At 64.1% G+C, this 223,184-nt stretch carries 215 protein-coding genes, 1 tRNA gene, 8 pseudogenes and 1 riboswitch (2 of these 225 running past the window's edge); of the genes and pseudogenes, 105 read left to right on the plus strand and 119 right to left on the minus strand.

Features of this window, described 5'->3' with window-relative positions:
- Together AC56QQ_RS01055 and AC56QQ_RS01060 are read left to right on the plus strand one after the other, a co-directional pair.
- Positions 1-1,569: the 3' portion of a DUF47 family protein gene (locus AC56QQ_RS01055; protein WP_497125218.1), read on the plus strand. Its footprint begins 393 nt before the window's first position; 1,569 of the gene's 1,962 nt are visible here — the last part of the coding sequence; its start codon lies beyond the left edge, outside the window; its stop codon occupies positions 1,567-1,569.
- Entirely contained in the window at positions 1,566-3,176 is a 1,611-nt protein-coding gene (locus tag AC56QQ_RS01060) for a PEP/pyruvate-binding domain-containing protein (protein WP_497125219.1), read from the plus strand. The genes AC56QQ_RS01055 and AC56QQ_RS01060 overlap by 4 nt, the downstream gene beginning before the upstream one ends.
- Positions 3,177-3,417: 241 nt before the next feature.
- Here AC56QQ_RS01060 and truA read toward each other — a convergent pair.
- From truA to def, 4 genes and pseudogenes are all read right to left on the minus strand, one after another.
- Positions 3,418-4,178, minus strand: a pseudogene (gene truA, locus AC56QQ_RS01065) (tRNA pseudouridine(38-40) synthase TruA).
- 131 nt (positions 4,179-4,309) lie between these two features.
- Positions 4,310-4,819, minus strand: a complete 510-nt coding sequence (locus tag AC56QQ_RS01070; RefSeq protein WP_497125220.1) for a GNAT family N-acetyltransferase — start codon at positions 4,817-4,819, stop codon at positions 4,310-4,312.
- A complete protein-coding gene (gene fmt, locus AC56QQ_RS01075; protein WP_497125221.1) occupies positions 4,816-5,751 on the minus strand; it encodes a methionyl-tRNA formyltransferase in 936 nt (311 codons plus the stop codon). Before fmt ends, AC56QQ_RS01070 begins: the two co-directional genes overlap by 4 nt.
- Before the next feature lie 4 nt (positions 5,752-5,755).
- The gene (def, locus tag AC56QQ_RS01080; protein WP_497125222.1) at positions 5,756-6,286 is read right to left on the minus strand and encodes a peptide deformylase; all 531 of its coding nucleotides are present in this window, start codon (positions 6,284-6,286) and stop codon (positions 5,756-5,758) included.
- Between the two features lie 103 nt (positions 6,287-6,389).
- Between def and AC56QQ_RS01085 the strand changes: the two genes are divergently transcribed.
- Positions 6,390-7,658, plus strand: coding sequence for a DNA recombination protein RmuC (locus AC56QQ_RS01085; RefSeq protein ID WP_489858944.1), 1,269 nt, complete (start codon positions 6,390-6,392; stop codon positions 7,656-7,658).
- 6 nt (positions 7,659-7,664) lie between these two features.
- Here the strand turns inward: AC56QQ_RS01085 and AC56QQ_RS01090 are convergent, their stop codons facing one another.
- The 3 genes from AC56QQ_RS01090 to AC56QQ_RS01100 form a co-directional block, all read right to left on the minus strand.
- Positions 7,665-8,069, minus strand: a complete 405-nt coding sequence (locus AC56QQ_RS01090; RefSeq protein ID WP_497125223.1) for a GFA family protein — start codon at positions 8,067-8,069, stop codon at positions 7,665-7,667.
- A 65-nt stretch (positions 8,070-8,134) separates the two neighbouring features.
- Positions 8,135-9,100 (minus strand): cation diffusion facilitator family transporter, encoded by a 966-nt coding sequence (locus AC56QQ_RS01095; RefSeq protein ID WP_497125224.1) that lies wholly within the window; start codon positions 9,098-9,100, stop codon positions 8,135-8,137.
- A gap of 99 nt (positions 9,101-9,199) precedes the next feature.
- Positions 9,200-10,009 (minus strand): transglutaminase-like domain-containing protein, encoded by an 810-nt coding sequence (locus AC56QQ_RS01100; protein WP_489858941.1) that lies wholly within the window; start codon positions 10,007-10,009, stop codon positions 9,200-9,202.
- A gap of 208 nt (positions 10,010-10,217) precedes the next feature.
- On the opposite strand from AC56QQ_RS01100, the gene AC56QQ_RS01105 reads away from it, so the two are divergent.
- On the plus strand, positions 10,218-10,343 hold the full coding sequence (locus tag AC56QQ_RS01105) for a hypothetical protein (RefSeq protein ID WP_013528464.1): 126 nt from the start codon (positions 10,218-10,220) through the stop codon (positions 10,341-10,343).
- A gap of 189 nt (positions 10,344-10,532) precedes the next feature.
- A complete protein-coding gene (gene sugE / locus AC56QQ_RS01110) occupies positions 10,533-10,847 on the plus strand; it encodes a quaternary ammonium compound efflux SMR transporter SugE (RefSeq protein ID WP_497125225.1) in 315 nt (104 codons plus the stop codon).
- 83 nt (positions 10,848-10,930) lie between these two features.
- Here sugE and AC56QQ_RS01115 read toward each other — a convergent pair whose 3' ends face one another.
- Positions 10,931-11,359 carry a DUF6481 family protein gene (locus tag AC56QQ_RS01115; protein WP_091575699.1) on the minus strand — a complete coding sequence of 143 codons (429 nt, stop codon included), beginning with the start codon at positions 11,357-11,359 and terminating at the stop codon, positions 10,931-10,933.
- A gap of 213 nt (positions 11,360-11,572) precedes the next feature.
- Here AC56QQ_RS01115 and AC56QQ_RS01120 point away from each other — a divergent pair, with 213 nt between their 5' ends.
- From AC56QQ_RS01120 to AC56QQ_RS01140, 5 genes are all read left to right on the plus strand, one after another.
- A complete protein-coding gene (locus tag AC56QQ_RS01120; RefSeq protein WP_497125227.1) occupies positions 11,573-12,634 on the plus strand; it encodes an LLM class flavin-dependent oxidoreductase in 1,062 nt (353 codons plus the stop codon).
- 114 nt (positions 12,635-12,748) lie between these two features.
- The gene (locus AC56QQ_RS01125) at positions 12,749-13,918 is read left to right on the plus strand and encodes an AI-2E family transporter (protein ID WP_497125228.1); all 1,170 of its coding nucleotides are present in this window, start codon (positions 12,749-12,751) and stop codon (positions 13,916-13,918) included.
- Positions 13,919-13,988: 70 nt separating this feature from the next.
- Complete coding sequence (locus AC56QQ_RS01130; protein ID WP_497125229.1) at positions 13,989-14,822, plus strand: arylamine N-acetyltransferase family protein; 834 nt, start codon at positions 13,989-13,991, stop codon at positions 14,820-14,822.
- Positions 14,819-15,820 (plus strand): LLM class flavin-dependent oxidoreductase, encoded by a 1,002-nt coding sequence (locus AC56QQ_RS01135; RefSeq protein WP_497125230.1) that lies wholly within the window; start codon positions 14,819-14,821, stop codon positions 15,818-15,820. The genes AC56QQ_RS01130 and AC56QQ_RS01135 overlap by 4 nt, the downstream gene beginning before the upstream one ends.
- A gap of 81 nt (positions 15,821-15,901) precedes the next feature.
- Positions 15,902-16,696, plus strand: a complete 795-nt coding sequence (locus AC56QQ_RS01140; RefSeq protein WP_497125231.1) for an inositol monophosphatase family protein — start codon at positions 15,902-15,904, stop codon at positions 16,694-16,696.
- 45 nt (positions 16,697-16,741) lie between these two features.
- On the opposite strand, the gene AC56QQ_RS01145 is transcribed toward AC56QQ_RS01140, so the two are convergent.
- From AC56QQ_RS01145 to AC56QQ_RS01170, 6 genes and pseudogenes are all read right to left on the minus strand, one after another.
- Positions 16,742-17,203, minus strand: a complete 462-nt coding sequence (locus tag AC56QQ_RS01145) for a MarR family winged helix-turn-helix transcriptional regulator (protein ID WP_497125233.1) — start codon at positions 17,201-17,203, stop codon at positions 16,742-16,744.
- On the minus strand, positions 17,200-17,784 hold the full coding sequence (locus AC56QQ_RS01150) for an amino acid synthesis family protein (RefSeq protein WP_497125234.1): 585 nt from the start codon (positions 17,782-17,784) through the stop codon (positions 17,200-17,202). The genes AC56QQ_RS01145 and AC56QQ_RS01150 overlap by 4 nt, the downstream gene beginning before the upstream one ends.
- Positions 17,777-18,661, minus strand: a complete 885-nt coding sequence (locus AC56QQ_RS01155) for a UPF0280 family protein (protein WP_497125235.1) — start codon at positions 18,659-18,661, stop codon at positions 17,777-17,779. Before AC56QQ_RS01155 ends, AC56QQ_RS01150 begins: the two co-directional genes overlap by 8 nt.
- Positions 18,661-20,201, minus strand: a pseudogene (locus AC56QQ_RS01160) (6-hydroxynicotinate reductase). Before AC56QQ_RS01160 ends, AC56QQ_RS01155 begins: the two are co-directional and overlap by 1 nt.
- Positions 20,198-22,972, minus strand: coding sequence for a molybdopterin-dependent oxidoreductase (locus AC56QQ_RS01165; protein WP_497125236.1), 2,775 nt, complete (start codon positions 22,970-22,972; stop codon positions 20,198-20,200). Before AC56QQ_RS01165 ends, AC56QQ_RS01160 begins: the two are co-directional and overlap by 4 nt.
- Positions 22,969-23,829 (minus strand): FAD binding domain-containing protein, encoded by an 861-nt coding sequence (locus AC56QQ_RS01170; RefSeq protein WP_497125237.1) that lies wholly within the window; start codon positions 23,827-23,829, stop codon positions 22,969-22,971. Before AC56QQ_RS01170 ends, AC56QQ_RS01165 begins: the two co-directional genes overlap by 4 nt.
- A 270-nt stretch (positions 23,830-24,099) precedes the next feature.
- On the opposite strand from AC56QQ_RS01170, the gene pncA reads away from it, so the two are divergent.
- Positions 24,100-24,714, plus strand: coding sequence for a bifunctional nicotinamidase/pyrazinamidase (gene pncA, locus AC56QQ_RS01175; protein ID WP_497125239.1), 615 nt, complete (start codon positions 24,100-24,102; stop codon positions 24,712-24,714).
- Positions 24,715-24,760: 46 nt separating this feature from the next.
- Entirely contained in the window at positions 24,761-26,170 is a 1,410-nt protein-coding gene (locus AC56QQ_RS01180) for a sodium:proton antiporter (RefSeq protein ID WP_497125241.1), read from the plus strand.
- Between the two features lie 3 nt (positions 26,171-26,173).
- On the opposite strand, the gene AC56QQ_RS01185 is transcribed toward AC56QQ_RS01180, so the two are convergent.
- The 11 genes from AC56QQ_RS01185 to gcvA (AC56QQ_RS01235) all read right to left on the minus strand — a co-directional run bounded on the left by AC56QQ_RS01185 (position 26,174) and on the right by gcvA (AC56QQ_RS01235) (position 38,117).
- Positions 26,174-26,908 (minus strand): ABC transporter ATP-binding protein, encoded by a 735-nt coding sequence (locus AC56QQ_RS01185; RefSeq protein ID WP_497125242.1) that lies wholly within the window; start codon positions 26,906-26,908, stop codon positions 26,174-26,176.
- Entirely contained in the window at positions 26,905-27,630 is a 726-nt protein-coding gene (locus AC56QQ_RS01190) for an ABC transporter ATP-binding protein (protein ID WP_489858927.1), read from the minus strand. Before AC56QQ_RS01190 ends, AC56QQ_RS01185 begins: the two co-directional genes overlap by 4 nt.
- On the minus strand, positions 27,627-28,589 hold the full coding sequence (locus AC56QQ_RS01195) for a branched-chain amino acid ABC transporter permease (protein WP_497125244.1): 963 nt from the start codon (positions 28,587-28,589) through the stop codon (positions 27,627-27,629). Before AC56QQ_RS01195 ends, AC56QQ_RS01190 begins: the two co-directional genes overlap by 4 nt.
- Positions 28,586-29,467: a branched-chain amino acid ABC transporter permease gene (locus AC56QQ_RS01200; protein ID WP_497125246.1), complete on the minus strand. Its 882-nt coding sequence runs from the start codon at positions 29,465-29,467 to the stop codon at positions 28,586-28,588. The genes AC56QQ_RS01195 and AC56QQ_RS01200 overlap by 4 nt, the downstream gene beginning before the upstream one ends.
- Positions 29,468-29,680: 213 nt before the next feature.
- Entirely contained in the window at positions 29,681-30,985 is a 1,305-nt protein-coding gene (locus AC56QQ_RS01205) for an ABC transporter substrate-binding protein (RefSeq protein ID WP_489858924.1), read from the minus strand.
- A 154-nt stretch (positions 30,986-31,139) separates the two neighbouring features.
- Positions 31,140-32,579 (minus strand): hypothetical protein, encoded by a 1,440-nt coding sequence (locus AC56QQ_RS01210; RefSeq protein ID WP_497125247.1) that lies wholly within the window; start codon positions 32,577-32,579, stop codon positions 31,140-31,142.
- Positions 32,580-32,777: 198 nt separating this feature from the next.
- Positions 32,778-34,082, minus strand: a complete 1,305-nt coding sequence (pncB, locus tag AC56QQ_RS01215; RefSeq protein WP_497125248.1) for a nicotinate phosphoribosyltransferase — start codon at positions 34,080-34,082, stop codon at positions 32,778-32,780.
- A gap of 147 nt (positions 34,083-34,229) precedes the next feature.
- On the minus strand, positions 34,230-34,667 hold the full coding sequence (locus tag AC56QQ_RS01220) for a hypothetical protein (protein WP_489858922.1): 438 nt from the start codon (positions 34,665-34,667) through the stop codon (positions 34,230-34,232).
- A 162-nt stretch (positions 34,668-34,829) separates the two neighbouring features.
- A complete protein-coding gene (locus AC56QQ_RS01225; protein ID WP_497125249.1) occupies positions 34,830-35,501 on the minus strand; it encodes a hypothetical protein in 672 nt (223 codons plus the stop codon).
- 2 nt (positions 35,502-35,503) lie between these two features.
- Complete coding sequence (locus AC56QQ_RS01230; protein WP_497125251.1) at positions 35,504-36,961, minus strand: caspase family protein; 1,458 nt, start codon at positions 36,959-36,961, stop codon at positions 35,504-35,506.
- 184 nt (positions 36,962-37,145) lie between these two features.
- The gene (gene gcvA / locus AC56QQ_RS01235) at positions 37,146-38,117 is read right to left on the minus strand and encodes a transcriptional regulator GcvA (RefSeq protein ID WP_497125252.1); all 972 of its coding nucleotides are present in this window, start codon (positions 38,115-38,117) and stop codon (positions 37,146-37,148) included.
- Positions 38,118-38,328: 211 nt separating this feature from the next.
- Between gcvA (AC56QQ_RS01235) and speB the strand changes: the two genes are divergently transcribed.
- The 6 genes and pseudogenes from speB to AC56QQ_RS01265 form a co-directional block, all read left to right on the plus strand.
- Positions 38,329-39,396 (plus strand): agmatinase, encoded by a 1,068-nt coding sequence (gene speB, locus AC56QQ_RS01240; protein WP_497125254.1) that lies wholly within the window; start codon positions 38,329-38,331, stop codon positions 39,394-39,396.
- A 76-nt stretch (positions 39,397-39,472) separates the two neighbouring features.
- The gene (locus tag AC56QQ_RS01245; protein WP_091575679.1) at positions 39,473-40,282 is read left to right on the plus strand and encodes a transporter substrate-binding domain-containing protein; all 810 of its coding nucleotides are present in this window, start codon (positions 39,473-39,475) and stop codon (positions 40,280-40,282) included.
- Positions 40,283-40,288: 6 nt separating this feature from the next.
- Positions 40,289-40,945, plus strand: a complete 657-nt coding sequence (locus AC56QQ_RS01250) for an amino acid ABC transporter permease (protein ID WP_497125255.1) — start codon at positions 40,289-40,291, stop codon at positions 40,943-40,945.
- The gene (locus AC56QQ_RS01255) at positions 40,942-41,586 is read left to right on the plus strand and encodes an amino acid ABC transporter permease (protein WP_497125256.1); all 645 of its coding nucleotides are present in this window, start codon (positions 40,942-40,944) and stop codon (positions 41,584-41,586) included. The genes AC56QQ_RS01250 and AC56QQ_RS01255 overlap by 4 nt, the downstream gene beginning before the upstream one ends.
- Before the next feature lie 376 nt (positions 41,587-41,962).
- A complete protein-coding gene (locus AC56QQ_RS01260; RefSeq protein WP_497125257.1) occupies positions 41,963-42,853 on the plus strand; it encodes an adenylate/guanylate cyclase domain-containing protein in 891 nt (296 codons plus the stop codon).
- Positions 42,854-43,087: 234 nt separating this feature from the next.
- Positions 43,088-43,534, plus strand: a pseudogene (locus AC56QQ_RS01265) (site-specific integrase); the annotation flags it as partial.
- 81 nt (positions 43,535-43,615) lie between these two features.
- Here the strand turns inward: AC56QQ_RS01265 and AC56QQ_RS01270 are convergent.
- The 11 genes from AC56QQ_RS01270 to gcvA (AC56QQ_RS01320) all read right to left on the minus strand — a co-directional run bounded on the left by AC56QQ_RS01270 (position 43,616) and on the right by gcvA (AC56QQ_RS01320) (position 56,779).
- Positions 43,616-44,623 (minus strand): cyclic di-GMP phosphodiesterase, encoded by a 1,008-nt coding sequence (locus AC56QQ_RS01270; RefSeq protein WP_497125259.1) that lies wholly within the window; start codon positions 44,621-44,623, stop codon positions 43,616-43,618.
- A 554-nt stretch (positions 44,624-45,177) separates the two neighbouring features.
- Positions 45,178-46,581 carry an MATE family efflux transporter gene (locus AC56QQ_RS01275; protein ID WP_489858914.1) on the minus strand — a complete coding sequence of 468 codons (1,404 nt, stop codon included), beginning with the start codon at positions 46,579-46,581 and terminating at the stop codon, positions 45,178-45,180.
- 170 nt (positions 46,582-46,751) lie between these two features.
- On the minus strand, positions 46,752-48,338 hold the full coding sequence (locus AC56QQ_RS01280; protein WP_489858913.1) for an FGGY-family carbohydrate kinase: 1,587 nt from the start codon (positions 48,336-48,338) through the stop codon (positions 46,752-46,754).
- The gene (locus tag AC56QQ_RS01285; protein ID WP_489858912.1) at positions 48,335-49,018 is read right to left on the minus strand and encodes an HAD family hydrolase; all 684 of its coding nucleotides are present in this window, start codon (positions 49,016-49,018) and stop codon (positions 48,335-48,337) included. The genes AC56QQ_RS01280 and AC56QQ_RS01285 overlap by 4 nt, the downstream gene beginning before the upstream one ends.
- 14 nt (positions 49,019-49,032) lie before the next feature.
- Positions 49,033-50,511 carry a mannitol dehydrogenase family protein gene (locus tag AC56QQ_RS01290; protein ID WP_497125260.1) on the minus strand — a complete coding sequence of 493 codons (1,479 nt, stop codon included), beginning with the start codon at positions 50,509-50,511 and terminating at the stop codon, positions 49,033-49,035.
- A 172-nt stretch (positions 50,512-50,683) separates the two neighbouring features.
- On the minus strand, positions 50,684-51,454 hold the full coding sequence (locus AC56QQ_RS01295) for an L-iditol 2-dehydrogenase (RefSeq protein ID WP_497129265.1): 771 nt from the start codon (positions 51,452-51,454) through the stop codon (positions 50,684-50,686).
- A 2-nt stretch (positions 51,455-51,456) separates the two neighbouring features.
- Positions 51,457-52,455 carry an ABC transporter ATP-binding protein gene (locus tag AC56QQ_RS01300; protein WP_091583998.1) on the minus strand — a complete coding sequence of 333 codons (999 nt, stop codon included), beginning with the start codon at positions 52,453-52,455 and terminating at the stop codon, positions 51,457-51,459.
- A 51-nt stretch (positions 52,456-52,506) separates the two neighbouring features.
- Positions 52,507-53,331, minus strand: a complete 825-nt coding sequence (locus AC56QQ_RS01305; protein ID WP_497125262.1) for a carbohydrate ABC transporter permease — start codon at positions 53,329-53,331, stop codon at positions 52,507-52,509.
- A 10-nt stretch (positions 53,332-53,341) separates the two neighbouring features.
- Positions 53,342-54,214 (minus strand): carbohydrate ABC transporter permease, encoded by an 873-nt coding sequence (locus tag AC56QQ_RS01310; RefSeq protein ID WP_489858910.1) that lies wholly within the window; start codon positions 54,212-54,214, stop codon positions 53,342-53,344.
- Between the two features lie 122 nt (positions 54,215-54,336).
- Positions 54,337-55,647, minus strand: a complete 1,311-nt coding sequence (locus tag AC56QQ_RS01315; RefSeq protein WP_091584003.1) for an ABC transporter substrate-binding protein — start codon at positions 55,645-55,647, stop codon at positions 54,337-54,339.
- A 226-nt stretch (positions 55,648-55,873) separates the two neighbouring features.
- Positions 55,874-56,779: a transcriptional regulator GcvA gene (gene gcvA / locus AC56QQ_RS01320; protein ID WP_497125263.1), complete on the minus strand. Its 906-nt coding sequence runs from the start codon at positions 56,777-56,779 to the stop codon at positions 55,874-55,876.
- A gap of 110 nt (positions 56,780-56,889) precedes the next feature.
- Between gcvA (AC56QQ_RS01320) and AC56QQ_RS01325 the strand changes: the two genes are divergently transcribed.
- Positions 56,890-57,075 carry a hypothetical protein gene (locus AC56QQ_RS01325; protein ID WP_489858908.1) on the plus strand — a complete coding sequence of 62 codons (186 nt, stop codon included), beginning with the start codon at positions 56,890-56,892 and terminating at the stop codon, positions 57,073-57,075.
- A gap of 67 nt (positions 57,076-57,142) precedes the next feature.
- On the opposite strand, the gene AC56QQ_RS01330 is transcribed toward AC56QQ_RS01325, so the two are convergent.
- Complete coding sequence (locus tag AC56QQ_RS01330; protein ID WP_497125264.1) at positions 57,143-58,102, minus strand: sugar-binding transcriptional regulator; 960 nt, start codon at positions 58,100-58,102, stop codon at positions 57,143-57,145.
- Positions 58,103-58,360: 258 nt separating this feature from the next.
- Between AC56QQ_RS01330 and AC56QQ_RS01335 the strand changes: the two genes are divergently transcribed.
- Entirely contained in the window at positions 58,361-58,993 is a 633-nt protein-coding gene (locus AC56QQ_RS01335; protein WP_497125265.1) for an HAD family hydrolase, read from the plus strand.
- A gap of 14 nt (positions 58,994-59,007) precedes the next feature.
- Here the strand turns inward: AC56QQ_RS01335 and AC56QQ_RS01340 are convergent, their stop codons facing one another.
- From AC56QQ_RS01340 to ureC, 8 genes are all read right to left on the minus strand, one after another.
- Entirely contained in the window at positions 59,008-59,775 is a 768-nt protein-coding gene (locus AC56QQ_RS01340; protein WP_497125267.1) for a class II aldolase and adducin N-terminal domain-containing protein, read from the minus strand.
- An 87-nt stretch (positions 59,776-59,862) separates the two neighbouring features.
- Positions 59,863-60,504 carry an urease accessory protein UreG gene (ureG, locus tag AC56QQ_RS01345; RefSeq protein WP_497125268.1) on the minus strand — a complete coding sequence of 214 codons (642 nt, stop codon included), beginning with the start codon at positions 60,502-60,504 and terminating at the stop codon, positions 59,863-59,865.
- Entirely contained in the window at positions 60,501-60,941 is a 441-nt protein-coding gene (locus AC56QQ_RS01350) for a DUF3995 domain-containing protein (RefSeq protein WP_489858904.1), read from the minus strand. The genes ureG and AC56QQ_RS01350 overlap by 4 nt, the downstream gene beginning before the upstream one ends.
- Positions 60,938-61,609: an urease accessory protein UreF gene (locus tag AC56QQ_RS01355; protein ID WP_497125269.1), complete on the minus strand. Its 672-nt coding sequence runs from the start codon at positions 61,607-61,609 to the stop codon at positions 60,938-60,940. Before AC56QQ_RS01355 ends, AC56QQ_RS01350 begins: the two co-directional genes overlap by 4 nt.
- Positions 61,602-62,195 carry an urease accessory protein UreE gene (locus AC56QQ_RS01360; RefSeq protein WP_497125270.1) on the minus strand — a complete coding sequence of 198 codons (594 nt, stop codon included), beginning with the start codon at positions 62,193-62,195 and terminating at the stop codon, positions 61,602-61,604. The genes AC56QQ_RS01355 and AC56QQ_RS01360 overlap by 8 nt, the downstream gene beginning before the upstream one ends.
- Positions 62,192-62,797 carry a glutathione S-transferase family protein gene (locus AC56QQ_RS01365; protein ID WP_497125271.1) on the minus strand — a complete coding sequence of 202 codons (606 nt, stop codon included), beginning with the start codon at positions 62,795-62,797 and terminating at the stop codon, positions 62,192-62,194. Before AC56QQ_RS01365 ends, AC56QQ_RS01360 begins: the two co-directional genes overlap by 4 nt.
- 57 nt (positions 62,798-62,854) lie before the next feature.
- On the minus strand, positions 62,855-63,448 hold the full coding sequence (locus tag AC56QQ_RS01370; RefSeq protein WP_489858900.1) for a hypothetical protein: 594 nt from the start codon (positions 63,446-63,448) through the stop codon (positions 62,855-62,857).
- 95 nt (positions 63,449-63,543) lie between these two features.
- Positions 63,544-65,256: an urease subunit alpha gene (ureC, locus tag AC56QQ_RS01375; protein ID WP_497125272.1), complete on the minus strand. Its 1,713-nt coding sequence runs from the start codon at positions 65,254-65,256 to the stop codon at positions 63,544-63,546.
- A gap of 167 nt (positions 65,257-65,423) precedes the next feature.
- On the opposite strand from ureC, the gene AC56QQ_RS01380 reads away from it, so the two are divergent.
- The gene (locus tag AC56QQ_RS01380; protein ID WP_489858898.1) at positions 65,424-65,798 is read left to right on the plus strand and encodes a hypothetical protein; all 375 of its coding nucleotides are present in this window, start codon (positions 65,424-65,426) and stop codon (positions 65,796-65,798) included.
- A gap of 114 nt (positions 65,799-65,912) precedes the next feature.
- A complete protein-coding gene (locus AC56QQ_RS01385; RefSeq protein WP_497125273.1) occupies positions 65,913-66,407 on the plus strand; it encodes a hypothetical protein in 495 nt (164 codons plus the stop codon).
- A gap of 86 nt (positions 66,408-66,493) precedes the next feature.
- Here AC56QQ_RS01385 and AC56QQ_RS01390 read toward each other — a convergent pair whose 3' ends face one another.
- The 5 genes from AC56QQ_RS01390 to AC56QQ_RS01410 are packed head-to-tail and all read right to left on the minus strand — an operon-like array spanning position 66,494 to position 68,871.
- A complete protein-coding gene (locus tag AC56QQ_RS01390; RefSeq protein ID WP_497125274.1) occupies positions 66,494-66,799 on the minus strand; it encodes an urease subunit beta in 306 nt (101 codons plus the stop codon).
- A gap of 7 nt (positions 66,800-66,806) precedes the next feature.
- Positions 66,807-67,397 (minus strand): HupE/UreJ family protein, encoded by a 591-nt coding sequence (locus tag AC56QQ_RS01395; protein ID WP_489858896.1) that lies wholly within the window; start codon positions 67,395-67,397, stop codon positions 66,807-66,809.
- 32 nt (positions 67,398-67,429) lie between these two features.
- On the minus strand, positions 67,430-67,687 hold the full coding sequence (locus tag AC56QQ_RS01400; protein ID WP_497125275.1) for a DUF1272 domain-containing protein: 258 nt from the start codon (positions 67,685-67,687) through the stop codon (positions 67,430-67,432).
- A 10-nt stretch (positions 67,688-67,697) separates the two neighbouring features.
- Positions 67,698-68,000: an urease subunit gamma gene (locus AC56QQ_RS01405; protein ID WP_006325996.1), complete on the minus strand. Its 303-nt coding sequence runs from the start codon at positions 67,998-68,000 to the stop codon at positions 67,698-67,700.
- Positions 68,001-68,028: 28 nt separating this feature from the next.
- Positions 68,029-68,871 carry an urease accessory protein UreD gene (locus tag AC56QQ_RS01410; protein ID WP_497125277.1) on the minus strand — a complete coding sequence of 281 codons (843 nt, stop codon included), beginning with the start codon at positions 68,869-68,871 and terminating at the stop codon, positions 68,029-68,031.
- A 205-nt stretch (positions 68,872-69,076) separates the two neighbouring features.
- Here AC56QQ_RS01410 and AC56QQ_RS01415 point away from each other — a divergent pair, with 205 nt between their 5' ends.
- The 3 genes from AC56QQ_RS01415 to AC56QQ_RS01425 all read left to right on the plus strand — a co-directional run bounded on the left by AC56QQ_RS01415 (position 69,077) and on the right by AC56QQ_RS01425 (position 71,401).
- Positions 69,077-69,331, plus strand: coding sequence for an acyl carrier protein (locus tag AC56QQ_RS01415; RefSeq protein WP_006325998.1), 255 nt, complete (start codon positions 69,077-69,079; stop codon positions 69,329-69,331).
- A gap of 5 nt (positions 69,332-69,336) precedes the next feature.
- A complete protein-coding gene (locus AC56QQ_RS01420) occupies positions 69,337-70,545 on the plus strand; it encodes a beta-ketoacyl-[acyl-carrier-protein] synthase family protein (RefSeq protein WP_497125278.1) in 1,209 nt (402 codons plus the stop codon).
- Positions 70,546-70,696: 151 nt separating this feature from the next.
- A complete protein-coding gene (locus AC56QQ_RS01425; RefSeq protein ID WP_497125279.1) occupies positions 70,697-71,401 on the plus strand; it encodes a glutathione S-transferase family protein in 705 nt (234 codons plus the stop codon).
- A 29-nt stretch (positions 71,402-71,430) separates the two neighbouring features.
- Here AC56QQ_RS01425 and AC56QQ_RS01430 read toward each other — a convergent pair whose 3' ends face one another.
- From AC56QQ_RS01430 to AC56QQ_RS01445, 4 genes are all read right to left on the minus strand, one after another.
- A complete protein-coding gene (locus AC56QQ_RS01430) occupies positions 71,431-71,781 on the minus strand; it encodes a hypothetical protein (protein WP_489858892.1) in 351 nt (116 codons plus the stop codon).
- An 84-nt stretch (positions 71,782-71,865) separates the two neighbouring features.
- Complete coding sequence (locus AC56QQ_RS01435) at positions 71,866-72,486, minus strand: nucleoside triphosphate hydrolase (protein ID WP_497125280.1); 621 nt, start codon at positions 72,484-72,486, stop codon at positions 71,866-71,868.
- A gap of 110 nt (positions 72,487-72,596) precedes the next feature.
- Positions 72,597-73,691: a hypothetical protein gene (locus tag AC56QQ_RS01440; protein ID WP_497125281.1), complete on the minus strand. Its 1,095-nt coding sequence runs from the start codon at positions 73,689-73,691 to the stop codon at positions 72,597-72,599.
- A 362-nt stretch (positions 73,692-74,053) separates the two neighbouring features.
- Positions 74,054-75,868, minus strand: coding sequence for a methyl-accepting chemotaxis protein (locus AC56QQ_RS01445; RefSeq protein WP_497125282.1), 1,815 nt, complete (start codon positions 75,866-75,868; stop codon positions 74,054-74,056).
- Positions 75,869-76,266: 398 nt separating this feature from the next.
- On the opposite strand from AC56QQ_RS01445, the gene AC56QQ_RS01450 reads away from it, so the two are divergent.
- The 4 genes from AC56QQ_RS01450 to AC56QQ_RS01465 all read left to right on the plus strand — a co-directional run bounded on the left by AC56QQ_RS01450 (position 76,267) and on the right by AC56QQ_RS01465 (position 79,295).
- Entirely contained in the window at positions 76,267-77,160 is an 894-nt protein-coding gene (locus AC56QQ_RS01450) for a D-alanyl-D-alanine carboxypeptidase family protein (RefSeq protein ID WP_497125283.1), read from the plus strand.
- Between the two features lie 417 nt (positions 77,161-77,577).
- Positions 77,578-78,504, plus strand: a complete 927-nt coding sequence (locus AC56QQ_RS01455) for a DUF1003 domain-containing protein (RefSeq protein WP_497125284.1) — start codon at positions 77,578-77,580, stop codon at positions 78,502-78,504.
- A 228-nt stretch (positions 78,505-78,732) separates the two neighbouring features.
- A tRNA-Arg gene (locus tag AC56QQ_RS01460) sits at positions 78,733-78,809 on the plus strand.
- A gap of 174 nt (positions 78,810-78,983) precedes the next feature.
- A complete protein-coding gene (locus AC56QQ_RS01465; RefSeq protein ID WP_497125285.1) occupies positions 78,984-79,295 on the plus strand; it encodes an antibiotic biosynthesis monooxygenase family protein in 312 nt (103 codons plus the stop codon).
- Positions 79,296-79,393: 98 nt separating this feature from the next.
- Here the strand turns inward: AC56QQ_RS01465 and AC56QQ_RS01470 are convergent, their stop codons facing one another.
- Entirely contained in the window at positions 79,394-80,527 is a 1,134-nt protein-coding gene (locus AC56QQ_RS01470; RefSeq protein ID WP_497125286.1) for a LacI family DNA-binding transcriptional regulator, read from the minus strand.
- Between the two features lie 599 nt (positions 80,528-81,126).
- On the opposite strand from AC56QQ_RS01470, the gene AC56QQ_RS01475 reads away from it, so the two are divergent.
- From AC56QQ_RS01475 to AC56QQ_RS01505, 7 genes are all read left to right on the plus strand, one after another.
- Positions 81,127-82,089, plus strand: a complete 963-nt coding sequence (locus AC56QQ_RS01475; RefSeq protein ID WP_091584278.1) for a sugar-binding protein — start codon at positions 81,127-81,129, stop codon at positions 82,087-82,089.
- Positions 82,090-82,204: 115 nt separating this feature from the next.
- Positions 82,205-83,743 carry a sugar ABC transporter ATP-binding protein gene (locus AC56QQ_RS01480; RefSeq protein WP_497129267.1) on the plus strand — a complete coding sequence of 513 codons (1,539 nt, stop codon included), beginning with the start codon at positions 82,205-82,207 and terminating at the stop codon, positions 83,741-83,743.
- Between the two features lie 60 nt (positions 83,744-83,803).
- Positions 83,804-84,799, plus strand: coding sequence for an ABC transporter permease (locus AC56QQ_RS01485; protein WP_256752499.1), 996 nt, complete (start codon positions 83,804-83,806; stop codon positions 84,797-84,799).
- Positions 84,800-84,885: 86 nt separating this feature from the next.
- Complete coding sequence (locus AC56QQ_RS01490) at positions 84,886-85,665, plus strand: SDR family NAD(P)-dependent oxidoreductase (RefSeq protein ID WP_497125287.1); 780 nt, start codon at positions 84,886-84,888, stop codon at positions 85,663-85,665.
- Positions 85,662-86,258, plus strand: a complete 597-nt coding sequence (locus AC56QQ_RS01495) for an SDR family oxidoreductase (RefSeq protein ID WP_497125289.1) — start codon at positions 85,662-85,664, stop codon at positions 86,256-86,258. The genes AC56QQ_RS01490 and AC56QQ_RS01495 overlap by 4 nt, the downstream gene beginning before the upstream one ends.
- Entirely contained in the window at positions 86,242-86,376 is a 135-nt protein-coding gene (locus AC56QQ_RS01500; RefSeq protein ID WP_497125290.1) for a hypothetical protein, read from the plus strand. The genes AC56QQ_RS01495 and AC56QQ_RS01500 overlap by 17 nt, the downstream gene beginning before the upstream one ends.
- A 126-nt stretch (positions 86,377-86,502) precedes the next feature.
- The gene (locus AC56QQ_RS01505; RefSeq protein ID WP_489858881.1) at positions 86,503-87,537 is read left to right on the plus strand and encodes a LacI family DNA-binding transcriptional regulator; all 1,035 of its coding nucleotides are present in this window, start codon (positions 86,503-86,505) and stop codon (positions 87,535-87,537) included.
- A gap of 56 nt (positions 87,538-87,593) precedes the next feature.
- Here the strand turns inward: AC56QQ_RS01505 and AC56QQ_RS01510 are convergent, their stop codons facing one another.
- The 4 genes from AC56QQ_RS01510 to AC56QQ_RS01525 are packed head-to-tail and all read right to left on the minus strand — an operon-like array spanning position 87,594 to position 91,420.
- Positions 87,594-88,778, minus strand: a complete 1,185-nt coding sequence (locus AC56QQ_RS01510) for a mandelate racemase/muconate lactonizing enzyme family protein (protein ID WP_497125291.1) — start codon at positions 88,776-88,778, stop codon at positions 87,594-87,596.
- 8 nt (positions 88,779-88,786) lie between these two features.
- Positions 88,787-89,776 carry a transketolase family protein gene (locus tag AC56QQ_RS01515; protein ID WP_497125293.1) on the minus strand — a complete coding sequence of 330 codons (990 nt, stop codon included), beginning with the start codon at positions 89,774-89,776 and terminating at the stop codon, positions 88,787-88,789.
- Positions 89,773-90,621, minus strand: coding sequence for a transketolase (locus AC56QQ_RS01520; RefSeq protein WP_497125294.1), 849 nt, complete (start codon positions 90,619-90,621; stop codon positions 89,773-89,775). The genes AC56QQ_RS01515 and AC56QQ_RS01520 overlap by 4 nt, the downstream gene beginning before the upstream one ends.
- Before the next feature lie 4 nt (positions 90,622-90,625).
- Entirely contained in the window at positions 90,626-91,420 is a 795-nt protein-coding gene (locus AC56QQ_RS01525; RefSeq protein ID WP_497125295.1) for an SDR family NAD(P)-dependent oxidoreductase, read from the minus strand.
- 117 nt (positions 91,421-91,537) lie between these two features.
- Here AC56QQ_RS01525 and AC56QQ_RS01530 point away from each other — a divergent pair, with 117 nt between their 5' ends.
- From AC56QQ_RS01530 to AC56QQ_RS01580, 11 genes are all read left to right on the plus strand, one after another.
- Positions 91,538-92,758, plus strand: a complete 1,221-nt coding sequence (locus AC56QQ_RS01530; RefSeq protein WP_497125296.1) for a mandelate racemase/muconate lactonizing enzyme family protein — start codon at positions 91,538-91,540, stop codon at positions 92,756-92,758.
- 138 nt (positions 92,759-92,896) lie between these two features.
- Positions 92,897-95,287 carry a thiamine pyrophosphate-dependent enzyme gene (locus tag AC56QQ_RS01535; RefSeq protein WP_497129269.1) on the plus strand — a complete coding sequence of 797 codons (2,391 nt, stop codon included), beginning with the start codon at positions 92,897-92,899 and terminating at the stop codon, positions 95,285-95,287.
- Between the two features lie 33 nt (positions 95,288-95,320).
- The gene (locus AC56QQ_RS01540; protein ID WP_497125297.1) at positions 95,321-96,331 is read left to right on the plus strand and encodes an NAD(P)-dependent oxidoreductase; all 1,011 of its coding nucleotides are present in this window, start codon (positions 95,321-95,323) and stop codon (positions 96,329-96,331) included.
- Positions 96,328-97,059, plus strand: a complete 732-nt coding sequence (locus AC56QQ_RS01545) for an E3 binding domain-containing protein (protein ID WP_497125299.1) — start codon at positions 96,328-96,330, stop codon at positions 97,057-97,059. The genes AC56QQ_RS01540 and AC56QQ_RS01545 overlap by 4 nt, the downstream gene beginning before the upstream one ends.
- An 82-nt stretch (positions 97,060-97,141) precedes the next feature.
- Positions 97,142-97,912, plus strand: a complete 771-nt coding sequence (locus AC56QQ_RS01550; RefSeq protein WP_489858873.1) for a GntR family transcriptional regulator — start codon at positions 97,142-97,144, stop codon at positions 97,910-97,912.
- Positions 97,913-98,207: 295 nt separating this feature from the next.
- Positions 98,208-99,272 carry a sugar ABC transporter substrate-binding protein gene (locus tag AC56QQ_RS01555; RefSeq protein ID WP_256752510.1) on the plus strand — a complete coding sequence of 355 codons (1,065 nt, stop codon included), beginning with the start codon at positions 98,208-98,210 and terminating at the stop codon, positions 99,270-99,272.
- A gap of 165 nt (positions 99,273-99,437) precedes the next feature.
- Positions 99,438-100,505: a substrate-binding domain-containing protein gene (locus AC56QQ_RS01560; RefSeq protein ID WP_489858871.1), complete on the plus strand. Its 1,068-nt coding sequence runs from the start codon at positions 99,438-99,440 to the stop codon at positions 100,503-100,505.
- Positions 100,506-100,571: 66 nt separating this feature from the next.
- Positions 100,572-102,074, plus strand: coding sequence for a sugar ABC transporter ATP-binding protein (locus tag AC56QQ_RS01565; RefSeq protein WP_489858870.1), 1,503 nt, complete (start codon positions 100,572-100,574; stop codon positions 102,072-102,074).
- A gap of 36 nt (positions 102,075-102,110) precedes the next feature.
- Positions 102,111-103,109, plus strand: a complete 999-nt coding sequence (locus AC56QQ_RS01570) for an ABC transporter permease (RefSeq protein ID WP_497125300.1) — start codon at positions 102,111-102,113, stop codon at positions 103,107-103,109.
- Entirely contained in the window at positions 103,106-104,074 is a 969-nt protein-coding gene (locus AC56QQ_RS01575) for an ABC transporter permease (protein ID WP_497125302.1), read from the plus strand. The genes AC56QQ_RS01570 and AC56QQ_RS01575 overlap by 4 nt, the downstream gene beginning before the upstream one ends.
- A gap of 2 nt (positions 104,075-104,076) precedes the next feature.
- Entirely contained in the window at positions 104,077-104,958 is an 882-nt protein-coding gene (locus tag AC56QQ_RS01580; RefSeq protein WP_497125303.1) for an SMP-30/gluconolactonase/LRE family protein, read from the plus strand.
- Between the two features lie 262 nt (positions 104,959-105,220).
- Here the strand turns inward: AC56QQ_RS01580 and phnN are convergent, their stop codons facing one another.
- The 9 genes from phnN to AC56QQ_RS01625 form a co-directional block, all read right to left on the minus strand.
- The gene (gene phnN / locus AC56QQ_RS01585) at positions 105,221-105,850 is read right to left on the minus strand and encodes a phosphonate metabolism protein/1,5-bisphosphokinase (PRPP-forming) PhnN (protein ID WP_497125304.1); all 630 of its coding nucleotides are present in this window, start codon (positions 105,848-105,850) and stop codon (positions 105,221-105,223) included.
- Positions 105,847-106,986: an alpha-D-ribose 1-methylphosphonate 5-triphosphate diphosphatase gene (locus AC56QQ_RS01590; protein WP_497125305.1), complete on the minus strand. Its 1,140-nt coding sequence runs from the start codon at positions 106,984-106,986 to the stop codon at positions 105,847-105,849. Before AC56QQ_RS01590 ends, phnN begins: the two co-directional genes overlap by 4 nt.
- Before the next feature lie 33 nt (positions 106,987-107,019).
- Positions 107,020-107,727, minus strand: a complete 708-nt coding sequence (locus AC56QQ_RS01595; RefSeq protein ID WP_497125306.1) for a DUF1045 domain-containing protein — start codon at positions 107,725-107,727, stop codon at positions 107,020-107,022.
- A 153-nt stretch (positions 107,728-107,880) separates the two neighbouring features.
- Positions 107,881-108,693: a 5-deoxy-glucuronate isomerase gene (gene iolB / locus AC56QQ_RS01600; protein ID WP_497125307.1), complete on the minus strand. Its 813-nt coding sequence runs from the start codon at positions 108,691-108,693 to the stop codon at positions 107,881-107,883.
- Between the two features lie 5 nt (positions 108,694-108,698).
- Positions 108,699-108,917: a DUF3329 domain-containing protein gene (locus tag AC56QQ_RS01605; RefSeq protein ID WP_497125308.1), complete on the minus strand. Its 219-nt coding sequence runs from the start codon at positions 108,915-108,917 to the stop codon at positions 108,699-108,701.
- A gap of 42 nt (positions 108,918-108,959) precedes the next feature.
- Positions 108,960-109,877 carry a myo-inosose-2 dehydratase gene (gene iolE, locus AC56QQ_RS01610; protein WP_497125309.1) on the minus strand — a complete coding sequence of 306 codons (918 nt, stop codon included), beginning with the start codon at positions 109,875-109,877 and terminating at the stop codon, positions 108,960-108,962.
- Positions 109,878-110,028: 151 nt separating this feature from the next.
- On the minus strand, positions 110,029-111,879 hold the full coding sequence (iolD, locus tag AC56QQ_RS01615; protein ID WP_497125310.1) for a 3D-(3,5/4)-trihydroxycyclohexane-1,2-dione acylhydrolase (decyclizing): 1,851 nt from the start codon (positions 111,877-111,879) through the stop codon (positions 110,029-110,031).
- Between the two features lie 35 nt (positions 111,880-111,914).
- Positions 111,915-113,849 carry a bifunctional 5-dehydro-2-deoxygluconokinase/5-dehydro-2-deoxyphosphogluconate aldolase gene (locus AC56QQ_RS01620; protein ID WP_497125311.1) on the minus strand — a complete coding sequence of 645 codons (1,935 nt, stop codon included), beginning with the start codon at positions 113,847-113,849 and terminating at the stop codon, positions 111,915-111,917.
- Positions 113,850-114,047: 198 nt separating this feature from the next.
- Positions 114,048-114,893, minus strand: coding sequence for a MurR/RpiR family transcriptional regulator (locus AC56QQ_RS01625; RefSeq protein WP_167365256.1), 846 nt, complete (start codon positions 114,891-114,893; stop codon positions 114,048-114,050).
- A gap of 155 nt (positions 114,894-115,048) precedes the next feature.
- Here AC56QQ_RS01625 and AC56QQ_RS01630 point away from each other — a divergent pair, with 155 nt between their 5' ends.
- Positions 115,049-116,158: a Gfo/Idh/MocA family protein gene (locus AC56QQ_RS01630; RefSeq protein ID WP_497125312.1), complete on the plus strand. Its 1,110-nt coding sequence runs from the start codon at positions 115,049-115,051 to the stop codon at positions 116,156-116,158.
- A 222-nt stretch (positions 116,159-116,380) separates the two neighbouring features.
- On the opposite strand, the gene AC56QQ_RS01635 is transcribed toward AC56QQ_RS01630, so the two are convergent.
- The 7 genes and pseudogenes from AC56QQ_RS01635 to AC56QQ_RS01665 form a co-directional block, all read right to left on the minus strand.
- The gene (locus tag AC56QQ_RS01635) at positions 116,381-117,472 is read right to left on the minus strand and encodes a 3-deoxy-7-phosphoheptulonate synthase (protein WP_497125313.1); all 1,092 of its coding nucleotides are present in this window, start codon (positions 117,470-117,472) and stop codon (positions 116,381-116,383) included.
- Between the two features lie 197 nt (positions 117,473-117,669).
- Positions 117,670-118,464, minus strand: coding sequence for an SDR family oxidoreductase (locus tag AC56QQ_RS01640; RefSeq protein ID WP_489858858.1), 795 nt, complete (start codon positions 118,462-118,464; stop codon positions 117,670-117,672).
- A 37-nt stretch (positions 118,465-118,501) separates the two neighbouring features.
- Positions 118,502-119,503, minus strand: a complete 1,002-nt coding sequence (gene iolG, locus AC56QQ_RS01645) for an inositol 2-dehydrogenase (protein ID WP_497125314.1) — start codon at positions 119,501-119,503, stop codon at positions 118,502-118,504.
- Positions 119,504-119,616: 113 nt separating this feature from the next.
- Positions 119,617-120,325, minus strand: a pseudogene (locus tag AC56QQ_RS01650) (ATP-binding cassette domain-containing protein).
- A 62-nt stretch (positions 120,326-120,387) separates the two neighbouring features.
- Positions 120,388-121,464, minus strand: coding sequence for an ABC transporter permease (locus AC56QQ_RS01655; RefSeq protein WP_497125315.1), 1,077 nt, complete (start codon positions 121,462-121,464; stop codon positions 120,388-120,390).
- Positions 121,465-121,564: 100 nt separating this feature from the next.
- Positions 121,565-122,506 (minus strand): sugar ABC transporter substrate-binding protein, encoded by a 942-nt coding sequence (locus AC56QQ_RS01660; protein WP_497125316.1) that lies wholly within the window; start codon positions 122,504-122,506, stop codon positions 121,565-121,567.
- 377 nt (positions 122,507-122,883) lie between these two features.
- On the minus strand, positions 122,884-123,915 hold the full coding sequence (locus AC56QQ_RS01665; RefSeq protein ID WP_497125317.1) for a LacI family DNA-binding transcriptional regulator: 1,032 nt from the start codon (positions 123,913-123,915) through the stop codon (positions 122,884-122,886).
- 169 nt (positions 123,916-124,084) lie between these two features.
- Here AC56QQ_RS01665 and AC56QQ_RS01670 point away from each other — a divergent pair, with 169 nt between their 5' ends.
- From AC56QQ_RS01670 to AC56QQ_RS01680, 3 genes are read left to right on the plus strand one after another with little or no spacing between them, the layout of a single operon-like run.
- Positions 124,085-125,176, plus strand: a complete 1,092-nt coding sequence (locus AC56QQ_RS01670; protein WP_497125319.1) for a fatty acid desaturase family protein — start codon at positions 124,085-124,087, stop codon at positions 125,174-125,176.
- A 31-nt stretch (positions 125,177-125,207) separates the two neighbouring features.
- The gene (locus AC56QQ_RS01675) at positions 125,208-125,522 is read left to right on the plus strand and encodes a MocE family 2Fe-2S type ferredoxin (protein WP_497125320.1); all 315 of its coding nucleotides are present in this window, start codon (positions 125,208-125,210) and stop codon (positions 125,520-125,522) included.
- Positions 125,519-126,757: an NAD(P)/FAD-dependent oxidoreductase gene (locus AC56QQ_RS01680; RefSeq protein ID WP_497125321.1), complete on the plus strand. Its 1,239-nt coding sequence runs from the start codon at positions 125,519-125,521 to the stop codon at positions 126,755-126,757. Before AC56QQ_RS01675 ends, AC56QQ_RS01680 begins: the two co-directional genes overlap by 4 nt.
- A 15-nt stretch (positions 126,758-126,772) precedes the next feature.
- Here the strand turns inward: AC56QQ_RS01680 and AC56QQ_RS01685 are convergent, their stop codons facing one another.
- The 5 genes from AC56QQ_RS01685 to hslV form a co-directional block, all read right to left on the minus strand.
- Positions 126,773-127,732: a DUF1402 family protein gene (locus AC56QQ_RS01685; protein WP_489858852.1), complete on the minus strand. Its 960-nt coding sequence runs from the start codon at positions 127,730-127,732 to the stop codon at positions 126,773-126,775.
- 173 nt (positions 127,733-127,905) lie between these two features.
- Positions 127,906-129,216, minus strand: coding sequence for an ATP-dependent protease ATPase subunit HslU (hslU, locus tag AC56QQ_RS01690; RefSeq protein WP_091584160.1), 1,311 nt, complete (start codon positions 129,214-129,216; stop codon positions 127,906-127,908).
- A 4-nt stretch (positions 129,217-129,220) separates the two neighbouring features.
- A complete protein-coding gene (locus AC56QQ_RS01695) occupies positions 129,221-129,826 on the minus strand; it encodes a DUF2585 domain-containing protein (protein WP_497125322.1) in 606 nt (201 codons plus the stop codon).
- Between the two features lie 3 nt (positions 129,827-129,829).
- The gene (locus AC56QQ_RS01700) at positions 129,830-130,357 is read right to left on the minus strand and encodes a GNAT family N-acetyltransferase (protein WP_497125324.1); all 528 of its coding nucleotides are present in this window, start codon (positions 130,355-130,357) and stop codon (positions 129,830-129,832) included.
- Complete coding sequence (gene hslV, locus AC56QQ_RS01705; protein WP_489858849.1) at positions 130,347-130,898, minus strand: ATP-dependent protease subunit HslV; 552 nt, start codon at positions 130,896-130,898, stop codon at positions 130,347-130,349. The genes AC56QQ_RS01700 and hslV overlap by 11 nt, the downstream gene beginning before the upstream one ends.
- A 258-nt stretch (positions 130,899-131,156) precedes the next feature.
- Here hslV and hisB point away from each other — a divergent pair, with 258 nt between their 5' ends.
- The 10 genes and pseudogenes from hisB to AC56QQ_RS01755 all read left to right on the plus strand — a co-directional run bounded on the left by hisB (position 131,157) and on the right by AC56QQ_RS01755 (position 138,622).
- Positions 131,157-131,756, plus strand: a complete 600-nt coding sequence (hisB, locus tag AC56QQ_RS01710; protein WP_489858848.1) for an imidazoleglycerol-phosphate dehydratase HisB — start codon at positions 131,157-131,159, stop codon at positions 131,754-131,756.
- A 4-nt stretch (positions 131,757-131,760) separates the two neighbouring features.
- A pseudogene (locus AC56QQ_RS01715) lies at positions 131,761-132,236 on the plus strand (DUF2628 domain-containing protein).
- A 1-nt stretch (position 132,237) separates the two neighbouring features.
- Positions 132,238-132,888, plus strand: coding sequence for an imidazole glycerol phosphate synthase subunit HisH (hisH, locus tag AC56QQ_RS01720; RefSeq protein WP_497125325.1), 651 nt, complete (start codon positions 132,238-132,240; stop codon positions 132,886-132,888).
- Positions 132,889-132,893: 5 nt separating this feature from the next.
- On the plus strand, positions 132,894-133,184 hold the full coding sequence (locus AC56QQ_RS01725; RefSeq protein ID WP_091584180.1) for a DUF1330 domain-containing protein: 291 nt from the start codon (positions 132,894-132,896) through the stop codon (positions 133,182-133,184).
- Between the two features lie 4 nt (positions 133,185-133,188).
- On the plus strand, positions 133,189-133,938 hold the full coding sequence (hisA, locus tag AC56QQ_RS01730; RefSeq protein WP_497125326.1) for a 1-(5-phosphoribosyl)-5-[(5-phosphoribosylamino)methylideneamino]imidazole-4-carboxamide isomerase: 750 nt from the start codon (positions 133,189-133,191) through the stop codon (positions 133,936-133,938).
- Positions 133,935-134,771, plus strand: coding sequence for an arginase family protein (locus AC56QQ_RS01735; protein ID WP_497125327.1), 837 nt, complete (start codon positions 133,935-133,937; stop codon positions 134,769-134,771). Before hisA ends, AC56QQ_RS01735 begins: the two co-directional genes overlap by 4 nt.
- On the plus strand, positions 134,768-135,562 hold the full coding sequence (hisF, locus tag AC56QQ_RS01740) for an imidazole glycerol phosphate synthase subunit HisF (RefSeq protein ID WP_497125328.1): 795 nt from the start codon (positions 134,768-134,770) through the stop codon (positions 135,560-135,562). Before AC56QQ_RS01735 ends, hisF begins: the two co-directional genes overlap by 4 nt.
- A 71-nt stretch (positions 135,563-135,633) precedes the next feature.
- Positions 135,634-135,957, plus strand: a complete 324-nt coding sequence (locus tag AC56QQ_RS01745) for a phosphoribosyl-ATP diphosphatase (RefSeq protein ID WP_489858842.1) — start codon at positions 135,634-135,636, stop codon at positions 135,955-135,957.
- Positions 135,958-135,981: 24 nt separating this feature from the next.
- Positions 135,982-136,941 (plus strand): type I pantothenate kinase, encoded by a 960-nt coding sequence (gene coaA / locus AC56QQ_RS01750; RefSeq protein WP_489858841.1) that lies wholly within the window; start codon positions 135,982-135,984, stop codon positions 136,939-136,941.
- A 133-nt stretch (positions 136,942-137,074) separates the two neighbouring features.
- Positions 137,075-138,622 carry a hypothetical protein gene (locus tag AC56QQ_RS01755; RefSeq protein WP_497125329.1) on the plus strand — a complete coding sequence of 516 codons (1,548 nt, stop codon included), beginning with the start codon at positions 137,075-137,077 and terminating at the stop codon, positions 138,620-138,622.
- Between the two features lie 3 nt (positions 138,623-138,625).
- Here the strand turns inward: AC56QQ_RS01755 and AC56QQ_RS01760 are convergent, their stop codons facing one another.
- The 3 genes from AC56QQ_RS01760 to AC56QQ_RS01770 form a co-directional block, all read right to left on the minus strand.
- Complete coding sequence (locus AC56QQ_RS01760) at positions 138,626-139,237, minus strand: alpha-ketoglutarate-dependent dioxygenase AlkB family protein (RefSeq protein ID WP_497129271.1); 612 nt, start codon at positions 139,235-139,237, stop codon at positions 138,626-138,628.
- Positions 139,238-139,349: 112 nt separating this feature from the next.
- Positions 139,350-139,787 carry an alternative ribosome rescue aminoacyl-tRNA hydrolase ArfB gene (gene arfB, locus AC56QQ_RS01765; protein ID WP_497125331.1) on the minus strand — a complete coding sequence of 146 codons (438 nt, stop codon included), beginning with the start codon at positions 139,785-139,787 and terminating at the stop codon, positions 139,350-139,352.
- Between the two features lie 80 nt (positions 139,788-139,867).
- Positions 139,868-141,478, minus strand: a complete 1,611-nt coding sequence (locus AC56QQ_RS01770) for a phosphoenolpyruvate carboxykinase (RefSeq protein WP_497125332.1) — start codon at positions 141,476-141,478, stop codon at positions 139,868-139,870.
- A 342-nt stretch (positions 141,479-141,820) separates the two neighbouring features.
- Between AC56QQ_RS01770 and AC56QQ_RS01775 the strand changes: the two genes are divergently transcribed.
- The 13 genes from AC56QQ_RS01775 (at position 141,821) to AC56QQ_RS01835 (ending at position 159,863) form a co-directional block, all read left to right on the plus strand.
- Positions 141,821-142,522 carry a response regulator transcription factor gene (locus AC56QQ_RS01775; protein ID WP_013528337.1) on the plus strand — a complete coding sequence of 234 codons (702 nt, stop codon included), beginning with the start codon at positions 141,821-141,823 and terminating at the stop codon, positions 142,520-142,522.
- Between the two features lie 61 nt (positions 142,523-142,583).
- Positions 142,584-144,368 carry a sensor histidine kinase gene (locus AC56QQ_RS01780; RefSeq protein WP_306280315.1) on the plus strand — a complete coding sequence of 595 codons (1,785 nt, stop codon included), beginning with the start codon at positions 142,584-142,586 and terminating at the stop codon, positions 144,366-144,368.
- Positions 144,369-144,493: 125 nt separating this feature from the next.
- Positions 144,494-144,955, plus strand: a complete 462-nt coding sequence (locus AC56QQ_RS01785) for an HPr kinase/phosphorylase (RefSeq protein ID WP_497125333.1) — start codon at positions 144,494-144,496, stop codon at positions 144,953-144,955.
- Positions 144,956-145,119: 164 nt separating this feature from the next.
- The gene (locus AC56QQ_RS01790) at positions 145,120-145,521 is read left to right on the plus strand and encodes a PTS sugar transporter subunit IIA (protein ID WP_056589309.1); all 402 of its coding nucleotides are present in this window, start codon (positions 145,120-145,122) and stop codon (positions 145,519-145,521) included.
- Positions 145,518-145,829 (plus strand): HPr family phosphocarrier protein, encoded by a 312-nt coding sequence (locus AC56QQ_RS01795; protein ID WP_497125334.1) that lies wholly within the window; start codon positions 145,518-145,520, stop codon positions 145,827-145,829. Before AC56QQ_RS01790 ends, AC56QQ_RS01795 begins: the two co-directional genes overlap by 4 nt.
- A gap of 184 nt (positions 145,830-146,013) precedes the next feature.
- Entirely contained in the window at positions 146,014-147,414 is a 1,401-nt protein-coding gene (gene ahcY, locus AC56QQ_RS01800) for an adenosylhomocysteinase (RefSeq protein ID WP_489858835.1), read from the plus strand.
- Positions 147,415-147,613: 199 nt separating this feature from the next.
- Positions 147,614-150,169, plus strand: a complete 2,556-nt coding sequence (locus AC56QQ_RS01805) for a sensor histidine kinase (RefSeq protein ID WP_497125335.1) — start codon at positions 147,614-147,616, stop codon at positions 150,167-150,169.
- Positions 150,170-150,177: 8 nt separating this feature from the next.
- A complete protein-coding gene (gene tsaE / locus AC56QQ_RS01810) occupies positions 150,178-151,689 on the plus strand; it encodes a tRNA (adenosine(37)-N6)-threonylcarbamoyltransferase complex ATPase subunit type 1 TsaE (protein ID WP_497125337.1) in 1,512 nt (503 codons plus the stop codon).
- Positions 151,686-152,414, plus strand: a complete 729-nt coding sequence (locus AC56QQ_RS01815; RefSeq protein ID WP_497125338.1) for a nucleotidyltransferase family protein — start codon at positions 151,686-151,688, stop codon at positions 152,412-152,414. Before tsaE ends, AC56QQ_RS01815 begins: the two co-directional genes overlap by 4 nt.
- Positions 152,411-155,545 carry a double-strand break repair protein AddB gene (addB, locus tag AC56QQ_RS01820; RefSeq protein WP_497125339.1) on the plus strand — a complete coding sequence of 1,045 codons (3,135 nt, stop codon included), beginning with the start codon at positions 152,411-152,413 and terminating at the stop codon, positions 155,543-155,545. The genes AC56QQ_RS01815 and addB overlap by 4 nt, the downstream gene beginning before the upstream one ends.
- A complete protein-coding gene (gene addA, locus AC56QQ_RS01825; protein ID WP_497125341.1) occupies positions 155,542-159,054 on the plus strand; it encodes a double-strand break repair helicase AddA in 3,513 nt (1,170 codons plus the stop codon). The genes addB and addA overlap by 4 nt, the downstream gene beginning before the upstream one ends.
- 74 nt (positions 159,055-159,128) lie before the next feature.
- Entirely contained in the window at positions 159,129-159,452 is a 324-nt protein-coding gene (gene trxA / locus AC56QQ_RS01830) for a thioredoxin (RefSeq protein WP_091584223.1), read from the plus strand.
- A gap of 129 nt (positions 159,453-159,581) precedes the next feature.
- Entirely contained in the window at positions 159,582-159,863 is a 282-nt protein-coding gene (locus tag AC56QQ_RS01835; protein ID WP_095083181.1) for a cupin domain-containing protein, read from the plus strand.
- A gap of 34 nt (positions 159,864-159,897) precedes the next feature.
- On the opposite strand, the gene AC56QQ_RS01840 is transcribed toward AC56QQ_RS01835, so the two are convergent.
- The 6 genes and pseudogenes from AC56QQ_RS01840 to AC56QQ_RS01865 all read right to left on the minus strand — a co-directional run bounded on the left by AC56QQ_RS01840 (position 159,898) and on the right by AC56QQ_RS01865 (position 165,623).
- Positions 159,898-160,317, minus strand: coding sequence for a VOC family protein (locus AC56QQ_RS01840; RefSeq protein ID WP_497125343.1), 420 nt, complete (start codon positions 160,315-160,317; stop codon positions 159,898-159,900).
- A complete protein-coding gene (locus tag AC56QQ_RS01845) occupies positions 160,314-161,639 on the minus strand; it encodes a bifunctional folylpolyglutamate synthase/dihydrofolate synthase (RefSeq protein WP_497125344.1) in 1,326 nt (441 codons plus the stop codon). The genes AC56QQ_RS01840 and AC56QQ_RS01845 overlap by 4 nt, the downstream gene beginning before the upstream one ends.
- Before the next feature lie 123 nt (positions 161,640-161,762).
- Positions 161,763-162,689, minus strand: a complete 927-nt coding sequence (accD, locus tag AC56QQ_RS01850; protein ID WP_489858827.1) for an acetyl-CoA carboxylase, carboxyltransferase subunit beta — start codon at positions 162,687-162,689, stop codon at positions 161,763-161,765.
- A 92-nt stretch (positions 162,690-162,781) separates the two neighbouring features.
- A complete protein-coding gene (gene trpA, locus AC56QQ_RS01855) occupies positions 162,782-163,621 on the minus strand; it encodes a tryptophan synthase subunit alpha (RefSeq protein ID WP_497125345.1) in 840 nt (279 codons plus the stop codon).
- 2 nt (positions 163,622-163,623) lie between these two features.
- Positions 163,624-164,875, minus strand: a pseudogene (gene trpB / locus AC56QQ_RS01860) (tryptophan synthase subunit beta).
- Positions 164,876-164,963: 88 nt separating this feature from the next.
- A complete protein-coding gene (locus tag AC56QQ_RS01865) occupies positions 164,964-165,623 on the minus strand; it encodes a phosphoribosylanthranilate isomerase (protein ID WP_497129273.1) in 660 nt (219 codons plus the stop codon).
- A 111-nt stretch (positions 165,624-165,734) separates the two neighbouring features.
- Between AC56QQ_RS01865 and AC56QQ_RS01870 the strand changes: the two genes are divergently transcribed.
- Positions 165,735-165,953 carry a hypothetical protein gene (locus tag AC56QQ_RS01870; protein WP_489858825.1) on the plus strand — a complete coding sequence of 73 codons (219 nt, stop codon included), beginning with the start codon at positions 165,735-165,737 and terminating at the stop codon, positions 165,951-165,953.
- A 15-nt stretch (positions 165,954-165,968) separates the two neighbouring features.
- On the opposite strand, the gene AC56QQ_RS01875 is transcribed toward AC56QQ_RS01870, so the two are convergent.
- From AC56QQ_RS01875 to AC56QQ_RS01890, 4 genes are all read right to left on the minus strand, one after another.
- Complete coding sequence (locus AC56QQ_RS01875) at positions 165,969-166,727, minus strand: M48 family metallopeptidase (protein WP_091584242.1); 759 nt, start codon at positions 166,725-166,727, stop codon at positions 165,969-165,971.
- A 100-nt stretch (positions 166,728-166,827) separates the two neighbouring features.
- A complete protein-coding gene (locus AC56QQ_RS01880) occupies positions 166,828-167,310 on the minus strand; it encodes a DUF2852 domain-containing protein (protein WP_091584243.1) in 483 nt (160 codons plus the stop codon).
- 75 nt (positions 167,311-167,385) lie between these two features.
- On the minus strand, positions 167,386-168,570 hold the full coding sequence (locus tag AC56QQ_RS01885) for a benzoate/H(+) symporter BenE family transporter (RefSeq protein ID WP_497125346.1): 1,185 nt from the start codon (positions 168,568-168,570) through the stop codon (positions 167,386-167,388).
- Positions 168,570-169,340: an alpha/beta hydrolase gene (locus tag AC56QQ_RS01890; RefSeq protein ID WP_497125347.1), complete on the minus strand. Its 771-nt coding sequence runs from the start codon at positions 169,338-169,340 to the stop codon at positions 168,570-168,572. The genes AC56QQ_RS01885 and AC56QQ_RS01890 overlap by 1 nt, the downstream gene beginning before the upstream one ends.
- A 220-nt stretch (positions 169,341-169,560) precedes the next feature.
- On the opposite strand from AC56QQ_RS01890, the gene infC reads away from it, so the two are divergent.
- The gene (gene infC, locus AC56QQ_RS01895; RefSeq protein WP_013528312.1) at positions 169,561-170,097 is read left to right on the plus strand and encodes a translation initiation factor IF-3; all 537 of its coding nucleotides are present in this window, start codon (positions 169,561-169,563) and stop codon (positions 170,095-170,097) included.
- Here infC and AC56QQ_RS01900 read toward each other — a convergent pair.
- Entirely contained in the window at positions 170,094-170,225 is a 132-nt protein-coding gene (locus tag AC56QQ_RS01900) for a hypothetical protein (RefSeq protein WP_489858822.1), read from the minus strand. The two genes, infC and AC56QQ_RS01900, sit on opposite strands and share 4 nt — an antisense overlap.
- A 70-nt stretch (positions 170,226-170,295) precedes the next feature.
- Here AC56QQ_RS01900 and AC56QQ_RS01905 point away from each other — a divergent pair, with 70 nt between their 5' ends.
- The 7 genes and pseudogenes from AC56QQ_RS01905 to AC56QQ_RS01935 all read left to right on the plus strand — a co-directional run bounded on the left by AC56QQ_RS01905 (position 170,296) and on the right by AC56QQ_RS01935 (position 176,527).
- A complete protein-coding gene (locus AC56QQ_RS01905; RefSeq protein ID WP_489858821.1) occupies positions 170,296-170,922 on the plus strand; it encodes a methyltransferase family protein in 627 nt (208 codons plus the stop codon).
- A gap of 203 nt (positions 170,923-171,125) precedes the next feature.
- Complete coding sequence (rpmI, locus tag AC56QQ_RS01910) at positions 171,126-171,329, plus strand: 50S ribosomal protein L35 (protein ID WP_006201248.1); 204 nt, start codon at positions 171,126-171,128, stop codon at positions 171,327-171,329.
- Positions 171,330-171,422: 93 nt separating this feature from the next.
- Complete coding sequence (rplT, locus tag AC56QQ_RS01915; RefSeq protein WP_006201247.1) at positions 171,423-171,824, plus strand: 50S ribosomal protein L20; 402 nt, start codon at positions 171,423-171,425, stop codon at positions 171,822-171,824.
- A gap of 143 nt (positions 171,825-171,967) precedes the next feature.
- A pseudogene (gene pheS, locus AC56QQ_RS01920) lies at positions 171,968-173,064 on the plus strand (phenylalanine--tRNA ligase subunit alpha).
- Positions 173,061-173,483, plus strand: coding sequence for a GFA family protein (locus AC56QQ_RS01925; RefSeq protein ID WP_489858819.1), 423 nt, complete (start codon positions 173,061-173,063; stop codon positions 173,481-173,483). The pseudogene pheS and the gene AC56QQ_RS01925 overlap by 4 nt, the downstream one beginning before the upstream one ends.
- On the plus strand, positions 173,480-175,888 hold the full coding sequence (gene pheT / locus AC56QQ_RS01930; RefSeq protein WP_497125348.1) for a phenylalanine--tRNA ligase subunit beta: 2,409 nt from the start codon (positions 173,480-173,482) through the stop codon (positions 175,886-175,888). Before AC56QQ_RS01925 ends, pheT begins: the two co-directional genes overlap by 4 nt.
- 39 nt (positions 175,889-175,927) lie before the next feature.
- Positions 175,928-176,527, plus strand: coding sequence for a nucleotidyltransferase family protein (locus tag AC56QQ_RS01935; RefSeq protein WP_497125349.1), 600 nt, complete (start codon positions 175,928-175,930; stop codon positions 176,525-176,527).
- A gap of 85 nt (positions 176,528-176,612) precedes the next feature.
- Here the strand turns inward: AC56QQ_RS01935 and AC56QQ_RS01940 are convergent, their stop codons facing one another.
- Positions 176,613-177,608 carry an aldo/keto reductase gene (locus AC56QQ_RS01940; RefSeq protein WP_497125350.1) on the minus strand — a complete coding sequence of 332 codons (996 nt, stop codon included), beginning with the start codon at positions 177,606-177,608 and terminating at the stop codon, positions 176,613-176,615.
- Between the two features lie 96 nt (positions 177,609-177,704).
- On the opposite strand from AC56QQ_RS01940, the gene AC56QQ_RS01945 reads away from it, so the two are divergent.
- The 8 genes from AC56QQ_RS01945 to dapA all read left to right on the plus strand — a co-directional run bounded on the left by AC56QQ_RS01945 (position 177,705) and on the right by dapA (position 184,928).
- On the plus strand, positions 177,705-178,595 hold the full coding sequence (locus AC56QQ_RS01945) for a LysR family transcriptional regulator (protein ID WP_497125351.1): 891 nt from the start codon (positions 177,705-177,707) through the stop codon (positions 178,593-178,595).
- A 73-nt stretch (positions 178,596-178,668) separates the two neighbouring features.
- Positions 178,669-179,241, plus strand: coding sequence for a cytochrome b (locus AC56QQ_RS01950; protein ID WP_497125352.1), 573 nt, complete (start codon positions 178,669-178,671; stop codon positions 179,239-179,241).
- Between the two features lie 67 nt (positions 179,242-179,308).
- Positions 179,309-179,884: a YceI family protein gene (locus AC56QQ_RS01955; RefSeq protein ID WP_497125353.1), complete on the plus strand. Its 576-nt coding sequence runs from the start codon at positions 179,309-179,311 to the stop codon at positions 179,882-179,884.
- A 285-nt stretch (positions 179,885-180,169) separates the two neighbouring features.
- Positions 180,170-181,156 carry a Gfo/Idh/MocA family protein gene (locus tag AC56QQ_RS01960; protein ID WP_497125354.1) on the plus strand — a complete coding sequence of 329 codons (987 nt, stop codon included), beginning with the start codon at positions 180,170-180,172 and terminating at the stop codon, positions 181,154-181,156.
- A 67-nt stretch (positions 181,157-181,223) separates the two neighbouring features.
- Positions 181,224-182,882 carry an FAD-binding dehydrogenase gene (locus AC56QQ_RS01965; protein ID WP_497125355.1) on the plus strand — a complete coding sequence of 553 codons (1,659 nt, stop codon included), beginning with the start codon at positions 181,224-181,226 and terminating at the stop codon, positions 182,880-182,882.
- 202 nt (positions 182,883-183,084) lie between these two features.
- The gene (locus AC56QQ_RS01970; protein ID WP_489858810.1) at positions 183,085-183,276 is read left to right on the plus strand and encodes a hypothetical protein; all 192 of its coding nucleotides are present in this window, start codon (positions 183,085-183,087) and stop codon (positions 183,274-183,276) included.
- A 20-nt stretch (positions 183,277-183,296) separates the two neighbouring features.
- A complete protein-coding gene (locus AC56QQ_RS01975; protein ID WP_489858809.1) occupies positions 183,297-183,518 on the plus strand; it encodes a hypothetical protein in 222 nt (73 codons plus the stop codon).
- Positions 183,519-184,013: 495 nt separating this feature from the next.
- Positions 184,014-184,928 carry a 4-hydroxy-tetrahydrodipicolinate synthase gene (dapA, locus tag AC56QQ_RS01980; protein WP_497125356.1) on the plus strand — a complete coding sequence of 305 codons (915 nt, stop codon included), beginning with the start codon at positions 184,014-184,016 and terminating at the stop codon, positions 184,926-184,928.
- On the opposite strand, the gene AC56QQ_RS01985 is transcribed toward dapA, so the two are convergent.
- The 8 genes and pseudogenes from AC56QQ_RS01985 to bcoG all read right to left on the minus strand — a co-directional run bounded on the left by AC56QQ_RS01985 (position 184,887) and on the right by bcoG (position 193,609).
- Entirely contained in the window at positions 184,887-185,207 is a 321-nt protein-coding gene (locus AC56QQ_RS01985; protein ID WP_497125357.1) for a hypothetical protein, read from the minus strand. The genes dapA and AC56QQ_RS01985 overlap by 42 nt on opposite strands.
- A gap of 750 nt (positions 185,208-185,957) precedes the next feature.
- Positions 185,958-186,896: an alpha/beta hydrolase gene (locus tag AC56QQ_RS01990; protein ID WP_497125358.1), complete on the minus strand. Its 939-nt coding sequence runs from the start codon at positions 186,894-186,896 to the stop codon at positions 185,958-185,960.
- Between the two features lie 16 nt (positions 186,897-186,912).
- Positions 186,913-187,695 carry a carnitinyl-CoA dehydratase gene (locus tag AC56QQ_RS01995; RefSeq protein WP_497125359.1) on the minus strand — a complete coding sequence of 261 codons (783 nt, stop codon included), beginning with the start codon at positions 187,693-187,695 and terminating at the stop codon, positions 186,913-186,915.
- On the minus strand, positions 187,688-189,766 hold the full coding sequence (locus AC56QQ_RS02000; protein ID WP_497125360.1) for an acetate--CoA ligase family protein: 2,079 nt from the start codon (positions 189,764-189,766) through the stop codon (positions 187,688-187,690). The genes AC56QQ_RS01995 and AC56QQ_RS02000 overlap by 8 nt, the downstream gene beginning before the upstream one ends.
- A 2-nt stretch (positions 189,767-189,768) precedes the next feature.
- Positions 189,769-190,933 (minus strand): annotated as a pseudogene (locus AC56QQ_RS02005) (acyl-CoA dehydrogenase family protein).
- A 4-nt stretch (positions 190,934-190,937) separates the two neighbouring features.
- Positions 190,938-192,041, minus strand: a complete 1,104-nt coding sequence (locus AC56QQ_RS02010; RefSeq protein WP_497125361.1) for a carnitine 3-dehydrogenase — start codon at positions 192,039-192,041, stop codon at positions 190,938-190,940.
- The gene (locus tag AC56QQ_RS02015; protein ID WP_497125362.1) at positions 192,038-192,667 is read right to left on the minus strand and encodes an HD domain-containing protein; all 630 of its coding nucleotides are present in this window, start codon (positions 192,665-192,667) and stop codon (positions 192,038-192,040) included. Before AC56QQ_RS02015 ends, AC56QQ_RS02010 begins: the two co-directional genes overlap by 4 nt.
- Positions 192,668-192,691: 24 nt before the next feature.
- The gene (gene bcoG, locus AC56QQ_RS02020) at positions 192,692-193,609 is read right to left on the minus strand and encodes a 3-dehydrocarnitine:acetyl-CoA trimethylamine transferase BcoG (protein ID WP_497125363.1); all 918 of its coding nucleotides are present in this window, start codon (positions 193,607-193,609) and stop codon (positions 192,692-192,694) included.
- A gap of 134 nt (positions 193,610-193,743) precedes the next feature.
- Here bcoG and AC56QQ_RS02025 point away from each other — a divergent pair, with 134 nt between their 5' ends.
- The gene (locus tag AC56QQ_RS02025; protein ID WP_497125364.1) at positions 193,744-194,724 is read left to right on the plus strand and encodes a GlxA family transcriptional regulator; all 981 of its coding nucleotides are present in this window, start codon (positions 193,744-193,746) and stop codon (positions 194,722-194,724) included.
- Between the two features lie 63 nt (positions 194,725-194,787).
- On the opposite strand, the gene AC56QQ_RS02030 is transcribed toward AC56QQ_RS02025, so the two are convergent.
- Both AC56QQ_RS02030 and xylA read right to left on the minus strand, forming a co-directional pair.
- Positions 194,788-194,997 (minus strand): hypothetical protein, encoded by a 210-nt coding sequence (locus AC56QQ_RS02030; protein ID WP_489858799.1) that lies wholly within the window; start codon positions 194,995-194,997, stop codon positions 194,788-194,790.
- A gap of 203 nt (positions 194,998-195,200) precedes the next feature.
- On the minus strand, positions 195,201-196,526 hold the full coding sequence (xylA, locus tag AC56QQ_RS02035; protein ID WP_489858798.1) for a xylose isomerase: 1,326 nt from the start codon (positions 196,524-196,526) through the stop codon (positions 195,201-195,203).
- A 111-nt stretch (positions 196,527-196,637) separates the two neighbouring features.
- On the opposite strand from xylA, the gene AC56QQ_RS02040 reads away from it, so the two are divergent.
- Positions 196,638-197,000, plus strand: coding sequence for a nuclear transport factor 2 family protein (locus AC56QQ_RS02040; protein WP_497125365.1), 363 nt, complete (start codon positions 196,638-196,640; stop codon positions 196,998-197,000).
- A 32-nt stretch (positions 197,001-197,032) separates the two neighbouring features.
- Here AC56QQ_RS02040 and xylB read toward each other — a convergent pair whose 3' ends face one another.
- Together xylB and AC56QQ_RS02050 are read right to left on the minus strand one after the other, a co-directional pair.
- Positions 197,033-198,487 (minus strand): xylulokinase, encoded by a 1,455-nt coding sequence (gene xylB / locus AC56QQ_RS02045; protein ID WP_497125366.1) that lies wholly within the window; start codon positions 198,485-198,487, stop codon positions 197,033-197,035.
- Between the two features lie 82 nt (positions 198,488-198,569).
- On the minus strand, positions 198,570-199,892 hold the full coding sequence (locus tag AC56QQ_RS02050) for a tetratricopeptide repeat protein (RefSeq protein ID WP_497125367.1): 1,323 nt from the start codon (positions 199,890-199,892) through the stop codon (positions 198,570-198,572).
- 229 nt (positions 199,893-200,121) lie between these two features.
- Here AC56QQ_RS02050 and AC56QQ_RS02055 point away from each other — a divergent pair, with 229 nt between their 5' ends.
- Entirely contained in the window at positions 200,122-202,911 is a 2,790-nt protein-coding gene (locus AC56QQ_RS02055) for an autotransporter family protein (protein ID WP_497125368.1), read from the plus strand.
- Positions 202,912-202,982: 71 nt separating this feature from the next.
- Here AC56QQ_RS02055 and AC56QQ_RS02060 read toward each other — a convergent pair whose 3' ends face one another.
- Positions 202,983-203,606: a LysE family translocator gene (locus AC56QQ_RS02060; RefSeq protein ID WP_497125369.1), complete on the minus strand. Its 624-nt coding sequence runs from the start codon at positions 203,604-203,606 to the stop codon at positions 202,983-202,985.
- Between AC56QQ_RS02060 and AC56QQ_RS02065 the strand changes: the two genes are divergently transcribed.
- The 7 genes from AC56QQ_RS02065 to AC56QQ_RS02095 all read left to right on the plus strand — a co-directional run bounded on the left by AC56QQ_RS02065 (position 203,605) and on the right by AC56QQ_RS02095 (position 210,267).
- Positions 203,605-203,976, plus strand: a complete 372-nt coding sequence (locus tag AC56QQ_RS02065) for a hypothetical protein (RefSeq protein WP_497125370.1) — start codon at positions 203,605-203,607, stop codon at positions 203,974-203,976. The genes AC56QQ_RS02060 and AC56QQ_RS02065 overlap by 2 nt on opposite strands.
- A gap of 146 nt (positions 203,977-204,122) precedes the next feature.
- Positions 204,123-204,890, plus strand: a complete 768-nt coding sequence (locus AC56QQ_RS02070) for a L,D-transpeptidase (RefSeq protein ID WP_497125371.1) — start codon at positions 204,123-204,125, stop codon at positions 204,888-204,890.
- Between the two features lie 187 nt (positions 204,891-205,077).
- Positions 205,078-206,244 (plus strand): diphosphate--fructose-6-phosphate 1-phosphotransferase, encoded by a 1,167-nt coding sequence (locus tag AC56QQ_RS02075; RefSeq protein WP_497125372.1) that lies wholly within the window; start codon positions 205,078-205,080, stop codon positions 206,242-206,244.
- The gene (locus AC56QQ_RS02080) at positions 206,244-206,975 is read left to right on the plus strand and encodes an MBL fold metallo-hydrolase (RefSeq protein ID WP_497125373.1); all 732 of its coding nucleotides are present in this window, start codon (positions 206,244-206,246) and stop codon (positions 206,973-206,975) included. Before AC56QQ_RS02075 ends, AC56QQ_RS02080 begins: the two co-directional genes overlap by 1 nt.
- 263 nt (positions 206,976-207,238) lie before the next feature.
- Complete coding sequence (locus tag AC56QQ_RS02085) at positions 207,239-208,759, plus strand: DegQ family serine endoprotease (protein ID WP_497125374.1); 1,521 nt, start codon at positions 207,239-207,241, stop codon at positions 208,757-208,759.
- Between the two features lie 153 nt (positions 208,760-208,912).
- The gene (locus AC56QQ_RS02090) at positions 208,913-209,524 is read left to right on the plus strand and encodes a molybdopterin-dependent oxidoreductase (RefSeq protein WP_497125375.1); all 612 of its coding nucleotides are present in this window, start codon (positions 208,913-208,915) and stop codon (positions 209,522-209,524) included.
- Positions 209,521-210,267, plus strand: coding sequence for an FAD-binding oxidoreductase (locus tag AC56QQ_RS02095; protein WP_497125376.1), 747 nt, complete (start codon positions 209,521-209,523; stop codon positions 210,265-210,267). The genes AC56QQ_RS02090 and AC56QQ_RS02095 overlap by 4 nt, the downstream gene beginning before the upstream one ends.
- A gap of 63 nt (positions 210,268-210,330) precedes the next feature.
- On the opposite strand, the gene AC56QQ_RS02100 is transcribed toward AC56QQ_RS02095, so the two are convergent.
- The 8 genes from AC56QQ_RS02100 to AC56QQ_RS02135 all read right to left on the minus strand — a co-directional run bounded on the left by AC56QQ_RS02100 (position 210,331) and on the right by AC56QQ_RS02135 (position 218,130).
- Complete coding sequence (locus tag AC56QQ_RS02100; RefSeq protein ID WP_497125377.1) at positions 210,331-211,806, minus strand: nucleotidyltransferase family protein; 1,476 nt, start codon at positions 211,804-211,806, stop codon at positions 210,331-210,333.
- Positions 211,803-212,480, minus strand: coding sequence for a glycosyltransferase family 2 protein (locus tag AC56QQ_RS02105; RefSeq protein WP_497125378.1), 678 nt, complete (start codon positions 212,478-212,480; stop codon positions 211,803-211,805). Before AC56QQ_RS02105 ends, AC56QQ_RS02100 begins: the two co-directional genes overlap by 4 nt.
- Positions 212,480-213,232, minus strand: a complete 753-nt coding sequence (locus AC56QQ_RS02110) for a glycosyltransferase family 2 protein (RefSeq protein ID WP_497125379.1) — start codon at positions 213,230-213,232, stop codon at positions 212,480-212,482. Before AC56QQ_RS02110 ends, AC56QQ_RS02105 begins: the two co-directional genes overlap by 1 nt.
- A gap of 55 nt (positions 213,233-213,287) precedes the next feature.
- On the minus strand, positions 213,288-214,040 hold the full coding sequence (locus tag AC56QQ_RS02115) for a glycosyltransferase family 2 protein (RefSeq protein ID WP_497125380.1): 753 nt from the start codon (positions 214,038-214,040) through the stop codon (positions 213,288-213,290).
- Positions 214,037-215,083 (minus strand): serine kinase, encoded by a 1,047-nt coding sequence (locus AC56QQ_RS02120; protein ID WP_497125381.1) that lies wholly within the window; start codon positions 215,081-215,083, stop codon positions 214,037-214,039. The genes AC56QQ_RS02115 and AC56QQ_RS02120 overlap by 4 nt, the downstream gene beginning before the upstream one ends.
- Positions 215,084-215,124: 41 nt before the next feature.
- Positions 215,125-215,553 carry a PqqD family protein gene (locus tag AC56QQ_RS02125; RefSeq protein WP_497125382.1) on the minus strand — a complete coding sequence of 143 codons (429 nt, stop codon included), beginning with the start codon at positions 215,551-215,553 and terminating at the stop codon, positions 215,125-215,127.
- A gap of 151 nt (positions 215,554-215,704) precedes the next feature.
- The gene (locus tag AC56QQ_RS02130; protein WP_497125383.1) at positions 215,705-216,805 is read right to left on the minus strand and encodes an FAD-binding oxidoreductase; all 1,101 of its coding nucleotides are present in this window, start codon (positions 216,803-216,805) and stop codon (positions 215,705-215,707) included.
- Between the two features lie 77 nt (positions 216,806-216,882).
- Positions 216,883-218,130, minus strand: coding sequence for an aromatic ring-hydroxylating oxygenase subunit alpha (locus AC56QQ_RS02135; RefSeq protein ID WP_497125384.1), 1,248 nt, complete (start codon positions 218,128-218,130; stop codon positions 216,883-216,885).
- Positions 218,131-218,245: 115 nt separating this feature from the next.
- A riboswitch (cobalamin riboswitch) is annotated at positions 218,246-218,448 on the minus strand.
- Between the two features lie 510 nt (positions 218,449-218,958).
- On the opposite strand from AC56QQ_RS02135, the gene AC56QQ_RS02140 reads away from it, so the two are divergent.
- The 4 genes from AC56QQ_RS02140 (at position 218,959) to AC56QQ_RS02155 (ending at position 220,015) form a co-directional block, all read left to right on the plus strand.
- Entirely contained in the window at positions 218,959-219,159 is a 201-nt protein-coding gene (locus AC56QQ_RS02140; protein WP_091586243.1) for a DUF680 domain-containing protein, read from the plus strand.
- Positions 219,160-219,229: 70 nt separating this feature from the next.
- Positions 219,230-219,439 carry a DUF680 domain-containing protein gene (locus AC56QQ_RS02145; RefSeq protein ID WP_497125385.1) on the plus strand — a complete coding sequence of 70 codons (210 nt, stop codon included), beginning with the start codon at positions 219,230-219,232 and terminating at the stop codon, positions 219,437-219,439.
- Positions 219,440-219,511: 72 nt separating this feature from the next.
- Positions 219,512-219,715, plus strand: coding sequence for a DUF680 domain-containing protein (locus AC56QQ_RS02150; protein WP_497125386.1), 204 nt, complete (start codon positions 219,512-219,514; stop codon positions 219,713-219,715).
- Between the two features lie 63 nt (positions 219,716-219,778).
- Complete coding sequence (locus tag AC56QQ_RS02155; RefSeq protein ID WP_091586240.1) at positions 219,779-220,015, plus strand: DUF680 domain-containing protein; 237 nt, start codon at positions 219,779-219,781, stop codon at positions 220,013-220,015.
- A gap of 187 nt (positions 220,016-220,202) precedes the next feature.
- Here AC56QQ_RS02155 and AC56QQ_RS02160 read toward each other — a convergent pair whose 3' ends face one another.
- The 3 genes in view from AC56QQ_RS02160 to AC56QQ_RS02170 are tightly spaced (at most 25 nt apart) and all read right to left on the minus strand, a layout consistent with a single transcriptional unit that may run on beyond the window.
- On the minus strand, positions 220,203-221,315 hold the full coding sequence (locus tag AC56QQ_RS02160) for an ABC transporter ATP-binding protein (RefSeq protein ID WP_497125387.1): 1,113 nt from the start codon (positions 221,313-221,315) through the stop codon (positions 220,203-220,205).
- Between the two features lie 25 nt (positions 221,316-221,340).
- On the minus strand, positions 221,341-223,005 hold the full coding sequence (gene bglA, locus AC56QQ_RS02165) for a beta-galactosidase BglA (RefSeq protein ID WP_497125388.1): 1,665 nt from the start codon (positions 223,003-223,005) through the stop codon (positions 221,341-221,343).
- Between the two features lie 4 nt (positions 223,006-223,009).
- Positions 223,010-223,184, minus strand: the final stretch of a protein-coding gene (locus AC56QQ_RS02170) for a carbohydrate ABC transporter permease (RefSeq protein WP_489858775.1). 980 nt of this gene lie beyond the right edge of the window; only the last 175 of its 1,155 coding nucleotides appear in the window; its start codon lies off the right edge, out of view — the gene reads right to left on this strand; its stop codon occupies positions 223,010-223,012.

A 223,184-nucleotide genomic window follows, 5' to 3' on the forward strand; every position in this document is an offset into this window, starting at 1 on the left:
AATGCGGGCGTGCTCGACGACGCCCAAATGCACGCGCTGACGGGCGGAAAGCGGGGCGAGAGCGATACGTTCCACATTCTGGTGATGGATCTGCACAAGAGCCTGAACCGGCTGGCGGTCGACATGTCGGACGATACGGTCGACGGTGCCCATGTCTGGCAGCTCGATGCCGACGACCGCCCCCGCGTCGCTGCCTTCATGCGTGGGCTGAACCGCACGCGCAGGCTCAAATTCGACCATCCCGGTCTCGACACGGCGGCGACGCGCGACGGGGCGCGGTTGCTCATCCAGAACGACATCGGCACCAACGACGTGCATGTGCTGGTGATCCAGATCGAGGGTTCTTCGATCACGCTCACCTATTCGGACCTGCACGAGCGTCGCTTTGCCTTCTTCCAGGGCCTTCTGTCGGAGATTGGAGCGCAATGGTCGGACGTCGGCGCGCGGCGCAGCGCCGGTCTGAACTCGGGCGCCGATTACGTCGTCGGCACGGCGCGCTTCGATTGCGCCGATCTCGCGGCGGCCGACGCGGCCCTTGAGGGTCTGGGCGCGCGCATCGTCTTCCTGATCGACTGGAACCGGGCACGCAAGCGGCTGAACCGGCTTGTCGCCAAGCCGCTTTCCATCGCGGTGCTGACCGAGGCAGCCCATCGCGAGGCAGGCCATATGGGCTGGCTCATGGCCGGGGCCGATCAACTGGTCTTCGACGCGATGGAAGCGCTGTCGCCGGACCATTTCCGGATCGGCGACCGGTTGGACAGCGTGCTGGGCGCGGCCGAGGCGCAGGATTTCCTGACCGAGGCGCTCGTGCTTTCCTCCCATGCCATGCAGGTGAATCAGACCGCCGCCCTGATCGCCGACCAGATCCGGCTGCTGCTGTCGCGCCATGTCCGCCGTCACCGGGACGAGTTCGCGCTTCTCGGCGAGCACGCCGCCTTCTGCCACGCCTTGGCCGAAGGCATACGCGATGCGCTGGCGTATGGCCACGAAACAGACGTCAAGGCCGCTCGAAAGCTATCGGAGCGCGCCAAGATCTGGGAACGCAAGGCCGATCATCTGGTGATGCGCCTGCGCGACCAGGCCGCGGGCAACGCGCGCTGGCTGCCCGTCCTGCAGCTGATCGAATGCGCCGACGATGCGGCGGATGCGCTGGAGGAGGCCGTTTTCATCCTGTCGCTGATCGCCGAGGACAATCATCATGGCTGGAGCGACGAACTGCGCACCGCGCTGCGCCGGCTGGCCGACAAGGTGCTTGAGGCGGCACAGGACCATGTCAAGGCGCTCGCCATCGCGCGCACGCTCAACGAAGCGAGCCTCGCGCAGGACCAGGATGAATTTCTGGCCGCCTGCTGGCGGGTGGTCGATGCCGAAAAGGCGTGCGATGCGGTGACGCGCGAGGTCAGGCGCCTGTTCGTGCGCAATGTCTCGGACGCGGCCACGCTCAGCCTCGGCACTGATTTCGCGGCCGCGCTGGAAGCATCCACCGACGCGCTGCTGCGCACGGGCTACGCGATGCGCGGCCTCGTCCTCACCCGGGTCGGCGCCGGCAACCAGGGAAGGCGAGCGTGAGCGGCGCATCGACGAGCACTCCGCCAGAAGGTTCGGCTCAGCTTGGTCTGATCGTGGCCGGCAAGCCGCTGGAAAAAGCGGCTTCGCCCGAGACAATGGGCTTCAAGGCGTACAACCTTGCACGGATGGCGGCGCTCGGGCTGAACGTGCCGCCGGCCTTCGTGCTGGGCACCGGCTTGTGCGCCCATCCGGAGACGGCAAGACCCGCACTCTGGCACGATGCACTCGTCCGGCTCGAGGCCGCGACCGGCCTTGGCTTTGGCGATCCGCGCCGACCGCTTCTGTTGTCGGTCCGCTCCGGAGCGCCGGTATCGATGCCGGGAATGATGGAGACGCTGCTCAATATCGGCCTGACCGAGGCGACGCTGCCGGGACTGATCCGGTCGACCGGCAATCCGCGGCTGGCGTGGGACGCCTATCGCCGCCTGATCGCCGGCTACGGCGAGGTGGTGGCGGGTGTCAACGCGACCGACTTCGAGGCCGACCTCGACGCCGTGCGGCTGGACGAGGAAGAGCGCATGCTCGACTTCGCCGTGCTGCGCGATCTCGCGCAGCGGCACCTGGAGACCTATCGGCGGTCTGCGGGCGAAGCCTTCCCACAGGACGCGGTCGCGCAGTTGCAAGCGGCGATCGCGGCAGTGTTCCGGTCCTGGTCGAGCGCCAAGGCCATCGCCTACCGCGAGATGCGCGGACTGAGCCATGGCATGGGCACGGCGGTGACGGTCCAGCGCATGGTGTTCGGCAATGCGGGCGGGCTGTCCGGGGCCGGTGTCGGCTTCACTCGAAACCCCAGCGACGGCAATCCCGCCCCTTGGGTCGATTTCCTGTTCAATGCGCAGGGCGAGGATGTGGTCAGCGGCCGGCGCAGCGCGCAGGGCCACCACCAGTTGGCAGCGATCGCACCGCGCGTCTGGGAGGAACTGGTCGAGGCGGCGGCCGCGCTCGAGCGGCATTTTGGCGACATGCAGGATTTCGAGTTCACGATCGAGGACGGAAAGCTCTTCCTGCTTCAAACCCGCGAAGGCAAGCGTACGCCGCAGGCCGCCGCCCGCATCGCCCTCGACATGGCGGAGGAAGGGTTGATCGACCGGGAAACCGCCTGCCTCCGCACCGCCGGCCTCGACGCCGCGGCGCTGACGACGCGCATCATCGTGGCCGAGGACGGCGCGGCGCCGACGGTGCTCGGCCATGCCGCGACCGCCTCCAGCGGGGTTGTCAGCGGCGTGGTTGCCCTCAACGAGGCACAGGTCGCGGCGCTCGAGACGGAAGGAAAACCGGCGATCCTCGCGCGGCAGAACGCCGAGACCGATGACATTGCACTGCTCGAGCGCGTGCAGGGCCTGCTCACCCGGCACGGAGCGCGTACGTCCCATGCGGCCGTGGTGGCGCGGCAGCTTGGCAAGGTCTGCCTCGTCGGCTGCGAGGCAATGCGTATCGACGAATCGAGGGACCGAATCGGTTTCGGCGACACATGGCTCGATCCCGGAGCGGTGATCACCCTTGACGGCAACAGCGGCACGATTTTCGCGGGCGCATCGCGCACCGCCGAGCAGGTGCCGGCGGAATTGCTGCAGCGGCTCGACCGACTGCACGCGACGAAGGGATGAAATGCCTGGCGCTGGACCAATCGGCCTGTGTCTCGCCTGATTTGGTCGCTCGCGACATTCTCGTCCCCGGCAGGCCATCGGACGAGATTGCCGTGCCAGACGCATCAGCAGTCGCGCCGGCCGCGATTGGGGCCTCGGAGGCCCATGGTGTTGGCACAGGAAGTGGAACGCTCGCGTTGACGCCCGAAGCGGCCGACGTGGTGATCGGGTCGGACCTGGTGCTCACCGATTCCGCCGTCGCTCAGCTTTGGTCGGTCTCCGGATAGTCGACGCCGACGAGAAACAGCCCATCGGGCGGCGCCACCGGCCGCAGGCGGCGCGGTCGCGCGCCTCGAGCGCCGCTTGGAGGTTGGCAACGGTCCAGCCGCCGTCGCCGACGCGTTTCAGCGAGCCGACCATCGAGCGTACCTGGTTGTGCAGGAAGGACCGCGCCGAGGCTCTTACCTCGATCATGTCGCCCGTCCGGCTGACATCGAGCCGTTCCAGCGTCCGAACCGGACTGTTGGCCTGGCACTGCGTCGAGCGGAAGGTGGTGAAGTCATGCCGGCCGAGCAGAACTTTCGCCGCTTCGTGCATGGCGACGGCGTCGAGCCGCTTCGGCACCCACCACACCTTGCCCTTTTCCAGCGCCGAGGGCGCACGGCGGTTGAGGATGCGGTAGAGGTAGTGGCGGCCGGTGGCCGAGAAGCGCGCGTCGAAATCGTCCGGGACAGCCATCGCCTTCAGGATGGCAACATGTGCGCCGGCAGCCTGAAGATGAGCGTTCACGGCGTCGCGCACCTTGTCATCAGGCCATGCCTTGGCGAGGTCGACATGCGCCACCTGGGCCGTCGCATGCACGCCGGCATCGGTGCGGCCGGCGGCGCGCAACCTGACCTCTTCGCCGCAGAATTTCTCGATGGCCTGCTCGATCGCCTGCTGTACCGAAGGCTGATCCGCCTGGTGCTGCCAGCCGGCAAACAGGCTGCCATCATATTCGATGTCGAGGCGAAAACGCGGCATGCTAGAGCATGATGCCGAAAAGTGTGAAGCGGTCTTCGGACGACATCATGCTCTATCCCTTTGAGTTAGAGGCGGGTTCAGATTTCAAGTCGATTCGACCTGAAATCATCCGGCTCCAGGGCTGTTGTCGCTTATGCGGCGAGTGCCGAGCCGAAGGCCGAGGCGTAGACCAGCCTACCGGCTTCCGGCGCGTCGCCCCAGGCCAGCGCCTGCAGCGCCTCGCCCTGGTACTCGCTCTCGAAGTTTTCGGCGCGTGCGTGGCTGTAGCCGAAGCGGCTGTAATAGACCGGGTCACCCAGCACCACGGCCAGCGTCTCGCCAGCGTCCCTGAGGCGGATATGCGCCTCACGGATCAGCGCGCCGCCGATACCGCTGCCATGGAACGAAGGCTCCACCGCCAACGGTGCCAGCGCCACGGCCGCAAAGCTTTTGCCGCCATTGCGGACAAACAGTCGGGAAAACAGGATGTGGCCGACAACCTGTCCGTCCTCTTCCGCCACCAGTTCGGTAACGGCGTCGCCGCCGGTCACCAGCGCGTCGACCAGCCCGGCCTCCGCCTGCTGGCCGAAAGCGTGTTCCTCGACGAGGCGGATGGCCTCGCGATCCCGCGGCGTCGCCGCGCGTATCGACATCATGCTCATGAGAATTTCATTCCTTTTTCGATCTTGGCCCCGCGCAGGAATTCCGACGCGGCAGCGGGCCTTCCGCCCGCCCGTTGAACTTCGACCAGCCTGATCGCGCCTGCCCCGCAGGCGACCGTCAGCTGGTCATCGAGAATTCCTCCCGACTCGCCCGCGCCTTGCGAAAGCACCGAGCGAAGCAGTTTCAGCCGCTCCGGGCGGCCGCCAATTTCAATCTCGGACCACGCACCGGGAAAGGGCGACAGGCCACGAATGTGATTGTGGACCTCGGTCGCCGAGCGATTCCAGTCCACGCGAGTCTCCGATTTATCGATTTTTTTGGCGTAGGTCACCCCTTCCACCGCTTGGGGGGTAAATGTCAGGGTGTTCATTTCCAGCCGCGCCAGCGCTTCCACCATGAGTGCGGCACCAACGCCCATCAACCGATCATGCAGGTCGCCGGCCGTCATATCGGGTTCGATGGGGCATTTTTCAACCATTCCCACCGGGCCGGTGTCGAGCCCCTCTTCCATGCGCATCACCATCATGCCGGTTTCGCGGTCGCCCGCCATGATGGCGCGCTGGATGGGCGCGGCCCCGCGCCAGCGCGGCAACAGCGATGCATGGCCGTTGATGCAGCCGAGCCGCGGCGCCTCGAGAACCGCCTTCGGCAGCAGCAAACCGTAGGCGACGACCACGGCGACGTCGGCCCGCAGGGCGTGCAAAGCCGCCTGCTCGGCCTCACCCTTGAGCGACAACGGCGTGCGCACCTCGATGCCAAGCCGCTCTGCCTCGCGCTGCACCGGTGACGGCGTCAGCTCCAGCCCGCGCCGCCCGGCGGCGCGTGGCGGTTGCGTATAGACGGCTGATATCTCATGTCCGGCATCGCCGATCGCGCGCAGCGTCGGCACTGAAAACTCCGGCGTGCCCATGAAGATGACGCGGAGGGGCATTCCCCTATCCCACCAGCTTGCCCGGCGCCTTGTCCCCGGCGAGCTTCTTGAATTTCTTCACCACCATGTCGCGTTTCAGCTTCGAGATGTGGTCGATGAACAGCACGCCGTTGAGGTGGTCGATCTCGTGCTGCAGGCAGGTCGCCATCAGCCCCTCGGCTTCGATCTCCTGCAGTTTGCCGTCGCGGTCGAGGTACCTGACCCGCACCGCCGCCGGACGTTCGACCTCGGCGTAGTAGTCCGGGATCGACAGGCAGCCTTCCTCGTAGACGGAGCGCGCGTCGGCGCTCTCCAGGATTTCCGGGTTGATGACGACATGCGGCGCCGGTGTCTCGTCTTCCTTGGCGAGATCGATCACCAGCATGCGCAGCGGTTCACCGATCTGGATCGCCGCGAGCCCGATGCCGGGTGCGTCATACATGGTTTCCAGCATGTCGTCGGCTAATTTGCGCAGGGGCGCGTCGACGTGCTCCACCGGCTTGGAAACCTGGCGCAGGATGGGGTCGGGAAGGATGATGAGCGGCTTGATAGGCATGGCGTTCCACGTAAGACGTCCAGCGAAAAGCGTCAACCGGGGCGCCTGGTTGGTGTTCACGTTTTGATCTGTGCCGACATGCCGAATCATCTATGCTGTCCACATGAATGACCTGACATCCATCCTTTCGGAGCCCGTCGCCCGGCTTGGCGCCTCCACGATCACGCTCGGCCATGCGCTGGCTTTCACCATGTTGCTGTTTCTCGGCCTGTTCGTGGCGCTCGTCATCGCGCTGTGGCGGTCGGCCAAGGCGCGCGCCGTGGCGGCCGCGGAAGCCGCCGACCATGCGCGCGATGCAGAGGCGCGGATGGCCGGCATTCTGCAGTCTCAATCCGAGATGCAGGGCCGCATGGGTGCCATCGCCGAGGTGTTCGGGGCACGGCAGGCGGAACTGACGCAGTCGATCGGCCAGCGCCTCGACGCCATGACCGGCCGCCTCGGCCAGACCATGACCGAGCAGACCAAATCCACGCATGAGAGCCTGGCCAAATTGCAGGAGCGGCTGGCGATCATCGACGTCGCGCAAGGCAACATCCAGTCGCTCGCCGGCCAGGTCGTGCAGTTGCAGGCGATCCTCTCCAACAAGCAGACGCGCGGCGCCTTCGGCCAGTCGCGCATGGAGGCGATTGTCGCCGACGGCCTGCCGCATGGCGCCTACGAATTCCAGGCGACCCTGTCCAACGGCAGCAGGCCCGATTGCCTGGTGAAGATGCCGAACGGCGCGCCCTCGCTTGCCATCGATGCCAAATTCCCGCTGGAGGCCTGGAATGCCATCCGCGCCGCCGATGGCGTCGAGTTGCAGAAGGCCGCCTCGCAGGCTTTCCGCCGCGACATCGAGGTCCATGTCCGCGATATATCGGAAAAATACCTGATCCAGGGCGAGACGCAGGACACCGCCTTCATGTTCGTGCCGTCGGAATCGGTGTTTGCCGAGATCCACGAGAATTTCGAGGCGATCGTCCACAAGGCGCACCGCGCCCGCATCGTCATCGTCTCGCCGTCACTGCTGATGCTGTCGATCCAGGTCATCCAGGCGATCCTCAAGGACGCCCGCATGCGCGAGCAGGCGCACCTGATTCAGGGCGAAGTCATCCGGCTGATGGAGGATGTCGCGCGCGTCGACGAGCGGGTGCGCAAATTGCAGGTCCATTTCGGCCAGTCGGCCAAGGACATCGACGACATCCTCGTCTCGACATCGAAGGTGACCAAGCGCGGCCAGAAGATCGAGGCGCTGGAGTTCGGCGCGCAGCCTGCGGAAGACGGCACTGGCGGGGCCTCGTCGGCACCGGTTGCGAAAGTCGAAGGCGGCGCGCGCGTCGCCGATTCGAAGACCGGACAGCTCAGGCTGAGGGTTGTCGAAGGCGACGACTGAGCCGCGCTACTGCTCCTCGACGATGGTCATGCCGTGAAATTCCGGCAGCCAATGCAGCGCCGAGCGGTGCCATTTCTGCTGTGTAGGGATCAAATCCTCGCGTTGCCGCGCGGTTCCCACTCGAATTCCATAGACCTTTGGACCATCTCCGACCGACGTGGCGTGAAGGTGCGAACCGCAGTCGGCGCAAAAGGCTTGGGCGCGCTTGGCGCCGCTCGCCCCGGTCTTGGTATAGATCTTCGGCGTACCCTTGGTGATCCGGTAATGATCCTCGGGCGCCGGAACCGTCACGCGAAAAGCCGTGCCGGTCAGTTGCTGGCAATCCGTGCAGTGGCAGATCGAGGTCTTTTCCGGGTCGACCTCCGCCTCGTAAGCAATGGCGCCGCAATGGCATCCGCCGTCGATCTTCATCGCCGCTCCTCCAAAATCCACCCTTGGATCATAGCGGGCCAAGGCTGCGAGGCAACGGCACTGCGCTAGTCCAGAGCCGGATCGGATGCGGATACGAGCAGTTTGCGCCGCTGCTCCCAGGTGCCAGTGGTCTGCGGCTTGACGAACAGCCGCATGATCTCAGGCATCTCTGTCTTCAGCCGCTTCTCGAGGCGCTCGACACAGGCTTCGATCTCCGGCGCCGTCAGATGATCCTCGAATTCGATGCTCAGGCCAGCGACAATCTCCGCCGGTCCCATATGCAGCGTCAGTACACCGTTCGCCCGCTGCACCGCCGGGTCTTGCTGGACGATGGCCAGCACCTGTTTCTGCACTTCGGGCGAGGCCGGTTCGCCCAAAAGCAGGCTCTTGCTTTCGCGCGCCAGGAAAATCGCCGTCGCGCCAAGGATAAGCGCGATGCCTATCGAAGCGGCGCCATCGAGCTCAGGCATGTCGAGCAATTCCGCCGCCAGGATGCCAGCGAAGGCAACGATCAGGCCGAGCAGGGCTGCGCTGTCCTCGAACAGCACCGTGTAGACGCTCGGGTCCTTGCTCGCTTGCACGGCCCGCAACCAGCCCTGTTTGCCCTTCTGCTGGCGGAACGCCTTCAGCGCCACCAGCCAGGAGCTGCCTTCGAACAGGAAGGAAAGGCCGAGAACGATGTAGTTCAGCTTGGCGTTGGCGACCGGTTCGGGGGCCATGATGTGGATGACGCCTTCGTATAAAGAGACGCCGGCGCCGAGCGCAAAGACGAGAAGGGCGACGATGAAACTCCAGAAATAGAGCTCGCGGCCATGACCGAGCGGATGCGTCCGGTCGGCAGGGCGGGCGGCACGGTGCATGCCGTAGAGCAGCAGCCCGCCATTGCCGGTGTCGACCAGCGAGTGCACGCCTTCCGACAGCATCGCCGAACTGCCGGTGAAGAAGGCGGCGGCGAACTTGGTCAACGCGATGGCGAGATTGCCGGCGAGCGCCGCGTAGATGACCCTTTTCGATCCGCCATGACCGGCCATCGTGTGTTCCCTGTTGGAGTTCCGAGCCTAGCGGAGCCCCTGTCGAAGCTCCACAGCCATCCACAACGCACGAACCGGCCAGTCGTTCAGGGTCGGTGCCTACTCGACGATCTCATCGGTCCACACCTTGAAGCCGGCGAGCGTGCCCGGTCCGAAGATATGGGTCAGCGGCACGTCGGCGGCGTCACGGCCGGAGGCGATGAGAACGCGGCCGATGCGCGGCGCATTGTTGCGCGGGTCGAAGACATGCCAGCGGCCACCGAGATAGACCTCCATCCAGGCGGCGAAATCCATGCTGGACCAGGGCTTTGGCATGCCGATGTCGCTGATGTAGCCGGTGCAGTAGCGCGTCGGGATGTTGAGCGCCCGGCAGAAGGTAACGGCAAGATGGGCGAAGTCGCGGCACACACCGCTCTGCTCGCGATAGGCTTCCGCCGCGGTGCGCGTCGGTCGCGCATTGCCGTAACTGAAGACGATATGATTGTGGACGAAGTCGCAGACCGCCTGCACGCGCGGGATGCCGAGCGGCGTGTGGCCAAACAACCGCCACGCCTCGCTCGCCAGCAGGTCGCTCTCGCAAAAACGGCTGGGCAGCAAGAACAGCAGCGTCTCCGACGGCAGGTCGCGCACCTCGTGCTGCCAGGCCATCAGGTCGCCCATCTCAAAGGTGCCGGGGTCGCGGATCACCGCGTCGGTGCCGAAAGTGAAGCGTCCGGGCGGGGCGACGAACCGGTTGCACCAGTTGCCGAAGCTGTCGCGATAGCTTTCGATCGGCACTGGCGGGTTGGAGGTCAGGAAATCCGGCCGCTCGAGATCGGATGCGCGGGAATAGTGGACATTCAGCATCGCGATGAGCGGCGTTTCCTGTGGAAAGTCGAAGCTCATCTCGCAGCCGATGTGGATTCGCATTGTCGTCCTGACCTGCCTGCCCGTCAGTCGCCCGGCGAAAACCCAGGCTGATGCTGCAGTGAGATAAACAGCATGGCATGGTCCGAACCGCTTTACGAGGGGAAAACCGGTTGACAGCGGAGGGCCGGCGCGAGCGAGCAGCCGCCGCCCCTTGCGGTCGGGCGATTCTCTTGTTTCACTTCGCTTCCCACAATCGGAGGAACGAATCATGGCTAAAGGTGCGATGAAGGCAGGCAAGGAAGCCCGCAAGCCGAAGAAGGACGCCAAGAAGCCCGCCCCGGCTCCGGCCCTGAAGGCGCCGCCGGTCAAGGCGATGAAGCTCAAGGACAAGTAAGTCCGGCCAATCCGTTTTGGACGGGAAGACGGCCGGCAACATTGTCATGTCGCCGGCCGTTGTTGATCGGGCGCGCGAGGTTCCCATATTGGCGTGGCGGGGACGGCCTCGCGCTCCCCGAAATCAGGCCGGGACGACCCGCCATCCCTTGATCGAGCATCGGTCCGATGCTCGGACGGAGCGTTCCCGATGTCGTGGATCTTGCTGTTTTTTGCCGGCCTGTTCGAGATCGGCTGGGCAATCGGCCTCAAATACACCGATGGTTTCTCGAAGCTGGTCCCGACTGTCCTGACCGTGGCTTCGATGATCGTCAGCCTCACTCTGCTCGGCCTGGCGCTCAAGGTGCTGCCCGTCGGCACCGCCTACCCGGTGTGGACCGGCATCGGCACTGTCGGTACCGCACTGCTCGGCATCTGGCTGCTCGGCGAGCCGGCCACCGCGATCAGGCTGGCCTGCATCGCGCTCATCGTCTGCGGCATCATGGGGTTGAAGTTCGCGGCCTGAGCCTGCCTTCAAGACAAACGCTTTCAGGGCCGCTGCAAGGCGACCCTGATCTCAACTCAATTCGGCGCGTGGCCGTGAAGGCGCTAGCGGGCGGAGAAGCCCGGCGGCGTTCTGCCGGTGCGCTGCTTGCGCGCCGCATAGCGCGCGTCGCGCTTGGCCTTGCGTTCGGCTTCGTCGGCCAGCAAACGGGCGATGCGCTCGTTTTCTTCGGCTTCCCGAATCTTGGCCTCCGCCTGTGCCGCCTCTTCGGCTGCAATGCGTGCCGCTTCGGCCGCCGCCTCGCGCTCGGCCTTCTCGACCGCTTCGCGAGCCAGCTTTTCCTGCTTCAGCCTTGCCTTCTCGGCCTCGCGTATCTGGCGCGCCTCGAGGATTGCCTTGCGTTCGGCCTGTCGTGCCTGCACCGCAGGATCATCTGCCGCCGGCTTTGACTTGAAGCGCTCCAGAAGCGCCTTCTTTGCCTCGTTCGCGGCATTACGCCGCTCGAAAATATCTTTTTCCCTGTAGATAGCCAAGTCCACTTCCCTGAAGTCAATTCGCGAGGCTTACATACGCGCGAATGCCAAGAGTTCAAGCGCCAAATCGGTATGCCAGCCATGAAATTCTGGCTTGTTGCAGCCGGGAGACGGCTTTTTGGGACATTCACTGTTCACAGTCCGCCCCTCTGGCGACGAAGCGGGCCGATCGCTACCTCTAGCGCGAAAAGCCCAACACCAGGATGACATGACATGGAACTCGGTCTCTACACCTTCGCCGACGTCAGCCCGCAGCCGGGCCCCGGCGCCATCGGCCCGCACGAGCGGCTGCGCAATCTGATCGAGGAGGTCGAACTGGCCGATCAGGTCGGCCTCGACGTCTTTGGTCTCGGCGAGCATCACCGGCCCGACTATGCCGCCTCCGCACCGGTGGTGGCGCTGGCCGCGGCCGCCGAGCGCTCGAAGCGCATCAAGCTGACCAGCGCGGTCACCGTACTGTCCTCCGATGATCCGGTTCGCGTCTTCCAGCAGTTTGCCACGCTCGACCTTCTGTCGAGTGGCCGCGCCGAAATCATGGCCGGGCGCGGATCGTTCATCGAATCCTTCCCGCTGTTCGGCTACAATCTGGAGGACTATGACGAGCTGTTCGCCGAAAAGCTCGACCTGCTGCTTGCCATCCGCGATCAGGTAAAGGTCACCTGGTCCGGCAATCTGCGTGCGCCGATCAACGATCGCGGCGTCTATCCCCGGCCGTTCCAGGACAGGCTGCCGGTCTGGATCGCCATTGGCGGCACGCCGCAGTCGGCGGCGCGGGCCGGCGCGCTCGGGCTGCCGCTGGCGCTCGCCATCATTGGCGGCGAGCCGGCGCGCTTCGCGCCGCTGTTCGACCTTTATCGCGAGGCCGCCAAGCGCTCCGGCAGTGATCCGGCGGGCCTCGCCACCAGCATCAACGTGCACGGTTTCATTGCAGAAACCACGGAACAGGCGGCCGATGATTTCTACGGCCCCCAGGCGGAGGTGATGAACCGCATCGGCCGCGAGCGCGGCTGGGGCCCGACATCGCGGGCGCATTTCGACCAGTCGCGCGGTCCCAATGGCGCACTGTTCGTCGGCAATCCAGAGCAGGTGGCCGAGAAGATCGTCGCCCAGCACAAGATCTTCGGCAACGATCGCTTCCTGCTGCAGATGGCGATCGGCGTCATGCCGCATGCCAAGATCATGAAGGCGATCGAACTCTACGGCACCAGGGTGGCGCCGATCGTACGCAAGGAAACGGCGAAGTCCGCGCCGGCGGTGACGGCGCCTGCCGCATAAACCGACGGCAGCGCCCTCATCGCGGGGCAATGCCGGCTAACGGAACCTTGAAGCCACGCCGGCGTTTTCCGTCGACGGACTGCACCAATTGCGGTGCGCCGCCGAGGGACCACGATGAAAGCCGACCCCGCCGCTTCGGGCGCAGGCGTTGCCGATGAGCTGGATCCGCGCGTCGAGGCACGCGCGGACACGCATCTGATGCGTTCGCTGCTCGTCGGCATCTTTGTGTTCATGACCATCTATGCGCTTTACTTCGCCCGCGCCTTCTTCATGCCGGTGATTCTCGCTTTCCTGCTGGCCTTGACGCTGACGCCGATCGTCCGGCTGCTGCGCAAGCGCGGCATTCCCGAAGTGGTTTCGGCGACCCTTCTGGTGCTGCTGTCGATCTGCGTTTTCGCCAGCGCCGGCTACCTGCTCAGCGGCCCGGTCATCGACCTCCTCAACAACACCTCGTCGATCGGCCAGCAGCTCACCGAGCGACTGGCACAATTGCGGCGTCCGCTCGAGAGGATCATGCAGATCTCGCATCAGGTCGAACAGATGACCCAGACCTCGCAGGAGCCGGGCATACAGAAGGTGGCGGTGGCGCAGTCCGGCATCCTGTCGGCGGCCGCCAGCAACATCCTGTCGGCGGGGACAAGCCTCACCATCATCTTCGTGCTGTCGCTGTTCCTGCTCGCCTCCGGCACGATGTTCTACGAGAAGATCATCCAGTCCTTCGCCAGCCTCAGCGAAAAGAAGCGGGCGCTGCGCGTCGTCTATGACGTGGAGCGCGAAATCTCGCATTACCTGCTCACCGTCGCCATTATCAATGTCGGCCTCGGCACCGTCATAGGTCTCGGCCTGTGGGCGCTCGGCATGCCCAACCCGCTGGTCTGGGGCGTGGCTGCGGCGCTGCTCAACTTCCTGCCCTATGTCGGAGCACTGATGACCATCGTGCTTGTCGCGATCATGGCGCTGATCAGCTTCGACACCATCTCCTATGCCCTGCTGGCGCCGGCCTTCGTGCTGTTGTGCGATATCGTCGAAGGCCAGTTCGTCACACCCATGGTGGTCGGCCGGCGCCTCGAGATCAACGCCGTGGCGATCTTCATTGCCATTGCCTTCTGGTCATGGCTCTGGGGCTTCGTCGGTGCCTTGATGGCGGTGCCGCTGCTGGTTGTCATCAAGGTGTTCTGCGATCATTTCGACGGGCTCAGCCATGTCGGCAATTTTCTCGCCGCGCAGCAGACGGCGGTGGTGGTGGAGGAGCCGGCCGAGGAGGGCGGCAAGGCCCCCGCATAATCGGCGGACCGTGTTTGCGGCACCCGGATCGAATGCCTATATCCGGCCAGTCAATGCCGGTGCCTGTCCCATGAGCGATACCCCCTTCGATCTCGACGCCTATTTCACGCGCATCGGCTATGCCGGTTCGTGGGATGCGTCGCTGGACACGCTCAAGGCGCTGCATCTCATGCATCCGCGGGCCATCCCCTTCGAGAACATCGATCCGTTCCTCGGCAGGCCGGTTCGGCTCGACCTCGCCTCGTTGCAGGACAAGATCGTTGCCGGCGGTCGCGGCGGCTACTGCTTCGAGCACAATCTGCTTTTTATGCATGCGCTGAGGGCGCTTGGTTTTCAGGTCGGCGGCCTTGCCGCGCGGGTGCTTTGGGGCCAGCGAGAAGACGCCATCACGGCGCGCGGCCACATGCTGCTACGCGTCGAACTCGACGGCCGCACCGTCATCGCCGATGTCGGGTTCGGCGGCCTGACCTTGACCGCGCCGCTGCTGCTCGATCCGGGCCGCGAACAGACGACCCCGCACGAGACCTTCCGCATCGTCGAGACGGACGATCATTTTCGATTGCAGGCGGCCATCGGCGGCGACTGGCGCTCGCTCTACCGCTTCGACCTGCAGCCGCACTATGAAGTCGACTATTCCGTCACCAACTACTTCCTGTCGACCAACCCGACATCGCATTTCCTCTCTTCGATCCTCGCCGGGCGTGCCCTGCCCGACAAACGTTACGCACTGCGCGGCAATCGCCTGTCGATCCACCACATTGGCGGCCGCAGCGAGCAGAAGGAAATAGCCACGGAAGCCGAACTCGCCGACACGCTGCAAGGCCAACTCGGCATCGTCATTCCCGACCGCGCCGCCTTCGAAGCCAGGCTGCGCGAAAAGAACATCGTGGAGACCAACGCATGACTGACCTTTCCGTCCTCGACCTGTCGCCGATCGTCGAAGGCAGCGATGCCTCGCAGTCGCTCGCCAACTCGCTCGATCTTGCACGCCATGCCGAGCGGCTGGGCTACAAGCGCTACTGGCTGGCCGAGCATCACAACATGCCGGGCATCGCCAGTGCTGCCACCGCGGTCGTCATCGCCCATGTCGCCGGTGGCACCAGGACCATTCGCGTCGGCGCCGGTGGCATCATGCTGCCCAACCATTCGCCGCTGGTCATAGCCGAACAGTTCGGCACGCTGGCCGCCTTGCATCCGGGCCGCATCGATCTCGGCCTTGGCCGCGCTCCCGGCACCGACATGGGCACCGCGCGGGCGCTGCGCCGCAACCTCGAGGCAGGGGTCGACAATTTCCCACAGGACGTCGTCGAGCTGATGGGTTATTTCCAGCCGGCCGAGGAGGGCCAGCGTATCCGCGCCGTGCCGGGCGAGGGCCAGAACGTGCCGATCTGGATTCTCGGCTCCAGCCTCTACGGCGCCCAACTCGCCGCCATGCTTGGCCTGCCCTATGCGTTCGCCTCGCATTTCGCGCCGGCGGAACTGGACAATGCGCTGGATATCTACCGCTCGCGCTTCCAGCCGTCGGACCAGCTCGACAAGCCGCATGTCATGCTCGGCCTCAACGTCTTTGCCGCGCCCACCGATGCCGAGGCGCGATTGCTGTTCACTTCGCTGCAGCAGGCCTTCGTCAATCTGCGCACCGGCAGGCCCGGAAGACTGCCGCCGCCGGTGGAGAACTATGACCGCGATCTCGATCCGATGGCCAAGACCATGCTTGACCAGGCGCTGTCCTGCGCCGTCGTGGGGTCCCCGGAAACGGTCAGGCAAGGCATCGACGCCTTTGTCCGCCGCACCGGCGCAGATGAGCTGATGGTCACCGCGCAGATCTTCGACCACACGGCTCGGGTGCGGTCGTTCGAGATCCTGGCCGAGGCCCACAAATCGCTGTCGCAGGCGGCCTGAATTTATCGGCCGCCAAGTGCTTTTGCCGACATCGATGCTCTGCTAAGTGCGGTGCATCCATAGGCAGGAGCGAGCTTTCCCGTGACACATGATCTCGACGCACGCGTGCAGTTCGCCATCGATCTGGCGCGGCGGGCCGGTGAACTCGGCCTGAAATACTTCCGCGATCTCGACAGCCTGACCATCGAGAGCAAGGGTCATCAGGACCTGGTCTCGCAAGCGGATCGCGAGGTCGAACTGTTCATCCGCGCCGCCATTGCCAAGGACTATCCGCAAGACGGCATCGTCGGCGAGGAACATGCCTCGGTCGCCGGCTCGACGGGCTATGTCTGGGTCATCGATCCCATCGACGGCACCGCCAATTTCGTGCGCGGCATCCCGGCCTGGTGCGTGGTGATCGCTTGCGCCAGGGACGGAGAGACGGTGGTTGGCGTCATCCACGAGCCGTCGACCGGCGAGACCTTCCATGGCAGGCTCGGCGGCGGCGCCTTCGTCAATGGCAAGACGATCAAGACAAGCGCTGCCACCAGCCTGCAAGAAGGGTCTGTCGGGACCGGATTTTCAAACCGGGCGGAAACCGAACATGTCGCCGTGTTGATCCGCATGCTCCTGGCCGAAGGCGGCGTCTTCTTCCGCAACGCGTCCGGTGCCCTGATGCTTGCCTATGTCGCCGCCGGCAGGCTGCTTGGCTATGTCGAACAGCACATGAACGCCTGGGATTGCCTGGCCGGCATGCTGTTGATCGAGGAGGCCGGCGGCAAAATCATCAAGCCCGATCCGAAGACCGTGTTGCAGGACGGGACGCTGGTGATATCAGGCGGCAAGGGTGTCTTTTCGAAGCTGCAGGAGCTTTCTTCGGAGGCGTTCAGGCTCTGATCCTGATCCAGCCTGCTCCCTGGAATGAATCCGGATTGTCTCCGCTCAGGCCAGTTTGGCCAGCAGCTTCATGAAGGTGGCGATCTCCTTGGCCGAGAGCGGCGCCAGCGTTTCCTGGGTGATCTCGCGGGCCAGAGGGATCAGGCGTTCGACGGCGTCGCGGCCCTCGGCGGTCAGGTTGACCAGCAGCCGCCTCTTGTCGACCTCGTGCTTGGAGAGCTCGACCAGGCCGCGCGCCTTCAGCCGGTCGATGACGCCCTTCACCGTCGCCGCATCCATGGCGATCAGCGTGCCGAGCTGATTCTGCGAGGTCTCGCCGACGTCGCGCAGCTTGGCGAGCGCCGCGAATTGCGGCGGCGTCAGATCGGCGATGCGCGCGGCAAAGATCGAGACATGGCGCTGATGCGCCTTGCGCAGGATGAAGCCGACCTGCTCCTGCAGGCGATAGTCGTTTTCGTCGGCCTCTTCGGCCTCGACCAGCTTGAGCAGATTGTCCTCGCCGCTCACCGCAGCCCGTCCCAGGCCTTGATATCCTTGGCCGCCAGGCCGCCCATGCGGTCGTGCACGCGCGGGCCGCAGGTCATGGCGAGGCAGAACAGGATCTCGTCGGGGCGCGGCCCGTCGCTGATGCCGACTTCCATGGCGTCGAAATGGCTGCGCACATAGGCGGCGTTGATGTGGCCGAGCGGCACGTCGAGTCGCGAGCCGAAGGCGCCGACCTTCTTCGCCGACGGCACGATCGCCTTGGCGTCGCCGAGCCGCTCGCGCATGGCGTAGCCGCCCGGCACATGCCAGAGCGCGCCGTGCTCCAGCTCGCCTGATGTGCCGACAATAGCCCCCTTGCCGTAGCCGTCGATCTGTTTCACGTCGCCGCCGAGGGCCGCGATCAGTCGGTCGGCGAGCAGCAGCCCGAGCGGCTTCAGGTCATCCATGGCGCTCTGCAAGTCCTCGACATAGCGCCCGGCGAACGGGTTCTTGACCAATGCCATCGTGGCGGCGCGCCGGCGCGGAACCGCGGCCACCGGCCCGCCCTCGTGAAAGATTTCTTCGGTCAGAACCGCGATCTTGCGGATCGGAAACTCAGGCATGGGCAACTTCCTTCCCTGGGATTTTGTTGGGCGCGGCGAGTGCAACGGAGCCGCTGATGCGGGCCTCACCGCCAAGAAACAGGGCCGATCCGGCAATCAGCCCGCGCCGTCGAAAATCTTCGGCGACGGCAAGGCCATTGTCCAGCGCCCGTGCCACCTCGCCAAATGCAAGCGTTCCGACGGCCTGTGTCACCAAGCGCGGGCCGAGATCGCTGTCGGGCGACAGTTCGTGTGCGGGAACGCGCTTGATGGCGGGATTGCCGGGCAGGTCGACGGCGTTGGCAATGAGCGTCGCCGCCGCATCGGCCTCGGCGCCAGTCCGCGCGAGAACGGTGACGGCGTCGGCAATGCCAAGCGAGAAGGAGCGGCCACGCCAGCCGCTGGTTGCAACGCCGCGAACGCCATCTTCTGAGCGAATGGTGATCCGGTCCGCCATGCCGTTGCCGGTGCCGGCAACCGCCAGGCCCATCGACTGGCCCCTGCCGATATGGAGAGCGCTGTCGCCACCATTATTGACATAGGCGCGATCGAGCTTGCGACCGGCAAGCAGCGCGGCGAGCATTTCGTCGGCTACCGATCCAGCAACGGCCGCCATTGGTGTTATGAAGCATTCCGCCAAGGGCATGACGGCTGCTTCCATGCGGCGCGCCGTCGGGCCGGCGAAGGTACGCGGCGCCAAGAAAAAGGCCGGGAGCCGCAATTCGGGAAGCTCCTCGACCAACTCGATCAGGATCGTCTGGAAGCGCGCAACCGCCTGCTCATAGGCCCGGCGGCATTCGCTCGCATCGCCAAAGGCCTCGACAATCAGGTCGATCGGCCCATGGTTGAGATGCAGCCGCCTGCCGCCCTGCAGCCAATGTGCTTGCGGGCCGTTCATCATCCGGCCCCGTTCGTCGGCGTGCGGTGCAATTGCGCCAGCGGCGGCCATGGATTGCCGGCCACCGCATCCGTGCCGCGGCGCGGGTTGAGATATTCGCCACCCTTGGCAACGATATCGTCGACGCTGCGGATCTCGGCCTCGTAGCCGCCGAGCCTGATGTAGTCGTCGCGGCGCAGTGTGAATTCGATCGGCGCCACCAGCGCCGGGGTCGGCACATAGCCGAAGGCGCCTTCCGGCACCCGGGTGACATCCACCATCAGCGTGATGCCGCCGCCCGGCCAGACATAGACCGGCGCGCCGCCGACCGTCACATAGGTGGTCAAGCCTTGCACGGAACGGGTGAGATTGACCGGGTTCTCGGTGACGCCGGCGCGCAGCGATCCGCCGGCGCCGCCGATGAACAACACGGTGCACAGCGCCGGCTCGCAATTCTCCTCGATCAGTCCGACGGACTTTTGCAGCCGCTCCGGAAACGGCTTCCGCTCCGGCTTCAACGCATCGTCGAGCTCGTAATAGGCGAACTGCTCGCCGGTAGTCGAAACCATCAGCAGCGACAGGCCCGGCCGCGCACCCTTCTTGGCATTCCACTCGCCGAGGATCGACAGCGGGTCGGATATGCTGGTGCCGCCCCAGCCGAGGCCGGGCTCGGACACCTTGAAATAGCGGCCGGTGTAGAACGGCGCCCGATGATCTTGATCCCGGTATCCTGCCAGCCCAGCACCTTGCCGGCCTGATGCTCGGAAACGACGCCGGTGATGTGGTCGTCGACCACCACAACCTCGTCGACGAGGCCGCGCCATTGCGTGGCGAACATGCCGATTGTCGCCGAGCCGCAACCGACGCGCATACGGTGTTCCTGCTTGCCGTCGATGACGGGTGGCTTGCCGGCTTCGACGATGATGGTGGCGCCGCCGTCGATGGCGAGTTCCACCGGCTTGCGGTTGCACAGATTGAGCAGCGCGTCGCAGGTGGCGCGGCCTTCCGCCTTGGAGCCGCCGGTCAGATGATGCACGCCGCCCAGCGACAGCATCTGCGAGCCATATTCGCCCGTGGTGACATGGCCGATCGCCTCGCCTTGTGACCGCACCACAGCCGTTTCGGGTCCGATATGACGGTCGGTGTCGATCTTCACCTTGACGCCGCAGTAGGAGAAGATGCCCTCGGTAACGACAGTGACGAGATCGACGCCTTCGACCTCCTGGCTGACGATGAAGGGGGCCGGCTTGTAGTCGGGATAGGTGGTGCCCGCACCGATGGCGGTGACGAAGCGGCGGCCGGTGTTGACCAGTTCGCCGTCCCATGCCTCGCCCTCGGCGACGAACGGCACCACGGCGGCGCCTGTCTCCGCCGCATGGTCGAGGATGGTCAGCGGGTCCATCCGCACGATCCTGCCGCCGACATTGCCGTAGCGGTCGCAGGCGCCGGTGCGGCCATCGGCGATGTAGCACATCACCGGGCAGGCATCGCAGCGGATCTTCTCCGCCACCAGCTTCTCTCCGGGATCATGGGTTTCGAAGCGTTCGGCAAGCTCGCTCATCGGCGTGCCTCCTTGTCGCGGATGGCGGCGCGGATACGCGTCGGCGTCGCCGGAACCTTGGTGACCAGGACGCCGGTGGCGTGCCTGATGGCGTTGAGGATCGCCGGCGCCGTCGGGATCAGCACATGCTCGCCCAGGCCCTTGGCGCCGAACGGGCCTTCCGGGTCGGGAACCTCGATCAGGATCGTCTCGATCGGCGGCACGTCGCCGATGGTCGGGATGAGATAGTCGTGCAGGTTCTCGGTGCGGCCGGGAATGTACTCTTCCATCAGCGCCATGCCGATGCCTTGCGCGATGCCGCCCTCGATCTGGCCCTCGACCAGCAGCGGGTTGATCGCCCTGCCGACATCGTGCGCGGCGGTGATCTTGATTAGCTTCACCGTGCCGAGCCTGAGGTCGACCTCCAACTCGGCGATCTGCGCGCCGTAGCCGTAGACCGCATAAGGCTTGCCCTGGCCCTTGGCATCGAGCGGCAGTGTCGGCGGATCGTAGGTCTCCTCGGCGCGGAAGACGAAGCCATCGGCATCCTCGTCAAGAGCAGCAAGCTCGATGCGGCGGGCGGCGTCACCCTCGCGGATGACGATCGCCGAGCCGTCCAGCTGCAGGGACGCCTTTTCGGACACATTGGCAAAGCGCAGGATCTTTTCGCGCAAGGCGCGGCCGGCCTTCTCGGCCGCCTTGCCGGTGACGAAGGTCTGGCGCGAGGCCGATGTCTTGCCGGCATCGGGGGTGATCGCCGTGTCGGCGCTCCTCAGCCTGAATTTTTCCAGAGGCAGGCCAAGCGCGTCGGCGCAGATCTGGGTTATCACCGTATTGGAGCCCTGGCCGATATCGACGGCGCCCTGGTGCAGGATGATATCGCCGGAGGGCGAGATGCCGACCCTGATGGTCGACGGATTGGGCAGCGAGGTGTTGCCGCAGCCGTACCAGCAGGAAGCGATACCAACGCCGCGCTTTCTATTTATATTAGCAATATTGAATGTATATGCATCGGCGTTCGCGCGCGCCCAATGCGGGCGCAGGGATTCGAGGCATTCGGCGATGCCGACGCCGGAGTCCAGCCGCTGCCCGGTAACCGTTTCGGAGCCGTTCCGAAGGCAGTTCTTCAAGCGAAAGTCGAGCCGGTCCATGCCGAGCTTGCCGGCCAGTTCGTCGTAGAGCGTCTCCTGCATGATCGTCGCTTGCGGCACGCCGAAGCCGCGGAAGGCGCCGGAGATCGGGCCATGCGTGTGGATGGCGCGGCCCTCGGCGCGGTAGTTGGGCGTCGCATAGGGGCCGGACGCGTGCACCGGCACCCGGTTGGCCACGGTCGGGCCCCAGCTGGCATAAGCGCCGGTGTTGAAATCGCCGGCAAAGATCATGCCGATGACATGGCCGTCGGCATCGGTGCCGATGGTCGCCTTCATCTCCGAGGGATGACGCTTGGTGGTCGACATCATCGATTCGTTGCGGGTGTAGGCGAGCGCCGCCGGGCGTCCGGTCTTCAGCGCCACCAGCCCGATCAGCGGTTGTAGCGACACGTCGAGCTTCGAGCCGAAGCCGCCGCCGGTCGCGGTCGGCACGATGCGCACCTTGTCGGCGGCGAGGCCGAGCACCTTGGCGGTGTCGTCGCGGTCCATATAGGGTGCCTGGGTGCAGGCGATGACGACCAGCGTGTCGCCGTCCAGATATGCATAGCCGGCTTCCGGTTCGATATAGGCATGCTCGACATAGGAAGTGTCGATCGCGCCGGACACGGTGACGGCAGCGCCGGCAAGCGCCGCCTCGGGGTCGCCGCGCTCGACGAAGCCTGAGGTGAGCAGGTTCGCCGGGCGGTTGTCATGGATCAGCTTGGCACCGCTGGCCTGCGCTTCGCAGGGCTGCAGGAGATGCGGCAATTCGGTCCATTGCACCGGGAAGTCCGACAGGTCCAGATCGAGCATGGCCTCGCGCTCGCCGGCAACCAGCGCCACTGCTTCACCACGAAGGCGCACAAACCCTTCGGCCAGCGCCGGCTGGTCGGCGAACGGACCGATGACGCCGAAACAGTTCTTTCCCGGAATATCGGCCGCGGTGAACACACCGGCGATGCCTGGATGCTGCTTCGCCCAGCCTTCGAGATCGCCGAACGCGAAGCTGGCGTGATAATGCGGCGAGCGGACCACCAGCACGGCCAGCGCATCGGCGGGGAAGGAATCGGCACCGAATTTTTCACCGCCAGTGACTTTCGGCACACCGTCGAGCCGGACCGGGGAGGAGCCGATCGCATGGCCGGATTGGGGCAAGCGGAAATCGAGGCCGGCTGCCTGCAAGGAGGCATCCATCACCGCCGCGATGATCTTCCGGTAGCCGGTGCAGCGGCAGAGAATGCCGCCCAGCGCATCCTGCACCTCGGTCTCGGTCGGGTTGGGCTTCTTGTCCAGCAGCGCAGTCGCTGCAACAAGCAGGGCCGGCGTGCAGATGCCGCATTGCGCGGCGCCATGGGCGAGGAACGAGGCCTGCAACGCCGACAGCCGGCCATTGGCGAGTCCCTCGACGGTCGTAATCACCGTCTCCGCGGCGGAAGCCGCCGACATGAGGCAGGCGCAGACCGGATCGCCGTCGACCAGCACCGTGCAGGCGCCGCAATCACCGGCGTCGCAACCGACCTTGGTGCCGGTCAACCGCAGGTCGTCGCGCAGCACAGAAGACAGCCGGCGCAGCGGCGGTACGTTGACCGAGATGGCGGCGCCATTGACCTCGAAGGTGATATCGGCGCGATCCAAACTCATGCCGGGCTGAGTGTCGCTCATGCCGCCACCTTGTCGCCTGCTAACTGCCCTGTAGCGGCAAGAACGGCGCGGGCAACGATCTCGCGTACCGCATCGAGCCGGTATTCGGCGCTGCCGCGCACATCGGCGATCGGCGACAGTTCAGCCATCGGCGCGGACAGGACCGCATCGGCGATCGACGGGCCGACAGCCAGCCCGCGCAAGGCGGCCTCGACGCCCGCAAGTCGCTTGGCCACCACGGAGCAAGAGCCGGCGGCGACGGCCGCATCCCTGACAGCGCCGTTCTCGACGACCAGACGTGTCGCCACCATGGCGATGGAAATGACGAGATAGCGCCGCGCGCCGAGCTTGACGAAAGCCGACATGCCGGAGGCGGCAGGCTTAGGGACGCGGATTGCCGTGACCATCTCGCTTGCCTGCAAGGCAGTGCGGCGATTGCCGAGAATGAAATCTTGCAGGGGCAGGTGGCGGGTCGCCGCTGCCGAACGCAGCTCGACCTCGGCCTCGAGCGTCAGCAGGCCCGGCACGCCATCGGCGGCCGGCGAGGCGTTGCAGAGATTGCCGGCGACCGAGGCGACGTTCTGGATCTGCGCCGAGCCAACCTCGGCCGCCGCCTGTTTCAGCGCATCGAAGGCCGGCGGCAACGGATGGCGGATGATGTCGGTCCAGGTCGTGCGCGCGCCGATGACCCAGTGGCTGTCGGTCTCGGCGATGCCGCGCAGCGCGGCCGGGCCATTGATGTCGAGGACATTGTCACGGAAGGGCTTGCTGCCTTGCGCCGGGTAGAAATCGGTGCCGCCGGCAAGGATACGCCAGGCGCCCTCGCCGAGCAGAGCGAGCGCCTCGTCGACCGTGGTGGGTTTCGCGTAACGGATCACGCTTTACCTTCCAGAAAAGAGGGTCTTCCAGAAATGGGTGTTTCGAAAGACCTTGCCAGCCTCGGAGCTGGCGAAATTCATTCGTATGCAAATGATATCAAGCCGGCGGGAATTGTCAAAGCCGGAGTTTGCGGCCGCTCGGCCGGCACGCATTTGTTATGTCGCCAGAGGTTGACGCAGCCGCCCATCTGGTCAAGTTTCTGCGTCCGGTCGCGTCCGCGGCACTTTTTCACTGGAGCACGCTCCCAGGACAGCCCACAAGGAAGCCCCATGGCCGACGAAGCGCTTGTTGTCATCGACCTGCAGAACGACTTTTGCCCGGGTGGCGCGCTGGCGGTTGCCGGTGGCGACGAGATCGTGCCGCTGGTCAACGATCTGATCCGGCGAACCGACCATGTCGTGCTGACGCAGGACTGGCATCCCGCCGGCCATTCGAGCTTTGCCTCCAGCCATCCAGGCTCGCAACCCTTTACGACGATCGAGATGCCCTACGGCCAGCAGACGCTGTGGCCGGATCATTGCATCCAGGGCAGTATTGGCTCGGATTTCCATTCCGGCCTCGCCTGGACCAAGGCCGAGCTTGTCATCCGCAAGGGATTCCGGTCGGAGATCGACAGCTATTCGGCCTTCTTCGAGAACGACCGGACGACGCCGACCGGCCTTGCCGGCTATCTGCGCGAGCGCGGCATCGACAGGCTGACACTGGCCGGCTTGGCGACCGACTTCTGCGTTGGCTTTTCAGCGCTGGACGCCGTCAAACAGGGGTTCAAGATCACCGTCCGCCTAGATGCCTGCCGTGGCATCGATCTCAATGGTTCGCTTGAAGCAATGCTGCAGCGCATGCGCGACGCCGGCGTGACGCTCGAAGACCATTTGTCGGACTGAACGGACAGTGGGGCGTCAGGGGGGCTTCTTGCGGGTCACAGGGGGGATGGCGGGCGCTGCGATCGCCGTCGCGCTGCTGTTTCCAGCACAGGCTTTCGCGGTAGAGGAACACGGCCTGCCCGGCGCAACGATGTCGCTGTGGTGGGCGCTGCCCTTTGCCGGCCTGCTCTTGTCGATTGCCACGGGGCCGCTGCTGTTCCACCATGTCTGGGAGCATCACTACGGCAAGATCACGGCGCTTTGGGCGGCACTGGCGGTGGTGCCGCTGATCGCGGCATTCGGTGCCCCCGCGGCCATCGAAGCCGTGCTGCATACCGTGCTCACCGAATATATGTCGTTCATCATCCTGCTGTTCGCGCTGTTCACCATTTCGGGCGGCATCCTCCTCGCCGGCAACATCCATGGCACGCCGCTGGTCAATGCCGGACTGCTGCTGGTCGGCGCCATTCTCGCCTCCATCATCGGAACGACCGGCGCCTCGATGATCCTGATCCGGCCGATCCTGCGCGCCAACGACGCCAGGCGGTTCAATGCCCATGTCGTCATCTTCTTCATTTTCCTGGTGTCCAACATTGGCGGCTCGCTGACGCCGTTGGGCGATCCACCGCTGTTCGTTGGCTTCCTGCGCGGCGTCGACTTTTTCTGGACAACGACGAACCTCTGGCGCGAGACGCTGTTCGTCAGCGGGGTGGTGCTGATCGTCTTCCTGGCGATCGACAGCATCCTGCATGGCCGCGAAGCCGGCGCGCCTAAGATCAAGGACCCCACGCCGGACAAGACGGTGCGCCTGCGGGGGCTGCCCAACATTCCGCTCTTGGCCGGCGTGATCGGTGCGATCCTGCTGTCGGCAAGCTGGAAGCCGGGCGTGAGCTTCTCCATCCTCGGCGTCAGCCTCGAGCTGCAGAACCTGATGCGCGACGCCATCATCCTGGCGCTTGCCTTCCTTTCGCTCGCCGTCTCGCGCAAGAGCCACCGGGAAGCGAACGGCTTCAACTGGGGCCCGATATCGGAAGTCGCGAAACTGTTTGCCGGCATCTTCATCTGCATCGTGCCGGTCGTCGCCATCCTCAGGGCAGGCCACGAAGGCGCGTTGGCGCCCTTGGTCGCGCTGGTCACTTCGCCAACTGGCCAACCCAACGACCTCGCCTATTTCTGGCTGACCGGAGCGCTGTCGTCCTTCCTCGACAATGCGCCGACCTACCTGGTGTTCTTCGAACTCGCCGGCGGCGATCCACGGCATCTGATGACTGAAGCCGCCCCGACATTGGCGGCGATCTCGGCCGGCGCAGTGTTCATGGGCGCCAACACCTATATCGGCAACGCACCCAACTTCATGGTCTATGCCATTGCCGGGCATCGTGGCGTGAAAATGCCGGGCTTCTTCGGCTACATGGCGTGGTCTGGCCTCGTGCTGATCCCGACCTTCTTGATCGCCGGATTCCTGTTCTTCGGGTGAACCTCACCCGACGCCGACATAGCGCCTGACCGCGGACGGATCGGCGCGCAGTTGCTCGACATCGACCGTCTCGCGGTTGCGGCCATTCTCGATGAAACACACGCGGTCGGCGACGGACAACACCGCATCGACACGCTGCTCGACCAGGATGGTGGAGACGCCCATGCCGCGCAGCTTCGCCACCGTCTCGCGGATCTTGGCGATCATCGACGGCATCAGGCCTTCGGTCGGCTCGTCGAGCAGCAGCACCCGCGGTTCGAGGCAGAGCGCGCGCGCCATGGCCAGCATCTGCTGCTCGCCGCCGGACAGCGTGCCGGAGCGCTGCCTCAGCCGCTGGCGCAGCAGTGGGAACAGGTCGAGCACGTTTTCGCGCGTCGCCTTGCCCTTGCCGCGCGCCATCAGCCCGATCTCGATGTTTTCGGCCACCGTCATCTCGGCGAACAGCCGCCGGCCCTGCGGCACATAGGCGACGCCGGCCTTCGGCACCTCATGCGCCGGCAGCCCGGTCAATTCCCGGCCGTCGAGCCTGATCGAGCCGGCGCTTGACGGAACCAGTCCCATGATCGCCTTCAGCGTCGTCGTCTTGCCGGCGCCGTTGCGGCCGAACAGGCACAGCACCTCGCCCTTGTTCAGCACGAGATCGAGACCGTAGAGCACCTGGACCTCGCCATAGAAGCAGTCCAGTCCCGAGATCACCAGCGCCTCGGGCTTTGTCTCCGCCTTGTTCGTTTCGGTCATGGGGCGGTCCCCAGATAGGCCTCCTGCACCGCTGCGTTCTCGCGGATCGCTTCCGGCGTGCCTTCGGCCAGGATCTTGCCGGCGTTGAAGACGGTGATGCGGTCGGCCAGATGCATGACCACAGGCATGTTGTGTTCGATCAGCAGCACGGTGGCGTTTTTGGCGATCTCGCGCACCAGGGTGATGAAATTGTCGATCTCGCCGTCGGCCAGCCCTTGCGTCGGCTCGTCGAGGATCAGCAGGCGCGGCTTCAGTGCAAGGCCCATCGCCACTTCCAGCAGGCGCTGATGGCCATAGGACAATTGTCCGGCCGGCATGGCGGCTTGGTCGGCAAGGCCGGTGCGTTCGAGCGCCGCCATGACGGCGGCCTGTATCGCGCTCTTGGAAGGGCCATGCCGCAGCGTCAGTTGCGCGGGCAGCGCGACGTTGGCGTAAACGGACAGGTTGGCATAGACGCTGGTGATCTGGAACGTGTAGGCGATCCCCTGGCGGACCCGGACGTAGGCCGGCTGGCTGGTGATGTCGGCGCCGTCGAAGACGATCATGCCGGAAGAGGGCTGGATACGGCCGCTGACCAGGCTGACAAAGGTGGTCTTGCCGGCGCCGTTGGGGCCGATGACGGCGCGGATCTCGCCCGGCATCAAGGTGAAATCGACATTGTCGACGGCGCGCAGGCCGCCGAAATTGCGCGACAGGCCCTTGGTGATCAAAAGTGGCATCATGGCAGCCACCCGAGCCAGCGCTGGCGGATGCTGCCGAGAATGCCCTTGGGGAAAAACAGCACCAGCAGAATCAGTGCGATGCCGACGATCAGCAGATAGGCGGAGGTGTAGCCGCTGGTGATGTCGATGACATAGTACATGAACAACGTGCCGATCAGCGGCCCGAGCGTGGTGGCGGCGCCGCCGAGCAGCACCCACAGCAGCGGCAAGATCGAGTATTGCACCGAGGCGAAGCTCGATCCGACATAGCCGAACAGCAGCGCGTAGGCAGCGCCCGAGGCGGCGCAGATAGTGCCGGAGACGACGACGGCCGCGAGCTTGTTGGAGAAAGTGTCGTAGCCGAGCATCTTCGTGCGTTCCTCGTTCTCGCGGATGGCGACCAACACGCGGCCATAGCGGGAGCGGACGATGGCCAGCGTGATCAGCAGCACGATCGAGAACAGCGCCAGCGCTGTCATGTAGCGCACGGTCGGGTTGGTGAGGTCAAGCGCGGTCGCGCCGAAAGTGAGGACACGCGCCGGCTGCGGCACGACCATGCCCTGGTCGCCACCGGTCCACGCCGCGAAGTAGAGGATGAGGAGGTAAAAGACCTGCGCGAACATCATGGTGACGATCATGAAGGCGACGCCCGTGGTGCGCAGCGCCAGCAGCGCGATGACCAGGGCCAGAACCGCGCCGCAGGCAATCCCGCTGAGCATTGCCGCCGACACGCTCCAGCCGAGCTGGATGACGGCAAGGCCGGCGCCATAGAGCCCGGCGCCGAAGAACATGGCATGGCCAAGGCTGAGCAGGCCGACATAGCCGAACAGCATGTTGTAGCCCATGGCGAAGACCGCCAGCACCATGATGCGGGCGAGCAGGCCGTGATAATAGTCCGGCAACAGGAAGCTCAGCACGAAGAGCAGCGCGATGACGCCGAGATGCAGCGCATAGGCTCTTGCCGGCGAAGCTTCGCTCATCGCGATGCCGTCCCGAACAGGCCCTGCGGCCGGAACACCAGCACCATGGCGACGAGCAGCGTGGCGATGATCTTGGCCAGCGTCGGCGAGAAGAACATCGAGATGATGCCGTCGGACAGGCCGATCAGCACGGCGGCGACGACGGTGCCGCGCAGCGAGCCGAGGCCGCCGATGATGACGACGATGAAGGACAGGAGCAGCGGATCCTGCCCCATCAGGTAATGCGCCTGGCTGATCGGCACGATCAGCACAGCGGCGACAGCCGCCAGCATGGCGCCGAGCGCGAAGACGCCACCATAGACGCGGTCGACCGGAATGCCGAAGGCCTGCGCCATCTCGCTGTCATACTGGGTGGCGCGCATGATGAGGCCGATCTTGGTCCGGGTCAGCACCAGCCATGTCGCCACCAGCATAAGCGCCGATGTGGCGATAACAGACAGTTTGTATCCGGAATAGCCAAACCACGGCAAAAGGATGCGGTAGCTGAACGGCGGCTCCACCGGACGCGCCTCCGGACCGTAGAAGGTCAGCGCCAGCTGCTGGATGATGTAGAGCATGCCGATGGTGGCAACGATGGTGGCTTCGGGATTGTAGTTGAGCCGGCGCAGCACCAGCTGTTCGGCGATCAGCGCAATGGCGCCGACGATCAGCGGCGCAATCACCAGTGCCGCCAGGAAGCCGAGCGCCGGGTGGCCGCCGACCGCCGTGGTGATCGCCCAGGCCAGCACCGCGCCAAGCATGAAGAACTCGCCATGCGCGACGTTGACGACCCGCATCACGCCGAACACCAGTGACAGGCCAAGCGCCGTCAGCGCCAGCACGGCCGAGGTGACGAGGCCTTCCAGGGCGGCGAGGAGGAGGTGGGGTCCGAAGTGCATCGGCTATGCACCGGCGGATGCGCGAGGCACCCCCTCTGCCCTGCCGGGCATCTCCCCCGCAAGGGGGGAGATTGGATGTCGTCGCTGGTTTGGCCAATCGTCAACGCGGGCAGATGGGCGCTGCCGTACAGACTGCCGATCTCCCCCCTCGCGGGGGAGATGTCCGGCAGGACAGAGGGGGGTGACTTGGCGTTCACGCTGGCTGGAATGAGCCTAAAGCGCCTGCGTCGTGTAATCCCCTTCCGGCTCGTAAAGCCCGTCCTCGATCTTGGTCTTGTGGACGACCTTCAGCTTGCCGCCTTCGACCTTGGAGATGTTCTGGATGCCGAAGCACTGGTGGATCTTGCCGTTGAAGGTCTTTGGTCCCTGCGGATGCTCGGGTCCCTCGGCGAACTCGGTCAGCGCTTCAGTCGCCTCGACCAGCTTCGCGCGATCTTCCGGCCCCTTGTAGCCGGCGTCTTCCATCGCCTTCTTGACGACGTAGAGCGTCTCCCAGCAGCCGAACATGTGCGAGGCGGTGGAGATATCCTTGGGATCGCCGACGGCGGCGCCATTGTCGTCGATACCGACGGCGGCGCGGTAGGCCTTCTGCGCGGCGGAATCGTCAGGCTGCGCATAGCGCGGCGAGCCTTCCCAGAAATGGCTGCCGTCGAGGAATTCGAGGCCGGGGCTGTTGATGTCGGTGGCCTCGAGCGAATCCATGAAGCCGAACAGTTGCGGCCGGTTGGAGCCGTAGAACTCGCCGAGTTCCTTGACGAAGGTGAGCACCGCAGGGCCGACCATGACGTGGTAGATCACCTCGGTCTCGGCCGGGATCTGCGGGAAATATTTGGTGAAGGAGGATTCCGTCGGCGGGATGGCGATCTGGGCGATGACATCGGCGCCTTGCGCCTTCAGCGCCGGCGGCAGGTAGTCGCGGTGGTCGTAGCCGAAGGCGAAATCAGGGAAGATCTGCGTCACCTTCTTGCCGGCATTGGCCGCGATCCACGGCGCCATCGACTGGATCTGGCTCTTCACATCGGTGATGCCGGGCTGGAAGACATAGCGGTTGAGCTTGGTCGAGGCGACATGGTGGCCTTCGCTGACGACGAAGTAAGGGATCTTGGCCTCGCCTGCGGCGGGCGCCGAGCCGATGACGACATGCGAGAACAGCGTGCCGAACACAATGTCGGTCTTGTGCTGGGTGGCAAACTTACCGACCACCTCGGCGCCGCGGCCGGGATCGGTGCCGTCATCCTCGATGATCACCTCGACCTGACGGCCATTGATACCGCCGGCGGCGTTGATCGCCTTGACCGCGGCGGCGGTGGTCTTCTCGTACCAGCGGCCATAGGCGGCGCCGATACCGGTGCGGTGCGACTGGAAGCCGATCTTGATCGGCGCCGAGCTCTGCGCCTGCGCGTAACGGACGAAACCCGGGGCAACAGCAAGGCCGGCGCCTGCGGCCAGCCCCTTCAGCGCCGTGCGACGGGTAAGGGCAGTCTTGGAGAGGTCGAAAAATCCGTTCTTGTCAGCCATGTTCGTTCCCCTGTTTTTCAATCTTGACCAACGATAAGGCGGCTTCGGCATCCTCGCTCAGAGGGTGCAAAAAATTGCATGTGTACAAACTAAATCACCAAAGCCTTGATGTGGCAAGCGAGCTTTCCCCAACGACATCGGGGCGGCCCTTTTCTCATCCGGCGGTCGGCGTGGCAAGCAACCAGAGGCCGAAGACCGTATAGGCGATCATCAGCACGGTGAGCGGAAACTGGCTGAGTGCGGCACGCACCGGTATCGGGTGCAACCGTCCGGCGAAACCGTGGGCGACGAGGACGGCGAGCACATGGCCGAGGACGATGGCGCCTGCCTGGAGATTCCACAGCCACCACGCGGAATCCGCGCCGGCAACGATGCCGGCCTCGATCTGCATATCGGCGGTGCCGAACAGGTTCCAGCCCAGCGCGAGCGGGTCGGACAGCGCCGCAAGCGCGTATTGGCCGTCGACGAGCAATGCCGTCAGATAGTGGGCGACATGATATGCGAGAGCGATCGGCACGATCGACCACACCAGTAGGCCGGCTGCCTTCCCCGGAGCCTGTTCGTTGCCCGCAAGTCGCCGGCCGAGCAAGACAGCAAGCATGAACACCGCCGCCAGCAGCACGAAGGTCAGGACAAGACCGAAAGTGCCGCTGCCGATCATGGCGGTGCGGCCGGGGAACTCGAGCGGATTGATACCGAACAGGCCGAGCCAGAAAAAGGTTTTCGACAGGCCGTCGAAGGACACCGACGACAGGGCCAACAACAGAAACGCGATGCCGCTGATCGGCAGCGGCTCGGCGGCGAGCAGTTTGGCGCCCGGCCAGCACAGGCCGAGCCGGCCGGTTTCGTCGCGCTCGACGACGGCGAAGCGCGCCACCATCGAGAAGAAAACCGTCAGGAATTCGCCGTTGCGGCTCCAGTCGCGGTAGCCGACCACCAGCATGGCGAGGAAGGTGAGCAGCCAGTAGAGGCCGGCGGCGGCGGCCAGCCGTGCCGGATCGTCGGGAGCCGGATCGATGAGTTCGAACCAGGCAAAGGCGAAAAACAGGATGACGGCTGGCCAGCAGCCAAGCCAGCGGGGAACGCGCCATGCTCCTTCATGGCCTGCGCCGAACAGCCGTGACACGACGCGCCACGGCCCATACCATGGGTTCAGCCATGACCAGAGATCGCCGAAGACACCTTGTAGCAGCGTGGCGCCGGCCCACAGCAGGGTCCAGACTACCAGAGGCAGCGGGTTGGAGAGTGGGTCGCGGCTGCCGAGGACGCCGGCGGCGATCAAAATTGCAAAGCCGGCAAAGGATATCAGGCTGACGGCGACCCGGGCGCTGTCACCGAGCCTGAAAAGCGGCAGCCGGCGGCGCCAGAAGCGCTCAAGCCAGTCCGCCGGCAGCAACGCCAGAACGAGGAAACTGACGGCCACGGCGAAGGCGCCGCCGGCCAGATAATAGCCGGTGGGCAAGAGAAGGACATGGCCACGGTCGGAGGCATGGGCGAAGGCGGGGGTGGGTAGAAACGACGTGAGGAGAGCCAGCCAGACGAAATATCCTCGCCCACCGCGATTCTTCACACCCCCCTCTGTCCTGCCGGACATCTCCCCCGCAAGGGGGGAGATCGGATGGCATCCCCGCTTTCGCAAATTGTCGACGTTGCAGGAAAGGCGCCAACCCAGCGATCTGCCAATCTCCCCCCTTGCGGGGGAGATGTCCGGCAGGAAAGAGGGGGGTGGGCGGGAACTCACGCTATCCGAGATTTCCATCTTAGCCGGAGGACGAAATAAGCGGTCGGATTCTCAAACCTTGACCAGATGCTCCACGCGGTCCTTCTCACCGAAGATGCCGATATAGCGCTCGATCTCTTTCTCGTCGCCGGTCGCCTTGGCCGGGTTGTCGGAAAGCTTGACCGCCGGCCGGCCATTGGCTTCGGTGACCTTGCAGACCAGCGATATGGCGTCCAGGCTGTTGGTCTCGGTCGGCGCGCAGCCTTCGAAATCATTGGTCAGGTTGGTGCCCCAGCCGAAGGACATGCGCACCTTGCCCTTGAAATGGCGGTAGGTCTCCTCGATGGTTTCGACCTCGAGCCCGTCGGAGAAGATCAACAGCTTCTGCCGGGGATCCTTGCCCTTCTCGCGCCACCAGGACAGGATCTTCTCGCCGCCTTCGATCGGCGGCGCGCTGTCGGGGCGAAAGCCGGTCCAGTCAGCCACCCAGTCCGGCGCGTCGCGCAGGAAGGAGGCGGTGCCGAAGGCATCGGGCAGCACGATCAGCAGATTGCCGCCATAATAGCGTTGCCAGTCCTGCAGCACCTTGTAGGGCGACTGTTTCAGCTCCTTCTCCGAATTGGCGAGCGCGGCAAACACCATCGGCAGTTCATGCGCATTGGTGCCGAGCGCTTCGAGGTCGTTGTCCATCGCCAAAAGCACGTTGGAGGTGCCGGTGAAGGCCTCACCGATGCCTTCCTTCAACGCTTCGACGCACCAGCGCTGCCACAGGAAGGAATGCCGCCGGCGGGTGCCGAAGTCGGAGATGCGGATGCCGGGCAGCGCCTTCAGCCGCTCGGTCTTGGCCCACATCTTGGCCTTGGCGCGGGCGTAGAGCACATCGAGCGCGAAAGGCCCGAAGGCCCGCATGGCGGCGCGTGAGCGCAGTTCGTTGATGATGGCGAGCGCCGGAATCTCCCACAGCGTGGTATACATCCACGGCCCGCTGAAGGTGAGTTCGTACTGGCCATCGCGCCTGCAGAGTTCGTATGCGGGCAGCCGGAAATTCTCCAGCCAGGCGAGGAATTCCGGTTCGAAGATCTGCTTGCGGCCATAGAAATTGTTGCCGCCGAGCCAGATCATTTCCTTCTTGGAGAAGCGCAGCGTGCGCGCATGGTCGAGCTGTTCGCGCAGGTCGCCTTCATCGATCTCGTCCGCCAACCGCACCGAAGTGGTGCGGTTGATCAGGGTGAAGGTGGTGTCGACCTTGGGATACATGCCCCAGATCATCTGCAGCATCAAAAGCTTGTAGAAATCGGTGTCGAGCAGGCTGCGCACGATCGGGTCGAGCTTCCAGGTGTGATTGTAGACGCGCCGCGCAATATCGGTCTTAGCCATATTTCAACACCGCCTTCGCTGCCTGCTGTCCACACCGCGACAGGCCTCATAGCATCGAATTGCCCAAAACGCTGCCCGGTTTGAGGCTGGCCCGACAAAAAGAAAACCCTGCGGCAAGGCCGCAGGGCTCAGTTCGTGATCGCGGGATCAATAGCAGTAGTAGGCGTATTCGCAGTAGCCGTTCCAGTAGCAATAGTACTGCCAGTAGCAGACGGCCTTGGAGTTGGCCTGAGCCAGGGTGCGTACGTCGCCGGCCACCTTGGTGATCAACTCGTCGCCTTGGGCCAGCCCTTCGGCCTTCTTGAGCACCGCTTCGATGTCGAAGTTCGCGCCCTTGTCGCCCTGCTGGCCATCGGCCAGGACGCGGCCGGGAACGCTTGCCACCATCTTGGCGGCGGTGACGAGAGCAAGCGGATCGCCCTTGGCTTCGCCATAGCTTTCGAGAGCCCGTGCCGTCTCCAGAATCTGGCGGCCTTCGGCCTGCTGGGCTGCGGAAATGTCCGGTTTCTTGTCTTCCGCAAGCGAGGCGCCGGCGGTCAGGCTGGTTGCGGCCAGAAGGCCGGCAAGAAGCAGTTTCTTCATCATTGGTCAGTCCTCTGTTGTGTCAGTTTCACCACCGCCGGCTACCCATCGGTTTTTCCGGCGCTTCCCCAATCCGATGCCGCCTCCCTTCGCAGCGAAACCAGTTGCGGACCTTGCAGGCGCCGGCTCTGACGGCGCCAATTCGTTCTGCTGCCCAGGCAGCCTCTATTTGCCCGTCACGGTCGTGAAGGGCCTGATATCGATCGACATTTCCTCCTCGATGCGCGGCGATTTGCTGGTCGAGTCCCGCGTCATGTCGTTCAGGCTCGTCGAAACCAGATTGTGCAGTTCGGCTATCTCCGGTGCATCGTCGCTCGCCGCGGCATCGCGCAGGCCTTCCTGCTCGAGATTGTCGAAGACGGTATGCGCCTTGCCGAGGCCCGGCACCGCGATGAAGACCAGGCGCTCGTCGCTGGCTGTCGGCGAGCCGGGATCGATCTGGGCGATGTCGGCGCTCTTCTCGTCGCCGGAGGCTATCCGGTTGATGGTTGCCTGCGCCGGCCACAGCGTGGTGATCGAGAAATCCTGGCCGATCAGCAGCACGGTCACATCAGCCGGTTTGGCTCCCGTATTGCGCATTCTCACCGATATGATGTCGCAATCGCCCAGGCGTGGCGCCGGCCCCGCCTCGACCGGCGGCCCATAGTTGGCGCGATCGTCGGAACAGGCGGCTCCGCCAACAGCTTGCGGCTTTGCGGTTGAAATCAGGACCTCCGATTCCAGCCCGATGGCTTGCCCGGCAGCGCTGCCGGCCAGGCGTTGCAGGGCCAGGGCGCGGGCTATCCGGTTGATTGCCGCCGCCACGGTCGAAGCGGCGGCGGCTGGATTGCCAGGCAAGGTCAGGCGCGGCCCGGCCCGCTTTGGTCGACCTGCCCGCCGCTGCCTGAAAAGGCCAGTTTGCCGTCGACCAGGGCGACGGCAATGTCGTAACCGCTGGAGCGCATCGACACGCGCCGAGACAGCGCCTCGGAGCCTATCGCCGCGCGAAGGGCCGTAATCACTGGTTCGTAGTCCTTGCCGTCGGCCGGGTCCATCCGGACGGGCTCCGACAGCGTGACCGAGAGATCGACGCCGGGCTCGACGACACGGGCGAAGCGGCCTTTCTTGAAGGAACCGGCATCGGGCGCGGCCGGGCAGGAGCCGCTCTCGGAGCTCGGCATGGTACACGGCCAGGCGACCTGCGTGACGAAGCTTTTGGTCGCGCCCGCGCTCTCCACGACGCCATAGGCCACGGCGTCCGCGTCGGGGGCGGCGGCATCGGTGTAAAGCGCGACGATGGTGCCGTCGTTCAGGCCGGCGAGCTGGCCGGCTTGAAGGTTTCCAGCATAGATTGGCCACTGCCGGATCGCGGCGGCCTTGCCCAGTCTGAGCACCGGTTCATCGAGCAGGTCGCCCTCCAGGTCCGGTGTCTGCGTCGCCATCAGCGTGTTGCGCTTGATGTCGGCGACCACGGCCTGATGCAGCGTCCGGTATGTCAGGTCCGGCGTCTGGTTGAGCCGGCTCAACATCGTGTAGGTGAAGACGCCATAGCTTTCGCCGTCGGCGGCGCCTTTCGGCGTTTTCTCCAGGGCCACCTCGGTCGTCTGGGCGGCATAGAAGAAGGCGGCTCGGCCACGGCCTTTCGGCAGCGCCTTGCGTTCGAAAACAAGCGACCGGACTGCCGAACCAGCGCCCTCCGGCACCCCGAGATCGGCCGGATCGACGGCGCGGGCGCGAGCGTCATCGCCGGCAATATCGCGAAAACCGGTGGCGGAGTGGCAGGCATCGATGATGCCGAAGAAGTCGGCGCCCTTGTCGAGGATGCGCTGGACGCGCTCGCCGAGTTCGTCATCGACAATCGCACGGTCGACGCCTTCGCCGTTCCAGCGGCCGATGTCATAGGGAAGGAAAATCTGGTCGAGGCCGCCTTCCTCGTCGCCATTCAGGTCCGGCTGCTGCGAGCCGTGGCCGGAGAAATAGAAGATGACGAGATCGCCATTGCCGGCCGTGTCCGCGAGATGATCGAGGCCGGCTAGAACCGCCGGCCTTGTGCCGGGACCCGGCGCCGACACGCCGTCGGCCAAGTCCTTGACCCCATCGGCCAGGACGGTGACATCCCTCGCCGGCACGCCCAGACGAACCAGCGTGTTGGCCACTTCGCGGGCATCGTTCTTCGGTCCGACAAGGTGAATGGCTTCCGGAAGATTCGGATAGCCCGATACCCCGACGACAAGCGCTCGGGTCTCCGCATGCACCAAGGTGCAGCCAAGCAGAAAAGCACTGGCAAAAACGCACGGCCACCCCAAGCGCACAGTCATGTCGCTCGCCCGCCACTATTTTAGCCCCGGCTCACATTCGCAAGCCAAGGCAGCCCATGTCCAGTTAAATCGCCAAGTTGGGCGCCCTGATGTCCATGTCAGGGCGCCTTCGCGGGCATTTCGCAACAATCCGATGAGTTTGTATCCGGCGGGTGACGGTCGTGGCCTCGTACCGGTCGTTGGATCAGGATGTTGCCTTGCCGATGACCCTGAGCGCCGGACGCTTCCGGCGGCTGACGATGCGGCCCGCCACCGGCGCGTCGGCGCGGCCGTCATCCTGCGCCTTCTCGGCAAACAGCCAGTCGATGAACACCTGCACGATCGGCGTCGATCTCATCTCGTTGCGGCAGACGACGTAGAAATCGTCGACCGCCGGCACCGACAGGCTGAACGGCGCGACCAGCATGCCTCTGGCCAGCAGCGCGCTTGCCGTCACCGAATCGCCAAGCGCCACGCCATGGCCGTGGACCGCGGCCTCAGTCGCCATACGGGCGTCGCCCAGGTGATGGCGGCGGCCGCGTTCCAGATCCAGGGCATCGGCGGCTGCCAACCAGGTGTGCCACTCGCGGCCATCGTCGCCATGCAGGAAGACATGGTCGGCGAGATCGCGCACGCTGCGGATCGGGCGGTTGTTGATCAATGTCGGGCTGACCACGGGAAACAGTTCGAGGCCCGACCATTTGCGCATCCAGCAATCGGCCCAGCTGCCGTCGCCATAGTGCACGCAGACATCGATATCCGGCGCCCGGATGTCCTTGGCCTCGTTGGAAGGAATAAGCGTCAGCTGGATGTCGGGATATTGCGCGGTAAAGCTGCCCAGCCGCGGCGTCATCCACAGCAACAGCAGCGCCGGCACGCAGGATACCGACAGCGCGCCGCTGCTCGCCGGCCTTGTCAGCCGCTGGGTGGCGGCCGCGATCCCGTCGAAGGCGGTCGATACGGCCGGCAAGAGTTCGGCGCCATGCGGGGTCAGCTTGACCCGCTGGCCGACACGCTCGAACAGCTTGACGCCGAGCGACTGCTCCAGTGCCTTGATCTGGTGGCTGATGGCGCCGTGGGTGACGTTCAGCTCGCTCGCCGCCTTGGTCAGCGAGCCATGGCGGGCCGTTGCCTCGAAGGCGCGCAACGGATTGAGGGGCGGCAGGCGCTTGGCCATCTTGCTCTCGATAGTTTGTGAGTTTTTCTCACAGAAAACACCCTAACAATATCAATTGATTTTTCAATGGGGCTGCCCGACACTTTGCCCCGGGAACAGCATCAAGACGTCAGGTCAACAGGCGGCCGGCGCAACCACGGCGAGATCCGAAACGGGTCGAGCCACGCGTCGCCGAAGACCAGATCGCTCCAGTCAAGCAGGGAGAACCGGCATGGGTTACGATCGAGGCAAGCTCGACGCGTTGCGTCGCAAATATGGCGAGAGCCATGGCGGCGAAATGTTCGACCCGAAATTCCGCAAGGTCGCCGACAAGATCTTTTCCAAGTCCGGGACAAGGCTGGCGCCCTATTCCGGCATTCCGACCTTCCTCGCCGCGCCCTATCGCGAAATCGCGGCCGAGAACCCGGATTTCGGCGATCTGCAGGTGGCGATGATCGGTGTGCCGATGGATCTCGGCGTCACCAACCGGCCAGGCTCGCGCTTCGGGCCAAGGGCGTTGCGCGCCATCGAGCGCATCGGCCCCTACAATCACGTGCTGGAATGCGCCCCGACCCACGAGCTCAGGGTCGCCGATATTGGCGACACGCCGTTCCGCAGCCGCTACCGGCTGGAGATCAGCCATGAGGACATCGAGCGCCGCACCAACCAGATCGTCGATGCCGGCGTCATCCCGCTTTCGGTTGGCGGCGACCATTCGATCACCCATCCGATCCTGAAGGCCGTCGGCAAGAAGGCCCCGGTCGGCCTGATCCACATCGACGCCCATTGCGACACCAGCGGCCTGTTCGACATGACCAAGTTCCACCACGGCGGGCCATTCCGCAACGCGGTGCTGGACGGCGTGCTCGACCCGACGCGCACCATCCAGATCGGCATTCGCGGTTCGGCCGAATATCTGTGGGAGTTCACCTACGAGTCCGGCATGACCGTGGTCCACGCCGAGGAGGTCACCGGCCTCGGCATTCCCGCCATCATCGAGAAGGCGCGCAAGATCGTCGGCGACGGGCCGACCTATATCTCCTTCGACATCGACAGTGTCGACCCGGCCTTCGCGCCCGGCACCGGCACGCCGGAAGTCGGTGGGCTGACGACGCGGGAAGTGCTGGAGCTGCTGCGCGGCCTGAAGGGCCTCAACATCGTCGGCGGCGACGTCGTCGAGGTGGCGCCGCAATACGACGCCACCACAAACACGGCGCATGCCGCCGCACAAGTGCTGTTCGAGATCCTGAGCCTGATGGTGTTCAGCCCGGCTGTCACCGGCAAGGCAGCCTCAGCCTGACAAAGCAAAGGGCGGCCGCCGCGCTGGAGCCGGCGACCGCCTCAAACAGACAAAGCTTCCAGACAGGGGAATAACAATGACAATCCGCACGACACTCAAATCAACCATCGCCGCGGTCCTGGTGCTGGGCGCCGCTGGCCTCGGCTTCGCCACGCAGGCCGCCAACGCCGACGCACTGGCCGACATCACCAAGGCCGGCACCATCAATGTCGGCGTCTTCGCCGATTTTCCGCCCTTCTCCTCGGCCAGCGCCGACATGAGCCTCAAGGGCTACGACATGGACGTCGCGCAATACATTGCCGACACGCTCAAGGTGAAACTCAATCCCGTCGCCGTCACCGGCCAGAACCGCATCCCTTATCTGAACGACCACCGCGTCGACATCCTGATGAGCGTCGGCTATTCGAAGGAGCGTGAACAGGTCATCGACTTCGCCGCCGCTTACGCGCCCTACTACATCGCGGTGATCGGTCCGGCTGCCCTGACGGTCAAAGGCAAGGAAGACCTTGCCGGCAAGTCGATCGCCGTCAACCGCGGCACGCTCGAAGACACCTCGCTCACCGAGGCGGCACCGGCCTCGGCCGACATCAAGCGCTTCGACAACTACAATTCGGTGATCCAGGCCTTCATCTCCGGCCAGACCCAGCTGATGGTGGTCGGCAACGATGTCGGCGCGCAGGTTCTGGCAAAGCAGGATCAGCTCAAGCCGGAGCAGAAATTCCAGCTTCTGACCTCGCCCTCGCATATCGGTCTCAACAAGAATGAGGACAGCCTGAAGAAGGCGGTCAACGACGCCATTGCCAAGATGCTGGCGGACGGCAAGCTGGACGAAAGCTCGAAAGCCTGGCTGAAGACGCCGCTCAATCCCGACAACCTCAAGGATTGAGTTTCCGTGGCCTTTGCCTGGCTTCCAGGTGCTGCAGGCGATATCGCGCGAGGGGCGGCCACGACGATACTGTTGATCGCCGTGACCACGCTGGCGGGAACGTTCCTCAGCATCCTGGGTGCCGCCGGACGCCGAAACGGCCCCGTACTGCTGGAGCGAGCGATCGCCATCTATGTCGAGATTGTCCGCAACACGCCGTTCCTGGTGCAGCTGTTCTTCATCTTCTTCGGGCTGCCCAGCCTCGGCATAAGACTCGACCCGGTTCTGGCCGCCATGCTGGCGATGACGCTCAACATGGCGGCCTACACCATCGAGATCGTTGGCGCCGGGCTTGACGCCGTCCCTGTCGGGCAGACGGAAGCAGCCCTGTCGCTTGGGTTGCGGCCGCGCCAGGTCTTCATCAAGATCGTGCTACCGCAGGCGCTCAAGGTGATCTTTCCCGCGCTCACCAGCCAGATCGTCATCATGATGCTGGAATCCGCCGTGGTGTCGCAGATCGCGGTGCGGGAGCTGACCTACGAGGCGGACATGCTGCAGGCGCGCACCTTCCGCTCCTTCGAGACCTATCTTGTCGTGACGCTGGTCTATCTCGGCCTGTCGATGGCCTTGCGCCGGCTGCTGGTCACGGGCGGACGCCGTGTCCTGGGGGCTGGCGTGTCATGATCGAATTCACCTTCTGGGACATCGTTCGCAACCTGCTGCTCGCGGCCCGCTGGACCGTGCTGTTGTCTCTGGCCGCCTTCATCGGCGGCGGTATCGTCGGCATGATCGTCTTGTTCTTCAGGATCGCCAAGAACACATGGAGCCGGCGCCTCGCCTCCAGCTACATCGCGCTGTTCCAGGGCACGCCGCTGCTCATGCAGTTGTTCCTGATGTTCTTCGGCCTGCCGATGCTGGGCCTGCGCATCGAACCGTGGACGGCGGCGGTGCTTGGCCTCACCTTCTTCGCCAGCGCCTATCTCGCCGAAATCTGGCGCTCCGGCGTCGACGCGCTGCCATCAGGCCAATGGGACGCCGGCGCCAGCCTCGGCCTGCACTATCTGCAGGAGCTCAGGCTGATCATCCTGCCGCAGGCGTTTTCGATCACCCGCGCGCCAACCGTCGGCTTCCTGGTGCAGCTCATCAAGTCGACCGCGCTGACCTCGATCATCGGCTTCGAGGAACTGGTGCGGACCTCCAACGCCATCAACAACGCCACCTTCGAACCGTTCAAGGTCTACGGCCTGGTGGCACTGATCTTCTTCGCCATGTGCTTCCCGCTGACGCAATATGCGCGTTCGCTTGAGAAGCGCGCCGCCCATTGAATGGAGAGCATGTTGTGTTGACCAACATCGACGGGACCAAGAACCAGAGCGCGCTCGAATGCCTCCTTTGGATCATTTGATGACGTTGGGTGCGTCAGCTTTTGACCCAAAAGCGGACTCTTCCAGGTGAAAGCGCACATGACCGCTTTGCGCCGACGTCAAGATCGGCCTCGCCGCCTCCTGTGAACCAGCCGCTGCTTTCTATCTCAAAAGCCTTTGCCGGTGACATGATTTGGAGAGATGAGTGAAGCATACATCCGTCCGTCCGTGACGATCGCCCGAAGCATCGCCCCGATCTCCAAGCGCTCAAGTAGATATGTTGCAGGCAACCTCGTGTGTTATACACGCTGGGCTTTTCGGGTCGGACACAAGATCGATGGATCAGGAAACGCTTCTTGCCGCAGTCCTCTTAGCTGATGTCGTGGGCAGCACGCCCCTCTATGAGCGCATCGGCGACGACGCCGCTTTGCTGCAGCTTTCGGACTGCCTGGACGCAATGCGGGCGATCGTCTCCCAATACGGTGGTGATTTCATCTACTCGAAGGGCGATGACGTACTCAGCCTCTTCGAGAGCCCGGAGATGGCGCTGGCGGCCGTTTGTCAAATCAGCCACCAACTGACGAAAGGGCCGTTGCTCGCTCGTATCGGATTGCATTTCGGGCCGGTCATTCGCGCGCGCGGCGCGGTATTCGGTGACGTTGTCAATGTCACCGCAAGGTTGTCCACCACGGCCAACCCCGGGGAGGTGCTGATCAGCCAGAGCTTCTTCGAAGCCCTTTCCGCGGGGAGCCGCAAGGGCCTGCGGCTCCTCGACAAAATGGACTTCAAGGGAAAGCAGGAACTCTTCGATGTCTATACCTTGTGGAGCAGCGATGGGGTCCTCAATACTCAGGTCGCCACTCGTGGCGTCACTACCGATAGACGCTCAGTCCCGCCGCGGCAAATTCATCTGGTCATCCGCTATAGAGATCAGTTGCGATCGTGTCGAAACAACGAATCCGTGACAATCGGCCGATCCGCGGAATGCAATATTGTCGTCGAGCGGCCCTGGGTGTCGAGGCGCCACGCGACCTTCACCATTTCGAATGGCAGGGCCCGGCTTGTCGAACGAAGCTCTTCGGGCACATTTGTGTCGATGGGACCCGGCCCTGAAGTATTCGTACGTCGCGAAGATATTCTCCTCTTCGGCTCCGGCGTCATCTCGCCTGGACTGAAGTCGTCACTCGGCGACGCCCAGGTTCTTCACTACGAAATTGTCTCGGACTGACCCGGCCCGAGCCGCGGCCGGTTTCGAGCTGGTTCGCTGACGCCGTCAATGCCGCGCCCTATCTTTTGACAGCCATTGAGATCAACCATTCACGGCTGGGGGCCAAGGACGAATCTAGGAACGTCTGCTTTCAAAGTTGGACTGCGAAAAGCCGACCTTCCGTTTCCGGCCCCCAAGCTGCAACGCCGGCGATCCCGTTTCTCATCCGGCTAATCAAGGCCGAAGAGAACTTACATGGGTCGCTCTCAATACGATGATGCTAGTCGCGAGCGCGCAGCTTGGAACGCTGCCAAGAAGGCTGGACCGAAGCGGCCACTCACGCACAAGCAGATCTGGGCCGTTCGCTTCTTTCTCGACCGCGAGAGACGCGTTCGAGACCGTGCATTGTTCGATCTTGCAATCGACAGCAAGCTTCGCGGCTGCGTCCTGGTCAAGATCAGAATTCGCGACCTCGTTGCCGGACCGGAGATCAGGACTCGTGCGCTCGTCGTTCAGCAAAAGACGGGGCGCCCGGTCCAGTTTGAGATCACCAGCGACGTCAGGGCCAGCCTTCTGGTTTGGCTTGAGAGGCGCAGAGGCACGATCGAGGACTATGCCTTCCCGAGCCGGATCGATCACGCGCATCACATGAGCACGAGGCAGTACGCCCGCCTAGTCGACGAATGGGTGACGGCGATTGGCTAGGCGATCTAAACGTGTAGCGTTCAGTATTGAGATGTGACACCTTGGCGGCGGGCTCAAACCATGTGCGCGATAGGTGAATTAGAAGTTGTTCAAGTCCGCCTGAGCAATGTCCCACATCTTATCGGTGGTTTGCAGGGTTTGATCTGGTCCGCTCGGCCACCTCAGGCCCATGCAATCAAAGAACTGTTTTAAAAGCGCTCGATCGAAATGACCGCTCCACGTCCCCATCATCTCCGCGGCAGCCTCCGGAGTGAAGCCCTTCTTGTATGGCCGAATAGACGTCAAGGCATCGAAAACATCGCAAATCGCGACAATCCGTGCCGCGGCACCGACCTGTCCGTCTTTTAAGCCATCCGGGTAGCCGGACCCGTCCAGCTTTTCGTGATGATGAAGGCAGATTTTTCCCACGATTTCCGGTACACCCTTCGTCCTTGCCAGCATTGCATATCCCTCGCGCGGGTGGGTCTGCATGACCGCCATCTCATCAGCCGTGAGCTTGTCGGTCTTGGTCAGAATGGCAGTCGGGATGCGAATCTTCCCGATGTCGTGCAGAAGACTGCCAACGGACAGTATCCGGACCAGATTACTGTCAAGCTTGAGATGTCGCGCGAATAAGCCGACAAGGGCACAGACTGCTACTGAATGTTGAAAGCTGATCTCGTCCTTTGTCTTGAGCTTGGTGAGGTTCAAGACGCTTGCCGGGCGAGTGTACAGGAGCTGGTCGACGACATCGACAACCGCTTCCACTTGCTGCCGGTCAATGCATATTGATGAGGCTGCGTTGCTGAAGATCGAGCGGACCATCCCGGTCGCCTTCGTCAACGCCGCCCCAGCGTTGGCGGGCGTTGAGCTCTCATTGGGTTTTGGTATCTCGGCCGTCGAACTGGTCGGCCCGATCCCCTTTGAAAGATCGATGACAAGCGTCGTTACGGAACTTTCGCGAAGCGTCTCCAGCTCGGCCGGGCTGGATAGTTTGAACTGGCTGGCTGCAAATGGGCTGCGTAGCCATTGCTTGCCGAACCCATGGATAAACATGCCGAGACGGGCATCATTCTTGTCGATCTGAAGAAGCGTGGAATTCGTCATGCAGTGCTCGCTCGGTTGGCCTTTCGCTCGAAATCGTCGGAGCGACCAAATGCTTGGCTGGGGCGTCCACTTGAAGGCATAGCGCATACCTGCCTGGAAATTACTCTCTCGCGGCTCTCAATCCTCGTCGCCGTTCAACGTTACGGCATGTTAGTAAACTTTCCTTACTCTATCGAGCAGGCGACAAGATCTTCCCGCAGTCATCCCGGTACCATACGAGAACGCTCGGTTCGATTTCGGCCCCGGCTCTGCCGATCGGCCTAACAGGACAAATAGCGAGTCTCGGGTGCTGACCGCGGCGTGGAGAACGTCCGACAACGGGTCGGCTGCAGAACGGCAGTTGTTGGCCCAAGGTCAGCCAAAAGCCGCCAGTCCGGGGACGGCCCAAAGGCGACATCAGAACATCTGCTCTGCAAAGACCGCTTCTGGCGGATACTGGCGAAAAAGGCCGGCACACCGCAAAGTCGCCACCGATCATGGGCCGACATAAAGGCTCCGTTTGATGAGCCGCAATGTTAGGACATGACGGCCGCCAAACCGGCGGCCGTTAGCTTTCAGTGCCCAAAGGCGAGCGGCGGTGCGATCCGATCCCGCCGCAGCCAGCGCACCAGAAGCAGCGCCGCCACCACGGCCAGCCCTGACGACAGGCCGATCCAGATGCCGACGCCATGCAGGCCGAAATGAAAGGCGAGCAGCACGCCGAGCGGCAGGCCGACACCCCAATAGCCGATCGCGGCGTAGATCATCGGCACCTTGGTGTCGTGCAGTCCGCGCAGCATGCCGGCGGCAACCGCCTGCGCGCCGTCGAAGACCTGGAACAGCGCTGCGAAGGCCAGGAACGACACGGCAAGTGCGATCACCCTGGCATTGGCCGGGTTGGCGAGATCGATGAAGGCGCTGATCAGCGGATGCGGCCACAGGATCATCACCAGCCCCATCAGCGCCATGAACGAGACGCCGATGACGAAGGCGGTCCATCCGGCGCGGGAGACGCCTTCCGGATTGCCGGCGCCATGGGCAAGGCCGACGCGCACCGTCACGGCCTGGTTGAGGCCGAGCGGCACCATGAAGCTGATCGAGGCGATCTGGATGGCGATCGCGTGTGCGGCCAGCGAATCCGCGTCGATCAGCCCCATCAGCAGCGCCGCCGCATTGAAGATCGTCACCTCGAAGGCGAGGATGCCGGCGATCGGCAGGCCGAGCCGCAACAGGCCCTTGAAGCGCGGCCAGTCGGCGCGCCAGAAACGCCCGAACAGTTGGTAGCGGCGGAATTTCTTCTCCAGCATCACCACGACAGCCATGCCGATGAACATCAGCGTGCTGGACAGCGTGGTGGCTAGGCCCGAGCCCGCGATGCCCATCGGTTCGACACCGAGATTGCCGAACATGAACACCCAGTTGAAGAAGACGTTGCAGGCAACGGCGACGAAGACGATGACCAGCGCCCAGCCCGGCCGCTCCAGTGCCGAGATGAACGAGCGCAACACGATATAGCCGTAGAACGGCAGCACCGCCCATTCGAGGTAGCGCAGATAGATGCCGGCCTGACGCGCCAGCGCCGGTTCCTGGCCCATGGCCAGCAGGATGGCCTCGCCATGCCAAAGCACGATCCAGATCGGGATGCAGATAAGGATCGCCAGCCACAGGCCCTGGCGCACCGTGCGGCGCAGGTCGCGCACCGAATGACGGCGGCGTCCGAGCTCGGTGGCCATCATCGGCGAGGTCGCCAGCATCAGGCCGAGGCCGAAGATCAGCGGCATGAAATAGAGGTTGGCGCCGAGCGCGCCGCTGGCCAGTGTATCCGGTCCAAGACGACCCATCATCATGACGTCGGTTGCCGTCATCGCGGTCTGGCCGAGATTGGTCAGCACCATTGGCCAGGCGAGCGCCAGCGTCGCCTTGATTTCCTGACGCCAAAGATTTTCCGGCGCGCGAGCGCCGGCTTCGATCGCAGACATTTTTCCGCTCTTTCCAATTGCGGCACGTCGGGATCGAGCCGGAAGCCGCATTTCAAACGGCAAAACCTTCGGTTTCGCGGCGTTTGCGTCAGCTTTTGTACGAAACGCGACATGAAGGCAAGAGAGGAAGGGGCGAGAACAGATTGAGCCAGAAGATTGGCTTCGGCGCTCTACCGGATCGCGTCCAGCACCTGCCGCTGCCGGTGCATTTCGAGGAAAATCCGGTAATCGCGGTCGAAGCGCCCGGTTGCCGTGGGATTGGACGCGCGCCGCTTGCCGCCCTGTTGCATGGCAAGGCAGGCGGCGTTGAGGTCGGGGAAAAGCCCGGCCGCGGTGGCCGCCACCATGCCGGTGCCGAGCAGCACCGCCTCGTCCGCCAGCGGCTCGATCACCGTGCAACCGGTGGCGTCGGCATAGAGCTCCATCAAAAGCGGGTTCTTGGTGTGGCCGCCAGTGACGTGCAGTGTGTCGATCAGGTAGCCGTTCTCGTTCAGCGCCTCCAGCACATGGCGCACGCCGAGCGCGATGCCGACGGCGGTGCGCCAGTAGAGCTTGCACAGGCTGTCGAAGGAAGAATCCAGCGTCAGCCCGCTGACGACGCCGACGGCGTGCGGATCGGCAAGCGGCGAGCGGTTGCCGTGGAAATCCGGCAGCACATGCAGCCTTGCAGCCAGGTTTTCTCCCTCGACGGTGCGCAGTTCGGTGACACGCCTGGCGATTTTTGCATGCATGGCGGCATCCGGCTCGCCGCCGGCGCCGTGCCAGCGGATGATGTGGTCGAGCAGGGCGCCTGTCGCCGACTGGCCGCCTTCCGACAGCCACAGCTTCGGCAGTGCCGCGCCATAGTAGGGGCCCCAGACGCCGGCGAAAGGCTGCGGGTCGGGCGACATCGCCATGACGCAGGAGGATGTTCCGGCGATCAGCGCCAGATGCCGGCCGATATTCTGTTCGTCGCCGGCAAAGCCGCCGAGCACGCCAAGCGCGCCGGCATAGGCATCGATGACGCCAGCGCCGACCCGGCATTTTTCCGTCAGGCCAAGCTCCGCCGCCGCTTGCTCGGTCAATTGGCCGATATCGGCGCCCACCGGGCTGGCTCTCTCCGGCAAATTGCCGTGCTCAAAAAGATCCTCGAGGCCAACGATCTTGAAGAAATCGCGCCGCCAGCCGATCTCCTCGTGCGCCAGATAGGTCCATTTGGCGGTCAGCGTGCATTGCGAGCGGGCCAGCGAACCTGTCGCTTGCCAGGTCAGGAAATCGGTCAGGTCAAATAGATAGCCGGCTTCATTCCAGGTCTGCGGCAGGTTGCGCTTCAGCCACATCAGCTTCGGCGTCGCCATTTCCGGCGACATGACGCCACCGATATAGTCGAGCACGGCATGGCCGCTTGCCGTGCATTCGTCGGCCTCGGCAATGGCCCGATGATCGAGCCAGACGATGGTGTCCCAGCGCTTGTCGCCGCTGACCGAGACGCTGAGCTGACCACCTTGCCGGTCACGCACCACCAGCGAGCAGGTGGCGTCGAAGGAGATGCCGACAACATCTTCGGCGGCGACACCGGCTTTTTCGCGCGCGGCGCGCACCGCGGTGCAGACTGCTGACCAGATATCGCGCGAATCATGTTCGGCGTGATCGGCCTTTGGCTGGTTCATGGCGATGGGCCGCTCGGCGCGGCCGAGCAGGCTGCCAGTGGTGTCGAGGATGCCCGCGCGGGCGCTCCCGGTGCCGACATCGACCGCGCAGACAAATTGTTTCGTCAAGATGCTTTAACTCTCGCTCCCAGGCCTGCAATCAGATCGGGCAATTGCAGCATGTCAGCGAATATAAAGTCCGGTTCACTCGACGCAAGCCGCGCTTTCAATGCCGGGTTGCCGGCATGCGAGCCGCCGGTGAAGGCAAGGACGCGCATGCCCGCCGCCCGCGCCGCGGCGATGCCGGCCGGGCTGTCCTCGACGACGACGCATTGGCGCGGATGGGCTCGCATGCTGGCGGCGGCATGCAGGAACAAGTCCGGCGCGGGCTTTCCCTTGGCCACCATGCCGGCGCTGAACAGATGCGGCTCCATCAGCCCAAGCAATCCGGTGACGTCGAGCGCATAGCGGATGCGGTCGAGCGTGCCCGAGGACGCGACGCAGAACGGCAGCCCGAGCTTGGGCAGCATCTCGGTGACGCCGGGGATCGGCTTCAGCTCGTCGCGGAACCTGCGCATCAATTCGACGCGCATCGCGGTCAGGTGCCTGTCGGTGATGTCGAGGCCGAAGTCGCGGCCGAGGATCTCGCGGACGCTTTTCATGCTCTTGCCGAGGAAATGCTCGTAGGCGGTGTCCTCACTGACACTGCCACCGGCAAGGTTGATCATGCCAATCAGCGCCGCGACGGAGAGCGCTTCGCTGTCGACCAGCACGCCGTCGCAGTCGAAGATGACCAGTTCAGGCGCCATGGTTTCGGGTGATCTCAGAGCTTGCCGGCGAGGTAGCGCGTCAGCGTGGCCCGCGCGCCATCCGCCCACAACAGGTCGAGGGCATGAGCAAACGCCTCGAGGAACGGCGCAGCGCGGCCGACATCGCCATAGATGTCCTCCATGGCAAGCCAGGCGGCAGGCGCGTCCTTGGCCGCCTTTGCCGTCGCCTGCAGCCGGTCCCAGCTCGGATCGTTGGGCTCGATGACGGCGCCACTGTCCGTCGTGCCGAAGCAGTAGCGGCACCACAGCGCTGATTCCAGCGCCAGGCCGGCGACGCTTTTTCCCGCCTTCAGGCGGTCGGCGATGGTCGGGATGATGAATTTCGGCTGGCGGTTGGAGCCGTCGAGGCAGAGACGGCGCACCGTGTCGCCGATCTTGGGATTGGAGAAGCGGCTCTCGATGAGCTGGTAGTACTTTTCCAGAACCGTGTCCGGCACCGGCGGCACGGTCGGAATGATCTCTTCCCGTTCGAGTTTGGCCAGGAAGCCGGCGACCAGAGGCTCTTGCATCGCCTCATGGACGAAATGGATGTCCATCAACCCGGCCGGATAGGCAATGGTGGCATGGCCGCCATTGAGGATGCGGATCTTCATCAACTCATAGGGTGCAACGTCCTTGACGAACTGCACGCCGACCTTTTCCAATGGCGGACGGCCATCGGTGAAATGGTCTTCCAGCACCCATTGCCGGAACGGCTCGCAGAACACCGGCCAGTTGTCCTCGACGCCAAAGTCCCTGGCCAGGATGCCGCGCTCGCGGTCGGTTGTGGCCGGGGTGATGCGATCGACCATGCCGTTCGGAAAGGCAACATGGTCGCTGATCCAGTTGGCCAGATCCTCATCGATCAGCCGCGCCAGGCCGATGACACCGTCCGAGGTGACATGGCCATTGTGGGGGATGTTGTCGCAGGACATCACGGTGAACGGCACGATGCCGTCATCGCGGCGGCGTACCAGTCCGGCAAGGATGATGCCGAACACGGTCTTCGGCGTGGCGCCTGGCTGGGCATCGGCGACGATGTCGGGATGGGTCGGGTTGAACACGCCGGAGGCCGGGTCGATGAAATAGCCGCCCTCGGTGATGGTCAGCGAAACGATCCGGATCGCCGGGTCGGCAAGCCGTTCGATGATGCCGGCCGCGTCGCCCGGCGTCAGGAAGTCGATCATCGCGCCGGTGACGCGGGCGCTCATATGGCCGCTATCCTGCTCGACCACGGTGGTCAGCCAGTCCTGGTCTTGCAGTTTGGCCCGGCCGATCTTCTCGCCCTCGAACACGCCTGCGCCGACCAGCGCCCAGTCGTGGCCGATGCCCGAATTGAACAGGTCGTCGAGATAGACGGCCTGGTGCGAGCGATGGAAATTGCCGACGCCGAAATGCACGATGCCGGCCTTGAGCGCCGCGCGGTCATATTTCGGACCGGCGACCTTGGCGGGCAGCTTGGAGAGATTTGAAGACGAGAGTTTCACGGTCATCTGTTTTACCCTTTGGCCGGGCTGCGGCCTTCGTTACTCCCCTCTCCCCGTCTTTAACGGGGGAGAGGTAAGGTGAGGCGCGGTGCAATCTTCCGAGGTCGATGCTGCCCCTCACCTTGATGTCGGCCTCTTCTCCGCGTGGAGGAACGAGGAGAAGAGGCCGTCCCCGCCCTCAACTCATCCACTGGCCGCCATCGACATTGTAGGTCTGGGCGACGATGTATTCGGCGTCGCTGCTGGCGAGAAAGACCGCCATGCCGGTAAGGTCATGGGCCGTGCCCATGCGGCCATAGGGCACGGCGTCACCGACCAGCTTCTTCTTCTCGCCCTTCGGCCGGTTTTCGTACTTGGCGAACAGCGAATCGACGTGATCCCAATGCTCGCCATCGACCACGCCGGGGGCAATCGCGTTGACGTTGATGCGGTGCTTGATCAGATCGAGCCCCGCCGACTGGGTCAGCGAGATGACGGCGGCCTTGGTGGCGCAATAGACGCCGACCAGTGCCTCGCCGCGCCGTCCGGCCTGGCTCGCCATATTGATAATCTTGCCGCCCTTGCCTCGCGCGATCATCGAGCGGGCGGCGGCCTGCAGCATGAACAGCGTGCCGGCGACATTGACGGAAAATAGCTTGTCGTAACTGGCCTTGGTGATCTCGACGATTGGCGCCAGATCGAACAGGGCGGCGTTGTTGATCAGGATATCGAGGCCGCCGGTCTTCGCCTCGACGGCTTTCACCGCCGCCTCGATCGAGGCGAGGTCGGTCACGTCGAGCTTGACCGCATAGGCCTTTGCGCCGATCTCGGCAGCTGTCTTCTGCGCAGCCTCCAGATTGATGTCGGCAATGGCGACGGTGGCGCCTTCGCCGACATAGGCCTCCGCGAAAGCCCTGCCAATGCCACGGGCGGAGCCCGTGATCAGCGCCGATTTGCCGGCCAGTCGCATGGTCACATCGCCTTTCCGTCGGCGCCGAAACGATGCAGCTTGGCCTTGTCGGGCGTCAGATAGATGGTGTCGCCGTGATGCACGGCCAGCTCGCCGTCGGCGCGCACCGTCAGCGGACCGACGCCATCGGCCTGGACGTGCAGGAAGGTGTCGGAGCCGAGATGCTCGGCAACGCCGACGGTCGCTTTCCATTCGCCAGCGGTGGTCGAGATCTCCATGTGCTCGGGACGGATGCCGATCGTCTTGGCGCCGTATTTGGCCGCCGGCGCGCCTTCGATCAGGTTCATCTTCGGCGAGCCGATGAAGCCGGCCACGAACAGGTTCTTCGGTGTCTTGTAGAGCTCCATCGGCGAGCCGACCTGCTCGATGTTGCCGGCGTTCAGCACGACGATCTTGTCGGCCATGGTCATGGCTTCGACCTGGTCGTGAGTGACGTAGATCATGGTGGTCTTGAGCTGATGGTGCAGCTCGCTGATCTCCAGCCGCATCGTGCCGCGCAGCGCGGCGTCGAGGTTGGACAACGGTTCGTCGAACAGGAAGGCCGAGGGCTGGCGCACGATGGCGCGGCCGATGGCGACGCGCTGGCGCTGGCCGCCGGAGAGCTGGCCGGGCCGGCGTTCGAGATAGTTGGTCAGGTTCAGCACACGCGCCGCGTCCTTCACCTTCCTGTCGATGGTGGCCTGGTCCTCGCCCGCCATCTTCAGCGGGAAGGCGATGTTCTTGGCCACCGTCATATGCGGGTAGAGCGCGTAGGACTGGAACACCATGGCGAGCTTGCGCTTGGCCGGCGCTTCGCCAGTGACATCACGGCCGTCGATGTTGATGGTGCCGCCGCTGGTGTCCTCCAGCCCGGCGATCAGGCGCAGCAGCGTTGACTTGCCGCAACCCGACGGGCCGACGAAGACGACGAACTCGCCATTCTCGATCACTAGGTCGAGGCCGGGGATGATGGACGTCGCCCCGAAGGACTTGGAGACGTTCTTGAGCGTGATGTTTCCCATGGTTTCCTCCCCGAGGGGTTATTTTTCGTCGTTTGCTTCAGGCAACGTCCGTTACTTAACCGCACCAAATGTCAGGCCGCGCACCAGCTGCTTCTGGCTGAACCAGCCCATGATCAGGATCGGCGCGATCGCCAGGGTCGAAGCCGCCGAAAGCTTGGCCCAGAACAGGCCCTGCGGGCTGGAGAACGAGCTGATGAAGGCCGTCAGCGGCGCGGCCTCGGTGGTGGTCAGGCGGATCGTCCAGAATGCCTCGTTCCAGGCCAGGATGATGTTGAGCAGCATGGTCGAGGCAATGCCCGGCACCGCCATCGGCGTCAGCACATAGACGATCTCGTTCCACAGCGAAGCGCCGTCCATGCGCGCCGCTTCCAGGATCTCGCCCGGGATTTCGCGGAAGTAGGTGTAGAGCATCCACACCACGATCGGCAGGTTGATCAGCATCAGCATGATCATCAGGCCGATGCGGCTGTCGAGCAGGCCGGTGTCGCGGAAGATCAGGTAGATCGGGAACAGCACGGCGACCGCCGGCATCATCTTGGTGGACAGCATCCACATCAGGATGTCCTTGGTTCGCTTGGTCGGCGAGAAGGCCATCGACCATGCCGCCGGGATGGCGACCAGCAGGGCCAGGATGGTCGAGCCGACCGAGAGCAGCACCGAGTTGAAGAAGAATTTGAAGTAGCCGCTCTGCGCCTGAACCTCGGCGTAGCTCTCCATCGTCCCCGACGGGATCATGCTGAAGCCCTGGATGGCTTCCTGCTCCGATTTGAACGAGGTAATGATCGTGTAGAGGATCGGGAAGAAGATCAGCAGGGCGACGATCCAGGCGGCCGTGGTCGCGATCGTCTTGTGCTGGGTGGTGACTGAGCGTGCCATCGTATCCTCCCTATTTGTCCAGGTTCTTGCCGACAGCGCGCATGGCGAAGAAGGCAACGATGTTGGCGAGAATGACGGCGATCACGCCGCCGGCGGACGCCTGGCCGATTTTGAATTCCAGCAAGGCCTTCTGGTAGACGAGGAAGGGCAGGTTGGTGGAGGCGTATCCTGGGCCGCCATTGGTGGTGACGAGGATCTCGGCATAGACGGAGAGCAGGAAGATCGTCTGGATCAGGATGACGACGGTGATGGCGCGCGACATATGCGGCAGCGTCAGATAGATGAAGCGGCTGATGAAGCCGGCGCCGTCCATCTCGGCGGCCTCCTTCTGTTCACCATCGAGCGATTGCAGCGCGGTCAAGAGGATCAGCGTCGCGAAAGGCAACCACTGCCAGGCGACGATGATGATGATCGCCAGCATCGGATGTTGCCCGAACCAGTCGATCGGCTGGGCTCCGAAGAAGCGCGCTATATCGGCGAACACGCCATATTGCGGGTGCATGATCATGTTCTTCCAGACCAACGCTGCCACCGGCGGCATGACGAAGAACGGCGAAATGACGAGAATGCGGACGATGCCTTGCCCCCACATCGGCTGATCGATCAGAAGCGCCAGCAGGATGCCGCCGATCACCGTGATCAGAAGCACGCTGACCACCAGCGTGAGCGTGTTGATGATCGATTGCAGGAAGGCCGGGTTTGAATAGAACAGCGCGTAGTTCGAGAAGCCAACGAAGCCGTCGTGGATCGGGTTGAGTGGGTTGTACTGCTGGAAGGAGAACCAGATGGTGATGACCAGCGGCACAATCATCCAGACGAACAGCAGCACCACGGATGGCGCCATCATGAAACGGGCAAGCGAACGGGTCTGCTGAGTAGCCATGACGGTCACCCTTCACTGGTCAGACTGAATTTTCAGAGGCGTTGAAGGCGGCCGCCCGAACTGGGACTCGGGCGGCCGTTGCCGGCCAGGAAGGCGGCCGGCATTCGGCACCGGGAGGAGCCTTACTTGATATAACCGCCTTCGGTCATTGCCGCGGTGGCAGCGTCCTGGGCCTGCTTCAGCGCATCGTCGACGCTCGACTGGCCGGCAAGAGCCGCCGAGAAGAGCTGGCCGACAGTGGTGCCAAGACCCTGGAACTCAGGGATGGCGACGAACTGGACGCCGACATAGGGCACCGGCTTGACGGTCGGATGCGTCGGATCGGCGGCGTTGATGGAGTCCAGCGTCATCTTGGCGAACGGAGCCGCCTTCTGATACTCGGCATTGGCGTAGAGCGAGGAGCGCGTGCCGGGAGGAACGTTGGCCCAGCCTTCCTTCGAAGCTACCAGTTCAGCGTAGTGCTTGCTGGTCGCCCAGGAAACGAACTTCTCGGCGGCGTCAGCCTTCTGCGTGCCGGCGGGGATCGCCAGCGACCATGCCCACAGCCAGTTGCCGCGCTTGCCGAGACCATTGTCGGGTGCCAGGGCATAGCCGACCTTGTCGGCGACGGTGGAGTTCTTCGGGTCCGAAACGAAGGACGCCGCGACGGTGGCGTCGATCCACATGCCGCACTTGCCCTGCTGGAACAGCGCCAGGTTCTCGTTGAAGCCGTTGGAGGACGCGCCCTCGGGGCCGTCGGCCTTCATCAGGTCGACATAGAACTGCAGCGTGTTCTTCCATTCGGGCTGATCGAACTGCGGCTTCCAGTTTTCATCGAACCAGCGGGCACCGAACGAGTTCGACATCGCCGTCAGGAAGGCCATGTTCTCGCCCCAGCCGGCCTTGCCGCGCAGGCACACACCATTCACGCCGTTGGCGCGGTCGGTCATCTTGTCGGCGGCCTGCTTGATGAAGTCCCAGGTCGGCGCGTCGGGCATCTTCAGCCCGGCCTTGTCCATCAAATCCTTGCGGTACATGACGAAGGAGCTTTCGCCGTAGAAGGGCGCGGCATAGAGCTTGCCGTCGACCGAAAGACCGCCGGCGATGGCCGGGATGATGTCCTTGGCGTCATAGTCATCGCCGAGCTTGTCGAGCGGCAACAGCCAGCTCTGCTTGGCCCAGATCGGAACCTCGTAGGTGCCGATGGTCATCACGTCATACTGGCCGCCCTTGGTGGCGATGTCGGTCGTGACGCGCTCGCGCAGCACGTTTTCCTCGAGCGTAACCCAGTTGAGCGTGATGTCCGGGTTAGCCTTGGTGAAGTCGTCGGTCAGCTTCTGCATGCGGACCATATCGCCATTGTTGACGGTGGCGATGGTGATGGATTCGGCGTGTGCGGCGAAGGCAAGAGCGCTGGCCGACAACAAGCCCAGGGTGAGCGTGCGAAGTTTCATCAAATTCCTCCCATGAACCAAGATGAGCATTTGCCTTGGCTGTGAGCAATTACTCATTTAGTGTTAATTATGTCAAGCCGGATTCGATGCTGCAGCGCAGCACTCGGCGACGGTGATGGGCAATGGAGGGGGACGGTGCGAGGGCGAGCCTTGCCCGCCGCCTTCGTCAGGTGGCGGGACAGGGCGGCGTGCAGGATTGCGTGGGGGGGTGCCGGAGTGCTTGCCTTCAGCCGGCGATCTCGGCCAGCAGCCAGTCGCGGAAGGCGCGGATCTTCGGCACGTTGCGGCGCGCCTCCGGGTAGACCAGCCAATAGGCGTGGCCGTCGTCACCGACCAGGCCGAAAGGCTGGATCAGGCGGCCGTCCGCCAGCTCCGCCTTGAACAGCGCCCTGGTCAGGATCGCCACGCCGTGACCGGCGATTGCCGCATTGGCCTCATAAGCCTGTGCCCCCATGCTGCTGCCGGGCCGACTGGCAAGGTCGTGCGAATGCACGCCGGCAGCCGAAAACCACTGCGTCCACCAGATGTCGCCGGGATCGAGGATCGGCAGCCGCAACAGGTCGGCCGGTTCCTTGACGCCGCCAATGCTCGCCGCGAGCCTGGGGCTCAGCATCGGCGTGAAATCGGCATCGAGCAGCTTGTGGGCTTCCAGCCCCGGCCATTTGCCGCCACCCGAACGGATGGCGAGGTCGACATCCTCGCGGGCGAAATCGGTCAGCCGGCTCGACGTTTCGAGCCGCACGGCAAGCGCCGGATGCGCGATCTGGAACGAGCCCAGGTGATGCGCCAGCCAGTTCGAGGCAAAGGTCAGCACCGTGGTGACGCACAACAAGCCATCCGCACCGCCACGCGCCGCGGCGTAGGCCTGGCCAAGAATGGCGAAGGCTTCGCTGACCGCCGGCGCCAGGCGCTGTCCGGCCTCGGTCAGCGCGATCTGGCGCGGGCGCCGCAGGAAAAGCGGTGCGCCGACCCGTTCCTCCAGCACCTTGATCTGATAGCTGACCGCCGCCTGCGTCATGGCAAGCTCCTCGGCGGCCTTGGTGAAGGAAAGGTGCCGCGCCACCGCTTCGAACACCCGGATCGCCTGCAGCGGCGGGAGCTGCGAGACCTGTCGCGAGCCAAGGTCCGGCATAAAGCCTCCTTATGGGTCCTTATCGACGTTCGATTGGCAAAGGCGGCCGGCAAGACCGACATTCAGCATCAGCCCGTCGTTTGGGCGCAAGATAGCGAAGGTTGACGATCATGGCCATGGCGCAGCAAAAATGCACTCCCGCACCGGATCATCGCTGGATTTCGTGGCTCGCGGACGGATTCGGCTGGTTCGCGGTCAGAAAAAGAGCGCATCTCGATATCAGGGACCTCTCCCCACATCTGCAACGCGACCTCGGATTCCTCGATGGCAACGACCCTCTCGGGCCGGGCAAATAACTTGACTGGCCTTATCCCAGATCGATCGCGGTGCCGTTGCAGTCCCGCAAGCGAAGGCGGTTCGGTGTCATCCGCCGGCCAGCAGGGCTGCGGCCGTCCGTTCATCGGTTATGAGCCCGTTGACCAGCCGCCGGTTCACCGCCGCCAGGATACCCGGCAGCTTGCGCTCGCCCATGGCAAGCGCGATGACCAGCGATTTTTCGCGTGACGGCAGCGAAGCCGACGACACCCGGTCGTTGGTGATGCCTTCGATCATGCGGCCTTCGCGATCGAACACCCAGCCGACGATTTCGGCGATGCCGCCGGCCTTCTGCAGGGCCTTCAACTCACTTTCCGAAATGAAGCCGTCCTCGTAGAGCGGCGCCTTGGGGCCGAGGTCGCCAATGCCGATGAAGGTGACGTCGGCCTCGGCGGCCAGCGCCAGCGTCGGCTGGATCATCGGCTGGTTGAGCAACATCTCGCGCTCCTCCGGCGAAGAGGCGATGACCGGCAGCGGCATCGGGAAGGATCGCGCCTTCACCCTGTCGGCCATGGTGAAGATGACGTTGTAGAAGGCGGCTGAGCCATCCGGCGAGATGTTGCCGGTCAAGGACACCACCTTGTGCTGCGGACAGTCCATCGGCGGCAGCTGCTCTATCGCCGCCTTCAGCGTGCGCCCGGTGCCGATCGCCATGACGATCGGGGTCGGCGAGCGCAGCCGCCGCTCGATCTCGGCGGCGGCCGCCTCGGCGATGCCGATGGTGGTGGAGGATGAGTTGGGATCGCTCGGCACCACCTCGACCAGATCGAGCGCGAAGCGCGATTTCAGCCGTGTCGCCAGATCAAGGCAGTTGGCGATCGGATGGTCGACGCGAACCTTGATCAGCCCTTCCGACACCGCCAGCGACACCAGCCGCTGTGCCGTCTGCCGTGAGATGCCGAGCGTGGCGGCAATCTGGTCCTGCGTGTTGCCGGCAACATAATAAAGCCAGCCGGCGCGCGCCGCGTCATCCAGCCTGTTGCTGCCGCCATCCTGCCGGGTACTCACGTCCTGCCTCCCGAAGCCGCCGGTCACCTGGGCGGTTCGCTGCTACTCTTACAGGGAAAAGCCTCCTGCGCAATTGTCAATCTCCAGGGCAATTGCTTGCGCCGGGGCATGCCCACGACGGAATTGTCATCCGTCGCTCATGTCGAGCGAGGGATGACTGGCGGTTTCGGCCCTGGAGAGACGACAAGGGATAGCTGGCCAGAAGGTTTATCTCCCGGCACAAACCCTTTAAGGGATCAAAAAAAGGGATTTTTCTGCATGACACCGAAAGCGGTTTTCTGGGATATGGACGGCACGCTTGTCGACAGCGAACCGCTGCACGAAGCCGCCCTGATGGCGGCGATGCGCAATGTCGGCCTCGTGCCGCCGCCCGACCTGCATGAGCGTGTGCTCGGTGTCGCCGCCTGGCCGGTCTACGAAATGATGCGCGACGAGTTCGGCCTGGATCTGCCCTTCGACGACTGGATCGTCCGCAAATACGAGCACTATCTGCCGCTTGTCGAGAGCCTGAAGCCACGCCCCGGCGCGATCGAGATCTTCAACGATTTGCGGGCAAGGGGCGTGGCGCAAGCCGTGGTCTCGAATTCGGACCGGATGATCGTCGACGCCAATTTGCGCATGGTCGGCCTGACCTATCCCGGCATGAAGACGATCAGCCGCAACGATGTGCGCGAGGGCAAGCCGCACCCCGAACCGTTCCTGCGCGCCGCCTATCTCGCTGGCGTCGATCCCGCGCAGGCCGTGGCGATCGACGACAGCTGGCCGGGCGCCATGGCCGGGCTGGCGGCGGGAATGAAGACGATCTTCTGGCCAGAAAAGCCGATGGATGGACCGCCCGGTGCTGTCGTTATCGACAGCGCCGAGGAATTGCGGAAAGAGCTCGGACTTTAGTTTCCAGAAGGCGATCAGTTCCGGTAGGCCGGTTCCTGCTCGTCGAGGATCGCCTTCAACTCGCTGAGATGGCGTTCGGCCTGGCCGGGATAGTCATCCATCTCGCTCGCCGCCTTTTCCGCGATCGCGTCCGAGAGCACGCGCAACGGCCGGCCGGTCCACAGCGCCTTGATATAGGTCTCGGCGGCACGCTCGAAATAGAACATGCGGTTGAAGGCATCGGCGACCGTATCGCCGATGACCAGCACACCGTGATTGCCCATCACCATGACCTTGACCTTGGGATCGACGAGCAACTGCGAGCAGCGTTCGCCCTCTTCCTCGAAGGCCAGTCCGCCATAGTGGCCGTCGACGACATGGCGATTGAAGAACATCGCTGAATTCTGGTCGACCGGCGGCAGGCGAGAGTCGGCGAGCGAGGCCAGCACCGTGGCATGGATCGAATGGACATGCATGACGCAGCGCGCGTGCCGCACATTGCGATGGATGGCGCCGTGCAGGCCCCAAGCCGTAGGGTCGGGCGCGTTCGGGCCGGAAAGCGTATCGGGATCGTTGGCATCGATCAGCAGCAGGTCGCTCGCCTTGATGCGCGAGAAATGCACCTGGTTGGGATTCATCAAGAACTGCGTGCCGTCATCGTTGATGGCCAGCGAAAAATGGTTGGCCACCGCCTCGTGCATGTTGAGCCGCGCCGTCCAGCGAAAGGCGCAGGCGAGATCGACGCGCTCTTCGTGGAAAGGCCGATTGGTCAGCGTTTCTTTCTGCAGGCGGGCAATGCTCATCTTGAAATCTCCGATTTCAGCAAGAATGCCGCGACCTACGTCCGCCCGCAACGGATTTTGGTTGGTGCAGGAAGAAGCTGCTGTCTGTCAGGCTGCCGTGCTGGCTGCGGTGCCGGCACGCAAGCCGCCATGCTCGACGATGAAATCGATGACCTCCTGCAGCCCCTTGCCGCGCGACAGATCGGTGAAACCGAACGGCCGCTTGCCGCGCATGCGGCCGGCATCGCTCTCCATGACGTCGAGGTTGACGTTCACATAGGGCGCAAGATCGCTCTTGTTGATGATGAGGAAATCGGAACGCGTGATCGCCGGCCCGCCTTTGCGTGGGATCTCCTCGCCCTGGCAGACCGAGATGACATAGAGCGTCAGGTCGGCAAGGTCCGGCGAGAAGGTGGCGGCGAGGTTGTCGCCGCCGGATTCGATGAAGACGATGTCGAGATCCGGAAATTTCCGGTTCATCTCGGCGATCGCCTGCAGGTTGATCGAGGCATCCTCGCGGATGGCGGTGTGCGGGCAGCCGCCGGTCTCGACACCCATGATGCGATCCTCGGGCAGCGCCTGCAGCCGGGCCAGCATCATGGCGTCTTCCTTGGTGTAGATGTCGTTGGTGACGACGGCGATCGAGAATTCGTCGCGCAGCGCCTTGCACAGTTTTTCGGTCAGCGTCGTCTTGCCCGAACCGACCGGACCACCAATGCCGACGCGCAGCGGGCCATTTTTCTGTGTCATGCGGGAAACTCCGTGATGGCAAGGACTGCGAAGCCGAGCCCGATCAGCAGGCACAGCGGCGAATAATAGCGGACATCGAGCCGCGCGAAAGGCTGCTCGGGCGCCAGTCGCCGCCACCATGGCGTGAAGCCGGCGATGCCGCGTCCCAGGAAAACCAGGCCGATGAGCAGCGCGGTGGCGGCGAGGCCTTGCCTGGGGAAGGGTGAGGCAAAGACGCCCTCGAGCGCCAGCGGCCACAGCGTCGCCAGGCCCAGGCACGCGGCAACGGCGAAACTGGCGAAGGGCGTCGGCATGTCATCGACGCCGCGAAAGCCGACGACGGCATGGGCGCAGGATGCCGCATCCTTGCCCGGCCAGATGCCGCCAATGCCCCAATAGACATGCAGCACGGTGATCAGCAGCAGAACAAAGGACAGCACGAAGGCAAGGACGATCATGAGCGGAACAATCGCGAATACTGGGTTTCGTGCTTCATTGCCATGACATCGGAGACGAAGGCGCAGCCACCCAGATCGTCAAGTGACGAGCGCGCAGCGCGGGCAGCGGTCGCCAAGGCCAAAGGCTCGAAGCCGGCAAGCAACGCGGTGGCCGCGCTTTGGCCGACGATGCCGAGCCTGATCGCGGCCTGGACGAGATTGGAGAAGAAGGCTTGCAGGAAGGCGGAAAGCGCGTCCTGAAGCGCGATGCCATTGCCGCCGGCCACAGCGCCGACAGCGACACAATAGGCGCATTCGGCCGGCAAGCGTTCCAGCACGGGGTTGGGCCATGCCGACGCTGCTTTCAGGAAGGCGGCGCCCTGCAGCATGGTCTCGGTGTGGCGTTCGCGCGAGCCGGCCAGAGCCTCGGCCAACGCGGCAACCTCATCGAGATCCCCGGCGTGGCGCGCACGGCGCCAGCTCTCGGCGAACAGCACGGCATCGTTCCAGCCCGAGCCCATCTCGACCAGCGTTTCCAGCCAGCCGGCGAGGCTGCCGGCATCGGCAACCAGCCCATCGTGCACCGCGCGCTCGAGACCGTGGCTGTAGGAAAAGCCTCCGACCGGAAAGGCCGGCGACAGCCACGCCATCAACCGCAGCAGGGCGATGTTCGACGGCTGGTCAGTCATGGTCGTGGTGGTGGCCGGCGTGGCTGTGCGAATGGGAGTGCGATTCGCCATGGCCATGGCTGTGCGCTTCGGCGTGGCTGTGTGCATGCGCCTCCGCATGACCATGGCCGTGATCGTGCCCGACGGAATAGGCGCCGCGCACCGGCTTGAACGGCTCGGAGACATCGCGCACCGTGGCGCCCAACCCCTCCAGCATCGCCTTGATGACATGGTCGCGCAGGATGAGGATGCGCCCGGCCTCGATGCTTGCCGCGAGATGGCGGTTGCCGATATGCCAGGCGAGCTCGCTCAGATGCACTGCATCGCGGGCGCGGATGTCATAGACGTCTTCCGGCGCCGCGATGATCTCGATATGGCGACCATCCTCCAGCACCAGACGGTCGCCATCGTTCAACGCGACAGGCTCTGGCAGGTCGACCAGCACCTTGCTGCCGTCGGCAAGTTCGATGGCCCGGCGACGCAGATGTCGCTCGTCATGGGCGAGAACGGCACGACCGGATGGCGCGATGGTTCCGGCGCCGCCGGCAGGCAGCACCGAGACAGCACGCGGGAATTTGGTGAAGTCGGTGTTGAGATTGAGCTTCATTTTATGGAGCCTCCATTGGCCTGCGCCCGCGCCCGCGCGGGCCGCGCCAGCACCCGGTCGAAATAGCCGTTGACGCGCTCGGACTCGATCGGAAATTTTCCGGCGCGAGCCCAGCCGCCCATGTCGCCGAGCAACACGTCGACGGCGGAAAACCGGTCACCCAGCGCAAAGGGCTTGTCGCCAAGCCGGCGGTCCAGTGCCTTGACCTCCGTGGCAAAGTCATGAGCCGCGGCGGGGCCGACATCGACCCGCACATCCTTCGGCAGCAGGAACCGGTGGCGCAATTTGTTCCACAGCGGCGCTTCGAATTCCGATTGAGCAAAATGCATCCAGGAATCCATCTCGGCGCGGCCGGCAATGCCCGGGTTTGCACCCATTCCCTTGTCCGCGTGCTTGTCGGCCAGATAGACGCAGATCGCCGCCGAATCCGTTACCGAGAGGTCGCCATCGATCAGGATCGGCACCTTGCCCGACGGGTTCAGCGCATAGGCTTCCGGCGAACGCAATTTGACCTCGACGAATTCATAGGGCTGCCCGAGTTCCTCGAGCATCCAGAGAACGCGGCTGACCCGGGACCCACGCGATCCGACGGCCTTGTACATTATTGAACCCTGCTTTCTCAGAAGCCTAGACCATGCCAGCGGTCCACCCAATGCCGCTCAAACGATCGTGTCGAAGAGCCGCAGGATGAACGATATCTGATAGACGAGCGCGGCCGCGACAAAGGCGATGTGGAAGCGGCGGTCGCGCACCAGGATCGCGACGATACAGAGCGCGACGAAGACCGGCGTGCGGAACAGGTACTCGCTGCCGAAGCGGGCGAAATGCTCCGGCCCCTTCAAGAGCGTATCGATGACGTCGAGCAGATAGGTCGCTGCCAGAAGGCCGAAGAACCAGCCTCGGCGCGAATAGAAGAAATCCTCGTAGCTGGTGTAGTCCAGCATTGAATCCGGAAACAGCAGCGCGCAAAGCAGGAACAGCGTGATCGCGTAGAAGATGATGAACAGGTACTTGCCGAAGGTCCAGTTCTCGATGGCGTAGAGGCCGAACTCCCACCACCAGAAATGCACCAGCATCAGAAGCACCGAGGCGACCCAGGCCAGATGCACGGGGTAGAGCTTGTACTGGCCGGGATGCTGGACGATGCGCGCCAGTCCCGACAAAAGGCGGGTGACGCCGAGCCCGATCACCATGCCCATGACGATGCGGATATGCGGGAAAACGTCGTGGGCAGAGGCGATTTCGGTGGCCATGGCTAGTCATGCGATTTCGTTGAGCCGCATATTGCGGCGTCCGGTCACCAGCCGCAACGGATTTTGCACCAGCCGGCCCGGTCACCGATTTCGCGTCAAAACAGAAAGTATCGTTGCGCCATCGGCAGCACCGTTGCCGGTTCGCAGGTCAGCAATTCGCCGTCGGCGCGGACCTCGTAGGTCTCGGGATCGACCTCGACATGCGGCGTGGCGTCGTTGAGCACCATCGAATGCTTGCCGATGCCGCCACGCGTGTTTTCCACGGCGACGAACTGCTTGTCGACGCCGAGCCTGCCATGCAGGCCTGACTCGAGCGCGGCTTTCGAGACGAAGGTCACCGACGAGTTGGTCCTTGCCTTGCCATAGGCGCCGAACATCGGCCGGTAGTGCATTGGCTGCGGCGTCGGGATCGAGGCGTTGGGGTCACCCATCGGGGCGGCGGCGATCATGCCGCCGATCAGCACCATGTCCGGCTTGACGCCGAAGAAGGCGGGGTTCCACAGCACCAGGTCGGCGCGCTTTCCGACCGCGACCGAGCCGATGTGCTTCGACAGCCCGTGCGCGATGGCCGGATTGATTGTGTATTTGGCGATGTAGCGGCGGACGCGGAAATTGTCGTTGTTGCCGGTTTCCTGCGGCAGCGACCCGCGCTGGCGCTTCATCTTGTCGGCGGTCTGCCAGGTGCGGATCGCGACTTCGCCGACGCGGCCCATGGCCTGGCTATCCGAGGAGATGATCGAGAACGCGCCGATGTCGTGCAGGATGTCTTCCGCCGCGATGGTCTCCTTGCGGATGCGGCTTTCGGCAAAGGCGATGTCCTCGGGGATCGACGGCGACAAATGATGGCAGACCATCAGCATGTCGAGATGCTCGGCAAGCGTGTTGACCGTGTAGGGCCTTGTCGGATTGGTCGAGGACGGGATGACGTTGGGCAGGCCGCAGACCTTGATGATATCGGGCGCGTGGCCGCCGCCGGCGCCTTCGGTGTGGAAGGCATGGATGGTGCGGCCCTTGATCGCAGCCACCGTGTTCTCGACAAAGCCGGACTCGTTGAGCGTGTCGGTGTGGATCATCACCTGCACGTCGTAGTCGTCGGCGACCGACAGGCAGCAGTCGATCGCCGCCGGCGTCGTGCCCCAGTCCTCGTGCAGCTTCAGCGAACAGGCGCCGCCCAGCACCATTTCCTCGAGCGCTGCGGGCAATGATGCATTGCCCTTGCCCGACAGGCCGATATTCATCGGAAAGGCGTCGAACGACTGGATCATGCGGGCCATGTGCCACGGCCCCGGCGTGCAGGTCGTTGCCAGCGTGCCGTGCGCCGGGCCGGTGCCGCCGCCCAGCATGGTGGTGATGCCGCTCATCAGCGCTTCCTCGATCTGCTGCGGGCAGATGAAATGGATGTGCGCGTCGAAGCCGCCGGCGGTCAGGATCTTGCCTTCGCCGGCGATGATCTCGGTGCCGGGGCCGATGATGATGGTGACACCATCCTGCGTGTCCGGATTGCCGGCCTTGCCGATGGCGGCGATGCGGCCGTCGCTCAGGCCGATATCGGCCTTGAAGATGCCGGCGCTGGCATCGACCACCAGTGCGTTGGTGATGACGGTGTCGACGGCGCCCTGTGCCCGCGACACCTGGCTCTGGCCCATGCCGTCGCGGATGACCTTGCCACCGCCGAACTTCACCTCCTCGCCATGGATGGTGAAATCCTTCTCGACCTCGATGAACAGCTCGGTGTCGGCGAGCCGCACCCTGTCGCCGACAGTCGGACCATACATCTGCGCGTAGGCGGCGCGGGTGATTCTAGCCATCAGCAATTGCTCCCGAAATACACTCTGGCCGCAGCCGAACTCCATGGCGTCGCCATCCTATGGTCATGCAATGACCCGCTGGGCGACACCTTCTGATCCCATTTCCCGGTTGAGGTGGGCCGGCCACCCCAAAACGACCATTTGTCAATCGTTGGAAAGGAAAATCCATGCGCAAGATGATACTTCTCGCGGCGGCCAGCCTGATGCTGGCGAGCGCCGCCAGTGCCCAGCAGCAGCCCACGCCGGCTCAAACGCCCGCCGCGCCCACGCCAGCGGCACCCGGTGCGCCGGCGGCCGCGCCGACGATCCAGAGCGTCAACATCGTCGACATCAAGGAACTGCCCGAGGCCACGCAGACGCAAGTCAACCAGGTGATCGCCAAGCGTGGCGACGCCGGCCTGCAGAAGTTGCGCAGTTCGATCGACTCCACGCCCGAGGTCAAGTCGGCGCTCGAAGCCAAGGGGCTTACCTCGGCGCAAGTGATCGCGGCCAGCATGCAGCCCAACGGCGCGCTGACCCTGATCACCAAGAAGGCGAGCTGAGGACGCGGAGCGGCGGGCCAAATTCCGGCCCGCCGCCCACACCGGCAAGGGAACCGTGGCAGGGCTGGAGTCGTTTCGTTTCCTGAGTGCTGAAACAAATCTCGAAAGCGAGCGATGTCCATCACCACCTTGCCCGATGCCCGATGGTTGCATGCCGTCGCGGCAACTGCGTTTCTGGCAGCGAGCGTCCCCCACGCCGCGCTGAATGCGCAGGGCCTTGAAAGCCCGGAGACCGTCAACCGTATCATCGGCTCGGAGGTCAGGCAGGAAGAGGCCAAGGCCAACGCCGAAGCTGGGAACGTCAACACGGCGATAGAGCGGACGCGTGAAAACATCGGCACGGTGCGCAAGACGTCCAAGCTCGACAAGGTCGATATCGTGTTCCTCACCGACGCCGCGCGCAGCGAAGGTGGCCCGCCGCCGGTTATCGAAAGCAAGGTCAAGCAGCATCAGGACGACATTGCTGAACTGCGCAAGGAGATCGAGGCCAACGCTCTGCTGTTCAACGCCATCGAGTCGCGGCGCGTGCTTGCCGAGGATGTTCTCGCCGTCGAATTCGACGATCCAGGAAAGATCGTCATCTACGCCGCGGCCAAGCCGTCGAACTGAGTCGAAAGCGCCACTTGTTTTTATGCATGTCGGTGCCCCAACACCGCTCGACACTTTTGGGCGACGCGCATAAGACGCCATCGATCTCACAGCTTCCCCATCACCTTCTGCTGAAATCCGTAGACCTCGCGCTTGCCGCCGAGCGGCACCAGTGTGACGTCGCGCTCCTGGCCGGGCTCGAAGCGCATGGCGGTGCCGGCGGCGATGTCGAGGCGCATGCCGCGTGCCCGGTCGCGATCGAACTTCAGCCCCTCATTGGTCTCGAAGAAATGGTAGTGGCTGCCGACCTGGATCGGCCGGTCGCCGCTGTTTGCCACTTTCAGGGTGACGGTCGGCAGGCCCTTGTTGAGCTCGATGTCGCTGCTTGCGGTGATGACTTCGCCCGGGATCATCGCGCCCTCACAGAACGCCGAAGACGAGGCCGGCACCGACCGCCGCGCAGGCCGCACCCGCGGCGCGGGCCAGACCACGGAACCTGATGCCGAGGCCAAGGCCTGCAGCGATGCCGATGGCGTGCAGGAACGCGGTGGCAATGGCAAAGCCGGCCATGTATTCAAGCCCGCCGGCGTTTTCCGGCACTTCGGTGCCATGGGCATGGCCATGGAACAGGGCGAACAGGCCGATGATGGCGACCCCGGCCGAAACCGGCAGATCGACCGCCAGCGCCACCAGCAACCCGAGCGCCACGACCGAGGCCAGGATGGCCGGTTCGACGAAGGGCAGCGGCATGTGCAGCATGCCGAGCGCGCCGCCGGCCACCATGACGCCGACAAAGGCCGCCGGCCATGCCCAGATTGCCTTGCCCCCCTTGAGCGCCGCCCACAGACCGACCGCGATCATGACAGTCATATGGTCGAGGCCGGAGAGCGGATGCATGAAGCCGGCCGTGGAGGAGGAGGTCGTGCCGCCGCCGCCGATATGGGCATAGGCCGGCATGGAAGCGGCCAGCAGCAGGATCGCCGAGAGGCACAGGCGTTTGGCTGACATCATCGATTTGCCTTCCGTTTGAAGTGTCGTTGTGCTCACGCGGCCTCGCGGGCAGGGCCGCAGCCCTCGGCCTTGAGAACGCGTTTGGTCGAAGCCGGATACTTTTTCAGCATCGCTGCCGGGCGGATCGGCCGGGCTGAAAAATTGCCGCCGCAATTGGGGCAGACGCCGTCCAGCACGTTTTCGGCGCAATCGGCGCAAAAGGTGCATTCGAAGGTGCAGATCACCGCATCCGCCGCCTCCGGCGGCAGGTCCTTGTCGCAGCATTCGCAGTTGGGGCGCAGTTCAAGCATTTTTCTCTCCTCACCGGATAGGCTCGTGCACGGTCACCAGCTTGGTGCCGTCGGGGAACGTCGCTTCCACCTGCACGTCATGGATCATCTCGGCGATGCCTTCCATCACTTGCGCGCGGGTGACGACATGGGCGCCGGCCTCCATCAGTTCGGCGACCGGTCGGCCGTCGCGGGCGCCCTCGACGACGAAGTCGCTGATCAGCGCGATCGCTTCCGGATGATTGAGCTTGACGCCGCGTTCGAGCCGTTTGCGCGCCACGATCGCCGCCATGGCGATCAGCAGCTTGTCCTTTTCCCTCGGCGTCAGGTTCATGCGTTTTCCCGGACTGACTTAGACAAGATCACAGTGACCATAATTTGGGCAGGCCCGCCCGACCATTGAGCAGTTCGACGAGAGGAACCAGCCGCTGGCGGAGCTGGTAGCCGTCGTCGGCGTAGAGCCTCGCAAGAAGCTTGCCAGATTTCCCCACGCTCCAGACACTGGCGCTGCCCTGGTCGCCGACGATGTCCAGAACCGGATCGAGCAGGGCATCGGCCCGCGGCGACACCAGCAGCAGCGTCGCCATCGCGATCGCACCACCGGCAATCGCGGGGCGGCCGAGCATGGCAGCGATATCGGGCCCGACGCGGAAATCCTCGGCATGGATGAGGGAGCCATCCCGGCGGACCCGCCAGCGGTCATGGAAATTGCCCTGCGCGGCGCGCTCCCCCATGGCCAGGCGGCCGAACACCGTGGCCTCCAGCACCAGCGCCTCGGCGTTGGCGGCAAGCTCGACATCGAGCGTACGGGCAAACGCAGCCCGGTCGAAGACGATGGTTTCCTGCGGCAGCCAGGCGATGCGGCCGTTTTCGCCGACCGACAATCTGACCCGCACTTCGGCACGGTCGGACGCCGCGCGATAGATCTTTTCGCAGGCCTGGGTCGTTACCGACGCCGAGGCGCCGGGGCCGACATCCACCTGCCAGCCGAGACGGTCGCCGCCGGTCATCCCGCCGGCGGTGTTGATCAGCACCGCTTCGAGCGGATCGGCCGCGACGGTCGGCATCCTTATCTTGGCGGCGCCATCCTGATAGAGGCGCAGCAAGCGCGTGCGACCGTCGCCAACACCACAGGAAAGCCGCGCCAAGCCCGCCGCGCGCTGGGCCGGCAGCGTCGAAATCCCGCCATGTTCGATCGTATCCATGCCTGCACGTTAAGCACTACGGCGGCTTTGTCGATATATAGCTTGTTGCTTGACAACGTTTTGGTTTCTATAGAGGGAACCACCTTGGTACGGTCATGCAGCGCTTGGCGGGGGTATAAAGCGACGACGACGGCTTGATACCAGGAGAACAAGGGGCGCTGTTCAATTGGCGTCGGGAAACGCGACAAAGTGGGGAAGAAACCGAATGGCCGACCAGCTGGCAACGGATATCATCGCGAAGATCAAGGCTCATGCCGAGCCGGGCGGCGAGGAAATCACCACCAATACCGAACTGACAGCGCTTGGTATCCATTCGTTGGAGCTGACGGAGATCATCTTTGATCTCGAGGAAGAATATGGCATCGAGATCGAGATGAACACGGTCGATGCCTGGAGCAATCTGAAGAATGTCGGCGACATGGTCGAAGCTGTTCGCGCGCTGATCGCGAAAAAAGCTTGAACTGAATGCACAAGCGCGTCGTCATCACCGGCATGGGCGGCATTTGCGGGCTCGGCACCAACGCAGCCGCGATCTGGAACGAAATGCGTGCCGGCCGCTCGGCCATCGGCGCGATCAGCAGTCCGCATCTGCATGATCTCAAGGTCAAGGTCGGCTGCGAAATCAAGACACTTCCTGATCACGGCATAGATCGCAAGCAATTGGTGTCGATGGACCGCTTCAGCCTGCTGGCGGTGATCGCGGCCAGAGAGGCATTGCAGCAGTCCGGCCTGGTTGCTGATGAAGCCACCACCTATCGGATGGGCACCGTCGTCGGCGTCGGCGTCTGCGGCTGGGAAGCGATCGAGGAGAGCTATCGCGCCATCCTGATCGAGGGCAAGAATCGCGCCGGCATCTTCACCGTGCCGAAAGTGATGCCGAGTGCGGCCTCCGGCCAGGTCAGCATCAATCTCGGTCTGCGCGGTCCGGTTTTCGGCGTCACCTCGGCTTGCTCGTCGTCCAACCACGCCATCGCCTCGGCGGTCGACCAGATCAGGCTCGGCCGCGCCGATGTGATGGTCGCCGGCGGCACCGATGCACCGCTGGTCTGGGGCATTTTGAAGGGCTGGGAAGCGTTGCGGGTGCTGGCCCCGGATACGTGCCGGCCATTCTCGGCCGACCGCCAGGGCCTGTCGCTTGGCGAAGGCGCCGGCATGGCGGTGCTGGAAAGCTACGAGCATGCCATGGCGCGCGGCGCCACCATTCTTGCTGAAATTGCGGGCGCCGGCCTTTCCGCCGACGCGTCCGACATCGTCGCGCCGACCATCGAAGGACCAACGGCCGCCATGCGCGCCTGCCTGGCCGACGCCGGGCTCAATCCCGAGGATGTCGACTATCTCAATGCCCACGGCACCGGCACCAAGGCCAACGACCAGATCGAGACGGCGGCGATCAAGCGCGTCTTTGGCGACGCCGCCTACAGACTGTCGGTGTCATCGACCAAATCGATGCATGCCCACTGCCTTGGCGCGTCGGGGGCGCTGGAGATGATCGCCTGTGTCATGGCGATCCGCGAAGGCATCGTGCCGCCAACGGCCAATTTTCGCGAGGCCGACCCCGATTGCGACCTCGACGTCACGCCGAATGTGGCACGCGAGCGCAAGGTGCGCGCGGCGATCAGCAATGGCTTCGCTTTCGGCGGCACCAATGCGGTGCTGGCGTTCAAGGCGGTCTGATTCCGGACCGTCCCGCGCCGTCCGTTCCGTTGACTGTCCGTGCACGGCGAAACTGTCGCCGCCATATTGATCATGCCGCGTCGCGCGCCTAATCCTTGGCCCGCCCCCGCCAAACCGCGCCTCTCGACGCCCCCCCATTCAGGAGTTTTCCATGGCTGACCTGTCCGCCTTCCCGATCGCAACGCGCTGGCCGGCCAAGCATCCGGACCAGATCCAGCTCTACTCGGCAACGACGCCGAACGGCGTGAAGATATCGATTGCCCTGGAGGAACTCGGCCTGCCCTATGAGCCGCACCTGATCGCCATCAGCAAGAATGAAAGCTGGACGCCGGAGTTCCTGTCGCTCAATCCCAATGGCAAGATACCGGTGATCATCGATCCGAACGGCCCGGACGGCAAGCCGATCGGCCTGTTCGAATCCGGCGCCATCCTGCTCTACCTCGCCGAAAAGACCGGCCTGCTGATCCCGGCGGACGCGGCGCGGCGCTACGAGACGATCCAGTGGGTGTTCTTCCAGATGGCCTCGGTCGGCCCGATGTTCGGCCAGCTCGGTTTTTTCCACAAATTTGCCGGTCGCGAGATTGCCGACAAGCGCCCGCTGGAGCGCTATCGCGATGAATCGCGACGGCTGCTCGGCGTGCTCGACGACAGGCTGAAGGGCCGCAAGTGGATCATGGGCAATGACTACACCATCGCCGACATCTCGCTGCTCGGTTGGGTGCGCAACCTGATCGGCTTCTACGAAGCGCGCGAACTCGTCGGTTTCGATGATTTCGCCAATCTGGCGGCATGGCTGGAGCGTGGTCTCGCACGGCCGGCGGTGCAGAAGGGTCTCACGATTCCGGCGAGGGGCTGAGGTGCAGCTCGCCGGAAACGCGGTTCCGGCTACTTGGCCTTTGCCTTGGCTTTCGAACCACTCTTGCCCATGACGGAAGCCGCAAGCGATGCGGCACCCCTGGCGGCGATGACGACGGCGCCAGCCGCTACATTGGCCGTCGCCTTGGCCGTGCGCATGGCGCTTCCCGCCAAGGAGTCGTTGGTGTTTGCCGGCTTCTTCGGCTTGGCGGCTTTCGCGGGAGCCTTCGCTGCGCCCGGCACCACTTTTCTTGGTGCGGCCTTGCCGAAAGCGGGTTTTGCCGCATCCTTGGAACGCTCGGCGATAGCGGGGCCGGCGCCTGTCTTCGATTGGGTTGCCTTGCCCTTGGCGGGCGCGGGCTTTCTTGCCTTTTGTGCCATCGGACGGAATCCTTTTAGGCGGAAGTGCCTCGTCGGCGATAACGGCCTGAAAGTCTTAAGGTTCCCCTTGAAGAATCCGTAGAATCACGCGGAATCGCCGACCACGAGGTCGGCGGCCCGGCGGCGGGCAAACACGCGGTCGATGTTGGGCATGTCGTTGGAGGCGATCCAGGCCCGCGCATCGGCGTCGGATCGACCATGGCCGTGCCAGCGCTCGAGCAGGCGGCGCTCGAGTTCGGCGCGTGGTACGTCGACGAAGATCGAGAAATCGAACAGCGGCGCCAGCCGCGACCACGGCTCCTCGTCGAGCAGCAGGTAGTTGCCTTCGACCAGGATGAACTTGGTCTCCGCGCCGATGATCGCGGCGGCGGCGCGCGACAGTTCCATGCTGCGGTCGAAGACCGGGATGGCGATATCGGGTTCGCCGGCGCGGATGCGCTTCAGCAGCGCCTCGAAGCCGGCGAAATCGAAGGTTTCCGGCGCGCCCTTTCGCGCGCGCAGGCCACGCCGGTCGAGCACGACGTCGTCATAGTGGAAGCCGTCCATGGGCACAACTTCCACGGCGCCCTCGGGCAGCAGATCGCGCAGGCTCGCCGATAGCGTCGACTTGCCCGCTCCCGGCGGGCCGGCGATCGCGACGATGAAGCGCTGTGCCTTGCCGGCACGCTTGAAGATGGTGGCGGCGAGATGGGCGATTTCGGACATGAGAGCCTCTCTGGCGGAGCTTCAAATCCACCATGTTCCGCATGATGATTTCGGCCACATCTTGGCGGCAGTTGACGAAAATTTCAAATCCTGCGATCGCGCAATCCCGCCTATGAGGCCGCTGGCTGGCCGATGCGCAGGAAATCGCTGTCGAAGGGAACCTCCCAGGTCGAACCGCCGGCCGCCAGCCGCATGCGCCCGTTTGCCGTCGTGACCTCCTGCGGCGGCTCGCCGCCGGACAAGGGCATGGCGCCGACAACATGGCGAAAGGAAACGCCGCGGCCCAGCGCAAACGCGGTCGCCACCCCTTCGCGCTTCAGCCAGTTGTCGCCGATCGAGGCGGCATGGCCGACGGCGGCGCGGCCGTCCTCGATGCCGAGCACGCCGCGGTGACGGCCGCTCCAGGGCGCGTAGTCGCGGCCGCCATTGCTGAGCCACAGCATGGTGATCGGCAGTTCTGCCGGGTTCTTCAGCACCAGCACAAGGTCCTCTTCGGCCCGGCGCGCCAGGGCGGTCCAGCCCGGCCCGCCATGATCGGCCTCGACCATTGTGACGAAATCCTCGCGCCGATCATCCATGCGGTACTCCGTCAGGTCGAGCGTGCCGCCACCGGCGGCGGGAAAACGGCTGAGATCGGCGGAGCGCGCCGGATAGGCCAGCATGAAGCGGCCGCGTGCGGGATCCGGCTCCAGCGGGTCGTCCAGCGTGGCGGCAAATCGCTTCGGCGAGAAGGCGAGTTTGCCGCCGTTCGTCATCGCCGTCATCGGATGGTGCGCGACGGAAATGGCGCCATGGCCGCCGGAAAACACATGCTCCTGATAGAGAAAGGGATGGTCGTCGCGCAAAGTGAGGATCTTGTCGACGCTGGCGCCCATCACCGTGTGCCGCAGCCGGAACACGGCCCGCCAGCCATCTTCCGTCGCGGCGTTGTCGACCACATCCCAGGCGCTGTTGGCCGGCCAGCCATGCAGCGGCGCGTCCTCGACATCGCTGCGCGAAAACGGCGCGCAGAGGAAGTCGCCGGACAGGCGAACGGTGCCTAACGGCAGGTCTTTCGGCAATGTCTCAGGCGGGTCGACCCACGGCGCGCGGTGCAGCGGCTTGAGCTGGCGCCCGTCCCTGTCGATGACCATGTCGGCGAGATGGCCGACCGTGAGGTCAACCGAAACCGAAATGCCTTTGGCCTTGATCGTGCTGGTGGTCATTGCGCTCTCACCGATTCCGAAGGCGCAGACAGAACCCTTTTGGCGTGGATTGCGCAAGCATCACAATGGGCATTTTGCATCATGTGGAGGGGGAATCGCCGTATGGAGGGGGAAGCGCCGTGTGGAGAGACCAACTGTCGAGGTTGGCGCTGCCCCTCATCCGCCTGCCGGCACCTTCTCCCCGTATAGGGACGGGGAGAAGGGAGGCAGCGGTGCCGCCGGTGCTTTACCTGCAACGCGGGTGATTGGCGAAATCGTTGATGACAGCGCCCCTCTCCCCGTCACTATGCGGGGAGAGGATGCCGGCAGGCAGGTGAGGGGCAGCGCAGACGTCGGGAAGGATGAGAAGCCAGCTCAAACCATTATTGCCGCTTGTATTCCCGCACCGGCGATTTTGTCCCATCGGTGTAGGTGACCTGCACCGACATCGACTTCACGCTGTCGGCGACCTTGAAATAGGGCTGGTAGTCGTAGGGGATGGCGTAGGGATCCTTCTTGTCGCAAGCCGGCATCTTGATCTCCTTGTCGAGTGCCGCGCCATTCAGGCTGTAGTGTACCGCCTTGATGGCGCAACGGTAGGACAGCATCTGGGTGAAATAGACCAGGCCGTGATTGCCGCTGGCGTCGAAGGCGATCCACGACGTCCAGAACTGGTCGAGGATCTGCTTGTTGCCCTGCTGAAGGGCGGTTTCCGGGTCGAAGCGGATGTCGAACGGGCCGGTCTCGCGGCCCCTGATGTCGAGATATTTGATGGCGATGGTGCCGGCCTGCGTGCTGTCGGGCAGCTCGAAACTCGGATTGGGCATCGGCTTGCCGGTCGCCTGGTCGTTCATCGCCAGGAAGCCGGTGTCGGTGAACGGCCCGCTATCGCCCATGCGCCACGAAATGCCGGTCGCCGGCTCCGGCAGCGAGATGGTCATCGACCAGCCCTGGTTCGAGCGCATCGGCGTCAGCGAAGGCACGAAGCGGGCGGGATCGAGCACGTCGCCAAGGGCTGCCAGCCGGCTGCGGCCGCGGTCCAGCCAGTCGGCGAGCTGGGTCTGGTCGACGAAATATTTGAGCAGCCCGCCGTCCTTTTCATAGGAAACGAACTTGGTCAGCGCCTTGGCCTCGTTGCGCTTGTCGGCCAGCGTCTGGGCGCCGAGGCGGTCTTCGGAGGACTCCTGCGCCAGCAGGAAATAGGCCGGTGCGAAATCCGGATTGGCGGCGACGAAGGCGTTGAGCTTGTCGAGGCGCTGGGCATCATCGAACTGCAGGACGTGCACCAGCTTGATCGACAGCGCCTTGCCCTTGTCGGCCAGCGCACCGAACACCTCGCGGGCGCCGGCCTTGCCGTCCTGCACCCGAAGCAGCGTGGCAAAGCGCATATAGGGGTCGATGGCGTCGACATCGAAGCCGGCGAAGGCGAGATAGGAGCGCCGCGCATTGAGCATGTCGCCCGACAATTCGTAGACGCGGGCATTGTGATAGAACTCGTCCGGCCGCTTCGGCTCGGCGATGGCCCCGCCCTGCGCGGCAAGGGCGGCAAAACCCTTGGCGATGGTGTCGATCGAGGCCGCGATCTGCTCGGTCGTCGCCTGCAGCTTCTCGGTCTGGGCCTGCTGCTGCGCGCGGCCGGCGGCCAGCGTCTCGGTGGTCTGCTTGACCGCCTCGACGGTTTTTTGCGTCTCGGCCCCCTGCTGCGTCTGCTGCTGCTGGGTGGAGGCGATCTCGTCGGTCTTCTTCGCCACCGTGTCGGTCGACTGCTTGACCTGTTCGACCGTCTTCTGCGTTTGCGTGACCGTCTGCTCGATTCTGGCCACCTTGGCGGAGACGATGCCCATCGACTGCTGCAGCCCGGCCACCGCTGGCACCAGGCTGGCGATCACCCCGTTCTGCGAACTGGTCTCTTTCTGCACGGCATAGACGCCGCCGGCAACAGCCGCCGCACTGGTGGCGAACACCAGCGCCGGCAGCGCCTTGGCCGCCAGCACCAGCCTGAGCACGATGGCAATGGCGATGATGACCGCCGCCACCGAGGCTACCAGCGCGATATAAGCGGCGAAAGGCGCCAGCGGATTGAGCACGTCGGAAACGGCACCGCTGACGAAAGCGACGCCGCCGGCCCATTTGCCGGTGCGGCTGAGTGATGCCTTGATAAGCGACGGCGCAGCGCCGCCAACCCCGATGTTCGCCATTCCCCAGTCCCCCAAGCCAGCCAATGCCGCGCCCCTTCCCACGGGAAACGCGGCTTTGGCAAGAAGGACACAGAAACAGGCGATTTCGGGGCGGCCCCGCAGGCTTTTCCTCGCCCCCACGAATGTGGGGAGAGGTGGCTCGGCGAAGCCGAGACGGAGAGGGGGAATGGCGCCAGCCGTGCCGGTTAGCGATCCAATTGCGAGGGCCGCGCTCTACGAAATCCCCCTCTCCGGCCGCTTCGCGGCCACCTCTCCCCCGCTCCGCGGGGGAGAGGAACCCAAGCTTGCGAAGCCTCGACATTCCCGGGTATGACCGCCATTAACCAAATGGACGCAGCTGGCGGGTTACGTTAGCTTCGCCTCATCTCAGCAACAGCTTGACCCGAACAGACTTGCCCTTGTCCAACCCGCGTCCCCTTCCGCTCATCCAGAGATTTGTCGCGGCCCTCGGCCTGTTGCTGCTGCTTGCCGCCTGCACCACCACGACGCCGCCGGATGCGGTGCTGGCGGTGCCTGCGGCGCCGCAGAAATATGCCGCGATCGTCGTCGACGCCAGGACCGGCAAGCAGTTGTTCGAGGTCAACTCGACGGCGCAGCGCTATCCGGCGTCGCTGACCAAGATGATGACGCTCTATCTCCTGTTCGAGGCGCTGGAGAGCGGCCGCGTCACCAAGCAGACGCAGATCCCGGTTTCGGACCATGCCGCCTCGCAACCGCCGACCAAGATGCGCTTCCGGCGCGGCGAGACCATCGATGTCGATTCGGCGATCCGCGCCATCGTCGTCAAATCGGCCAATGACGTGGCGGTGGCGGTCGGCGAATATCTTGGCGGTTCGGAAGATCAGTTCGCCGCCATGATGACCGCCAAGGCGCGCCAGATCGGGATGACCAGCACCACCTTCCGCAATGCGTCGGGCCTGCCCGACGATGGCCAGATGACGACGGCGCGCGACATGGCGGTGCTCGGCATGGCGCTGCATTCCCGATTTCCCCAGCAGTTCCACTATTTCTCCGAAAGCGATTTCATGTTCCGCGGCCGGCTGGTGCGCGGCCACAACGACATGCTCGGCCGGGTGCGCGGCGTCGACGGCATCAAGACCGGCTACATCAGGGCCTCCGGTTTCAACATCGTCACCTCCTACAACGCCGACGGCCACCAGCTGATCGTGGTGGTGATGGGCGCCGACAGCGCGCGCCAGCGCAACGACCATGTCGAGGCGCTGATCCAGCGCAGCCTGTCGCCGACGGTTGCCGACACCAAGACCAGGCTGATGTTCGCCGAGCAGCAATAGGGGCAGCAGGGGGCGGCGCCTCCCCGGCTTCGTCATCCACGGGCGGAGCAAGGAGCGCAGCGACGCGGCGCAGACCCGAGGATCCATGCCGCGACCTCAAAGCGCCGCAGCGGCGCGGAATTTTGCTCCGCTGCACTCTACGGCCAAGGTCCCGGCATGGATCCCAGGGTCTCCGCGACGCCGCTTCGCGGCTGCTCCGCCCTGGGATGACGAAGCTGGGGAAGGCTTCGGCCAATCTCGAATGTCTCTGATGATCCACCGCTATGAGTCTGCGAAGGGCCGGCCGCAAGCAACATCGAGCCGCTGCTCCTTCGCACCGATCAAAAAGACTTGTAGTGCTGCGAAATCCGTCGCGATGCTGGCGATGTTGCGGCATAGGCATATCGTCTCACCAGCGCGACAGCAGGAGCCCGCACCATGAGCACCATCCCCAAGGCGCCCGAGCAGCAAGCGGCGGACAATCAGAACGACAGTGGCGGCGAATATTTCGAGGCGCCCACCATCGGGGAGCACGACGCGGATCAGAATTCGGACGAGCAGCTCGAAACGCCCGACGTGCCGGACTCGGAGCCGGCCAGTCCAGGCGCGTCACGCGGCAAGGCCAAGAAGAAGCCATCGGCGATATCAGGCCGGAAATTCCGCAAGCGCGATCTGGTGCGCATCGACAATCTGCGCCCGAGCCTCGCCGACCGCATCCGCGCCGATCATCCGGACCTGCCGGCCGGCGCCCGCATCAGCCGCGCCGAGCTCGGCCGCTACCGCATGCGCTACATGGAGGAGCTGCTGCAGCAGGAGCACGGCGAATTCTCCGAGCTCGACCGGCAGGTGGTCGAAAGCATCGCCGGGCAAGACACCATTTCCGAAAACTCGGAGGAGGAGTTCGAGGAGCACAGGACCTTCGCCGACCGCGTCTCCGACAACATGGCGGCCTTCGGCGGCAGCTGGTGGTTCCTGATCTCGTTCGGCAGCGTGCTTCTGGTGTGGATCGGCATCAACCTGGTCGCCGGCATGCGCGCCGCCTTCGATCCCTATCCCTTTATCCTGCTCAACCTGCTGCTCTCCTGCATTGCCGCCATCCAGGCGCCGATCATCATGATGAGCCAGAAGCGGCAGGAGACCAAGGACCGCCTGCGCTCCTTCAACGACTACCGGGTCAACCTCAAGGCCGAGCTGGAAGTGCGTCATCTGCACGAAAAGCTCGACTACCTCATCTCGCGCCAATGGACGCGGCTGGCCGAAATGCAGCAGATGCAGCTTGACGCCATGCACGAACTGACCGGCGCCAAGAAGCCAAAGCGCGCGCCGAGGCGGAGGCGGACGGTGAAGAGCGGGGCGGGGCAGTGAAAGGCTTGGGTTCCTCGCCCCCAAAAAGGGGGAGAGGTGGCTCGGCGAAGCCGAGACGGAGAGGGGGAGCGCCATATGCGATAGGCCTCCACGTGCGAGATAGCCGCCCAACCCCTTGCCATGCGACGCGCCAATCTCCCAATTGCCCGTTGAAGCCCGCCCCGGCTTCCGCTAAGAAGCCGTGACTTGCCGGTTCGCCGGCTGGTTCGTTTTCCGGATCGCCGGGAAGCACCCGTAGCTCAGCTGGATAGAGCGCTGCCCTCCGAAGGCAGAGGTCACAGGTTCGAATCCTGTCGGGTGCGCCAACTCCCCAATACCGAGGTGCGAGCTGTAAAATGCGCCTTGTGCAAGTGGTCACGGAAGGCGATCGAAGCTAATCTTCGGGTTTTCCTGTACACTGGGCTGGGTGATAGAGGTCCTTGTGTCTTTAGACATCCCGCGTTTGAGGGTCTTCGGTTTCAGTCATGGAGGAGCATGCAATGACGGCATTCAATAGCGTCCGCTTCCGAGTCAAGCCGGGCCATGGAGACGAGTTCGTCGAACTGTTCCGTAGCGCCCCGCGCAATTTCGAGGGATTGCGAAAGATGGCTCTCGTCAAATCGGGAGATGGAACCTTCTTCTCAATTGGAGAGTGGGACTCGTTCCAGCATATGACAGATGCCCGACCTAAGATGATCGCCAATCTTGATCGGTTCCGCCACACATTGCAGCAGCAATTGGATGGTGGGTCTACGGATGCTGTTTCCGGCGAGGCGGTGTTTGAGACGGGTGTTGGCGACAGGTCGGCATAGTTATCTGTGTTTAAACAGATCCTGCGATCTGCTGTCGCAATTGGCGCCATGCCGTCTGCGTATCCGGTCCTGTCACAGGCATGCCCGGGTCGTCCTAGCTAAGGTCTATCCCCAACCCCCCGCACACTCTCCCGCTCCACCAGCGGACACTCCAGCTTCGTAATCGGATAGCGCCCCCGTCCAGGCGCCGCCGGTGCTTCGAGCTGCTCGATCGCCCATTGGCCCATCGCCATGTGCGGCAGGATCGAGGTTGTCAGCGGCGGGAACAAATGCCGGGCGATTTCCTCGTCGTCGTAGCCGACGACGGAAATGTCCTGCGGGATGTGCAGGCCGGCCTCCTTCAGCGCCTCGTAGCAGCCGATCGCGGTGCGGTCGTTCTGGCAGAAGATGGCGGTCGGCCGGTCCTTCAGTGCCAAGAGCTTGACGGTCGCGGCATAGCCGGCGCTGGCCGACCAGTCGCCCTCGACCACAAGTTCGGGATCGAACGGGATGTCGGCGGTGGCGAGCGCGCGGCGATAGCCCTTCAGCCGGTCTTGCGCGGCCTGCATCCAGGGCTCGCCGGTGATGGTCGCGATGCGACGGTGGCCATGGCTGATCAAATGGCGGGTCGAGTTCTGGCCGCCGGCGATCTCGCTCGGCACCACGGCGGGGAAGGCGTAGTCCGATGTGTAGCAGTTGAGCAGGATCACCGGGATGTCGAGGCCGTAGAGATAGTCGGGCGCCGTGATCTCGCGGGTGAAGATGGTCATGTAGATCAGCGCCGAAATGCCCCGCTTGGTCAGCGCCGCGATGGCGCGCGGCTCCATGACGGCGTCGCCCATGGTCTGCGCCACCAGCAGCACGTTGCCGGCATTCCACGAGGCCTGGCGCGCGCCCTCGATGGCGACCACCGCCTCGGGGCTGGTGGCGAGCTGGTCGACGACGAAGCCGATCACCCCGTCAAGTCCTTCGAAGGCGGGCCCATCGAAGGCGGGGACAGGGCCGCGCAGGGCGGAAAAGGCCGGCGGCGCGTAGCCGAGCGCGCGCGCGGCCTCGATCACCCGCTCGCGCGTCTGCTGCGACAGCCTGATGCCGGGCGAATTGTTGAGCACGAAGGAAACGGTCGCCTGCGAGCAGCCGGCGGCCCTGGCGATGTCGGTCATGGTGACGCGACCCCGGGCGCTCTTGGCCGGCGCCTTGCGGCGCCTGGCTGTATCGAGGGCCGGACCGTCCGTATCCCTGGTCTCGCTCATGTCACTCGTGTCCCCAATCCCCGGCCTGTCTAGCGGCAGCCTGCCGGGCCGACAAGATGGTGCGGTGTCGCCGATTTATAGAAAGTGGCCGCCATCGTTAATATCTATTAGCAGCCTTAAGGCCCATTTGTCATTCGGTTCCGGATGCCCTGGGAACACAAAGACCGCAAGGCTTGAGCTTCAGGATGGCCAAGGCAGCAGTTCGTCGGCAAATCCGCGACCGCGTCGCAACGATGTGTCTAGATAGTGTCCGGAACTAATACTGTTTACTAATACAAAAATGCGCGGTACCGTCAATCCATCGCGTCCGGCCCTGTCGGGTCCAGGCGTGATGGAAGTGTGCATGGATGGCCCGATGGCGAGCGGATCATACCGCCGCGAGCCCTGTCTCGGACATGTGATATGTCAGACAAATCGGACTATTTACGAACGATGGATGAGTCTCTAAAGTCCATGATCGTGGCTGGAACGACGCCATTCTTTCGTTGCCGGGGAACCCCTTGAGGAGGAGGGCGTCCAGGCCGCAGACGGCAAAAATGCAAAATCAGGTCAGTGCAAGATCGGTCAGTCGAACGACTGAACCAAAAGGGAGGTTGAACATGAAATCCTTGATACGAAATGCATCCGTAGCCGCCGCGGCGCTGCTGCTCGGCCTGTCGGCGACGGCAATCGCGCGCGCCGACGACAAGCCGACCCTGGCCTTCGTCGTCAACGGCGCTTCCGACTTCTGGAAGGCCGCCGAAGCCGGCGTCAAGAAGGCGCAAGGCGAACTGCCGGACTACAATCTCGAGCTCAAATATCCCGAGCAGTCCTCGGTCGCCATCCAGCAGCGGCTGATGGACGATCTGGTGACGGCCGGCGTGAAGGGCATCATGGTTTCCGCCGTCGATCCGAAGACCTCCACCGATGGTCTCAACAAGATCGCCTCGGAAACGGCGCTGTTCACCACCGACAGCGACGCCCCGCAGACCAAGCGCGTCGCCTATATCGGCTCGTCCAACGTCGATGCCGGCAAGCAGGCGGCCGAGATCGCCAAGAAGGCGATGCCCAATGGCGGCAAGTGCCTCGGCTTCGTCGGCCTGCTCGGCGCCGACAATGCCAAGGAGCGCATCCAGGGCATGAAGGACGGTCTGGCCGGCACCAAGATCGAGCTGGTCGACGTGCGCGGCGACGACATCGACCAGGCGCGCGCCAAGAAGAACGTCGAGGACGCGCTGGTCGCCAGCCCCGACGTCACCTGCATGGTCGGCTTCTACTCCTACAACACGCCGCGCATCTATGAAGCGCTACGCGACGCCGGCAAGCTCGGCTCGATCACTGTCGTCGGCTTCGATGACGATCCGATCACGCTGGGCGGCGTCAAGGAAGGCACCGTAGCCGCGACCGTCGTGCAGCAGCCCTTCGAATGGGCCTATCAGGGCATGAAGCTGATGGCCGCCTATCTCAAGGGCGACAAGTCGGGCATCCCGGCCAACGGCCTCATCATCATCCCGACGAAGATCATCGGCAAGGATGACGTCGACGCCTATGCCGCCAATCTGAAGGCGATGTCTGGAAACTGAGACAACAGGCAGTTCAGCCGGCTCAACTTCGCTTGGGCCGGCTGCTCGCATTGACGAACCGGGCGCGGCCCGTCAGTCTGCGGGGAGGCCGGCCCGCTAACTGCTGTCAGGCATGATGAACTATTCCGATACATCCATCGCGACGACTACGCCGTTCCTCAGCCTCGAGAACGTGCGCAAGACCTATCCGGGCGTCGTCGCGCTCGACGGCTTCTCCATGGAAGTCAGGCCGGGCGAGGTCATCGGCCTCGTCGGCGAGAACGGCGCCGGCAAGTCGACATTGATGAAGATCCTCGGTGGCGTCACCACGCCGGACACCGGCACGATCACGGTCGACGGCACCGCCCACAAGGGCCTGACCGTCGAAGGCAGCCTGGGGTCGGGCATTGCCTTCGTCCACCAGGAACTCAACCTGTTCGAAAATCTCGACGTTGCCGCCAACATCTTCTTCGGCCGCGAGCCGTTGCGCGCCGGTCCGCTCAAGCTCGTCGACCGCGCCGGGCTGCGCACCATGGTGGCGCCGCTGTTGAAGCGCGTCGGCGCCAATTTCTCCGCCGACACGCCCGTCTCTGATTTGTCGCTGGCCCAGCAGCAGATGGTCGAGATCGCCAAGGCACTGTCGATCAAGGCGCGGCTGGTCATCCTCGACGAGCCGACATCGAGCCTGCCGCTCGCCGAAACCGACAAGCTGCTCGACGTCATCAAGGCGCTGAAGGCCGACGGCATCAGCGTCATCTTCATCTCGCACCGCCTGCACGAGGTCGAGCGCGTCGCCGACCGCGTCGTCGTGCTGCGCGACGGCATGCTTGCCGGTACGCTGCAGAAGCGCGACATCAACCACGACCAGATGGTCAAGCTGATGATCGGCCGCATGCTGAAGGAGCGCGAGAAGGCTTCAGAGGCGGCGCGGGCACCGGGCGCGGTCGCGCTTGCGGCCAAGGCCATCCGCACCCCCGCCTATCCCAGCCGGCCGGTCGACCTCGACGTCAGGCGCGGCGAAATCCTCGGCCTTGCCGGGCTCGTCGGCTCCGGCCGCACCGAGCTGGCGCGGGTGTTCTTCGGCATCGACAGCAGCCTTGGCGGCGTGCTCGAGCGCGACGGCAAGCCGCTTGTCCTCGGCTCCGCTGCGGATGCCGTCGCCCACGGCATTTTTCTCGTGCCCGAGGACCGCAAGCTGACAGGCATCCTGCTCGACCTGTCGATCGCGCAGAACATTTCGCTGCCCAACCTGCCGGCGCATGCGCGCCGCTCCCTGGTTTCGGCAAGCGCGGAGGCCACCACCGCCGAGAAGCAGAAGAGCAATCTCGGCATCAAGGCGCCGTCGGTGCAGACCCGCACCGGCACGCTGTCCGGCGGCAACCAGCAGAAAGTCGTGCTCGGCAAGTGGCTCGCCATGAATCCCAAGGTGATGATCCTCGACGAGCCGACACGCGGCATCGACATCGGCGCCAAGGCGGAAATCTACGGGCTGATGCGCGCGCTCGCCGATGCCGGCGTCGCCGTGCTGATGATCTCCAGCGACATGGAGGAGGTGATCGGCGTGTCCGACCGCATCGCCGTCATGCATGAGGGCCAGATCTCCGGCATTCTCGACAAGGAACAGTTCAGCCAGGAAAACGTGCTGCTGCTGGCGGTGGGCAAGCAGCCGAAATAGTTTTGCCGCGGGTTTCGCAAGACGGCGCAACCCGCTCAGGCAGGCATTGGGGAGAAGACGATGAGCAAGAAAGATCTCGGCCTGCTGATCCTGATCCTGGTGGTCGGGACCGTGGTCGCCATCATCAATCCGCGCTTCTTGTTGCCGATCAACCTCGCCAACACCTCGAACCTGATCGGCCTGTTCGGCATCCTGTCGATCGGCCAGGCCTTCGTCATCATCACCGGCGGCATCGAACTGTCGGTCGGCTCGGTGGTCGCGCTGCTCGGGACACTGTTCATCGACTTCATCGCCGTGCGCGACCTCGATTGGCCGCTGGCCTTCGTGCTGATCATCGCGCTCGGCGCCATCATCGGCTTGGTGCACGGCTGGCTGATCACGCGGCTCAAGCTGCAGCCTTTCGTGGTGACGCTGTGCGGCCTCTTGATCTATCGCGGCGTTGCCCGCTTCTACACCGCCGACGGCACCGCCGGCTTCGCCTTCGGCCAGAATTTTCCCGAGCTCGAGTTCCTCACGGCCGGGCGGTCATATGGCGTGCCCAACAGCTTCATCGCGCTGATCGTCATCGCCATCGTCATGTGGGTGGTGCTTCACCGTTCGGTGTTCGGCCGCTATCTCTACGCCATCGGCAAGAACGAGGAGGCGGCCAAATATTCGGGCATCCGCACCGGCCGCGTCGTCATGGCCGCCTATGTCATCTGCGGCGTGCTGACGGCGCTGTCGGCGATCTACTTCGCCATGTACACGCGCTCGATCTCGCCGGCCAGCCACGGCCAGTTCTACGAGCTCTACGCCATTGCCGCGGCGGTGCTTGGCGGCTTCTCGCTGCGCGGCGGCGAGGGCTCGCTGATTGGCGTCATCCTGGGTACGGTCCTGCTGCAGGAGCTGCAGAACCTCGTCAATCTGCTCGGCATCCCGTCCTCGCTCAACTTCGCGGTGATGGGCGGCGTCATCCTCATTGGCGTGCTGGTCGACCAGCAATGGGGCGTGTTCCGGGCAAGGCGGCTGATGGTCGACGCCGCCCGCAAAAACGTCGCCGGTGCGGCGGCGGAATAACCGCCTTGCAACGACACGCCTGCTTGTCCGGGCCTTGAGATTATTATAATAGCATAACCCGGGAATTCCTCGGGGGCTGACGGGACATGCGCTGCGATTTGCGAGGCAAGGTGGCGCTGGTCACGGGAGCCGCGGGCGCGATCGGCAGTTCCATAGCCAAGCGCCTGTCCGACAATGGCGCCGCGGTCGTCGTCGCCGATATCGACGGCGAAGGCGCGGAGCGGGTCGCGGCAGGCTTGAGCAATGCCATGGCCTGCACCGCCGACATCCGCAACGTGGCATCGGTCGACAGTGCGATCGCCGCGATCATGGAGCGCCACGGCCGTCTGGACATCCTGGTCAACAATGCCGGCGTCAACACGCTGGCGCATCGTGTCACCATCGATGAATTTCCGGCCGAGGAATGGGATCGCATCACCGGCATCGATCTCGATGGCCTCTACATCATGAGCCGCGCGGCGCTTGTGCCCATGCTCGCCGCCGGCAAGGGCGGGCGCATCGTCAACATAGCCTCGGTCGTCGGCCTTGCCGCCATGCGCCTGCAAAGCCCGTTTGTCGCCGCCAAGGCCGGCATCATCCACCTGACGCGCTCGATGGCGATCGAACTCGGAGCCAAGGGCATCCTGACCAATGCCATCGCGCCGGGTTCGGTGATGACGGCGCTGACCGCCAAGCTGTTCTATGGCGACGACGGCAAATTCGCCGGCCGCACGCAGGAATTCCTTGCCCATGTGCCGCTCGGCCGGCCGGCCCGGCCGGAGGAGATCGCCGAGGCCGTGCTGTTCCTTTCCTCCCCGGCCGCGAGCTACATCAACGGCCAGGTGCTGGCCGTCGATGGCGGCTGGACGGCGGGATACATGATGTGAGTGCCACCATGGAAATCGATCTCGAGGGCACTGTTTTCGCACTGGATGGCGACACCAACCCGGTTGCCGAGGCAGCGCTTGCTGCGCTGCAGGCCAATGGCGGCCACCTTGTCGAAGGCTCCCATGCGCGCGCCGCCGATATCCTGCTGATCTCGTGCCCGCTGCGGCCGGGAACGGCGACCGGCGATCCGCGATCGCTCTACGCCGACGCGCGCAAGGCTGCCGTGACCATGACCGAGCGTGGGCGTGGGCGGATCGTCTTCCTGCTGTCGGCGATCGCCAGCATGCCGATGCGCCGCCATCCGCGCTTTTCCATGGAGAATGCGTCGATCCTTGCCGGCATGCGCACGCTGGCCATGGAGTTCGGCCCGAAGGTCTTGGTCAATGCCGTCGGCGTCGGTGCCGTCGAGGATGAAACCATGGTGTCGGGCGACAAGGCGATGCTCAGCCACACACCGGTTGGCCGCGCCGGCAGCATCGAGGAAGCGGTTGCAGCCGTGCTGTTCTTCTGCGATCCACTGAACACCTACACATCAGGCCAGATGCTGGGTGTCGATGGTGGGTGGATGGCAGGCTATGGGCGAAATTTCTGACCCATTGACGCTCGACGCTGAAGCGCTTGAGGTCGGGCTGGTGCCCGGGATCGGCGGCAGCATGGTCCCGCTGCGCCGGCGTGGCGTCGATCTCACGCGCCGGCTTTCGGATCAGTGAATTTTCGACCGCGCGATGGCCCGGTGCATCGCTGGAAAGCGTTCGCCGCAACCGCTATGAATGGCGTTTGTCGCGCAACCCGGAGAACATTGCTTTGGCGGATCGCGCTCTCTTGGAGCCCTTGTGATGACCGACAGGCCGGACGGCCCGGGGGAGAAGAAGCCGCGGCGCCTTGGCGTCCGTGAGATCGCCAAGCGCGTCGGCGTCGCGCCGATGACGGTGTCGCGGGTGCTGTCCAATCCCGACATGGTCTCGCCGGAGACGCGCGCCAAGGTGCTACGGGCCATCGAGCAGGCCGGCTTCGTGCCCAACCGGCTGGCGTCCAGCATGCGCGGCAATGGCCGCATGATCGGCACGGTGGTGCCGCCGCTGATCAATTCGGGCATCGCCGAGCAGGTGCAGGGCATGTCCGACGAATGCCACGAGAGCGGCTATTCGATGCTCCTGGTGCAGGGCGAGTTCACGCAGGAGGCAGAGGAGAAATCGATCCGCACCCTGCTCGGCTGGCGCCCGGTCGGCATGATCCTGCAAAGTTTCGTGCAGAGTGAAACGGCGCGCGAACTGCTGAAGAGCAGCGGCGCGCCGGTGGTCGAGATTTCCGAGATCAAGGGCCGCAAGCCGATCGACATGGTGGTCGGCGTGTCCAATTTCGAGACCGCCTACGCCATGACCATGCACCTGGCGGCCAAGGGCTACAAGCGTATCGGCTTCGTCTCGACGCCGATCCATGGCAATGACCGCCTGCAGCAGCGCCGCACCGGCTATCACGCCGCGCTCACCGAACTCGGCATCAAGAACCATGCCGACATGGAGGTCGAGGTGCCGATCACCGCGCAAGGCGGCGCCGAGGCGCTGGTGACGTTGACCTCGAGGCACAAGGACATCGACGCCATCTTCTTCTCCAGCGACACGCTGGCCGTCGGCGCCGTGCAGGAATGCCACCGCCGCCGCTGGGCGGTGCCGGGCAGGATCGCCATCGCCGGCTATGGCGACATGGATCTCGCGGCTCAACTCTATCCGCCGCTGACCACCGTGAAGGTCAATCGCTACGAGATGGGCCGGCGCGCCGTGCGGCAATTGCTGGCAAGGCTCGGCGGCGACACCAAGGTGCCGACCATCACCAGCCTCGGCTTCGAGATTGTCGACCGCGAAAGCGCCTGATTATCTTTCTTGGCTGACCATGATCTTGTCCGAAAACCGGTCTCCACTTTTCGGGATCATGGTCTGTTGGGCTTCCCCGTCTCTTCGCGGCGGCCAAGACGCTTTTCCCAGCCCTCGGCATGGACGTTGAGATAGGCGTCGGGATCGTAGGGGTGATGCTTGATCGCATCGATATTGAGATCGATACCGAGCCCCGGCGCGTCCGGCAGCGACAGATGGCCATTATCCGGGTCGATGGTCGGATGCCAGGTCACGAGGTCGCGCGTCCACGGGTCGTTGAAGGCGTCGAAATGTTCCTGGATGAGGAAGTTCGGCACCGCCGCCGCCAGTTGCAGGCACACTGCCGTCGCCACCGGTCCGCCGCTCTGGTGCGGCGCGATATGGCTGCCATGCGCGAGCGCGAGATTGGCCACCTGCATCGATGGCGCAATGCCGCCGAGCGACATCGGCTCGGGCTGGAAGATGTTGACACCGCCACCGGCCGCCAGCGTGTAGAACTGGCCGACCGTGTCGTACATCTCGCCGGTCGCCACCGGGATCGGCGAACGATGCGCCACTTCGTGCACGGTCTCCTGCCGGTCGCGCGAGGTCGGCTCCTCCCACCAGTAGATATCGAGGTCGGCGAATTTCTGCGCCGCCTGCAGGGCGGCGATCTCGGTGAAGCGCGCGTGGACGTCGATCAGGATCAGCGTGTCCCCGGGCAATCGGTCGCGCAAGGTCCGGCAGATCGCGTAGGACAGGTCCAGCGCCTCGCGCGAAATAAAACCTTGCGCGGTGCCGAACGGGTCGAGCTTGAAGGCCTTGAAGCCCTTGGCCAGCACCGCCTTGGCGGCCTCGAGGAAAGCCTCCGGCGTGCGCTCGGTGCGATACCAGCCATTGGCGTAGCCGAGCACGCTGTCGCGCACCTGTCCGCCAAGAAACTGGTGGATCGGCACGCCAAGGCTCTTGCCCAGTATGTCCCAGCAGGCGACCTCGATCGCGGCGATCACCGTGCGATGGATGTGGCCGCCATCGAGCGAAACGCTGTCCAGCAAGCGCTTGGCCAACGCGTTGATGCGGCGCGGGTCCCGGCCTATGGCGAGATGCTTGAGTTCATGCACGCCGGCTTCGGTGGTCTTGATGAAGCCGTTCAGCGTGCCTTCGCCGACACCGTGAATGCCCTTGTCGGTATGCACTTTGACGAACAGCCAATTCTTCCAGCCGGCGCCGACGGCAAAGGTCTCGATCTCGGTGATCTTCATGCGAAACTCTAGCTCAACCCGGTGATTGTCGCGATGACGGCCTCGGTCGTCAGGCCGTATTTCGCTTGCAAGGTCGGCACCGCGCCGCATTCGATGTAGCGGTCGGGAAGGCCGATGCGCGTCACTGTCTTCGCAATGCCGGCATCGAACAAGGTCTCGACGACCAGGCTCGCCAGGCCACCGACGACGACATGATTTTCCGCCGTGACGATATGGCTGACACCGGCCGCGAATTCGGCCACCGCTTCGGCATCGAACGGTTTGATGGTCGGCACATGCAGCACGCCGGCGGAAATGCCCTGTTTGCGCAAGGCGTCCGCCGCGTCCAGGGCCCGCTCGGTCATGAAGCCGGTCGAAATGATGCCGATATCCGAACCGTCGCGAAGCCGCCTCGCCTTGCCGATCTCGAAGCGGTAACCCGGCTCGAACACGACAGGCACGCTGCCGCGCAGCAGCCGCATGTAGACCGGGCCCTGATGCTCGGCGATCGCCTCGGTCGCCGCCTCGATCTCGGTCGCGTCGCAGGGATCGATGATGGTGAGGCCCGGAATCATGCGCATCAGCGCCAGGTCCTCGATCGCCTGATGCGTGCCGCCATAGCCGGTCGTGAGACCCGGCAAGCCGGCGACGATCTTGACGTTGAGGTTGGAGTGGGCAAGCGCTATGGCGACGAAATCATAGGCGCGCCGCGTCGCGAACACGCCATAGGTGGTGGCGAACGGCACCTTGCCGGTGCGGGCCAGTCCGGCGGCGACGGCGACCAGATTCTGCTCGGCCATGCCGACATTGAAGAAGCGGTCCGGGAAGGCATCGCGGAACGGCACTATGTCGGTGTATTTGCCGAGGTCGGCGGTCAGCCCGACAATGTCTGGATGGCTCTGGCCAAGCCGGGCCAGCGCGCGGCCGAATGGTGCCTCGACACTCTGCCGGCCGCCGCCAACAGCTTCGTCCTGGCCCATGGCCAGCGTGCGGCCAGCCTCCATTGCCGCGCCGCTCACTGGCCCGCTCCCGTGCTTTTCTCGAACTCGGCGATGATGCCGTCCCATTGCGCCACGTCGACACGGAAGAAGTGCGATTTCTCGCTGCTCTCGATGCGCGGCACGCCCTTGCCGGGCAGTGTGCGCAGCACGATCGCCTTCGGCTTGCCGTTGCTCTGACGTGCACCGGCTAGCGCGCCGACTATCGCCGTCATGTCGTTGCCGTCGATCTCCGATGTTTCCCAGCCGAAGGCGCTCCATTTGTCGGCGACCGGCTCCATGTCGAGCACGACAGCCCCGTCGGCCTGGATCCCGTTGCAATCGACAAGCGCCACCAGCCCGTCGAGCTTGAAATGGCTGGCCGACATCGCCGCTTCCCAGGTAGAGCCTTCCTGCATTTCGCCGTCGGACAGCTCGACGAAGACGCGCGCGTCGGAGCGGTCGACGCGCAGTCCGAGCGCCTGGCCGACACCTTGTCCGAGCCCATGGCCAAGCGAGCCGCCGATCATTTCGACGCCGGGCGTGGTGTCGAGCGTCGACATCTCCAGCCGGCTGTTGTCGGCGCCATAGGTGGTGAGTTCCTCGACCGGAATGATGCCGGCCTCGGCCAGCGCCGCCCACAGCGCGATGGAATAGTGACCGGTCGACAACAGGAAGCGGTCGCGATCGGGCCAGGCCAGATTGTGCGGGTCGTAGCGCAGTTCATGGAAATACAGCGCGGCCAGCGCATCGGCGATGCCGAGGCCCTGGCCGATATAGCCCTGGCCCTGGCCGCGCGCCATGGCCAGCATGTGGCGGCGCAGCCGCGTCGCCTTGCGTTCGAGCGCGCTGATGTCGGCGGTGCCGGGAGGGGAGTTGCGCAGCATCCGGTCAGTCCTTGTCGAGCCCGCCCGACATGTTGAGCCGCTCGGCGGTCATGTATTTGGGTGAATCGAGGCAGAGCCAGACGACGGCCTCCGCGACTTCCGCGATCTCCGCGCGGCGGCCTAGCGGGATGCGGCGGGTGCGCTCGTCGAGAAAGGCCTGCAGGTCGTTGCGGCCGTTGGCGCGGGCGAGATCGGCCTCGGTCGAGCGCTGCATCTCGGTGTCCATCATGCCCGGCGCCAGGCTGTTGACCAGAACCCCATAGGGCGCCAGTGCAACCGCCGCGGCGCGGGTGATGGAATCGACGCCGGCCTTGCTCGCCGTGTAGGCGGTGTAGTCGGGCAGCGCCATGCGCGAACCGGGTGAGGTGATGTTGATGATGCGCCCCGAACGCTGCTCGCGCATCACGCGGCCAGCCGCCTTGCAGGCCATGGCAAGCGCGGTGACGTTGAGCGCCAGCGTGCGCGTCCAGGATTTGTAAGTGGCGTCGAGGAACGGCTCGATCACACCATAACCGGCATTGTTGACGAGGATGTCGATGCCGCCCCAGCGCGCGACCATTTTTTCGACCGCTGCCTCCGGCGCGCCTTCCCTGGTGAAGTCGCCGATGATGGTCTCGGCCTCGGCGCCTTTCTGCCGAACCAGGCGAGCAGTCTCGGCCGCGCCTTCGGCGTTGATGTCGGCAATGGCGACCGCGCAGCCACGGGCCGCCAACTGTATCGCCACCTCGCGGCCGAGACCGCCGGCGGCGCCGGTGACCAGCGCTCTGCGCGGCGCGGTATCGAGAATTTCGGCAGGCAAGCGAGCACCCTCCCGGTGGCCATCTTGACGGGATTGATACCGGTACCATAGATGGCTGTCAACGGGGATGTGCTATTGTCCGCCGACCGTGCAGCCTGGCGGTACAGGGAGTGAAAAATGAAAGTCGTCGCGCTCGAAACGCTGCAGCTGACGGAGTTCCCGTTCCTGTTCTGGCTGCGCATCCACACCGATGCCGGCCTCATCGGCACCGGCGAGACATTCTGGGCGCCAGGACCGGTCGCCTCCTACATCCACGACAATGTCGCCGCTTACCTTCTGGGCAAGGATCCGCGTGACATCGAGCTGCATGACCGCACGCTCGGCAGCGTCTATGTCGGCGCCCGCGATTCCGGCGCCGAGGTGCGCGGCAATTCCGCCGTCAACATCGCGCTCTGGGATATCTATGGCCAGGCGCTCGGCGAGCCGGTCTGGCGGCTGCTCGGCGGCCGTACCCACAAGACCGTGCCGATCTACAACACTTGCGCCGGCTACAAGCATGTCCGCGCCACCAAGAAGAACGCCCTGTTCGAGCGCGGCGAGGATTGGTCGCTCAAGGCAGGCGATTCGAACGAAGGCCCGTATGAGGATCTGCTCGCCTGGCGCTACAATGCCGGCGACCTCGCCAAAAGCCTGAAATCCGAAGGTATCAAGGCGATGAAGATATGGCCGTTCGACATTGCCGCCGAGGCGTCGAACGGCACGCGCATTTCGCTTGCCGATCTCGACAAGGCGCTGGAGCCACTCCAGAGGATCCGCGACGCCGTCGGCCGCGACATGGAGATCATGGTCGAATTGCATGGGCTGTGGACCTTGCCGCCGGTGCTGCGCATCGCCGAGGCGCTGAAGGCGTATGACGTTGCCTGGCTGGAGGAGCCGATCCGCTACAACGAGCTCGACGCGATGGCCGAGCTTGCCCGCCACACCTCCATTCCGGTCGCCGCCAGCGAAAGACTGGCCTCGCGGCAGATGTTCAAGCAGCTGATCGACAAGCGCGCCGCTTCGGTCATCATGATCGACCTCGCCTGGTGCGGCGGCCTCAGCGAGGCGCGCAAGATTGCCAACATGGCCGAAGCCAGCGAACTGCCGGTGACCTTGCACGACTGCACCGGGCCGATCGTCTATGCCGCCAGTTGCGCGCTGTCCGCGACCTTGCCGAACGTGAACTACCAGGAAGCCGTGCGCGCCTATTTCACCGGCTGGTACACCGAGATCGTCGCTGACATTCCGCTGGTCAACGATGGCCAAGTCGCACCGCTCGAGGGTCCGGGCCTTGGTCTCAGCCTGCGGCCGGAGCTGTTCCAGCGGCCCGACGCCACGGTGCGCATCACCAGAATCTAGCGGCAAGACAGGCTCTGTTCGGAGCCAGTAGACATTATGCTATTATAATCTATTATCAGCCGAAGCGAGCGACCAACAAGCTCGCCGCCGGCGCTCTGCAGCCCGGCGCCAGACGGATTCAGGGAGGCTTTGGTGGCAATGTCCGCGGCGCGCACGCGTGAGGATTCCAGGAGTGCGCCAAATCTGCCTGACCGGAAAATCCTGCTCGACCTGTTCGAGCGCATGGTGCTGTTGCGCCGCTTCGAAAGCATCGCCCAGATCGCTTGCCGCAAGGGCGAAACGCCGGGCTTCCTGCATCTCTATATCGGCGAAGAGGCGACAGGCGTCGGCGTCTGTGCGCATCTGCGCCCGACTGACTGGGTTACATCAACCCATCGTGGCCATGGCCACGCGCTGGCCAAGGGCGCCAACCCCGGCCGGGTGATGGCAGAGCTGTTCGGCAAGGTCGACGGCATCTGCGGCGGCCGCGGCGGCACCATGCATCTCTATGATCGCTCGGTCGGCCTGTTCGGCACCAATGGCATCGTCGCCGCCGGCATCGGCCATGCCGTCGGCATCGGCATGAGCGCCCGCCAGCAGGGCCGCGACGACATCGGCGTCGCCTTTTTCGGCGACGGCGCCGCCAATCATGGCGGCTTCCACGAGGCGCTCAACTTCGCCGCCGTGCAGCGCGCCCCGGCGGTCTTCGTCTGCGAGAACAACCTTTACGCCACCGCGACGCCGCTCAAGTCCGTCACGCTCAATCCCGAAATCGCCACCAAGGCCGCGTCCTACGGCATGCCCGGCATTGCCGTCGACGGCAACGACGTCTTCGCCGTCTGGCTGGCCATGAAGGAAGCCACCGAGCGCGCCCGCGCCGGCAAGGGTCCGACGTTGATCGAGGCCAAGACCTATCGCACCGTCGGCCACCATGAGGGCGATCCGGTCATAGGCACCTACCGGACGCAGGAGGAGCTGGACGCCTGGATCAAGCGCGACCCGATCGACATGTTCCGCAAGAAGCTGGTCGAGGACTATGGCATCGCCGATGCCGAGGCGCTGGCGGCCATCGAGTCACGAATCGAGAAGGTGGTCGAGGAAGCGTTGACCTTCGCCCGCAACTCGCCCGAGCCTGACCCGGCAACGGTCCGGCTGCACGTCTTTGCCGATCCGATCAACCCGCCCGCCGCCCTGCAGCCGCGCGCCGCCGGCGAGACCCGCACGCAAGGCTGGCTCGAGGCGGTGCGCGACGGCATTGCCGAGGAAATGCGCGCCAATCCGGCGATCCTCTATTTTGGCGAAGGCACCGGCGAACGCGGCGGCAGCTTCGCCCACACCAGGAATCTCTGGCAGGAGTTCGGCGCCGAGCGCATGGTCGACACGCCGATTTCCGAACAGGGTTTCACCGCCGCCGCCGTCGGCGCTTCGGCCACCGGCGCGCGCACCGTCTCGGACCTGATGTTTGCCGACTTCGCTTTCGAGACCGCCGGGCAGATCTTTTTGCAGGCGGCCAAGCTGCGCTACATGACCAGCGGCCTCATGAGCGCGCCGATGGTGGTGCGCGTCGGCGCAGGCGCGCTGCGCAGTTCCGGTCCGCATCACAGCGGCATCTATCATCCGGTCTTCGCCCACATGCCGGGCCTCATCGTCTGCGTGCCCGCGACCCCTGCCGATGCCAAGGGCCTGATGAAGACGGCGCTGCGGGCCGGCGATCCCGTCATCATGCTCGAACCCAAGGCGTTGTTCGCCTCGAAGGGCGAGGTGCCCGTGGGCGAACATTATGTACCGTTCGGCGTCGCGCGCATCGCCCGGTCCGGTGCCGACATCACCATCGTCGCCGCCGGCCAGATGGTGCAGCGCGCGCTGGAGGCCGCCGAGACGCTGGCCGCCGAAGGCATCGAAGCCGAGGTGATCGACCCGCGCACCATCATGCCCCTCGACATCGACACCATCGTCGCCAGCGTCCGCAAGACGCATCGCCTGCTCATCGTCGACGAAGCCTGGGCGATGTGCGGCCTTGGCGGTGAGATCGCGCAAGCCATCAACGAACTCGCCTTCGACGAACTCGACGCGCCGCCCGGAAGGCTGCACACGGCGCCGACTTCGCATCCCTTCGCGCCGGTGCTGGAGCGCGCCATGCTGGTGGACACCGCTCGCATCGTCCAGGGCGTGCGCGACGTCATCGCTGGTCAGCCGCCGGTGCCGGATCACTGGTACACGGTTGGCCTGAAAAGCACTGCGCCGGCTAAGCCTGCATCTGCTCCGGCCAAGCCGCAGCCCACCGTGCCGGCGATTTCTGCTCCCACTGCCGGCGACGACGAGCCAATAACGATGCCGTTCGGCGATCTCACCGTCAGCGATGGCACCGTCATAAAATGGCTGAAGGCGGTCGGCGATGCAGTCAAGGAGGGCGAACTGATCGCCGAGATCGAAACCGACAAGGCCGTGGTCGAGATCGAGGCCCCGGTCAGGGGCACGCTTGTCGCAATCGACCAGCCGGTTGGCGCCGTGGTGCCAATGGGCGGCCGCATCGGCGGCATCAGGAAATAGACCACCACCAGATATGAAATCCGAAGGGCAAGCATGAAGATCCTGTGCGCCAACTGGCAAGCCGCCGACGAGGCCGAACTCGAACGCGAGCATTATCCCGACATCGAACTCATCCTGGCCCGCTCGACGAATGACAAGGCTGCCAGCCTCGATCCCGCAATCTGTCGGTCGGTCGATGCAGTCATCAACTATTCGCCGACCCACAATGTCGCGGCCGCTCCGACCGCCTTTCCCAAGGCAAGGATCGCGGTGCGCTCGGGCGTCGGCTTCGACAACATCGACACCGCGGGCTGGGGCGCGCGCAATATCCCGGCCTGCAATGTTCCGGACTATGGCACGACGGAAGTCGCCGACCACGCCATCGGGCTGATGCTGGCGCTGACGCGCGGCACCTCCGCCTATGGCGCGGAGCTTTCCGGCAACGGCGCCGAAGGCTGGCATTTCTCCAGGGCGCCGCTGGTGCGCCGGCACAAGGGTGCCACCTTCGGCGTTGTCGGGCTTGGCCGCATCGGGCTTGCCGCTGCCCGCCGCGCCGCCGCTTTCGACATGAAGGTGGTGTTCCACGACCCGCATCTTCTGTCCGGCGTCGACCTCTCGACCGGCTACGAGCGGGTCCATTCGCTGGTCGAGCTGATGGGGCGGGCGGATGTGGTGAGCGTTCACACGCCGTTGACCGAGGAAACCCGCAAGCTGCTTGGGGCGGCTGCCTTCGCCGCCGCCAAGCCGGGTCTTATCCTGGTCAACACGGCGCGCGGCCCGATCGTCGATCTCGACGCGCTGGAAGCGGTGATGCGCGACGGCACCGTCGCCGGGGCCGGGCTGGACGTGCTGCCGAACGAACCGGGCGATCTCGACCATCCGCTGCTGGCGGCATGGCGGCGCCGCGAGCCGTGGATCGCCAACCGGCTGATCGTCACCCCGCACGCAGCCTTCTGTAGCCCGGCGGCGATGCGCGATCTCAGGCTGAAATCGATCGAAGTGGTGCACGCCTACCTCGCCGAGGGCCGGCTCACAAACTGCGTCAATTCCGAGTATCTGAAATGAACATAGCGGTCGGCCAAACCCAGCGTCTGGCGGCGTCGCCCTATGCGCGCCGCCTGGCGCGCGAGCGTGGCTTTCCGCTAGAAACGCTCCGTGGCAGCGGCCCAGGCGGGCGTATCCTGGCCGCCGACGTGCGGGGCTTCGTCCCGGTTCCCACCCCTGTAAATTCGCCTGATATCATTGCCCCTGCTGCCGCCGCGCCATCTGTCGCCGCGCCGCGCGTGGCCGCTTTCGCCGCATCGCTCGCGCTGGGCGCGCTGCGCGAATTGCTGGCCGCGCTGGAGAGCACCGGAAAAGTGTTCGACATCGACGACGTGCTGCTGCGCGCGGCGGGCCGTGCATTCGCTGAAACTCCCGAGGCCGCCAAGCCCGGCGGCGCACCGGTGGCTCTGGAACTCGCCGGACGGCAAGCGGTCTTCGCGGCTGCCCCGCAGGTTACCTTGACGTCACTGCGCTCGACGCGGCTTGCGGCCCTGGCCGACACCCAAGACGACGCGGAAAAACCGGCCGAGCTGTCCTTGCGGCTCTTGCCGGCGAGCGAAATCCGGCCGCTGATGATGCCGCTTCTGCCGGGCCGCGCCATGCGCCTGACCGTCTGCGTCGCCGCGGGAGGTGACCATGCCGAATGCCTGCTCACCACGGATACGGCAAGCCTTGACGAGGCGGCCGCTGCCGCGTGGCTCGCCGCCCTGAAATCGGCGATCGAACACCCGCTCCGGCTCTTCGTTTGACGTTCAGCATCGTCGGCTGCATCGCCTAGCCTCGGGGCAATGAAGCTATTATAAAAGCTTCGACACAGGCGCGACGAGGCTCATGGATCACTCCGTTCCCACCATCGATAGTCTTCCCCGGCGCACACTCGGCCGCTCGAACGGGCCGCTTTACCGCCAGCTTGCCGACATCCTGCGCGAGCCGATCGGCAACGGCACCTTCCCCGTCGGCGGTGAACTGCCGAAGGAGGCGACCATTGCCGAGCATTTCGGCGTCAGCCTGATCACCGTGCGCCAGGCCTTGCGGGACCTCGAGGCCGACGGGCTGATCAGGAAGCGGTCGGCGAAACCAGCGGTGGTTACGGCGCGCAATCCGTCGGTCAACCTCAGCTGGAAATTCAAGAACTTCGCCGACATGGCGGCCTTCACCAAGGATGCCGAGCTGACGGTGAAATCCTATCGCAAGGAGGTCTCCCCGGTGCTTCAGCGCCATTTCGGCATGGGCAAGGACGAGGCGGGCTACTGCTTGCGCGGCATCCTATCGGTGGGCGACCAGAAGAAGGCCCAGATCACCAGCTATTTCCCGCCTTCTGTCGGTGCGAAGCTGAAGCGGGACGATTTTTCCGACGTGCTGATCTTTCGTTCGGTGCAACGGCATCTCGGCCTGCGGCTGGACGTCGCGCATGTCACGGTCCGCGCCGAGATCGCCGACGAGGCCATCGCGGAAGACCTCGGCATCGCGCTGGGCAGTGCGGTCCTGAGCGTGGAGATGCTCTACCAGTCGGCCGACCAGCAGAGCATCGAGTTCACCATCGCGCGGCATCCTGCCGATCTCTTCAGCATCAGCTACGACGCGCCGAACGACCTCGCCTGACCCCTGACCGGCGCGATTGTCACGCCGATTTCGTCGTCTCGGCCATGGACAGCTTTATAAAATTATAATAGCATCATAGCTAGGATGGAGGCTGCGTCGGGAACCGCGATCGAACGTGGATGCGCAGCCGCATCCGACGTCGAGCATTCGCCTGGTGCGTGTCGCCCAAGTGCGCAGTGGTTCTGGGGTAACGGCATGCACAAAACAAAGTCTGTCCATAAGGGGGTGTGCCGCGAAGGCACTTGATAGGCGGCGGCGTTCGCGCGGCTGACACCAAACACGGGAGGAGGAAATCATGAAAGCAGGCGCATTCTTCGCCGGCCTTGCGGTGATCGCGACGACTTTGCTGTCGATCGATGCCGTGCCGGCCAACGCACAGGACAAGAAGCCCTACACCATCTATCTGTCCAACAATTTCGTCGGCAACGACTGGCGCCAGCAGATGTTGCGCAGCGCCGACATCGCGGTCAAGAAGCCGCCGCTTGCCGGTCGCGTCGACCTCAAGGTCGAGGTGGTCGAGACCACGGTCCAGGCGCAGATCAATTCCCTCAACAACATCATTCGCAACAAGCCCGACGCCATCGTGATCGACGCGGGCTCCGGCGAAGCGCTCAACCCAACGATCGAGAAGGCCTGCAAGGCCGGGATCGTGGTCATCGCCTTCGACCAGATCGTCAGCGCGCCCTGCGCCTACACGATGGAGTCCGACTGGGGCCGCGCGCCGCGCGTCGAGGCCGAATGGCTGGTCAAGAAACTCGGCGGCAAGGGCAAGATCCTCGTTGACCGTGGGCTTGCCGGTGCTCCGATCTCCGCCCAGCTGCAGGGTGGTTTCGAGGAAGTCATCAAGAAATATCCCGGCATTGAAGTGGTCGGTTATTTCAACGGCGACTATGCGCTGGGACCGGAGCAGGCCGGCGTCGCCAGCTTGCTGGCGGCGCACCCGCAAGTCGACGCCATCTTCGTCCAGGGCTACGGCGCCGGAGCGATCAAGGCGCTGCAGGACGCCGGTCGCCCGATCGTTCCCATCACCGGCAGTCCGTTCAACCTGACGACGACGACCTGTGCGCAGACCCAGGGCGCCCAGTGCATTCTTGCACCCAACCCTGCCTATCTGTCGGCCGAGGCCTTGAAGCTCGCGGTGGAGATACTGGACGGCAAGAAGCCAGCGGAGAAAAAGATCCTGCTGCGCAATGCCTTCCTCACCACCGATCCGGTCCCGTCGGAATTGTATCCCGATGCGACCATGCAGAAGATAGAGGTCGGCAAGAACGCCTTTCCGGACATGGCTCCGGGCCTGTTTCTTCCAGTCAGCCCGGACTGGGTTGAAATCACCCCGGCCGAGGCCGCCGGCTCGAAATGACGATGCCTGCCGATCGGTGACGAAATGGTCGCCTCCAGGCCTCTCCAATGCGCCTTGGCTTAAATTGACAAGGCGCATTGGTACCGGTATCAATTTACACGCAGCACCCACCAAGATGGCGAAGTCCGTCACCGGCTGATGCAGGAAACGCAAGGAGGAGAGATCATGAAACTGAAGACAATTTGCGCCGGACTGGCAAGCCTTGCCGTGTCCGCGATCGCCATCGGCACGGTGCCTAGCCACGCCGAAGACAAGAAGCCCTACACCATCTATCTCTCGAACAATTTCGTCGGCAATGACTGGCGCCAGCAGATGGAGCGTGTCGCCACCGTGTCGGTCAACAAGGGACCGCTGAAGGGCCGCGTCGATCTCAAGATCGAGAACGTCGAGAACACGGTCCAGGCGCAGATCAACTCACTGAACAACATCATTCGTCAGAAGCCCGACGCCATCCTCGTCGATGCCGGTTCGGATTCGGCATTGAACCCGACCATCAAGAAGGCCTGCGACGCCGGCATCGTCGTCATCAGCTTCGACCAGGTGGTGACCGAGCCCTGCGCTTTCGCCGTCGCCTCCGACTGGGACCGCATCCCCTCGGTCATGGCCGAGTGGATGGCCGTGCAGCTTGGCGGCAAGGGCAACATCATCCTCGACCGCGGCCTTGCGGGCGCGCCGATCTCGGCGCAATTGCAGCAGGGCTACGAGAAGGTGCTGGCCAAATATCCCGACATCAAGGTCGTCGGCTACTACAACGGCAATTACGCGCTCGGGCCGGAGCAATCGGGCGTCGCGGCCCTGCTTGCCGCCAATCCGAAGATCGACGGCATCATGACGCAAGGCTATGGCTCCGGCGCCATCCAGGCGCTGAAGGATGCCGGCCGGCCGATCGTCCCGGTCGTCGGCTTCTCCTACAATGTTGCCGCGCTCACCTGTGCGCAGACGCAAGGCGCCAAGTGCATCCTCGGCTCGAACCCGGCCTATCTCTCCTCGGAAGCGATCAAGCTGGCGGTCGACATTCTCGACACCGGCAAGAAGCCGGCCGAGCGCTCCATCTCGGTCAAGGGGGACTTCGTCACCACCGACCCGTTCGAGTCCAAGCTTTACCCCGGCACCAAGATGATCAAGATCGCGGTCGGCGAAAATGCCTTCCCCGACCAGGCGCCCGGCCTGACGCTGCCGATCACGCCCGACTGGGTCGAGATCACCGCCGCGGAAGCCGCCGGCAGCAAGTAACATCTGTCACCGCGACCCTGTCTCCCGGCATCGCAGGATGTCGGGAGAGCTTTTCGAGAGCAGCCCATGGACCTCGTCACCGTCAAAGGCCTGTCCAAACGCTATGGTGGCATCGTCGCGCTAAGCGAGGCGACATTCAGCGCCCGCGCCGGCGAAGTGCACGCGCTGCTCGGCGAGAATGGCGCGGGCAAGAGCACCTTCATCCAGATCCTGTCTGGCGCCGTGCGGCATGATGGCGGCTCGATCCTGGTCGACGGCCAGGACTATCGCCCGGCCAATCCGGATGCTGCCCAGGCGCGCGGCATCGCCGCCGTCTTCCAGGAGCTGTCGCTGATCCCCGATCTCAGCGTCGAGCAGAACATCTGGTTCCGCCACGAACCAAGAACGCTTCTGCGCACCGTCAATCGCGCCGAGATGCGCCGCAAGACGCTGGCTCTGCTCGACAAATACGACTTCCCGGCGCTGCGTCCCGATCAGGAATTGCGGCGGCTGACACTGGCCGAGCGGCAGATCGTCGAGATCGCCAAGGGCCTGGCCAAGGACCCGCGCATCCTGATCCTCGACGAGGCGACCTCGGCGTTGCCCGCGCGGGAGGCTGAGTGGCTGCTCAAGCTCACCCGGCAACTGGCCGCCGAGGGCAGGCTGGTCATCTTCATCTCGCACCGCATGGCCGAGGTGCGTGCCATCGCCGACCGGCTGACGATCTTCCGCAATGGCAGCACCATTGCGGTACACGAAGCCAATGCCGTGTCCGACAACGAGATCGTCACCCAGATGATCGGCCGGCACCTCGACCGGCTCTATCCCGAGCGCGTTGCCACCGCGACCGACCGCATCGCGCTGAGCGTCAAGGGGTTCTCGAGCGGCAGCCGGCTCTCCGGCGTCGACTTTGCGCTGCGCGAGGGCGAGGTGCTCGGCGTCGGCGGTCTGCAGGGCCACGGCCAGCGCGAACTGTTCCAGGCGCTGTTCGGCGCCAGCAAGGCCAGCGGCACCATCGAACTCTGGGGCAAGCCGGTTTCGATCGGCAATCCGCGCCAGGCCCTGACCGGCAAGGACGGTATCGCATTGGTGCCGGAGGATCGGCGCGGGCAGGGTCTGCTTCTGACCAAGAGCGTGCGCGAGAACCTGACACTGTCGGTCATCAAGCGTTTCACGGAAAACGGGTTGCTGAGCCGGCAAAAGGAAGCGGCCCTGGTCAAGGAAATGGTCGACTTCCTGCGCATCAAGGCCGGTACGCCGGAACAGCTTGCCGGCACTTTGTCCGGCGGCAACCAGCAGAAGGTGATCTTCGGCAAGATGCTGCTCACGCAAGCGCGGGTGCTGCTGCTCTACGATCCGACGCGCGGCGTCGATGTCGGCACCAAGGGCGAGATCTTCCAGCTGATGCGCGACCTCGCGGCCAAGGGCTATGCAATCCTGTTCCATTCGAGCGACATGCCGGAGCTCGTTCATGTCGCCGACCGCGTGCTGGTGATGCGCAACGGCCGCGTGGCAGCGACGCTCGAGGGCGACCGCATTTCGGAGGCGGGCATTTTGCGCGCCGCCATGCTTGAAAGCGAGGCGGCCTGAGGCATGGTGATGGCGATCGCGGAGCAACCTGTGGAAATGGCGCAAAGGCCCGCCGAAATGAAATCCGCCAAGCCGGGCATCGACTGGCGGGGCCGCCTGCTCGACCGCGCGCCGTTCCTCGTCGCGTGCCTGATGCTGGCCTTGATCGTCGCCATCTACGGCAGCCTGCAGTCCGGCGTCTTTTCGCTGGATGAGCTGAACCTCGACACGGCGGCGGCGCTGACGCTGATGCTGGCGGCGACCGGCCAGACCATCGTGCTGGTGCGCGGCGGCATTGATCTGTCGATCGGCGGCATGATCAGCCTCGGCACGGTGATCGCGGCAACGCGGTTTACCGACGACGCCTCGACCGTGGCACTTTGGGCGCTGGCCATCCTCGCGCTCGGCTTCCTGATCGGCGCGCTCAATGGTCTGCTGATCTCGCTGCTCAAGCTGCAGCCCTTCCTGGTGACGCTCGCCACATGGTCGATCCTCAACGGCGTCGCCATGATCATCCTGCCGACCGATGGCGGCAGTGTGCCGAGCTGGTGGGTCGGCTTCGGCTACGCGCAACTGTTCGGCCTGACCAGTCCGGTGTGGATGCTGCTGGCGCTACTGCTGTTCTGGTGGTGGTTCGGCGCCACCCGCGTCGGCATCACCATCCAGGCGACCGGCTCCAACGAAAAGTCGGCCTTCCTGTCGGGCGTATCGATCACCCGAGTCAACGTCATCACCTATGGCCTCTCCGGCCTGTTCGCGGCGGGGGCGGCACTGTTTCTGACGACGCAGACCGGCGCCGGCTCGCCAACCATCGGCAAGGACTACATCCTGCCTTCGGTGGCGGCGGCGGTCATCGGCGGCGTCAGCCTGTTCGGCGGCCGTGGCCATCTCGCCGGCACGCTGATCGGCGCCTTCGTGCTCACCCTGATCGGCAATCTGGTCTTCGTCCTGCATGTGTCAAGCTACTGGCAGCCGGTCGCCTCGGGCGTCATCCTGCTACTCTCGGTGCTGGCCAGTTCCGTCGCCGAGAAAGCCGCAAGGGGCCGTGTCCAATGAACGCCTTCCTCGCCCGCAACCGGCTCATCGTGCTTGCCTATGCCGGCATGATCGTGTTGCTCCTGGTCACGGCGCTGTTCTCGCCGGGCTTCCTGTCGGTCTCCAACATGCGCTCGACCGTCGTGCTGGCCGCCTTTGTCGGCATCGTCGCGCTCGGCCAGACCTTCGTCATCATCGGCGGCGGCATCGACCTGTCGGTGCCCTGGGTGCTCAATTCGGCGGCGATTGTCATGGCGCTGCTGTGCGGCGGCCAGGACCTGCCGCTGGTCTGGGTCATGCCGTTGCTGCTCGCCGGCGGCGCCTTAGTCGGGCTGATCAACGGCGTCGGCGTCGCCCAGTTCGGCGTGCCGCCAATCATCATGACGCTGGCCACCAACGTCATCCTGCAAGGCCTGATCCTGGTGCTGACCGGCGGTTCGCCGACGCCCTCGGCGCCGGCCTTGATCCAATACCTTTCGGTAGGTCGCATCGGCGCCTTCCCGGTGATCGCACTGATCTGGCTTGCGCTGACGCTGGTGGCGACGCTGCTGCTCTCCAAGGCGGCGTTCGGCCGCCATCTCTATGCGCTCGGCACCAGCGCCACGGTCGCCGAATTCTCCGGCGTGCCGACGGCGCGCACCACCATCCTGACCTATGTGATTTCCGGGCTCACCGCCGCCTTCGCCGGCATGCTGCTCACAGGCTATTCCGGCCAGGCCTATCTCGGCATGGGCGACGCCTATCTGTTCACCTCGATCGCGGCGGTCGCCATCGGCGGCGCCTCGATCCTCGGCGGCAGCGGCCACTATCTCGGCACCGTCGCCGGCGCCATGGTGCTCACCATTCTCACAGGCCTGCTGCCGGCGCTGAACCTGTCGAGCGGTGCGCTGCTCATCGTCTATGGCGCGGTGATCCTGCTTACCGTGTCGATCGGCAGCGAAACCTTTGCCGGACTTGGCGGCAAGATGCGCAGAAGGGAGGGCTGATCATGGTCGAAATCACCTGCGTCGTCGATGCCGGGGCCGAGCTCGGCGAAGGCACGCTCTGGGACCCGAAGGCCGGCGTTCTGTGGTGGATCGACATCTGGAAGAAGCTGATCCATCGCTACGATCCATCGACCGGCAAGGACAATGTTTTCGAGACGCCGGAATATCTCGGCTGCCTTGGCCTGCGCGAGAAGGGTGGCCTGGTGCTGACCATGACAAACGGCTTCCATTTCTTCGACCCGGCAACCGGCAGGTTCGAGGCGATCGTCGACCCGGAAGCGCATATGCCGAAAACCCGCTTCAACGACGGCAAGCCGGACCGCCAGGGCCGTTTCTGGTCGGGCTCGATGTTCGAGGTGCCGGGCCAGCCGATCGAGTTCATCGGCGCGCTCTACCGGCTCGATCCAGACCTTTCGGTCCACAAGATGATCGACGGCATCGGCTGCTCCAACGGGCTGGCCTGGAGCCCGGATTCAAAGACCATGTATTTCTCCGACAGCCATGCCGGCGCGGTGTGGGCCTATGATTTCGATGCCGCCACCGGCGATATCGAGAACCGACGCACCTTCATCGACATGACGGTGACCGGCGGCGTCGCCGACGGCGCCACCGTCGATGCGGAAGGCTGCTACTGGGTGACCATCCCGGTGACCGGCAAGGTCTGTCGCTACGATCCGGACGGTGAGCTGATGCAGACCGTGCTGCTGCCGACCGACCTGCCGACCTGCTGCGAATTCGGCGGCAAGGACCTCGACGTCCTCTATGTCACCTCGGCCGTGCTCCGGCGTCCGGCCAGTCACTTCGTCCGCCAGAAGCATCCAGGCGGGCTGTTCGCGCTCGACGTCGGCGTCAAGGGCCTGACGCTGCCAGCGTTCAAAGGCTAGCGGCCGCTACCCTACGCAGCCGACCAGCGGCGTCTCGACCTTGCGCATCATTCCGGCAGCGAAACGACGCCCGAAATAGCCTGCATTCGGTGGGTTTCTTCAAGTCGCAGTGGGCGTCGCGTGGCGCGAAGCCAAGACCCCGTTGCGTGAGCTTGTGCGACCTAGAGCAATTCCAGGAAAGTGTGAAACGGTTTTCCGTCCGGAATTGCGTCAAAACAAAGAGTTAGAGCGGTTTGCCGTTTCCGTGAAACGGTGAACTGCTCTAGATCAGACCCGACATGTCGGAAAAGGCCATCGCCTTGCGCAGCAGCTCGGCGAAACGCTCGCCAGCCGTTTCGCGCGGACCGCTGTTGTCGATCGAGGTGACGCCCGGCCCGGACAAGGTCACATTGGCGCTGCGCGCCAGCCGCGCCAGCACTTCGCCGCGTGACTCGCGGCCGCGCATCGCCAACCGCTCGGCCAGCACTTCCGGCGAGGCGGTGATCTCGACGATCGCCAGATTGGCATAACGCTCTCGCAACACCGGAATGATCGCGCGCGACACGTTGGCGACGGCAACATGGCCATTGGCGACCGACCAGTCGACGTCGGCCGGGATGCCATAGCGCAAGCCATGCGCCTCCCAGGAGACGGCAAAGGCGCCATCGGCTTCGGCTTCGACGAAGGCGGCCTCGGCCAGCGTGTCGTGATCCTCGCTTGCGGCATCGCTCGGCCTGGTGATGACGCGGCGGACGAACTCCAGCCGGGTCTCCTCGGCGAAGCGGGCGCGGGCGTAGCCGATCACCGTGTCCTTGCCGGCGCCGCTCGGGCCCACAACGGCGACGAAGACGCCGTCGCGGATCGGAAACGTTTCGGCGGACAGTTCACGCTCGATCAACGCCGACACCATCATGCAACCCGGCGTCCCTGCCGCCAGACCGTGCGCACCACCGGAACATGGTCGTCGACGCGTACGCGCACCAGGTCGGCGCGCCGGCCTTGTTCAATCACGCCGCGGTCGGTCAGGCCAACGGCTTCGGCAGGGTTCTTCGACACCATGGCGACCGCTTGCGGCAAGCTAATGCCCTCGACGACATCGCCAAGGAAGAAGGCGGACTGGATCAGGCTGAAGGGAATGTAGTCGGACGACAAGATGTCGAGCAGGCCGTCGCCGGCCAGCGTACGAGCCGAGACATTGCCCGAATGCGAGGCGCCGCGCATGACGTTGGGCGCGCCCATCAGCACGCCGAGCCCGGCCTCTTTCGAGGCCCTTGCGGCTTCCTCCGTGGTGGGAAACTCGGCGACGCGCACACCTTGCTCGATCGCTTCGTCGACATGGCCAATGGTGGCGTCGTCATGGCTTGCGAGTACGATGCCGCGCTCACGGCAGGCGGCGGCGATCACCGCCCGGTTCGGTGCCGAATTCCGCGCCGATTCCGCCATCCGCTTTTCGCAGAACACTTTGAAATCGCGGTCGGTGAGCTTCAGCTTGCGCTGGTAGTAGTAGGCATAGGTTTCGAGATTGACGAACTGGCGTTGGCCGGGCGCGTGGTCCATCAGCGATGCCAGCTTGACCCGCTCGTCGCCGTCGAAATTGGCGAATGCCTTGAGGCAATCCGGTGCCGAAACCTCGCAGCGCAGATGGATGAAATGGTCGGCGCGCAGCCGATCCTGTTGCACACTGTCCTCGATCGCGTCGGCCAGCTTGCGGATGTCGGCCAACGTCAGGTCGGCGTCTTCGTCCATGCCGACGCGCAAGGCATCGAGCACGGTGGTGATGCCGGCGGTCGCTACCTGTGCGTCATGCGCGAGCACGGCGGCGATCGGGTTCCAGCGCACCTTCGGCCGCGGCGCGTAATGGCCTTCGAGATGGTCGGTGTGGAGTTCGACCAGGCCCGGAATGACATAGTCGCCACCCATGTCCTCGCCGGTGCGGCCGGTGCCGGCATCGATGCCGGCGATGAAGCCGTCACGCAGCACCAGAGAACCCTCGACGATCTCGTCGGCAAGCACGATGCGGGCATTGTGGAGAACAGTCTCGGCGGTCATTTCAGGCAGTCCTTGGTTGTTCCCGGGGTTTGTTCAGGCGGTTTTTCTGGCCTGACGGCGCCCGAGCGCGTGATGGGAGAGCACCATGAACGGCGCCCCCGGTTCGGTTTCGACAAACAGCGTCAGCGCATCGACCAGGACCGGCTGTTGCAGAACCTCCGCGAACAGGCTGTCGATGGCTAGGCGAAGACGAGGGCTTTCCTGTGACGCCGCCCGGCCTGACAGCGTCATGTGGAAGCGAAAGGTTTCGAAGACATAGGGATAGCCCCATTGGCAGAGATTGCGGAATTCACCCGGCTTCAGCGAATCGGGGCTGCGCCGTTCGATCTCGGCTTCGGTCAGCGGCGCGCGAAAACGGTCGAAGTCGCGCACCACGTCATCGGCGAAGCGGTTGAGCGCTGGCAGCGGCGCTTCCGGCACCAGCGCGAAGAAGCCGTCGATCTGGCTGACGACAAGGCGCGGGATTGTCACCACGGGCGTCGCTTCGGCAAATGCGTCGAGCGCGGCGCGCAGCGAGGCTTCCGTCTCGTTGGCAGCCAGGCGGAAGGGCGCTTTCAGCGTCGCGTGAAAACCGTAGCGGCGCGCCGAAGCGGTATGGAAGGCGACTTCGGCCGCCGACAGGTCAGCCACCGCCTCAACTGGTCTTGTCGCGGCGCCGAACGGGTCGCGGCCCAGCCAGTTGGCGGCAATCCGCGCCAGCTTCTCGTCCTGCCGGGGGGTGAAATAGATCGCGTAGCGCATAGGAAGTCCTCGTCAGCTCCGCTGCCATAGGTGATTTCCATGACGGATTGACGAAGCCTTGCTGGCTTTCAGGTAACAAAACGGTGCGGCCGGGTCATTAGCCGACGATTTTTTCGTGCTGGACCAGTCATCAGGTCCTGAAGCAATGGCCGATCAGGCCTTCATCAACCATTCGTGCTCGGGCGCGTTGTGGAATTTCCAAGTCCGCTTCGGCCCGGCCATGACGTTGAGATAGTAAAGGTCGTACCCATGGCAGGCGGCGCAGGGATGATAACCCTTGGGCACCAGCACCACATCGCCGTCCTCGATCGCCATCGCTTCGTCGAGCGTGCGATGGCCATCCTTGTCGGCGTCGGTATAGACGCGCTGGAAGGCAAAGCCCTGCGGCGGGTTGAGGCGGTGATAATAGGTCTCCTCAAGATAGGACTCATCCGGCAGATTGTCCTGGTCGTGCTTGTGCGGAGGGTAACTCGACGTGTGGCCGCCGGGCGTGATGACCTCGACCACCAGCAGCGAGTCGGCCGGCTTGCCCTCCGGCAGGATGTTGGTGACGTAGCGCGTGTTGGTGCCCTTGCCGCGCACCTCCTGGCCGAGATCGTCCGGTGCGATGACGCGAACCGGCAGGCCGCCGCCCAATCCTGGCGCCGAGCACACGGCGAGTTCCAGTTCGGTGTCCGCGGTCACCGACCAGTTGGATCCCTCGGGCATATAGACCGACCAAGGCTTGCCCTCGAAGGGCGACATGCGTTGGCCAAGCAGGCCGAGATCCTTGCCGCCGGCTTTCGCATTGCCCTTGCCGGTAACGAACACCAGGCAGACTTCGCGATCATCCGTTTTTCCGGAAGCCGTTTCGCCGGGTTTCAGCCGATGCAGGTCGAAGCCGACATAGGTCCAACCGGCGCTTTCCGGCGTCACATGGGCGACGCGGCCATAGCCCTTGTCGGCCTTCACCAGCAGCTTCGACATCCGGGTTACTCCTTCGGTTCGGGCTCGGCCGCTGCCTTGTTCTCGTTGGCCGGCCTGTAGAGATAGAAGAACTGCCAGACGCCGTAGCCGGCGAAGCCGAGGGCAATGATGCCCCAGAAGGGCGTGCCGGTGGCGAACTCGATGATTGACCAGATGACGCAGACAGCGACGACGGCGATGCGCCGCCACAGTGGGCGGAAGAACGGGTGTTCGGAATCTTTCATCGGGCCAATCTACAGCAACCTGCTCCGCAGGGAACCATCGCATCAGGCATTGGGGAAACCCTGCGTTTCAACCGTATAGCCGGCGGCGGTCATGACGCGCATCAATTCCTTGTGGCCGACCTGCGCCATTTTGAGCGGCGGGTTCTTCTTCGGGTCCTGCTCGGCCTCGACCACGAACCAGCCCTCGTAGCCATGGTCGGCGAAGCGTTGCACGATGGCGCCGAAATCCAGCGAGCCGTCGCCCGGCACCGTGAAGGCGCCGAGCGCCACGGCATCGAGGAAGGACTGCTTCGTGCGGTCGAGCTTTTCGATCACGCCCATGCGCACGTCCTTCACATGCACATGGTTGATGCGCTTGTGGTGGTTGTCGATGGCACGCAGAACGTCGCCGCCGGCAAAGGCCAGATGTCCCGCATCGAGCAGCAGCGGGATGCCGGCTCCGGAATAACGCATGAAGGCATCGAGCTCCGGCTCGGTCTCGACCACTGCCGCCATGTGATGGTGATAGGACAGCGGCATGCCTTGCTCGGCGCACCATTCGCCAAACTCGGTGAGGCGCTTCGCATAGGCCTTCATCTCGTCGTCCGACAGTTTCGGCTTGGTGGCAAGCGGCTTCGAGCGGTCGCCCTGGATCGAGCGGCCGACCTCGCCATAGACGATGCAAGGCGCATTCACCGCCCGGAACAGGTCGATCATTGGCTGGATGCGGTCCTTGTTCCTGGCCATGTCCTCATCGACCAGCGTGCCCGAGAACCAGCCGCCGCACAGCGTCACGTCGGCTGCCTTCAGGATCGGCAGCATGACATCGGGGTCATTGGGAAAACGCCGGCCCATTTCCATGCCGGTGAAACCGGCCGAACGCGACTGGCGCAGGCACTCCTCCAGCGAGACGTCATCGCTGAGTTCCGCAAGATCGTCGTTCCACCATGCGATGGGGGACATGCCCAGTCTGGCTTTCAAGTCGTCACTCCATTCTAGAACAGTTCATCTTTTCGTCGGCGCTGCCCCTTGCCGGCACCTTCTCCAAGGACGGGGAGAAAGGACAAGCGTCAATGTCCGCGACCCCTCTCCCCATCCTTCACGAGGAGAGGGTAAGGGGGCCGCGCCGAGATCAATCACCAACGCTCTGCATCTGCCGTTTCTCGTCATACGCCTTGCGCGCCGCGTTCACCTGGCTGCGTGCCGAGACCTCGGGCACCGCCACGTCCCACCAATGGCCACCGGCCTCGGTGGAAACGAGCGGGTCGGTGTCGATGACCAGCACGGTGGTGCGGTCGTTCTTCTTGGCCTTTTGCAGTGCGTTTTCGAGCCCCGCTATCGACGGCACTTTCTCGGCGATCGCCCCCATGCTCGCCGAGTGCGCGGCGAAGTCGATGTCGGGCAGAACTTCATGCCGCGCATCCTTCAAGAGATTGTTGAAGTTGGCGCCGCCGGTCGCCATCTGCAGCCGGTTGATGCAGCCATAGCCCCTGTTGTCGAGCAGCACGACGGTCAGCTTCAAACCGAGCATCACCGACGTGGCAATCTCGGAATTCAGCATCAGATAGGAGCCGTCGCCGATCATGACGACGACCTCCTCGTCGGGCTTCGCCATCTTGGTGCCGAGCCCGCCGGCGATTTCGTAGCCCATGGTCGAGAAGCCGTATTCGGCGTGGTAGGAGCCGGGCGCGCCCGCCTGCCAAAGCTTGTGCAGTTCGCCCGGCAGGCCGCCCGCGGCATTCAGCAGCGTCACGCCGGAGCCCATGGCGCGTTGCACGGCACCGATCACCTGTGCGTCGGACGGGTAGGCGGCATTGGTCGACGCCGTCACCTTGGCGGCGTCGGCCCGCCAGGCCTTCTTGCCGGTGGCCGCATTGTCGGTCCAGGCGGAAGGCGCCTTCCAGCCTTTCAGCGCAGCACCCAGTTCGGCGAGCCCTTCGGCCGCGTCGGCGACCAGCGGCAGCGCCCGGTGCTTGCCGGCGTCGAAGGGCTGCACGTTCAAGCCGATGATGGTCTTGCCGGAATTCTTGAACAGCGCCCACGAGCCGGTGGTGAAATCCTGCAGCCGCGTGCCGATGGCCAGCACGACATCGGCGCCCTCGGCCAGCCGGTTGGCCGCCGAGGTGCCGGTGACGCCGACCGCCGCCATGTTGAGCGGATGATGGTCCGGCAACGAGGATTTGCCGCCTTGCGTCTCGCAGACCGGAATGCCGGCGGTCTCGGCGAACTTCGCCAGTTCGTCCGAGGCTTGCGAATAAAGCACACCGCCGCCCGCGATGATGAGCGGCTTCTTCGCGCCCCTGAGCGCCGCCACAGCGGCGGCGAGTTCGTGGCGGTCCGGCCGCGGCCGACGTTGGTGCCAGACCCGCTCGGCAAAGAAGCTCTCGGGATAGTCATAGGCCTCGGCCTGCACGTCCTGGCACAGCGACAGCGTCACCGGACCGCAATCGGCCGGATCGGTCAGCACAGCCAAGGCACGGTTGAGTGCGGGAATGATCTGTTCCGGCCGCGTGATCCGGTCGAAATAGCGCGAAACCGGACGGAAGCAGTCGTTGACCGTCGCCGTGCCGTCGGAGAAATCCTCCGCCTGCTGCAGGACCGGATCGGGAATACGGTTGGCGAAAACATCGCCGGGGAGAAACAGGACTGGCAGCCGGTTGACATGGGCGAGTGCCGCCGCTGTCACCATGTTGAGGGCGCCCGGGCCGATCGAAGAGGTCGCCGCCATGAAACGGCGGCGGAAATTGGCCTTGGCGTAGGCGATCGCCGCATGTGCCATCGCCTGTTCGTTATGGGCGCGGAAGGTCGGCAGTTCGTCTCGCACCTGGTAAAGCGCCTCGCCGATGCCGGCGACATTGCCATGGCCGAAGATCGCCCAGACACCGCCGAAGATCGGCACTTTCCTGCCGTCGATCTCGGTCATCTGCCTGCTGAGAAAGCGGGTCAGCGCCTGCGCCATCGTCAGGCGGATTGTCTTGCTCATGGTGTTCTCCTCCGCAGTCCTTATGCCGCGTCTTCTTATGCTGCCTTGCGGCCGCGCGCGGCAAGCCACGCTTCGGTCAGCTGTTCGAAGCGCGACGCCATGTCGGCCACCGCCTCGTCATCCGACATCTTGCCGGCGAGCCATTGTTCGGCCGCGTGGACGAAGATCGTGCGGCCGACGGCAAACCCCTTGACGATGGGCGCCTTGGCGGTGGCGGCGAAGGCGGCTTCCAGCTCGTCCTGCGGTGCTTCCAGCCCAAGCAGCACGACGCCGCGGCACCAGGGATCGTGTTTCAGGATCACCGCTTCGATCTTGGCCCAGGCGCCTGCCGACGCCTGCGGCTCGAGCTTCCACCAGTCGGGCTTGATGCCGAGCGCATAGAGTTCCTCCAGCGCGCGCGGGATGGTCGTGTCGTCGAGCCTGCCGTGCTTGCCGGCAATGATCTCGATGAGAAGTTCCCTGCCCACTTTCCGCGCCGCCTCGAACAGCGAGCGCAGCTTCTGCTGCTGTTCTTCCTTCAGCGTCGCCGGATCGTCGGGATGATAGAAACACAGGCACTTGATGCAGTGATCGACCGGCCATTCGACCAACTGCGAGCCGATGTCCTGCGAGAATTCGAAGCGCAACGGCCGCGATCCCGGCAGCTCCACCGGCCGGCCAAGCCAGCTGAAGGGATGATGCGCGAATTCAAACATCGCCTTGCGGCCATGTTTCTCGTCGATCAGCATGCCGTAGCCGTTGCGGCCGGCGGCGACCTTTGCCGCTGCCTTGACGGCCAGCACCTTGAAATCGCGGATTCGCGCCGGATCGGCGCCGGCTTTCGCCGCCACGTCCTCCAACTGCACGCGGTGATCGCAGGCGAGCGCCATCAGCGAGGGAATGTCGCGCCGGCGCGTCGTTGCCCAATGGATGTGGTTGATCGCCTCGTCCTTGCGCAAGGCCAGATGCTTGCTGCCGTTCTTGAGGAAGAACTGCAGTTCCTCGAAGGTCGGATACTCCGGAGCGCAGAGCAGCCGCGACACGGCGAAGGCGCCGCAGGCATTGGCCCAGGTCGCCGACGTCGCATGGTCTTCGCCACCCAGCCAGCCGCGCAGGAAGCCGGACATGAAGGCGTCGCCGGCGCCAAGCACATTGTAGATCTCGATCGGGAAACCCTTGCCGACGACACCGTCCTCGAGATCGTCGCTGATCGGGCCGTCATAGACGATGCAGCCCATGGCGCCGCGCTTGAGCACGATGGTCGCCGAGGACAGCGAGCGGATCGTCTTCAGCGCGCTCAGGCAGTCATCGGCGCCCGACGCGATCATGATCTCTTCCTCGGTGCCGACGATGAGGTCGCAATCGGGCAGCACCGTCTTCAGTTGGGCCGAGACGCGGTCCGACTTGACATAGCGCTCGAACCCTTCGGCATGGCCGGCCAGCCCCCACAGATTGGGCCGATAGTCGATGTCGAACACCACCTTGCCGCCCTTGGCCTTGATGATGCGGATCGCCTTGCGCTGGGCCGCATCGCTGTTGGGGCGGGAAAAATGCGTGCCGGTGACGACGATCGAGCGGGCCGAGGCGATGAAGGCTTCGTCGATATCTTCAGGCGCCAGCGCCATGTCGGCGCAGTCGCTGCGGTAGAAGATCATCGGCGAGACACCTTCATCCTCGACCGATAGCAGCACCAGCGCGGTCAGCCGCTCCTTGTCGGTCTTCAGCCCGTCGACATTGACCCCTTCACGCGTCAGCTGCTCGCGGATGAAGCGGCCCATCTGCTCGTCGCCGACGCGGGTGAGCAGTGCCGAGCGCAGGCCGAGCCTGGCCGTGCCGACCGAAATGTTGGCTGGGCAGCCGCCGACCGACTTGGCGAAGGAGGTAATGTCCTCGAGCCTCGAGCCGATCTGCTGGCCGTAGAGGTCGACGGAAGCACGGCCGATGGTGATGACGTCGAGCGGCGTATGTTTCGCTTCCACGGCTTCGCTCATTGGAACCTCCCGTCGGCCTTGTTGTCTTGGGGTACACGCGCGAGCGGCAGCGTGGCGCCGGGAATATGAAATAATAATTCCAATCCATAGTCAATATGGAATGAGCATTCCCCGGTTTAAAATTGCCTGACCATGATCCCGGAAAGTGGCTGCCGGTTTTCGGAAAAGACCATGGTCAAACAAGAAAAAAGGGCCTGTTCAGGCCTTGCGCTTGCGACCCGAGTCGCGCCGTTTCTCGCCGACGCCAACGGTCAGCGCCATGGCCAGCGCCATCGTCGCCGACAGCGAGCGGAAGCCGGCGAAATCCGCCTCGGCAACCTCGAACCAGACCCTGGCGAACTGGGCGAGTGGCGAAAACGAGCTGTCGGTGATGGCGACGATCGGCACGCCCCGCTCGGAAATGGCCCGCGCTTCCTCAATGGTCGCGGGCGCGTAGGGCGAGAAGGAGATGGCGATGACGGCATCCGCCGGCGTGGCGAAGGCGATCATCTCGGCATTGAGACCAGCAGCCGATTCGATCAGCTGGTTGCGGATCTTCAACTTGCCCAGCGCATAGGCGATGTAGGTCGCCACCGGATAGGAGCGGCGCTTGGCCAGCACATAGATGGTCTCGGCCTTAGCCAGGAGGGAGATCGCGTCCTCCAGATGCGTCTCGTCCAGCGTGCGCGAAATGTCGTTGAGCGACGTGCTGGCGGCGGCGACGAAGCCGTCGAAGATCGCGCGGTGGCCGGCGCCGCCTTCGGCCTTGGCGCGCAAGGCCAGCAACCGTTCGTCATAGGACGAGTTGCGCTCCCGCAGCCGCTCGCGAAACACCTGCTGCAGGCTGGTAAAGCCGTCGAAGCCAAGCTGCTGGGCAAAGCGGATCAAGGTCGACGGCTGCACGCCGGCCGAGGCGGCAATGCTGGCGGCGGTGCCGAAAGCGATGTCGTCGGGATTGTCGAGCGCATAGGCGGCGATCTGGGCGATGCGTTTCGGCAGGCTTTCACGCCGGTCCAGGATGGTGGCGCGCAGCGTCTCGAAGTCGCGAGGTACCCGTTCGTCCATCGTCGCCCTGTCCAAGCTCATCTGTGGATGCCCTCTCTGCCTCATCATAGCGAGCCTGCGCAAGAACGCCATAAAAAATGAGGCAGACATTCCATTCCTGGGGAAAATGGACTAATTCATCCATCGAACGCTTCAGGCAGTGGAGAAAACGGAAAATGGTCGGCGTGGGTCTTATCGGCACGGGTTTCATGGGCAAGTGCCATGCCATCGCATGGAGTGCCGTCGGCGCCGTTTTTCCCGACGTGGCCAAGCCACGGCTGGTCCATCTCGGCGAGGTGAATGAGGAACTCGCCAGGCGCAAGGCGGGCGAGTTCGGCTTTGCCAAGGCGTCCGGCGATTGGCGCGCCGTCGTCAACGACCCGGAAGTCGACGTCATTTCCTTGACCACGCCGAACCAGTTCCATCCGGAAATGGCCATCGCCATCCTCGAAGCCGGCAAGCATCTGTGGTGCGAAAAGCCGATGGCGCCAAGCTTCGCCGAAGCCGAGGCGATGGCGGCGGCGGCGAAAAAATCCGGCAAGGTCGCGGCCCTCGGCTACAACTACATCCAGAGCCCGGCCATCCGTCACATCGGCGCGCTGCTCGACGAGAAGATCATCGGCGAGGTCAACCATCTGCGCATCGAGATGGATGAGGATTTCATGGCCGATCCGGAGGCGCTGTTCTTCTGGAAGCACGAGGCCACCTCCGGCTATGGCGCGCTAGACGATTTCGCCGTGCATCCGCTGTCGCTGGTCTCGGCGCTGTTCGGTCGCGTCGCCAGCGTCATCTGCGACATGGCCAAGCCCTATGCCGACCGCAAGCTCGCCGCCGGCGGGCGCCGCGCTGTCGAGACCTACGATATCGCCAGCGTGCTGATGCATCTGGAAAACGGCATTGCCGGCACGCTTCTGGTCAACCGCTCCGCCTGGGGCCGCAAGGGGCGCATCGCCATCCAGATCTTCGGCTCGAAGGGATCGATCCTGTTCGACCAGGAGCGGATGAACGAGTTCCAGCTCTATCTCACCGCCGACCGCCCGACCGAGCAGGGCTACCGCACCATCCTGGTGGCGCCGCACCACAAGCCCTATGACGCCTTCCTGCCGGCACCTGGCCATGGCCTCGGCTTCAACGATCTCAAGGTCATCGAGTGTCATGAATTGCTGACGCACCTTGCCGGAAAGCCGGCGCGGATCATCGATTTTGCCGAAGGACTGGAGATCGAGCGCACGGTGCACGCGATGGCACGCTCCTTCGAGGAAAAGCGCTGGGTGGATGTAAGGTAAGGGCCGCCGTTGGCTTCCCCTTCTCCCCTTGTGGGAGAAGGTGGCCGAGCGAAGCTCGGTCGGATGAGGGGTGCTGGACAGATCGCTACTTGGAAGTCTTAAGCATTTAAAATCATTATATATTTTAACGCAGCGTTTCTTCCAGCACCCGTCATCCGTCTCGGCGCTGCGCGCCGATCCACCTTCTCCCACAAGGGGAGAAGGTGTGGCGATGTGCCTTTCTCAGGCGGCTCCCTGACGGCTCTTCATCATGGCGCGGCGCGCCGACCGGCGCCACTCGACGGCGCCGGCAAGGCCGTGCAGCACCGTCTCGGTGGTCACCCAGTCGATGCAGCCGTCGGTGATGCTCTGGCCATAGACGAGCGGCTTGCCGGGCACGACGTCCTGCCGGCCGGCGACGAGATTGCTCTCGATCATGACGCCGATGATGCGTTCGTCGCCCGCCGCGACCTGGCCCGCGACATCGGCCGCCACCTTCGGCTGGTTCTCCGGTTTCTTGCTTGAGTTGGCGTGGCTGACGTCGATCATCAGCCGGGGTGCGACGCCGATGCGGCCGAGTTCCACGCTGGCGGCCTCGACGCTCGCCGCATCATAGTTGGGCTGAACGCCGCCGCGCAGGATGACGTGACAGTCCTCATTGCCGGTGGTCGTCGCGATGCCGCTGCGCCCGCCCTTGGTCACCGCCATGAAGTGATGCGGCTGGGCGGCGGATTTCACCGCCTCGGCCGCGATCCGCAGATTGCCGTCGGTGCCGTTCTTGAAGCCGACCGGGCAGGACAGGCCGGATGCGAGTTCGCGGTGGATCTGGCTCTCGGTCGTGCGCGCGCCGATCGCGCCCCAGGCGACGAGGTCGGCAATGTATTGCGGGGTGGTCATGTCGAGGAATTCGGTCGCCGCCGGCAGGCCGAGATTGTTGACGGCGGAGAGCACGTTGCGCGCCATCCTGAGCCCCTTGTCGATGTTGAAGCTGCCGTCCAGATCGGGATCGTTGATCAGGCCTTTCCAGCCGACCGTCGTGCGCGGCTTCTCGAAATAGACGCGCATCACGATCTCCAGCCGATCCGACAGGCTTTCGCGCAGCGCCGCCAGACGGCTGGCATAGTCCACGGCGGCGACCGGATCGTGGATCGAACAAGGCCCGACGACGACGAGCAGCCGATCGTCGGTACCGTTCAAAATAGCGTGGATCGCGTTGCGTGACGCGGTCACGGTGCGCGTCGCCGTCAGCGTGCGCGGGATCTCCCGCATCACCTGGTCCGGCGTACTCAATTCCCTGATTTCCTTGACCCTGAGGTCATCTGTGGTGGTCAACACGGCTTTCTGCTCCTGTTAGGAGACCTGCCGGCTGAAACAAAAAAGCCGCCAGGTCTGGCGGCTTGTCGGATCTTGATGCTGCGATCTTCAGATCGAGCGCAATCCTCCCGCCGCCAGCGAGCTCCTAAAGTACCAATACGTGGCGGTCAGGTTGATCATGCGGCTCATATAGTCGAAGCTGAAGCGTTTGTCACCTGCTACTCGCCGACCACTCCGGCAATGTTCTGGTCGTAGTCGACCAGCGACCCGGTCATGACGCCGGCCTGCGGGCTGATCATGTAAGTGATCAGCCGGGCGAGCTGCGCCGGCTTCACCAACTGGCCCATCGGTTGCGCGGCCTCGGCCTTTTCCAGCCAGTCGTCGGTCGCGCCGTGCCATTTCTTCTGCACGATGTCCTCGCCCTCTGTGTCCATCCAGCCGGGCAGCACGGCGTTGCAGCGGATGCGATTGCGCCGGTAGGCACTGGCGACATTCTTGGTCAGCGTCATCAGCGCACCCTTGCTCGACGAATAGGGTGCGAGGAACGACTGGCCGGCATGCGCCGACATCGACAGCACGTTGACGATCGAACCCGGCGCCTTGCGCTCCAACAGATGCGTTACAAGCCCTTGCATGAGGAAGAAGGGGCCGCGCACATTGGTGTTGAAGATCTGGTCGAAGACGTCCTCGGAGGTTTCGACCAGCGAGCCGCGCGCCGACGTGGCGGCGGCATTGACCAGCGCGTTGACGGTGCCGAAATGCGAGATCGCGGTTGCGACGGCGCGCTTGCAATCGGCCACCTTGGCGACGTCGGCGCTGATGAAGATCGCGTCGACGCCTGACTTCTTGAGGCTTGCGACGGCCTTGTCGCCCTTCTCCTGCGAGCGCCCCACAAGCGCCAGCGCCCGGCAGCCCTCGTCGGCCAGGGCCTCGGCGACGGCGAAGCCGATGCCTTGCGCGCCGCCGGTGACGATGGCGCGCGTCTCTGAATTGCGACCGGCTGAACCGTTCATCGCTCTGCTCCTGTGCCTTGGGTTCGGATACCGGTTCTTACTTTGCCGTGTCGAGGCGGACGGTCTTGCCCGATGTGGCTGATTTCAGCGCCGCGTCAGCCAGTTTCAGCGCCACGAGCCCGTCGGCGCCGCTTGGCGCCGCCTTCTTGCCCGAGGTCGCCGCGGTGATGAAGGCGGCGATCTCATTGGCATAGGCGTCGAGATAGCGGGTCATGAAGAAGTCGTGCAGCGGCGGGCGCGTATAGCCCTTCTCGTTGGCCAGTTCGATCGACACCGGGCGCTGGTTCTCGGCCGCGACCATGCCCTTCGAACCATGCACCTCGATGCGCTGGTCGTAGCCATAGGTGGCGCGGCGCGAGTTGGAGATGATGGCCTGCTTGCCGGAAGCGGTTTCCAGGATGACGCTGACGCTGTCGAAATCGCCGGCAGCGCCAATCTTCTTGTCGACCAGCACCGAGGCATGCGCGCTGACCGCCACCGGCTCCTCGCCGAGCAGGAAGCGCGCCATGTCGAAATCATGGATGGTCATGTCGCGGAAGATGCCGCCCGAGCGCTTGATGTAGTCAATCGGCGGCGCGCCCGGATCACGCGAGGTGATGGTGACCATCTCGACGGTGCCGATGGCGCCATCGTCGATCGCCTTGCGCACGGCGGCGAAGTGCGGATCGAAGCGGCGGTTGAAGCCGACCATCAGCGTTGCCTTGGTCTTCTCGACCACGGCCAGGCACTTCTCGACGCGCTTGACGTTGAGGTCGATCGGCTTCTCGCAGAAGATCGCCTTGCCGGCCTTGGCGAAACGCTCGATCAGGTCGGCATGGGTGTCGGTTGGCGTGCAGATGACGACGGCGTCGATGTCCTCGGATTTTTCGATGGCGTCGATCGTACGCACTTCGGCGCCATAGGCCGATGCCAGTTCCTTTGCCGCCTTCTCGAACGCATCGGCAACGGCAACCAGTTTGGCCTGCGGGTTGGAGCCGACGGCGCGGGCGTGGACCTTGCCGATGCGGCCGGCACCGAGGAGGGCGAAGCGGAGAGTCATGGAATGTCCTTTGAGGGTGGTTCGAAGCTGTCGGCGCCGGTCATGGGCGCGGGTGATTTTCCGGTCAAGACGACATCGACAGGGAGGCGATGACCACCGCCTCCGCGCCCGGCCTAGGCCGCGAGTTCCGCCTCTCCGGTCTTGGCGCCGGTGATGTAGGAGACGACATCCTGCCCGTCGGTGTCCTGCTTGCGCAGATTGGCGACGATGCGGCCGCGGCGGAAGACGACGATGCGGTCGCAAAGGTCGAACACCTGGCGCATGTTGTGGCTGATCAGGATCAGCGGCTCGCCATTGTCCTTCAGCGTGCGGATGATGTTTTCGACCTGCGCCGTCTCCTGCACGCCAAGCGCCGCTGTCGGCTCGTCCATGATGATCAGCTTGGAGGCGAAGGTCGCGGTCACTGGCGATCGCCACGCACTGGCGCTGGCCGCCCGACATGTGGCGGATGGTGTTGGACAGATTGGGGATCTTCACCGCCGTGCGGATCAGTGCCGCCTCGGTCGCCTTGCGCATGTACTTGCGGTCGAGGATCGAGAACGGGCCGAGATTGAACAGCACCTTTTCCCGGCCAAGGAAAAGGTTTGACGGCACGTCGAGATCGTCGGCCAGCGCCAGGTTCTGGAACACGGTCTCGATGCCCGCCGTGCGCGCCTCGATAGGGCCAGTAAAATTCACTTCCTTGCCGTCGAACCAGATCTGGCCGCTGGTGCGCTGCTCGACCGCGGTGATCTGGCGCACGAAGGTCGACTTGCCGGCGCCATTGTCGCCCATGATGGCGACATGTTCGCCTTTGCGCAGCTCGAAGTTCGCGCCTTCCAGCGCATGCACGCCGCCATAGCGCTTGGTCAGGTTTTCGGTTTTCAGGACGATGTCTGACATGGTCAAGCCCTCAATGCCCGCAGGCGTTGGCGCCACTGGTCGAGGACGACCGCACCGACGATGATCACGCCCTTGACCATCTCCTGGTAGTAGGCGTCGAGGCGCAGGAAGGTGAAGCCGGAGATGATGACGCCGAAGATCAGCGAGCCGATCACAGTGCCGATGATCGAGCCGCGGCCGCCCGACAGCGAAACGCCGCCGATGACCGCCATGGCGATCGCGTCGAGTTCGTACATCACGCCCATGCCGGACTGGGCGGTAAGGTTCTTGGAGCTCAGCACCACGGCGGCGAGCGCGGCAAGCACGCCGGCGATGACATAGACGAGGATCTTGTGGTTGGCGATCTTGATGCCGGACATGCGCGCGGCGTCCTCGTTGGAACCGATCGCATAACAGTGCTTGCCATACCTGGTGTAGGTCATGATCAGCTGGAACAGCACGGCCAGCGACAGGAAGATGATGACGGGCATCAGGCCCTTGCCGATCGCGGCGAAACTGTCGGTGGGAAACGAGATAGGCTGCCCCTTGGACCACCATTTGGCGATGCCGCGCGCGGTGACCATCATGCCGAGCGTGGCGATGAATGGCGGGATGCGCGTGTAGGCGATCAAAGAGCCGTTGACCAGGCCGGCGAGCAGCCCGCAACCGATCGCCACCAGCACCGGAACGATGACAGGCAAGTCGGTCCAGCCTTGCGCCAGGAACATCGCCTTGGGGTTGGGATTGCCGTTTACCGTCGCCACCTGGGCGAAACTCATGGCGATCATCGCGGTCGCGCCGACGATGGAGCCCGAGGACAGGTCGATGCCGCCGCAAATGATCACTTGCGTCACGCCGATGGCGATGATGCCGACGATCGACACTTGCAGGATGATGATCTGCAGGCGCGCTTCGTTGAAGATCCCTGAGACATCGCTGCGGGTGTTGAACAGGAAGCTGTCGCCAAGAAAGATCCTGCCGATCAGTTCGAAGACGACAATGAGGATGACAAGCGCCAGGAAAACGTTGAACTCGGCCGGCCAGGCGCGCTTCCTCGCATCATAGCTGAGTCCTCCGACGCCGTGAGATGTCTGTGCCAAATCTTCTATCCTCCGTCAGCCGTGGTCGCCCCTCCTTGCCTTGCTGGCGTCGAGGGAAGAAGAGCGGCGCTGTGAGAGCGCCGCTCCGTATGCCGGCTGCTCAGTTCTTCTTCAGGAACTTGTCGATGTTCGCAGGGGTCACCAGCTGGAAGGGGACGTAGACCTTGTGTTCGACCTTCTCGCCCTTGGCCAGCTTGAGCGCTGCATCGAGAGCACCCGCGCCCTGGCCGGCCGCGTCCTGGAACACGGTTGCGTCGAGGTCGCCCGCCTGCATGGCGGCAAGCGCGTCCTGGGTGGCATCGACACCGCCGACGACGACCGCCTTCATGTCGACGTTGGCGGCCTTCATCGCCTGGATGGCGCCGATGGCGCTTTCGTCATTGTTGGCGATCACGCCATCGAACGGCTTGCCGGTCGACAGCCAGTTGGTCATCAGGTTCTGGGCTTCGTCGCGGTTCCAGTTCGACGTCTGCTTGTCGATGATCTTGATGAAGCTGCAATCCGGCGTGGCGATCACTTCTTCGATGTCCTTGGTGCGCTGCACGGCGGCCTGGTTCGACAGCTCGCCCATGATCACATAGACGTTGGCTTCCTTCTTGCCGGCTTCCTTGAACAGGCGGCAGACTTCCTTGGTCTCGAGCGTGCCGGAATCGGCCTCGTTCGAGGCAACGAATGCCTGGTTGTCCGGCAGCGTGTCCACGTTGACCGGCTCGCGATTGACATAGACCAGCGGAATCTTGGCGGCGGCCGCGGCATCGGACATCGCCTGCGTAGCCGAGGTGTCGACCGGGTTGACGATGATCGCATCGACCCCCGAAGCGGCGAAGTTCTTGATCTGGTCAAGCTGCTTGGCAACGTCGTTCTGCGCGTCCTCGACCTGCAGCTCGACGCCGCTCATGCCCTTGGCCTGCGCGATCATCCCATTGCGCAGCACGGTCAGGAAGTTGTCGTCGAACTTGGCCATCGATACGCCGATCTTGGCGGCCATGGCGGATGAACTCATCAGCGCCGCGAAAGCGACGCCCAAAAGCAGTTTCTTCATTGTATCTCTCCTCCACTCTTGGTGTCCGGCTGCACCGATCTATCCGGAATCCCCGATCTCCCGGGGAATCTCTCCCGATTGCCATTTCCGTCCCGGGTGACGCCTTCCAAATTCGCTGGAACGTCGAACCCTCTGTTTGAAACAGATGTTACCGGAACGAAAGAACCAAAATATACTGCTGGTGAAATATTTATTCCATTTTACGCCAAGGCGTCAAGGGCGATTCCAAAACCGGAAGCGCGATTTTCGGATCACGGGCGCTTGCCGCCAAGCCGGACACCGACGATCGGCCGATGTTCCCGCGACGTCGCTTCGCTGCTGCTCCGTTTGAAAGACGAAGCGGCAGGCGTCTCAGCCAATCTCGAAGATCGAGACCCCTAGATATTCTCGGGCAGATAGATGTCGAACGGCAGGAAGGTCTGGCCCGGCGCATTCGCTGCGCCCGTCTCGATGGCATGTGCCATGAGGTCGACCAGTTCCCGGCAAAGCGCTGCAAGTGGCGTGGAGATCACCATGGTCAGGATGTTATCGGCCAGGGCGGAACGCGATACCGCTGTGATCTCGTTGCAGATGACCGCGGGCATCTCGGCCGGCCTTGCCTGCCTGAGCGCCGCGACCGCGCCCTCCATGCCGCCGCCGGCGACATAGAGGCCGGCGAGGTCGGGGTGGCGGCCCAGAAGCTCGATGATGGTGTCATGCGTGATCTGGTTGGCTTCCAGGTTGACCAGCGTTTCAAGCAAGGTGAATTCCGGTGCCTGCTCGCGAAAGAAGGAACGAAAGCCGATCTCGCGCAGTTCATGGCCGTGGAAGCGGTGGCTGCCGACGAACAGGGCGACCTTGCCCGGCCGCCTGGCGGCCTTCGAGATCATCCATGCCGCGGTGCGGCCGACCTTGCGGTTGTCGAGGCCGACATAGCCCTCGCGAATGCCGGCGGCAAAGTCGGACAGCAGGGAAAACACCGGCAGTCCTTTCGCCTTCATCTCCTCGACCGCGACGGTCAAGGTGGGGTGATCCGGTCCGACCAGGGCGACGGCCCTGCATTTGGCCGCCAGCTTGCGCGCGCGCTCGACGATTTCGTCCGGCGCCAGCGAGTCCGCGAAATCGATTGTGGCGACTCCGCGAAAGCGCTGCGATCGCGACACGGCGAGTTCAAGCTCGCGTGCAAACTCGCTGTAGAAGACATAATTGCCCCTGAGCAGCAGGAAGCCGAGCCGATACTCGGGCGACTCATGACGCATGCGCTGCTTGATCAGGCCAGCGGCGTGGTAGCCGATCTCGGTCGCCGCCTCGTAGACGCGCCGCGCCGTTTCCTCGCGCACCGGCAGGCGGCTGTTGAGCACGCGGTCCACCGTGGCGACACTGACGCCGGAGATGCGCGCCAGATCGGTGATGGTCGGCCGTTTCGCCATGCTTGCCTCACGGAATTGTTCGACAGCCTTCCTACATCATTCTGATAGGAAATGATAGAAACTATCTTTGTGATGTTGAGTCTATCATGCGTCGGCGCTATTTTCATGCCTGAAGCTAATGGAGGATAGGCATTCGTCTTGGCGGGTGCCTTTGCCATGGGAGGCAACCATGTCCACGACGCCGTCCCGGCGTGACTACAGCCTGATTGGCCGCGACGCCCAGCTCGCCGTCGAGACAGGCCTGTCGGCGGCCGAATGGTATCACACGGAGATTCCGCGCAAGCAGATGAAGGAGCTGATGCAGCGCTCCGACGGGCCGGCGATCCGCGATACGCTGATCTGGCTCGCCGCGCTGGTCATCAGTGGCGCCGGCGGCGCCTGGTTCTGGGGCACATGGTGGTGCGTGCCGTTCTTCTTCGTCTACGGCGTCCTCTATGGCTCTTCCACCGATTCACGCTGGCACGAATGCGGCCACGGCACGGCGTTCCGGACGCAGTGGATGAATGATGCGGTCTACCAGATCGCCTGCTTCATGATCATGCGCAATCCGGTGACCTGGCGCTGGAGCCACACGCGCCATCACACCGACACCATCATCGTCGGCCGTGACCCGGAAATATCCGTCATGCGGCCGCCGGACCTGGCTCGCGCCGTCCTCGGCTTCGTCGGCGTGCTCGACGCCTGGCATGCGATGAGCGACATGCTGCGCAATGCCGCCGGCAACATCAGTGCGGCGGAAAAGACCTTCATTCCCGAGCAGGAGCAGCCAAAGGCGATCCGCATTGCCCGCATCTGGACGGCGATCTATGCCGCGACGATCGCGCTGGCGCTCTACACCGGCTCGTTCCTGCCCTTGATGCTGGTCGGCCTGCCCAGGCTCTATGGCGCCTGGCACCACGTCATGGTCGGTCTGCTGCAGCACGGCGGGCTGGCCGACAACGTCACCGATCACCGGCTCAACAGCCGCACCGTCTATATGAACCCGATCAGCCGTTTCATCTACTGGAACATGAACTACCATATCGAGCATCACATGTTTCCCATGGTGCCCTATCATGCGCTGCCGAAGCTGCATGAGCTGATCAAGCACGACCTGCCGGCGCCGACACCGTCGATCCTGGCCGGTTATCGCGAGATGATTCCTGCCTTCCTGCGCCAGCTGCGCAACGAGGACTATTTCCTCAAGCGCGAACTGCCGCCTACCGCCAGGCCATACCGCGAGGAATTCCACGACGATGCCGTCGCCGCCGCGGCGGAATGATCTGGCTATCCGATTTCCAGGAGGGGACTGAATGAGCGACTGGGTTGCGGCCTGCGCCGCCGGCGATATCGACGAAGAGGATGTGATGCGCTTCGATCATGGTGGCCGCACTTTCGCCATCTATCGCAGCCCGGACGACGAATACTTTGCCACCGACGGCCTTTGCACGCATGAAAAGGTGCATCTCGCCGACGGGCTGGTGATGGACGACATCATCGAATGCCCCAAGCACAATGGCCGCTTCAGCTACAAGACGGGTGACGCCCGCGGCGCGCCGGTCTGCGTCAACCTCCGGACCTATCCGGTCAAGGTCGACGCTGGAAAAGTCCTCGTTCAGATCGGATGATGGCGATGGCGCGCGGAATGGTCATCATTGGGGCCGGCGAATGCGGTGGCCGGGCAGCATTGGCGCTGCGCGATCTCGGTTATGAGGGACCGGTGACGCTGGTCGGTGATGAACCGTATCTGCCCTATGAACGCCCGCCACTGTCCAAGGACGCGATGGTCAGCGACGCGCCTGAAATCAGGGCGATCGCCAGCGACGAGGTGCTGGCCGAGAAATCGATCCGGCATATCCATTCCGTCCAGGCCGTGGCGATCGATCGCGAGGCGCATAAAGTGCGCCTGTCGGACGGTTCGGTCCTGCCTTACGACAAGCTCTTGCTGGCCACCGGTTCGACGCCGCGCAAACTGCCGTTGCCGGGCCTTGGCGCGCGTTGCGTCTATCTCCGCACCTTCGCCGATGCGCTGGCCATTCGTGCCCATCTCGGCGCTGGCAACCGTATCGCCATCGTTGGTGGCGGCTTCATCGGTCTCGAACTCGCCGCCGCTGCCCGCAAGCTCGGCGCCGCGGTCACCGTCATCGAGGCGCAGCCGCGCATCCTGATGCGCGGCGTGCCGGCCGAGATCGCTGAAATCATCCATGATGCGCATGTCGCCGAGGGTGTCGACATCCTGTGCGGCGATGGCATTGCTTCCATCGCCGACGATGGCAACGAGGTGCGCGTGACGCTTGCCGGTGGACGAGAGATCGTCGCCGGTCTCGCCATCATCGGCATCGGCGCCGTGCCGGTGACCGGGCTTGCGGCCGAAGCCGGCCTGGCGATCGACAACGGCATCGCTGTCGACGCACAACTGCGTAGTAGCGATCCCGATATCTTTGCCGCCGGCGATTGCTGCTCGTTCCCGCTCGCCGTCTATGGCGGCCGCCGGGTGCGGCTGGAAGCCTGGCGCAACGCCCAGGAGCAGGGTGCGCTGGCGGCCAGAAACATGCTTGATACCGGCGAGGCGCATGCGGCGGTGCCGTGGTTCTGGTCGGATCAGTATGGCCTGAGCCTGCAGATATCAGGACTTTCCGACGAAGGGCGCAGCACCGTGCGCCGCGATCTCGGCGACGGCGCCTTCATCCTCTTCCACCTCGCCGAGGACGGCAGGCTGGTGGCGGCCAGCGGCATCGGCCCCGGCAACGCGGTCGCCCGCGATATCAGGCTGGCCGAAATGCTGATCGCCAAGCGGGCGAAGCCGGCGCCGGACGCGCTCGGTTCGCAGGCCATCAAGCTGAAGTCGTTGCTGGCGGCCTGAGCCCATACGGGAGCCCTAAAACAGCGCCCGCAATTCCGGCAGCTTGTCGTTGACCAGCCAGCCATAATAGTTCTCTTCCGGCAGCTTTTCGGGCTCACCGGCGGCGCGGCGCTTGTCGTTCTCGGCTTTCAGCGTGTAGGCGCGCTGCTCCGGATTGCCGACATTGTAGAGCGTGGCGGTCAGCCCCGGATTGCCCGAAATGTCGAAGCCGGCAATGCTCTTGTAGGCGTCGATCGATTTCCTGATCGTCGCGGCGACGTAAGGCAGCGTCAGGTCGGGATCCATGATGGTCTTGTAGACGGAATTGGGATCGGCGACATCGAGCTTGGGCAGGCCTGAAACCTTGTGCACGAGATCGCTCATTTGCAGGGCGGTCAGCGGGTTGAGCTGGCCGAGGCCGAAGGTCTGGCCGGCATAGTAGGGCTGGAAGAAGGTGGCGCCGAAACGATCGTCGGGAAAGCTCTCCCCGCCAACGCTCTTGCCGCGGAACGAATGGTTCCACACCTGCTCGCGGCATTCCCACAGATCGTAGCTGTCGGACATCCCGGCGCATTTCTTGAATTCCGGCCGCTGCACGAAATCGGTGATGTCCTCGCCGTCATAGGCGAAGGACAGCTTGCTCGACAGATAGGAGATCGCCTTGACGTAATAGGTCTGCAGCCGGTCATAGGCGTCGACATTGTAGGTGTGCTCGCCGACAATGGCGCCGACGATGTGCAGGGGATCAATGCCGTAGGCGGCGGCTGCCTTCTTGATCTTGCCGCGCAGGTCGGCGTCGTTCTGTAGCAGGGCGTAGACCTTGCGGTACTTCGCCTGGAAGGTGGTGTTGGTGGCTTGCGTGCGCCGGCTCGAGGCGCCCGGAATGTCGGGCTGCTCGGCATTGCGGTTTCCCGCCGGCACCAGTGTTGCTGCGTCAGCAGCGAACAGCGTCGCCGCCAGCGTCAAGCCGAGAATGACCAGGATCAGTTTTTTCATGCGCCGCCGCCTAAAGAATTGCCGCGCAAACTAGGTAAAGCTCTGGGTCGAGTCGAGAGCGTCCCTTCACCCGGCAGGACGAAAGGTGGCCAGATGGTACCATCTGGCCACACATGATTGAGCTGCCGGAACGCGTTGCCTGAACCGGCGCCGGAACAGCCCGGCGCCGGTCTTTAAAGGATGAATCGCGACAAATCTGTGTTTCTGGACAGGTCGCCGACATGCTTTTCGACATAGGCGGCGTCGATTGTCACCGCGGTGCCGTTGCGATCCGGCGCGTCGTAGGAGATTTCGTCCAGCACCCGCTCCATTACCGTCTGCAGCCTCCGGGCGCCGATGTTCTCGACGCTGGCATTGAGGTCGACGGCGATGCCGGCCAGTGAATCGATGGCGTCGTCGGTGAAGGACAGCTCGACACCCTCGGTCTTCATCAGCGCGATATACTGCTTGATCAGGCTCGCCTCGGTCTCGGTCAGGATGCGGACGAAATCGTCCTTCTCCAGCGCGCGCAGCTCGACGCGGATCGGCAGGCGGCCTTGCAACTCCGGCAGCAGGTCGGACGGCTTCGAGACATGGAACGCGCCGGAGGCGATGAACAGGATATGGTCGGTCTTCACCGGCCCATATTTGGTCGCCACCGTGGTGCCCTCGACCAGCGGCAGCAGGTCGCGCTGCACGCCTTCGCGTGACGGGCCGCCCGAAATGTCTGATCTGGCCGCGATCTTGTCGATCTCGTCGAGGAAGACGATGCCGTCATTCTCGGTGGCGTCGAGGGCCAGTCGCACCACTTCGTCCTGGTCGAGCAGCTTGTCGGACTCGTCGCCGACCAGCAGCCCGTAGGACTCCTTGACCGTCGTCTTGCGCGTCTTGGTCTTCTTGCCGCCCATCGCCTTCGACAGCATGTCGTTGATGTTCAGCACGCCGATATTGGCGCCCGGCATGCCGGGAATCTCGAAGCCGGGCATGCCGCCATTGCCGGTGTCGGCAACCTCGATCTCGATTTCCTTGTCATCCAGCTCGCCGTCGCGCAGCTTCTTGCGGAAGCTGTCGCGGGTGGCCGGGCTCGCCGTCTTGCCGACGAGCGCTTCCAGAACGCGTTCCTCGGCGTTGATGTGGGCGCGGGCCTTGACGTCCTCGCGCATCTTCTCGCGCACCAGCCCGATGGCGATCTCGACCAGGTCGCGGATGATCTGCTCGACGTCACGGCCAACATAGCCGACTTCGGTGAACTTGGTCGCCTCGACCTTGACGAACGGCGCACCGGCGAGGCGCGCCAGGCGGCGCGAAATCTCGGTCTTGCCGACGCCCGTCGGCCCGATCATCAGGATGTTCTTCGGCATCACCTCTTCGCGCATCTGGCCTTCCAGCTGTTGGCGGCGCCAGCGGTTGCGCAAGGCGATGGCCACGGCGCGCTTGGCGTCCTTCTGGCCAATGATGAAGCGGTCGAGTTCCGAAACGATTTCGCGGGGAGAGAATGTGCTCATATCACTAAATTCCACTTTGCCACTGCTTGATGGTCTCGAACGGATGCAGCAGCATGATCACGTTGAGTGTCAGATTGTCCCGGATGAGATAGCCGGTACCGAGTTCGAAGAGGATGGCGAGGCTGACGATCACCCATATAGGTAGCCTTCGCGCCATCACAAATCCCAGCACCATGGCCAGTGTGTCAGACACCGAATTGATGATGCTGTCGCCGTAATAATCGAGCGAGATGGTGCCGGCGCGGTAGCGTTCGATGATGAACGGGCTGTTTTCGAGCAGCTCCCAGCCGCCCTCGACGAGGACGGCAAATGCCAGCCTCAGCCCGATCGGCGACCCCGGGAACAGATATCGCGCCAGCGCGTAGAACAGGAAGCCGTGGATGATGTGCGAGAACGTGTACCAGTCCGAAATGTGTTGGGAGTTCTCGGAACTGTTCACCACGCCGTGCCACAGCTTGACGTAACCACAGGTGCAGATCGGCGGGTGGCCCATCAGGTAGAGCGTGACGGCCTGGACAATGACCAGGCCAAGCACGATCAGAAGTCCCAGTCGCCAGCTGTTCTCGTAGGCCGAGAGGTCTTTGTCCTCGCTGGATACGGATGCGTTCATGCCCTATTGTCCCTCTTCCGCGTCGCTCTCGTCGGCGTCGATCGCCATCAGCACGACGTCACCATAGACTGATTGCCGCCGATCAATGGCCTGGAAGCCAGCCTTTTCATAGGCACGAATGGCTCGACCGTTGGTGGGATCGGGGTCGATGATGACGCGCGGAACGCCTTCCTCGAACAATTGTTCGACGAACCGGCGCACGATTGCCGAACCATGGCCGATGCCGACCAGCTCGAGCCGGCCGATCGACAGGTCGATGCCAAGCGTGCCGAACGGCTGGTCGGCATAGGGGTGGTCGTCTTCCAGATGCGGATCGTAGCTCTGCAGATAGCCGATCGGCTTGCCGTCGAGCTCCACGATCAGCGGCTCGACGGAAATCGAGTCGATATGTTCGCGAATCTCGGCGATTTCCGTCTCGGGATCGTTCCACCACTGCGCGACATGTGGCTCGGCGAGCCAGCCGGCGATCATCGGCAGGTCTTTCTCGGTCACCGGCCGAAAATCGTAGAGCACCACCTTCTCAGGCGGCATTGAGCGTTTCGATGACGAAATTGTTGTTGGTGTAGACGCAGATGTCGGATGCGATCTGCATCGCCTTGCGGGCGATCTCCTCGGCGTCCTTGTCGGTGTCCATCAGCGCGCGTGCCGCGGCCAGCGCGTAATTGCCGCCCGAACCAATGGCCATAACGCCATATTCGGGTTCGAGCACATCACCGGTGCCGGTGAGCGCCAGCGAGATCGACTTGTCGGCAACCAGCATCATCGCTTCCAGCCGGCGCAGATAGCGGTCGGTGCGCCAGTCCTTGGCGAGCTCGACGCAGGCGCGCGTCAACTGGTCGGGATATTGTTCGAGCTTGGCTTCGAGCCGTTCCAGAAGCGTGAAGGCGTCGGCGGTGGCGCCGGCGAAACCGGCAATCACATTGCCGTCCTTGCCGATGCGGCGCACCTTGCGTGCATTGCCCTTCATGATGGTCTGGCCAAGGCTGACCTGGCCGTCGCCGGCGATCACCACCTTGTTGCCCTTGCGCACCGTCACGATGGTCGTGGCGTGCATGGTCAGTTCATTCGACATTTCCTGGCTCCGATTCGCGCGATCCCAAAAGGCGATTGGCGCGGTACGAGTAACTTTGATCGGCCATATGTATGCATGGGGCAAACGATTGCAAATCGCCTCTCCGGCAGGGCCGATACCTTTCCGCATCGCAACTGGCAATCGCCGGATCATGCTGATAGAAGGCTTTCGTTTTCAAGCCTGCGAGCGCTTGGACCCCGTGAACCGGTCACGATGTGGACCTCTGGGACTGTGAACCTCTGGGACAAGGATAGAGTGATGGCGCCCCGTTCCGCCGAAGCAAGCCGCAAGACCAGGGAAACCGACATCTCCGTGTCGGTCCATGTCGACGGCTCGGGCAAGTCGGACATCGCCACGGGTGTCGGCTTCTTCGATCATATGCTGGACCAGCTCTCGCGCCATTCGCTGATCGACATGACGGTCAGGGCCAAGGGCGACCTGCATATCGACGACCATCACACCGTCGAGGACACCGGCATCGCGCTCGGCCAGGCGCTGGCCAAGGCGCTCGGCGAGCGGCGCGGCATCATGCGCTACGCCTCGATCGACCTTGCCATGGACGAGACGCTGACGCGCGCCGCGATCGACGTGTCCGGCCGCCCGTTCCTTGTCTGGAACGTGTCGTTCTCGTCGCCGAAGATCGGCACGTTCGACACCGAGCTGGTGCGTGAATTCTTCCAGGCGCTGGCGCAGAATGCCGGCATCACGCTGCATGTCACCAACCACTACGGCGCCAACAACCACCACATCGCCGAGACCTGCTTCAAGGCGGTGGCGCGCGCGCTGCGCGCCGCTCTGGAGCGCGACCCGCGCCAGCCGGACGCGGTTCCCTCCACCAAGGGATCTTTGAAGGGATAGCGTCATGGCCACCTATGTCGTCATGGAACCGCCCGGTCGCAGTGAAAAGGTCGACGTAACGGCCTTTGTCCGCGATGGCTTCACCTGGCTCGGTTTCCTGGTGCCGCCATTGTGGCTTGCCGGCACCGGCTGTGGATCGAAGCAGCACTCGCCTTCGTCGTCATGGGCCTGCTTTCGATGCTTGGCGAAAGGCTTGGCCTTGGGCTGGCCGGCTCGCTGCTGTCCCTGCTGGTTTCGCTGTATGTCGGGCTGGAGGGACAGGGGCTGCGCATCGCGGCGCTTCGCCGCCGCGGCTGGCACGAATGGGGCGTGGTCGAGGCCGGCTGGCTCAACGATGCCGATATACGCTATGCGCTGGAAGCCGATGCGCTTGCCGGTGAGGTTGCGCCGCCGCCGCGCATGGTCCCGGATGCCGCCCGGGCGCGCCCGGCGCAGCCGGGAATAGCCCTGGGGCTGACCCACATTCCGGGACGAAGCTGACATGCGGGTTGCGATCATCGATTATGGTTCGGGCAATCTGCGCTCGGCCACCAAAGCTTTCGAGCGCGCCGCTCGTGAAGCCGGCATTGCCGCCGACATCGACCTGACCGCCGATGCCGAACGGGTGCGCACCGCCGACCGCATCGTGTTGCCCGGCGTCGGCGCCTATGCCGACTGCGCCGCCGGACTGCGTGCCGTCGCCGGCATGTGGGAAGCGGTCGAGGAAGTCGCTATTCGAAAGGGTCGGCCTTTCCTCGGCATCTGCGTCGGCATGCAGCTGATGTCGCAGCGAGGCCTGGAAAAGACGGTTACGAACGGCTTTGGCTGGATCGCCGGCGACGTCAAGGAGATCACGCCGGCCGATCCGTCCCTGAAAATCCCGCAGATCGGCTGGAACACGATCGATCTCAAGCGCCAGCATCCGCTGTTTTCCGGCATTCCCACCGGGACCAGCGGATTGCACGCCTATTTCGTCCATTCCTATCATCTCGATGCGCGCAAACCCGAGGAGGTCCTGGCGGCTGCCGACTATGGCGGACCGGTGACGGCCACCGTCGCCCGCGACAATCTGGTCGGTACCCAGTTCCATCCGGAAAAAAGCCAGGCGCTGGGCCTGGCACTGATCACCAATTTCCTGCGCTGGAGGCCCTGAAGGATATGAGCAAGAAGGGCTACTGGATGGCGATGATCGATGTCCGCGACCCGGAGGTGTACAAGCAGTACATCGAGGCAAATGCCGTTGCCTTCGCGAAGTACGGCGCGAAATTCCCGGTGCGGGCCGGTCGCTACGAGAATCCGGAAGGACCGACCGGAAACCGCCACGTGCTGGTTGAGTTCGACTCCTACGACAAGGCGGTCGAATGCTATCATTCGCCGGAATATCAGCAGGCCTCGAAGTTCCGGCTTGCCGCCTCGACCGGCCATTTCGTCATCGTTGAAGGCGCCTGAACGGATGATCCTTTTCCCCGCCATCGATCTCAAGGACGGCCAGTGCGTGCGCCTTAAGCACGGCGACATGGCGACCGCGACGATCTACAATGACGATCCGGCGGCCCAGGCGCTGGCCTTCGAAAGACAGGGTTTCGAATGGCTGCACGTCGTCGACCTCAACGGAGCGTTCCAGGGCCAGAGCGTCAACAGCGCGGCGGTCGGCGCCATCCTCAAGGCGACAAAGAACCCGGTGCAGCTCGGCGGCGGCATCCGCACGCTGGAGCAGATCGAGGACTGGCTCGATCGCGGGCTCGCCCGTGTCATCCTTGGCACGGTGGCGGTGCGCGATCCCGACCTGGTCAAACAGGCCTGCAAGGCTTTTCCGGGCAAGGTGGCCGTCGGTATCGACGCCAAGGGCGGCAAGGTCGCCGTCGAGGGCTGGGCCGAGGCGTCCAGCCTCGGCGTCATCGAACTGGCGAAGAAATTCGAGGGCGCCGGCGTCGCCGCCATCATCTACACCGACATTGATCGGGACGGCGTGCTGACCGGCATCAACTGGGACGCCACGATCGACCTCGCCGACGCCGTGTCGATCCCGGTCATCGCCTCCGGTGGCCTCGCTTCGATCGCCGACATCGTGCGCATGACCATGCCCGATGCAAAAAAGCTCGAAGGCGCGATTTCCGGTCGTGCGCTCTATGACGGCCGCATCGATCCGGCCGAGGCGCTGGCAGTCCTGCAGGGCAGGCCGGCGATGGAGACGCGGCCGTGAAGCTCTCCATCATTCTGGCATCGTATGACAGCGGCCACTATCACGGTGGCATGGGCCAGGGTCCGGACGCGCTGATATCAGGCGGTCTCGTCGACGCCCTGATCATGGCCGGCCACGACGTCGTGGTCGAGGACATCGGCAGGGTCGGCGACGACCAGGAGCGCGAGATCGTCACCGGCTTCGCCGTCTGCAACGCGGTTGCGACCGAGGTTCGCCTTGCCCGTGACACTGGCCGATTTCCCATCGTTCTTGCCGGAAATTGCCTGACCAGCGCCGGTGCGGTCGCCGGCGAGGGCGCCGATGCGATCATCTGGGCCGACCAGCATGGCGACCTCAACACGCCCGAGACATCCATCCATGGCTTCCTCGACGGCATGGCGCTGGCGACGGTGCTTGGCCTGTGCTGGCGGCCGATGGCAGCCGCCATTCCCGGTTTCAAGCCGGTCGATCCTGCACGCTGCGTGCTCGTCAACGCGCGCGACCTCGATCCGGCGGAAAAGCAGCTTCTCCAGACATTGCCGGTCATTTGGACGGAATGTCCCGGAGTGGCCCAGGCAACCGAAAAGCTGAAGGCCGCCGGCGCCAAACGCGTGCACATGCATCTTGATCTGGACGTGCACGACCCGAAGGAGCTGCAGGCCAACCGCTATGTCAGTCCAGGCGGACCCAGCCCCGAACAGTTGCGCGACGCGGCTTGTGCCATGGCGCTTGCGGTGCCGGTCGTCGGCATCACCATTTCAGCCTACGATCCGGCCTTCGACGCGCGGGCGGATGTTCCGCCGCGGGTCGGTGAGTTGCTCAACGATCTCATCGCCACGATAGAGGGAAGGTGATGCTGAAAGCCCGTGTCATCCCCTGTCTCGACGTCAAGAACGGCCGTGTCGTCAAGGGCGTCAACTTCGTCGATCTCATCGACGCCGGCGATCCGGTCGAGGCGGCCAAGGCCTATGACGCGGCCGGTGCCGACGAGCTCTGCTTCCTCGATATCACCGCTTCATCCGACAATCGCGAGACGATCTTCGACGTCGTCGCCCGCACCGCCGAACAATGCTTCATGCCGCTGACTGTCGGCGGCGGCGTGCGCCAGGTCGCCGATATCAGGAAGCTGCTGCTGGCCGGAGCCGACAAAGTGTCGATCAATACGGCGGCGGTGAAAAACCCGGATTTCGTCGCCGAGGCGGCCGACAAGTTCGGCAACCAGTGCATCGTCGTCGCCATCGACGCCAAGAAAGTGTCAGCCGCCGGCGAAGCCGACCGTTGGGAGATCTTCACCCATGGCGGTCGTGAAAAGACCGGCATCGATGCGGTTGAATTCGCCCAGCTTATGGTCGATCGCGGCGCCGGCGAGATCCTGTTGACGTCGATGGATCGTGACGGCACCAAGGCCGGCTATGACATCGCGCTTACCCGTGCGGTCGCGGATGCGGTACGTGCGCCGGTCATCGCTTCCGGCGGCGTCGGCACGCTCGATCACATGGTCGAAGGCATTCGCGACGGTCATGCCGGCGCGGTTCTGGCGGCTTCCATCTTCCATTTCGGCACCTACACCATAGTGCAGGCCAAGGCCCATATGGCCGCCGCGGGGCTGCCGATGCGGCTGGACTCACCCGGCAATCGGCCTTAAAGCATGATCCCGGAAAGTGGGAACCGGTTTCGGAAAAAGATCATGCTTAAACAAGCAGATAGATGACGCCCATGACCGAGTTTTCACTGTCCGATCTGGAAAAAACCGTCTGGGAACGCGCCCATTCCGGTGACCCGGACTCGTGGACGGCAAAACTGTTCGCGCGCGGCATCGACAAGGCGGCACAGAAGCTTGGCGAAGAGGCGGTCGAGACGGTGATCGCCGCCGTGAAGGGCGACAAACAGGCCCTCGTTTCGGAAAGCGCCGATCTTATATATCATTGGCTCGTTGTTCTCGGCCTCTCGGGGGTTCCGCTGAGCGACGTGCTCAAAGAGCTCGAAAGCCGCACCGGGCGTTCGGGCATCGCCGAGAAGGCATCACGGCCGAAGGGCTGACCGCGAGGGAGGGCAGGTATCTCGATGGATCAGCTCGCACCAACCGAGAAATATTCTCCCTTCCGTTTTTTCACCGCCGAGCAATGGTCGCAATTCCGCGCCGACACACCATTGACGCTGAGCGCGGATGAATTCCGCCGCCTGCGTTCGCTCAACGACCCAATCGACCTCGAAGAGGTCAAGCGCATCTACCTGTCGCTGTCGCGGCTCTTGTCGGCGCATGTCGAAGCGAGCCAGCTGCTGTTCAGGCAACGCCAAGCTTTCTTCAACGCGGTGGACATCGTCAAGACGCCGTTCATCATCGGCATTGCCGGTTCCGTCGCGGTCGGCAAATCGACCACGGCTCGCGTGCTGAAGGAGCTGTTGGCGCGCTGGCCCTCGAGCCCCAAGGTCGATCTCATCACCACCGACGGTTTCCTGCTGCCCAACGAGATCCTGCGCCGCGAAAACCTGATGGAGCGCAAGGGTTTTCCCGACAGCTACGATGTCGGCGCGCTGCTGCGTTTCCTGTCGGGCATCAAGTCGGCGCTGCCCAATGTCCGCGCGCCGGTCTATTCGCACCTCACCTATGACGTCATTCCGGGCGAGTTCGTCACCATCGATCGGCCGGACATCCTGATCTTCGAAGGCATCAATGTCCTGCAGCCGGGCAAGCTGCCGCAGGACGGCAAGATCGTGCCTTTCCTGTCGGACTTCTTCGACTTCGCCATCTATATCGATGCCGACGAAGAACTGATCCACCAGTGGTACATTGCCCGCTTCATGCGGCTGCGCGAGACCGCCTTCCGCAACCCGGACTCCTTCTTCCACCGCTATTCGCAACTCTCGGAAGATTCGGCCCGTGCCATCGCCGAAGGCCTGTGGACCAACATCAATCTGAAGAACCTGCGCGAGAACATCCTGCCGACACGCGCCCGCGCCGACCTCATCCTGCGCAAGGGCGCCGACCATCTGGTCGAGGAAGTGGCGCTCAGGAAACTCTGAATTTCCGGGACGTTCCTCAATTTCTGAGGCCCTTAAAGTCATCTTAACCCCGCTTTCCTACTGTCGAACCGAGGACACTTCGCGGGCTCCGACAGGCAGTGAACGCGCCATTCATTCACATTGGTTGGCCGCGATGAGCGCGATCGAGGTTCGTCCCGGTCCTGATGCCCCCGCCGCCAGCGGTGGGACCCTGCGGCTTTGGCCGCTTGTTCTCTCGATGGCCGTTCTCGCCATTGCCGTGCCTTGGCAGATGCACTGGGGCGTCAATGGCGATACGAGCTGGAACATCACGATCAGCGAGCGACTGCTGGCCGGTGATCGCCTCTATATTGACGTGATCGAGACCAATCCGCCGTTCACCGCATGGCTATACCTGCCGGCGGTGTATCTCGCGAAACTGCTCGGAATCGCGCCGGAATATCTGGTCTATGCATACAGTTATGCATTGTGCATTTTTGGCCTGTGGTTTGCCAGCTTCGTTGCGCGTCGCGCCCGATTCCCCGAAAATTCCGGGCTCTACACGCTGTTACCAGCGTTTCTGGCTTTGCTCGTGCTGTTTCCCGGCAACAGTTTCAGCGAGCGCGAGAATCTGGGGGTCGCCCTGCTCTTGCCGTTGCTGGTGCTCATGGCTTGGCGCGCGGCGGATGACCCGCCATCGCCGCCGGAATGGTGGGTAGCCGCATTGGCCGGTCTGTCCGGCAGCGCCATGGTGCTGGTGAAGCCCTACTATGCGATCATGATCATAGCGCCGGCATTTTATGTGGCGTGGCGCCAGCGCAGCATCAGGTCGCTGTTTGCAATCGAATACTGGATCGTCGGCTTTGTCTGCCTGAGCTATCTGGCCGCAGTGCTCTGGCTTTATCCCGAGTTCATGCGCGACGTCTACCCGAATCTAGCCGACACCTACTTGCGCTACAAACAGTACGGGCCGGTGCTCACCACCTACGGCGGAACATACGTTGTTTCGATCTGCTTCCTTCTGTTTTTGCGCAACGGCCGGGCGCTGTCGCCCTTGGTCATGGTGCTGGCGATCGGTTCTGTTGCCGGCTTTGTTCCCCTGGTCTACCAGGGCAAGGGTTGGGCCTATCATGCCTATCCGGCGCTGGTGCTGATGCTGGCGGCGATCGCCTGCTGTGCTGTCGAGCGGTCATCGGCACTCGGCGCGGCGCGGTTGGACATTGTCCAGAAGATGCTGCTGGCCGCCATTGTTGCAATCAATTGGCTGCCTTTCAAATATAGCGGGAAGCCCGAGGCAGACTTTGTTGCAAGCCTGCGCGCCGCAGTCGATCATCCCACTATCGGCTTGATCGGTTCGGGTATGGAAAGCGGCCATCCGCTTACGCGGACGATCGGAGGACGATGGATATCCGCCTATTGCAGCGATTGGCTTGGCGGCCTCGCTGTCCTTTCTGCGGGAATTGCACGTACTCAGGGCAACACGGTCGAAGCGGCGCGTCTTGACGCGATCGTGCGCAATTTTCTCGACGCCAAGATACGCGAGCTGAAAGCCGCGAAGCCCGACCTGATGATCGTGCAGAAAACGGATACGTCCTGGATTTCACGCGTCATGCAGCGTGACGATTTTTCGAGCTTCATGAATGACTATCGAGTTCTGAGCGAAGATGAGAACATTCGCGTCTACCTTCGCAAGGGTTCTGGAAAAGTCACCTCGATCAACTGAGAGTCACGGGTTGACCCGCCGCAACGTCAGATTGATCCTGCCGCCATTTTTTAGCAGCGCCGAAGTGGAGGGGTAGATGCGGTCGACGCCGTGAAAGCACAGCCGCCCTTCGCCACCGAGCACCACGACGTCACCGCTTTGCAGCCTGAACGACTTCGTGGCGCCGTCACGCGTCGTCTGGCCGACCCGGAACAGGCAATCGTCGCCCAGTGAGACGGAAACCACCGGTGCCGAAAAATCGGCCTCGTCGCGGTCCTGATGCAGGCCCATTTTTGCGTCCTGCGTGTAGAAATTGATCAGGCACGCTTCCGGTGGCTTGGGGTAGCCCGAGACCTGCCGCCAGAGCTCGAGCAGCGCCTCCGGGATTGGCGGCCATGGTGAGCCGGTCACCGGGTGCGTCGGCTGGTAGCGGTAGCCGCGTTCCTTGTCGGTGACCCAGCCGAGCGGGCCGCAATTGGTCATGCGCACGCTCATCTCCTTGCCGGTGCGTGGCATGGCCGGCACGAACAGGGGTGCTTGCTGCACGATCCGTCTCACATCCTCGACCAGCGCTTCCTGTACGGCGCGCGACAGGTAACCGGGCATGTGACGGACGCCTTTGGGCAGGACGAGCATGGCTTCGGTCAATCAATCCGTTTGATGTGGCGACAAGCGAGATTGCCACGGGGACCCGCAAAGGACGACCCGAAAGCCGCGCTTGCCGACCTGGAATAGAACCGGGCCGCACTCAGTCGTCGCCGACCCGGCCGCGCAGCTTTTTCACGGTCGAGCGACCGGCCTTGCTCTTCAGCCGCCGCTCGACCGAGCCTTTCGATGGCCTCGTCTTCTTGCGTGGCGGCGGTGGCGGCTCGGCCGCCTTGGCTACAAGTGCGGTCAGCCGCGCCCGCGCATCCGCGCGGTTCTGCTCCTGCGTGCGGAAGCGTCCGGCCTCGATGACGATGACGCCGTCCTTGGTGGCGCGCTGTCCGGCCAGCTTGATCGTGCGCTCGCGCACGCGTTCCGACAGGCCCGGCGCATTTTGCGCATCGAAGCGCAGTTGCACGGCCGTCGCCACCTTGTTGACGTTCTGGCCGCCCGGCCCGGACGAGCGGATGAAGTCCTCGTGCAGGTCGCCCGGGTGGATCACCGCGTCGTCGGCAATGATGATCTTGTCGTCAGTCGTCATGCCGCAGTCATGGCGCCGCGGATCAAAAAGAAAAGGCCCGATCGAGACCGGGCCTTCAATGGTGCTGAGCGACGTGGCGATTATTCCGCCGCTTCCTGCATGTGGGGCGCCGCACCCAGCACGATGGCATCGACATGGCTTTCGAACTTGCCGAAATTGTCGATGAACATGCCGACCAGCCTTGCCGCCTGCCGGTCATAGCCGGACTTGTCGGCCCAGGTCGACCGCGGATCGAGAATGGCGCTGTCGACGCCGGGCACGGCCACCGGCACTTCGAAACCGAAATGGGCGTCGGTGCGGAAATCGGCCGTCTTCAGCGAGCCGTCGAGTGCTGCCGCAAGCAGCGCCCGCGTTGCCTTGATCGGCATCCGCTTGCCAGTGCCGTAGGCGCCGCCGGTCCAGCCGGTATTGACCAGCCAGCAATCGACTTGGTGCCGGGCGATCAGGTCGCGCAGCAGATTGCCGTATTCCGACGGATGGCGCGGCATGAACGGTGCGCCGAAACAGGTCGAAAATGTCGCTTCGGGCTCGGTCACGCCCTTTTCGGTTCCGGCCACCTTGGCCGTGTAGCCGGAAAGGAAATGGTACATTGCCTGCGCCGGCGTCAGCCGGGCGATCGGCGGCATCACGCCGAAGGCATCGGCGGTCAGCATGATGATGTTCTTCGGATGATTGGCGCGCCCCGTCTTGCTGGCATTGGGGATGAACTCCAGCGGGTAGGCGCAGCGCGTGTTTTCGGTGAGCCGACCGTCGTCGAAATCCGGCACCCGGTCCGCGCCAAGCACGACATTCTCCAGCACGGTGCCGAAGCGCTGCGTGGTGGCGAAGATTTCCGGCTCGGCCTCCGCTGACAGCTTTATCGTCTTGGCATAGCAGCCACCTTCGAAATTGAAGATGCCGTGCGGTCCCCAGCCGTGCTCGTCGTCGCCGATCAGCGTGCGCGACGGATCGGCCGACAGCGTCGTCTTGCCGGTGCCGGAAAGCCCGAAGAAGACGGCCGTGTCGCCGGCCGGCCCCTCATTGGCCGAGCAGTGCATCGGCATTACGCCCTTGGCCGGCAACAGGTAGTTGAGCACGGTGAACACCGACTTCTTCACCTCGCCGGCATAGGACGTGCCGCCGATCATCACGATCTTGCGCGAAAGGTCGACGGCGATCACCGTTTCGGTGCGGGTGCCGTGACGGGCGGGATCGGCGCGGAAAGACGGCAGGTCGATGATCGTCATCTCAGGCGCGAACTGCTCGAGTTCGGCGGCGCCCGGACGGATGAGCAGATTGCGGATGAACAGCGAGTGCCACGCGAATTCGGTGATCACCCTGGTGGTCAGTTTCAGTTCCAGGTCGGCGCCGCCGACCAGATCCTGCACGTAAAGATCCTTGTCCGCGGCATGCGCCTGGAAATCAGCAAGCAGCGTGTCGAACTGGGCCGGCGAGATCGCCTTGTTGTTGTCCCACCAGACATGCGGCTCGGTGGTGCCGTCGCGAACGACGAACTTGTCCTTGGGCGAGCGACCGGTGTGCTGGCCGGTTTCGGCGACCAGCGCGCCATGCGCGGTCAGCCGGGCTTCGCCGCGCCGGATCGATTCCTCGTAAAGGGCAGCCGCGCCGAAATTATAGCGCACCACGCCCGTGGTTTTCAGGCCGATACGATCGATCCCGCAAGCAGGATTGCGTTTGCCGACTTCCGACATGAGGGTCCCTTCTTCAGTTTGCCGCATCTGCCGGGGGCATTTCCGGCGCGCCCACTACGCGGGCTAAGAAGGTCAGAACCAGAAAAGTCAAATGATATCAAATCATTAATCGATTTAAATATTTTGAAAGTTGTTTAAATCGTTTATATGTGCAAGAAGTTCGGCGGTTGCCCAAAGGATTGGCAGGGTTCGATCGTCTAATCCGTAGTGAGGTGCAATTGTGACCGCCGGCACGCCGCCCGTGACAGCGGACAGGGCGTATGCCACATTTTGTACCTAATTTGTCCTGCAAAAGCCCCTTCTCTACGAAAGAAGGGACAGCTCATGAGGGAGCCGCTTGAAATGGCAACAATCGCGCTTGTCGATGACGACCGCAACATTCTGACGTCGGTGTCGATCGCCCTCGAATCCGAGGGCTATCGCGTCGAGACCTACACGGATGGTGCGTCCGCGCTGGAGGGCCTGGCGGCACGCCCGCCGAATCTTGCCATCCTCGACATCAAGATGCCGCGCATGGACGGCATGGAGCTGCTGCGCCGGATGCGCCAGAAGTCCGACCTGCCGGTGATCTTCCTCACCTCCAAGGATGACGAGATCGATGAATTGTTCGGCCTCAAGATGGGCGCCGACGATTTCATCCGCAAACCGTTCTCGCAGCGTCTGCTGGTCGAGCGGGTGCGCGCCGTGCTGCGTCGCGCCAGTGCTCGTGAAGCCGCGGCCAAGACGCCCAGCCAGCAGGCACGTTCGCTCGAGCGCGGCCAGCTTGTCATGGATCAGGAGCGCCATACCTGCACCTGGAAGGGCGAGCCGGTGACGCTCACCGTCACCGAGTTCCTGATCCTGCATTCGCTGGCGCAGCGTCCCGGTGTCGTAAAAAGCCGTGATGCGCTGATGGATTCGGCCTATGATGAGCAGGTCTATGTCGACGACCGGACCATCGACAGCCACATCAAGCGGCTACGCAAGAAGTTCAAGGCCGTCGATGATGACTTCGAGATGATCGAAACCCTTTACGGAGTCGGGTACCGCTTCCGCGAGGCTTGAGTTGATGCGCGTCGCATGACGTTATGCATCGAAGTAAAGATTAGGCAGGGCCTGCTATTCGATGGCAGTGGAGGCACAGCGAACAAGACCGGCGGGCGCAGCCAGGCGGCCGTCGCGCATCATGCCGTCATTCGTGTCGAAAATCACGGTGCCGATGCGCCGCTTCCTTGGCCATCATATCTTTTCCAGCCTGACGCGGCGCATCCTCTTCCTCAATCTCGCCGGCCTGGCCGTCCTGGTCACCGGCATCCTCTACCTCAACACCTTCCGCGACGGGCTGATCGATGCCCGCGTCGAAAGCCTGATGACCCAGGGCGAGATCATCGCCGGCGCGATCGCCGCTTCGGCGACGGTCGAGACCGACTCGATCAGCATCGATCCGGAAAAGCTGCTTGAGTTGCAGGCCGGCGAAAGTCTCGGCCCGGGCTCGGACCAGCTCGACAACCTGGACTTCCCGATCAACCCGGAGCGGGTTGCGCCGGTGCTGAGACGGCTGATCTCGCCGACCCGGACCCGCGCCCGCATCTATGACCGCGACGCCAATCTGCTGCTCGATTCGCGCCATCTCTATTCGCGCGGCCAGATCCTGCGCTACGACCTGCCGCCGGTCGAAGAGGAAGAGCCTGATCTGCTCGAGCGCATCCAGAAGTTCGTCTTCGACTTCTTCCGCAACACCGAACTGCCGGTCTATCACGAGCAGCCGGGCGGCAACGGCGCCGCCTTCCCAGAAGTGGTCAAGGCGCTCACCGGCAGCCCGTCGACCATCGTGCGTATCTCGGAACAGGGCGAGCAGATCGTTTCGGTGGCGGTGCCGATCCAGCGCTTCCGCGCCGTTCTCGGCGTGTTGATGCTGTCGACCGAAGGCGGTGACATCGACAAGATCGTCGCCGCCGAGCGCAAGGCGATCCTGCGCGTGTTCGGCATCGCGGCCCTCGTCACCGCCATCCTGTCCATGCTTCTCGCCTCCACCATCGCCAACCCGCTGCGCCGGCTGTCGGCGGCGGCGGTGCGCGTGCGGCGCGGCGTCAAGAGCCGCGAGGAAATCCCGGACTTCTCCGACCGGCAGGACGAGATCGGCAACCTGTCGATCGCCATACGCGACATGACCAACGCCCTCTACGCCCGCATCGAGGCGATCGAAAGCTTTGCGGCGGACGTCTCGCACGAGCTGAAGAACCCGCTGACGTCATTGCGCAGCGCGGTGGAAACCTTGCCGCTGGCCAAGAACGACAATTCCCGCAGCCGGCTGATGGACATCATCCAGCACGACGTCAGGCGTCTGGATCGTCTCATCACCGATATTTCCGACGCCTCTCGTCTCGATGCCGAGCTGGCGCGTGAAGATGCCGGGACGGTCGACCTGAAGAAATTCATCACCGATCTGGTCGCCGTTTCGCGCGAGGCGACGCGCAACAAGAAGGCGGTGGAGATCGAATTCAAGGTCGCCAAGCTGCCGCAGGGCGTCAAAGGCTATTTCGTCGTCGGCCATGATCTGCGCATCGGCCAGGTCGTCACCAACCTGATCGAGAACGCCCGTTCCTTCGTTCCCGAGGACCATGGCCACATCACCCTGTCGCTGGCGCGCGTCGGCAAGTTCAACATCCTTACCATTGACGACAATGGTCCCGGCATCCGGGCCGACAATATCGACCGCATCTTCGAACGCTTCTACACCGACCGCCCGGCGGGCGAGGCGTTCGGCCAGAATTCGGGGCTTGGCCTGTCGATATCCAGGCAGATCGTCGAGGCCCACGGCGGGACGCTGACCGCCGAGAATATCCCCGGCACCAAGCCCGGCGATATCAAGGGCGCGCGCTTCGTCGTGACGCTGCCGGCCGAAGCATGATCCCGAAAAGTGGGAACTGGTTTTCGGACACGATCATGCTCCATGCAAAAGGCATGATCCCGAAAAGTGGGAACCGGTTTTCGCACAAGATCATGCTTCATCCAAAAACATGAACGGGCAAGATCGTGCCTGATCCAGTCGCGCAGCCTGAAAACATTCACGGAACCGCGATCCTGATCGGCGAGCGCGGCGTCCTCATCACCGGGCCGTCCGGCGCCGGCAAGACGACGCTGGCGCTGACACTCCTGGACCATTGCCGTGCGCGCGGGCTGTTCTCGCGGCTGATCGGCGATGACAGGCTGCTAGCCGCGGCCCGCGCCGGGCGGCTGGTCTGTCGCGTGCCGGCGCCCATTGCCGGTCTCGCCGAAGTGCCTGGGTTCATGCCCCGCCCGCTGCCGTTCGAGCCGGGCGGAGTGATCGACCTGCATGTGAGGCTGGTGCCAAAGGCACAGATGGCCCGTTTCCAGGAGGAAGTCAGCGAGCCGGTCGCGGGCTGCCCAGTGCCGCGCATTGACCTTGCCGAGCGTAACGCCGCCACCGCCTTACCGGCCGTGATGGCGCGGCTGTCGATCGCGCCTTTTCTATGATCCGCTGCGGATTTTTTGCTGCAATGCGTCAAAATGGCATGGGCCCGCGCAATTTTGGGCTTGTCAACCGGCCGCGCGTCGACAAGATAGCGCTCCCGCCGCCTGGAATGGCTGGCGAGCATAAAATACGCCTGTGAAGCGGCGATGACGGGAGCCACCAAAGAATGATCGGACTCGTGCTTGTAACGCACGGTCAACTGGCCGCCGAGTTCCGACATGCCGTGGAACATGTCGTCGGGCCACAAGACAATTTCGAAACCGTGGCGATCGGGGCCGATGACGATATGGAGCAGCGTCGCCGCGACATCGTCGACGCCGTGGCCCGTGTCGATACCGGGACGGGCGTCATCGTGCTGACCGACATGTTCGGCGGAACGCCCTCCAACCTTGCCATTTCGGTCATGGAGTCTGGCCGCACCGAAGTCATCGCCGGAATGAACCTGCCGATGCTGATCAAGCTCTCCTCGATCCGCAAGGGCGACAACATGGCGGCGGCGCTCGACGAGGCGCAGGCGGCCGGCCGCAAGTACATCAACGTCGCCAGCCAGCTCTTGAGCAGCAAATGAACGCGCTGTCCCCGGAAAAAGACCAGATCGCCAAAGATCCGATCACCAGGGAGTTTCCGATCGTCAACCAGCGCGGCCTGCACGCGCGCGCCTCGGCGAAGTTCGTCCAGGTGGCCAGCGGTTTCGACGCCTCGGTGCATGTCGAGAAGGATGGCGTCCAGGTCGGCGGCACCTCGATCATGGGGCTGATGATGCTGGCGGCAAGCCCAGGCTACTCGATCCGCGTCACCGCCAGCGGTCCGGAGGCCTTGCAGGTCATCGACGCTCTGGAGCAGCTGGTTGCATCCCGCTTCGGCGAGGAAGCCTGATCCCGCGCTGAGCGAAGAAAGCTCTTCCTCGAGACATGCACGGATAAAGATTTCTTTATATCCCATTGTCGTCTTGAGCCTGATCTGCTAGTCAAGCCGGCAATTCGCGCCCTTCGACGCGCCGACCGGCGCGGGCGCATCCGCAACCAATTCGCAGCACAACAATTCGCATCGGAGCACTGCCATGACGGGTAGCAAGGACTATGTGGTCGCCGACATCTCGCTTGCCGGCTGGGGCCGCAAGGAAATCGAGATCGCCGAAACCGAAATGCCGGGCCTGATCGCCTGCCGTGAGGAATTCGGCGACAAGAAGCCGCTCAAGGGCGCGCGCATCACCGGCTCCCTGCACATGACCATCCAGACGGCGGTGCTGATCGAGACGCTGAAGGCGCTCGGCGCCGATATCCGCTGGGCCTCCTGCAACATCTTCTCGACCCAGGACCATGCGGCCGCGGCCATCGCCGAGGCTGGTATCCCGGTATTCGCCGTCAAGGGCGAGTCGCTCGAGCAATACTGGGACTACACCGACAGGATCTTCCAGTGGACCGACGGCGGCACCTCCAACATGATCCTCGACGATGGTGGCGACGCCACCATGTACATCTTGATCGGCGCCCGCGCCGAGGCCGGCGAAGACGTGCTCTCCAACCCGCAGAGCGAGGAAGAGGAGTACTTCTACGCCCAGGTCAAGAAGCGCCTGAAGGCTTCGCCCGGCTTCTTCACCAAGCAGAAAGCGGCGATCCGCGGCGTCACCGAAGAGACGACGACCGGCGTCAACCGGCTTTACCAGCTGCAGAAGAAGGGCCTGCTGCCTTTCCCCGCCATCAACGTCAACGACTCGGTCACCAAGTCGAAATTCGACAACAAATACGGCTGCAAGGAATCGCTGGTCGACGGTATCCGTCGCGGCACCGACACGATGATGGCCGGCAAGGTCGCGGTCGTCTGCGGCTATGGCGACGTCGGCAAGGGCTCGTCGGCCTCGCTCAAGGGCGCCGGCGCCCGCGTCAAGGTCACCGAGGTCGACCCGATCTGCGCGCTGCAGGCGGCGATGGACGGTTTTGAAGTCGTCACGCTGGAAGACGCCGCACCGACCGCCGACATCGTCATCACCACCACCGGCAACAAGGATGTGGTCACCCTCGACCACATGCGCTCGATGAAGGACATGGTGATCGTCGGCAACATCGGTCACTTCGACAACGAGATCCAGGTGGCTTCGCTGCGCAACCTGAAATGGACCAACGTCAAGCCGCAGGTCGACATGATCACCTTCCCGGACGGCAAGCGGATGATCCTGCTGTCGGAAGGTCGCCTGCTCAATCTCGGCAATGCCACCGGCCATCCGAGCTTTGTCATGTCGGCGTCCTTTACCAACCAGGTGCTGGCCCAGATCGAGCTGTTCACCAAGCCCGGCCAGTACGAGAACCAGGTCTACGTGCTGCCCAAGCATCTCGATGAAAAGGTCGCGCGCCTGCATCTCGACAAGCTCGGCGCCCGCCTGACCGAACTGTCCGGCGAGCAGGCCGCTTATATTGGCGTCACGCCCCAGGGTCCGTTCAAGCCGGAACACTACCGCTATTAACCAAAGCTAAATTTCCTACCAGATATTGACGCCGGGCGATTGACTTTTCGCCCGGCTTTATTTTTGCGCGTCATCAGCCTTCACGGCGATTCGGTGAGGGTTTATTGTCGGGTGATTCGCGACGCTTCCGGCCCGAGAGGGGATCAGAGAAGCGCGTATCAGGGCGGTCTTGCATTCAGGCGGCGGAGAGGACCAAGACATGCCGGGGCAACACCCGCACAGAGCGGGACGGGCCGTTTCCGGCGGCCACGACGATTCGGGGATCGCTGGCCCTGCCTCGCAAGGCGGGAGCCTTTCTTGGCGCGCTCGCGTCGGAGTTTTCCTTGCCACCTCTGCATTGGCCGGCCCCTTGCTCGGTGTGGTCGCGCATGCCGAAGCCGTGGGCGTCGCCGCCGCCGGCTTGTCGATCAGCACGGTAGAGGTCATGCAGCTTGCCGTGTTTGTCGGCGTGACGGGCGCGGCACTTCTGTCGGCCATCGTTCTCATCCGCGAGCGGGCTCGCACCTCGGCGGAAAATGTCGAACTCAGGAGCCGCATAGCCGACATCAACGCGGCTCTGCGCCGCTCTGAAGCGCTGCTCAATCTGCGCGACCAGCGTGTGGTGGTCTGGGCCTCCGAAAACAAGAAACCCGAACTCATCGGCACATTGCCGGTCGAAAGCGGCGCTCCCGACGAGCGTGCCGCCTTCCTCGCTTTCGGTCGCTGGCTGATGCCGCGCTCGGCTGCGGCGCTCGAGCATGCCGTTGCGGGGTTGCGCGAAAAGGCGAGACCCTTCGACCTCGTCATCGAATCGCAGGCCGGCGCACCGCTTGAGGTGCATGGCCGCAAGAGCGCGGCGCATGTGATCGTGCGTTTCGTTTCGCTTTCGGAAACGCAGCGCAGCCAGGCCAGGTTGAAGATCGAAAACCAGCGCCTCGTCGCTGACCACGAGACGATGATTGGCCTGCTCGACGCGCTGAAGATGCCGGCATGGCTGCGCACCGAGGATGGGCGGTTGAAGTGGGTCAACCGGGCCTATGCCGACGCGGTCGAAGCCGACAATGCGGAGACGGCCGTTCGCGAGGCGAAGGAGTTTCTCGGCGGCCGTGCACGCGACGCGATCGCCGCCCAGCACAAGTCGCATCCGGTCTTCGAGCAGACGCTTTCCACCGTGATCGAAGGCGACCGCCGCGTATTCGCGGTGACCGACTTCGCCGGCCCGGATGGTTCGGCCGGCCTTGCCTGCGACACCAGCGCCATCGAGGCGGTTCGCGGCGAATACGAGCGGACCGTCAGAAGCCACGCCGACACGCTCGACCAGCTCAACACCGCGGTCGCCATTTTCGACACCGACGAGAAGCTGCGGTTCTTCAACCAGGCTTTCCAGAAGCTATGGGGTCTCGACAGCGGCTTCCTGCACAGCGCTCCCGACAATGCGCTGGTGCTCGACCGTTTGCGCAGCGAGGGCAAGATCGCCGAGCAGCCCGAATGGCGCCGCTGGAAGGAAGGCCTGCTTGGCGCCTATCGCGCCGTCGAATCACAGGAACATTGGTGGCACCTGCCGGACGGCAAGACCATCCGCGTCGTCGCCAACCCGCAGCCCAAGGGCGGCGTGACCTGGGTCTTCGAGAATCTGACCGAGAAGATGGACCTCGAAAGCCGCTACCAGACCGCCGTGCGGGTCCAGGGCGAGACGCTCGACAATCTTGCCGAAGGCGTGGCGGTGTTCGGCCCCGATGGCAGGCTTCGACTGTCGAACCCTGCCTTTGCGACACTCTGGGGGCTGAGCGCGGAGGCCGCCAAGCCCAACGTCCACGTATCCGCCATCCGCGACCTTTGCGACCGGCAGGCGGTCGACAGCCCCTGGCCCGGCTTCGTTGCCGCCATCACCGGTTTCGACGACGAGCGCCGCGACCGCCACGGCCAGACCGAACTCAACAATGGCAATGTGCTGAGCTACGCCATGATCCCGTTGCCCAACGGGCAAGTGATGATGACGTTCGTCGACGTTACCGACAGCGTCAACGTCGAACGGGCGCTGAAGGACAAGAACGAGGCGCTGGAGAAATCCGATCAGCTCAAGAACGAATTCGTCCAGCACGTCTCCTATGAACTGCGCTCGCCGCTGACCAACATCATCGGCTTCACCGAACTGCTTTCGCTGCCGGCGACCGGCCCGCTGACGCAGAAACAGCGCGAATATGTCGGACATGTCAGCTCGTCCTCCTCGGTCCTGCTCACCATCGTCAACGACATCCTCGACCTGGCGACGGTGGATGCCGGCATCATGGAGCTCGATATTTCCGAGGTGCATGTCGACCAGACCATCGCCGCCGCGGCGGAACTGGTGGCCGACCGGCTGGAAGAGCATTCGATCAGGCTCGAGGTCGATGCCGCCAAGGCGCCGAAGACGTTTCACGGCGACGAAATCCGGGTTCGCCAGATCCTCTACAACCTGCTCAGCAACGCCGCCAACTACGCGCCGGAAGCCAGCACCATCAGGCTCGCTTGCCGCCAGCTGGCGGACGGCGTGGAATTCTCGGTTCATGACGACGGACCCGGCATGCCGCCGGACCTGCTCGATTCGGTATTCCGCCGCTTTGAGCCACGCACCAATGGCGGCCGCCGTCGCGGCGCCGGCCTCGGCCTGTCGATCGTCAAGAGCTTTGTCGAACTGCATGGCGGCAACGTTCGCATCGAGACCGGCAGGGACAAGGGCACCACCGTCATCTGCACCTTTCCCGACATGCCCGGCATCCGCGCCGCGGCCGAGTAGCGCACTCGATGACGGGATTGGTGCTGGAGCGTTTACTCGCGGACGAGACACAGACAGCGCTGCTGGGCGAGGATCTCGCGCTGGCGCTGCGCGCCGGTGACGTTCTGGCGCTCAAGGGTGATCTCGGCGCCGGCAAGTCGACGCTGGCGCGTGCATTGATCAGGGCATTGGCCGACGATGCCGGCCTCGACGTTCCGAGCCCTACCTTCACGCTGGTGCAGAGCTACGATACCCGCATCCCCGTCCATCACTTCGATCTCTACCGCCTGTCCTCGGCGGCCGAAATCGACGAGCTGGGTTTCGAGGAAGCCTTGGCGCAAGGTGCCGCCCTGGTCGAATGGCCGGAACGGGCGGAAGCCTATCTGCCGAAAACCTCGGTGCTGATCGAACTCGTCCAGCACGGCGAGGGCCGGCTGGCGCGACTGTCGGGGCAAGGTGCCGCCTTCGACCGCGTGGCACGGTCGCTGGCCATGCGCGACTTTCTTGGGAATGCCGGCTGGGGCGAAGCACGGCGCCGCCATTTCATCGGCGATGCCTCGGCCCGCTCCTACGAGATCGTTTCGCTTGCCGGCCACAAGCCGCAAGTGCTGATGAACTCGCCGCGGCTGGTGCTCGGACCGCCGGTGCGCGACGGCAAGCCCTATGCCGAGATCGCTCACACCGCCCAGTCGGTCTCCGCCTTCGTCGCCATCGACCGGGCATTGAAGGCTGGCGGCGTCAGCGTTCCGGAAATCCATGCCGAGGACCAGGATCAAGGGTTCCTTCTGCTCGAACATCTTGGTTCCGAAGGGTTCCTCGATGAGGACGGCCAACCGGTGGCCGAGCGTTACGCGGCGGCGGCGGAGCTGCTCGCCATGATGCATGGCAGGAGCTGGCCCCGGCACATGGAAACGGGGCAGGGCGGCTTCCATGATGTGCCGCCGTTCGACCGCGACGCCATGATGATCGAAGCCGATCTGCTGGTCGACTGGTACGTGCCGGCGATATCGGGCAGCCCGGCAAGCGAGAGCTTGCGCGCCGGCTACGCCAAAGAATGGAATGCACTTCTCGACCGGTTGGACGGCCGCGAATACACGCTGATGCTGCGCGACTTCCATTCGCCCAACATCATCTGGCGCGGTGACCGTTCCGGCCATGATCGGCTGGGCATAGTCGATTTCCAGGATGCGCTGATCGGTCCTTCAGCCTATGACGTCGCCTCGCTCGCCATGGACGCGCGTGTCACCATATCGCCGGAAATCGAGAAGCAGACGCTCGACGCCTATGTCGCGGCGCGCCACGCCGCCGGCGCTTTCGATGAAGCAAGCTTCCTGGAATCCTATGCAATCATGGCGGCGCAGCGCAACTCCAAGATCCTCGGCATTTTCGTGCGCCTCGAAAAGCGCGACGGCAAACCCTATTATCTGAAGCACTTGCCGCGCATCCGCGACTATCTGCGCAGGGCGCTGTCCCACCCCGCGCTCGCCAGCCTGCGGGATTTCTACAACGCCAATGGTTTGCTCGAGGAGCGAACGCTGTGACAGCAGGACCGGACACCGCAATCGTACTTGCCGCCGGGCTTGGCAAGCGCATGCGGCCGATCACCGACACCATCCCCAAACCGTTGGTCCGGATCGCCGGCAAGACCTTGCTCGACTGGGGCCTCGACAGCCTGGCCGCCGCCGGTGTCGGCAAGGCCGTGGTCAACGTCCACTATCTTCCCGAGCAGATCGTTGCCCATGTCGCGGCGCGTCGGGCACCGGAGATCATCATTTCCGACGAGAGCGACCGGTTGCTCGATTCCGCCGGTGGCATCGTCAAGGCGCTGCCGGACCTGGGCGAACAGCCCTTCTATATCCTCAACGCCGATACTTTCTGGATCGACGACGGTCCCCTCAATCTCGACCGCCTCGCCCTTGCATGGGACGCGGCGAAAATGGATATTCTGCTTATGCTGGCGGATCTCCATCAGGCGACCGGACATTGCGGCGGCACCGATTTCCTGGTGGCACCGGATGGCGCCTTGCGCCGGTCAAAGGGCGATCCGGCGGGCCTGATCTATGCCGGGGCTGCAATCATTCATCCGCGCCTGTTCGCGAATGCGCCTGCCGGGCCGCATTCGCTCAACGCCTATTTCGATTCGGCCATTGCCGCCGGCCGGCTGTTCGGCACGCCGATGCACGGCCACTGGATCACCGTCGGCACGCCCGATGCCATTCCGCTCGCGGAAGCGGCAGTCGCCGGCGCGCTAGCCGAGTTGCAATGAGCGGCTCAAGCCGCGTTTTCTCGGTTCCCTCCGGAGCGCCGTTTCTGCCGACGCTTGCCGAGGCGCTGCTTGCCGGTCGCCTGGTTCCGGGGTTTCGCTTTGACGGCAACCCGCTCGCCCTGGCCGATGTCACCATCTACGTGCCGACGCGCCGTGCCGCGCGCGCCTTGCGTGGTGTCTTCGTCGACAGCCTGCGGGCACGCGGCGGCGGCGGTTCGGCGATCCTGCCGGTCATCCGTCCGCTCGGCGAGTTCGACGAGGATGAGGCCGCGTTCGAAACAGAGGCATCGGCGGCAATCGATCTCGCGCCGCCGATCGCGGCGACCGAACGCCTGCTGCTGCTGGCGCCGCTGGTGCGCGCCTGGAAACGCCGGCTGCCGGCGCATGTCGCGGCCCTGTTCGCCGAGGAGATCGTCATCCCGGCCTCTACCGCCGACGCGATCTGGCTGGCGCGCGATCTCGCGGGGCTGATGGACGAGATCGAGACGGAAGGCACGGACTGGGCAAAGCTCACCGATCTGGTCACCGGCAACCTTGCCGGATGGTGGCAGGTGACGCTCGAATTCCTCGGCATCGTCACTGACGCCTGGCCGAAATTCCTCGAGGAACGCGATCGCTCCAATCCGGCCGCGCATCGCAGCGCGCTGATCCGTACCGAGGCCGCGCGGCTGCAGCGCAATCCGCCTGCCGGACCAGTCATTGCCGCCGGATCCACCGGTTCGATTCCCGCCACGGCCGAGCTGCTTGCCGTGATCGCCCGCTTGCCCGGCGGTGCCATCGTGCTGCCCGGTCTCGACCGGACGCTGGACGAAGCGTCCTTCCAGGCGATTGCCGCACCTGGCGCGCGTCCGGCCATGCTCGGCCACCCGCAATATGGCTTGGCCAGGCTGATCGGCAAGATCGGCGTGCTGCGCGGCGATGTCGAGGAGATTGGCATGGCCGAGCCGTCGCTTGCGCTTCGCGCCGCCCTTGTCGGCGAGGCGTTGCGGCCGGCCGAGACCACCGAACTCTGGGCCGAAACACGCGCTGGTTTCCCAGCCGCCGCCATCGCCGGCGCCTTCGCCGACGTGACGCTGCTCGAGGCGGCCAGCGAACGCGACGAGGCCGTCGCCATCGCCGTCGCGCTCAAGCAGGCCGTCGAGCAAGCCGGCCAGAGGGCTGCGCTCGTCACCGGCGACCGCGCCCTGGCGCGCCGCGTTTCAGTCGAGCTTCTGCGCTTCGGCGTCGTCGCCGACGATTCCGGTGGCACGCCGCTCGCCAACACCCCGGCTGCCAGCCTGCTCAGGCTGGCGCTCGAAGCGGTGTTCCGGCCAGGCGATCCGGTTGGCCTGCTGTCGCTGCTCAAGCACCCGCTGCTTGGCCTCGGCCTGCAACGCGCCGATGTGCGCCACGCAGCCGAACTGGTCGAACTGATGGCGCTGCGCGGCGGCACCGGCCGCCCCGACATCGCTTCCCTGTCCGAACTCTTCGAGGCCCGACTCACCGGCTTGGGCAGCGGCAGCCGGCAACCCTTCTGGTTCTCCCGGCTGACCGTCCGCTCCATCGAAAGCGCGCGCAATGTGCTCGAACGTCTCAAACATGCATTGGCGCCGCTCACGGCCTTTCACGGCCAGGCGGACGCAGACCTTGCCGCGCTGGTCAAGGCCAGCGTCGTGGCACTCGAAAATCTCGGGCGCGCCGAAGATGGCGGCCTGCGAGAACTCTATGCCGGTGACGCCGGCGAAAAGCTTGCCGAATTGCTGCGCGGGCTGGTCGCGGCTTCGGCATCGCTGTCGTTCCCGGCGAGCGAATGGCCTGACGTGATGGACGCGCTGATCGCGCCCGAAACGGTCAAGCCGGCACAGGGCACAGACAGGAACATCGCCATCTGGGGCGCGCTGGAAGCCCGGTTGCAGAATGTCGACACGCTGGTCATCGGCGGGCTCAACGAGGGCGTGTGGCCGCGCAAGCCAGAGAGCGACCGCTTCATGTCGCGGCTGATGAAGACCGGCATCGATCTCGAACCGCCCGAACGGCGTATCGGCTTGGCCGCGCATGATTTCCAGATGGCCATGGGCGCCAGGAAAGTGGTGCTGGCCCGCTCGGCGCGCGCCGGCGATGCACCCGCCGTGCCGTCGCGCTGGCTGCAGCGCCTCCTCACCTTCATCGGCAACGATCAGGCGGCGGAGTTGCGCCGGCGCGGCGACGAACTGCTCGCCTGGGCACGCGCGCTCGATACCGGGCCAAGGCAGGATTTCGCGCCACGACCACAGCCGAAGCCGCCACTGTCTGTGCGCCCAAGCCATTTCTCGGTCACCGAGATCGAGACCCTGCGCCGTGATCCCTACGCCATCTATGCAAGACGGATCCTCGGCCTGATGCCGCTCGATCCGGTCATCCGCGATCCAGGTGCCGCCGAGCGCGGCACGCTGTTTCACGCCATTCTGCATCTCTTCTCGGCGCAAGTGGCCGATCCGCGCGCGCCGGATGCGCTGGTCGGCCTCATATCGGCGGGTCGCGCCTGTTTTGCCGAGGCCGCCCTTCCGGCCGATGTAGAGGCGGTGTGGTGGCCGCGCTTCGAAAAACTCGCCGCCAACATCGTCGAGTGGGAGCGCACGCGCGCCGACGCGGTGATACGGCGGCATGCCGAGGAACGCGCCGGAAAGACGGTGGTCGGCCAGTCCGGCGTGACGCTGTCCGGCTACGCCGACCGCGTCGACCTGCTGGCTGGCGGCATGGCCGACATCCTGGACTACAAGACGGGCTCGTCGCCGTCCAAGGCGCAGGCGCACACGCTGCTTGCGCCGCAACTGGCGCTGGAAGGCGCGCTGCTCAGGCGCGGCGCCTTCAAGGATCTGGGCGCGCGCGAACCGTCGCAACTGGCGTTCGTGCGGTTGAAGCCGAATGGCGAGGTGTTCGAGGAATCGATCCTCGAGCACAACCGACAGCCCAGGACCGCCACCGATCTCGCCGAAGAGGCATGGGCGCGGCTGGAGAAGCTTCTAATCCACTATGCCGACCCGGCGACCGGATATCTGTCGCGCGCGCTGCCGTTTCGCGAAGGCGAGACCGATGGCGACTACGACCATCTTGCCCGCGTGCTCGAATGGTCGGCGGGCGGCGATGCCGGCGACGAGGGAGGGGAGGCATGAAGAAGGCCTATCCCATTCCAAGCGATACGGCTTCCAGCCAGGCCCGCGCCGCCGATCCCAAGAATTCCGCCTGGGTGTCGGCCAATGCCGGCTCCGGCAAGACCCATGTGCTGGCCCAGCGCGTCATCCGGCTGCTGCTGCGCGGCACTGATCCGTCAAAGATCCTGTGCCTGACCTATACGCGCGCCGCCGCCGCCAACATGTCGAACCGGGTGTTCTCGACACTGTCGGAGTGGACAACACTTGCTGACGCGGATCTGGCGGCAAGGGTCGAGGCGCTAGAGGGTCTCCGGCCCGATGTCGAGACCATGCGCCGTGCCCGCCGCCTGTTCGCCGAGGCGCTGGAAACGCCGGGCGGGCTGAAGATCCAGACCATTCATGCCTTCTGCGAATCGGTGCTCCACCAGTTCCCGCTGGAAGCCAACATCCCTGCCCATTTCGAAATGCTCGACAGCCAGATGGAGGCATCGCTGTTTGCCGCCGCGCGCCGCGAGATGATCTCGGCCGCCGGCGACAGGAATCTGGCCGAGGCCTTTGCCACCATTCTCGATCGTGGCGGCGAAGCTGGTCTCGATGCCTTGTTGGGCGAGATCGTGCGCAAGCGTGACGGTTTGCGCAATTTCATCGACGCCGTCGGGCGCGACGGCTCGCATTTCCAGGCGCTGTTCGATGAGTTCCATTTTCGCCCCGGCCAGACCGCCGAAGGCATAGCGGCGTCGGTCTGGCCGTTGCCGGGCTTCCTGCCGGATTATTTTTCCGGCTTTGCCCATGCGGCGGAAGCTGCTGATGCCAGAACGGTGCTGAACAACATCCTGCCCTATGCGCGCCTGGCTTTCGCCGAAAGCGACCCGGTTCGCCGTCTGCAATTGCTGTCGAGGGCCTTCCTCAAGACTGATGGCGATGCCTATGACCCGGCAAAGGCCTTCAAGAAGGCCCTGGTCGACCGGCTGCCGGATCTGGTGGAACGCTATGTTTCAGCGGCCAATGCCATCGTCGAAACCGTCGACCGGCTGGCCCTGTTCCGGATGCTGGAAGGCACGCGGGCTGCGCTGATCATCGCCGACTGGCTCATCGCCCGCTACGAAGTGCTGAAGCGCAGCCGCGGCTTTCTCGACTTCAACGACCTCATCACCCGCACGGTCAATCTGCTGGCACGGCCCGATGCCGGCCCCTGGGTACAGTACAAGCTCGACCAGGGCATCGACCACATCCTGCTCGACGAGGCGCAGGACACCAGCCCGGATCAATGGGAGGTGGTGAAGCGGCTGGCGGAGGAGTTCTTTGCCGGCCTCGGCGCGCGCGACAGGGTCCACCGTACCGTCTTTGCCGTCGGCGACGAAAAACAGTCGATCTATTCCTTTCAGGGCGCGGCGCCCGACTCCTTCGCCGACAGCCGGCTGTTGTTCGCCGGCAGGGTGCGCGACGCCGAGGCATCCTTTGCCGACCTCAAGCTGACCTGGTCGTTCCGCTCGACCGATGACGTTCTGGCCGCGGTCGACCGCGTCTTTGCCGATCCCCTCGTGCGACGCGGCATCAGCCACGATCCCGATCCGCTGAGCCACAAGGCGATCCGCACCGACGCGCCGGGCTATGTCGAGGTCTGGCCGTCGCTCGGCGCCGACGTCGTGGACGAGCCCGACGACTGGACCCAGGCCATCGACCATGCCCATGCGCCGGCGGTGCGCGTTGCCGAGAATGTCGCCGCGACCATTGCCGGCTGGATCGGCGCCGGCGAGATCATCGAAGGCCGCGGCAAGCGGCTGCGGCCGGGCGACGTGCTGGTGCTGGTGCGCAAGCGCGATCGCTTCGTCCACGCGCTGACTCGCGCCTTGAAACGCCGCGACATTCCGGTCGCCGGTGCCGACCGGCTGAGCCTGCCTGGCCATATCGCGGTCAAGGACCTGATCGCGCTCGGCCATCTCCTCATTCAGCCGCAGGACGATCTGTCGCTCGCCGCCGTCCTGCGTAGCCCGATCTTCGATCTGCCGGAAGAGGCACTTTTCACGCTCGCGGCGGAGCGACCTCCCGGCCTGTCGCTGATCGCGTCGCTGCGCCGCCATGCCGGCGAAAGCGAGCGACTTGCGGCGATCGTCGCCCAGCTCGACATCTGGACGAACGAAGCGGCCTTCAAGCCGGTGTTCGAGTTCTATGCCGGCCTGCTGGCGCGCGATGGCGTGCGCAGCAAGATGATCGCGCGGCTCGGACCCGAAGCAGGCGATATCCTCGACGAGTTCCTGAGTTTCTGCCTTGCCGAGGAGCGAACCGGCCTGCCGGGGCTGGAAGCCTTTCTCTCGACGCTGGAGAACGCCGGCCCCGAGATCAAGCGCGAGATGGACCAGACCCGCGACGAGGTTCGCGTCATGACCGTGCATGCCGCCAAGGGCCTGGAGGCACCGGTGGTGTTCCTGGTCGATGGCGGCTCCGCCCCGTTCAGCGACCAGCATCTGCCGCGCCTGATGCCTTTCGATGGTTCGGGCACATATTGGGACGGCAAGGGCTATCTCTGGCGCTCGGCCAGCGATGTCGCCAATGGCTTTTCGAAAGCGGCGGCAGTCCGGGCGCGAGAACTCGCCGACGACGAATATCGCCGGCTGCTCTATGTCGGCATGACCCGCGCCGAGGACCGGCTGATCGTCTGCGGCTATCATGGCAAGCGGGCGCCGAACACCGGCACTTGGCATTCAATCGTCAGCCGCGCCCTGATCGGCGCGCCAGAAAGCGAACAGCGCCCGCATCCCGCCGGTGGCGAGCCCGTGCATCGTTTCCATGTGACCAAGCTGCCGCCCGTCGCGGCAAGCTCTAGCGAGCAGGCACGGCAAACGCACGTTTTCGGGCCGTTGCCGGCAAGCCTGTTCCGGCCCTTGCCGCCTTTCGAGGACCTGCCGCGTCCGCTGTCGCCATCCGGCGCCTCGGCGCTGATCGACGAAGGCAAGGAAGCCGTGGTCGACAAGGCTTCGCCGGTGCTGGACGCCGATGCCGAGCCGGGCTTTGCCGTGATGCGGGGGCTGGCCCTGCATAAGCTGCTGCAGATGTTGCCCGGCATTGCCGAGGGCGAACGTGGTGGCGCGGCGGAACGTTATCTCGCGCGAACGGGTGCGGACTGGACTCAATCCGAGCGTGGAAAAGCCTTGGCGTCGGTCACAGCCATCCTTGCCGACGCCCGCTTCGGCACACTGTTTGCGTCGTCGTCGCGTGCCGAGGTCGCGATCATGGGCAGCCTCGAGGTGAAGGGCAAAAAGCGTTCGATTTCCGGCAAGATCGACCGGCTGGCGGTGACATCGGACACAGTGTCGATCGTCGACTACAAGACCAACCGGCCGGCGCCCGCCTCTCTAGCCGAGGTTCCGCCGGCTTATGTCCTCCAGCTCGCGCTTTATCGCGCCCTGCTGCAGCCGCTCTATCCCGGACGCGTGATCCGGGCGGCCCTGCTGTTCACCGAGGCGCCGCGGCTGATCGAACTGCCGGCCGGCGCCATGGATGACGCCCTTGCTCGACTCACGGGAGCGTGACACAACACCTGCTTGAAGAAGGGCCCAATCACCACCACATTTGGTGCGACAAAAACTCTCGAAAGGATTTCCGTATGGGTGCCACCGTCAAGGTCGACAAGAGCAATTTCCAGACCGCTGTGCTCGACGCCAGCGTACCGGTCGTGGTTGATTTCTGGGCGGAATGGTGCGGCCCCTGCAAGATGATCGCCCCGTCGCTGGAAGACATCGCCACCGAACTTGGTGCCAAGGTGAAGATCGCGAAGCTGAACATCGACGAGAATCCCGAGCTTGCCGCCCAGTTCGGCGTGCGCTCGATCCCGACGCTTGTTATATTCAAGGGCGGCGCAGAGGCTGACAGAAAGATCGGTGCGGCGCCCAAGACCTCGCTGTCGCACTGGGTTAATGGCAACCTCTGATCCGTCCAAAATTCCTAATATCGAGCCCGGCCATAGCGCCGGGCTTTTTGTTGGCGCCATCGCTGCGCCGCTCTGGCCCTCGCGTGCGGGCACTCCATGTCGTCTGCTTGAGGCGGACAGGAGAACCCCATGACCGGATCCGCCAAGGCCACCGTCTTCATCGACAATGAGCGCGTCATCGTCACCGAATACCGCTTCGCGCCGGGCGACAACACCGGCTGGCATCGCCACGGCCACGACTATGTCGTCGTGCCGCTGATGGACGGCAAGGTGAAGCTGTTGACCAAGGACGGCGAATCCTTTGCCGAAATGAAGAAGGGCGCCCCCTATTTCCGCAAGGAAGGCGTCGAACACGACGTCATCAACGCCAATGAAGGCGAATACGCCTTTATCGAGATCGAGCTGAAGTAATCCACCAAGGCCACGTCAGGGCCGGCAGGCGCGATTACCAATCGGCGATACGATCGCCGCCGACGAATTGCGCACTTTGTTCGGTATACTTGAACAGCTCTATCTTCACGTCGTTGGGGTCGCGAAGCCAGGCCTGGTAGGTATCGTCGCAGGCGAGTTTCCTCGGCGTGACGTCTATTCCCTTCGACCTGATGTGGGCGATTGCCGCGTCGATGTCTTCCACCTCGAGGCAGAGATGGTTGATCTGGTTCAGGTCGCTGTAGCGGGCTCCGTCCTTCTGGAACACCTCGATGTGGCTGCGACCGCCGCAATTGAGGTAGAACCCGAAAATCTTGCCGTCGCGCAGGAAATTGAATTGGGTGTCCATGCCGAGGACGTCGCGATAGAAGCTTCGCGTCACGTCGAGGTCATTCGCGAAGATGCAAACGTGAGCGAGTTGCTTTACCTTGATCATGTCGGCGGCGTGCCGTTTTCAGCCAGCACCGCCCCGGCCAGATAAAGCGACCCGCCGATCAGGATGCGCGGCGGTGGACCGTCCCAGGTATCGCGCAGCAGCATCAGTGCGTTGGCGACGGAACTCACCGGTTCGGCCGTCAGCCCGGCTTCCGTGGCGCGGACCGCCAGTTCGTCGTTTGGCACGCCGGCGTCGCTCGCGCTCACCGGCACCGTGTAGACATGCCGGGCCAGACCCTTGAAGGCGCGGAAATAACCGCTCTGGTCCTTGGTGTTGATCATGCCCGAGATCAGGAAAAGCGGACGCGGATTCTTTTCTTCCTGCTCAGCCAGCGCTTCGGCAACGACCACGCCGGCGCCCGGATTGTGGCCGCCGTCGAGCCAGATGTCGGCGCCCTTTGGCGCCAGTTCGGCCAGCCGACCCTGCACCAGCTTCTGCATGCGGCCGGGCCAGGCGACATTGATCATCGCTTTTTCGGCGGCGCGATGGCTGATCTCGAAGCCGGCCGCCTTCACCGCCGCGATCGCCGCGGCGGCATTGGCGAACTGGTGGCGCCCGGGCAGCCTGGGCGGCGGCAGGTCCATCAAGCCGTCCTCGTCCTGGTAGACCATGCGGCCGTTTTCCTCGAAGGCGAGGAAATCCTGGCCGTAGACGAAGGTCGGACACTCAAGCCGCTCGGCGGTTTCGATCAGCACCTGCAGCGCCGTCTCGCTTTCCTGCGCGCCGATGACGACCGGGCAGCCGCGCTTGATGATGCCGGCCTTTTCGGCGGCGATCAGTTCGACACGGTCGCCGAGATAGGCCTCGTGGTCGAGCGACACCGGCATGATCACCGATACGGCTGGTTCCTTGATGACATTGGTGGCGTCGAAGCGGCCGCCCAGCCCCACCTCGATGATGGCCGCATCGGCCTGATGCTCGGAAAACAGCAGGAAGGTGACGGCGGTGAGAATTTCGAAGACGGTGATCGTCTCACCCTCATTGGCCCTGGCGACGCGGGCGATGGCATCGGCGAAAACCTTGTCGTCAACCAGCCTGCCGCCGCCATCGGCGGCCAGCCGGTAGCGCTCGTGCCAGTTCACCAGATGCGGCGAGGTGTGCACATGGACGCGGCAGTCCGCCGCTTCGAGCAGTGCGCGCGAAAACGCCGCGCAGGAGCCCTTGCCGTTGGTGCCGGCGATGTGGATCACCGGCGGCAGCAGGTCCTGCGGGTTGCCGAGCCGTTCCAGCAGCCTGGAAATGCGGTCGAGCGAAAGGTCGAAGCCCTTCGGATGAAGCGCCATCAGGGCTTCGATTTCGCGGTCGGCGGCAAGCGTCGTCATATGGGAATCCTAGCGCATGGCCCCGAAAACCGGAATCGTTTCGGAAAGGACCATGGCAATTCGAAAAAGCTACAGCGCACCACGACCCTGGCGCAATCGCGGTTCGCGGCGGACCATGTCGCTTCAGGCCTGCGGGCGGGGTTCCATGGGGACCACTGCCGGCGGCAGGATTTCCGGCTCCAGCGGTTTTTGCTCTTCCGGCAGCTTGAGCAGCATCTTCAGCAAGCGTGCGATCGTTTCGCGCAGCTCCAGCCGCGACACAACCATGTCGACCATGCCGTGCTCCATCAGGTACTCGGCGCGCTGGAAGCCATCCGGCAGCTTTTCCCGGATGGTCTGTTCGATGACGCGCGGTCCGGCGAACCCGATCAGTGCGCCGGGTTCGGCGATGTGCACGTCGCCCAGCATGGCGTAGGAAGCGGTGACGCCACCGGTGGTCGGGTTGGTCAGCACGACGATGTAGGGAAGGCCGGCTTCCTTCAGCCGGTCGACGCCGACCGTGGTGCGGGGCAATTGCATCAGCGACAGGATACCTTCCTGCATGCGGGCGCCGCCGGAAGCGGCGAACAGGATCAGCGGCCGCTTGCGCTGCAGGGCGACTTCGAAACCATGAACGATGGCGTCACCAGCAGCCATGCCGAGCGAGCCACCCATGAAGGCGAAGTCCTGCACCGTGACCACAACCGGCAGGCCTTCGACGGTTCCCAGCGCGTTGATGATCGCATCTTCCAGGCCGGTCTTGGCCTTGGCGTCCTTCAGCCGGTCGACATAGCGTTTCTCGTCACGGAACTTCAACGGGTCCTGCATGACCTTGGGATTGTCCAGGGTCTCGTACTTGCCGCCGTCGAAGAAGAATTTCAGCCGCTCTTTCGCCGAGATCTTCATGTGATGGCCGGAGGACGGAATGACGAACTGGTTCGACTCCAGATCCTTGTGGAACACCATTTCGCCGGTCTCCGGATCCTTGATCCAGAGATTCTCGGGCATGTCGGTGCGCCGGCCGAGCATCGAATTGATCTTCGGGCGAACGTAATTGGTGATCCAGTTCATCGCTTCGGCTCCTGTCCTGACGAAGAGTTAGTGCATGTCGCCCAAAAGTGGGAACCGGTTTTGGGAAAACGACAAGACCTGAGGTAGGAAAACTATTCGGCGGCAGCAAGGCGGGCCGAGCGCACGCCCTGCGCAAGGCCGCTGACCAGCGTGGCGACGGCTTCGGCGGGGTCGGCGGTCTTCTCGCCCTTCGGCCCCAGCACATTGGCGACCGCATTGACGATCGCGGTGCCGACGACGACGCCATCGGCATTGGCGCCGATCACGTGCGCCTGCTCGGCGGTCTTGACGCCGAAACCGACGCAGACTGGCAGGTCGGTATGGCCCTTGATGCGCTTCACCGCCGCCGCCACCTTGCCGGTGTCGGCCAGCGCTGAGCCGGTGATGCCGGTCATCGAGACATAATAAACGAAGCCGGATGTGTTCTGGAGCACCTTGGGCAGACGCTTGTCGTCGGTGGTCGGCGTCGCCAGCCGGATGAAATTGATGCCGGCCTTCAGTGCCGGAATGCACAATTCCTCGTCCATCTCCGGCGGCAGGTCGACGACGATCAGCCCGTCAATGCCGCTGGCGATCGCGTCCTTGAGGAAACGGTCGACGCCGTAGATATAGATCGGGTTGTAGTAGCCCATCAGCACAATCGGCGTCTCATTGTCGCCGACGCGGAATTCCGACGCCATCTTCAGCGTCTTGACCAGCGTCTGGCCGCCTTTGAGCGCCCTCAAGCCCGCCGCCTGGATCGCTGGGCCGTCGGCCATCGGATCGGAGAACGGCATGCCGAGCTCGATGATGTCGGCACCCGCCGCCGGCAATGCCTTCATGATCGACAGCGAGGTGTCGTAGTCCGGGTCGCCGCCCATGAAATAGGTGACGAGCGCCGGGCGGCCCTCGGTCTTCAGCTTCGCCATGCGGCGGTCGATACGAGTGGCCATGATCAGATCTCCATGCCCAGCATGCTGGCAACCGTATGCACGTCCTTGTCGCCGCGGCCGGACAGGTTGACGATGACGATCTGGTCCTTGTCCATGGCCGGCACGATCTTCACCGCATGCGCGATGGCGTGCGCCGATTCCAGCGCCGGAATGATGCCTTCGACACGCGTCGTCAGCTTGAAGGCTTCCAGCGCCTCGTCGTCGAGGATCGGGACATATTCGACGCGGCCGCTGTCGCGCAGCCGAGGAATGCTCCGGGCCGACACCGGGGTAATCCAGGCCGGCCGAGATCGAATGGCCGTCCATGATCTGGCCGTCGGAATTCTGCAGGAGATAGGTGCGGTTGCCGTGCAGCACGCCGGGCTTTCCGGCATTCATCGAGGCGCAGTGCTCGATGCCGTCGAGGCCACGGCCACCGGCTTCGATGCCGATGATGCGAACCTCCTTGTCGTCGAGGAAGGGATGGAACATGCCGATGGCGTTCGAGCCGCCGCCGACACAGGCGATGATGGTGTCCGGCAACCGGCCTTCCTGTTCGAGGATCTGCGCGCGTGCCTCCGAACCGATCACCGACTGGAAGTCGCGCACCAGCTCCGGATAGGGGTGCGGGCCGGCGGCGGTGCCGATCAGATAATAGGTATCCTCGACATTCGTCACCCAGTCGCGCAGCGCCTCGTTCATGGCGTCCTTCAGCGTGCCGTGGCCGGCGGTCACCGGCCGCACTTCGGCGCCCAGCAGCTTCATGCGGAAGACGTTGGGACTCTGACGGGCGACGTCGGTGGCGCCCATGTAGACGACGCAGGGAAAGCCGAAGCGGGCGGCGACGGTGGCGGACGCCACGCCATGCTGGCCAGCACCCGTCTCGGCGATGATGCGCTTCTTGCCCATGCGCTTGGCCAGCAGGATCTGGCCAAGGCAGTTGTTGATCTTGTGCGAGCCGGTGTGGTTCAGGTCTTCGCGCTTGAAATAGACCTTGGCGCCGCCCCCGAGGCCCTTCGCCGAAGAAACCTCACGAAGATGTCTGGTCAGCCCCTCCGCGAAATAGAGCTTCGACGGCCGTCCGGCGTAGTGGGTCGAAAGATCCGTGAGTTCAGCCCTGAAATCCGGATCGTTCTTGACCTCGTTCCAGTTCCGCTCGAGATCGAGGATCAGCGGCATTAGCGTTTCGGCAACGAAACGACCGCCAAAAATGCCGAACATGCCCTGTTCGTCGGGTCCGGTGCGGAAGGAATTGGGTGTCGCCGGCTTGTCCATTGCCGATCTCCTGCATCTTGACTTGCGAGCCTGTCCTTGTCGGAAAACCGGTTCCCATTTTTCCGGGACATGCTCTGGTTTGAGCCGGTCAGGCGGCGCGATTGTCGCGTGCTGCCCTGACGGCCCGGAAGAACTGTTCGATCAGCGCCGGATCCTTGACGCCTGGCGCGCTTTCCACGCCTGAAGAAATGTCTATTCCGGGCGGGTTGGCAAGCCGAAGGGCATCGCCGATGTTGGCGGCGTTGAGCCCACCGGAAAGCATGTAATTGACGCCGGCGTCAAGGCCGGCGAGAATGCGCCAGTCGAAGGCGACGCCGTTGCCCCCCGGCAGTTCCGAGCCCTTCGGCGGCTTGGCGTCGAACAGGAACCGGTCGGCAACGCCGATGAACGGCTTTATCCGCTCCAGATCGGCAGCCTCGCTGAGGGGCAGCGCCTTCATCACGGGCAGGCCGTGGCGGGCCTTGACCTCGGCCACGCGCTCGGGCGTTTCCGAACCATGCAGCTGCAGCATGTCGGGTTGCATCTTTTCGACGATCTCATCAAGGAAGGCGTCGCTTGCATCAACGCTGACAGCAACCGCGATTGCCTTGCCGCGCGCCGCCTCGCGCAGACGGCCAGCCTCGGCCGGCTCGACGTAGCGCGGGCTTTTGGCAAAGAAAATGAAGCCGACATGGCTGGCGCCGCCGGCCACTGCCGCGGCCAATGCCTTGTCGGTCTTCAAGCCGCAGATCTTGATGTCAAGCGCCATGGCGCGGGATTGGCACGAAAAGCGATAAGAGTCGAGAAAAAGCATGCTGTTTGCTGGGGCGGCCAAAGGCGCTACCTATTCATGGACAGGACGCAAGGCGGGAGCAGAATCATGGCGGACAGAACGGTTGCCGAACTCAGGCAGAAAATCGCCCAGGCACGCGAGGTTATCGCCCATCTGGTGGACAAGGCCTCCTTCAACGGCACCGAGGCGCATCGGGCGCTCGACTATTTCGGTAGCGATGCCTTCGACAGCAAATTCCTGCCATGGCCGCGTCATGACGACGAGGGCCTGCGGCCCGAGGACCTCAACGCCGCCAACGACGATTGAATCGTCGCCCGTCACCTACTCGAACGCGATCGCTTGCAAGGCGCCGCCATTGCGCTTCAGCCAGGCCTTGCAGCGCTCGGTGTCCGGGCAAAGCTGTTCGCACAATTTCCAGAACTTCGGGCCGTGGTTCATCTCCTTGAGATGGGCCACCTCATGCGCGACGAGGTAATTTATGACCGGCGCCGGCGCCATCATGATGCGCCAGGAGAAGGACAGATTGCCGTCCGAGGTGCAGGAGCCCCAGCGGCTTGAGGTGTCCTTGAAGCGGATCGCCTTGGCGCGCTTGCCGAGCGCCTGCGTGTGCTTGACCACCAGCGCCTCGATCTCGCGCTTGGCTTCGCGCTTGAGGAAATCGGCGATGCGGCGCGGCAGGTGCACGCGCTCGCCATGCACGATCAGCAGCGGACCGCGCTCGTCGCGCGAGACGGTGACGGTGCCACGTTTCGAGGGCTCATGGACGATGCGGTGCGGCACGCCGCGCACAGGGACCTTGATGCCGGGCCGCACCTGCGGCCGGTTGGGCACCTTGGCCAGCCGCTGTTCCAGCCACTCCTGATGGCGGTCGAGGAATTTTTCCACCTCGCCCCGGCGCAGGCCCGGCGGCACTGTGATGCGCAGGCCACGGCCACCGGAATCGATGCGCAGTGTCAGCCGTCGGGCGCGATCGTTCTCGACAATCTTGAGCGGCAATGACCGGCCGGCAACGACATGCTCGCGCTCTTGGACAGGCGCGGGCTTGGGTTTTGTCAGGTTGCGGAAGAAGCCGAAAGACATGGCCGGACGATACGCGATTCGAGGAAAACGAATAGAACAAAAAAGAAACGGCGCCGCTCGCGCGACGCCGTTTTTTCACGATCTGGCCTGTCGCCTGGCCTTAGTCGTCAAGCAGGTTCGAGCCCTTGCCACGCTTGCTGGCCGTCGTCCCGGTGCTCGGGTCGGTCTTCGTCGGCGCCGTCGCCTTGTTGCGGTTCGCCATGAAGCGGTCGAACTCGTCCTGGTCCTTGGCGCGGCGCAGTTCGCGGGCGTACTCGTCGAACTGGGTCAGCATCTCGTCGAGCTTGCGGCGCTCTTCATTCAGGCGCTCAAGTTCCTTTTCGCGCCAGTCGTCGAAAGCGACGTTGCCGGTGCGGGCGGAGCCGTGACCCCAGCGAGCGGCCTTGTCGGAACCGCGGCGGCAGCCGGCGAAGATGCCGTCGGTCGCCCGGTTGACGTCACGCTTGAAGCCATCGAGGCGGTCGCCCCAGATGATGTAGGCGAGCATGGCGAAGCCGAGTGGCCAGAACACCATGAAGCCGATCACCATCAACGCGATGGTTGCCGGCGTCCAGGCCGGACGGATCAATGCGGATGTGTTCATTTTCTCCCATTCCTTCGGTTGGAGACAGCCAAACCCGGCTGCGTGGAATCGAAATGGGAAGAAGAAAACGGCGATTCAAGACAATGTCCGCCAAAACCGGACAAGAGGCTGAAATGATTGTCGCTTTTTGAATGCTTCGAGGAAAAGAACGGCCAGGCCCGCGACCAGCCCCCAGAATGCGGCGCCGACGCCGAACAGCGTCAGTCCCGACGCGGTGACGGCAAAGGTGACGGTGGCGGACATGCGTTCGCCTTCGTCCTTCAGGGCGATCGACAGGGCGTTGGCAAGCGGCGCCATCAGCGCCAGACCCGCCACCAGCACGATCAGGCTTTGCGGCAGGACGGCGAAGATCGCCACCAATGAAGCACCGAATATGGCAAAGATGATGTAGGCGAGCGCATAGAACGGGCCCGTCTTCCAGCGTTCGGCGGGATCGGGATGGACGTCCGGCCCGGTGCAGATCGCGGCCGAAATCGCGGCCAGGTTGGTGGTCGAGCCGCCAAACGGCGCCGACAGCAGCGAAAACAGGCCGGTGACGCCGATCAGCGGGCCGGGCTCCGGGTGATAGCCGGCGGCGCGCAGCACGGCGAGCCCGGAAAGGTTCTGCGAAGCCATGGTGACGAGGTAGAGCGGCAGCGCCAGGCCGATGATCGCGGCGGCGCTGAACTGCGGTGTGATCAGTGTCAGCGTCGACACTTCCGGTGTCGGCAAGCCACCGACGCGGCCTGTCAGGAAAGCGGCGAGGCCGCCGCCGATCAGCACCACCAGCACCGACACCGCCGGATTGAACAGCCTGATGACGAAGAAGGCTGCGATCAGCGGCAGGATCAGCCAGGGATCGGCGGGGATGGCTTTGACCGCGTTGATGGCGAAACTGACGAGGATGCCGGCCAGCATGCCCGATGCCACCGACGGCGGTATCCTGGCGATCAGCCGTGTCAGCGGTCCGAACAGGCCGGTGGCAATCAGGAGGATGCCGGTGACGATGAAGGCGCCGACGGCCTCGCCCATCGAGAAACCGCTCGACGCGGCGATCAGCGCCAGACCCGGCGTCGACCAGGCGGTGATGACCGGCATCTTCGTGCGCCAGGATAGCCACAGGCACTCGATCGCCATCGCCAGACAGATCGCCGTCACCCAACTCGCTGTCTCGATCTGCGTCGCGCCGACCGCCTTGGCGGCGGCGATGACGATGGCCAGCGTGCCGCCAAAGCCGACGATTGCCGCGACAAAGGCGGATACCGGAATGGAAACGCGCATCAGTTCTCCCTCCGCGCCATCGCGTCGACGGTCCGTACAAGCATGTCGAGATCCTGCGGCCGCGACAGCCGATGATCACCGTCGGGGATCAGCGACAATGTCACATCGTCCGCGGGCAACAGACTGACCAGCTTCAGCGCGTGGCTTGCCGGCACGTCCGCATCGGCCAGTCCCTGCAAGATGTGTACCGGGCAATGCGTGTCGATAGGGCCTGCCATGACCCGGTTGTCGCGCCCGTCCTCGATCAGCGCGCGTGTGTAGATGTAAGGCTCGCTGGAATAGTCCGACGGCTCCTCGAAGAAGCCTCTTGCGGCGAGATCGCGCTTCTGCGCCTCGGTCAACACCGGTTCGACCAGCTCGACGGTAAAATCCGGCGCCGGCGCCAGCAGCACCAGGCCGGCGACGTTGCTGTCGCCTGCCTTGCGCAGTTCCTGCACCATGCGCAGCGCGATCCAGGCCCCCATCGATGAGCCGACCAGGATCTGCTTGCCCCTGGTGAAGTGCCGGAAAACGGCAAGGCTTTGCGAAAGCCATTTTGAAATCGTCCCATCGGCAAAGGCGCCGCCAGATTCGCCATGGCCGGAATAGTCATGTCGCAGGAAGGCGCGGCCTTCTCTTGCCGCCCAGTCCGACAGCGTTTCGGCCTTCGTGCCCAGCATGTCCGACTTGTAGCCGCCGAGCCAGACGATGCCGGGCGTCATGCCAGCCGTGTGGCGCACCGCGATGCTCGATCCATCGACGTCCAGAAAGACAGGGGGCGTGGCAGTCATGGCTTTTTCCTCACGCCGGTCTTTTGGCACAGGGTCTTGTGGCACAGCCAGTGGCGTGGCGAAAAGTGCTCGCGATCCTTCTTTGTTTGGTGCAGGTCAGCGATCAGGTGATTTCCTGTCAATGCTGTGCTATTGACTCCGCCCGCGCGCTCACCACATTGGCGCGTTCACGCATCAAGACCTGCAAACCCTGAACGAAACGGCCAAGGAGACCACGACCATTCGCAGACCTTTCAAAGCAGCGGCGCCGACCAAGGATGGCCCGCGCTCAAACCGTGATATCCGGGTTCCCCGGGTCCAGCTGATCGACGCCGAAGGCCAGAACCGCGGTGATGTTTCCATCAACGACGCATTGCTGCTCGCCGAAGAGGCCGGGCTCGATCTGGTCGAGATATCGCCCAATGCGGTGCCCCCCGTCGTAAAGATCCTCGATCTCGGCAAGTTGAAATACGCCAACCAGAAGAAGGCGGCCGAGGCGCGCAAGAACCAGAAGGTCATCGAGATCAAGGAGATCAAGATGCGCCCGAACATCGACAGCCATGACTACGAGACCAAGATGAAGGCGGTTCGCCGCTTCTTCGAGGAAGGCGACAAGGTCAAGCTGACGCTGCGTTTCCGTGGCCGCGAGATGGCGCACATGGAACTCGGCATGCAACTTCTGAACAAGGTGCGCGAGGAAGTTGCGACCATCGCCAAGGTCGAGGCGGAACCGAAGCTTGAAGGCCGCCAGATGATGATGGTGCTGTCGCCTCGCTAGATCACGATGACGTCAGGCTCGTCATCGCGCTCCAAATCCGCCTGAATTGTGCTACAGGGCGTCCCGGCGATCGGCGGGACGCCTGTTTCTTGGCCAAAGCTGCGATCGCCGGTTCTGTTTTCATGCATGTCGTCCTCCCAAAACCGGGGCCACTTTCAGGCGACATGCATCAGGCTCTTCGACGATCGGATTCCTCCCTTGGACAATGAACTCAAGTACGGGCTGGGCAACTACCAGCAGATGCGCAGGCTGGTGCTTGCCGTGCTCGTGGTGGTGCTGTTCTTGGCGCTGCTGTTCGGCCAGTCGACCTTCCCGCCCGATACGCCGGTGCACGAGTCGATCGAGATGTTCGGCGTGCTGCTGATTTTCCTCGGCATTGTCGGGCGCCTTTGGGCGACGCTCTACATAGGCGGACGCAAGTCTTCCGAGGTGGTGACTGGTGGCCCCTACTCGATCACCCGCAACCCGCTCTACGTGTTCTCGACAGTGGCCGCGGCCGGCGTCGGCGCGCAGATTGGCTCGTTCTCCGGCATCATTCTGTTTGCTGTCCTGTGCGCGGGCGCCTTCCATATCGTCATCCTGCGCGAAGAGAAATTCCTCACGGAAGCGCTCGGCGCTCCATACCAGGCCTATCTGGCGAAGGTGCCGCGCTTCTTCCCGAAGCTTTCGCTCTACCAGGAGGGCGATACCGGCAGCTTCAAGCCGCGCCTGCTGTTGACCACGCTGCTCGACGGGTTGGTGTTCCTTGTCGCGCTGCCGGCTTTCGAACTGATCGACGGCGCCCAGCAGTCGGGCATGCTGCCGGTCTGGTTCACGCTACCCTGACGGGGACCAAGCGTCGCATCCCGACGTTCCGGGAACGCGCGGCGCAGGGGGTGTTGCACAGCCGCCTGCTTTGACGTATAGCACCGCGGTTCTGAAAAACCGCCCGGCAGGGCATGCCGTGGCGGTTTCATTTGCTTTTCGGGCTTTGGTCGGCCTGAAGCGAACAAAAGCGCGATAGTGCGCCCACGATACGGAGTAGCAAAATGCCCAAGATGAAGACCAAGTCCGCCGCCAAAAAGCGGTTCAAGATCACAGGTACGGGTAAAGTCCTGTCGGCTGCGGCCGGCAAGCGTCACGGCATGATCAAGCGTTCCAACAAGTTCATTCGAAATGCCCGCGGCACGATGGTTCTGGCTGAACCGGATGGCAAGAAGGTCATCAAGAATTTTCTGCCGAACGGCCTCTAGGGCATTCGGTCCGGACACGCATTAGTTTTACGCAATTCCGAACGGAAAACCGCTGAGCACTTTTCCTGGAATTGCTTTTAAGGAGATCATGACATGGCACGCGTAAAGAGAGGCGTCACCTCGCACGCCAAGCACAAGAAGGTCCTGAAAGCCGCGAAAGGCTTCTACGGCCGCCGCAAGAACACCATCCGCATCGCCAAGCAGGCGGTGGAAAAGTCGCTGCAGTACGCCTATCGCGACCGCAAGAACCGCAAGCGCTCGTTCCGCGCGCTGTGGATCCAGCGCATCAATGCCGCGACCCATGAGCACGGCCTGACCTACGGTCGCTTCATTGACGGCCTCAACAAGGCTGGCATCGAGATCGATCGCAAGATCCTGTCAGACATGGCCATCCATGAGCCGCAGGCTTTCGCCGCACTCGTGGCCAAGGCCAAGGTGGCGCTCGAATATCTGAAGAACACCACGCCGAACGCTTTTGAAAGCGCTGTCGCTTAAAGACCAGCGCTTCCCAAGCATTCGCAATTCTGATTTGGGGAACCCGCGCTGGCACGGCTGGCGCGGGTTTTTCCTTATGCCTGAATTCACCTTAAACGTGACTTTCACCTTAAGGCTGACTTTCCAACGTAGCGAGTTTGACCGTGAACGACGCAACCACTGGCCTTGATACGCTTGAAAACTCACTTCTGGCCGACATCGCGTCGGCCGCCGACGAGGCCGCAATTGAAGCCGTGCGGGTTTCGGCCCTTGGCAAGAAGGGATCGATTTCCGAAATGCTGAAGACGCTCGGCGCGATGACCGCCGAGGAACGCCGGTGAAGGGTCCGGCCATCAACGGCCTCAAGAATCGTGTCACCGAGGCACTCACCTCGCGCAGGGCCGAGCTGAAGGATGTGGCGATCACAGCCCGCCTTGCCGCCGAAAAGGTCGACGTGACGCTGCCGGTGCGGCAGTCGCCGGCCGAGCGCGGCCGCATCCATCCGATCAGCCAGGTCATCGACGAGATCGCGGCGATCTTCGGCGACCTCGGCTTCTCGATCGCCGAGGGGCCGGACATCGAGAGCGACCACTACAACTTCACCGCGCTGAACTTCCCCGAAGGCCATCCGGCGCGCGAGATGCACGACACCTTCTTCTTCCAGCCGGACGAGAAGGGCGAGCGCAAGCTGTTGCGCACCCACACTTCACCGGTGCAGATCCGCACCATGGAGACGCAGAAGCCGCCGATCCGCATCGTCATCCCGGGCAAGACCTACCGGCAGGATTCGGACGCCACCCACTCGCCGATGTTCCATCAGGTCGAGGGGCTGGTGATCGACAAGACGGCGAATGTCGCCAACATGAAGTGGGTGCTGGAAGAATTCTGCAAGGCCTTCTTCGAGGTGCCTCAGGTCAAGATGCGCTTCCGGCCCAGTTTCTTCCCGTTCACCGAGCCCAGCCTGGAGGTCGACATCCAGTGCGACCGCTCGCGGCCGGGCGAGGTGCGTTTCGGCGAAGGCTCCGACTGGATGGAGATCCTCGGCTGCGGCATGGTGCATCCCAATGTGCTACGCCATGGCGGGCTGGACCCGGACCAATATCAGGGCTTTGCCTGGGGCATGGGCATCGACCGCATCGCCATGCTGAAATACGGCATGCCGGACCTGCGTGCCTTCTTCGATGCCGATGTCCGCTGGCTGTCGCATTACGGTTTCAGGCCGCTCGACATGCCGACCTTGTTCGGCGGATTGAGCGCATGACAGCGCCCCACACCGGTGGCTGCCGCTGCGGCGCCGTGCGGTTCGAGGCTTCGGCCGAGCCGCACCACGTCAGCTATTGCCATTGCGGCGATTGCCGGCGGGCCAGCGGCGCGCCGGTATCGGCCTTTGTCGGCTTCCTGGTCGACCAGGTGGCGTTCACCGGCAAAGCGCTGAAGATGTACGAGAACGGGCCGGTGACGCGCTCGTTCTGCGGCGTCTGCGGCTCGCCGATCGCCTATGTCGACGAGCGGCTGGAGGACGACATCTACTTCATGCTCGGCGCCATGGACATGCCGGCCGATTTCAGGCCGACGCTGCATGCCTATGTCAGCGAGCAGCTTCCCTACCTGCATATGTCCGACGACTTGCCGAGACATCTGAAATCAAGCGTCAAAAGACCAGACGGAACAGTCCCATGAAATTCACCCTCTCCTGGCTCAAGGACCATCTCGAGACCGACGCCTCGCTCGACGAGATCGTCGAGCGGCTGACGTCGATCGGCCTCGAAGTCGAGCATGTCGACGACAAGTCGAGCCTGAAACCGTTCGTCATCGCCAAGGTGCTGACGGCGGTGCAGCATCCCGACGCCGACCGCTTGCGCGTGCTCACCGTCGATACAGGCGACGGCAAGCCGCCCGTCCAGGTCGTCTGCGGGGCGCCGAATGCCCGCGCCGGGCTGATCGGCGCCTTTGCCGCACCCGGCACCTATGTGCCCGGCATCGACGTGACGCTGACGGTCGGCAAGATCAGGGGCGTCGAAAGCCATGGCATGATGTGCTCCGAGCGCGAGCTGGAGCTTTCCGACGAGCATAGCGGCATCATCGACCTGCCGGCCGATGCCCCTGTCGGCACCAGCTTCGCTGCGTATGCGCATCTTGACGATCCCCTGATCGAGATCAACCTGACGCCGAACCGGCCGGATGCCACCAGCGTCTACGGCATCGCCAGGGATCTGGCGGCGAGCGGGCTTGGCCGCCTCGTTGGCGGTGCCATCATGCCTCATGCCGGCAGCGGCATGTGCCCGGTCAAGGTGACGATCGAGGCCCCGGAGCTCTGCCCGGGCTTCGCGCTCAGGCTGGTCAAGGGCGTCAAGAACGGCCCGTCGCCGAAATGGCTGCAGCAGCGGCTGATCGCAATTGGACTTCGGCCGATCAGCGCGCTGGTCGACATCACCAACTACGTCACCTTCGATCGGGGCCGCCCGCTGCATGTGTTCGATGCGAAGAAGGTTGCCGGCAATCTCGTCGTGCGCCGGGCGCGCGACGGCGAGAAGGTGCTGGCGCTCGACGGCCGCGAATACACGCTGACGCCGGAGATGTGCGTGATAGCCGATGACGACGGCGTCGAATCGATCGCCGGCATCATGGGCGGCGAGCATTCCGGCTGCGACGAGAACACCACAGACGTGCTGATCGAATCGGCGCTTTGGGACCCGATCGCCACGGCGCGTACCGGCCGCACGCTCGGCATTATCACCGATGCGCGCTACCGCTTCGAGCGCGGCGTCGACCCCGAATTCATGGTCCCCGGCGTGGAGCTGGCTACCAGGCTGGTGCTCGATTTCTGCGGCGGTACGCCGACAGAGATCGAAGTGGCCGGCTATGCCGGTCACAAGCCCATGATCGTTTCCTTCCCGCTGTCGGAAGTGAAGCGGCTGACCGGTATCGAGGTGACGAAGGCGGAAAGCCTCGACATCCTGTCGCGCCTCGGCTTCAAGCCCAAGGGCTCGGGCGATGTCGTCGATGTGGCGGTGCCGTCCTGGCGCCCCGATATCGACGGCAAGGCCGATCTGGTCGAGGAGGTAATGCGCATCCACGGCGTCGACAATATCTTGCCCCAGCCGCTCGGTTCGCATGACGCGGTCAATGCAAAGATCCTCACGACGCTGCAGGTCCGCACCCGCACGGCCAAGCGGGCGCTCGCCGTGCGCGGCATGATGGAGGCCGTCACCTGGTCGTTCATCCCGGCCAAGCATGCCGAACTGTTCGGTGGCGGCCAGACCGCGCTGAAGCTTGCCAACCCGATCGCCGCCGACATGTCCGACATGCGGCCGTCCCTGCTGCCGGGGCTGATCGCCGCCGCACAGCGCAATGCCGACAGGGGCATCGGCGACGTGGCGCTGTTCGAAGTATCCGGCACCTATGAGGGCGACGGCGCCGACCAGCAGCGGCGCGTGGCCGCCGGCGTTCGGCGTGGCACGGCAAAGCTCGACGGCTCCGGCCGCAATTGGGCCGGCAATTCCGGTCCGGTCGGCGTGTTCGACGCCAAGGCGGATGCGATCGCGGCGCTCGAAGCCTGCGGCGCGCCGGTCGAGCGGCTGCAGATCGAGGCGGGTGGACCGGGCTGGTACCATCCCGGTCGTTCCGGCACGATCAAGCTCGGGCCAAAGACCGTGCTCGGCACCTTCGGCGAGTTCCACCCGAAGACGCTGGAAGGACTCGATGTCTCCGGGCCGCTCTGCGGTTTCGAAGTGTTCGTCGATGCCGTGCCCGAGCCGAAAGCCAAGCCGACGAAAACCAAGCCGAAGCTGGAGCTGTCCGCCTTCCAGGCGGTGAAGCGTGATTTCGCCTTCGTCGTCGACAAGTCGGTCGAGGCTGGCACGCTGGTGCGCGCCGCATTGGCCGCCGACAAGAAGCTGATAACAGCCGTTTCGGTCTTCGATGTTTTCGAAGGTGCGTCGCTCGGCGAGGGCAAGAAGTCGATCGCCATCGAAGTGTCGATCCAACCGGTCGAGAGGACGCTGACCGACGAGGATTTCGAGGCGCTGGCCAAACGCATCGTCGAGAATGTCGGCAAGCAGACCGGTGGCGTTCTGCGCGGCTAGAGGCTTGCGGGCAGATGGCGAATCGCCCTCCAAAGGGCGATGGACCATCTGCGCTATTCGGGCCTGCCGTTCGCGGCACAACGCGCTGCGTTTCTCGACATCGTGTCGCAGGAGCCGCTGATCCGTGAGGCGCTGGCGCGAGCACGCAGCCTTGCTTTACCCGACTGGCTGATCGTGTCAGGCGCGCTTTACAACAGCGTCTGGAACCATCTGACGGGGAAGCCGTCGGGTTACGGCATCAAGGATGTCGACCTGTTCTATTTCGACGAGAGCGACCTGTCCTATGAGGCCGAGGACAGTGCGATCGCGCGGGCCGCTTCGGTCTTCACCGGCCCGCCACCAGTCGAGGTGCGCAACCAGGCCCGGGTGCATCTGTGGTATCCTATCAAGTTCGGACGATCCTGCCCACGCTACTCAAGTTCCAGCGAATCCGTCCGCTACTTCGCCTCGAAAACCCATGCGGTGGGCGTTCGATACGACGATGACGGGCAGCTTGAGCTGGTGGCGCCGTTCGGGCTCGACGATATCTTCTCGTTTCGCATCACGCCGAACCGGGTGATGGACAATCAGCAGACGCATGAGGCGAAGGGAGCCCGTGCGCAGGCCAATTGGCCGGAGATCACGGTAGTGCCTTGGTGACATACAGAAGATCTCCTCTGCACCGTGCGGCGCATAAAAAGGGGCGCCGAAGCGCCCCTGTGTGATCACGCAAATCTGCCAACGCTCAGCCATTCACCAGCGCCAGCAACTCCTCGGTGTAGCGCTTGCCAACCACCTTGTCGGGCGACAGCGCATCACCGATAGCCGCCACCTCGGCCTGGCTCAGCTCGATCCCCGCCGCCGCCGTGTTCTGCTCGAGATGGCGGATCTTTCGCGCGCCGGGGATCGGCACGATGAAATCGCCCTGATGCAGCACCCAGGCCAGGGCCAGCTGCGCCGAGGTCACGCCCTTCTCGGTCGCCATCTTTTCCAGCGCGGCGATAACCTTGGCATTGGCCGCCATGGCGTCGGCCTGGAAACGCGGCTGACCGCGGCGCCAGTCGTCGTCGCCCAAAGCCTCGGGTTTGGCGATCGTGCCGGTCAACAGGCCACGGCCGAGTGGACTATACGGAACGAAGCCTATGCCGAGTTCGCGGCAGACGGCGAACACTTCGTCTTCGGGGTCGCGGGTCCAAAGCGAGTATTCGCTTTGCACCGCGGATATCGGATGCACGGCATGCGCCCGGCGGATGGTTGCGGCGCTCGCCTCCGACAGGCCGAGTGCGCGCACCTTGCCCTCGCGCACCAGCTCGGCCATGGCGCCGACCGTATCCTCGATCGGCACGTTCGGGTCGACGCGGTGCTGGTAGTAGAGGTCGATCACATCGGTGCCGAGCCGCTTCAGCGACGCCTCGGCGACGGCCTTGACGTGCTCGGGACGGCTGTCGACGCCGGCCATACGCTCGGTGCCGGTGCCTTCCTCCAGAATCTTGAAGCCGAACTTGGTGGCGATCGTCACCTTGTCGCGCACCGACTTCAGTGCCTTGCCGAGCAGGATCTCGTTCTCGTAAGGGCCGTAGACTTCCGCCGTGTCGAAGAAGTTGACGCCGATCTCGACGGCGCGGTGCAGTGTGGCGATCGCCTCGGCTTCCGGCTGGCCGCCATAAACGAAGCTCATGCCCATGCAGCCGAGGCCGACCGGGTAGACGTTCAGTTCAGTTCCTAGCTTGCGGGTTTGCATCACGCGTCTCCTTGTTGTGATGCCCAGGAGATAGCGCCTTGCCTTGTGTTCGATAATCGTCTCTCATTTGTACAGGCTGTTCTAGAAAATAGATCAATGAACCGAGCTCATCTGTCCCAGCTTGCGTTACTGGCAACCGTTGCCCAGTGCGGCAGTTTTCGCGGCGCGGCCAGGGAACTGGCCATCGCGCCGTCGGCGGTCAGCCACGCGGTGTCCAGCCTGGAAGCGCGGCTTGGCGTCCGTCTTCTGTCACGCAGCACGCGCAGCGTCGCGCCCACCGAAGAGGGCGCGCAACTGCTGGAGCGCCTGCGGCCGGCGCTGTCGGAGATAGATCTGGCGCTGGAGACAGCGATCGAGGCGCGCGACCGGCCGGCCGGCAATCTCAGGCTGACCGTGCCACGCACCGCAGCCCACCTAGCGCTGACGCCGCGGCTCGGTGCCTTTGCCGCGGCCTATCCCGACATTGTGCTGGAGATCATCATCGAGGATCGATTCACCGATGTTGTCGAAGGCGGTTTCGACGCCGGCGTGCGGCTCGGCGAAAGCTTGCAGCGCGACATGATCGCTGTGCGCATCGGGCCCAATCTGCGTGGCGCTGTCGTCGGCGCGCCGTCCTATTTCGCGACCATGCCCGAACCATCGCATCCGCACGATCTGGCCAGCCACCGCTGTATCCGCTTTCGTTTTTCCAGCGGCATTCTCTATCGTTGGGAATTCGAGAAGGACGGCGAGGAGATCGAGTTTGCCGCGCAAGGGCCACTGATCCTCGACGAGGATCACCTCATCGCCAGGGCGGCGATCGACGGCGCCGGCCTGGCCTTCGTATTCGAGGACTATGTTCGCGATGCAATCGCCGACGGCCGGCTTATCCGCGTGCTGGAGGACTGGTGCCCGTCCTTCGACGGTTTCTTCGTCTACTATCCAATCCGCCGCCAGATGCGGCCGGCGCTGCGTGCCTTTGTTGATTTCTTCAAGGTGAGTGGATGAGCGCGCCACCCTCTCCACAAGGGGGCGGGTAAGTGCGCCGGAAGAAAGCCCACCCGGCATTCGTTCACGCCCCATGCCTGCATCGATCACAAACAGCACGACCCGCTACGGCTGGGGCACAATCCTTCTCCACTGGCTGATTGCGCTGATCTTCATCGGCCAGTTCGCGCTCGGCTTCATCATGGTGCGACTCAGCAGCCAGCGCACCGCCTTCGAATTGATCCAGCTGCACAAATCCTTCGGCTTTCTGCTGCTCGGGCTGGTGATACTGCGCATCGCCTGGCGGTCTGGCAATGCGGCGCCGGCGCTGCCGCGCTCGGTTGGAACCTTGGAGCGCCGGGCCGCGCCGCTCGCCCACCTCGCGCTCTATGCTTTTCAAATCGCTCTGCCCTTGTCCGGCTGGGCTCTGGTCTCCGTGTCGATGCTGGAAATCCCCAGCATGCCGTTCAATCTTTTCGTCATGCCGAACCTGCCATTGACCGAATCGGACGCCGCGGAAAGCTTCTGGGCCGCGGCGCACTGGTATCTCGCCTATGCCGGCATCGCCCTGGTCGTTCTGCATGTCGCGGCCGCGCTGCGTCATCATTTCCGGCTCAGGGACAATGTGCTCACCCGCATGATCACACCTTCGTCAGGTGGGGAATAGAACGGGCGTTTCGTTCGTTCCTGGGGCGAGGACGCGAAAAGCGTTTCCTCCAAAAAGGAATACTCCCATGTTTGCGCGCATCCTTGGATTTGCGGCGGTTGCCGCTTGCATTGCCATGCCTGTCTTCGCGGCCGTCGCGCTCGGCGACGCCGCCGGCAGCTACTCGATCAGTCCGGCCAGCTCCAGCATCCGATTTTCCATCGGCAAGGTAGGTGGCGGCGGCCTCAATGGCGGCTTCGCCCGCTTCAAGGGCTCGATCCGCATCGACGACAGCGATGTCGCTCGCTCGCAGGTCAACTTCACCATCTTTCCCGAAAGCGTCGGCACCGGCCAGGGTTGCATCGACGCCTTCCTGCGCTCCGACGCGGTGTTCGACGCCGCCAACAGCCCGGAAATCCGGTTCCGCTCCACCGGCGTGACCCGCACCAGCGACACCACGGCGCTGGTCACCGGCCGGCTTACGGCACGCGGCAAGACTTTTCCGGAAAAATTCACCGCGGAGCTGGGCGGTCTCAAGGCCGGCACGATCAAATTCCACGTCACCGGCAAGGTGCTCAGGTCGCGCTATGGCATGGATGTCGGCACACCGCTCTATTCGAACATCGTCGACTTCGACATGACGCTGATCGGCAAGCGAGGCTGAACGCGGCCTGCCTCCTCGCCCCTGCAAAGCGGGGGAGAGGTGGCTCGGGCGAAGCCCGAGACGGAGAGGGGGATGCCGCTGGTGACGCAGAGCCCTTCAACAACACACGCGCCTAAGGGCGCTCGAGCCGGCAAGCCCGGGCACTTTACGAAGGCCCCTCTCCGTCCCGGCTTCGCCCGGGCCACCTCTCCCCCACTTCGTGGGGCGAGGAACCAGCACTGCGCATTGGCTTTTCCACCGATTTCGGGCAAACCTCGTCGCCTGTAATCGACATGGAGAAGCGTGATGTTCCGATGGGGTGTTTTGTCGACGGCCAAGATCGGCCGCGAGCATTTGTTGCCGGCGATGGTCGAGGCCGAGAATGGCGTGCTGGCGGCGATCGCCAGCCGCGACCTGTCGAAGGCCAAGGCGCTGGCCGAGCGCTTCGGTGCGCGCCATGCCTTCGGCTCCTATGAGGACCTACTCGCCTCAAACGAGGTCGACGGCGTCTATATCCCGCTGCCGACGTCGCAGCATGTCGAATGGACGGCGAAGGCTATTCAAGCCGGCAAGCACGTGCTGGTCGAAAAGCCGCTGGCGCTCGACGCCAAGGACATCGCGCCGCTGATCAAACTTCGCGACGCCAGCAAAGTGCTGGTCTGCGAAGCCTTCATGGTCATCTACCACCCGCAATGGATCAAGGTGCGCGACCTCATCGCCAGCGGCGCCATAGGCCGGTTGCGGCATGTGCAGGGTGCGTTCTCCTACTACAATGTCGACCCCAACAACATGCGCAACCAGCTCGATCTCGGCGGCGGCGCGCTGCCCGACATCGGCGTGTACCCGACCGTGTCGACGCGCTTTTCCACCGGCAAGGAGCCGCTGCGCGTCCAGGCGACGATCGAGCGCGACAAAAAATTCGGCACCGACATCTACTCCTCGATCCGCGCCGATTTTGGCGACTTCGAACTGTCCTTCTACCTGTCGACGCAGATGGCGGCGCGCCAGGTCATGGTGTTCCATGGCGAGAAGGGTTTCATCGAGGTGTTCTCGCCGTTCAATGCCGGGCTCTACGACCATCATCGCGTCGAGCTGCACAACCAGAACCACACCGAGGCGCAGGTGTTCCGCTTCCCCGGCACGCAGCAATACCGTCTGGAGGTCGAGACCTTCGTGCGGGCGGCGCAGGGCGGCAAGGAGCGCGTCTTCACGCTGGAGGAGTCCGTGCTCAACCAGAAGGTCATCGACGCCATCTTCCGCGCCGGCGGCAAGGATGGCTGGGAGGCCGTCTAACTCTTTGTTCTGACGCAATTCCGGACGCTTTCGCGGAATTGCTTTAGCCGGCTACCTGGGAGGGGAAATGGCGGACGATGCGGACGTGATCATTGTCGGCGGCGGCCTTGCCGGGCTGGTTGCCGCCGCCGAGCTGGCCGAGGCCGGCAAGAAAATCGTCATCGTCGACCAGGAGCCGGAGCAGTCTCTGGGCGGCCAGGCGTTCTGGTCTTTCGGCGGCCTTTTCCTCGTCGATTCGCCCGAGCAGCGGCGCATGCGCATCCGCGATTCGCATGACCTGGCGCTCGAGGACTGGCTGGGCACCGCAGCCTTCGACCGGCCCGAGGATTTCTGGCCGCGCAAATGGGCCGAGGCCTATGTCGGCTTTGCCGCCGGCGAGAAGCGCTCCTGGCTCATGCAACGCGGCCTGAAGTTCTTCCCGGTGGTCGGCTGGGCCGAGCGCGGTGGCGGCAATGCCATCGGCCACGGCAATTCGGTGCCGCGCTTCCACATCACCTGGGGCACCGGCCCCGGCGTGCTCGAACCTTTTGTCCTGCGCGTGCGCGAGGCGCAGAAGCGCGGATTGATAGACTTCAGGTTCCGTCACCGGGTTAATGAACTGACGCGGACGGGCGCGACGATAACCGGTGTGCGCGGCGATATCCTGCAGCCGAGCACTGTCGAGCGCGGCCACAAGAGCGCGCGCGAGATATCAGGCGATTTCGAGCTGCATGCGCAAGCGGTGATCGTTGCCTCCGGCGGTATTGGCGGCAACCATCAGCTTGTTCGGGAAAACTGGCCGCAGCGGTTGGGCGTGGCACCGAAGCGCATGATCACCGGCGTGCCCGACCATGTCGACGGCCGCATGCTGGCGATCGCCGAACAGGCAGGCGGCTCGATCATCAACCGCGACCGCATGTGGCACTATGTCGAGGGCATCAAGAACTGGGCGCCGATCTGGACCGACCACGCGATCCGCATCCTGCCCGGCCCGTCATCACTGTGGCTCGATGCGCGCGGCAAGCGCCTGCCGGTCCCGCTCTATCCCGGCTTCGACACGCTGGGCACGCTCAGCCACATCATGGCGACCGGCTTCGACTATTCCTGGTTCATCCTGACCAGGAAGATCATCCAGAAGGAGTTCGCGCTGTCGGGTTCCGAACAGAACCCCGACCTGACCGGCAAGAGTTGGCGCCAGGTGCTCGGCCGCGCCACGTCGGGCATTCCGGGGCCGGTGAAGGCGTTCATGGAGAAGGGCGAGGACTTTATCGTCGAGGCCGACCTGCCAACGCTGGTCGCCCGTATGAACGCGCTGGCCGGCGGCGAGCCGCTGCTCGAACTTGCCCAGGTCGAGCGCGAAATCCGCGCCCGCGACCGGCAGCTCGACAATCCGTTCTCCAAGGACATGCAGATCACCGCTCTGCGTGGTGCGCGCGCCTATCTCGGCGACCGGCTGATCCGCACCGCCAGGCCGCACAAGATGCTCGATCCGGCAAATGGCCCGCTGATAGCGGTCCGCCTCAACATCCTGACCCGCAAGACGCTGGGCGGCCTGCAGACGGATCTCGACAGCCGCGTGCTGGGCGCCGATGGTCAGCCGGTCGCCGGGCTCTACGCCGTTGGCGAGGCCGCCGGTTTCGGCGGTGGCGGCGTGCATGGCTACGCGGCGCTCGAAGGCACGTTCCTCGGCGGCTGCATCTTTTCCGGCCGCAGCGCTGGCCGGGCAGCGGCCGCCTCGGTGGCGTGAAACGACGCCATCGCGGCCTGATTTTCCGGCCTGGGTTCCACATACGCCCGGGCGATAAACATATGACTTTTTTATATTTTTCCGTTTTGAGCCGCCTCGAATACAAATGCGGATGCTTTTATCTTTCTGAGTGCAGCCGGTCCTGAGCCGCTGCAGGCAGTCGCCACCTGGTGGCGACAGTTCAGAAAGAAGGAAGTCTCCGATGTTCCTCTCAGACGGGCTCTATCTGCCCACCCATCGTCCGCTGCCGGCGTCGCAGGTCGAACGTATCCGGCTCGCGGCCAACAGCAATCGCCGGCCGGCCAGACTTGTCGCGCCATTCACACCGACATGGTGGCTGCTGGTCGTCGGCGCCTTGCTGGCCGCCGCCGCGATTGCCGCCCAGCTTTCCTGATCGCAAGGCAGGAGGTGATCATGCAAGGCTCCCACATTTCCCCTGACGGAAACGCCCTTCACCGCTTCGTCGTTGGACGCGACGGCGAAGGCCATTGGATCGCGCGCGACGAAGAAGGCCAGACCGGCGGCGTTTTTGCCGACAGGAGCTCCGCCGTGCGTTTCGCCACGATGGAAAGCGGCCATCGCGCCGGGGCGATACGCTTCGCCCCGGCAGGCGTCCGGTTGTCCCTGTTCAACTGATCCGCGCTTGGTTCCGAACCGACCGGACCGATCTGGCCATGGACAATTCCAACAACATTGCAGGGCCTAACAGCGCCAACCTCACCGGATTGCTTGATCGCCTGCCGCATGTCGGCAGGTTGCTCGAACACCAGCTGGGGGAAGCCGCGCGCGGTCTGTCGCTCGACAGATCATCCCGACAAGGCCGCCGGTTCACCCATCTGGTCGAGGCCGGCGCCACGCTCGACGCCGTCCTCCTGCTCGCCGCCTTGTCGAGGCCGGAGCGTGCGGTGTCGTCCATCAGCAGGAGCGGGGAGCGTTGGCTCTGCCGCATTCAAGCCACGCCCGCAGGGACGCCGTCCCAGGCTGGAAAATTCGAAGCGGACCATACGGATATGGCCGCCGCCGTGCTGTCGGCCCTGCTTCTGTCGCACCTCGAACAGGCAGCGCAGCCAAGAAATCACCCAGGAGAATCCCATGGTATCAGAACAAGCACGATTACGCCTGACCGGAGCGATGACCGCGCTGGTGACGCCGTTCACCGACGGCGAGGTCGATCTGAAGCAACTGACCACGCTCGTGCGTTGGCAGATCGAACAAGGGATCAACGGGCTGGTCCCGTGCGGCACCACAGGTGAATCCCCTACCTTGTCGTGGGAGGAGCGCCTCGACATCATCGCGCTCTGCGTGAAAATTGCCGGCGGCAGGGTGCCGATCATCGCCGGCACCGGCACGAACAGCACCGAGACCACGATTGCCTTTTCGACAGCCGCCGAAGCTTTCGGCGCCGACGCCGCCCTCATCGTGACGCCCTACTACAACAGGCCGAGCCAGGAGGGTATTTTTCGCCACTTCGAAGCTGTCGCCAGCAAGGTCAGGATACCGATCATCGTCTACAATGTGCCGGGGCGAACCGGTGTCGACCTGTCGCTGGAGACGATCGAGCACCTGGCGCAGATTCCAGCCATCGTCGGCATCAAGGATGCCACCGGTGATGTGAACCGGCTATCCTCGCTTCCTGCTGTGCTGAGGCGCCGCTTTATCTGCCTGTCGGGCCACGACGCGACGTCGTTCGGCTTCAACACGATGGGCGGGCGTGGCACCATCTCCGTGGTCTCCAACGTCGCGCCGCGACTGTGTGTCGAGATGCATGATGCCTGCAGGCAAGGCGATCATCACACCGCGCGGGCCATCCATCATCGCTTGCGGCCACTGATCGCCGCACTTGAGCTGGAGAGCAATCCGGTGCCGGTCAAACACGCGTTGAGCCTGGCGCTGGGGCTGAGCCCGGACGTCCGACTGCCATTGACCGCCGTCCGTCCTGAAACCGAAACCGCGATCCGTGAGGCTATGCTGGCCTTGGGGGGAAGCATCTCTGGTGTCGCTCCATCAAGACCGGTGCTGGCCTCGCCCGCGCCGTGGCGGCTTTGACGGAGGCGCTTTGCCATCGACGGCATAGACCAATCCCGGCTGGACGATCCATTCGCCGGTGCGGAGCGCTTCGACATCGAAGCGCCCGCTGCGGTCGCGCGGTGCGACGCCGACAAAATGATAACGCCGTCCACGCGCATCGACGACCGTGTCAGCGATCGGGTGGCCGGCGAGTCGGCCGATGATTGCTCCCTGCTCCCTCAGGTTTGCCAGGATGAAATACTCCGTCGGCACCCTGCGGCTTTCCCTTGAGGTCAGCCAGACTGAATTTAATCTCATGTTCGTTCGAAGCCAGATTGTCGTTCCGGCCGCCAGCCAAGCGGCGGCCGGAATTACATAGTCGCTGGCCGCATAGGAATTCGAGAGCAGGTTTTGGCCTGAATTATATATGCCGCATATGTCCGGCTGTGTTCTCGAACAGGGATCCAGCCGCGCGGGGGGCGTGGCTCGATGCCGTCGGACGAGGGCGTCGTGCCGGTTCGCCGCGACAATCGGGATGTGGGCGCTCCAGTCTGCCTGGTCTGTGGTCGCCATCCCCGCCAATGGTGTTCGCGGCACGGGCGGTCGCGATAATCATCCGTGTCGACACATGCGCCGAGGATGAAGCGCCAACGCGCCTCCGAGCCTGGTCATGTCTGCGATTTCCTTGCTGTCGGTCACCGCGGGTTGGTCTGCCCGCTCTGCATCGCGCCTCCGCCTATGCCAGCGCCGCAGGCGGTGCCTCGCGTCACTTCGGTGTCCGTATGCGGGGCGCAGGGCTCTCGCGGCGATCCGGCTTTGGCCCCTCGATGCGTCCTCCCCGTTGATGACGTGGCAGCGGTGAGATGCAGCGGAGCAGGTCGAAAGGCTCGATAAAGGCAGCGATCAGCGGCAGGCGTTGCATGAGGTTATCCGGCTCCAGATCCTTAATATGTATGCAGTCTGCATATTACTAATGCAGGTGTCAAGCCGAGCGAAAGCGTTCCGGCATGGTGAGTCCGCATCGAATCACGCCAGTGCCATCGTCTCTCTACGGGAGGGGGAAATCGCTCACCAGAGCCAGGCGCCCTTGCCAAGGGCGCCTACCGCATCGACGATCCGGGTGAAGCTCGCGCGGGCGCGGCCAACCGTGTGCCGGGCCCTGAGATAGCCATGCACCAGCCCCGGTTCCTCGAACCAGGTGGCACGCCCGCCTGCCGCGACGATACGATCGCGGTAGGTCTCACCGTCAGACGACAGCGGGTCGCATTCTGCGGTGACAAGCACTGTCGGCGGCAGGTTGGAGAAGTCGGTGTCGGCAAGCGGTGCGAGTGTCGCGTCGCCGCTGCGCTCCTGCCCGCCAGTGCGGATGTGCTTGTAGAATTCGAGATCTCGCATGGTCAGCATCGGCGCTTCGGCATGCCTGAGATAGGATCCCTTTGCTCGGTCCCCGCCGAGGCCGGGATAGATCAGCACCTGGCCGACCGGCTTGCGCGGATGGCCGCGTGTCGCATGGCTCACGGCAGCGGCAAGATTGCCGCCGGCGCTGTCGCCGCAAAGCAGAATGGGGTGATTGCGGGTGGTGGCGGCCCATTCGAAGGCGTTCATCACGTCGTCGAAAGCGGCCGGATGCAGGTGTTCCGGCGCCAGCCGGTAGTCGACCGAGACCACCTCATATCCGGTACGGGCGCAGAGCTCGGCGCAGACATCGTCATGGCTGTCCAGCCCGCCGAGGATGAAGCCGCCGCCATGGAAATAGAGCACCGTCGCTGCCGCTTGCGGGGTGTTTCGGTAGATGCGGATCGGGATGTCGTGCGTGGGCGTTGCAATGGCAGCGGTTTCGACCGAGACGCCTTCGGGATAGCCGGCAAAGAACTCCCGGCACATGTGGTTGTAGATCTCGCGCTGCTGGGTGATCGTGTAGTCGATCGTGTCCGGCGGATAGTATGAATTCGTCCGTTCGATGAAGGCCCAGGTCTCGGCGTCGATCAGTTTCTTGTAGTCGGTCATGGAGCTGGCCTGCCGCTCATTTCCCCTTCCACACCGGATCGCGCTTTTCTGCAAACGCGCGAAAGCCTTCCATATTGTCCTCGGAACCGTAGAGGGTATCGACCGTCGGCAGTTGGCGGCGCGTCACCCGGTTCATCGCATCCTGGAAGCTGAGCGCCTCGGCCACCCGCGCCGTTTCCTTGATCGCGGCAAACACCAGCGGCGGACCGCTGGCGAGCAGCCGGGCGATCTCCCAGACCCGGTCCTCAAGCTTCTCCTTGGGCAGCACTTCGTTGACCAGGCCCCAGCGATGCGCCTCGGCGACATCCATCCAGCGTCCGGTGAGCAAAAGGTCCATGGCGACATGATAGGGGATGCGTTTCGGCAGTTTGATCGTCGCCGCGTCGGCCAGCGTGCCGGCGCGGATTTCAGGCAGCGCGAAGGATGAGTGATCGGAGGCGTAGATGAGGTCGCAGGACAGCGCCAGCTCGAAGCCGCCGCCGACCGCCATGCCGTTGACACACGCGATGACCGGCTTGTTCATGTCGCGCAGTTCCTGCAGGCCGGCAAAGCCGCCCACGCCATAGTCGCCGTCGACCGCATCGCCGCCGGCAGCCGCCTTCAGATCCCAGCCGGCGCAGAAGAACTTGTCGCCGGCGGTCTTGACGATGGCAACGCGCAAGGTGGGGTCGTCGCGAAACGCCTTGAAGGTCTCGCCCATCAGCCGCGACGTCTTCAGGTCGATGGCGTTGGCCTTGGGCCGGTCGAGCGTGACCTCGAGGATCGTGCCCTCCCGGCGAGTGGTGATGACGTCAGCCATTCTTCTTGTCTCCCAGCACCAGCAGCGCGTCGGCGATCCAGGCACCCTTGCCCTCGGCGCAGACGATCAGCGGGTTGATGTCGAGTTCCTCGATCTCGCCGGCATTCTTCTGCACGAAGGCGGCAATGCCCGAGATGGCGTCGATGGCCGCGGCGACATCGGCTTTCGGCCGGCCGCGATAGCCTTCGAGCAGCGGATAGAGTTTAAGGCCGCGCAACGCCGCCTCGATGTCGTCGCGGGTTGCCGGCAGCATCAGCGTGACGCTGTCGCGCAACAGTTCGACCAGCACGCCACCGGTGCCCAGCGTCATCACCGCACCGAACATCGGATCGCGGGTGAAGCCGACGATCAGTTCGGCGACACCGTCGCGCACCATGCGCTCGACATAAAGCCCGGTGCCGAGCGGCAGCAAGTCATGCGCCGCCGTGCTGACGGATTCGGTGTCCTTGAGATTGAGCCTGACGGCGCCGACCTCGGATTTGTGGGTAACGCCCAGCGCCTTCAGGGCGACGGGAAAGCCGAGCGCCATCGACGAGATCACCGCCTCGACCGCATTGCCGGCGCGTTCACCTTTCGGCACCGGCAGGCCTGCCTTGATCAGCCGTGCCTTCGCCTCGGCCTCGTCGGGGGTGACGTGGTCGCCGCCGGGTGCGCCGGCAGCCGAGGTGTCGATCGGCTGCGCCTGCGGCTCGTGCCACGCCCAGCCGATGAAGGCTGCCGCCTGGGCGGCGTCCATGGCTTCGGAAATACCGAACAATGGCACCATGCCGCGCGCCATCAGCCCGGCCGTGTATTCTTCCGGCAGGTTCTCCGGCAACGAGGAGACGATCGCGCCTTGCGCCTTGTTGGTCTTCAGCGCCGATTCGAAGGCGCGCAGCGTCGCCCACCAGTCGGTGTCCGAGCAGCGGTCGGGGCGGGGGAAGTCGAGCACCAGCATGTTGAGGTCGAAGCCGCCCGACACCATGGCGGTGAAGGTGGCGGTCATCGCCGGCTCATTGTTCCAGATGAAGGTGTGGTAGTCGAGCGGGTTGGCCACCGCGACCAGCGGCCCGAGCGTCGATTTGACATGGGCGCGATGGGTGTCGGTCAGGACCGGAAAATTGACCCAGCGCCCTTCGGCGCTGTCGGCCATGACGGACGCCTCGCCGCCCGAGCAGCTCATCGACGACAGTCGATAGCCGGGCAGCGGACCGGTGATGTGCAGAAGCTTCAACGCCTCGATGAAGGCGGGAATCGAATCGACACGCGCGATGCCGAGCCGCTTCAGGAAGGCGCCCGATGCCGCGTCCGAGCCGGCGAGCGAGGCGGTGTGCGAGACGGTCGCCTGCCGCGCCTGTTCGGAGCGGCCGACCTTCATGGCGATGATCGGCTTCTTTAGCTCGCGCGCCCGCGCCGCCAGCTTCTCGAAGCCGGCTACCGAATCGAAGGCCTCGATATGCAGGCCGAGCGACGTGACCCGCTCGTCCTCGATCAGGCCGAGCGCCATTTCGGACAGGCCGGTCTGCGCCTGGTTGCCGGCGGTCATCAAAAAGGCGATCGGCAGGCCACGCTTCTGCATCGTCATGTTGATGGCGATGTTGGACGACTGGGTGATGATGGCGACGCCACGGCCACCCTCGGCCAGCCTGATGCCGCCATGCTGGTCTGGCCACAGAAGCGCGCCGTCGGCGTAGTTGATGAGGCCATAGCAGTTCGGCCCGATGATCGGCATCTGGCCCGCCGCCGCGACCAGTTCGGCCTGCAGCCGCTGGCCGTCATCGTCATAAGCCTCGGTCTCGAGGAAGCCGGCGGCAAAGCAGACGGCACCGCCGGCGCCGCGTTCGGCCAGCGCCTTGATCACCTCGATGGTCAAATGCCGGTTGACGCCGACAAAGGCGGCGTCAGGCGCGCCGGGCAGCTCGGCCACCGAACGATAGGCCTTGCGGCCGGCGACCTCGTCCTTGGTCGGATGCACAGGCCAGATCTCGCCGGCAAAGCCCATCTTGATCGATTGCGCAACGACAGCCGCGGCCTGCGCACCGCCGAAGACGGCGATCGACTTCGGCCGCAGGAGACGCTCTAGCTTGTGCATTATCAGGCTCCAAACGGGCGCAGCAGCGCCCGCGAAATGATGTGGCGCTGGATTTCCGACGTGCCTTCCCAGATGCGCTCGACACGCGCGTCGCGCCAGATGCGCTCCAGCGGCAGATCGTCCATCAGCCCCATGCCGCCGTGGATCTGGATCGCCTCGTCGGCGACGAAGGCGAGCATTTCGGTGGCCTTCAGCTTGGCCATGGCCATGTCCTGATCGGTGACGGTGCCCTGATCGTACTTCCAGCCGGCTTCGAACACCATCAGGTCGGCCGCCTTCAGTTCGGTCGCCATGTCGGCCAGCTTGAACGACACGCCCTGGAACTTGCCGATCTGCTGGCCGAACTGCTGGCGCTGCGCGGCATATTCGACGGCATGGCCAAGCGCTCGCTCGGCGCGGCCGAGACAGGTGGCACCGACCTGCAGGCGGGTCGCGCCAAGCCGAGGAATTGGCAACGTCAAATCCCTTGTGCACTTCGCCGAGCACCTGGCTTGCAGGCAGCCGGCAATCGTCGAATTCCAGGATGGCGTTGGTGTAGCCGCGATGCGAGACGTTGCGATAGCCGTCGCGGACTGCAAAACCCTTGGTGCCCTTGTCGACGAAGAAGGCAGTAATCTTCTTGCGTTTTCCACGCGCGGATTCTTCTTCGCCTGAGGCCATGAAGACGATGGCGAAATCGGCAAGGTCAGCGTGGCTGATGAAATGCTTGGTGCCGTTCAGCACCCAGTCGTCGCCATCCTGCACGGCGGTCGCCTTCATGCCGCGCAGGTCGGAACCGGCGCCCGGCTCGGTCATCGCCAGGCAGTCCCACTTCTCGCCACGGATGCATGGGAACAGATACTTTTCGCGCTGCTCGGGCGTGCCGGCCAGCAGGATGTTGGAGGGGCGCGCCACGCAGGTCCAGTGCAGCGCGTAGTTGGCGCGGCCAAGTTCCTTTTCGTAAAGCAGCCAGGTCACCGTATCCAGGCCGGCGCCGCCGACGTCGGCCGGCATGTTGGCGGCGTAGAGCCCGGCCTCGATCGCCTTGGCCTTGAGCTCCTCGATCAGCTCGCGGCGCAGCACGCCGGTGCGCTCGACCTCGCGCTCATGCGGATAAAGCTCATTCTCGACGAAGGCGCGCGTCGTCTCGACAATGAGCCTCTGTTCCTCCGACAGACCGAAATCCATGGTCTCAGCCCTTCTTCTTGCTGGTCTTTTTCTTCGGCTTCCCGGCTTTCTTCACCGGCTTGGAGGCCTTGGCCTTCTCGGCCGCCTTGGAGGCCGTGGGCTTCTTCGCCGCCAGCTTGGCCAACTGCCGGGTGTAGTCCTTGTGCAAGGCGCCGGCGCCCCAGCCCTTGCCCTTGTTCTGCTTCGACAGCGCATCCATGATCGCGACCAGATTGTCGTCGCGGATCTTCTCCAGCTCGCGGATCGACAGGCCGTGCGCCTGGTCGTCCGACTGCGTGGCGATCAGGTCGACCAGCTCGTCGTTGAACTCCGGCACATCCATGAGCTTGGTCCATGGCCATTTCAGGCACGGGCCGAACTGGGCCATGAAGTGGCGCATGCCGGCCTCGCCGCCGGCGACGCGATAGACCTGGAACATGCCCATCTGCGCCCAGCGCAGGCCGAAGCCATAGCGCATGATGTCGTCGAGTTCCTCGACCGTGCAGATGCCGTCCTTGATCAGCCACAGCGCCTCGCGCCATGCCGCCTCCAGCAGGCGGTCGCCGACAAAGGCCTCGATTTCCTTGCGGATCACCACCGGCTTCATGCCGATCGAGGCGTAGATCTCCTTGGCGACCTCGATCGCCTCGGGAAAGGTCTGTTCGCCGCCGACGATCTCGACCAGCGGCAGGAGATAGACCGGGTTGAACGGATGGCCGACGACCAGCCGTTCCGGATGCTTCTTCATCGCCACCTGCATGTCGGTCGGCTTGATGCCGGAGGTCGACGAGCCGACGATGGCGTTGGCCGGCGCATGGGCGTCGATCTCGGCCAGCACGCGGTGCTTGAGGTCGAGCCGTTCCGGCACGCTTTCCTGGATGAAGTCGGCATCGGCGACCGCTTCGGCGATGGTCTTGGCGAAGGTCAGCTTGCCTTCCTTGGGCAGGCCGCCGGGAACCATCTGCTTGTAGGCGCGGCGCGCGCCCTTCATCACTTCCGAGACCTTGCGCGACGCTTCCGGATCGGGATCGAAGATCGACACGTCGATGCCGTTGAGCAAAAGCCGCGCCACCCAGCCGGCGCCGATGACACCGCCGCCGATGGCGGCTGCCTTGTTGATGATGCTCATGCGGAAGCTCCGGTTCTTGTCGTGGCTGTCTGGGGATCAATGAGAGGCACGCGCTCGCCGGCGCGGATCACGGACGGGTCGTAGGCCTTGCGGGCAAAGATTTCCAGCACGAAGGGCCGGAAGAATTCGATCGGCAGCGTGTCGTAGTCGGGGTCGAAGCTCGACTGGTCCCAGCGTTCGCAGAACTGGTCGCAGTCGTCGAAATAGGCATGGCCGGCAAAGCGGTCGCGGGCATGGCGGTTGCCGCCGAGGTGGTGGGCGTAATAGAGGCGCTGGAAATCACCGTGCTTCTCCACCACCCAGGTGCATTGTTCGCGCACGAAGGGTTTCAGGATCGAAGCGGCGTACTCATCGTGATTGTAGGGCGCATAGATGTCGCCGATGTCGTGCAGCAGCGCGCTGGCGATCCAGTCGGTGTCGGCGCCATCGCGCCAGGCGCGCGTCGCCGCCTGCAGCGAATGACCAAGCCGGGTGATCTTGTAGCCCGACAGGCCCTCGTCGAGCTGCACCAGCGCATCGAGCAGCCGCTCGCCGGTCCTGGCCGCATAGTCGATCTCGTGTGCGGTCAGCAACTCGTAATCGTCCCTGTCGCCATCCTTCATCGCGGTGAATTTGACGGTTGTCATGCCGACCTCCCAGCCAGGTTCAGCTTATGCCGTGACCGGCGCTCGCTTGGTCAGGTTCAGCTTCTTGCGCACCTCCTCGGGTCCGAGGATCCTGGCGCCCAGATTGGTGACGATGCTGGCGGCGCGCTCGACCAGCTGCGCGTTGGTCGCCAGCACGCCCTTGTCGAGCCAGAGATTGTCCTCGAGGCCGACGCGGACATTACCGCCGGCCAGCACCGCCGCGGCGGCATAGGCCATCTGGTTGCGGCCGATGGCGAAGGCCGACCAGTTCCAGGTCGACGGCACATTGTTGACCATGGCCATGAAGGTGTTGAGGTCGTCAGGCGCGCCCCACGGCACGCCCATGCAGAGCTGCACTAGAGCGTCAGGCTTGAGCACCTTTTCCTCGACCAGCTGCTTGGCGAACCACAGATGGCCGGTGTCGAAAGCCTCGATCTCCGGCTTGACGCCCAGCGCCGTCATCATGCCGCCCATGGCGCGCAACATGCCGGGCGTGTTGGTCATCACATAGTCGGCCTCGGCGAAGTTCATGGTGCCGCAGTCGAGCGTGCAGATTTCCGGCAGGCACTGGCGCACATGTTCCATGCGGTTGGTGGCGCCGCCCATGTCGGTGCCTTTTTCGTTGAGCGGCAGCGGCGCCTCGGGCGAGCCGAACACCATGTCGCCGCCCATGCCGGCGGTCAGATTCAGGATGACGTCGACGTCTGCCGCGCGGATACGCTCGGTCACTTCGCGGTAGAGATGCACGTCGCGCCGAGGCTTGCCGGTTTCGGGATCGCGCACATGGCAGTGGACGATCGCCGCACCCGCCTTGGCCGCGTCGATGGCCGAATCGGCGATCTGCTTGGGCGAGCGCGGCACATGCGGGCTGCGATCCTGCGAACCGCCGGACCCGGTCACGGCACAGGTAATGAAAACCTCACGGTTCATCGCGAGCGGCATCGAAATCCTCCCAATCGAGATAGCCATGCATGTCGCCCAAAAGTGGGAAACCGGTTTTGGGATAACGACATGCACCAGAACGAACCAACAATGACTGACTTGCCGGAAACTGTTTTGCGTTTTACGAAGCTCTCATGATCAAAAGCGAAAAGCCGACAATCTTTCGCGCCGAGCGCTTGCCGCTCAAGGTGACGCTGCTGGTGTTTTCCGGCTCGTCCATCATGTGCGTCGCGTCGGCCGTCGACCCGCTGCGCGCCGCCAACCGCATTTCCGGCGAGACCTTGTTCGATTTCAAACTGGTCTCGGTGACCGGCGAGGCTCCGGTCACCACTTGCGGCCTGCCAGTGGCGGTGAGCGGCCATTTCGATGCGAGCGAGCCAACCGATGTTCTTGTCGTCGTTGCCGGTTTCGGCACCCAGAATTATGCAACGTCAGCTCTGCTGTCGGGCCTGCGCCGGGCGGCGCGGGCGGCGCGCGCCTGCGGCGGCGTCGAGGCCGGCACCTGGCTGGTGGCGCGCGCCGGCCTGCTGGAAGGGCGCAGCGCCACCACCCACTGGGAAGACATGGAGGATTTTTCGGCGGCCTTTCCCGGCGTCGATGTCCGCCCGGACCGCTATGTCATCGACGGGCCGGTCTTCACCTCGGGTGGTGCCTCGCCGACCTTCGACCTGATGCTGCATCTCATTCGCACGCGGCTCGGCATGGCCGTCGCGCTCGATGTCGCCAGCGTCTTCATCTACGACCAGGCTCGCGCCGCGACCGATGCGCAGCCGCTCGTCTCACTCGGACGGCTCGACGGCTACGATCCGCGGCTGGCGCAAGCCATCCGGCTGATGGAAGCGCATGTCGACCAGCCGCTGACCATAGAAGCGGTGGCCAAGCGCGCCGGTGTGACGGCGCGGACGCTGGAGAGCATTTTCCGCAAGTCGATCGGCGAGACGCCGGGCGCCTATTATCTCAGGCTGCGCCTGGGGGCGGCGCGACGGCTGGTGGTCGACACCAGGGTGGCGATGGCCGATATAGCCGGGCGGACTGGATTTTCATCCGCCGCGGCATTTTCAAGGGCATTTTCACGGGCTTTCGGCGAAGCGCCGGTCAGGCTGCGCCGAGGCTGATATGCATGTCGCCCAAAAGTGTATTGCGGTTTTGGGGCAACGACATGCACAAAATCGGCAGGATCAGGCAGCGTTCTGGCGGTCTGCGCCGGCGTCGATCTGCGAACGCATCTGTCTGGCAAGATGGGTCTCAAAACGGCTGGCGACGGCGCGGTCCCATTCGTTCGAGCGGTGCGTAGCATCCTTCGGATGCGGCATTGCCATCAGCCGGTCGATGATCGATCCGGCCTCGCCCGGTGAGAGCAGGGCGTCGATTTCACGTTCGTTCTGCATATCGGTTCGCCTCCTTCTTCCTCTCCGCCACGAAGCATCCTTATAGGCGATACGTGACGGCAGTTTGAAGGCAGGAGCGAGGTCATTGAAGGGCGGCAAAGGGCAAAACCTTGTCGTCCGAAACGGCCTCGCGCAAACCCGTTCCAGGGCGGCAGGAGCGTTGTCCTGCCGCCCTTCGAACAGTTCGAAACGGCTTTCCGCTCTCAGACGTAGCGGTTGACGATGTTTTCCAGCAGTTCCTGGCGACCCGACCTCGGCTGCGGCTCGATCTTCTTCTTGACGACGCGCTCGGCGATTTCTTCCAGCGTCCGCTTGCCGGACAGCATCGCCTTGCCCTCTGCGCTGTTCCAGCCGGCGTAGCGCTCTGCCAGCGGAGCCGACAGCGCCTTGTCCTCGACCATGCGGGCCGCGGCCTTGAGGCCACGCGCGCAGCAATCCATGCCGCCGATATGGCCGATCAGCAGATCCTGCGGATCGAGGGACTGGCGGCGCAGTTTTGCGTCGAAATTGGTGCCGCCGGTCTTGAAGCCGCCAGCCTGCAGGACCTGATAGTAGGCCAGCGCCATCTCCGGCACGTTGTTGGGGAACTGGTCGGTATCCCAGCCCGACTGGTAGTCGTTGCGGTTCATGTCGATCGAGCCGAAAATGCCGAGCGCATTGGCCAGCGCCAGTTCGTGCTCGAAGGAGTGACCGGCCAGGATGGCGTGGCCCTGCTCAATGTTGAGCTTGACTTCCTTCTCCAGCCCGAAGCGCTTGAGGAAGCCATAGACCGTGGCGACATCGTAATCGTACTGGTGCTTGGTCGGCTCCTGCGGCTTCGGCTCGATCAGGATCGTGCCCTTGAAGCCGATCTTGTGCTTGTAGTCGACGACGAGGCTGAGGAAGCGGCCGGCCTGCTCCTGCTCGCGGGCCAGGTCGGTGTTGAGCAGCGTCTCATAACCCTCGCGTCCGCCCCACAGCACGTAGTTCTCGCCCTTCAGCCGCTTGGTGACGTCGATGCAGCTCTTCACCGTCGCGGCCGCATAGGCAAAGACGTCCGGATCGGGGTTGGTGGCGGCGCCCGACATGAAGCGGCGATTGGAGAACAGGTTGGCCGTGCCCCAGAGCAGCTTGACGCCGGTCTGCTTCATCTTGCCGGCAAAGTAATCGGCGATCTCATCGAGGCGGGCAGCGCTCTCGGAGAAATCCTTGCCCTCGGGCCGCACGTCGGCGTCGTGGAAGCAGAAATAGGGCGCGCCGAGCAGCGAGAACATCTCGAAGGCGACGTCGGCCTTGAGCTTGGCCAGTTCCATCGTGTCGACGCCTCCGGCCTTGGGAAACCAGGGGCGATCGAAGGTCTGGCCGCCGAACGGATCGCCGCCCGGCCAGGCGAAGGAATGCCAGTAGGCGACGGCAAAGCGCAAATGATCTTCCAGCCGCTTGCCGGCGACAACCTCATCCGGATTGTAGAACCGGTAGGCGAGCGGATTGGTCGAATCCGGACCCTCGTATTTGATCTTCTGGATGTCGCCGAAAAATCCGCTGCTCATGGCTTTCTTCCTCTCGAATAGTTCGCCTTGATTACCTCAGGCGTAATTGGTTTCGTTCTTCCGCCGGTCGAAAAGGCTCATGTCAAAGCCAGTCAACAAAGGAGACAGACCATGACCGACCTCAGCAAGATCGCCGAAGGCTACATCACCGCCTGGAACGAGAGCGACGCGGATCGCCGCGCAGCCTTGCTCAAGGCGATCTTCACCGAAGACGTCAGCTATCGCGATCCGCTGATGCAGGGCGATGGCCATGCGGGTGTCGCGGCACTCATCGACGGCGTGCAGCAGCGCTTTGCCGGCTTCCGCTTCTCGCTGAAGGGCACGCCCGACGGTTTTGCCGACAAGATCCGCTTCTCGTGGAACCTCGGTCCGGAAGGCACTCCGTCCGTCATCGAAGGCACCGACATCGGCGTCATCGAGAACGGCCGCCTGAAGAGCGTTACGGGTTTCCTCGACAAGGTGCCGGCGCAGTGAGCCGCGATGCCGCGGCGTGGGCGAGAGACCGCTCACGCCGTGACACTCTTGATTGCCGGGTACAGCGCCCGGAAGCGGTGGTAGGCATCCGCATAGGCCCCGCCGAGCGCAGCGTCCGGTTCGATCGTCGCATCGGTCGCGGGCGCCGTGCAGACGCTGAGCGGATCCGCGCCCGTCGCCGCGATCAGGCCGAGCCTGGCCGCGCCAAAGGCGGCGCCGAAATCGCCGTCGGCGGGAATGTCGACCGGCAGGCGAAGCGCGGTGGCGATCGCCTTCAGCCAGTAGCGTGAGCGCGAGCCGCCACCGATCGCTGTCACTCGCGTCAATGTCGTGCCGGCCTTGGCCAGCGCTTCGAGGCTGTCGCGGAAGGCAAAGGCGACGCCTTCCAGCACCGCCTGGGTCAGCACCGCGCGGCTCGATTCATGCGCCAGTCCGCTGAACGCGCCGCGAACAGCGGAATCATTGTAGGGCGTGCGCTCGCCAGACAGATAGGGCAGGAACGACACGCCACTCGGCGCCTTCAGCGTACCGCCGAGCTCGGCGGTCAGTTCGCCGGCGCCCTTGCCGGTGATCTCCGACAGCCAGTTCAGCGAATCCGTCGCCGACAGGATGACGCCCATCTGGTGCCAGGTGTCAGGCAGGGCGTGACAGAAGGTATGCACCGCGCTCGCCGGGTTGGGCAGGTAGGAGGCGTTGGCGGCAAACAAAACACCCGACGTGCCGAGCGAGACGAAGGCCTGGCCGGCGCCGACCGTGCCCATGCCGCAGGCCGAGGCGGCATTGTCGCCGGCACCGCCGGCAATCGGAATGCCGGCCTGCAGGCCCCATTTCGAAGCCAGCTCGGCGCGCAAGGCGCCGGCCTTCTGCGTGCCCTCGACCAGCGACGGCATCTGTCTTTCGTCGAGCGATGTCGCCGCGAGCAATTCGGCCGACCAGCGCCGTTCGCCGACATCGAGCCAGGAGGTACCGGCCGAATCCGACATTTCCGAAATGTGCTCGCCCGAAAGCCAGAGCCGCAGGAAATCCTTGGGCAGCAAGACCTTCGCCACCTTGGCGAAAATGGCGGGCTCGTTGTTCTTCACCCAGGCCAGCTTCGGCGCGGTGAAACCGGGAAAGACGATGTTGCCGGTCAACGCGCGAAAACGCGGGTTGGCGTCGAGGGCAGCTGCCTCGGCATGGCTGCGCGTATCGTTCCACAGGATGCAAGGGCGAAGCACCTGGTCGGCCGCGTCAAGCAGGGTCGCGCCATGCATGTGACCGGAAAGGCCGATGCCTTTGACGGCGGAGAGTTGTCGCGGGTAGGCGGCCCTCAGCGCGGCGATCGCCTCTTCACAGGCGCGAAGCCAATCGGCGGGATCCTGTTCCGACCAGCCGGGATGCGGCCGCGACACATCGAGCGATGCATGGCCGGAGCCGACGACGGTTTGCCCGGCATCGATGAGCATCGCCTTGACGCCCGATGTACCGAGATCGAGCCCGAGATACATGTCTTCCTCCCCATGCCATTAATTTTTTCGGATCTCGAAAAAATCTGGCTTGGCCAGTTTTTAAGACAAGATCCGCTTCCGGTCAATTCTCCGACAAATCGGCCGCACGACGCGAAAGCAGCGCCGACAGCGGGCTGTCGGGTCGAGCCATCGAACGTTCCGCGGCAAGCGCCCCGGCCAGCGCGCCGTCACCGGCCCGCAAGGCCGCCTCGATCAGCGTCAGGTCGATGACGTCGCGTTGCGCGTGGCTGCCGCCGAAACGATGGGCGATCGCCCGGATCGGCCGGATCAGGCGCACAGTCTCGGTGTAGTTGCCGTCGCCGAACGCCTTGATGGCGAGTGTCAGCGGGTGGCCGACATCCCGGGTGAACGTGACGTTGTCATCGCTGCCGCGCATGGCCTCGCGCTGCGCCTCGAGCAAGGTCTGAGCACGGGCGTCGAGGCCGGCGCCGACAAAGGCCATCATCGCGTGGGCATCGTTGAAGGCATAGTTGCCGGCGCCGGCCTTGCGCCAGTTGGCGGCGATCGCTGCCCAGCGGTCGCCGACATCGATGCCGCCGAGATAGAGCCGCCACAGGATCGCCGAGGCATCGACCATGTTGAGCGCCAGTGTCGATCGGTCGCTGTAGATGGGGCCGTCATAGAGGGCCAGAACTTCGTCGATCTCGCCGAGATCGTAGTGGAACAGCGCCAGATGCCACCAATTGTGCACCTGCAGAAAGCTCTCTTTCGTCCATGCTTCGGGATTGGCGCGCATCCACGCAATGCCATCCCTTTGCCGGCTCTGCATTTCCATGACATGGGCGACGGCATGCTGGGCCCAGCCGTCGCGCGGCTCGATCTCCACCGCCGTGCGGCCAAGCATCTCGGCCCGCGCATAGTCACCCATTTCCTCCAGCCCGAACGCCTGCATGCCGAGGATGGCGTGGTAGCCGGGCATGCCGCTCTGCCAGGACGGCAGGGCACGGGCGATGCGGTCGCGCAACATGCGGGCATTGCCGGTGAAGAAATCGATCTGATGGCCGACCTGCAGCGCCAGCGCGTCGCGCGGATTCTCGATGGCGATGTCCTCGAGAATGCTGCCGGCATCATGCCAGCGCCCGTTGACGAGATGGCCAAGGGCCGAGACATGCGCCTGCTCCCGCGTTGTCGCGGCAAGCGGCAGTGCCGCCGCATGGCAAGCCCTGGCCACCGCCGTCGCCTCTCGCTCGGTGGCGAGGCCGAAGAGATAACCCTTGAACACATGCGCCATGACGAAGCCGGGATCCTCGACGATGGCACGATCGACGGACGCGACCGGATCGCCGATGAAGCACTGCAATTCATGGACAGCATGGCTGTAGGGCGAAAAACCTGTCTCTGTCGCGCCCGAAAATGTCAGGCCGAATGGATCCCTGATTGCCATGCGATGTCCCCTGACCAGCCTGTGATCGACCCTTCGAACCCTTGGGTCCAAAGCGATCTTAAAGCATGGGCCACGAACGCGCCAAGTGTGTGTTGCGCTGGTCTAGTCCAGTAGTTTTCGTAGTTCATCAACCATGGGGTGCAGATTAGGCTTTGTAAAATCGGACAGATTGTGGCTTCATTGCGGCGCGGGTAAGGGGCTTGAAAATCGCGATCTGAGAGGGGACGCGATGTGGCTCTTTGAAATAGAGCTTCCGAGCAGCCGTTCGGAAGAGACGGGTGAAATGATTGCTTTGTTGCGGCAAAGGCCGCGTCAAATCCATCCGTGGTTTATTAGTTTTCTTGCAACTACAGCACTTGCGTTGCTGCCCAATTCCGCGGCCTTCGCGGCATGCGTGCTGGTTCCGTCTCCTGGAAATGACACCTTCACTTGCGATAGTGGCGATTCAGGCGGCAACCTCACCGATACAGGCGGCGACAACACGCTGAATTTTCCCGCTGGCGGCACCGGGCAGGTGAGCGGCAATGTCACCTTCGGCGTCGGCACCGATCGCATCAACATGCAGTCCGGCACCATCACCGGCACTGTCGATCAGGGCGGCGGCACGGACTTCTTCACTATCGGCGCCGGCACTGTCGCGGGCAATGTCCAGCAGGGCGCCGGCATCGACGACTTCAACATGAGCGGTGGTCAGATCGGTTCGCTCAACCAGGGCGACGGCCTGGATACGTTCACCATGACGGGCGGTCGCATCGTCGATTTCTTCGATGATGGCGATCGCGCCGTGATGACCGGTGGCCGCATCGGCCGCGTCAACATGAAGCTCGACAAGAACTATTTCAACATGTCCGCCGGCACCATCGACCGCAACCTCGTTACCGGCTTTGACGAGGACACGATCATCCTTTCGGGCGGCACGATCGGCGGCAACATCAGCGTCAGCGGCGGCAACGACAGCGTGACGATTACCGGCGGCACGGTCGGCGGCGACGTGCTGATGAGCTTTGGCGCCGACAATTTCGTCTGGAACGGCGGCGGCATCATATACGGCGCCGTCGACCTCGGCGGTGATAACGATACCGCCAAGCTCAGCAACCTCACCAATGCCAATCTCGGCGCAGTCGACGCGCTTAACGGCGGCCTTGGCGCCGACACGCTGACCTTCGACAACGTCAAGCTGGAGGGGATCGCCAGGGTCCAGAACTGGGAGACGATCAACGCCACCAACGACACCCAACTGATGTTGGATGGCAACCTCGTGCTCGGCGACAGCGGCACGGGCACCGGATCGCTCAGTGTCGATCAGGCGAGCACGCTCTACGGCGGCGGCTTCAATGCCTCGATCCTGGCCTTTACGGCGGGCCAGCTGGCGCAGGTCACCAATGCCGGGCGCATCGATCTGACCAATGGCGGCACCGGCGCCAGCGACCGGCTGACGATTTCCGGAAACTATACCGGGCTCGGCGGCCTGCTGCTCATCCAGACCGAACTTGGCGATGATTCGTCCGCTTCCGACAGGCTGGTCCTGTCGGGGGGAACGGCCTCCGGCTCGACCGGCATCGGGGTGGTCAATGTCGGCGGCGCAGGCGCCGAGACCACGGCGGACGGCATCATGGTCATCCAGGCGATCAACGGTGCCACATCCAGCGCCAACGCCTTTGCTCTCGACGCGCCGGTCGCGGCAGGCGCCTTCGAATATTATCTGTTCAAGGGCGGCGTCAGCCCCGGCAGCGGGGAGAACTGGTATCTGCGCTCGACGCTGATAACGCCGACGTCGCCGGCGGCGGCGCCGGCGCCGCTGGAGCCCGCCCCGCAGCCGGAACCGGTGCCGCCCGCGGTCGAGCCGCCGCCCCCGCCGCCATCCGAGCTGCCGCCGACGCCGCCGCCAACCGAGGGCGACATCAACAACCCGCCGGTCGACCCGACACCGCCGGTGCAAGCCAGCGACCCGGAGCCCGAGCCGCCGCCTCCGCCGCCGCCGGCACCGGCCGCGGATCCGCCACCGCCGCCACCGGTGGTGCCGACGGTGGTGCCCGACCTGCCGACACCGGCCGCGGGTGAGGAAATCCTGCTCTATCGTATCGAGGTACCGGTCTACTCGGCCTTGCCGCCAGTGGCCGAACATCTGGTGATGACGACGCTCGGCACCTTCCATGAACGGCGCGGTGAGCAGAGCCTGTTGTCGAACACGGAATTGTCACCGGTCTGGGGCCGCATCTTCGGCCAGGACACCAAGATGGCCTGGTCGGGAACGGTGTCGCCGTCCTTCGACGGCACTCTGTTCGGCTTCCAGGGCGGCTTCGACGTGTTCGGCCGGGAAACTAGCTCCGGTTCGGTCGATCGCGCCGGCCTGTTCATCGCCTATGCCAGCATGAATGGCGACGTGCGCGGCCAGGCGCTGGGGCAGGACAATCTGTCCGTCGGTGGTATCGACTTGAGCGGCACCAGCGTTGGCGGCTACTGGACCCGTATCGGCCAGGGCGGCTGGTACCTAGACGGCGTGGTCATGGCCACCTTCTTCTGCGGCAACGCCACGTCGTCGCGCGACATCGGCATCGACATCGGTGGAACCGGCATCACCGCTTCGCTTGAGAGCGGCTATCCCATTAGCCTATCGCAAGCCTGGACACTCGAACCGCAGGCGCAACTGGTCTGGCACCATCTGTCGCTCGACGATACCTCGGACCGCTTCTCGTCGGTTTCCTTCGATTCCCACGACAGTGTCACCGGCCGGCTGGGGGCGCGGCTGCAGGGCGAGACCACGATCAACGGCATGGCGCTGCAGCCTTACCTGAAGGCCAACATCTGGCACGATTTCGGCGGCACCGAGCGTGTCAGCTTCGACACGACGGACATCTCGACCGAAGGCAGGTCGACCTCGTTGGAGTTCGGCGGCGGTGTCGTCGCCAAGGTAACCGACAAGGTCAGCATCTTCGCCACCGGCGACTACACCACCAATCTCGGCGGCGACAAGCGCCGCATTCTCGAGGGCAATCTCGGTTTGAGCGTCAAATGGTGAGGCATGTGAACCCGCAGCACCGCGCGTCCTTCAGGGCTCGCGGTGCTGTAACGTTCTGAATTTGCTCTGCCTCAATTGCCTGAACGCATCGCCACCGTGGCGATGCCGGCGCCGACCAGCAGCGTGCCGCCGGTGCGGTTGAAGATGCGGATCGCCTTGGGGTTGCGCACGACATTGCGCGCCCTCGCCGCGATCAGCGCATAGCCGAAGGCATTGGCGAAGGCGAGTGCCAGGAAGGTCGTCTCGAAGATCAGCATCTGTGTCCAGAAATAGGCGTGCCGGTCGAGGAACTGCGGCAGGAAGGCGACGAAGAAGGTGATGCTTTTCGGGTTGAGCGCCGTGACCAGCCAGGCATGCGCCATCATCCTGGCCGAGGACACAACGTCGGTGCGCGGTTCTGCTTTCAGTGCGCCGCCGGCCCGGAACAGTTTCACGCCGAGATAGATCAGATAGCCGGCGCCGATCAGCTTCAGGATCGTGAAGACGGTCGCCGAGGCCGCCAGCAGCGCGCCGATGCCCAGCATCGACAGCGTCATCGCGGTGAAGTCGCCCAGTGCCACGCCGGCCGCCATCGGCAATGCGGTGCGCCAGCCCTGGCCCAGCGCATAGGACACGACCAGCAGGATGGTCGGGCCCGGAATGACAAGGAGGATCGTCGACGCGGCGGCAAAGGCGGCCCAGTTTTCGAAGGACATGCTCGTCTCCCTTGAGCTCAAGGAAGAGGATAAATCCTTGTGTCTGGGAGAATGTAAAGAGGTTGGTTTTTTGTTTTTACGCAATTCCGGACGGAAAACCGCGATGCACTTTTCCTGGAATTGCTACGACATCAATTTTTCGAGCGGCAGATCGGCGTCAGTTCGCGCCGCTCAGCGTGCCCGCAATATCGGCCAGGCTGACATTGGCACCAAGAACCATCGCGGCCGCGGCAATGGCAGCGGCAAAAAGCTTGATGTCGGTTTAAGGTCTTGCACATGGATACCCCTCGCTGATCGCCTGAGGGTGGGAAAGGCGAGCGCCGGGAATATGACCCAGCCGAGGTCTTTTTGTGCGGTAGCCCCCGGATGAACTGCCGGATGAGATGGCCAAAGACTACCAGGCCATGCGCAAACGCAGGCGATGCAAGGTCTTCACGCTTTATCAACCATGAATGACGAAAATGCCTGCTATCCGGCCGGATCGTGCTTCCCGCCGACAGCGTAGGGTTTGGGTATATGCGTGAGTTGCCGCTAGGTCTGACGCCGCCGCGAAACGGCGACGCAATCGAAACCGATCATCACCTTTCCCGCCGTGCTGTTCTGTCTGGGGCAGGGGCGCTGGTTTTGCTCAGCGCTGCCGGCTGCTCGACCTCGGGCGGCGGCCTGCCGATGCTGGAACTGGATGATGTCACCACCGGCTCGGTGCGACCGATCCGGCCAAGCATCAGTGTCGACAAGAATGTCACCAGCCCGGACGTGATGTACGCTTCCATGACGGATGGCGGCTTTAACCTGCCGGAAGTGCCTTATCTCAAGGTCAAGCCGGAATTTCGCCGGCAGATCGTCGTCGACACGACGGGCGAAGCGCCCGGCACCATCGTCGTCCATCTGCAGGAGCGCTTGCTCTATCTCGTCCAGCCAGGTGGCGACGCCATCCGCTACGGCGTCGGCATCGGCAAGGACGGCTTCCGCTGGTCCGGTCGCGCCAACATCCAGTACGGCAGGGAGTGGCCGACCTGGACGCCACCGCCGGAAATGATCGCCCGCAAGCCGGAACTGGTGAAGTGGCAGGCCGGGCAACCCGGTGGCCTCACCAACCCGCTTGGCGCCCGTGCCCTCTACATCTATCAGGACGGCAAGGACACCGGCTACCGCATCCACGGCTCGCCCGAGTGGTGGAGCATCGGCCAGGCCATGTCGTCGGGCTGCGTGCGCCTGATCAACCAGGACATCATCGATCTCTACAGCCGTGTCTCCAAGAAAAACCCGGTCGTTGTCGTCTGATCCTGCCGGCCGCCCGCGCGGCCGCCTCGTCTCTCTGTTTGAGCCCGATCTCTCGTGAAAGCCGGTTGCCAGCCTCGGGTCGGGCCCGAGGGCAGGCTTTTCGGGACCATGCTCTGGTTCTCCCGTTGCGCGATAGCGAAAGACAGGCGAATGTGCCTGCGCATTCACCGCTCGGGAGACGTCAGGAATGGCCGGAACTTTTGTTATCGCGCAGGGCGGCGGTCCGACCGCCGTCATCAACCAGACCGTTGTCGGGGCGACGCTGGAGATCCGCAAGCGGCATCCCGGCGCCAAGGTCCTGGGCTCGATCCACGGTGTGCGCGGCATCCGTGACGGCAATTATGTCGACCTCTCCGCCATTCCCGAGGACCGGTTGCGGCTGATTGCCGGCACCCCCAGTGCCGCCCTTGGCTCGACGCGCGACAAGCCGGACGCGGCCTATTGCGACGTCATCCTCAACGGATTGAAGAAGGCCGGTGCGGACGCCTTCATCTATATCGGCGGCAACGACACGTCGGGCACGCAGCAAATCCTGACCGATGCCGCCGGCGGCAAGATCGCCTTTGTCCATGCGCCGAAAACCATCGACAATGATCTCGAGGAGAACGACCACACGCCGGGCTTCATTTCGGCGGCCGAGTTTGTCGCTGGCGCCTTCCTGTCCGTCGATCTCGATTTTCGCGCTCTGCCCGGCATCTATGTCGGCATCGTCATGGGCCGGCATGCCGGCTTCCTCACCGCGGCGGCCGCGGCCTGGCAACTCGACCAGGACAGCGGGCCGCATCTTGTCTATGTGCCCGAGCGTCCGTTCTCGGCCGCCGGCTTCATCGACGACGTGCGCGCCGCGCTCGACCGCCACAAGCGCTGCATCGTCGCCGTGTCGGAAGGTGTCAGCACGGCCGACGGCAAGGCGCTGGTCGAAAGCCTGGTGCCGCCGGACAAGCTGGAACGCGACGCGCATGGCAACGTCAAGCTGTCGGGCAGCGACCTGCCGGCGGCGCTCGAGCGCGCGCTGGCCGAGGGCCTGCCGGGCAAGCGGGCCCGCGTCGACGCGCTCGGCTATATGCCGCGTGGCTATGTCGGCGCCATCAGCGCGGTCGACGCGCAGGAAGCCTTCGACGCCGGCGCTTTCGCCGTCACCGTCGCCGAACAGGGCGGCGGCTCGGTGGCGCTGCAATATGACGGCAGCAAAACGGTGCTGAAGAAGGTGCCGTTGAAGAACGTTGCCGGCAAGACCCGCCACATGCCGGACGATTTCATGCAGCCCGATGTCAATCAGCTGTCCGAGGCAGGCATGGCCTACCTCAAGCGGCTGGTGCCGGAAAAATACAAGATCGGGAAGCCGTTCGTCTGATGCTGGGCTCAGACCCCGACTGGTTCAGCAAGAGCATCGTCGACGACAAGACGACGATGCTGACCGAGCCGTTCGTGCATGCCTATGTACGCGCCAACATCTGGCACCTGCGCGGCCGCGACGCCGACCTTCTGGTCGATACCGGCATGGGCATCTGCCCGCTGACGCCGGAGATCGAGACGCAGCAGGGCAAGCCGCTTCTGGTCGTCGCCACGCACATCCATCTCGACCATGTAGGCTCGCTGCACGAATTCCCGTGGCGGGCCGGGCCAAGGATGAGTGCGGCGCAGTTCGAGAGCATGGATGAGGCTGCGACCTACGCCTACATGTTCCACGATCTCGAAGGTGCCGTTTCGAAACTGCCGGCAGCGGGTTGGAGAGCCGCCGATTACAAGATTCCGTCCGCGCCCTTGACGCGGACCCTTGACGAGGGCGACGTGGTCGACCTCGGCGACCGCCAGTTCCGCGTGCTGCACCTGCCCGGGCATTCGCCGGATTCGATCGCGCTGTACGACGAGGCCGACGGTCTGTTCTTCAGCGGCGACGCCATCTACGACGACAGGCTGATCGACGACCTGCCGGATTCCGACCGCACTGCCTATCGCCACACGATGCAGCGCCTGCTCGACCTGCCGATCCGCATCGGCCATGGCGGTCACGGACCAAGCTTCGATGGCAAGCGCATGCGTGAGATTGCCACGGCCTATCTGCAGCGAACCGGCGGGATCTGATGCCTCGCGGGGCCGAAAAGTCGGGCCTGACCTGTCGCTTGACGACTTTGTGACAGGCCGCTTGCTGGAGATTAAATCTTCGTAAGGTCGCCCGAAAACCCTAAATCGGGCCAATCAGCGTCCTAGATGCAGGGTTGTCGATCCGGTCGGCTGCCATGCTAGGCGAGACGGGCAATGCGACCCTCGACACGCCGGATGACCGGGTTTCCCCGCATGGGGAAGAGGCCACGGCGCTGGATCAACTCTCGCCCGGACAAACGACCATGTCAGATATCCTTCGCAGGCATCGCGTCGCGGCCTTGCTGGGCGCTGCGCTGATCATATCCCCCTTCGTCGTGTCTTTCGCCCAAAGTGCGGGCAACACCGTTCCGACAACCCAGACACCCGTCGCCGGCATTACCGCGCCCAACGGCTCGTTCGCTCCCATCGTGGCAGCCGACAAGCCGGCGGTGGTGACGATTACCACCGTCATGAAAGCATCGCCGGCAAGTGGCGATGACAGCACACCTCTCGGCAACTCGCCGTTCGACGACTATTTCCGCCAGTTCTTCGGTGACCAGGGCATGCCGGCCCCACGCACACCGCCGCAGCAGCAGGCGCCACGCGCGGAGGCGCTCGGCTCCGGCTTCATCGTCGCCGCCGACGGCACCATCGTCACCAACAATCACGTCGTCGATGGCGCCTCTTCGATCAAGGTGACGCTCGACGACGGCACTGAACTTCCCGCCAAGCTCGTCGGCAGCGACGCCAAGAATGATCTCGCCGTGCTGAAGATCAAGGCCGGCAAGCCGTTGCCGACGGTCAAATGGGGTGACTCCGACAAGTTGATGACCGGCGACCAGGTGCTGGCCATCGGCAATCCGTTCGGCATCGGCACAACGGTGACCGCAGGCATCGTTTCGGCACGCGGCCGCGATCTGCACAGCGGACCGTTTGATGATTTCATCCAGATCGACGCTCCGATCAACCATGGCAATTCCGGCGGCCCGCTGGTGGATGTGAACGGCAATGTCGTCGGCATCAACGCGGCGATCTATTCGCCCAATGGCGGCAGTGTCGGCGTCGGCTTCGCCATTCCATCCGACCAGGCCCAGAAGGTGGTTGCCAAGCTGGAGAAGGGCGGGTCGATCCAGTACGGCTATCTCGGTGTCGAAATCCAGCCGGTTACCCCGGATGTGGCGAGCGCCGTCGGCCTCGACCATCCTGGCGGGGCACTGGTTTCGCAGGTCAATGACGGCTCGCCGGCCGCCAGGGCCGGCGTCGAGACCGGCGACGTCATCACCGGCTTTGCCGGGCAGGACGTCAAGGATCCCAAGGACCTGTCGCGGGCCGTCGCCGACGTCGCACCCGGCGCCGGGGAGCCACTCGACGTCTGGCGCAAGGGCAAGGCGGTGCGGATCTCCGTCGATGTCGGCCAAAACAGCGATGATGTGAAGACCGCGTCGGTGACCGACGGCTCCGGTGCGCCCGGGCAAGGCAATCGGGCTCCCGCGATCGGCCTCGGCCTGATGGACATCACGCCCGACATTCGCCAGCAGCTGAACCTCTCCGACAACCAGCACGGCGCGGTTGTTGCCAGCGTCAGTCCCGACAAGGCGGCCGCGGCGTCGGGTATCGAGCCCGGCGACGTCATCGTTGCCGTCAATCAGGTGCCGGTGAAGAACGCCAGGCAGGTCACCCAGGCGATTGCCCAGGCCGGCAAGTCCGGCAGGAAATCGGTGCTGTTGCTGGTGGAGCGCGACGGTGGCCAGATTTATGTCGCGGTGCCGTTTGCCAATGGCTGACATGGGGCGCTGAACTGGGCGCGGGAACGGCAGGGCTCGTCGGACCAACGACGAACCCTCCGCCCGTGCGTCAAGATTTCGGTTGCCCGCCACGGTATCTTCGAGAACATTGTGCAGGGCTGACAGATGGCCTGACACAGAGGGATTGCCGCAATGGTCACCCGAGGTTTTCTTTCTGGGCGGCGCCCACCGACCGACGGCGATGCGCGCATCCCGCCCGGGCAATATCTCGAGCAGGGATTTCCGGTCCTGTCGGCTGGTCCGACGCCGCGCGTGCGCACCGAGGACTGGTCGTTCACGCTGAAGCATGGGCCGCGGCCGATCAGGAAATGGAATTGGGCCGAGTTCAACGCGCTGCCTTTGACCAAGATGACGAGAGACATCCATTGCGTGACCGCGTGGACCAAGTTCGACACGCCGTGGCAGGGCGTGCTGGTCGACGATATCCTTGCCGATGCCGGCTTGGAGCCGCCGACCGATTTCACGCTGGCACATGCGTTCGACGGCTACACTACCAATGTGCCGGTAAAGGACCTGACCGCTGGCAAGGCGATGGTGGCGCTGCTTTACGAGGGCAAGCCGATCGCCCCGGACCATGGCGGTCCGGCGCGGCTGCTCGTTCCGCATCTCTATTTCTGGAAGTCGGCCAAATGGTTGAACGGCTTGCAGTTCACGACGCGTGACGAGCCCGGCTTCTGGGAATTGCGCGGCTATCACATCTATGGCGACCCCTGGCGCGAACAGCGCTATACGGACGACCCATGAGCGAAGCGCTGGCGGTCCAGTCGCCCTGGCAGACAGCCGGGATCGTCCGCATCGAAAAGCGCACGCCGCGTGTCACCAGCTTCTTCTTCCGGCTGTCGCGGCCCTTCGCCTATCGAGCCGGGCAGCATGTCGATGTCAGGCTGACGGCGCCGGATGGTTATCAGGCGCGCCGCTCCTATTCCATCGCCTCCGCGCCCAGGACGGACGGGACGATCGAGCTGGCGATCGAGAAACTCGATGATGGCGAGGTCTCGCCCTTCTTCCATGAGGTGGCCGCAGTTGGCGACGAGGTCGAACTGCGTGGGCCGCTGGGCGGGCATTTCGTCTGGCCCAATGACGACGGTGGGCCGCTTCTGCTGGTCGGCGGCGGCTCGGGCGTCGTGCCGTTGATGTCGATGGTTCGCCATCGCGCCGCCCGAAAATCGACGGTGCCCGTCGTCCTGGTCTTTTCGGCGCGGGTCTGGGACGAAGTGATCTTTCGTGACGAGCTGATCGGCCTCGACGACCGCGAGGATGGCTTCGGCCTGGTGCTGACCCTGACGCGCGAAGCCGCGCGCCGGCCAGCCGACTATTCGCGACGGGTGGACGTCGCGATGATGGTGCAAGCCATGGCCCGGCTGCCCGAGCCGCCGAGGATCGCTTTCGTCTGCGGCTCCAACGCCTTCGTTTCGGCTGCCGCCCAGGCGCTGATCGACGCCGGCGTGGCGGCGGAAATCATTCGCACCGAACGCTACGGGGTCTGAACGAGGGTCGCCTGGGAGGTTGCGCCTGTCGTTTTCGACGCGTGCGTCTCGTCCCCGCCGGTCTCAGCCAACCGGCGAGAATTCTGCCGACAGCAATTGGAAAGGCAGTGCGCCATAGACGGCGACGGCGGCCGCGTCATTCCATTCGCGAAACTGCCGCGACGGCCGCGCCTCCAGCGTCAAGGCCTGTCCTGAGCCGTCCAGCCTCACCTTGCCGCGAAAATGCAGCACCCTTTCCTTGCCGGATCGGCTGATGACCATGGCACGCAGGCGAGCAACATGGTCGTCACCGGCATTGATCTCCATTTCAATGCGGCGCCGGACCGGTGGGACACTGATTCTGACGGCGATGTCGAGCATCATGTCCCCCGTCGTTCGCGGACAGGGGATGGCCTGTGAAAACACCAATGGCGACGCCGCGTCTGGTGGCCTGCGCCCAGCCGACCTGCCGCGCCAGGCCTTGGCCGGCGGCTCCTGTTGCAACCGGCCGCTCTTTCGCTGCAGCCGCAATTGCTTGGCAAGGCCACGCGACAGCCAGACCAGCCTGCCGAAATCAGTTCGCGGCTTGGCCTGCAGCACGGCTGACCAGCGCGAAAGGCCAGCGCGGTCGGCCATCTCCAGCACGCGCGCCAGCACCTCATCCGGCACCGCCACGCCGATACCCAGCGCAAGGTAGGAGAGCGCCACCGCGGCGGCAACGGCAAGGCCGCGCCCGGTGACAATATCGAGGAACACGTCCCAGTCGACATTGCCGTCTCGGATAGCCACGGCGCAATCGACCAGCCAGTCGCTGTGCGTGTGGGCATCAAGCCCGCCATGCGCGATGGCCAGCGCGATGCGGTCGGCAGGCGACGGCACCAGCACGCTGACGCCGCTGAACACGCCGGCCGCGGCCCTGCGCCAGATAGCAAGGTCGTCTTCGTTGCTTTGCTGCGAACCATCATAGGCGAGCTGGTGCAGGTCGATGTCGCCGAAACTGCCCTTGAAGAAATTCATAGAACGCAGCGACGCCAGTCTTGTCCGCAGATATTGCGGGCTAACACCCGAGGCGATCTGCCAGTCGCGGTCGCGCAGCACGTCGAAGGCCGTCTGCATGTCCTGCGGCCGTACCAATATGTCGATGTCGTGCGCCACGCGGCCACGCTGCGCCGACGCGTTCAAGGCGATGCGGCTGGCGCCCTTGATCAGCATCACCATGCATCCGGCATCAGCCATCGCCTGGAGCGCCGGTTCGGCCTCGCGCATGGCCATGCGCGACTTGGTCCACAGCATCTTCTGCAGGCCTACGAGGCGCGGATAAGCGGAATGGCCGGCGAGCTTCCTGCCGAACCTGTCGGAGATGGCAGCAAGCAGCCGGTGCTCCCGGAAGGCGACAAGGTCGATGTCGTTCTCGTCCAGCCAGCGCGCTGCGCAGGCAGCGGCGGCGTCCTCGTCGGAAAGAAGCGCCGCCTTGAGCAGCTGGTCGAGCCCACCGGTCGGCCAGGACCAGCCATAGTCCGGAAAGCGGCGGCCGATGCGGCGAACTGCCTTGGCCTTCAACGGGGGCGAGCCTTGTTCTGGGCCCGCCGCTGCATGGCGAGCCTTGCCACCTGGAGATAGCCGCGGTCGCGTGCCGGATCGCGCCCATAGGAGAGACTGCCGGGCCTGATGCGGCGCAGCGCCAGCGCCTCGTCCAGCATATCGAGGACGAAACCGGCTTCACGCGCGCGGGCGATCCAGTCGATCATTTCGCCACGGCCGCCCGGCGGATCGACGATTGGTCCGACGGTCTGGGCCACCGCGCGTCGGATCATCATGGTGGTCCGCGACCAGCCAGGCAGGGCCGCGGCCTCGGGCGCGTCGGGCTGGTCGTTGCGGAAATTACGCCAATGACAGAAAACCCCGGATGTCGCGGGAGATCCCTCGAGATGCGCGAGTTGCCTTTCGATCTTGTCCGGCAGCCACAGATCGTCCGCATCGAGCGTCGCGATGAGTGGCGTCGACAGCGCCGCAATGCCCCGGGTCGTGGCGCTGCCGGGCCCGGCATTGTCCTGGTGCAACAGCTTGACCGGCAGGTTCATCGCCTTGATCACCGCGACCGTGTCGTCGGTCGAGCCGTCGTCGACGACGATGATGGTCTCGGGCTTGACCGACTGGGCCACGACCGATCGCAGGGTTTCAGCGATGGTGCCGGCTGCATTGAAGGCTGGGATGACGACGCCGTATCCGCTCATCACATGAAATGCCAGTCAGCGAGAGGCCTGAGATCGAAGATGCCCTCGATTCGACGCCGGGACGGATCTGCCTTGCGGCGGTTCATCGATTTGTAGATAGCGCGCATGAATTCACGGGACTGGACGTCGGTCTGTCGGGTCATGTTGCCGGGATGGCGTCTGTAGTAGAGGGCCACTGTCTCCGGCATCGCATATCTTGGCCCGCTTTCAAAGGTGCGCAGCAGGTAGTCGGTGTCCTCCGCCTGATGGAAGGCTTCGTCGAAACCACCGATACGTTCGACAAGCCGGCGCGAAAAGATCGCCGCCGACAGATGGATGCCCCGAACCGTGATGCTGTTGCTGTTGGTGGCCGGCTCCAGACGCTCGTCGTCGATCTCGTCGACAAGCATCATTTTTGAATAGGTGAGGTCCAGGTCCGGATCGTTCCGGAAGAGTTCGATATCGGCCTCGAAGCGTCCCGCGGGGGAAATGTCGTCCGAATCGAGAAAGGACACCAGGTCCGTGTCCGGCTCGAGCAGCCCGAGTCCGGTATTGCGCGTCCGGGTCACACCCAGGTTGGGCTGCTGGAACAGGCGGATGCAGGGGTTTTCATCCATCACCGAGCGCACGACTTCGGCAGATCCGTCTGTCGAGCCATCATCGATGACGATGATGTCGAGATCGGCTGCATTGCGTTGTCTCAACAGCGAGCGCAGGGCCGCGCCGACAAAGGCCTCGCGGTTGTAGACGGGCATGATCACGCTCAGCCTCATTGATGGCTCCACGACTGTTCCGGGCTTGGCTGATCCGAACCGATGGTGTCCGGCATCACAGCATCTGCCAGTTTGCCGGGCTCTTCAGTTCGAAGATGCCCTGGACCTCATGTAAAGACGGGTCGGCCTTGCGCCGCCGCATCGACTTGTGGATGGCACGCAAATGGTTGCGGACCCTGCCGCTCTGTTCCTTGGTGACGTTGCCAGCGTGGCGCCGGTAGTAGATCGCGACGGCATCCAGCAATTCGTAGTTCGGATCCATTTCGAAAACACGCAGCAGGTAGTCGGTGTCCTCTGCTTGTTCGAAATCCTCGTCGAACTGGCCCGTCCGGTCGACAAGTGCCCTGCGGAACACGGCGGTGCTCAGCGAAATTCCCCGAAGCGTCATGGTACGGCTGTCGGCCGCCGGCTCAAGTCTCTCGTCATCAATCCGGTCGGCCAGCGTCATCAGCGAATAGGTCAATTCGAGGCGGGGGTCGGCCGTGAAGCACGCAAGATCCCGCTTGAAGCGTCCCGCCAGCGAGATATCGTCCGAATCCAGGAACGACACGAACCCGGCGTCCGGCGGCAGGTGCCGCAGCCCGGCGTTGCGCGCCCTGGCGACGCCCATATTGGCCTGCTGGAACAGGCGGATGCAGGGCGTCTTGCGCATCATCGAGCGTACGGCCTGCGCCGAACCGTCGGTCGAGCCGTCATCGATGACGATGATGTCGAGGTCGAGGTCGTCGCGCTGCCGCACCAGCGAGCGCAATGCCGAAACGACATAGCGCTCGCGATTGTAGACGGGCATGATCACGCTCAGTTTCACGAAGCGCCCCGCGCGAAGAAATCCGCGACCGTGCCGGCGATCTCCTGCGGCTGCGTCCCCAGCGACAGACGGTAGCACGGCAGCAGGCGGGTGAGATCGCTGAAGAAGCGAAAGCCGCTTTCCCGCTCGCCCGGCATCTGTGCTATCCCGGACGGCGCCAATGCAATCATGGCATCCTTGCGCGACATTGGCATGATCGAGCTCGCCTCGCCACCGCTGATATGTGGCACCACCAGCGCAACGATGTCCAGCGTTGCGGGCACCGGCCGAGGCGCGATGTCGCCAATGTGAAAGGCGTGCTTGCCCTGCCAGTTGAGCGGACCGTCGGCCAGCCGGCGCTTCAGCCCGAGCCGCGCAAACCCTTGGGGGTCTTGCTTCAGGGTCGAAAACAGCGGGCGGGCCGTAACGCCGTTGGAGAGGTCGATCAGCACATAGTCGTCGCCGACGCTGTCCAGCCCGTTGAGGAGGCCGGCAGCGACGGTCCCGGATTTTCCGGCGCCACCCGCGCCGGCAAGCAGAACGCCCTTGCCGTTGGTGCCAAGCGTGCCAGCATGGGCAAGCCGCATGCCGCGTGCCGCATATTCCCAGTGCAGGAAGGCGCGCAGCGGCGCGCCAGGTTCCCAGGGCGGAAAGGCGTCGGCCGAGGCCATCAGTTGCACGCCAACGCGACGTTGCGGATCGTAGAACTGCCAGAAATCGAGATCGTGGAAATGGTGGCCGCGCAACCCGGCCTCGGCGAGGCGCTTGGCAAAGCCGTGTTCGGTGAAATGCGCGTCGCCCCATCGTGCCGGCCCAGGGATGCCGTGGATGCCCGGGTGAGCAACAAAAATGCTGCAGCTGGAGCTTTCCGGTTGATCACCCCTGGTCTCGACAAAAGCATGGCCGAGCGCGTCCGCCAGCACACCGGGACCGAGATGCGCGGTCAGTTCCAGCCAGGGCAGGCGGATCGTTCGCGTGACCGGATAGGACGCGGACGCGCCTTCGGCGGCGGCGATGAGATACCGGGCGTAGTCCGGCAAGGTTTCGAGGGTAACGCGCGACATGGCCAGATCCAGCGCCCCTCTATCGCGGATGCGACTGCCCGTCAGGATGCCTGCTTGACCGCCGGCCAGCCCAGCGGTTCCTCGACTTCATGGATGGGATCCACGATGATGAGGTCGGCGAGGTCGTCGTGGACACTCACGTTGAGCGGCTCGCTCGTGGCCGCAAGCTCGGCAAGCAGGTCGCCCGGCAGCGGCCGCGCCGGCGCGTCGGAACGCGTCAGGAGCCGCAGTTCGACCAATTGCGATACGAAGCCGTCGAGTTCAGCCGGGCCTATTATCGAGGCGCCGGCGGTCAGCCCGATCAGGGCCTGGGCATCGACGCCGGACGAGAGCGCCTGCCAGATCCTGCTGCCTGAATCGGAAAAACCAAAATATTTCCCGCTCGAAAGATCGAGCACCACGGCCTCGCCGTCGAAGGACTCAAAGACAACGTCCTTGCTCGCGATTGTGTAGACATCGGCATGGCGCATCGTTCTTGGTCCCCGCAGCTTGCGCGACCAATCACCGGTCGGCGTGGTCGCTCCCCAACAACGCCTGTAAACACTCGGTTCTTGCTTGGCAAGTCAACGGGCGTCGGCGCGGCGTCGACCATTTTTGGGGAGCAGTCTGGCTCTGAGTGGATCACGCCTCGATTTCGAGCGCCGAAAGCGGCTTGGAACAGCAGGCGAGGATAAAACCGTCGTCGATCTCATGATCGAGGATACCGCCATTGTGGCTCATCTCGACGGTGCCCGCGACCTTCTTCACCTTGCAGGTTCCGCACAGGCCGAACTCGCAGGCGGCGGGGATACGCACGCCCGAAGCCCGCGCCGTCTGCAGCACGGTCTGGCCGGCGACGCATTCGGCATCGACATCCGAAAGCCAGAAGCGGATCGGGGTGGCGGCTTCGACGGGAACCGCGGCGCCGTCCCGCGCCTGCGCAGCGAACGTCGCCGGGATCTCCTCCACGACGGGCGCCGCAAAGCTCTCCTGATGGTATTTCGTCATGTCGAAGCCGGCCGCTTCCAGCATGCCGCGCACGGCGCGCATGAAGGGATCGGGGCCGCAGCAGAAGATTTCGCGCTCGCGGAAATCAGGTGCCAGCAATGGCAGCCGGATCGCGTCGATGCGGCCCATATGGCCGAACCAGCCCTCGCGGCTCGACCGCTCCTCGATCATGAAGCCGAGCGACAGGCCGGGCATGCGGCTGCCGAGCAGTTCGAGCTCCTTGCGGAAAATGATCTCTTCCGGGCGACGCGCACAGTTGACGAAGCCGACATCGGTCCATGGCGCGCAGTCGTTGAGCCAGCGCAGCATCGACATCATCGGCGTCACGCCGGAGCCGGCCGAAATAAACAAATATTTGGCCGCCGGGTGGCTGTGCAGCGAGAAGTCGCCGGCCGGCCCATAGGCCTTGACATGGGTGCCGGGCGCCAGATGATCGAACATCCAGCGTGTGCCGATGCTGCCCGCTTGTGCCTTCACCGTCACCGCGATCGAGAACGGCCGAGACGGCGAGGACGACAGCGTGTAGGTGCGCATCAGCGGCCCCTCGGCGGTCGGCAGCTCCAACGTCACGAACTGGCCAGGCTTGTAGCGGAACCAGGTCTGGTTGTCGGAGCGGAAGGTGAAGGTCTTTACGTCGGGGGCCTCGTCGGCGACGCCGATCACTTCCAGCACCTGGAGCCTGTCGTTCCAGGGCGCCATCTCGTCGAGATGGCGATAGAGGCCAAGATCCGTCATCGCATTCATCCTCTTGTCCCTTTTGTTCCGTGCATGGCTTGAACCGAAAACCGCTGCGCGCTTTTGGGCGCCATGCGCTAGGCGACGCTGCGCAGGGCCGGCCTGCCGTCTCCGGCAAGGCGTGGGCCGATGAAGCGTGCATACCAGTCGACGAACTGGATCACGCCGCCCTCATGCAGCTCCGAATAGGGACCTGGTTCGTAGGCCGGTGACAGGATGCCGAAGGCATTTTCCTCGACGATGCGGCGGTCCTGGTCGTTGGTCTCGGTCCACACATGGGTGAGTTCGGCGAGATCGTAGTCGACGCCTTCGACCGCATCCTTGTGCACCAGCCATTTGGTCGTCACCGCGGTTTCCGTGGCGCTGATCGGCAGCACGCGGAAGGTCACCGCATGGTCGATGAGGATGTGGTTCCACGTCGTCGGATAGTGATAGTGCATTAAAGTGCCGATGCGGTCGGCGGAGACGGTGTCGGACAGGTTCTTCTTCACCGCCTGCTTGCCGGTCATCGTGTAGCTGACGGCATCGCGCAACAGCGGCGCGCGGGTGGCGCGGTACTGCCCGGCCGGATCGATGCGAAACTTGCTCGGCAGGCCGGCCGCTTCGCATTTCGCCCAGTGCGCAAGCATTTCAGGGTCGCTGTCGGCGCCTTGCACGCCGGTCACCGTCGGTGCTTCCGGGAAGGTCTTGCAGAGCTCCGGATGATTGCCGGCGCAATGGTAGCACTCGCGGTTGTTTTCCCAGACCAGCTTCCAGTTGCCCTTCTCGATGATCGTGCTCTCGAAGGCGACTTTTGCCTCGCGCAGCCGGTGCGGCAGCAGATAGGGTTCGATCATCGCCCGCATCGGCGCGAAATCAGCCGGCTCCTTGGCCAGGCAAATGAAGATGTAACCGCCGACGGTCTCGCAGGCGACCGGCTTCAGGCCGAACTGGCTCTTGTCGAAACCGTCGGCCATCTGCCCGGCGAACAGCAGCCTTCCGTCCAGCTCATAGGTCCATTGGTGGTAGGGGCAGACCAGCTTGGCCGCCGTGCCCTTGTCGGAGTTGCAGACACGGCTGCCGCGATGGCGGCAGGAATTGTGGAAGCCGTTGATCTTGCCTTGCTGGTCGCGGACGAGGACGACCGGATAGTCACCGATCTGCACGGTGATGTAGCTGCCCGGCTTCGGCAGTTCGCAATCATGGCCGATGAACAGCCAGTCGCGATACCAGATCAGCTCCATGTCGAGCTTGAAATAGTCGGGGTCGGTGTAAAAGGGCTGCTCGAGTGAAAAGCCTTGCTTGCGGCCATTCAAGAGCCTCAGCATGTCGTTGCGCGCGTCCATGTCCTGTCCTCTCAATCAAGGACTGCATCGGAGGGGAAGAGAGGAAGGATCGGACGCAAGCCGGCAATGTGTCGGACATGCGCTATCCACCTCTTGACCGCCCACCGCGATCAGTCGAGTCTAGACATCTCCGGCTGGTTTCCGGGCTCTGGAGTTGTCCTTGCGGACGATCGCGACACCTTCCCAGGCTTTCGGCCCAGTGGTCTCCCGTTGCGACTTGAACTCCACCACCGTTGCGGGGGCAGCGCCGGATTCTGACCGGCTTCCCAATTCTCCGCCTCGTCGTCACGAAGCGGCACCTGAGATGTCATGATCTAATCACGACGGCGCTTGCGACATCGGCATGAAAGCGACATCGCATCCATGCGGCGCGACACGCGTACGAACGCCCGGATTGGCGATTGCCGGGCTGAAATCCGATCTCCCCGATTGCCATTCGCCGGCCGCGGTCTTCCCGAATCCGGTCGCTGGCGGAAGCCAAAAACCGTTAACGGTTTCGAAAAGTGACTATTAGCTGCCTCTAAAATCGAACCGAACGGTTCGTTTCTGTTGACGGTGCGTGCAGGACGGTGTGAACGCTGGACCCTGGACACAGTTGGTGATCGGAACGGCAATTTTATCTAACTAACTGATATAAAACAGAAAAGTACATGATGTAGAAGGCCCTGGTACAATTTCAAGTGGCAGATTCATGGTCCACACGAAACAACTTCGTGATTGGAAATGGCTGGATGGCTCTCCCACATCGGGGCTGTCCGAACGACGCGAATTCCTTCCAAGACACGCCGCTAGACGGACGGAAATAAGAAGATACTGGAGTACCAAAAAATGAAAAAGATTGTCCTCACTGCCGCCGCCCTTCTGGCCATTTCCGGCAGCGCCTTCGCTAACGGTAGCGATCACTACGGTTCAAATGCCCCGGCAGCCACTGCTGTCGACAGCTCGTACACGGCTTCGATCAAGAAGTCGGAACCGGCTGCTCAGACGCCTGCCCAGGGCAGCGACCGTAACCTCTTCGGCAACAACTAACAGCCGATCGCCAGCAGGCGGCGGCTTGCCCGCCGTCCTGGCGAAATCCAGAAATTCAGGAGTACTTGAAATGAAGAAGATCATCCTTGCTGCCGCCGCCGTTCTGGCCATCTCCGGCAGCGCCTTCGCCGGCAGCGACAACTTTGGCTCCAATGGCGCCAATCAGCCCGCCGCCACCTCGGTTGACAGCTCGCGCACGGCTTCGATCCAGAAGTCGGTTCCGGCTGAAAAGCAGCCCGTCGTTCAGGGCAGTGACCGTAACCTCTTCGGCAACAACTAACAGCCGATTCCCCAGGTGACGGCGGGTGTGCCCGCCGCCCTGGCGAAACCCAGAAATTCAGGAGTACTTGAAATGAAGAAGATCCTTATCGCCACCGCCGCCCTCCTTGCCGTTTCCGGCAGCGCTTTTGCCGGCAGCGACAATTTTGGCTCCAACGGTGCCAACCAGCCTGCCGCCACGGTCGACAGCTCGTATACGGCCTCGATCAAGAAGTCGGAGCCGGCTGCCCAGGCGCCTGCCCAGGGCAGCGACCGCAACCTGTTCGGCAACAACTAACATCCGAAAGCAAGGCGGCGGGCCAGCCCGCCGTCTGGAACTTGAAATACCGGAGTATCAAAAATGAAAAAGATTGTTCTTACTGCCGCCGCACTTCTGATTGCCGCCGGCAGCGCCTATGCCCGCAACGACAACGTTGGCGGCACCGACATCAACAAGCAGGCGACCGTCAACGTCGACACCTCGCATACGGGCTCGATCCGCAACAGCGGCTCGCCTGTCTACAAGCTGCTCAATTCGTCGGGTGACGTAGAGAAGTCCGCCCCCCAGGGCAGCGACCGGAATCTCTTCGGCCACTAGAGCAGTTCACCGTTTCACGGAAACGGCAAACCGCTCTAACTCTTTGTTTTGACGCAATTCCGGACGGAAAACCGTTTCACACTTTTCCTGGAATTGCTCTAACAACCGAACTTGATTCCTGAAAAAAGAGCGGCGGGCCTTGCCCGCCGCTCTTTTTTCTCGCCTTGGTCCAGCAGGACAGGCCGCCTCAGGCTGCCTTTGCTTCCGGCTTCTGGAGCGCGAAGGAATGTCCGTCCGCGTCGAAGATGTGCAGGTCCTCGGCGTTGGCGCTCAGCCGCAATGTCGAGCCGCGCTTGACCTCGACATTGCCGGGCAGCTTCGTCACCAGCGGCAGGTCGGCGCGGCCGATGTCGATGTATACAAGCTGGACCTCGCCGAGCTGCTCGACATAATCCACCGTTCCCTCGAAGAGATAGTCCGCGCCGGTGGCGATGATCAGGTCTTCCGGCCGCACGCCGAAACTCACCGCAGCACCCTTTGCCGAAGCCGGTGTCGAGATCGGCACCGTCGCCTTCCGCCCGCCGACATGGCTGACGACGGTCGGGTTTCCGGTCTTGTCGATGGTCGCCGGCAGGATGTTCATGGCCGGCGAGCCGATGAACTGGGCGACGAACAGGTTGCCGGGCTTCTTGTAGAGATCCATCGGCGTGCCGACCTGTTCGATATGGCCTTCCTTGAGCACCACGATGCGGTCGGCCAGCGTCATCGCCTCGACCTGGTCGTGGGTGACGTAGATCATGGTCGTGTTGGGCATCGATTCCTTGAGCTTGGCAATCTCGATGCGGGTGGCGACGCGCAGCGCCGCGTCAAGGTTCGACAGGGGTTCGTCGAACAGGAACACTTTCGGATTGCGCACGATGGCGCGGCCGATGGCGACGCGCTGGCGCTGGCCGCCCGACATCGCCTTGGGCAGCCGGTCGAGATATTTGGTCAGCTGCAGGATTTCCGCCGCCTGCCGCACCCGCTTGTCGATCTCGGCCTTGCTTTCCTTGCCGATCTTCATCGAGAACGCCATGTTGTCGTAGACGGTCATGTGCGGATAAAGCGCATAGGACTGGAACACCATTGCGATGCCCCGCTTCGACGGCGGCACGTCATTCACCACCTCGCCGGCGATCTTGAGCTCACCGGAGGTGATTTCCTCGAGCCCGGCGATCGACCGCAGCAAGGTCGACTTGCCGCAGCCGGACGGGCCGACGAAGACGATGAACTCGCCCGACTTTATATCGAGGTCGATGCCGTGGAGAATGTTCAGATTGCCGTAGGACTTCTTCACTTGCCTTAGCGTGACATCGGCCATTGGTTTCCTCCCAGTGATTTGAAATTCAGTCGATGCGCCCGAACCAGGCGCCGTAGCCGCCGAGCTGTATGGAACCGGTGCTCGTCTGGCCCGAAAAACCGTGCCCGGGCAAAGGGTGCAACGATCGGTCGCCAAGGTCAATCTCGGTCGGCTTGGCTGCCAGATTGAAGACGCAGACGATCTGTTCATTGCCTGCCCGGCGTGTGAAAGCGACCGTGTCGCCCTGGCTTTCGATGAAGGTGATGTCGCCCTTGGCCAGCGCCGGATGAGCGTGCCGGAAGGTGAGAAAGCGCCGGTAGTGCTCGAGCAAGGAGCGATCATCGCCCTGCTGGACATTGACCGCTTGCGAAAGATGCTTTCCGGGCACTGGCAGCCACGGCTTCGCCGTCGAGAAGCCGCCATTCTTGGCGGCGGCATCCCACACCATCGGCGTGCGACAGCCGTCGCGGCCCTTGAATTCCGGCCAGAAGCGGATGCCATAGGGGTCCTGCAGATCCTCGAATCGCAGGTCGGCTTCGCCAAGGCCGAGTTCCTCGCCTTGATAGATGCAGACCGAGCCGCGCAAGGACATCAGCAGCGCCGAGATGACCTTGAGATAGGCGGTCGGGTCGGCCTCATTGGCGGCCCAGCGCGAGGCGGGGCGCATCACGTCATGGTTGGAGAAGGCCCAGCACGACCAGCCGTCACTGGCGACCTTGCCGAAGGCTTCCAGCACCGAGCGGACCTTGGCCGCGCTGATCTTTTCGGGCGCCAGGAAGTCGAAGGAATAGCACATCTGCACGCGCTTGCCGCCGGCGGTATAGGCCGCCACCACTTCCAGCCCGCGCTGCGAATCGCCAACCTCGCCGACGGCGGCGGCTGCCGGGTATTCGTCGAGCAAGGCGCGGAACCGTTCGAGGAAACCAAGGTTCTCCGGTCGGCTCTTGTCGTAGAGATGGTCCTGGTAATTGTAGGGATTAACCGCCGGCGCCGTCTGGTCGTTGCGCTCCTCCGGCGGCAGCGGCGGGTTGTTTTCCAGGCCCAGGCTGTGGAAGTAGAAATTGATGGTGTCGAGCCGGAAGCCGTCGACGCCGCGCTCCAGCCAGAAGCGGGTGACGTCGAGCAGCGCGTCCTGGACTTGACGGTTGTGGAAGTTGAGGTCGGGCTGCTCGGCCAGGAAGTTGTGCAGATAATATTGCTGGCGGCTGGTGTCCCATTGCCACGCCGATCCGCCGAAGATCGACAGCCAGTTGTTGGGCGGCGTGCCGTCCGGCCTGGCGTCCGCCCAGACATACCAGTCGGCCTTCGGGTTGGTGCGGCTCGACCGGCTTTCCTTGAACCACGGATGATTGTCGGCGGTGTGCGACAGCACCTCGTCGATCATCACCTTCAAGCCCAGCCTGTGCGCCTCGGCGGTCAGCGCATCGAAATCGGCCAACGTGCCGAACATCGGATCGACGTCGCAATAGTCGGACACGTCGTAGCCGAAATCCTTCATCGGCGACTTGAAGAACGGCGATATCCAGATGGCGTCCACGCCGAGTGCCGCGATGTAGGGGAGCCTGCCGATGATGCCCCTTAGGTCACCGATGCCATCGCCGTTCGAGTCCTGGTAACTGCGCGGATAGATCTGGTAGATCACCGCGCCTCGCCACCAGTCGCGATCGACGGCGAGGTCAGGTTTCGAACTGGCCTTCAAAGCGGATTGCATTGTCTCAGCCTCCTTTCACCGAGCCGGCAAGCAGCCCACGGACGAAATAGCGCTGCAGCGAGAAGAACACGATCAGCGGCACGATGATGGTCACGAAGGCCGATGTCGTCAGGATCTCCCAATCGCCACCGCGTGAACCAAGCAAGGCATTGAGCTTGGCCGTCAGCACGATCTGGTCT

The organism is Mesorhizobium sp. RCAM 05099 (assembly GCF_059683685.1).

Excerpts from the sequence above, each read along its gene's own strand:
- AC56QQ_RS01070 (WP_497125220.1), bottom strand. The coding sequence starts at position 4,819 with ATGAGCATGATGTCGATACGCGCGGCGACGCCGCGGGATCGCGAGGCC.
- fmt (WP_497125221.1), bottom strand. The coding sequence starts at position 5,751 with ATGCCCCTCCGCGTCATCTTCATGGGCACGCCGGAGTTTTCAGTGCCG.
- def (WP_497125222.1), bottom strand. The coding sequence starts at position 6,286 with ATGCCTATCAAGCCGCTCATCATCCTTCCCGACCCCATCCTGCGCCAG.
- AC56QQ_RS01085 (WP_489858944.1), top strand. The coding sequence starts at position 6,390 with ATGAATGACCTGACATCCATCCTTTCGGAGCCCGTCGCCCGGCTTGGC.
- AC56QQ_RS01090 (WP_497125223.1), bottom strand. The coding sequence starts at position 8,069 with ATGAAGATCGACGGCGGATGCCATTGCGGCGCCATTGCTTACGAGGCG.
- AC56QQ_RS01095 (WP_497125224.1), bottom strand. The coding sequence starts at position 9,100 with ATGGCCGGTCATGGCGGATCGAAAAGGGTCATCTACGCGGCGCTCGCC.
- AC56QQ_RS01100 (WP_489858941.1), bottom strand. The coding sequence starts at position 10,009 with ATGCGAATCCACATCGGCTGCGAGATGAGCTTCGACTTTCCACAGGAA.
- AC56QQ_RS01105 (WP_013528464.1), top strand. The coding sequence starts at position 10,218 with ATGGCTAAAGGTGCGATGAAGGCAGGCAAGGAAGCCCGCAAGCCGAAG.
- sugE (WP_497125225.1), top strand. The coding sequence starts at position 10,533 with ATGTCGTGGATCTTGCTGTTTTTTGCCGGCCTGTTCGAGATCGGCTGG.
- AC56QQ_RS01120 (WP_497125227.1), top strand. The coding sequence starts at position 11,573 with ATGGAACTCGGTCTCTACACCTTCGCCGACGTCAGCCCGCAGCCGGGC.
- AC56QQ_RS01125 (WP_497125228.1), top strand. The coding sequence starts at position 12,749 with ATGAAAGCCGACCCCGCCGCTTCGGGCGCAGGCGTTGCCGATGAGCTG.
- AC56QQ_RS01130 (WP_497125229.1), top strand. The coding sequence starts at position 13,989 with ATGAGCGATACCCCCTTCGATCTCGACGCCTATTTCACGCGCATCGGC.
- AC56QQ_RS01135 (WP_497125230.1), top strand. The coding sequence starts at position 14,819 with ATGACTGACCTTTCCGTCCTCGACCTGTCGCCGATCGTCGAAGGCAGC.
- AC56QQ_RS01150 (WP_497125234.1), bottom strand. The coding sequence starts at position 17,784 with ATGCCTGAGTTTCCGATCCGCAAGATCGCGGTTCTGACCGAAGAAATC.
- AC56QQ_RS01155 (WP_497125235.1), bottom strand. The coding sequence starts at position 18,661 with ATGAACGGCCCGCAAGCACATTGGCTGCAGGGCGGCAGGCGGCTGCAT.
- AC56QQ_RS01165 (WP_497125236.1), bottom strand. The coding sequence starts at position 22,972 with ATGAGCGACACTCAGCCCGGCATGAGTTTGGATCGCGCCGATATCACC.
- pncA (WP_497125239.1), top strand. The coding sequence starts at position 24,100 with ATGGCCGACGAAGCGCTTGTTGTCATCGACCTGCAGAACGACTTTTGC.
- AC56QQ_RS01180 (WP_497125241.1), top strand. The coding sequence starts at position 24,761 with ATGGCGGGCGCTGCGATCGCCGTCGCGCTGCTGTTTCCAGCACAGGCT.
- AC56QQ_RS01185 (WP_497125242.1), bottom strand. The coding sequence starts at position 26,908 with ATGACCGAAACGAACAAGGCGGAGACAAAGCCCGAGGCGCTGGTGATC.
- AC56QQ_RS01190 (WP_489858927.1), bottom strand. The coding sequence starts at position 27,630 with ATGATGCCACTTTTGATCACCAAGGGCCTGTCGCGCAATTTCGGCGGC.
- AC56QQ_RS01195 (WP_497125244.1), bottom strand. The coding sequence starts at position 28,589 with ATGAGCGAAGCTTCGCCGGCAAGAGCCTATGCGCTGCATCTCGGCGTC.
- AC56QQ_RS01200 (WP_497125246.1), bottom strand. The coding sequence starts at position 29,467 with ATGCACTTCGGACCCCACCTCCTCCTCGCCGCCCTGGAAGGCCTCGTC.
- AC56QQ_RS01205 (WP_489858924.1), bottom strand. The coding sequence starts at position 30,985 with ATGGCTGACAAGAACGGATTTTTCGACCTCTCCAAGACTGCCCTTACC.
- AC56QQ_RS01210 (WP_497125247.1), bottom strand. The coding sequence starts at position 32,579 with ATGTCCGGCAGGACAGAGGGGGGTGTGAAGAATCGCGGTGGGCGAGGA.
- pncB (WP_497125248.1), bottom strand. The coding sequence starts at position 34,082 with ATGGCTAAGACCGATATTGCGCGGCGCGTCTACAATCACACCTGGAAG.
- AC56QQ_RS01220 (WP_489858922.1), bottom strand. The coding sequence starts at position 34,667 with ATGATGAAGAAACTGCTTCTTGCCGGCCTTCTGGCCGCAACCAGCCTG.
- AC56QQ_RS01230 (WP_497125251.1), bottom strand. The coding sequence starts at position 36,961 with ATGACTGTGCGCTTGGGGTGGCCGTGCGTTTTTGCCAGTGCTTTTCTG.
- gcvA (WP_497125252.1), bottom strand. The coding sequence starts at position 38,117 with ATGGCCAAGCGCCTGCCGCCCCTCAATCCGTTGCGCGCCTTCGAGGCA.
- speB (WP_497125254.1), top strand. The coding sequence starts at position 38,329 with ATGGGTTACGATCGAGGCAAGCTCGACGCGTTGCGTCGCAAATATGGC.
- AC56QQ_RS01245 (WP_091575679.1), top strand. The coding sequence starts at position 39,473 with ATGACAATCCGCACGACACTCAAATCAACCATCGCCGCGGTCCTGGTG.
- AC56QQ_RS01255 (WP_497125256.1), top strand. The coding sequence starts at position 40,942 with ATGATCGAATTCACCTTCTGGGACATCGTTCGCAACCTGCTGCTCGCG.
- AC56QQ_RS01260 (WP_497125257.1), top strand. The coding sequence starts at position 41,963 with ATGGATCAGGAAACGCTTCTTGCCGCAGTCCTCTTAGCTGATGTCGTG.
- AC56QQ_RS01270 (WP_497125259.1), bottom strand. The coding sequence starts at position 44,623 with ATGACGAATTCCACGCTTCTTCAGATCGACAAGAATGATGCCCGTCTC.
- AC56QQ_RS01275 (WP_489858914.1), bottom strand. The coding sequence starts at position 46,581 with ATGTCTGCGATCGAAGCCGGCGCTCGCGCGCCGGAAAATCTTTGGCGT.
- AC56QQ_RS01285 (WP_489858912.1), bottom strand. The coding sequence starts at position 49,018 with ATGGCGCCTGAACTGGTCATCTTCGACTGCGACGGCGTGCTGGTCGAC.
- AC56QQ_RS01290 (WP_497125260.1), bottom strand. The coding sequence starts at position 50,511 with ATGACCGTGAAACTCTCGTCTTCAAATCTCTCCAAGCTGCCCGCCAAG.
- AC56QQ_RS01295 (WP_497129265.1), bottom strand. The coding sequence starts at position 51,454 with ATGCGACTGGCCGGCAAATCGGCGCTGATCACGGGCTCCGCCCGTGGC.
- AC56QQ_RS01300 (WP_091583998.1), bottom strand. The coding sequence starts at position 52,455 with ATGGGAAACATCACGCTCAAGAACGTCTCCAAGTCCTTCGGGGCGACG.
- AC56QQ_RS01305 (WP_497125262.1), bottom strand. The coding sequence starts at position 53,331 with ATGGCACGCTCAGTCACCACCCAGCACAAGACGATCGCGACCACGGCC.
- AC56QQ_RS01310 (WP_489858910.1), bottom strand. The coding sequence starts at position 54,214 with ATGGCTACTCAGCAGACCCGTTCGCTTGCCCGTTTCATGATGGCGCCA.
- AC56QQ_RS01315 (WP_091584003.1), bottom strand. The coding sequence starts at position 55,647 with ATGAAACTTCGCACGCTCACCCTGGGCTTGTTGTCGGCCAGCGCTCTT.
- gcvA (WP_497125263.1), bottom strand. The coding sequence starts at position 56,779 with ATGCCGGACCTTGGCTCGCGACAGGTCTCGCAGCTCCCGCCGCTGCAG.
- AC56QQ_RS01325 (WP_489858908.1), top strand. The coding sequence starts at position 56,890 with ATGGCCATGGCGCAGCAAAAATGCACTCCCGCACCGGATCATCGCTGG.
- AC56QQ_RS01335 (WP_497125265.1), top strand. The coding sequence starts at position 58,361 with ATGACACCGAAAGCGGTTTTCTGGGATATGGACGGCACGCTTGTCGAC.
- AC56QQ_RS01340 (WP_497125267.1), bottom strand. The coding sequence starts at position 59,775 with ATGAGCATTGCCCGCCTGCAGAAAGAAACGCTGACCAATCGGCCTTTC.
- ureG (WP_497125268.1), bottom strand. The coding sequence starts at position 60,504 with ATGACACAGAAAAATGGCCCGCTGCGCGTCGGCATTGGTGGTCCGGTC.
- AC56QQ_RS01350 (WP_489858904.1), bottom strand. The coding sequence starts at position 60,941 with ATGATCGTCCTTGCCTTCGTGCTGTCCTTTGTTCTGCTGCTGATCACC.
- AC56QQ_RS01355 (WP_497125269.1), bottom strand. The coding sequence starts at position 61,609 with ATGACTGACCAGCCGTCGAACATCGCCCTGCTGCGGTTGATGGCGTGG.
- AC56QQ_RS01360 (WP_497125270.1), bottom strand. The coding sequence starts at position 62,195 with ATGAAGCTCAATCTCAACACCGACTTCACCAAATTCCCGCGTGCTGTC.
- AC56QQ_RS01365 (WP_497125271.1), bottom strand. The coding sequence starts at position 62,797 with ATGTACAAGGCCGTCGGATCGCGTGGGTCCCGGGTCAGCCGCGTTCTC.
- AC56QQ_RS01370 (WP_489858900.1), bottom strand. The coding sequence starts at position 63,448 with ATGGCCACCGAAATCGCCTCTGCCCACGACGTTTTCCCGCATATCCGC.
- ureC (WP_497125272.1), bottom strand. The coding sequence starts at position 65,256 with ATGGCTAGAATCACCCGCGCCGCCTACGCGCAGATGTATGGTCCGACT.
- AC56QQ_RS01380 (WP_489858898.1), top strand. The coding sequence starts at position 65,424 with ATGCGCAAGATGATACTTCTCGCGGCGGCCAGCCTGATGCTGGCGAGC.
- AC56QQ_RS01385 (WP_497125273.1), top strand. The coding sequence starts at position 65,913 with ATGTCCATCACCACCTTGCCCGATGCCCGATGGTTGCATGCCGTCGCG.
- AC56QQ_RS01390 (WP_497125274.1), bottom strand. The coding sequence starts at position 66,799 with ATGATCCCGGGCGAAGTCATCACCGCAAGCAGCGACATCGAGCTCAAC.
- AC56QQ_RS01395 (WP_489858896.1), bottom strand. The coding sequence starts at position 67,397 with ATGATGTCAGCCAAACGCCTGTGCCTCTCGGCGATCCTGCTGCTGGCC.
- AC56QQ_RS01400 (WP_497125275.1), bottom strand. The coding sequence starts at position 67,687 with ATGCTTGAACTGCGCCCCAACTGCGAATGCTGCGACAAGGACCTGCCG.
- AC56QQ_RS01405 (WP_006325996.1), bottom strand. The coding sequence starts at position 68,000 with ATGAACCTGACGCCGAGGGAAAAGGACAAGCTGCTGATCGCCATGGCG.
- AC56QQ_RS01410 (WP_497125277.1), bottom strand. The coding sequence starts at position 68,871 with ATGGATACGATCGAACATGGCGGGATTTCGACGCTGCCGGCCCAGCGC.
- AC56QQ_RS01415 (WP_006325998.1), top strand. The coding sequence starts at position 69,077 with ATGGCCGACCAGCTGGCAACGGATATCATCGCGAAGATCAAGGCTCAT.
- AC56QQ_RS01420 (WP_497125278.1), top strand. The coding sequence starts at position 69,337 with ATGCACAAGCGCGTCGTCATCACCGGCATGGGCGGCATTTGCGGGCTC.
- AC56QQ_RS01425 (WP_497125279.1), top strand. The coding sequence starts at position 70,697 with ATGGCTGACCTGTCCGCCTTCCCGATCGCAACGCGCTGGCCGGCCAAG.
- AC56QQ_RS01430 (WP_489858892.1), bottom strand. The coding sequence starts at position 71,781 with ATGGCACAAAAGGCAAGAAAGCCCGCGCCCGCCAAGGGCAAGGCAACC.
- AC56QQ_RS01435 (WP_497125280.1), bottom strand. The coding sequence starts at position 72,486 with ATGTCCGAAATCGCCCATCTCGCCGCCACCATCTTCAAGCGTGCCGGC.
- AC56QQ_RS01440 (WP_497125281.1), bottom strand. The coding sequence starts at position 73,691 with ATGACCACCAGCACGATCAAGGCCAAAGGCATTTCGGTTTCGGTTGAC.
- AC56QQ_RS01445 (WP_497125282.1), bottom strand. The coding sequence starts at position 75,868 with ATGGCGAACATCGGGGTTGGCGGCGCTGCGCCGTCGCTTATCAAGGCA.
- AC56QQ_RS01455 (WP_497125284.1), top strand. The coding sequence starts at position 77,578 with ATGAGCACCATCCCCAAGGCGCCCGAGCAGCAAGCGGCGGACAATCAG.
- AC56QQ_RS01465 (WP_497125285.1), top strand. The coding sequence starts at position 78,984 with ATGACGGCATTCAATAGCGTCCGCTTCCGAGTCAAGCCGGGCCATGGA.
- AC56QQ_RS01470 (WP_497125286.1), bottom strand. The coding sequence starts at position 80,527 with ATGAGCGAGACCAGGGATACGGACGGTCCGGCCCTCGATACAGCCAGG.
- AC56QQ_RS01475 (WP_091584278.1), top strand. The coding sequence starts at position 81,127 with ATGAAATCCTTGATACGAAATGCATCCGTAGCCGCCGCGGCGCTGCTG.
- AC56QQ_RS01480 (WP_497129267.1), top strand. The coding sequence starts at position 82,205 with ATGAACTATTCCGATACATCCATCGCGACGACTACGCCGTTCCTCAGC.
- AC56QQ_RS01485 (WP_256752499.1), top strand. The coding sequence starts at position 83,804 with ATGAGCAAGAAAGATCTCGGCCTGCTGATCCTGATCCTGGTGGTCGGG.
- AC56QQ_RS01490 (WP_497125287.1), top strand. The coding sequence starts at position 84,886 with ATGCGCTGCGATTTGCGAGGCAAGGTGGCGCTGGTCACGGGAGCCGCG.
- AC56QQ_RS01500 (WP_497125290.1), top strand. The coding sequence starts at position 86,242 with ATGGGCGAAATTTCTGACCCATTGACGCTCGACGCTGAAGCGCTTGAG.
- AC56QQ_RS01505 (WP_489858881.1), top strand. The coding sequence starts at position 86,503 with ATGACCGACAGGCCGGACGGCCCGGGGGAGAAGAAGCCGCGGCGCCTT.
- AC56QQ_RS01510 (WP_497125291.1), bottom strand. The coding sequence starts at position 88,778 with ATGAAGATCACCGAGATCGAGACCTTTGCCGTCGGCGCCGGCTGGAAG.
- AC56QQ_RS01520 (WP_497125294.1), bottom strand. The coding sequence starts at position 90,621 with ATGCTGCGCAACTCCCCTCCCGGCACCGCCGACATCAGCGCGCTCGAA.
- AC56QQ_RS01530 (WP_497125296.1), top strand. The coding sequence starts at position 91,538 with ATGAAAGTCGTCGCGCTCGAAACGCTGCAGCTGACGGAGTTCCCGTTC.
- AC56QQ_RS01535 (WP_497129269.1), top strand. The coding sequence starts at position 92,897 with ATGTCCGCGGCGCGCACGCGTGAGGATTCCAGGAGTGCGCCAAATCTG.
- AC56QQ_RS01540 (WP_497125297.1), top strand. The coding sequence starts at position 95,321 with ATGAAGATCCTGTGCGCCAACTGGCAAGCCGCCGACGAGGCCGAACTC.
- AC56QQ_RS01545 (WP_497125299.1), top strand. The coding sequence starts at position 96,328 with ATGAACATAGCGGTCGGCCAAACCCAGCGTCTGGCGGCGTCGCCCTAT.
- AC56QQ_RS01550 (WP_489858873.1), top strand. The coding sequence starts at position 97,142 with ATGGATCACTCCGTTCCCACCATCGATAGTCTTCCCCGGCGCACACTC.
- AC56QQ_RS01555 (WP_256752510.1), top strand. The coding sequence starts at position 98,208 with ATGAAAGCAGGCGCATTCTTCGCCGGCCTTGCGGTGATCGCGACGACT.
- AC56QQ_RS01560 (WP_489858871.1), top strand. The coding sequence starts at position 99,438 with ATGAAACTGAAGACAATTTGCGCCGGACTGGCAAGCCTTGCCGTGTCC.
- AC56QQ_RS01565 (WP_489858870.1), top strand. The coding sequence starts at position 100,572 with ATGGACCTCGTCACCGTCAAAGGCCTGTCCAAACGCTATGGTGGCATC.
- AC56QQ_RS01570 (WP_497125300.1), top strand. The coding sequence starts at position 102,111 with ATGGCGCAAAGGCCCGCCGAAATGAAATCCGCCAAGCCGGGCATCGAC.
- AC56QQ_RS01575 (WP_497125302.1), top strand. The coding sequence starts at position 103,106 with ATGAACGCCTTCCTCGCCCGCAACCGGCTCATCGTGCTTGCCTATGCC.
- AC56QQ_RS01580 (WP_497125303.1), top strand. The coding sequence starts at position 104,077 with ATGGTCGAAATCACCTGCGTCGTCGATGCCGGGGCCGAGCTCGGCGAA.
- phnN (WP_497125304.1), bottom strand. The coding sequence starts at position 105,850 with ATGATGGTGTCGGCGTTGATCGAGCGTGAACTGTCCGCCGAAACGTTT.
- AC56QQ_RS01590 (WP_497125305.1), bottom strand. The coding sequence starts at position 106,986 with ATGACCGCCGAGACTGTTCTCCACAATGCCCGCATCGTGCTTGCCGAC.
- AC56QQ_RS01595 (WP_497125306.1), bottom strand. The coding sequence starts at position 107,727 with ATGCGCTACGCGATCTATTTCACCCCCCGGCAGGACGAGAAGCTGGCG.
- iolB (WP_497125307.1), bottom strand. The coding sequence starts at position 108,693 with ATGTCGAAGCTGCTGGTGAAGGCCGACAAGGGCTATGGCCGCGTCGCC.
- AC56QQ_RS01605 (WP_497125308.1), bottom strand. The coding sequence starts at position 108,917 with ATGAAAGATTCCGAACACCCGTTCTTCCGCCCACTGTGGCGGCGCATC.
- iolD (WP_497125310.1), bottom strand. The coding sequence starts at position 111,879 with ATGAGCAAGACAATCCGCCTGACGATGGCGCAGGCGCTGACCCGCTTT.
- AC56QQ_RS01620 (WP_497125311.1), bottom strand. The coding sequence starts at position 113,849 with ATGAGCGAAGCCGTGGAAGCGAAACATACGCCGCTCGACGTCATCACC.
- AC56QQ_RS01625 (WP_167365256.1), bottom strand. The coding sequence starts at position 114,893 with ATGGACGAACGGGTACCTCGCGACTTCGAGACGCTGCGCGCCACCATC.
- AC56QQ_RS01630 (WP_497125312.1), top strand. The coding sequence starts at position 115,049 with ATGGTCGGCGTGGGTCTTATCGGCACGGGTTTCATGGGCAAGTGCCAT.
- AC56QQ_RS01640 (WP_489858858.1), bottom strand. The coding sequence starts at position 118,464 with ATGAACGGTTCAGCCGGTCGCAATTCAGAGACGCGCGCCATCGTCACC.
- iolG (WP_497125314.1), bottom strand. The coding sequence starts at position 119,503 with ATGACTCTCCGCTTCGCCCTCCTCGGTGCCGGCCGCATCGGCAAGGTC.
- AC56QQ_RS01660 (WP_497125316.1), bottom strand. The coding sequence starts at position 122,506 with ATGAAGAAACTGCTTTTGGGCGTCGCTTTCGCGGCGCTGATGAGTTCA.
- AC56QQ_RS01665 (WP_497125317.1), bottom strand. The coding sequence starts at position 123,915 with ATGGCGAAACGGCCGACCATCACCGATCTGGCGCGCATCTCCGGCGTC.
- AC56QQ_RS01670 (WP_497125319.1), top strand. The coding sequence starts at position 124,085 with ATGTCCACGACGCCGTCCCGGCGTGACTACAGCCTGATTGGCCGCGAC.
- AC56QQ_RS01675 (WP_497125320.1), top strand. The coding sequence starts at position 125,208 with ATGAGCGACTGGGTTGCGGCCTGCGCCGCCGGCGATATCGACGAAGAG.
- AC56QQ_RS01680 (WP_497125321.1), top strand. The coding sequence starts at position 125,519 with ATGATGGCGATGGCGCGCGGAATGGTCATCATTGGGGCCGGCGAATGC.
- AC56QQ_RS01685 (WP_489858852.1), bottom strand. The coding sequence starts at position 127,732 with ATGAAAAAACTGATCCTGGTCATTCTCGGCTTGACGCTGGCGGCGACG.
- hslU (WP_091584160.1), bottom strand. The coding sequence starts at position 129,216 with ATGAGCACATTCTCTCCCCGCGAAATCGTTTCGGAACTCGACCGCTTC.
- AC56QQ_RS01695 (WP_497125322.1), bottom strand. The coding sequence starts at position 129,826 with ATGAACGCATCCGTATCCAGCGAGGACAAAGACCTCTCGGCCTACGAG.
- AC56QQ_RS01700 (WP_497125324.1), bottom strand. The coding sequence starts at position 130,357 with ATGCCGCCTGAGAAGGTGGTGCTCTACGATTTTCGGCCGGTGACCGAG.
- hslV (WP_489858849.1), bottom strand. The coding sequence starts at position 130,898 with ATGTCGAATGAACTGACCATGCACGCCACGACCATCGTGACGGTGCGC.
- hisB (WP_489858848.1), top strand. The coding sequence starts at position 131,157 with ATGGCGCCCCGTTCCGCCGAAGCAAGCCGCAAGACCAGGGAAACCGAC.
- hisH (WP_497125325.1), top strand. The coding sequence starts at position 132,238 with ATGCGGGTTGCGATCATCGATTATGGTTCGGGCAATCTGCGCTCGGCC.
- AC56QQ_RS01725 (WP_091584180.1), top strand. The coding sequence starts at position 132,894 with ATGAGCAAGAAGGGCTACTGGATGGCGATGATCGATGTCCGCGACCCG.
- hisA (WP_497125326.1), top strand. The coding sequence starts at position 133,189 with ATGATCCTTTTCCCCGCCATCGATCTCAAGGACGGCCAGTGCGTGCGC.
- AC56QQ_RS01745 (WP_489858842.1), top strand. The coding sequence starts at position 135,634 with ATGACCGAGTTTTCACTGTCCGATCTGGAAAAAACCGTCTGGGAACGC.
- coaA (WP_489858841.1), top strand. The coding sequence starts at position 135,982 with ATGGATCAGCTCGCACCAACCGAGAAATATTCTCCCTTCCGTTTTTTC.
- AC56QQ_RS01755 (WP_497125329.1), top strand. The coding sequence starts at position 137,075 with ATGAGCGCGATCGAGGTTCGTCCCGGTCCTGATGCCCCCGCCGCCAGC.
- AC56QQ_RS01760 (WP_497129271.1), bottom strand. The coding sequence starts at position 139,237 with ATGCTCGTCCTGCCCAAAGGCGTCCGTCACATGCCCGGTTACCTGTCG.
- arfB (WP_497125331.1), bottom strand. The coding sequence starts at position 139,787 with ATGACGACTGACGACAAGATCATCATTGCCGACGACGCGGTGATCCAC.
- AC56QQ_RS01770 (WP_497125332.1), bottom strand. The coding sequence starts at position 141,478 with ATGTCGGAAGTCGGCAAACGCAATCCTGCTTGCGGGATCGATCGTATC.
- AC56QQ_RS01775 (WP_013528337.1), top strand. The coding sequence starts at position 141,821 with ATGGCAACAATCGCGCTTGTCGATGACGACCGCAACATTCTGACGTCG.
- AC56QQ_RS01780 (WP_306280315.1), top strand. The coding sequence starts at position 142,584 with ATGGCAGTGGAGGCACAGCGAACAAGACCGGCGGGCGCAGCCAGGCGG.
- AC56QQ_RS01790 (WP_056589309.1), top strand. The coding sequence starts at position 145,120 with ATGATCGGACTCGTGCTTGTAACGCACGGTCAACTGGCCGCCGAGTTC.
- AC56QQ_RS01795 (WP_497125334.1), top strand. The coding sequence starts at position 145,518 with ATGAACGCGCTGTCCCCGGAAAAAGACCAGATCGCCAAAGATCCGATC.
- ahcY (WP_489858835.1), top strand. The coding sequence starts at position 146,014 with ATGACGGGTAGCAAGGACTATGTGGTCGCCGACATCTCGCTTGCCGGC.
- AC56QQ_RS01805 (WP_497125335.1), top strand. The coding sequence starts at position 147,614 with ATGCCGGGGCAACACCCGCACAGAGCGGGACGGGCCGTTTCCGGCGGC.
- tsaE (WP_497125337.1), top strand. The coding sequence starts at position 150,178 with ATGACGGGATTGGTGCTGGAGCGTTTACTCGCGGACGAGACACAGACA.
- addB (WP_497125339.1), top strand. The coding sequence starts at position 152,411 with ATGAGCGGCTCAAGCCGCGTTTTCTCGGTTCCCTCCGGAGCGCCGTTT.
- addA (WP_497125341.1), top strand. The coding sequence starts at position 155,542 with ATGAAGAAGGCCTATCCCATTCCAAGCGATACGGCTTCCAGCCAGGCC.
- trxA (WP_091584223.1), top strand. The coding sequence starts at position 159,129 with ATGGGTGCCACCGTCAAGGTCGACAAGAGCAATTTCCAGACCGCTGTG.
- AC56QQ_RS01835 (WP_095083181.1), top strand. The coding sequence starts at position 159,582 with ATGACCGGATCCGCCAAGGCCACCGTCTTCATCGACAATGAGCGCGTC.
- AC56QQ_RS01840 (WP_497125343.1), bottom strand. The coding sequence starts at position 160,317 with ATGATCAAGGTAAAGCAACTCGCTCACGTTTGCATCTTCGCGAATGAC.
- AC56QQ_RS01845 (WP_497125344.1), bottom strand. The coding sequence starts at position 161,639 with ATGACGACGCTTGCCGCCGACCGCGAAATCGAAGCCCTGATGGCGCTT.
- accD (WP_489858827.1), bottom strand. The coding sequence starts at position 162,689 with ATGAACTGGATCACCAATTACGTTCGCCCGAAGATCAATTCGATGCTC.
- trpA (WP_497125345.1), bottom strand. The coding sequence starts at position 163,621 with ATGGCCACTCGTATCGACCGCCGCATGGCGAAGCTGAAGACCGAGGGC.
- AC56QQ_RS01865 (WP_497129273.1), bottom strand. The coding sequence starts at position 165,623 with ATGGCGCTTGACATCAAGATCTGCGGCTTGAAGACCGACAAGGCATTG.
- AC56QQ_RS01870 (WP_489858825.1), top strand. The coding sequence starts at position 165,735 with ATGGCGGACAGAACGGTTGCCGAACTCAGGCAGAAAATCGCCCAGGCA.
- AC56QQ_RS01875 (WP_091584242.1), bottom strand. The coding sequence starts at position 166,727 with ATGTCTTTCGGCTTCTTCCGCAACCTGACAAAACCCAAGCCCGCGCCT.
- AC56QQ_RS01880 (WP_091584243.1), bottom strand. The coding sequence starts at position 167,310 with ATGAACACATCCGCATTGATCCGTCCGGCCTGGACGCCGGCAACCATC.
- AC56QQ_RS01885 (WP_497125346.1), bottom strand. The coding sequence starts at position 168,570 with ATGCGCGTTTCCATTCCGGTATCCGCCTTTGTCGCGGCAATCGTCGGC.
- AC56QQ_RS01890 (WP_497125347.1), bottom strand. The coding sequence starts at position 169,340 with ATGACTGCCACGCCCCCTGTCTTTCTGGACGTCGATGGATCGAGCATC.
- AC56QQ_RS01900 (WP_489858822.1), bottom strand. The coding sequence starts at position 170,225 with ATGCATGAAAACAGAACCGGCGATCGCAGCTTTGGCCAAGAAACAGGC.
- rpmI (WP_006201248.1), top strand. The coding sequence starts at position 171,126 with ATGCCCAAGATGAAGACCAAGTCCGCCGCCAAAAAGCGGTTCAAGATC.
- rplT (WP_006201247.1), top strand. The coding sequence starts at position 171,423 with ATGGCACGCGTAAAGAGAGGCGTCACCTCGCACGCCAAGCACAAGAAG.
- AC56QQ_RS01925 (WP_489858819.1), top strand. The coding sequence starts at position 173,061 with ATGACAGCGCCCCACACCGGTGGCTGCCGCTGCGGCGCCGTGCGGTTC.
- pheT (WP_497125348.1), top strand. The coding sequence starts at position 173,480 with ATGAAATTCACCCTCTCCTGGCTCAAGGACCATCTCGAGACCGACGCC.
- AC56QQ_RS01935 (WP_497125349.1), top strand. The coding sequence starts at position 175,928 with ATGGACCATCTGCGCTATTCGGGCCTGCCGTTCGCGGCACAACGCGCT.
- AC56QQ_RS01940 (WP_497125350.1), bottom strand. The coding sequence starts at position 177,608 with ATGCAAACCCGCAAGCTAGGAACTGAACTGAACGTCTACCCGGTCGGC.
- AC56QQ_RS01945 (WP_497125351.1), top strand. The coding sequence starts at position 177,705 with ATGAACCGAGCTCATCTGTCCCAGCTTGCGTTACTGGCAACCGTTGCC.
- AC56QQ_RS01950 (WP_497125352.1), top strand. The coding sequence starts at position 178,669 with ATGCCTGCATCGATCACAAACAGCACGACCCGCTACGGCTGGGGCACA.
- AC56QQ_RS01955 (WP_497125353.1), top strand. The coding sequence starts at position 179,309 with ATGTTTGCGCGCATCCTTGGATTTGCGGCGGTTGCCGCTTGCATTGCC.
- AC56QQ_RS01960 (WP_497125354.1), top strand. The coding sequence starts at position 180,170 with ATGTTCCGATGGGGTGTTTTGTCGACGGCCAAGATCGGCCGCGAGCAT.
- AC56QQ_RS01965 (WP_497125355.1), top strand. The coding sequence starts at position 181,224 with ATGGCGGACGATGCGGACGTGATCATTGTCGGCGGCGGCCTTGCCGGG.
- AC56QQ_RS01970 (WP_489858810.1), top strand. The coding sequence starts at position 183,085 with ATGTTCCTCTCAGACGGGCTCTATCTGCCCACCCATCGTCCGCTGCCG.
- AC56QQ_RS01975 (WP_489858809.1), top strand. The coding sequence starts at position 183,297 with ATGCAAGGCTCCCACATTTCCCCTGACGGAAACGCCCTTCACCGCTTC.
- dapA (WP_497125356.1), top strand. The coding sequence starts at position 184,014 with ATGACCGCGCTGGTGACGCCGTTCACCGACGGCGAGGTCGATCTGAAG.
- AC56QQ_RS01985 (WP_497125357.1), bottom strand. The coding sequence starts at position 185,207 with ATGAGATTAAATTCAGTCTGGCTGACCTCAAGGGAAAGCCGCAGGGTG.
- AC56QQ_RS01990 (WP_497125358.1), bottom strand. The coding sequence starts at position 186,896 with ATGACCGACTACAAGAAACTGATCGACGCCGAGACCTGGGCCTTCATC.
- AC56QQ_RS01995 (WP_497125359.1), bottom strand. The coding sequence starts at position 187,695 with ATGGCTGACGTCATCACCACTCGCCGGGAGGGCACGATCCTCGAGGTC.
- AC56QQ_RS02000 (WP_497125360.1), bottom strand. The coding sequence starts at position 189,766 with ATGCACAAGCTAGAGCGTCTCCTGCGGCCGAAGTCGATCGCCGTCTTC.
- AC56QQ_RS02010 (WP_497125361.1), bottom strand. The coding sequence starts at position 192,041 with ATGAGCATCATCAACAAGGCAGCCGCCATCGGCGGCGGTGTCATCGGC.
- AC56QQ_RS02015 (WP_497125362.1), bottom strand. The coding sequence starts at position 192,667 with ATGACAACCGTCAAATTCACCGCGATGAAGGATGGCGACAGGGACGAT.
- bcoG (WP_497125363.1), bottom strand. The coding sequence starts at position 193,609 with ATGCCGCTCGCGATGAACCGTGAGGTTTTCATTACCTGTGCCGTGACC.
- AC56QQ_RS02025 (WP_497125364.1), top strand. The coding sequence starts at position 193,744 with ATGATCAAAAGCGAAAAGCCGACAATCTTTCGCGCCGAGCGCTTGCCG.
- AC56QQ_RS02030 (WP_489858799.1), bottom strand. The coding sequence starts at position 194,997 with ATGCAGAACGAACGTGAAATCGACGCCCTGCTCTCACCGGGCGAGGCC.
- xylA (WP_489858798.1), bottom strand. The coding sequence starts at position 196,526 with ATGAGCAGCGGATTTTTCGGCGACATCCAGAAGATCAAATACGAGGGT.
- AC56QQ_RS02040 (WP_497125365.1), top strand. The coding sequence starts at position 196,638 with ATGACCGACCTCAGCAAGATCGCCGAAGGCTACATCACCGCCTGGAAC.
- xylB (WP_497125366.1), bottom strand. The coding sequence starts at position 198,487 with ATGTATCTCGGGCTCGATCTCGGTACATCGGGCGTCAAGGCGATGCTC.
- AC56QQ_RS02050 (WP_497125367.1), bottom strand. The coding sequence starts at position 199,892 with ATGGCAATCAGGGATCCATTCGGCCTGACATTTTCGGGCGCGACAGAG.
- AC56QQ_RS02055 (WP_497125368.1), top strand. The coding sequence starts at position 200,122 with ATGTGGCTCTTTGAAATAGAGCTTCCGAGCAGCCGTTCGGAAGAGACG.
- AC56QQ_RS02065 (WP_497125370.1), top strand. The coding sequence starts at position 203,605 with ATGCTCGTCTCCCTTGAGCTCAAGGAAGAGGATAAATCCTTGTGTCTG.
- AC56QQ_RS02060 (WP_497125369.1), bottom strand. The coding sequence starts at position 203,606 with ATGTCCTTCGAAAACTGGGCCGCCTTTGCCGCCGCGTCGACGATCCTC.
- AC56QQ_RS02070 (WP_497125371.1), top strand. The coding sequence starts at position 204,123 with ATGCGTGAGTTGCCGCTAGGTCTGACGCCGCCGCGAAACGGCGACGCA.
- AC56QQ_RS02075 (WP_497125372.1), top strand. The coding sequence starts at position 205,078 with ATGGCCGGAACTTTTGTTATCGCGCAGGGCGGCGGTCCGACCGCCGTC.
- AC56QQ_RS02080 (WP_497125373.1), top strand. The coding sequence starts at position 206,244 with ATGCTGGGCTCAGACCCCGACTGGTTCAGCAAGAGCATCGTCGACGAC.
- AC56QQ_RS02085 (WP_497125374.1), top strand. The coding sequence starts at position 207,239 with ATGTCAGATATCCTTCGCAGGCATCGCGTCGCGGCCTTGCTGGGCGCT.
- AC56QQ_RS02090 (WP_497125375.1), top strand. The coding sequence starts at position 208,913 with ATGGTCACCCGAGGTTTTCTTTCTGGGCGGCGCCCACCGACCGACGGC.
- AC56QQ_RS02095 (WP_497125376.1), top strand. The coding sequence starts at position 209,521 with ATGAGCGAAGCGCTGGCGGTCCAGTCGCCCTGGCAGACAGCCGGGATC.
- AC56QQ_RS02105 (WP_497125378.1), bottom strand. The coding sequence starts at position 212,480 with ATGAGCGGATACGGCGTCGTCATCCCAGCCTTCAATGCAGCCGGCACC.
- AC56QQ_RS02110 (WP_497125379.1), bottom strand. The coding sequence starts at position 213,232 with ATGAGGCTGAGCGTGATCATGCCCGTCTACAACCGCGAGGCCTTTGTC.
- AC56QQ_RS02120 (WP_497125381.1), bottom strand. The coding sequence starts at position 215,083 with ATGTCGCGCGTTACCCTCGAAACCTTGCCGGACTACGCCCGGTATCTC.
- AC56QQ_RS02125 (WP_497125382.1), bottom strand. The coding sequence starts at position 215,553 with ATGCGCCATGCCGATGTCTACACAATCGCGAGCAAGGACGTTGTCTTT.
- AC56QQ_RS02130 (WP_497125383.1), bottom strand. The coding sequence starts at position 216,805 with ATGACGGATCTTGGCCTCTATCGCCATCTCGACGAGATGGCGCCCTGG.
- AC56QQ_RS02135 (WP_497125384.1), bottom strand. The coding sequence starts at position 218,130 with ATGGACGCGCGCAACGACATGCTGAGGCTCTTGAATGGCCGCAAGCAA.
- AC56QQ_RS02140 (WP_091586243.1), top strand. The coding sequence starts at position 218,959 with ATGAAAAAGATTGTCCTCACTGCCGCCGCCCTTCTGGCCATTTCCGGC.
- AC56QQ_RS02145 (WP_497125385.1), top strand. The coding sequence starts at position 219,230 with ATGAAGAAGATCATCCTTGCTGCCGCCGCCGTTCTGGCCATCTCCGGC.
- AC56QQ_RS02150 (WP_497125386.1), top strand. The coding sequence starts at position 219,512 with ATGAAGAAGATCCTTATCGCCACCGCCGCCCTCCTTGCCGTTTCCGGC.
- AC56QQ_RS02155 (WP_091586240.1), top strand. The coding sequence starts at position 219,779 with ATGAAAAAGATTGTTCTTACTGCCGCCGCACTTCTGATTGCCGCCGGC.
- AC56QQ_RS02160 (WP_497125387.1), bottom strand. The coding sequence starts at position 221,315 with ATGGCCGATGTCACGCTAAGGCAAGTGAAGAAGTCCTACGGCAATCTG.
- bglA (WP_497125388.1), bottom strand. The coding sequence starts at position 223,005 with ATGCAATCCGCTTTGAAGGCCAGTTCGAAACCTGACCTCGCCGTCGAT.